This is a genomic window from Qipengyuania mesophila (genome assembly GCF_019711655.1).
In the GTDB taxonomy this organism is placed as follows: domain Bacteria; phylum Pseudomonadota; class Alphaproteobacteria; order Sphingomonadales; family Sphingomonadaceae; genus Qipengyuania; species Qipengyuania mesophila.
In genome coordinates this window covers 390210-614544 of sequence record NZ_JAIGNU010000001.1, presented here as the reverse complement: position 1 = coordinate 614544, position 224335 = coordinate 390210, and the positions used below count along the sequence as shown (strand labels likewise).

At 65.6% G+C, this 224335-nt stretch carries 229 protein-coding genes, 1 tRNA gene and 1 other RNA gene (1 of these 231 running past the window's edge); 110 read left to right on the top strand and 121 right to left on the bottom strand.

All coding sequences use genetic code 11. The annotated features are described in order from the left end of the window. The 5 genes from K3181_RS03080 to asd form a co-directional block, all read left to right on the top strand. Positions 1 to 196 carry the end of an FAD binding domain-containing protein gene (locus tag K3181_RS03080; RefSeq protein WP_221600693.1) on the top strand. The gene continues 791 nt to the left of window position 1, outside the view, so only the last 196 of its 987 coding nucleotides appear in the window; its start codon lies off the left edge, out of view; it ends in the stop codon at positions 194 to 196. Continuing rightward, a complete protein-coding gene (locus tag K3181_RS03075) occupies positions 193 to 2382 on the top strand; it encodes a xanthine dehydrogenase family protein molybdopterin-binding subunit (RefSeq protein WP_221600691.1) in 2190 nt (729 codons plus the stop codon). The genes K3181_RS03080 and K3181_RS03075 overlap by 4 nt, the downstream gene beginning before the upstream one ends. Next, a complete protein-coding gene (locus K3181_RS03070) occupies positions 2382 to 3233 on the top strand; it encodes an XdhC family protein (protein WP_221600689.1) in 852 nt (283 codons plus the stop codon). The genes K3181_RS03075 and K3181_RS03070 overlap by 1 nt, the downstream gene beginning before the upstream one ends. After that, a complete protein-coding gene (locus tag K3181_RS03065; protein WP_221600687.1) occupies positions 3208 to 3810 on the top strand; it encodes a nucleotidyltransferase family protein in 603 nt (200 codons plus the stop codon). The genes K3181_RS03070 and K3181_RS03065 overlap by 26 nt, the downstream gene beginning before the upstream one ends. Positions 3811 to 3969: 159 nt before the next feature. Then, positions 3970 to 4944: an archaetidylserine decarboxylase gene (asd, locus tag K3181_RS03060; RefSeq protein ID WP_247714845.1), complete on the top strand. Its 975-nt coding sequence runs from the start codon at positions 3970 to 3972 to the stop codon at positions 4942 to 4944. Positions 4945 to 4993: 49 nt separating this feature from the next. Here asd and K3181_RS03055 read toward each other — a convergent pair whose 3' ends face one another. From K3181_RS03055 to K3181_RS03025, 7 genes are all read right to left on the bottom strand, one after another. After that, positions 4994 to 6379 carry a class II fumarate hydratase gene (locus K3181_RS03055; RefSeq protein WP_221600685.1) on the bottom strand — a complete coding sequence of 462 codons (1386 nt, stop codon included), beginning with the start codon at positions 6377 to 6379 and terminating at the stop codon, positions 4994 to 4996. 121 nt (positions 6380 to 6500) lie between these two features. Continuing rightward, on the bottom strand, positions 6501 to 6728 hold the full coding sequence (locus K3181_RS03050; protein ID WP_221600683.1) for a hypothetical protein: 228 nt from the start codon (positions 6726 to 6728) through the stop codon (positions 6501 to 6503). A 205-nt stretch (positions 6729 to 6933) separates the two neighbouring features. Beyond that, positions 6934 to 7695, bottom strand: a complete 762-nt coding sequence (locus K3181_RS03045; protein WP_221600681.1) for a Crp/Fnr family transcriptional regulator — start codon at positions 7693 to 7695, stop codon at positions 6934 to 6936. Between the two features lie 84 nt (positions 7696 to 7779). After that, the gene (locus K3181_RS03040) at positions 7780 to 8361 is read right to left on the bottom strand and encodes a DUF1989 domain-containing protein (protein ID WP_221600680.1); all 582 of its coding nucleotides are present in this window, start codon (positions 8359 to 8361) and stop codon (positions 7780 to 7782) included. Continuing rightward, positions 8336 to 9061: a guanitoxin biosynthesis heme-dependent pre-guanitoxin N-hydroxylase GntA gene (gene gntA / locus K3181_RS03035; RefSeq protein ID WP_221600678.1), complete on the bottom strand. Its 726-nt coding sequence runs from the start codon at positions 9059 to 9061 to the stop codon at positions 8336 to 8338. Before gntA ends, K3181_RS03040 begins: the two co-directional genes overlap by 26 nt. Before the next feature lie 49 nt (positions 9062 to 9110). Beyond that, entirely contained in the window at positions 9111 to 9668 is a 558-nt protein-coding gene (locus K3181_RS03030) for a DUF421 domain-containing protein (protein ID WP_221600676.1), read from the bottom strand. A gap of 15 nt (positions 9669 to 9683) precedes the next feature. Continuing rightward, complete coding sequence (locus tag K3181_RS03025; RefSeq protein ID WP_221600674.1) at positions 9684 to 9884, bottom strand: hypothetical protein; 201 nt, start codon at positions 9882 to 9884, stop codon at positions 9684 to 9686. 473 nt (positions 9885 to 10357) lie between these two features. On the opposite strand from K3181_RS03025, the gene K3181_RS03020 reads away from it, so the two are divergent. Further along, positions 10358 to 10582, top strand: a complete 225-nt coding sequence (locus K3181_RS03020) for a hypothetical protein (RefSeq protein ID WP_221600672.1) — start codon at positions 10358 to 10360, stop codon at positions 10580 to 10582. A gap of 10 nt (positions 10583 to 10592) precedes the next feature. Here the strand turns inward: K3181_RS03020 and K3181_RS03015 are convergent, their stop codons facing one another. The 3 genes from K3181_RS03015 to K3181_RS03005 all read right to left on the bottom strand — a co-directional run bounded on the left by K3181_RS03015 (position 10593) and on the right by K3181_RS03005 (position 12086). Then, positions 10593 to 10778 carry a DUF3008 family protein gene (locus K3181_RS03015; protein ID WP_221600671.1) on the bottom strand — a complete coding sequence of 62 codons (186 nt, stop codon included), beginning with the start codon at positions 10776 to 10778 and terminating at the stop codon, positions 10593 to 10595. An 18-nt stretch (positions 10779 to 10796) separates the two neighbouring features. Continuing rightward, positions 10797 to 11597 carry an SDR family oxidoreductase gene (locus K3181_RS03010; protein ID WP_425594533.1) on the bottom strand — a complete coding sequence of 267 codons (801 nt, stop codon included), beginning with the start codon at positions 11595 to 11597 and terminating at the stop codon, positions 10797 to 10799. 339 nt (positions 11598 to 11936) lie between these two features. Further along, positions 11937 to 12086, bottom strand: a complete 150-nt coding sequence (locus K3181_RS03005) for a hypothetical protein (protein ID WP_221600667.1) — start codon at positions 12084 to 12086, stop codon at positions 11937 to 11939. Positions 12087 to 12165: 79 nt separating this feature from the next. On the opposite strand from K3181_RS03005, the gene K3181_RS03000 reads away from it, so the two are divergent. Together K3181_RS03000 and K3181_RS02995 are read left to right on the top strand one after the other, a co-directional pair. Continuing rightward, positions 12166 to 12453: a substrate-binding domain-containing protein gene (locus K3181_RS03000; RefSeq protein WP_221600666.1), complete on the top strand. Its 288-nt coding sequence runs from the start codon at positions 12166 to 12168 to the stop codon at positions 12451 to 12453. Between the two features lie 29 nt (positions 12454 to 12482). Beyond that, positions 12483 to 13364 carry a cation efflux transmembrane domain-containing protein gene (locus tag K3181_RS02995; RefSeq protein WP_247714844.1) on the top strand — a complete coding sequence of 294 codons (882 nt, stop codon included), beginning with the start codon at positions 12483 to 12485 and terminating at the stop codon, positions 13362 to 13364. A 159-nt stretch (positions 13365 to 13523) separates the two neighbouring features. Here K3181_RS02995 and K3181_RS02990 read toward each other — a convergent pair whose 3' ends face one another. The 12 genes from K3181_RS02990 to K3181_RS02935 all read right to left on the bottom strand — a co-directional run bounded on the left by K3181_RS02990 (position 13524) and on the right by K3181_RS02935 (position 27785). After that, positions 13524 to 14465 carry a cation diffusion facilitator family transporter gene (locus K3181_RS02990; protein WP_221600662.1) on the bottom strand — a complete coding sequence of 314 codons (942 nt, stop codon included), beginning with the start codon at positions 14463 to 14465 and terminating at the stop codon, positions 13524 to 13526. 1 nt (position 14466) lies between these two features. Beyond that, complete coding sequence (locus tag K3181_RS02985; protein ID WP_282099748.1) at positions 14467 to 15330, bottom strand: cytochrome c oxidase assembly protein; 864 nt, start codon at positions 15328 to 15330, stop codon at positions 14467 to 14469. Beyond that, the gene (locus tag K3181_RS02980) at positions 15303 to 15737 is read right to left on the bottom strand and encodes a hypothetical protein (protein ID WP_221600658.1); all 435 of its coding nucleotides are present in this window, start codon (positions 15735 to 15737) and stop codon (positions 15303 to 15305) included. The genes K3181_RS02985 and K3181_RS02980 overlap by 28 nt, the downstream gene beginning before the upstream one ends. After that, complete coding sequence (locus K3181_RS02975) at positions 15734 to 16339, bottom strand: cytochrome c oxidase subunit 3 (protein ID WP_221600656.1); 606 nt, start codon at positions 16337 to 16339, stop codon at positions 15734 to 15736. Before K3181_RS02975 ends, K3181_RS02980 begins: the two co-directional genes overlap by 4 nt. Continuing rightward, entirely contained in the window at positions 16332 to 18329 is a 1998-nt protein-coding gene (ctaD, locus tag K3181_RS02970) for a cytochrome c oxidase subunit I (protein WP_221600654.1), read from the bottom strand. The genes K3181_RS02975 and ctaD overlap by 8 nt, the downstream gene beginning before the upstream one ends. Continuing rightward, complete coding sequence (gene coxB / locus K3181_RS02965; protein WP_221600652.1) at positions 18326 to 19363, bottom strand: cytochrome c oxidase subunit II; 1038 nt, start codon at positions 19361 to 19363, stop codon at positions 18326 to 18328. The genes ctaD and coxB overlap by 4 nt, the downstream gene beginning before the upstream one ends. Beyond that, positions 19360 to 19923, bottom strand: a complete 564-nt coding sequence (locus K3181_RS02960) for a c-type cytochrome (RefSeq protein WP_221600650.1) — start codon at positions 19921 to 19923, stop codon at positions 19360 to 19362. Before K3181_RS02960 ends, coxB begins: the two co-directional genes overlap by 4 nt. Beyond that, a complete protein-coding gene (locus K3181_RS02955) occupies positions 19920 to 21674 on the bottom strand; it encodes a PQQ-dependent dehydrogenase, methanol/ethanol family (protein WP_221600648.1) in 1755 nt (584 codons plus the stop codon). Before K3181_RS02955 ends, K3181_RS02960 begins: the two co-directional genes overlap by 4 nt. A gap of 630 nt (positions 21675 to 22304) precedes the next feature. Next, the gene (locus K3181_RS02950; protein WP_345725437.1) at positions 22305 to 23570 is read right to left on the bottom strand and encodes a Xaa-Pro dipeptidase; all 1266 of its coding nucleotides are present in this window, start codon (positions 23568 to 23570) and stop codon (positions 22305 to 22307) included. After that, the gene (locus tag K3181_RS02945; RefSeq protein ID WP_221600645.1) at positions 23567 to 24961 is read right to left on the bottom strand and encodes a M20/M25/M40 family metallo-hydrolase; all 1395 of its coding nucleotides are present in this window, start codon (positions 24959 to 24961) and stop codon (positions 23567 to 23569) included. Before K3181_RS02945 ends, K3181_RS02950 begins: the two co-directional genes overlap by 4 nt. 53 nt (positions 24962 to 25014) lie before the next feature. After that, entirely contained in the window at positions 25015 to 26622 is a 1608-nt protein-coding gene (locus tag K3181_RS02940) for a phytoene desaturase family protein (RefSeq protein ID WP_221600644.1), read from the bottom strand. After that, entirely contained in the window at positions 26619 to 27785 is a 1167-nt protein-coding gene (locus K3181_RS02935) for an aromatic ring-hydroxylating oxygenase subunit alpha (protein ID WP_221600642.1), read from the bottom strand. The genes K3181_RS02940 and K3181_RS02935 overlap by 4 nt, the downstream gene beginning before the upstream one ends. 39 nt (positions 27786 to 27824) lie before the next feature. On the opposite strand from K3181_RS02935, the gene K3181_RS02930 reads away from it, so the two are divergent. Continuing rightward, positions 27825 to 28421, top strand: coding sequence for a TetR family transcriptional regulator C-terminal domain-containing protein (locus K3181_RS02930; RefSeq protein ID WP_221600640.1), 597 nt, complete (start codon positions 27825 to 27827; stop codon positions 28419 to 28421). Here K3181_RS02930 and K3181_RS02925 read toward each other — a convergent pair. The 4 genes from K3181_RS02925 to queF form a co-directional block, all read right to left on the bottom strand. After that, entirely contained in the window at positions 28418 to 29701 is a 1284-nt protein-coding gene (locus tag K3181_RS02925) for an amino acid permease (protein WP_221600638.1), read from the bottom strand. The two genes, K3181_RS02930 and K3181_RS02925, sit on opposite strands and share 4 nt — an antisense overlap. 4 nt (positions 29702 to 29705) lie before the next feature. Continuing rightward, positions 29706 to 32159, bottom strand: coding sequence for a TonB-dependent receptor (locus K3181_RS02920; protein WP_221600636.1), 2454 nt, complete (start codon positions 32157 to 32159; stop codon positions 29706 to 29708). 154 nt (positions 32160 to 32313) lie between these two features. Further along, positions 32314 to 34086, bottom strand: a complete 1773-nt coding sequence (locus K3181_RS02915; protein WP_221600633.1) for a tetratricopeptide repeat-containing sulfotransferase family protein — start codon at positions 34084 to 34086, stop codon at positions 32314 to 32316. A gap of 3 nt (positions 34087 to 34089) precedes the next feature. Beyond that, positions 34090 to 34548 (bottom strand): preQ(1) synthase, encoded by a 459-nt coding sequence (gene queF, locus K3181_RS02910; protein WP_221600631.1) that lies wholly within the window; start codon positions 34546 to 34548, stop codon positions 34090 to 34092. A 116-nt stretch (positions 34549 to 34664) separates the two neighbouring features. Here queF and K3181_RS02905 point away from each other — a divergent pair, with 116 nt between their 5' ends. The 9 genes from K3181_RS02905 (at position 34665) to K3181_RS02865 (ending at position 42873) form a co-directional block, all read left to right on the top strand. After that, positions 34665 to 35765 carry a hypothetical protein gene (locus tag K3181_RS02905; RefSeq protein ID WP_221600629.1) on the top strand — a complete coding sequence of 367 codons (1101 nt, stop codon included), beginning with the start codon at positions 34665 to 34667 and terminating at the stop codon, positions 35763 to 35765. Between the two features lie 37 nt (positions 35766 to 35802). Then, complete coding sequence (locus tag K3181_RS02900; RefSeq protein WP_221600628.1) at positions 35803 to 36636, top strand: sulfurtransferase; 834 nt, start codon at positions 35803 to 35805, stop codon at positions 36634 to 36636. Between the two features lie 2 nt (positions 36637 to 36638). Then, on the top strand, positions 36639 to 37850 hold the full coding sequence (gene metC, locus K3181_RS02895; RefSeq protein ID WP_221600626.1) for a cystathionine beta-lyase: 1212 nt from the start codon (positions 36639 to 36641) through the stop codon (positions 37848 to 37850). Between the two features lie 2 nt (positions 37851 to 37852). Next, on the top strand, positions 37853 to 38920 hold the full coding sequence (locus K3181_RS02890) for a mechanosensitive ion channel family protein (protein ID WP_221600624.1): 1068 nt from the start codon (positions 37853 to 37855) through the stop codon (positions 38918 to 38920). Between the two features lie 97 nt (positions 38921 to 39017). Next, on the top strand, positions 39018 to 39776 hold the full coding sequence (gene cobA / locus K3181_RS02885) for a uroporphyrinogen-III C-methyltransferase (protein ID WP_221600621.1): 759 nt from the start codon (positions 39018 to 39020) through the stop codon (positions 39774 to 39776). After that, positions 39773 to 40069 (top strand): DUF2849 domain-containing protein, encoded by a 297-nt coding sequence (locus K3181_RS02880; protein ID WP_221600619.1) that lies wholly within the window; start codon positions 39773 to 39775, stop codon positions 40067 to 40069. Before cobA ends, K3181_RS02880 begins: the two co-directional genes overlap by 4 nt. Further along, entirely contained in the window at positions 40069 to 41703 is a 1635-nt protein-coding gene (locus K3181_RS02875) for a nitrite/sulfite reductase (RefSeq protein ID WP_221600618.1), read from the top strand. Before K3181_RS02880 ends, K3181_RS02875 begins: the two co-directional genes overlap by 1 nt. Further along, the gene (locus K3181_RS02870) at positions 41696 to 42121 is read left to right on the top strand and encodes a DUF934 domain-containing protein (protein ID WP_221600616.1); all 426 of its coding nucleotides are present in this window, start codon (positions 41696 to 41698) and stop codon (positions 42119 to 42121) included. Before K3181_RS02875 ends, K3181_RS02870 begins: the two co-directional genes overlap by 8 nt. Further along, positions 42118 to 42873, top strand: coding sequence for a phosphoadenylyl-sulfate reductase (locus K3181_RS02865; RefSeq protein WP_221600614.1), 756 nt, complete (start codon positions 42118 to 42120; stop codon positions 42871 to 42873). Before K3181_RS02870 ends, K3181_RS02865 begins: the two co-directional genes overlap by 4 nt. 24 nt (positions 42874 to 42897) lie before the next feature. On the opposite strand, the gene K3181_RS02860 is transcribed toward K3181_RS02865, so the two are convergent. The 5 genes from K3181_RS02860 to K3181_RS02840 form a co-directional block, all read right to left on the bottom strand. Then, positions 42898 to 42973, bottom strand: a tRNA-Thr gene (locus tag K3181_RS02860). A 49-nt stretch (positions 42974 to 43022) separates the two neighbouring features. Next, positions 43023 to 43934 carry an NAD-dependent epimerase/dehydratase family protein gene (locus tag K3181_RS02855; protein ID WP_221600612.1) on the bottom strand — a complete coding sequence of 304 codons (912 nt, stop codon included), beginning with the start codon at positions 43932 to 43934 and terminating at the stop codon, positions 43023 to 43025. Next, positions 43931 to 45052, bottom strand: coding sequence for a glutamate 5-kinase (gene proB / locus K3181_RS02850; RefSeq protein WP_425594532.1), 1122 nt, complete (start codon positions 45050 to 45052; stop codon positions 43931 to 43933). Before proB ends, K3181_RS02855 begins: the two co-directional genes overlap by 4 nt. A gap of 110 nt (positions 45053 to 45162) precedes the next feature. Next, a complete protein-coding gene (obgE, locus tag K3181_RS02845; RefSeq protein WP_221600611.1) occupies positions 45163 to 46218 on the bottom strand; it encodes a GTPase ObgE in 1056 nt (351 codons plus the stop codon). A 58-nt stretch (positions 46219 to 46276) separates the two neighbouring features. After that, the gene (locus K3181_RS02840) at positions 46277 to 47539 is read right to left on the bottom strand and encodes an acetyl-CoA C-acetyltransferase (RefSeq protein ID WP_221600609.1); all 1263 of its coding nucleotides are present in this window, start codon (positions 47537 to 47539) and stop codon (positions 46277 to 46279) included. 95 nt (positions 47540 to 47634) lie between these two features. On the opposite strand from K3181_RS02840, the gene K3181_RS02835 reads away from it, so the two are divergent. Beyond that, positions 47635 to 48393, top strand: a complete 759-nt coding sequence (locus K3181_RS02835; protein ID WP_221600607.1) for a crotonase/enoyl-CoA hydratase family protein — start codon at positions 47635 to 47637, stop codon at positions 48391 to 48393. Positions 48394 to 48436: 43 nt separating this feature from the next. After that, positions 48437 to 49600 (top strand): acyl-CoA dehydrogenase family protein, encoded by a 1164-nt coding sequence (locus tag K3181_RS02830; protein ID WP_221600577.1) that lies wholly within the window; start codon positions 48437 to 48439, stop codon positions 49598 to 49600. A gap of 52 nt (positions 49601 to 49652) precedes the next feature. Here the strand turns inward: K3181_RS02830 and K3181_RS02825 are convergent, their stop codons facing one another. The 11 genes from K3181_RS02825 to tsaD form a co-directional block, all read right to left on the bottom strand. Continuing rightward, a complete protein-coding gene (locus K3181_RS02825; RefSeq protein WP_221600575.1) occupies positions 49653 to 50663 on the bottom strand; it encodes a fumarylacetoacetate hydrolase family protein in 1011 nt (336 codons plus the stop codon). A 12-nt stretch (positions 50664 to 50675) separates the two neighbouring features. Next, on the bottom strand, positions 50676 to 51317 hold the full coding sequence (gene maiA / locus K3181_RS02820) for a maleylacetoacetate isomerase (RefSeq protein ID WP_221602807.1): 642 nt from the start codon (positions 51315 to 51317) through the stop codon (positions 50676 to 50678). Beyond that, a complete protein-coding gene (locus tag K3181_RS02815; RefSeq protein WP_221602806.1) occupies positions 51317 to 52492 on the bottom strand; it encodes an acyl-CoA dehydrogenase in 1176 nt (391 codons plus the stop codon). The genes maiA and K3181_RS02815 overlap by 1 nt, the downstream gene beginning before the upstream one ends. An 85-nt stretch (positions 52493 to 52577) precedes the next feature. Beyond that, positions 52578 to 52964, bottom strand: a complete 387-nt coding sequence (locus K3181_RS02810; protein WP_221600574.1) for a four-helix bundle copper-binding protein — start codon at positions 52962 to 52964, stop codon at positions 52578 to 52580. An 87-nt stretch (positions 52965 to 53051) separates the two neighbouring features. After that, on the bottom strand, positions 53052 to 53414 hold the full coding sequence (locus K3181_RS02805) for a response regulator (protein ID WP_247714842.1): 363 nt from the start codon (positions 53412 to 53414) through the stop codon (positions 53052 to 53054). Positions 53415 to 53478: 64 nt separating this feature from the next. Beyond that, complete coding sequence (locus tag K3181_RS02800; RefSeq protein WP_221600572.1) at positions 53479 to 53958, bottom strand: hypothetical protein; 480 nt, start codon at positions 53956 to 53958, stop codon at positions 53479 to 53481. Positions 53959 to 54065: 107 nt separating this feature from the next. Then, entirely contained in the window at positions 54066 to 54806 is a 741-nt protein-coding gene (locus K3181_RS02795) for an OmpA family protein (protein WP_247714841.1), read from the bottom strand. Between the two features lie 42 nt (positions 54807 to 54848). Continuing rightward, positions 54849 to 56594, bottom strand: coding sequence for a vWA domain-containing protein (locus K3181_RS02790; RefSeq protein ID WP_221600571.1), 1746 nt, complete (start codon positions 56592 to 56594; stop codon positions 54849 to 54851). An 88-nt stretch (positions 56595 to 56682) separates the two neighbouring features. Beyond that, on the bottom strand, positions 56683 to 58185 hold the full coding sequence (locus tag K3181_RS02785; RefSeq protein WP_221600569.1) for a lipopolysaccharide biosynthesis protein: 1503 nt from the start codon (positions 58183 to 58185) through the stop codon (positions 56683 to 56685). Continuing rightward, positions 58182 to 59174 (bottom strand): NAD(P)H-dependent glycerol-3-phosphate dehydrogenase, encoded by a 993-nt coding sequence (locus tag K3181_RS02780; protein ID WP_221600567.1) that lies wholly within the window; start codon positions 59172 to 59174, stop codon positions 58182 to 58184. The genes K3181_RS02785 and K3181_RS02780 overlap by 4 nt, the downstream gene beginning before the upstream one ends. Then, on the bottom strand, positions 59171 to 60199 hold the full coding sequence (gene tsaD / locus K3181_RS02775) for a tRNA (adenosine(37)-N6)-threonylcarbamoyltransferase complex transferase subunit TsaD (protein ID WP_221600566.1): 1029 nt from the start codon (positions 60197 to 60199) through the stop codon (positions 59171 to 59173). Before tsaD ends, K3181_RS02780 begins: the two co-directional genes overlap by 4 nt. Positions 60200 to 60295: 96 nt before the next feature. Between tsaD and hemC the strand changes: the two genes are divergently transcribed. The 3 genes from hemC to K3181_RS02760 are packed head-to-tail and all read left to right on the top strand — an operon-like array spanning position 60296 to position 62800. Further along, a complete protein-coding gene (gene hemC / locus K3181_RS02770) occupies positions 60296 to 61174 on the top strand; it encodes a hydroxymethylbilane synthase (RefSeq protein ID WP_247714959.1) in 879 nt (292 codons plus the stop codon). Continuing rightward, the gene (locus tag K3181_RS02765; RefSeq protein WP_221600561.1) at positions 61171 to 61863 is read left to right on the top strand and encodes a uroporphyrinogen-III synthase; all 693 of its coding nucleotides are present in this window, start codon (positions 61171 to 61173) and stop codon (positions 61861 to 61863) included. The genes hemC and K3181_RS02765 overlap by 4 nt, the downstream gene beginning before the upstream one ends. Positions 61864 to 61909: 46 nt before the next feature. After that, positions 61910 to 62800, top strand: a complete 891-nt coding sequence (locus K3181_RS02760) for an MICOS complex subunit MIC60 (protein ID WP_221600559.1) — start codon at positions 61910 to 61912, stop codon at positions 62798 to 62800. Between the two features lie 4 nt (positions 62801 to 62804). On the opposite strand, the gene K3181_RS02755 is transcribed toward K3181_RS02760, so the two are convergent. Then, positions 62805 to 64019 carry an FAD-dependent monooxygenase gene (locus K3181_RS02755; RefSeq protein WP_221600557.1) on the bottom strand — a complete coding sequence of 405 codons (1215 nt, stop codon included), beginning with the start codon at positions 64017 to 64019 and terminating at the stop codon, positions 62805 to 62807. A 25-nt stretch (positions 64020 to 64044) separates the two neighbouring features. On the opposite strand from K3181_RS02755, the gene K3181_RS02750 reads away from it, so the two are divergent. Next, entirely contained in the window at positions 64045 to 66150 is a 2106-nt protein-coding gene (locus K3181_RS02750; protein ID WP_345725436.1) for a protein-disulfide reductase DsbD family protein, read from the top strand. Here the strand turns inward: K3181_RS02750 and K3181_RS02745 are convergent. The 3 genes from K3181_RS02745 to K3181_RS02735 are packed head-to-tail and all read right to left on the bottom strand — an operon-like array spanning position 66098 to position 69075. Then, positions 66098 to 66676, bottom strand: coding sequence for a hypothetical protein (locus K3181_RS02745; protein WP_221600554.1), 579 nt, complete (start codon positions 66674 to 66676; stop codon positions 66098 to 66100). The genes K3181_RS02750 and K3181_RS02745 overlap by 53 nt on opposite strands. A gap of 55 nt (positions 66677 to 66731) precedes the next feature. Continuing rightward, positions 66732 to 68231: a S10 family peptidase gene (locus tag K3181_RS02740; protein ID WP_221600552.1), complete on the bottom strand. Its 1500-nt coding sequence runs from the start codon at positions 68229 to 68231 to the stop codon at positions 66732 to 66734. A 46-nt stretch (positions 68232 to 68277) separates the two neighbouring features. After that, positions 68278 to 69075: a class I SAM-dependent methyltransferase gene (locus K3181_RS02735; RefSeq protein ID WP_221600550.1), complete on the bottom strand. Its 798-nt coding sequence runs from the start codon at positions 69073 to 69075 to the stop codon at positions 68278 to 68280. A gap of 193 nt (positions 69076 to 69268) precedes the next feature. Here K3181_RS02735 and K3181_RS02730 point away from each other — a divergent pair, with 193 nt between their 5' ends. Further along, positions 69269 to 70171 carry a CPBP family intramembrane glutamic endopeptidase gene (locus K3181_RS02730; RefSeq protein WP_221600548.1) on the top strand — a complete coding sequence of 301 codons (903 nt, stop codon included), beginning with the start codon at positions 69269 to 69271 and terminating at the stop codon, positions 70169 to 70171. A 9-nt stretch (positions 70172 to 70180) separates the two neighbouring features. On the opposite strand, the gene uvrB is transcribed toward K3181_RS02730, so the two are convergent. Continuing rightward, a complete protein-coding gene (uvrB, locus tag K3181_RS02725; protein WP_221600546.1) occupies positions 70181 to 72367 on the bottom strand; it encodes an excinuclease ABC subunit UvrB in 2187 nt (728 codons plus the stop codon). Between the two features lie 96 nt (positions 72368 to 72463). Here uvrB and K3181_RS02720 point away from each other — a divergent pair, with 96 nt between their 5' ends. Both K3181_RS02720 and K3181_RS02715 read left to right on the top strand, forming a co-directional pair. Then, a complete protein-coding gene (locus K3181_RS02720) occupies positions 72464 to 73012 on the top strand; it encodes a DUF3617 domain-containing protein (protein WP_221600544.1) in 549 nt (182 codons plus the stop codon). Between the two features lie 55 nt (positions 73013 to 73067). Then, positions 73068 to 73835, top strand: a complete 768-nt coding sequence (locus K3181_RS02715) for an alpha/beta fold hydrolase (protein WP_221600543.1) — start codon at positions 73068 to 73070, stop codon at positions 73833 to 73835. 30 nt (positions 73836 to 73865) lie between these two features. On the opposite strand, the gene K3181_RS02710 is transcribed toward K3181_RS02715, so the two are convergent. Both K3181_RS02710 and K3181_RS02705 read right to left on the bottom strand, forming a co-directional pair. Continuing rightward, positions 73866 to 74534: an extensin family protein gene (locus K3181_RS02710; RefSeq protein WP_221600541.1), complete on the bottom strand. Its 669-nt coding sequence runs from the start codon at positions 74532 to 74534 to the stop codon at positions 73866 to 73868. Between the two features lie 77 nt (positions 74535 to 74611). Next, the gene (locus K3181_RS02705; RefSeq protein ID WP_221600539.1) at positions 74612 to 74980 is read right to left on the bottom strand and encodes a VOC family protein; all 369 of its coding nucleotides are present in this window, start codon (positions 74978 to 74980) and stop codon (positions 74612 to 74614) included. Between the two features lie 258 nt (positions 74981 to 75238). Between K3181_RS02705 and K3181_RS02700 the strand changes: the two genes are divergently transcribed. The 4 genes from K3181_RS02700 to K3181_RS02685 are packed head-to-tail and all read left to right on the top strand — an operon-like array spanning position 75239 to position 79212. Then, a complete protein-coding gene (locus tag K3181_RS02700) occupies positions 75239 to 76666 on the top strand; it encodes a circularly permuted type 2 ATP-grasp protein (RefSeq protein ID WP_221600537.1) in 1428 nt (475 codons plus the stop codon). Positions 76667 to 76682: 16 nt separating this feature from the next. Beyond that, entirely contained in the window at positions 76683 to 77627 is a 945-nt protein-coding gene (locus K3181_RS02695) for an alpha-E domain-containing protein (protein ID WP_221600535.1), read from the top strand. Continuing rightward, positions 77627 to 78442, top strand: a complete 816-nt coding sequence (locus K3181_RS02690; protein ID WP_221600533.1) for a transglutaminase family protein — start codon at positions 77627 to 77629, stop codon at positions 78440 to 78442. Before K3181_RS02695 ends, K3181_RS02690 begins: the two co-directional genes overlap by 1 nt. Positions 78443 to 78462: 20 nt before the next feature. Then, positions 78463 to 79212 carry a proteasome-type protease gene (locus tag K3181_RS02685; protein ID WP_221600531.1) on the top strand — a complete coding sequence of 250 codons (750 nt, stop codon included), beginning with the start codon at positions 78463 to 78465 and terminating at the stop codon, positions 79210 to 79212. A 56-nt stretch (positions 79213 to 79268) separates the two neighbouring features. Here the strand turns inward: K3181_RS02685 and ggt are convergent, their stop codons facing one another. Together ggt and putP are read right to left on the bottom strand one after the other, a co-directional pair. After that, entirely contained in the window at positions 79269 to 81161 is a 1893-nt protein-coding gene (gene ggt, locus K3181_RS02680; RefSeq protein WP_247714839.1) for a gamma-glutamyltransferase, read from the bottom strand. Further along, on the bottom strand, positions 81095 to 82576 hold the full coding sequence (gene putP / locus K3181_RS02675; RefSeq protein WP_221600529.1) for a sodium/proline symporter PutP: 1482 nt from the start codon (positions 82574 to 82576) through the stop codon (positions 81095 to 81097). The genes ggt and putP overlap by 67 nt, the downstream gene beginning before the upstream one ends. A 277-nt stretch (positions 82577 to 82853) precedes the next feature. Here putP and K3181_RS02670 point away from each other — a divergent pair, with 277 nt between their 5' ends. Both K3181_RS02670 and K3181_RS02665 read left to right on the top strand, forming a co-directional pair. Next, a complete protein-coding gene (locus tag K3181_RS02670; protein ID WP_221600527.1) occupies positions 82854 to 83693 on the top strand; it encodes an outer membrane protein in 840 nt (279 codons plus the stop codon). A 156-nt stretch (positions 83694 to 83849) separates the two neighbouring features. After that, complete coding sequence (locus tag K3181_RS02665; protein WP_221600525.1) at positions 83850 to 84509, top strand: hypothetical protein; 660 nt, start codon at positions 83850 to 83852, stop codon at positions 84507 to 84509. A 2-nt stretch (positions 84510 to 84511) separates the two neighbouring features. Here K3181_RS02665 and typA read toward each other — a convergent pair whose 3' ends face one another. Then, positions 84512 to 86332, bottom strand: coding sequence for a translational GTPase TypA (typA, locus tag K3181_RS02660; protein WP_221600524.1), 1821 nt, complete (start codon positions 86330 to 86332; stop codon positions 84512 to 84514). Between the two features lie 259 nt (positions 86333 to 86591). Between typA and K3181_RS02655 the strand changes: the two genes are divergently transcribed. Both K3181_RS02655 and K3181_RS02650 read left to right on the top strand, forming a co-directional pair. Then, complete coding sequence (locus tag K3181_RS02655; protein WP_221600521.1) at positions 86592 to 89291, top strand: TonB-dependent receptor; 2700 nt, start codon at positions 86592 to 86594, stop codon at positions 89289 to 89291. Between the two features lie 290 nt (positions 89292 to 89581). Next, complete coding sequence (locus tag K3181_RS02650; RefSeq protein ID WP_221600520.1) at positions 89582 to 90178, top strand: phage tail protein; 597 nt, start codon at positions 89582 to 89584, stop codon at positions 90176 to 90178. Positions 90179 to 90227: 49 nt separating this feature from the next. Here K3181_RS02650 and K3181_RS02645 read toward each other — a convergent pair whose 3' ends face one another. Then, positions 90228 to 92735: an ABC transporter permease gene (locus tag K3181_RS02645; protein WP_221600518.1), complete on the bottom strand. Its 2508-nt coding sequence runs from the start codon at positions 92733 to 92735 to the stop codon at positions 90228 to 90230. Continuing rightward, positions 92732 to 93421, bottom strand: coding sequence for an ABC transporter ATP-binding protein (locus K3181_RS02640; protein ID WP_221600516.1), 690 nt, complete (start codon positions 93419 to 93421; stop codon positions 92732 to 92734). Before K3181_RS02640 ends, K3181_RS02645 begins: the two co-directional genes overlap by 4 nt. A gap of 47 nt (positions 93422 to 93468) precedes the next feature. On the opposite strand from K3181_RS02640, the gene K3181_RS02635 reads away from it, so the two are divergent. Beyond that, positions 93469 to 94170, top strand: coding sequence for an arylesterase (locus K3181_RS02635; protein ID WP_221600514.1), 702 nt, complete (start codon positions 93469 to 93471; stop codon positions 94168 to 94170). Here the strand turns inward: K3181_RS02635 and recF are convergent. After that, the gene (gene recF / locus K3181_RS02630; RefSeq protein WP_221600513.1) at positions 94167 to 95246 is read right to left on the bottom strand and encodes a DNA replication/repair protein RecF; all 1080 of its coding nucleotides are present in this window, start codon (positions 95244 to 95246) and stop codon (positions 94167 to 94169) included. The genes K3181_RS02635 and recF overlap by 4 nt on opposite strands. Before the next feature lie 231 nt (positions 95247 to 95477). On the opposite strand from recF, the gene K3181_RS02625 reads away from it, so the two are divergent. From K3181_RS02625 to K3181_RS02615, 3 genes are read left to right on the top strand one after another with little or no spacing between them, the layout of a single operon-like run. Continuing rightward, the gene (locus K3181_RS02625) at positions 95478 to 95597 is read left to right on the top strand and encodes a recombination protein F (RefSeq protein WP_221600511.1); all 120 of its coding nucleotides are present in this window, start codon (positions 95478 to 95480) and stop codon (positions 95595 to 95597) included. 40 nt (positions 95598 to 95637) lie between these two features. After that, positions 95638 to 95754 carry an enoyl-CoA hydratase gene (locus tag K3181_RS02620; RefSeq protein WP_221600509.1) on the top strand — a complete coding sequence of 39 codons (117 nt, stop codon included), beginning with the start codon at positions 95638 to 95640 and terminating at the stop codon, positions 95752 to 95754. Further along, positions 95751 to 95972, top strand: coding sequence for a PspC domain-containing protein (locus K3181_RS02615; RefSeq protein WP_221600507.1), 222 nt, complete (start codon positions 95751 to 95753; stop codon positions 95970 to 95972). Before K3181_RS02620 ends, K3181_RS02615 begins: the two co-directional genes overlap by 4 nt. Positions 95973 to 96078: 106 nt before the next feature. Here K3181_RS02615 and K3181_RS02610 read toward each other — a convergent pair whose 3' ends face one another. The 5 genes from K3181_RS02610 to K3181_RS02590 are packed head-to-tail and all read right to left on the bottom strand — an operon-like array spanning position 96079 to position 99540. Further along, positions 96079 to 96861 carry an SDR family oxidoreductase gene (locus tag K3181_RS02610; RefSeq protein ID WP_221602802.1) on the bottom strand — a complete coding sequence of 261 codons (783 nt, stop codon included), beginning with the start codon at positions 96859 to 96861 and terminating at the stop codon, positions 96079 to 96081. Positions 96862 to 96864: 3 nt separating this feature from the next. Beyond that, positions 96865 to 97410 carry an NUDIX hydrolase gene (locus K3181_RS02605; protein ID WP_221600505.1) on the bottom strand — a complete coding sequence of 182 codons (546 nt, stop codon included), beginning with the start codon at positions 97408 to 97410 and terminating at the stop codon, positions 96865 to 96867. A gap of 2 nt (positions 97411 to 97412) precedes the next feature. Then, entirely contained in the window at positions 97413 to 98087 is a 675-nt protein-coding gene (locus tag K3181_RS02600; RefSeq protein WP_221600503.1) for a TPM domain-containing protein, read from the bottom strand. Then, positions 98087 to 98905: a TPM domain-containing protein gene (locus K3181_RS02595; RefSeq protein WP_221600501.1), complete on the bottom strand. Its 819-nt coding sequence runs from the start codon at positions 98903 to 98905 to the stop codon at positions 98087 to 98089. Before K3181_RS02595 ends, K3181_RS02600 begins: the two co-directional genes overlap by 1 nt. A gap of 11 nt (positions 98906 to 98916) precedes the next feature. Next, the gene (locus K3181_RS02590) at positions 98917 to 99540 is read right to left on the bottom strand and encodes a LemA family protein (protein ID WP_221600500.1); all 624 of its coding nucleotides are present in this window, start codon (positions 99538 to 99540) and stop codon (positions 98917 to 98919) included. Positions 99541 to 99678: 138 nt separating this feature from the next. Here K3181_RS02590 and mscL point away from each other — a divergent pair, with 138 nt between their 5' ends. Both mscL and ssrA read left to right on the top strand, forming a co-directional pair. Further along, entirely contained in the window at positions 99679 to 100146 is a 468-nt protein-coding gene (gene mscL / locus K3181_RS02585) for a large conductance mechanosensitive channel protein MscL (RefSeq protein WP_221600498.1), read from the top strand. Positions 100147 to 100191: 45 nt separating this feature from the next. Next, positions 100192 to 100536, top strand: a transfer-messenger RNA (tmRNA) gene (ssrA, locus tag K3181_RS02580). A 48-nt stretch (positions 100537 to 100584) separates the two neighbouring features. Here ssrA and K3181_RS02575 read toward each other — a convergent pair. The 5 genes from K3181_RS02575 to K3181_RS02555 form a co-directional block, all read right to left on the bottom strand. Continuing rightward, the gene (locus tag K3181_RS02575) at positions 100585 to 101040 is read right to left on the bottom strand and encodes a GNAT family N-acetyltransferase (RefSeq protein WP_221600496.1); all 456 of its coding nucleotides are present in this window, start codon (positions 101038 to 101040) and stop codon (positions 100585 to 100587) included. 40 nt (positions 101041 to 101080) lie between these two features. Beyond that, a complete protein-coding gene (locus K3181_RS02570) occupies positions 101081 to 101341 on the bottom strand; it encodes a hypothetical protein (RefSeq protein WP_221600494.1) in 261 nt (86 codons plus the stop codon). A 145-nt stretch (positions 101342 to 101486) separates the two neighbouring features. Next, positions 101487 to 102755, bottom strand: a complete 1269-nt coding sequence (locus K3181_RS02565) for an N-succinylarginine dihydrolase (protein ID WP_221600493.1) — start codon at positions 102753 to 102755, stop codon at positions 101487 to 101489. Continuing rightward, positions 102737 to 103753, bottom strand: a complete 1017-nt coding sequence (locus tag K3181_RS02560) for an arginine N-succinyltransferase (RefSeq protein ID WP_221600491.1) — start codon at positions 103751 to 103753, stop codon at positions 102737 to 102739. Before K3181_RS02560 ends, K3181_RS02565 begins: the two co-directional genes overlap by 19 nt. Further along, entirely contained in the window at positions 103750 to 104958 is a 1209-nt protein-coding gene (locus K3181_RS02555; RefSeq protein ID WP_221600489.1) for a hydrolase, read from the bottom strand. Before K3181_RS02555 ends, K3181_RS02560 begins: the two co-directional genes overlap by 4 nt. 131 nt (positions 104959 to 105089) lie before the next feature. On the opposite strand from K3181_RS02555, the gene K3181_RS02550 reads away from it, so the two are divergent. Then, complete coding sequence (locus K3181_RS02550) at positions 105090 to 107195, top strand: malate synthase G (protein ID WP_221600487.1); 2106 nt, start codon at positions 105090 to 105092, stop codon at positions 107193 to 107195. 19 nt (positions 107196 to 107214) lie between these two features. Here K3181_RS02550 and K3181_RS02545 read toward each other — a convergent pair whose 3' ends face one another. From K3181_RS02545 to K3181_RS02525, 5 genes are all read right to left on the bottom strand, one after another. Then, complete coding sequence (locus K3181_RS02545) at positions 107215 to 109272, bottom strand: amidohydrolase family protein (protein WP_221600485.1); 2058 nt, start codon at positions 109270 to 109272, stop codon at positions 107215 to 107217. 83 nt (positions 109273 to 109355) lie between these two features. After that, positions 109356 to 110186: a 16S rRNA (adenine(1518)-N(6)/adenine(1519)-N(6))-dimethyltransferase RsmA gene (rsmA, locus tag K3181_RS02540; protein ID WP_221600483.1), complete on the bottom strand. Its 831-nt coding sequence runs from the start codon at positions 110184 to 110186 to the stop codon at positions 109356 to 109358. Then, a complete protein-coding gene (gene pdxA, locus K3181_RS02535; protein WP_221600481.1) occupies positions 110179 to 111183 on the bottom strand; it encodes a 4-hydroxythreonine-4-phosphate dehydrogenase PdxA in 1005 nt (334 codons plus the stop codon). The genes rsmA and pdxA overlap by 8 nt, the downstream gene beginning before the upstream one ends. A gap of 5 nt (positions 111184 to 111188) precedes the next feature. Continuing rightward, the gene (locus tag K3181_RS02530) at positions 111189 to 112535 is read right to left on the bottom strand and encodes a peptidylprolyl isomerase (RefSeq protein WP_221600480.1); all 1347 of its coding nucleotides are present in this window, start codon (positions 112533 to 112535) and stop codon (positions 111189 to 111191) included. Positions 112536 to 112665: 130 nt separating this feature from the next. Further along, a complete protein-coding gene (locus tag K3181_RS02525) occupies positions 112666 to 115068 on the bottom strand; it encodes an LPS-assembly protein LptD (protein ID WP_221600478.1) in 2403 nt (800 codons plus the stop codon). Between the two features lie 100 nt (positions 115069 to 115168). Between K3181_RS02525 and K3181_RS02520 the strand changes: the two genes are divergently transcribed. The 5 genes from K3181_RS02520 to mddA all read left to right on the top strand — a co-directional run bounded on the left by K3181_RS02520 (position 115169) and on the right by mddA (position 119093). After that, positions 115169 to 116629 (top strand): leucyl aminopeptidase, encoded by a 1461-nt coding sequence (locus K3181_RS02520; protein ID WP_221600476.1) that lies wholly within the window; start codon positions 115169 to 115171, stop codon positions 116627 to 116629. Between the two features lie 51 nt (positions 116630 to 116680). Further along, complete coding sequence (locus tag K3181_RS02515; RefSeq protein ID WP_221600474.1) at positions 116681 to 117127, top strand: DNA polymerase III subunit chi; 447 nt, start codon at positions 116681 to 116683, stop codon at positions 117125 to 117127. Between the two features lie 43 nt (positions 117128 to 117170). After that, positions 117171 to 117692, top strand: coding sequence for a hypothetical protein (locus tag K3181_RS02510; RefSeq protein WP_221600472.1), 522 nt, complete (start codon positions 117171 to 117173; stop codon positions 117690 to 117692). A gap of 82 nt (positions 117693 to 117774) precedes the next feature. Beyond that, positions 117775 to 118197, top strand: a complete 423-nt coding sequence (ndk, locus tag K3181_RS02505) for a nucleoside-diphosphate kinase (RefSeq protein WP_221600470.1) — start codon at positions 117775 to 117777, stop codon at positions 118195 to 118197. A 158-nt stretch (positions 118198 to 118355) separates the two neighbouring features. Continuing rightward, positions 118356 to 119093 carry a methanethiol S-methyltransferase gene (gene mddA / locus K3181_RS02500; protein ID WP_247714838.1) on the top strand — a complete coding sequence of 246 codons (738 nt, stop codon included), beginning with the start codon at positions 118356 to 118358 and terminating at the stop codon, positions 119091 to 119093. Here mddA and K3181_RS02495 read toward each other — a convergent pair. The 3 genes from K3181_RS02495 to purM are packed head-to-tail and all read right to left on the bottom strand — an operon-like array spanning position 119090 to position 122370. Next, a complete protein-coding gene (locus tag K3181_RS02495) occupies positions 119090 to 120286 on the bottom strand; it encodes a sulfotransferase (RefSeq protein WP_221600468.1) in 1197 nt (398 codons plus the stop codon). The two genes, mddA and K3181_RS02495, sit on opposite strands and share 4 nt — an antisense overlap. 4 nt (positions 120287 to 120290) lie before the next feature. Continuing rightward, positions 120291 to 121268, bottom strand: a complete 978-nt coding sequence (gene purN / locus K3181_RS02490) for a phosphoribosylglycinamide formyltransferase (RefSeq protein WP_221600466.1) — start codon at positions 121266 to 121268, stop codon at positions 120291 to 120293. Beyond that, on the bottom strand, positions 121261 to 122370 hold the full coding sequence (purM, locus tag K3181_RS02485; protein WP_221600464.1) for a phosphoribosylformylglycinamidine cyclo-ligase: 1110 nt from the start codon (positions 122368 to 122370) through the stop codon (positions 121261 to 121263). The genes purN and purM overlap by 8 nt, the downstream gene beginning before the upstream one ends. Positions 122371 to 122439: 69 nt before the next feature. On the opposite strand from purM, the gene K3181_RS02480 reads away from it, so the two are divergent. From K3181_RS02480 to K3181_RS02465, 4 genes are read left to right on the top strand one after another with little or no spacing between them, the layout of a single operon-like run. Further along, positions 122440 to 123711, top strand: a complete 1272-nt coding sequence (locus K3181_RS02480) for a heavy-metal-associated domain-containing protein (protein WP_221600463.1) — start codon at positions 122440 to 122442, stop codon at positions 123709 to 123711. A 10-nt stretch (positions 123712 to 123721) separates the two neighbouring features. Further along, positions 123722 to 124336 carry a P-loop NTPase family protein gene (locus tag K3181_RS02475; protein ID WP_221600461.1) on the top strand — a complete coding sequence of 205 codons (615 nt, stop codon included), beginning with the start codon at positions 123722 to 123724 and terminating at the stop codon, positions 124334 to 124336. Positions 124337 to 124363: 27 nt separating this feature from the next. Beyond that, positions 124364 to 125053, top strand: a complete 690-nt coding sequence (epsC, locus tag K3181_RS02470; protein WP_221600458.1) for a serine O-acetyltransferase EpsC — start codon at positions 124364 to 124366, stop codon at positions 125051 to 125053. Continuing rightward, positions 125053 to 125403, top strand: coding sequence for a DUF2794 domain-containing protein (locus K3181_RS02465; protein ID WP_221600456.1), 351 nt, complete (start codon positions 125053 to 125055; stop codon positions 125401 to 125403). Before epsC ends, K3181_RS02465 begins: the two co-directional genes overlap by 1 nt. Positions 125404 to 125418: 15 nt before the next feature. Here the strand turns inward: K3181_RS02465 and K3181_RS02460 are convergent, their stop codons facing one another. From K3181_RS02460 to K3181_RS02450, 3 genes are all read right to left on the bottom strand, one after another. Beyond that, complete coding sequence (locus tag K3181_RS02460; RefSeq protein ID WP_221600454.1) at positions 125419 to 125808, bottom strand: hypothetical protein; 390 nt, start codon at positions 125806 to 125808, stop codon at positions 125419 to 125421. Positions 125809 to 125876: 68 nt separating this feature from the next. Then, positions 125877 to 126806, bottom strand: a complete 930-nt coding sequence (locus tag K3181_RS02455) for an SDR family NAD(P)-dependent oxidoreductase (RefSeq protein WP_221600451.1) — start codon at positions 126804 to 126806, stop codon at positions 125877 to 125879. Between the two features lie 116 nt (positions 126807 to 126922). Further along, on the bottom strand, positions 126923 to 127594 hold the full coding sequence (locus K3181_RS02450; protein ID WP_221600449.1) for an HAD-IA family hydrolase: 672 nt from the start codon (positions 127592 to 127594) through the stop codon (positions 126923 to 126925). 60 nt (positions 127595 to 127654) lie between these two features. Here K3181_RS02450 and glmU point away from each other — a divergent pair, with 60 nt between their 5' ends. After that, the gene (gene glmU, locus K3181_RS02445) at positions 127655 to 129022 is read left to right on the top strand and encodes a bifunctional UDP-N-acetylglucosamine diphosphorylase/glucosamine-1-phosphate N-acetyltransferase GlmU (RefSeq protein ID WP_221600447.1); all 1368 of its coding nucleotides are present in this window, start codon (positions 127655 to 127657) and stop codon (positions 129020 to 129022) included. A 52-nt stretch (positions 129023 to 129074) separates the two neighbouring features. Beyond that, positions 129075 to 129350, top strand: a complete 276-nt coding sequence (locus K3181_RS02440; protein ID WP_221600444.1) for an HNH endonuclease — start codon at positions 129075 to 129077, stop codon at positions 129348 to 129350. Here the strand turns inward: K3181_RS02440 and K3181_RS02435 are convergent, their stop codons facing one another. Both K3181_RS02435 and K3181_RS02430 read right to left on the bottom strand, forming a co-directional pair. Next, a complete protein-coding gene (locus K3181_RS02435; protein WP_221600442.1) occupies positions 129351 to 131474 on the bottom strand; it encodes a prolyl oligopeptidase family serine peptidase in 2124 nt (707 codons plus the stop codon). Positions 131475 to 131541: 67 nt separating this feature from the next. Next, positions 131542 to 133005, bottom strand: a complete 1464-nt coding sequence (locus tag K3181_RS02430; RefSeq protein WP_221600440.1) for an ArnT family glycosyltransferase — start codon at positions 133003 to 133005, stop codon at positions 131542 to 131544. 93 nt (positions 133006 to 133098) lie between these two features. On the opposite strand from K3181_RS02430, the gene K3181_RS02425 reads away from it, so the two are divergent. Then, a complete protein-coding gene (locus K3181_RS02425) occupies positions 133099 to 133737 on the top strand; it encodes an SGNH/GDSL hydrolase family protein (RefSeq protein WP_221600438.1) in 639 nt (212 codons plus the stop codon). 35 nt (positions 133738 to 133772) lie between these two features. After that, positions 133773 to 134876: an acyltransferase family protein gene (locus tag K3181_RS02420; protein WP_221600436.1), complete on the top strand. Its 1104-nt coding sequence runs from the start codon at positions 133773 to 133775 to the stop codon at positions 134874 to 134876. Positions 134877 to 134933: 57 nt separating this feature from the next. On the opposite strand, the gene K3181_RS02415 is transcribed toward K3181_RS02420, so the two are convergent. From K3181_RS02415 to K3181_RS02390, 6 genes are read right to left on the bottom strand one after another with little or no spacing between them, the layout of a single operon-like run. Continuing rightward, entirely contained in the window at positions 134934 to 135191 is a 258-nt protein-coding gene (locus tag K3181_RS02415) for an ATP synthase F1 subunit epsilon (protein WP_219954338.1), read from the bottom strand. Between the two features lie 4 nt (positions 135192 to 135195). Beyond that, positions 135196 to 136653 carry a F0F1 ATP synthase subunit beta gene (gene atpD, locus K3181_RS02410; RefSeq protein WP_221600435.1) on the bottom strand — a complete coding sequence of 486 codons (1458 nt, stop codon included), beginning with the start codon at positions 136651 to 136653 and terminating at the stop codon, positions 135196 to 135198. Between the two features lie 20 nt (positions 136654 to 136673). Next, positions 136674 to 137036, bottom strand: coding sequence for a hypothetical protein (locus K3181_RS02405; RefSeq protein ID WP_345725434.1), 363 nt, complete (start codon positions 137034 to 137036; stop codon positions 136674 to 136676). Between the two features lie 10 nt (positions 137037 to 137046). Further along, entirely contained in the window at positions 137047 to 137928 is an 882-nt protein-coding gene (locus tag K3181_RS02400) for a F0F1 ATP synthase subunit gamma (protein ID WP_221600431.1), read from the bottom strand. Between the two features lie 30 nt (positions 137929 to 137958). Then, on the bottom strand, positions 137959 to 139488 hold the full coding sequence (atpA, locus tag K3181_RS02395) for a F0F1 ATP synthase subunit alpha (RefSeq protein WP_221600429.1): 1530 nt from the start codon (positions 139486 to 139488) through the stop codon (positions 137959 to 137961). Between the two features lie 12 nt (positions 139489 to 139500). After that, positions 139501 to 140055 (bottom strand): F0F1 ATP synthase subunit delta, encoded by a 555-nt coding sequence (locus K3181_RS02390; protein ID WP_221600427.1) that lies wholly within the window; start codon positions 140053 to 140055, stop codon positions 139501 to 139503. Positions 140056 to 140262: 207 nt separating this feature from the next. Between K3181_RS02390 and K3181_RS02385 the strand changes: the two genes are divergently transcribed. After that, positions 140263 to 141093, top strand: a complete 831-nt coding sequence (locus K3181_RS02385) for a TauD/TfdA dioxygenase family protein (protein WP_221600425.1) — start codon at positions 140263 to 140265, stop codon at positions 141091 to 141093. An 18-nt stretch (positions 141094 to 141111) separates the two neighbouring features. Here the strand turns inward: K3181_RS02385 and K3181_RS02380 are convergent, their stop codons facing one another. After that, positions 141112 to 142656, bottom strand: coding sequence for a S1 family peptidase (locus K3181_RS02380; protein ID WP_221600423.1), 1545 nt, complete (start codon positions 142654 to 142656; stop codon positions 141112 to 141114). Between the two features lie 107 nt (positions 142657 to 142763). Here K3181_RS02380 and K3181_RS02375 point away from each other — a divergent pair, with 107 nt between their 5' ends. Genes K3181_RS02375 through K3181_RS02365 form a run of 3 tightly spaced genes read left to right on the top strand, consistent with a single transcriptional unit; the run spans position 142764 to position 145013 of the window. Then, entirely contained in the window at positions 142764 to 143243 is a 480-nt protein-coding gene (locus K3181_RS02375) for a DUF1203 domain-containing protein (RefSeq protein WP_221600421.1), read from the top strand. After that, a complete protein-coding gene (locus K3181_RS02370; RefSeq protein ID WP_221600419.1) occupies positions 143236 to 144264 on the top strand; it encodes a bifunctional transcriptional activator/DNA repair enzyme AdaA in 1029 nt (342 codons plus the stop codon). The genes K3181_RS02375 and K3181_RS02370 overlap by 8 nt, the downstream gene beginning before the upstream one ends. Then, entirely contained in the window at positions 144264 to 145013 is a 750-nt protein-coding gene (locus K3181_RS02365) for an isocitrate lyase/PEP mutase family protein (RefSeq protein ID WP_221600417.1), read from the top strand. The genes K3181_RS02370 and K3181_RS02365 overlap by 1 nt, the downstream gene beginning before the upstream one ends. A 150-nt stretch (positions 145014 to 145163) precedes the next feature. Here K3181_RS02365 and K3181_RS02360 read toward each other — a convergent pair whose 3' ends face one another. From K3181_RS02360 to K3181_RS02350, 3 genes are all read right to left on the bottom strand, one after another. Then, a complete protein-coding gene (locus tag K3181_RS02360; protein ID WP_221600415.1) occupies positions 145164 to 146072 on the bottom strand; it encodes an OmpA family protein in 909 nt (302 codons plus the stop codon). Positions 146073 to 146310: 238 nt separating this feature from the next. Continuing rightward, positions 146311 to 147870: a cryptochrome/photolyase family protein gene (locus K3181_RS02355; protein ID WP_221600413.1), complete on the bottom strand. Its 1560-nt coding sequence runs from the start codon at positions 147868 to 147870 to the stop codon at positions 146311 to 146313. A 34-nt stretch (positions 147871 to 147904) separates the two neighbouring features. Continuing rightward, positions 147905 to 148501 (bottom strand): FMN-dependent NADH-azoreductase, encoded by a 597-nt coding sequence (locus K3181_RS02350; RefSeq protein ID WP_221600411.1) that lies wholly within the window; start codon positions 148499 to 148501, stop codon positions 147905 to 147907. Between the two features lie 41 nt (positions 148502 to 148542). Here K3181_RS02350 and K3181_RS02345 point away from each other — a divergent pair, with 41 nt between their 5' ends. Beyond that, positions 148543 to 148968: a winged helix-turn-helix transcriptional regulator gene (locus K3181_RS02345; protein ID WP_221600409.1), complete on the top strand. Its 426-nt coding sequence runs from the start codon at positions 148543 to 148545 to the stop codon at positions 148966 to 148968. Positions 148969 to 149025: 57 nt separating this feature from the next. Then, entirely contained in the window at positions 149026 to 149457 is a 432-nt protein-coding gene (locus K3181_RS02340) for an OmpA family protein (RefSeq protein WP_221600407.1), read from the top strand. On the opposite strand, the gene K3181_RS02335 is transcribed toward K3181_RS02340, so the two are convergent. Then, positions 149454 to 151619 carry a primosomal protein N' gene (locus tag K3181_RS02335; protein ID WP_221600405.1) on the bottom strand — a complete coding sequence of 722 codons (2166 nt, stop codon included), beginning with the start codon at positions 151617 to 151619 and terminating at the stop codon, positions 149454 to 149456. The genes K3181_RS02340 and K3181_RS02335 overlap by 4 nt on opposite strands. A gap of 65 nt (positions 151620 to 151684) precedes the next feature. Between K3181_RS02335 and K3181_RS02330 the strand changes: the two genes are divergently transcribed. Continuing rightward, entirely contained in the window at positions 151685 to 152380 is a 696-nt protein-coding gene (locus tag K3181_RS02330) for a DUF4197 domain-containing protein (protein ID WP_221600403.1), read from the top strand. On the opposite strand, the gene K3181_RS02325 is transcribed toward K3181_RS02330, so the two are convergent. Further along, the gene (locus K3181_RS02325) at positions 152377 to 153030 is read right to left on the bottom strand and encodes a DUF2490 domain-containing protein (protein WP_221600401.1); all 654 of its coding nucleotides are present in this window, start codon (positions 153028 to 153030) and stop codon (positions 152377 to 152379) included. The genes K3181_RS02330 and K3181_RS02325 overlap by 4 nt on opposite strands. A gap of 54 nt (positions 153031 to 153084) precedes the next feature. Here K3181_RS02325 and fsa point away from each other — a divergent pair, with 54 nt between their 5' ends. The 10 genes from fsa (at position 153085) to K3181_RS02275 (ending at position 163710) form a co-directional block, all read left to right on the top strand. After that, positions 153085 to 153747: a fructose-6-phosphate aldolase gene (fsa, locus tag K3181_RS02320; protein WP_221600399.1), complete on the top strand. Its 663-nt coding sequence runs from the start codon at positions 153085 to 153087 to the stop codon at positions 153745 to 153747. Further along, the gene (gene cobT / locus K3181_RS02315; RefSeq protein WP_221600397.1) at positions 153748 to 155568 is read left to right on the top strand and encodes a cobaltochelatase subunit CobT; all 1821 of its coding nucleotides are present in this window, start codon (positions 153748 to 153750) and stop codon (positions 155566 to 155568) included. Positions 155569 to 155642: 74 nt separating this feature from the next. Next, the gene (locus tag K3181_RS02310) at positions 155643 to 156338 is read left to right on the top strand and encodes a hypothetical protein (RefSeq protein ID WP_221600395.1); all 696 of its coding nucleotides are present in this window, start codon (positions 155643 to 155645) and stop codon (positions 156336 to 156338) included. Beyond that, the gene (locus tag K3181_RS02305; protein ID WP_221600393.1) at positions 156338 to 156844 is read left to right on the top strand and encodes a DUF2846 domain-containing protein; all 507 of its coding nucleotides are present in this window, start codon (positions 156338 to 156340) and stop codon (positions 156842 to 156844) included. The genes K3181_RS02310 and K3181_RS02305 overlap by 1 nt, the downstream gene beginning before the upstream one ends. 82 nt (positions 156845 to 156926) lie before the next feature. Beyond that, positions 156927 to 157607: a nitroreductase gene (locus tag K3181_RS02300; RefSeq protein WP_247714836.1), complete on the top strand. Its 681-nt coding sequence runs from the start codon at positions 156927 to 156929 to the stop codon at positions 157605 to 157607. Between the two features lie 151 nt (positions 157608 to 157758). Then, a complete protein-coding gene (gene cysS / locus K3181_RS02295; RefSeq protein WP_221600392.1) occupies positions 157759 to 159204 on the top strand; it encodes a cysteine--tRNA ligase in 1446 nt (481 codons plus the stop codon). Then, on the top strand, positions 159192 to 159512 hold the full coding sequence (locus K3181_RS02290) for a DUF559 domain-containing protein (protein WP_221600391.1): 321 nt from the start codon (positions 159192 to 159194) through the stop codon (positions 159510 to 159512). Before cysS ends, K3181_RS02290 begins: the two co-directional genes overlap by 13 nt. Before the next feature lie 36 nt (positions 159513 to 159548). Further along, positions 159549 to 160487, top strand: coding sequence for a D-2-hydroxyacid dehydrogenase (locus K3181_RS02285; protein ID WP_221600390.1), 939 nt, complete (start codon positions 159549 to 159551; stop codon positions 160485 to 160487). A gap of 107 nt (positions 160488 to 160594) precedes the next feature. Further along, a complete protein-coding gene (locus tag K3181_RS02280) occupies positions 160595 to 162250 on the top strand; it encodes an acetolactate synthase large subunit (protein ID WP_221600389.1) in 1656 nt (551 codons plus the stop codon). A gap of 26 nt (positions 162251 to 162276) precedes the next feature. Next, a complete protein-coding gene (locus tag K3181_RS02275) occupies positions 162277 to 163710 on the top strand; it encodes an aldehyde dehydrogenase family protein (protein ID WP_221600388.1) in 1434 nt (477 codons plus the stop codon). Here K3181_RS02275 and K3181_RS02270 read toward each other — a convergent pair whose 3' ends face one another. The 5 genes from K3181_RS02270 to K3181_RS02250 form a co-directional block, all read right to left on the bottom strand. Beyond that, positions 163711 to 164415 (bottom strand): TonB-dependent receptor, encoded by a 705-nt coding sequence (locus tag K3181_RS02270; RefSeq protein ID WP_221600387.1) that lies wholly within the window; start codon positions 164413 to 164415, stop codon positions 163711 to 163713. Positions 164416 to 164470: 55 nt separating this feature from the next. Further along, positions 164471 to 164824, bottom strand: coding sequence for a hypothetical protein (locus K3181_RS02265; protein WP_221600386.1), 354 nt, complete (start codon positions 164822 to 164824; stop codon positions 164471 to 164473). Further along, on the bottom strand, positions 164814 to 165032 hold the full coding sequence (locus K3181_RS02260) for a hypothetical protein (RefSeq protein WP_221600385.1): 219 nt from the start codon (positions 165030 to 165032) through the stop codon (positions 164814 to 164816). Before K3181_RS02260 ends, K3181_RS02265 begins: the two co-directional genes overlap by 11 nt. A 140-nt stretch (positions 165033 to 165172) precedes the next feature. Then, complete coding sequence (locus K3181_RS02255; RefSeq protein WP_221600384.1) at positions 165173 to 165979, bottom strand: hypothetical protein; 807 nt, start codon at positions 165977 to 165979, stop codon at positions 165173 to 165175. 95 nt (positions 165980 to 166074) lie between these two features. After that, positions 166075 to 166947: an IS1595 family transposase gene (locus tag K3181_RS02250; protein ID WP_221600383.1), complete on the bottom strand. Its 873-nt coding sequence runs from the start codon at positions 166945 to 166947 to the stop codon at positions 166075 to 166077. Positions 166948 to 167039: 92 nt separating this feature from the next. Here K3181_RS02250 and K3181_RS02245 point away from each other — a divergent pair, with 92 nt between their 5' ends. Beyond that, a complete protein-coding gene (locus K3181_RS02245; protein WP_221600382.1) occupies positions 167040 to 167705 on the top strand; it encodes a S24 family peptidase in 666 nt (221 codons plus the stop codon). Continuing rightward, a complete protein-coding gene (locus tag K3181_RS02240) occupies positions 167705 to 168433 on the top strand; it encodes a tetratricopeptide repeat protein (RefSeq protein ID WP_221600381.1) in 729 nt (242 codons plus the stop codon). Before K3181_RS02245 ends, K3181_RS02240 begins: the two co-directional genes overlap by 1 nt. Here K3181_RS02240 and K3181_RS02235 read toward each other — a convergent pair. Next, positions 168417 to 168791: a cytochrome c gene (locus K3181_RS02235; protein WP_221600380.1), complete on the bottom strand. Its 375-nt coding sequence runs from the start codon at positions 168789 to 168791 to the stop codon at positions 168417 to 168419. The genes K3181_RS02240 and K3181_RS02235 overlap by 17 nt on opposite strands. Before the next feature lie 121 nt (positions 168792 to 168912). On the opposite strand from K3181_RS02235, the gene K3181_RS02230 reads away from it, so the two are divergent. Next, entirely contained in the window at positions 168913 to 169554 is a 642-nt protein-coding gene (locus tag K3181_RS02230) for an MBL fold metallo-hydrolase (RefSeq protein WP_221602799.1), read from the top strand. 232 nt (positions 169555 to 169786) lie between these two features. Here K3181_RS02230 and K3181_RS02225 read toward each other — a convergent pair whose 3' ends face one another. Further along, on the bottom strand, positions 169787 to 170185 hold the full coding sequence (locus K3181_RS02225) for an MAPEG family protein (RefSeq protein WP_221600379.1): 399 nt from the start codon (positions 170183 to 170185) through the stop codon (positions 169787 to 169789). 242 nt (positions 170186 to 170427) lie between these two features. Here K3181_RS02225 and rpmF point away from each other — a divergent pair, with 242 nt between their 5' ends. From rpmF to K3181_RS02200, 5 genes are all read left to right on the top strand, one after another. Further along, entirely contained in the window at positions 170428 to 170607 is a 180-nt protein-coding gene (rpmF, locus tag K3181_RS02220) for a 50S ribosomal protein L32 (RefSeq protein ID WP_200980932.1), read from the top strand. 27 nt (positions 170608 to 170634) lie between these two features. Further along, positions 170635 to 171672, top strand: coding sequence for a phosphate acyltransferase PlsX (gene plsX / locus K3181_RS02215; protein ID WP_221600378.1), 1038 nt, complete (start codon positions 170635 to 170637; stop codon positions 171670 to 171672). Continuing rightward, a complete protein-coding gene (locus K3181_RS02210) occupies positions 171669 to 172634 on the top strand; it encodes a beta-ketoacyl-ACP synthase III (protein ID WP_221600377.1) in 966 nt (321 codons plus the stop codon). The genes plsX and K3181_RS02210 overlap by 4 nt, the downstream gene beginning before the upstream one ends. A 123-nt stretch (positions 172635 to 172757) precedes the next feature. Continuing rightward, a complete protein-coding gene (locus tag K3181_RS02205; protein WP_221602798.1) occupies positions 172758 to 173057 on the top strand; it encodes an integration host factor subunit alpha in 300 nt (99 codons plus the stop codon). Between the two features lie 8 nt (positions 173058 to 173065). Next, positions 173066 to 173428 (top strand): MerR family transcriptional regulator, encoded by a 363-nt coding sequence (locus K3181_RS02200; RefSeq protein ID WP_221600376.1) that lies wholly within the window; start codon positions 173066 to 173068, stop codon positions 173426 to 173428. Here the strand turns inward: K3181_RS02200 and K3181_RS02195 are convergent. The 5 genes from K3181_RS02195 to K3181_RS02175 form a co-directional block, all read right to left on the bottom strand. Next, entirely contained in the window at positions 173425 to 175677 is a 2253-nt protein-coding gene (locus tag K3181_RS02195; protein WP_221600375.1) for a sensor domain-containing phosphodiesterase, read from the bottom strand. The genes K3181_RS02200 and K3181_RS02195 overlap by 4 nt on opposite strands. Positions 175678 to 175763: 86 nt before the next feature. After that, positions 175764 to 179186 (bottom strand): chromosome segregation protein SMC, encoded by a 3423-nt coding sequence (gene smc, locus K3181_RS02190; protein WP_221600374.1) that lies wholly within the window; start codon positions 179184 to 179186, stop codon positions 175764 to 175766. Positions 179187 to 179210: 24 nt separating this feature from the next. Next, complete coding sequence (locus K3181_RS02185) at positions 179211 to 179954, bottom strand: thioredoxin domain-containing protein (RefSeq protein WP_221600373.1); 744 nt, start codon at positions 179952 to 179954, stop codon at positions 179211 to 179213. Between the two features lie 111 nt (positions 179955 to 180065). After that, positions 180066 to 180770: a thioredoxin domain-containing protein gene (locus K3181_RS02180; RefSeq protein ID WP_221600372.1), complete on the bottom strand. Its 705-nt coding sequence runs from the start codon at positions 180768 to 180770 to the stop codon at positions 180066 to 180068. Beyond that, positions 180767 to 181318 carry a DUF721 domain-containing protein gene (locus K3181_RS02175; protein WP_370034496.1) on the bottom strand — a complete coding sequence of 184 codons (552 nt, stop codon included), beginning with the start codon at positions 181316 to 181318 and terminating at the stop codon, positions 180767 to 180769. Before K3181_RS02175 ends, K3181_RS02180 begins: the two co-directional genes overlap by 4 nt. A 14-nt stretch (positions 181319 to 181332) precedes the next feature. Here K3181_RS02175 and K3181_RS02170 point away from each other — a divergent pair, with 14 nt between their 5' ends. After that, positions 181333 to 182352, top strand: coding sequence for an A/G-specific adenine glycosylase (locus tag K3181_RS02170; RefSeq protein ID WP_221600371.1), 1020 nt, complete (start codon positions 181333 to 181335; stop codon positions 182350 to 182352). On the opposite strand, the gene K3181_RS02165 is transcribed toward K3181_RS02170, so the two are convergent. Continuing rightward, positions 182349 to 182570 (bottom strand): hypothetical protein, encoded by a 222-nt coding sequence (locus tag K3181_RS02165; protein WP_221600370.1) that lies wholly within the window; start codon positions 182568 to 182570, stop codon positions 182349 to 182351. The genes K3181_RS02170 and K3181_RS02165 overlap by 4 nt on opposite strands. Positions 182571 to 182681: 111 nt before the next feature. Between K3181_RS02165 and K3181_RS02160 the strand changes: the two genes are divergently transcribed. The 4 genes from K3181_RS02160 to K3181_RS02145 all read left to right on the top strand — a co-directional run bounded on the left by K3181_RS02160 (position 182682) and on the right by K3181_RS02145 (position 186318). Continuing rightward, on the top strand, positions 182682 to 183992 hold the full coding sequence (locus K3181_RS02160) for a serine hydrolase domain-containing protein (RefSeq protein ID WP_221600369.1): 1311 nt from the start codon (positions 182682 to 182684) through the stop codon (positions 183990 to 183992). A 78-nt stretch (positions 183993 to 184070) separates the two neighbouring features. Next, positions 184071 to 184853 (top strand): NAD(+) diphosphatase, encoded by a 783-nt coding sequence (gene nudC, locus K3181_RS02155; RefSeq protein ID WP_247714950.1) that lies wholly within the window; start codon positions 184071 to 184073, stop codon positions 184851 to 184853. Further along, on the top strand, positions 184850 to 185533 hold the full coding sequence (locus K3181_RS02150; RefSeq protein WP_221600367.1) for a DsbA family oxidoreductase: 684 nt from the start codon (positions 184850 to 184852) through the stop codon (positions 185531 to 185533). The genes nudC and K3181_RS02150 overlap by 4 nt, the downstream gene beginning before the upstream one ends. Continuing rightward, positions 185530 to 186318, top strand: coding sequence for an SDR family NAD(P)-dependent oxidoreductase (locus tag K3181_RS02145; protein ID WP_221600366.1), 789 nt, complete (start codon positions 185530 to 185532; stop codon positions 186316 to 186318). The genes K3181_RS02150 and K3181_RS02145 overlap by 4 nt, the downstream gene beginning before the upstream one ends. Here the strand turns inward: K3181_RS02145 and K3181_RS02140 are convergent. Both K3181_RS02140 and mgtE read right to left on the bottom strand, forming a co-directional pair. Next, on the bottom strand, positions 186315 to 186704 hold the full coding sequence (locus K3181_RS02140; protein ID WP_221600365.1) for a DUF1489 family protein: 390 nt from the start codon (positions 186702 to 186704) through the stop codon (positions 186315 to 186317). The two genes, K3181_RS02145 and K3181_RS02140, sit on opposite strands and share 4 nt — an antisense overlap. A gap of 311 nt (positions 186705 to 187015) precedes the next feature. After that, complete coding sequence (gene mgtE / locus K3181_RS02135; RefSeq protein WP_221600364.1) at positions 187016 to 188464, bottom strand: magnesium transporter; 1449 nt, start codon at positions 188462 to 188464, stop codon at positions 187016 to 187018. Between the two features lie 114 nt (positions 188465 to 188578). Between mgtE and K3181_RS02130 the strand changes: the two genes are divergently transcribed. From K3181_RS02130 to K3181_RS02100, 7 genes are all read left to right on the top strand, one after another. Then, positions 188579 to 189040 carry a peptidylprolyl isomerase gene (locus tag K3181_RS02130; protein ID WP_221600362.1) on the top strand — a complete coding sequence of 154 codons (462 nt, stop codon included), beginning with the start codon at positions 188579 to 188581 and terminating at the stop codon, positions 189038 to 189040. Next, a complete protein-coding gene (locus K3181_RS02125) occupies positions 189040 to 189291 on the top strand; it encodes a hypothetical protein (RefSeq protein ID WP_221600360.1) in 252 nt (83 codons plus the stop codon). Before K3181_RS02130 ends, K3181_RS02125 begins: the two co-directional genes overlap by 1 nt. A gap of 22 nt (positions 189292 to 189313) precedes the next feature. Further along, entirely contained in the window at positions 189314 to 190654 is a 1341-nt protein-coding gene (gene miaB, locus K3181_RS02120) for a tRNA (N6-isopentenyl adenosine(37)-C2)-methylthiotransferase MiaB (RefSeq protein WP_221600358.1), read from the top strand. A 154-nt stretch (positions 190655 to 190808) separates the two neighbouring features. Then, positions 190809 to 191840, top strand: coding sequence for a PhoH family protein (locus K3181_RS02115; protein ID WP_247714834.1), 1032 nt, complete (start codon positions 190809 to 190811; stop codon positions 191838 to 191840). Position 191841: 1 nt separating this feature from the next. Continuing rightward, positions 191842 to 192330, top strand: a complete 489-nt coding sequence (gene ybeY, locus K3181_RS02110) for an rRNA maturation RNase YbeY (RefSeq protein WP_221600356.1) — start codon at positions 191842 to 191844, stop codon at positions 192328 to 192330. Between the two features lie 21 nt (positions 192331 to 192351). Next, on the top strand, positions 192352 to 193269 hold the full coding sequence (locus K3181_RS02105; protein WP_221600354.1) for a hemolysin family protein: 918 nt from the start codon (positions 192352 to 192354) through the stop codon (positions 193267 to 193269). Between the two features lie 68 nt (positions 193270 to 193337). Then, positions 193338 to 194222 carry a LysR substrate-binding domain-containing protein gene (locus K3181_RS02100; RefSeq protein ID WP_221600352.1) on the top strand — a complete coding sequence of 295 codons (885 nt, stop codon included), beginning with the start codon at positions 193338 to 193340 and terminating at the stop codon, positions 194220 to 194222. Here K3181_RS02100 and K3181_RS02095 read toward each other — a convergent pair. The 7 genes from K3181_RS02095 to K3181_RS02065 form a co-directional block, all read right to left on the bottom strand. Beyond that, positions 194219 to 195124, bottom strand: a complete 906-nt coding sequence (locus K3181_RS02095; RefSeq protein WP_221600350.1) for a lysophospholipid acyltransferase family protein — start codon at positions 195122 to 195124, stop codon at positions 194219 to 194221. The two genes, K3181_RS02100 and K3181_RS02095, sit on opposite strands and share 4 nt — an antisense overlap. Then, positions 195096 to 195518, bottom strand: a complete 423-nt coding sequence (locus K3181_RS02090) for a Fur family transcriptional regulator (RefSeq protein ID WP_050600369.1) — start codon at positions 195516 to 195518, stop codon at positions 195096 to 195098. The genes K3181_RS02095 and K3181_RS02090 overlap by 29 nt, the downstream gene beginning before the upstream one ends. Before the next feature lie 75 nt (positions 195519 to 195593). Further along, positions 195594 to 196034 carry a Ros/MucR family transcriptional regulator gene (locus tag K3181_RS02085; protein WP_221600348.1) on the bottom strand — a complete coding sequence of 147 codons (441 nt, stop codon included), beginning with the start codon at positions 196032 to 196034 and terminating at the stop codon, positions 195594 to 195596. A 117-nt stretch (positions 196035 to 196151) separates the two neighbouring features. Beyond that, positions 196152 to 196604 carry a GNAT family N-acetyltransferase gene (locus K3181_RS02080; protein WP_247714833.1) on the bottom strand — a complete coding sequence of 151 codons (453 nt, stop codon included), beginning with the start codon at positions 196602 to 196604 and terminating at the stop codon, positions 196152 to 196154. Next, positions 196601 to 197212, bottom strand: a complete 612-nt coding sequence (gene tsaB, locus K3181_RS02075) for a tRNA (adenosine(37)-N6)-threonylcarbamoyltransferase complex dimerization subunit type 1 TsaB (protein ID WP_221600346.1) — start codon at positions 197210 to 197212, stop codon at positions 196601 to 196603. The genes K3181_RS02080 and tsaB overlap by 4 nt, the downstream gene beginning before the upstream one ends. A 36-nt stretch (positions 197213 to 197248) precedes the next feature. Further along, on the bottom strand, positions 197249 to 197857 hold the full coding sequence (locus K3181_RS02070) for a malonic semialdehyde reductase (protein WP_221600344.1): 609 nt from the start codon (positions 197855 to 197857) through the stop codon (positions 197249 to 197251). A gap of 28 nt (positions 197858 to 197885) precedes the next feature. Beyond that, a complete protein-coding gene (locus K3181_RS02065) occupies positions 197886 to 198467 on the bottom strand; it encodes a NifU family protein (protein WP_221600342.1) in 582 nt (193 codons plus the stop codon). 100 nt (positions 198468 to 198567) lie between these two features. On the opposite strand from K3181_RS02065, the gene K3181_RS02060 reads away from it, so the two are divergent. The 9 genes from K3181_RS02060 to K3181_RS02020 all read left to right on the top strand — a co-directional run bounded on the left by K3181_RS02060 (position 198568) and on the right by K3181_RS02020 (position 210952). Next, positions 198568 to 201504: a M16 family metallopeptidase gene (locus K3181_RS02060; RefSeq protein WP_221600340.1), complete on the top strand. Its 2937-nt coding sequence runs from the start codon at positions 198568 to 198570 to the stop codon at positions 201502 to 201504. Between the two features lie 122 nt (positions 201505 to 201626). Then, a complete protein-coding gene (locus K3181_RS02055) occupies positions 201627 to 203000 on the top strand; it encodes a class II 3-deoxy-7-phosphoheptulonate synthase (RefSeq protein WP_221600339.1) in 1374 nt (457 codons plus the stop codon). 195 nt (positions 203001 to 203195) lie between these two features. Next, positions 203196 to 204449: an ergothioneine biosynthesis protein EgtB gene (gene egtB, locus K3181_RS02050; protein WP_221600337.1), complete on the top strand. Its 1254-nt coding sequence runs from the start codon at positions 203196 to 203198 to the stop codon at positions 204447 to 204449. After that, positions 204449 to 205447 carry an L-histidine N(alpha)-methyltransferase gene (gene egtD, locus K3181_RS02045; protein WP_221600335.1) on the top strand — a complete coding sequence of 333 codons (999 nt, stop codon included), beginning with the start codon at positions 204449 to 204451 and terminating at the stop codon, positions 205445 to 205447. The genes egtB and egtD overlap by 1 nt, the downstream gene beginning before the upstream one ends. 53 nt (positions 205448 to 205500) lie before the next feature. Beyond that, positions 205501 to 206160, top strand: coding sequence for a retropepsin-like aspartic protease family protein (locus K3181_RS02040; RefSeq protein ID WP_221600333.1), 660 nt, complete (start codon positions 205501 to 205503; stop codon positions 206158 to 206160). A gap of 45 nt (positions 206161 to 206205) precedes the next feature. Further along, positions 206206 to 206949, top strand: a complete 744-nt coding sequence (gene otsB, locus K3181_RS02035; protein ID WP_221600331.1) for a trehalose-phosphatase — start codon at positions 206206 to 206208, stop codon at positions 206947 to 206949. After that, positions 206946 to 208733, top strand: coding sequence for a glycoside hydrolase family 15 protein (locus tag K3181_RS02030; protein ID WP_221600329.1), 1788 nt, complete (start codon positions 206946 to 206948; stop codon positions 208731 to 208733). Before otsB ends, K3181_RS02030 begins: the two co-directional genes overlap by 4 nt. Positions 208734 to 208774: 41 nt before the next feature. Beyond that, entirely contained in the window at positions 208775 to 210121 is a 1347-nt protein-coding gene (locus K3181_RS02025) for an alpha,alpha-trehalose-phosphate synthase (UDP-forming) (RefSeq protein WP_345725433.1), read from the top strand. Positions 210122 to 210172: 51 nt separating this feature from the next. Further along, entirely contained in the window at positions 210173 to 210952 is a 780-nt protein-coding gene (locus K3181_RS02020; RefSeq protein WP_221600328.1) for a tyrosine-protein phosphatase, read from the top strand. On the opposite strand, the gene K3181_RS02015 is transcribed toward K3181_RS02020, so the two are convergent. Continuing rightward, on the bottom strand, positions 210949 to 211668 hold the full coding sequence (locus tag K3181_RS02015) for a hypothetical protein (RefSeq protein ID WP_221600326.1): 720 nt from the start codon (positions 211666 to 211668) through the stop codon (positions 210949 to 210951). The genes K3181_RS02020 and K3181_RS02015 overlap by 4 nt on opposite strands. Before the next feature lie 141 nt (positions 211669 to 211809). Here K3181_RS02015 and trxB point away from each other — a divergent pair, with 141 nt between their 5' ends. Beyond that, on the top strand, positions 211810 to 212799 hold the full coding sequence (gene trxB, locus K3181_RS02010) for a thioredoxin-disulfide reductase (RefSeq protein WP_221600324.1): 990 nt from the start codon (positions 211810 to 211812) through the stop codon (positions 212797 to 212799). Here trxB and K3181_RS02005 read toward each other — a convergent pair. The 4 genes from K3181_RS02005 to K3181_RS01990 all read right to left on the bottom strand — a co-directional run bounded on the left by K3181_RS02005 (position 212796) and on the right by K3181_RS01990 (position 215191). After that, positions 212796 to 213182 carry a hypothetical protein gene (locus tag K3181_RS02005; RefSeq protein ID WP_221600322.1) on the bottom strand — a complete coding sequence of 129 codons (387 nt, stop codon included), beginning with the start codon at positions 213180 to 213182 and terminating at the stop codon, positions 212796 to 212798. The genes trxB and K3181_RS02005 overlap by 4 nt on opposite strands. A 69-nt stretch (positions 213183 to 213251) precedes the next feature. After that, the gene (locus K3181_RS02000; protein WP_221600320.1) at positions 213252 to 213686 is read right to left on the bottom strand and encodes an MAPEG family protein; all 435 of its coding nucleotides are present in this window, start codon (positions 213684 to 213686) and stop codon (positions 213252 to 213254) included. Between the two features lie 14 nt (positions 213687 to 213700). Beyond that, positions 213701 to 214153, bottom strand: a complete 453-nt coding sequence (locus tag K3181_RS01995) for an MAPEG family protein (protein ID WP_221600318.1) — start codon at positions 214151 to 214153, stop codon at positions 213701 to 213703. Positions 214154 to 214222: 69 nt separating this feature from the next. Continuing rightward, positions 214223 to 215191, bottom strand: coding sequence for a threonine ammonia-lyase (locus K3181_RS01990; RefSeq protein WP_221600316.1), 969 nt, complete (start codon positions 215189 to 215191; stop codon positions 214223 to 214225). A 62-nt stretch (positions 215192 to 215253) separates the two neighbouring features. Here K3181_RS01990 and K3181_RS01985 point away from each other — a divergent pair, with 62 nt between their 5' ends. The 4 genes from K3181_RS01985 (at position 215254) to K3181_RS01970 (ending at position 220072) form a co-directional block, all read left to right on the top strand. After that, positions 215254 to 216465: a saccharopine dehydrogenase family protein gene (locus tag K3181_RS01985; protein ID WP_221600314.1), complete on the top strand. Its 1212-nt coding sequence runs from the start codon at positions 215254 to 215256 to the stop codon at positions 216463 to 216465. 2 nt (positions 216466 to 216467) lie between these two features. Further along, entirely contained in the window at positions 216468 to 217502 is a 1035-nt protein-coding gene (locus tag K3181_RS01980) for a peptidyl-alpha-hydroxyglycine alpha-amidating lyase family protein (protein WP_247714832.1), read from the top strand. After that, positions 217502 to 218680: a carboxynorspermidine decarboxylase gene (locus tag K3181_RS01975; protein ID WP_221600312.1), complete on the top strand. Its 1179-nt coding sequence runs from the start codon at positions 217502 to 217504 to the stop codon at positions 218678 to 218680. Before K3181_RS01980 ends, K3181_RS01975 begins: the two co-directional genes overlap by 1 nt. Before the next feature lie 189 nt (positions 218681 to 218869). Beyond that, complete coding sequence (locus tag K3181_RS01970; RefSeq protein ID WP_221600310.1) at positions 218870 to 220072, top strand: type III PLP-dependent enzyme; 1203 nt, start codon at positions 218870 to 218872, stop codon at positions 220070 to 220072. Here K3181_RS01970 and K3181_RS01965 read toward each other — a convergent pair. Then, positions 220069 to 220419, bottom strand: a complete 351-nt coding sequence (locus tag K3181_RS01965) for an antibiotic biosynthesis monooxygenase family protein (protein WP_221600308.1) — start codon at positions 220417 to 220419, stop codon at positions 220069 to 220071. The two genes, K3181_RS01970 and K3181_RS01965, sit on opposite strands and share 4 nt — an antisense overlap. Further along, positions 220416 to 220733: an NIPSNAP family protein gene (locus K3181_RS01960; protein WP_221600306.1), complete on the bottom strand. Its 318-nt coding sequence runs from the start codon at positions 220731 to 220733 to the stop codon at positions 220416 to 220418. The genes K3181_RS01965 and K3181_RS01960 overlap by 4 nt, the downstream gene beginning before the upstream one ends. A gap of 121 nt (positions 220734 to 220854) precedes the next feature. On the opposite strand from K3181_RS01960, the gene K3181_RS01955 reads away from it, so the two are divergent. The 4 genes from K3181_RS01955 to K3181_RS01945 are packed head-to-tail and all read left to right on the top strand — an operon-like array spanning position 220855 to position 222951. Continuing rightward, positions 220855 to 221577 carry an ArsR/SmtB family transcription factor gene (locus tag K3181_RS01955; RefSeq protein WP_221600304.1) on the top strand — a complete coding sequence of 241 codons (723 nt, stop codon included), beginning with the start codon at positions 220855 to 220857 and terminating at the stop codon, positions 221575 to 221577. 52 nt (positions 221578 to 221629) lie between these two features. Next, the gene (locus K3181_RS01950) at positions 221630 to 222136 is read left to right on the top strand and encodes a glutathione S-transferase N-terminal domain-containing protein (protein WP_247714831.1); all 507 of its coding nucleotides are present in this window, start codon (positions 221630 to 221632) and stop codon (positions 222134 to 222136) included. Further along, a complete protein-coding gene (locus tag K3181_RS15785) occupies positions 222137 to 222328 on the top strand; it encodes a glutathione S-transferase family protein (protein ID WP_247714830.1) in 192 nt (63 codons plus the stop codon). After that, positions 222325 to 222951 carry a 2-hydroxychromene-2-carboxylate isomerase gene (locus tag K3181_RS01945; protein ID WP_221600302.1) on the top strand — a complete coding sequence of 209 codons (627 nt, stop codon included), beginning with the start codon at positions 222325 to 222327 and terminating at the stop codon, positions 222949 to 222951. The genes K3181_RS15785 and K3181_RS01945 overlap by 4 nt, the downstream gene beginning before the upstream one ends. Here the strand turns inward: K3181_RS01945 and K3181_RS01940 are convergent. Next, a complete protein-coding gene (locus tag K3181_RS01940; protein WP_221600300.1) occupies positions 222948 to 223721 on the bottom strand; it encodes a hypothetical protein in 774 nt (257 codons plus the stop codon). The two genes, K3181_RS01945 and K3181_RS01940, sit on opposite strands and share 4 nt — an antisense overlap. 131 nt (positions 223722 to 223852) lie before the next feature. Then, entirely contained in the window at positions 223853 to 224227 is a 375-nt protein-coding gene (locus K3181_RS01935; protein ID WP_221600298.1) for a hypothetical protein, read from the bottom strand. Positions 224228 to 224335: the final 108 nt, after the last annotated feature.

Below are 224335 nucleotides of genomic sequence, written 5' to 3'. Positions count from 1 at the left end.
GGCGCACAAGCCCTGGCACGATCCGCGTGTCGGCGAAGCCTTGATCGGCCAGCCGCCGACAAGCGAAACGATCGATCGCGCTGCCGACATCCTTCTCGCAGATGCGCGGGGCTTTGGCGAAAACGATTTCAAGATCCCGCTCGCCCGGCGCGCGCTTCACGCCGTCCTCGAACCCGCAGCGGAGGGCGCGGGATGACCGCCCATATGAAACAGGACAAGCCGGACCGGTCCAACCGTCTCGACGCGATGAAGCAGGGGGTGCTTGGCAAGGCCATTCCTCGCATCGAAGGCTTGGCGAAGGTCACCGGAACAGCTCCCTATGCCGCCGAATACGCCGTGGATGGCTGTGCCGAGGGCGTGCTGGCGACATCAACCATTACGTGCGGAAAGGTTCTGAGCATCAACAAGGATGCCGTCCTGGGCATGCCGGGCGTCATCGCAGTCATCGACGATCCCAAACTCATTACCCGCGCGGCGCAAGGTACGGCCGACGAAGCTCCCCAACAGGGGCCGAAAACGGTCTGCTACTGGGGCCAGCCCATTGCCCTCGTGGTGGCAGAAACCTTCGAGCAGGCCCGCGACGCGGCGAAACATCTCGCCGTAGAGTACCGCGAAGAGGAGGGGGTTCCTCTCGATCCCCAGGCTGTCGAGCCGGAAGAACAGGAAGACGAGACCGTCCGGCAGGGCGACCTCGCCCATGCGATGGCCAAGGCCGCTCATACCGTCGATGTCACCTATACGACCAAGGGTCACGCCTCGGCGGCAATGGAGCCGCACGCCGCCATCGCCCGGTGGGATGGCGACAAGCTGACGGTTCACGCGTCGCTGCAGATGCTCAACTACAATATCAGCGAGCTGGCCGACGCGCTGAACATGGAGGAGGTGGACATTCGCCTGATCTCGCGCTTCGTCGGCGGAGGGTTCGGCTCCAAGCTCGGGATCAGCGAAGAAGTCGTCGCGGCGGCGATAGCAGCCAAGGAACTGGGGCGACCGGTCAGGGTCGCCCTTTCCCGACAGCAGGTCTTCCAATGCATCATGCGGCGCTCCGAAACGACACAGCGCTTGCGGCTTGCAGCGGGGGAGGACGGCAGGCTGATAGGCTTCGGCCATTATGCGCTGGCGTCGAACCTACCGGGCGAAACCTTCGTCGAACCGGTCCTGCAATCCTCGCACTTCCTCTACGGTGGCGAAAATCGCGAACTGATGCTCGAGGTTGCCCGTGTCCATCGGATGACCGCGGGTTCGGTGCGCGCTCCCGGCGAGGCGGTGGGCATGCCCGCACTCGAAAGCGCGATGGACGTGCTGGCCGAAAAGGTGGGTATCGATGCGGTCGAATTGCGCCTCAGAAACATCCCGGACCAGAACCCGGAGGAAGACCTGCCGTTCTCCTCGCACAAGCTCGCGGAGTGCTTGAAGCAGGGTGCGGAGGCGTTCGGTTGGGACAGCGGACTGCGCAAGCCGCGCCATTCGCGGGATGGTGAATGGTGGGTCGGCACCGGCATGGCCAGCGCGGCGCGAGTGCACAATATCGCCGAAGCGAGAGCCCGCGTTACCCTGAAGGCCGACGGGACCGCGCTGGTCGAAACCGACATGACCGATATCGGCACCGGCACCTATACCATCCTGGCCCAGCTCGCGGGAGAAATGCTCGGCCTCGCGCCCGACAGCATCCTCGTCGACCTGGGCGACACCCGCCATCCGCGAGGACCGGGCTCTGGCGGCAGCTGGGGCGCCGCTTCCACCGGTTCGGCGGTCTATGTCGCATGCAAGGCCATTCGCGAGGAAATCGCGGACAAGCTGGGGGTGCAAGAAACCGACCTCGATCTTGCGCACGGCACGGCCGCTTCGGGCGAGGCGTTGGTCGACTTGCTCGATGGAAAGGATATCGTTCGCGAGGGTCATTATGAGCCAGGCGACATCGAGGACGACTACACCGCCTCCGGTTTCGGGGCGTTTTTCGCGCAGGTACGCGTCAATCGCTTCACCGGGGAGACGAGGGTCGATCGAATGCTCGGCGCGTTCGGTTTCGGCCGCGTACTCAACCACAAGACAGCGCGATCGCAATGCCTGGGCGGCATCACGTGGAGCATCGGTGTCGCGCTTACCGAGGCGCTCGAATTCGATCCGCGCGACGGGCATCTCGTCAATTGCGACCTCGCCGAATACCACGTGCCCGTGAATCGCGACGTGCCCGACCTCGAGGTTCTCCTGGTCGAGGAGCGCGATCCTGCGGCGAGCCCGATCCAGGCCAAGGGCATTGGCGAACTCGGAATGTGCGGCGGGGCGGCGGCGATCGTGAATGCGATCTACAATGCCTGTGGGGCGCGCATTTTCGATTACCCGATGACGCCCGAGCGCGTCCTGGCAGCGATGCCCGACTGATGCTGGGGCAGCTGGATGCGACCGAGGTCATCGACGAGGACCATGAGGCGCTTACCGCGGCCTGCGAGCCGGGCGTCGGCTTGTGCACCATCGTCGGTATCGAGGGCAGCTTCTCACGGCGGCTGGGTGCTCAACTGGCTGTAAAGGCCGATGGGTCGACGGTCGGAAGTCTCTCCGATGGCTGCCTCGAAGCGCAGCTCGCATCGGACCTCCTCGATTGTGCCGAGCCGCGGGTGATCCGTTATGGTGCGGGATCGGGAAAGATCGACTTCCGGCTGCCATGCGGTGGAGGGCTCGACATCCTGCTCGATCCATTCCCGGACCGGACGGCCTGTCGTATGGCTAGGAGCCAGTTGGCGAAGCGCACCCCCGCCGATCTTACCCTTCCGTGCAAATCACGACTTGCGATACGCCGCTACCTGCCCTCCCTGCGATTGGCGGTTTTCGGCGAGGGACCGGAGTTGGAGTATGTGGAGGAACTGGCCACAACCTTGCGGCTGGATGTGACGACCTACAACAAGACCCACCTGTCGCTCGACAAACCGGCACCGAATTGTCTGCTCGATCGATGGACCGCGGCGCTCTTTCTGTTTCACGACCATGAATGGGAAATGGCGCTGCTCGAACAAGTGCTTGCGAGCGATGTGTTCTTCGTGGGCGCCCAGGGCGGGGAAAGAGCGCGTGAGGTCCGCTCGCTCAGCCTGACCGGTCGCGGCGTACCTGAAGAGCAGATTGCGCGCATCCGCAGCCCGGTTGGCCTTATCCCTTCATGCAAGACCCCCGCGGCGATGGCGCTGTCCGCGCTGGCCGAAGTGGTCGCGCAATATGAACGGCTGTGTACCGGTGCCTGACCGGACGATCGCATTCATCCTGCTCGCAGCCGGTCGCAGTGAGCGATTTGGCGGCGACAAGCTTAGCAGTCCTTACAAGGGCAAGCCCCTGTGGCGTTGGGCCGCCGACGCGGCAGAGCAAGCGGGCTTTCACGAGCGGTTCCTGGTGATCGGCGAGCACTCGTCTGTCCGCGTGCCGGCCGGTTGGGAGGAAGTCGTAAATGCTGATGCCTTAAAGGGCATGGGAACATCCATCGCCGCGGGTGTAGCTGCCGCAATGCGCCACGATCGTGTCGTCATCGGCCTCGCCGATATGCCGATAATGAGCGCAATGCACCTGCGACAGATAGCATCAGGCAAAGGCACTACTTACACTCGATATGAAGACGGCAATGCCGGATGCCCTGCAGGCTTCGAGCGCAAAACCTTCGCAGAGCTGCTCAAGCTGACGGGTGATCGAGGAGCCCGCAATCTGGATCTCCCAAATTCATCCATGATCGAGCCGAGGGATCATGGCTTGCTGCTCGATGTGGATTGGCGAGCAGATCTTTATATCGAACACGCAGCGAGTGGGCCATCTTCGCTCCAACGAGACTAGCTCACGGTCTCGTATCTCCGACTACTAGTTAGCGCTCGCGAATGATTGCCATGCGACGAAGCGGTCACTACGCAAATTGAGGATGGCAGCGCCGCAGAATAAGCCACGCTGGTCGAAAAATGACCAGTTCAAAACTGGTGACGGAGCGTAGGTTTACGATTGCTGGCGAACTCGGGCCGTTGGCAGAATGACCGGGTTGCGGGCAGAGTGATCTGCGGTCGCTTTGTTATCGTTACTCTCTTCTCGAAGGTTGGAATGTTTGATCGCTTTGGTGTCCTGATTCAGTATCTGCTGCCAAAACAGCGTTTGACCGAACTCGCCGGCAGCGTCGCTCGTGCAAAAAAGGGTCGGATGACATCCAGCTTTATCCGCTGGTTCGCTCGGAAATATGGCGTCGATATGAACGAGGCCGAAAGCGCCGATCTTGAGAGCTACAAGACCTTCAACGATTTCTTTGGCCGACCCTTGAGAGCCGGTGCCCGGCCATTGGCAGAGGCCGATTTTGTAAGTCCGGTCGACGGTGCGATCAGCCAGATAGGGGCAATCGACGACCATCATATCCTGCAGGCCAAGGGACATCGATTCACGACTACCGACCTGCTCGGCGGAGACGCTGCCTTGTCGGCCCAGTTCCGCCACGGCAGTTTTGCAAACCTCTACCTGTCGCCGAAGGATTATCATCGGCTGCACATGCCCTGTACTGGCCGGCTGACCCGGATGGTCTACGTGCCTGGCTCCTTGTTTTCGGTGAACCCAGCAACTGCTCGCGGAGTGCGGAACCTGTTCGCCCGTAACGAGCGCGTTGTGTGCGTGTTTGACTCGGGCGAGCACGGGGCCTTCGTGATGGTGCTCGTCGGAGCGACAATCGTCGGGAGCATGGAAACCGTCTGGCATGGTATCGTCAACCCAAAGCGAACCGGTGAGGTCTCCGCCTGGGATTATGCATCTCAACCGATCGTATTGGAGAAGGGACAGGAAATGGGCCGTTTCCTTCTGGGTTCTACCGTGATTCTCTTGTTCCAACAGAACAGCATCGTCTTCAACGAAAGCTGGAAGCCCGAAAGGTCGGTGCGTCTCGGAGAAATGATGGGCAATTCGCCCGACCCTGTAGCAGCTGGATACACAAGCGCTTGAAACCTAAGTTCGCAGTTCTCGCGTCACGCGACCGTGACGAAACGAATTTCTAAACCATCTTGCTCGGCCGCACGAGGCGGTCGAAGGTTTCGGCATCGACAATGCCGAGTTCCATGCCTGCCTCTCTGAGGGTCTGGCCGTTGACTAGCGCGTGCTCTGCAATGGCAGCAGCGTTGTCGTAGCCGATCTCGGGGGCCAGCGCGGTAACCAGCATCAGCGAGCGATCGACCAATTCCGCGATGCGCTCCTCATTGGCTTCGATGCCCTCGACACAGCGCTCTGCGAAGCTGGCCATTCCGATGGCCAGCAACTCGATCGAACGCAGAACGTTCGATCCGATCAAGGGCATGAAGGTGTTCAGTTCGAACTGGCCCTGCATCCCCCCGACGGTTGTTGCCTGATGATTACCAATGACTTGTGCCGACACCATCGTCAGCATTTCGACCTGTGTCGGATTGACCTTGCCCGGCATGATCGAACTCCCCGGCTCGTTTGCTGGCAGCGTCAGTTCGCCGAGGCCCGATCGCGGGCCGGAGGCGAGCAGACGAATGTCGTTGGCGATTTTGTTCAGGGCTACAGCGAGGGTGTTGAGTGCGCCCGAAAAGGAAACGAGGCCGTCCTTGGCCGCGAGCTGTTCAAAGGAGTTGTCGGCCTCGTGGAACTGCTCGCCGGTGATCTCGGAAATCGCCGCCACCATTTCGCTGCGCCACCCCTCCGGCGCATTTAGTCCCGTCCCGACCGCCGTCCCGCCGATTGCGAGGACACGGAGATCACGCTCGATCGACGCTTCGATGCGCTCTCGGCAACTGGCAATCTGTGCGGAGTAGCCCGAGAATTCCTGTCCCAGCGTCAGGGGCGTTGCATCCTGCGTATGGGTGCGTCCAATTTTTACGATGTCGGCAAAGGCGCAGGCCTTGCGGTCGAGCGCCGACTGAAGGGCATGCATGGCAGGCAGCAGTTGGTGCCGCGACGTCAGCACCGTCGCAACGTGCAGTGCCGTGGGAAAGCTATCGTTGGAGCTTTGCGACTTGTTCACGTGGTCATTGGGGTGCACCGGAGTCTTGCCACCACGCGTGCCGGCGAGATTCTCGTTGGCGATTCCCGCGATGACCTCGTTCACGTTCATATTGGTCTGCGTGCCGCTGCCCGTCTGGAAGATGGTCAGCGGAAACTGGTCGTCATACCGACCCGCAATCACGACCTTGGCCGCTGCTTCAATTGCATCGGCGAGCACCACATCAAGGCCATGCTTCCGATTGACCTGTGCGGCCGCCAGCTTCACCGCTGCTTGGGCGTGAACTATCTGGATCGGCATCCGCTGGTGTATGGGGAAGGGGAAGTTCTGTAGGCTGCGCTGGGTTTGCGCTCCCCAATATGCGCCTATCGGAACTTCGATCGGCCCGATGGAGTCGGATTCGGTGCGCGTGTCGCTCATAGCCCTCCTTTCATCATCAAGGTGAATGGCGTGATGCCTTTCGGGGCGAGCAGTTGGCCGATCAATAGGAATTCTCACGAAGTTGCGGGACCCCGCGACAAGGGGACCGAGATTCGGCCGTCTACCGCTCGGGATTGGCCGGCGTTTCCCTCCCCTTTTCCGAAGGATAATCATCGGGCTCAACGGTCGACTGATTCCGAATAGAATCCGCAAGTTCGCTATTTTTGCTTGGGTTCTCGCTTTTTGGGAGATCGGATTTGTCCAGGTCTTCTTTGGCCATCGCTTGCTCGCATTCGGAAACTTGGGATTGTTGAGACCGCAACGCCTTGCGCTGCCGGCCGTAGGACACGGATTAACGGGCGGCCTGCGGGTCCGGGGTTGGGACAAGGACGCCAGACCACCCGGCGCGAGAACATCTCGCGCTCCTTCACAAACGTTTAAGGTTCATACCCCGTTCCAATACACACACCGTCTGAAGGTGAAGGCTTGGTTCTTTGTTCGGGACCTCAATTGTAAGATGCGGTGGCCCGGTTATGATGCAAGTCGTAATTTCTTCAGCGGTCGGCACGCTCGTTGCGATCCACGAGCGCTTCCAGGCCCAACAGCCCGGTCCCGTAAAGGTAGGAGCTGTCGAACTGCGCCAGATCGCGTAGTTGCTTTTCGTCGAGAATCCGCAATCGGGCCTCTCCCTTCATCATTATCGCTCCGCGCTCTTTGAGGGTTCTGAAGCTGCGATTGGCATGCACAGGAGAGATCCCGCAGGCTTCGGCGTAGTCCCGTTGCAGAAGAGGAATGGGAAGTTCGCCCTCCTCGAAGAGGCCAACTAGTCGCAATCGTTCTGCGAGTTCGACGATAAGGTGAGCGATGCGGCCCTCGGCATTGAGCCGACCGAGCCTAAAGATCCATTCCCTGTGCATTGCCGCGTCGAGAAGAGTGGAGAACCAGAGTGCCCGGGCAAGGTGAGGCATCGTCGCCACAAGCCGGCTAAGCTCCGTGTGGGGGACTTCTGCCAATCTGACGGCTGTGAGCGATTGCACGCTGTGATCCAGACGCTTCATTGCATAGCCATGCAAATCGACGAAGTCTCCCGGGATGTTTACCTCCAGCAGCTGGCGCTGTCCCAGTCGATCATCGAGGTGGCGTAGCATGACGCCCTCGATGAGATAATAGCTGTGCTCAAGGCGATCTCCGCGCTCCACCAGCGTTTCTCTCGGACCAAGTGCGACCGTGCGGGAAACTGCGTTCTCGAGCGCAGTGAGCTCCACCTCGCTCAGATCGTGGCGCAATCGGCCGCGAAGAAATCGGTTCATCAGCATAACGAACTCCCGTTGGAGGTGCTCGCTACTGGCCGCAGGCACTGCCGTCAAAGCAGGCATCGCACTCGCTGGGACGGTGCCGCACTATTCGATCCTGTAGTCGATCGGCTTGAAGCTTCCCCCGTTTGACGCATAGGCCGAGCAAGCTGTTAGGCCCACAATCAGCGGTTTGCAGGCTCGGAAGCGGATGAAATCTCCCGGGGTCGTTTGCGGCGGCTGGACGGACAAACGTCCCGTTTCCTGATCGACCGGGACATTCATGAAGACATTGAAAGCCGTAGGAATGGTGTGTTCCTCTATGCCGAAGGGCCCGAGCGCGCGAGCTAGATTCCCGAAACAGCCGGGGTGGACAGGCTTGTCGGGATAGAAGTGGCGAAAGGTATCTGTCGAACAGGGCGTCAGCAGAAAGTCGTGCTCACCAACGGTGTCCTCGACGATCTCCAACAATCGCTCTGATCGGTTGGACCATAGCGCGTTGCCGGAAGTGAGGCGCGTTGTCTCTTCGTAGTCGAAGGTACGCCCATTGGAGATTACCTCGCGAGGATCTTCCCTGCCGTAGGCAAGCAGGTCGCTCACCTGCCCGCCCTCGGGGTCGATCACCACGAGCTCCTGATCCGTGTCGAGGGTAAATGCTACACCGCTACGCGGCGGAATTCGGGTCGTCATTCGTCCGGGGGTCCTTGAAGGGGCATTTCCAGTCCTGGTCTACCGGCCGACCGCTGTATTGTCGTGCCTCGCTGCCATCTCCGTGACGGGCAAGCATCGGGTTGATCGAGCCGCATAGATCGACGTCACGGGCGAGAATGCGTTCCCGCATGCGCTCGTATTGTCCTTGCTCTCGCAATTTCTCAAACTGATCGTGCAGGTTGAAGACCATAGTTGGATAGACCGTGCGTCGAGCGGGGCGTGAAGCGCCCGGATGGAGGCCAACTACGAAGTAGGCTTCCTTGCCGAAGCTCAGCGAAAAGTGCGGGCTATCGGGGGAGGCACTCACTCGTGGGTCATATGGCTGACCGAGCCACGCATCCTTATGAGCCAAGGATTGAAGTCGCTCCCACATCGCTGCCTCGAATTCCTCTTCGCTAAGATCATTGGGACCAGAGAAGACGACCGCCAAGCTACGTAGTCCATCCGGGTCGCTGCGGTATCTTTCACTCCATTCGAGCAGTTCGTGGTGGATACGCATATCGTCCCAAGCGCTGGTCATCGACCAAGCTGAGACCATCTTCAGGGTCCCCCGCGCCATCGCCGATTTTGCTCCGACGCAGGGAAAGTCGGGCGCATCGACGTGATCCCTCAATGCTCGTTCAAGCTTAGCGGGGTCCACCGAAATGAAGAGGGACGAGGGGTCGGAGTAAGATTGCATGGGCAATCTACGCCGAGCGTCAGGCCTCGATCCCTTCATGTAACATTTATCAGCCGTTTTCAGCCTCCTGGGCGCCGCAATTGCGGTCTACGTCACCCATTGTGCTCGCTTCATCGATTTCGGTACTCGTTTTCGGAATGACACTCATCTGGCCGTCGGTCTCCAGGATGACCCAATTCGCATCATCAACCTGAGCCAGCCCATGCGCTCGCAAGGCGGCACAAACTTCTTCCTCCGCGATGCGTGTCTTGCGTAGTGCAGACTGCAAATATGTGCCTCGGTCAACGAGGAGCGTAGGCTCTGCTTTTACCAGTTGCGACACCCAGGAAACCCGTCTCGCTAGGACCGTAATGAGCACTTGAAGAAGAGCTATTACGGCAATTGCTACGACCGCGCGCAATGCCGGGACCGTCTTTAGCAGGATGCCCGATGCTGCCAGGCTGCCGACGGTAATATTTACAATCCAGTCGAAGTTGTTGAGCTGCGCGGTCGCGCGTTTGCCCACCAAGCGCACCATCGCCACTATCAATACATAGAAGAGCAGCGCGCTTAGCGCGGTGTCGAGGATTTCTCCCCACGAAATGAGCCAGTCGGACGTATCAGACATCAAGCAGGCCTGCTGTCACCCAATTTCCCATATACCTGCCGCGTTTCGCCGTACAACGCCGAGTTGTTTGTCGTCCTCGTACAGCACCGCCGTCGAGAGCCCTTGAATGCGTTCCAGCTTGGAAAAAATCCCTTCTAAGTCGTCGGAGTTGTACTCCATGCGCGCATCGACTTTCGGCTCTCCGGAAAGCGTGTAGTGTAGGGAATAAAGCGCCATAACCCTTCTCCGAAGCGACGGGAATCGCGTCTAGCGACGTCATAAGCGGAAATCGATTTGACATATGATGGCTCTCCTAGTGCGACTTGCCGTGAGCGTGATTGGCACATCATCGCCGGTACCCGCTGACCGATAGCCGACATCACGCGGGGCCTTGCGAACAGCCAGTGCTCGACGAGATTGGGTGCGCGACCGAAGTAATGTGCGGCCGCGCCGCAGAATCTGGCGATTTATTCCGAGAGAAGCTCTAATTCTCAAATGTCCTGCTGCTCTGTCCCTTCGCGACCGGCCTTCTTATCTGGCTATCGATCTCTGCTTTTGCTAAAGTCTCAAACGACGGACTTATTCTGCCATCTGACGGATTGTGTGCCAGCGCCGCATTTCAAGGTAAGCCGAATTGCCCACTGCCCATGCAGTAACCCTAAACCCTCTGCGCTTCATAAAGCCAACTGAACCTGAGTAAGGTCTAGCGTATGCCGAGCTACAAACTGATCTTCAAAGCTGATGGTCTTGGGGAACCCAAGAAGATTGAGTTCGAGGGCAACAACGCTGCAGCCGCTTTTAATGTTCTCGCCACCGAAACAGATGCCCGGCACGTCGAGCTTTGGACCAAGGGCGAGATGATTGCCGAAATAACGCGCGACCGCAGCGGGCTCTGGTTGCTGGATGGTGTGTCTCAAGAGAGCGCAGAGCCGTGATCGTAATGGCTCACTTGGAGGTGTGTTCAGGTTTGCCTTCCCGCTTCGTACTGGCCAATTCCTCAAGCTCGCTTTCGGTCATCGAGTCATACATCTCTTGGGATGCGCCCTGAAGATCACTTTTGTCGGTGTCCCCCCGTTTCGCGCTGAGTGCGGCACCTGCCGCCTTCTGTTGAGCTTTGGATTCTGCTGGCACCTATTCTCTCCTTATCGGTTAGCTTCCGACTATGCTGCCCCCGTTGGGGTGTAGAACCTGTCCCGACATATAACTCGCGTCTTCGCATGCGAGGAACAGGAAGGCCGGGGCCACCTCGTTTGGTTGGCCAGGCCGGCCCATTGGTGTATTCTTGCCAAAATCCTCCATTTCCTCGGGAGGCTGTCCGCCGTAGGGGTTGAGCGGCGTCCAGATTGGGCCCGGCGCGACGGCATTTACGCGGATGCCGTCTTCTGCCAAGCTTTTCGATAGCGAGCGCGTGAAAGCGGTGATTGCGCCCTTGGTTGAGGAATAGTCCAGCAAGTTCCTTGAGCCCTCGTACATGGTCACGCTGGTGCAGTTGATAATAGCGCTGCCCTTCCTGAGGTGCGGTCGCGCCGCCTGTACGAGAAAAAACATGGAATAGATGTTGGTTTGAAAGGTCCGGCGGAGCTGCGCTTCGGTGATGTCCGTCACCTCGTCGTCGGGATGCTGCTCGCCTGCAATATTGGCCAATATGTCAAGCCGGCCCAGCGTTTCGACAGTTTCTGTCACCGCCTCTTCCGCGAATTGGCGGCAGCCAACATCGCCTTGAAGGCAAAGACCCTCGCGACCCTCGCTTTCGATGATCGCCATCGTATGCTCGGCATCTTTGCGCTCCTCGTTGGCCATATAGATGATCGCAACATCGGCACCCTCGCGTGCGAACAAAGCCGCGACCGCACGGCCGATGCCGCTATCCCCGCCCGTCACCAAGGCTACCTTGCCGACTAGGCGCCCCGAGCCTGGATACCGCGGACGCCAATCGGGCTTGTCCGCCATCTTGTCCTCTGTGCCAGGCATGCGAGGCTCTTCATGTATCGCGGGTTGGAATGATTGAGACTGTCGCATTCGATACGCACCTTCCTTGTCGTCTCGGGTCGGCTGCCCGCGGAAAGGACTCGCCACTTAACAAGACAATGGTGGCGGACCGGCGATGTTTCTTAGGTGGTGTGGACCGTGGTCCTCATGCGACGAAATGCAGAACGGTTCAGGCCAGTTCAGAATCGCACTGCGAGGGCACTTCTAATTTATGCATCCAAGTTGAGGTCTGCTCGCATAAGGTGCGGCGCTCGCCACTTGCCACACGATATGCCTTATGGTGGCCGCCTGTGGCGGAACTCAAGCATGGATTTGAGCATTAATTCGGTGCGGCACCATTACGACAAATGCTGAATTCCGAGAGGTGAGTTTGCACCACCAACGCTCAAAATCAATTTTCCGCTTCATCTCTATTCCCATCGCTGCTTCGCTGGCCTGCGCGTGCTCCATGCCGCGCGATCCTTCGGGAACAACGGACCGTGTCGAACGAACGCACACGCTCAGATTGGGGGTCGTCATAGGCTCCAAGATGGACGAACCCAGTCGTCGGACTCTTCAGCGTGTCCTCAAGAAGACAGGCGCAAAAGTGCAGCTGTCTCGCGGAGATAGCGAGGACCTGCTTTCACAGATCGAGCAGGGCAAGCTTGATCTGGTTTTCGGCGAATTTCCACGATCCTCTCCTTGGAAGAAGGCTGTGCACTTTGGTTCTGCCCAAGGACGGCTGGGCAAGCCGCCCAAAGATCTGAAGGTGCCAAGATTTGCGATGATGAACGGAGAGAATGGTTGGATTATGCTCATCGAGAAGGCGAGCAAATGACGGAGATACCTGAGAGCCTTAGGGAAGACATGAAAAAGGCCAAGCGCCTTGAGTGGATGACGCTTGGATGGATGAGCACGGTTGTAGTCGTAATGTATCTGACCATGGGTGCCAGTCAGGCCATGAAGACAGCCTTTTTTGAAGATATGCTCGGACTAATTCCAGCCATTACCTTCCTGGTGGCAGCGCATCTGGAGCCCCGCATTCCCACTAGAAAATTTCCTTTCGGTTATTTCAAGGCTAATACCCTTGCCTTCTTCGCGTCAGCGGTCGTTCTGACCTTCCTAGGTCTCTATCTCGTCTTCACCAACGGCTCAGGGCTGATGAAAGCGGAGCATCCGACAATCGGGGCAGTAACTTTTTTTGGCGAGACATTCTGGCTTGGCTGGCTCATGATCGCAGCGCTGGCGTATTCCGTCATACCCCCGGTAATACTAGGTCGAAAAAAGCAACCGATCGCCAAAAGGTTGCGGGATAAGGTGCTCTACACAGATTCACTTATGCAGAAGGCCGACTGGCAGACCGGCTTGGCGGGGATTGCGGGCATTGCCGGTATCGGGCTGGGTTTATGGTGGGCAGATAGTCTGGCGGCGCTAATCATCGCCGTTTCCATCGTGCTCGATGGAGTGAGCGCTACTCGGAGTGCATCCGCCGAGCTTCTCGATGGCTACCCAAGGGAGTTGGAAGGCAGCGGCCTCTCAAAAGAAGCGAAGAAAGTGGAGGACAGGCTCCAGGAGTCCTGGCCCGACGCAAAGATCCGATTGCGAGAGTCCGGGCGATATATCGTTGCTGCCGTCGATGGAGTCGCAATCCCGAAGGGCATTTCTGCACACGAAACACTACCAGATGACGTTCCTTCTTGGCGGCTGCGCCGTGTGTCTTACACACCCACCGGGAAAGAAGGGCTTTAAGCGACTTTGCCGAGTTTACAGATGATCCGGACACAGGCACCGGCTGTTTCGATATACCCTCGGGTCTCACGGATTTGCCGTAAGCGGAGGCAAGCGCCCACCAAAATTGACTTCACCCGACAATGATATGAGCGCGCGCCGCTTGATACCCAAGCCTGTTCAGTCGCTCGTCAACCGCGCTGCATCTTCTCGTGCTTCGGGGCGGACATAAATCGATGAGAGCTCGGGTATCTCTGTACGCAGCTCAGTCTCAAGCGCTTCGATGAATTTTTCGCCTTCGCCGATTGTTATATGATCTTCGAGGTCTGCGCTGATGGCAACAAAGATCTCGCGAGGAGAAGTGTGGATTGTTCGAACATGATTGACACCGGTAACCCAATCCTTTGCCTCGACAAGATCTCTGATCTTGCCCACCAGCTCAGTATCGGCGCTTTCACCAATCAGAAGGCTTTTGGCCTCACGCGCCAAGAGCGCGGCAACCATCGCGAGAATTCCACCAATCACCATGGATGCCATTCCGTCGATCCTTGGAGCATCGAAGACGTGGCTCGCCCAGACACCCACGGCTGCCACTATTAGCCCCGCAAGCGCCGCCGTATCCTCAAAAAGGACCACAAACACGGATGGATCTTTCGACCGCCTAAACTCGCTCCAGATGCCTTGATCTCCTTTGGCAGCCAGAAATTCGCGCAGGGCTATTGTCCAGCTGGTTCCTTCAAGGATGATGGCAATGCCCAGGACGATGTAGTTGACCGTCGGATCGCGCAGGGGTTCGGGGCGACGCCAGTGCGTCAGGCCTTCGTAGAAGGAGAGCCCCGCGCCAACGGCAAAGACGAGAATCGCCACCACGAACGCCCAGAAATACAATTCGCGACCATAGCCAAACGGGTGCTTGCGATTGGGCGGCTTACCCGACCTGTGCTTGCCATATAGCAGGAGGACCTGGTTCAAGCTGTCGACTACTGAGTGAAATCCTTCAGACAACATTGCCGAAGATCCGGTGATCCCGGCAGCGATGAATTTCGCAACTGCGATACCGAGATTGGCCGCTAGGGCTCCAAATAGAACGAGGTTCTCGCGAAAATAGTTGGGCTTTGCCATCTCAGGGACCTGTCCGGGCCCGGGGCGCGAATAGCGATCGAAGTGCCCAGAGGCTGCTGACGAGATAGATAAGGCCAGCAGGCAACCACATCAGGAGGCCGGCGAGCTGTTGATCGGCTAGCCTGTTGGCAGCATAAGTCTGGTAAATCGGTTGCGGTGCCAAGGTAAGCAGCGCGGCGAGCAAGTTCCCTTGCAAGCACACCAGCGTGACCAGAACGAGCGCACTCATCCCGCTCATCCTGCGGTCGCCGGCAGTCGAGACCATCCTCCAGAACACCGCTGAGGTGACGAGGAAGGTCAGGTGCTCGACTGTGTGCAGGATAGGGTCGGCCAGAGCGGCTTCGAACATACTTGGCGCGTGCCAAAGCCAAAGGCCTGCGGCGAAAACGAGCGCTGCGACTGGCGGAGAGAACGGGCTGCCCGCAGCCGATCTGGCCACAGGAGCGCTATTGATAGACCGCCCCACCTTCCGACGTGGCCCGAGCGGAAGTGCCAGCAATGCCACCAGATGCGCATTTCCCAGCGCCAAGAGAGGGCCAGCGACAAGCATCAGCGACAAATGCTGAGCCATATGCCAGGCGAAGCTCTGGTCCGCGAGCCTGTCTACTGGCGAGAACAGCGCCAACACCAGAGTGACGACCGCGCCCACATAGGCGATCACGCGCCAGGGCGGAGCGATCGCGTCACGTTGGCGCCCGCTCATTCGCCGGCATCCCTTTGCGTAGAGTGTCACGGACAGCAAAAGCAGGCTGAGAGCGACCGGCTCGATGCTCCAGCCAGTTTGGCTCTCGTCGCCATGGGCTAGGGCGGGTGCGGCTTCGACCAAGAATGCGAGGGTCAGGGTAGAGTGGGTAAGCCGAGACATTGATGCATTACGAGGATCGAGGTGAGTTGGACTAGCACTGCGAGTGCGAAGACCCCGCTCGTGCAAAGCCCGAAATAGGCCAGGAAGCGTGATCTGCCATCGCCTTGTGACTGTACCGCGCGGTGGCTCCCCTCACCCTCGCTTCGGGTGCGGCGGTAGTTGGCGATCGATGTGCCTAGACCGACAATGATCAGAGCCAGTGCGACGAGATTGATCGCTGCCAACCCAATCAGAGATGCGCCTCCTTCGCCGCAGGCGTCCGCTGCCAGCGCATAGCTGACCACGACCTGCAGAGCGAAGGCTGACGGGGCAAGCACGAGACCAAGCACGATCCGCCAACGAGGGAGGTCATTCCTGAGCGGCGCAGGGTGCGAGACGGCATTAACGAGAGGGGGCAGGTCGCTCATGCCAACCTGGGTCCGAGGTAGATCGTTGCAAAGACGAATAGCCACACTGCGTCGATAAAGTGCCAGTACAACGTCACCAGCGTGCGATGCTGTTCATGCCCAGCATGGATCCTGCCCTGCAGGCTCCACACGAGCGCCACGACCAGGGCCACGATGCCAGCAGCCACGTGCGTCAGGTGAGTGCCGGTAAGCAGGAAATAGATAGAACTGTAGCTGTTCTCGTTCAGCCCGAACGGCTTGTCGGACCATTCTTTCATGCTGAGAGCGATGAACAGGAGGCCGAGAATGATCGTGAGGCCATAGGCTAGCCTCGCGGTAAGGACCCTGCGAGCGCGGGCCGCGCGTTTCCCCCACTCTGCGGTACCGCTAGAAGCAAGCAACACGATTGTCGCCGGAATCGCGATGGCCAAGGATGGCGGACCTCCGGTAGGCGGCCAGTGGGCTGCAGGGCCTTGGGTCGCCAAATAGGCGTAGGAAAAGATCAAATAGGCGAACAGGACCCCTTCGGTCGCGATCACGCACAGCATTCCCCACCACGGTGTACCGACGAGGCCCTGTCCGTGAACTGGCAAGGTCTGCTCAAGCGTACGCGGCTCAGCCATAGACGCGAACCTCTTCTTCGTCTGCAGGCGCGGAATGCGGTTGGAACCACAAGGCAAGGATGACCAACACCCCCAACAGCCCCACTCCGCCGATCCACGGCGACATCAGCAGCATGCCCCCGAACAACACGAGTAGTGCAAGGGCAAGGGCGGCTGGCAGCCAGCTATCGCAAGGCATCTTCAGGATCACATCGGGCTCACCATCAAGCGGTGTAACGGCAATGGTCTCCTTGTCTCGATCGAGCAGGAAACCCTCGGCGAATAGGGACCGGTCCGAATTGCTTTCATCGAGCCGCTCCTCCCAGAGTGGATGGCGCGAGGCGACGAGCGGAATGATCCCGAAATTGTAAACGGGCGGCGGCGATGTCGTGGCCCATTCCAGTGTCGGACCATCCCAGGGATTGGGTCCGGCAAACCGGCCCGAAACGCGTGCGCGAGCAATCTCGATAAAGAACCACAAGAGGGCGAGGGCGAAGAGGAAGGCTCCGATCGTGATGACCAGATTGGTGCCTGAAAAACCCATCCCGGCGCCATAGGTATAGACCCGGCGTGGCATGCCCAGAAGGCCGAGAAGGTGCATGGGCAGGAACGCTATGTTGAACCCACTGAACATGAGCGCAAAGATCCATTTGCCCGTCCGTTCGTCCATCATCCGCCCGGTCATCTTGGGGAACCAGTGATAGATCGCGCCCACTACCGCGAAGAGGTTGATGCCAATCAGGACATAGTGAAGGTGGGCGACGACGAAGTAGGTATCGGTCAGTTGCCAGTCGAGGGCGAGACTTGCCGTCATGACCCCCGAAACCCCGCCGATAACGAACAGCAAGATGACCGATGTGAAGAACAGGAACGGTGTCGTTATGCGCGCGCGACCGGTCCCGATAGTTGCGATCCACGCGAAGACCGAGATCGCACTGGGAATGGCAATTACGAAGCTCGCGGCTGAAAAAAAGCTCATCGCCAGCGTCGGCAGCCCGGTGGCGAACATGTGATGGACCCAGACGCCGAAGCCGACGACCATCGTGGCTACCGTTGCCATTGCAACGAGCGTGTAGCCCACCAGCGGACGCCGACAATGAACCGGCAGCGCGTCTGAAACCATCCCCATCGCTGGCAGCACAATTGCATAAACCCAGGGGTGGCCGAACATCCAGAACAGGTGCTGCCACAGTAGCGGCTGCCCCCCTCCGCCTATCTCGAAGAAATGTGTGCCAAGGTTGCGGTCCATGAACAGCATTAGGCAAGCAAGGCTGACAGCCGGTATGGCGAACAAGTTGGCGACTGACGCAGTCAGGGTGCCCCATACGATGATCGGTAGCCGGTTGATGCTCATGCCCGGCGCGCGCATACGCAAGAGGGTCACGATGAAATTCGCCGAGCCCACCGTCGTCGAAATTCCGAGAAAGATCAGTCCGGCGCAGTACACATCGATATTGGGTCCCGGATTGAACTCGGCCGACGCCTGGGGAACGTAGTCGAACCAGCCGCTGTTCGGGGCTGCACCCAACGGAAAGCTCACGTAGAGAAAAGCTCCCGCCGCCAGGAATAGCCAGTAGCTGAGCGCATTGAGCCGGGGAAACGCCATGTCGCGGTTCCCCAACATCAGTGGCCAGAGGTAATTCGAGAAGCCTGATAGGATCGGCAGTGCGTAGAGGAAGATCATCGTCACGCCGTGCATGGAAAACAGCTGGTTGTACTGTTCGGGCGAAAGTAGGTCGCTGTTTGGTCCGGCCAGCTGGACCCGCATGGTTAGCGCCTCCAGTCCACCGATGACCAGAAACGCGAATGCCGTGACGAGGTATCGTATGCCGATCACCTTGTGATCGACTGACCCAAGCCATCCTTTGAGCCCCGCAGCTTCGGCCCAGGCAAGCTCGAGGGTCTGGGCGATCTCGGCGGGAATCGGCGAGGCCGGTTCTCGCTGGTCGACGGGTTCAGCGGAATGTGCGCGGCCCAGTTGGGTTGCAGCGTCGTCGTAGGCGGTGCTCATTCGAGACCCTCCAGCCAGGTAACAATGCGCTTTCGCTCGTTGGGGGTCAGTTGGACGCGCGGCATATCGACACCTGGCTTGATCGCCTGAGGGTTTGTGAGCCACCGGTCGAGATTGGCTGGGGTATTCGGCATCCATCCGGCGGCGATCGTTCGACGTGACGCAAAGTGAGTTAGATCCGGACCGATGATGCCGCCGGCTGCGGTGCCGCGTGCGGTGTGACAGGCGCCACAACGACTTTCGAAAAGCGCTTGCGCGGTTTGCGCGGCGAGAAGCGCATCAGGATTTTCCGAAGCCGGAGTGGACGATTGAGATGCAGCCGCGGCATTCGATGGAGCGGCATTGTCGAATGCTGCTGTGGTTCCGGCGGCCGGCAGGACTTCGCGAGCCACCCATTCGCGAAACTGTCCAGGGGGAACTGCGTGTACGGTAAAGGCCATCCGCGCATGCTCGAGCCCGCAATATTCTGCGCATTGACCGAGATAGGTTCCCGCCACGTCGGCCTGCAACCATGTCTGGTTGGTACGGCCGGGGATCATGTCCATCTTGGGACCCAGCTTGGGCACCCAGAAGTCATGGATTACGTCGCCGCTCGAAAGCTGCAAGAGGACTGGAGTGCCGACCGGGATTACCAGCTCGTTGGCCGTCGCGATCTCCAAGCCATCCAACTGATAGCGAATGTCCCACCACCACCGATGCCCTGTTACCTGGACCGTCAAGGCCGGGTCGCTCGGCTGCTCCGCAAGAAGGCGAGTGGTTAGAAAGTTCCATATCGCCATGGCCACGAGGACCGGGAGCGAGAGCCCGACACCCCACCAGATCAGCGCAAGACCATCACCATCGCGGGCTACGTCTTGCAAAAGGGCGGTCTTCGCCCGCGCGCGCGAACGGCGGATAGCCAAAGCAATTAGAACTGCGATGATGATGATCACCGCCACCGAGATGGCAGTAAAGCCCCAGGCAAGCGACTGAAGCGCGAGGGCGCTGCGACTTCCACCGTCGGCCATGTAGCTGAGCGGAGCCTTCCCGATCATTGGCCTTCCAAGATGGGCGAGCCTGCCTTGGAGGTACTGCCCTCATGGTCATCGCCCAAACGAGAGTCGTACGCTTGGCCAGGCTTTACCGAACCCCCCAGCGATTCGACGAAGGCGGTAAGCTGCCAAATCTCTTCCGGTGGCAGGGCAACGCCCCAAGCCGGCATGCCTTGTGGCCGGCCTTCGAAGATTGACTTGTAGACCTGCGCGGGGGCCCCGCCATATCGCCAGTAGCCATCGTTGAGCGGGGGGCCCATGCCTCCGCCGCCGGTATAGCCGTGACAGCCGGAACAGTTCATCGCGTTGAACATCTTCTTGCCCTCGGCGATCACGCCGGGGCCGCTGCCAAGCGGGTTCTTCATCTCGATCGGTCCGCGGGGGACTGCGCCACCCGCCAGATCGCCGAGCGGGACCGCCGCGGGACCATCGTAGCCGGTGTTACTCAAAACTGCCGGGCTGAGCCCGGTCCCGCGGCCGGTGTGCACTGCCCATCCCGTGGTCGCTGCACCGAATGCGGCGGACGCGATTGCAACGGCGATGATCCCAGCTGTACGCATCATCCGCGGCTCCCGGGAGCGCCCTGCTGGGGTGCTTCGCCTTCGGGGTGCGCCGCGCTACTATGCGTGCCTTCGACCTGTTTTCCGTTCAGCGAGAAGACGTAGAGCGTGGAGCCCCGCGGCGGGTAACCGTCGCGCCCGGCTTGCACACCTGCCGCGCCGCCTACGCCACTGGCGATGGCGATATACTGGACGCCGTCGGGTCCCCGGTAAGTCATCGGTTGGCCGATAATTCCGCTCGATAGCTTCTGCTGCCAGAGCACTTTCCCGTTGCGCGCGTCGACCGCACGGAACCAGCCATCACTTGTGCCATAGAAAACGAGATGACCCGCGGTCGCCAGTGCTCCCGACATCACCATGAATTTTTCTGGGATGCGCCAGGCAGCATGTCCCTCGATTGGATCCCAGGCGATGAACTGACCCCAGTCGCCGTCGGGGCCGTCGACACTGAACCGTTCCATCTCCATCCCGTCATAGGGCGTGCCAGCGATGTAGCTGACCTTGTGGTTGGTCAACTTCATGCAGATGTTGAATGCACCCAAGTAGACTAGCCCGGTCTGCGGGCTGTAGGCGGGGGGCTCCCAGTCTTTTTGACCGATGTCTGGCGGGCAAATACGGTCGAGCGTCTTTTCCGGCTTGGGTTCCATCGCCGGATCAACGATGGGTCGACCCGTCTCATAATCGAAACCGGTCGACCAGTTCTGGTAAGCGAAATTGTCAGCCTTGAGCACCTCACCGGTCTCGCGATCGAGGACATACGCGTAGGTGTTCCGATCAAAGTGCACGATCGTCTTCCGCATTTTTCCGTTAATCGGAAGATCGAGCAGCATCATCTCGTTGACGCCGTCGTAGTCCCACTGATCGTGTGGTGTGAACTGATAGGCCCAGACTGCCTCGCCCGTATCTGCATCACGGGCGAAGACAGCGCTCGAGAACAGGTTGTCTCCCGGGCGCTGGACCGGAACGCGAGGGCCAGGATTGGACGTTCCGTAAAAAATTAGGTTGGTTTCGGGATCGTAGCTGAAGAAGCCCCAAACTGCTCCCGCCCCGTGCTGGGCCATTCCCTTGGGCCAAGTCTTGAGCCCAAGGTCCTCGCCTTTGAGGTGCGGGTAGAAAGGCTTGTACCTGTCACCAATCAGAGTGTGCTCGTCGTCACCTACCGAATAGGCGCGCCATAATTCCTTGCCCGTTGCGAGGTCCAGCGCCGCGGCCCACCCGGACACGCCGAGTTCCCCGCCCGAGTTTCCGACAAAAACTTTGCCATCAGCGATGAATGCCGAACTCGTCATGGTCACGCCCTTCGAGACGTCCGCCATCTCGGTGCGCCACACTTCTTTGCCGGTTTTGAGATCGACCGCAACGACGTGCGCATCGAGCAGGCTGTAGACAAGCTTGCCGTCGCCGATCGCCCAGCCGCGCAAGACCGCATCGCAACACGCCTTGCCGATTGCCATAGGCGACGGGTTGGGTGAATACATCCACTTGATCGGAGCGCCCGGCTTCGTCAGGTCGAGTGCATAAGAGCGGTTGGGGAATGGAGAGACAACATACATAGTGTCTCCCTGAACGAGCGGAGCGCCTTCGTGACCGTAGAGAGCACCGTCGGAGAAGGTCCAAGCCACTTTCAACTGGTCGACGTTCTTCTCGTTGATATCGGAAAGTTCGCTGTATCGGCTGTTGGCGAAATCTCCAGCTTGGCTCGTCCAATCGCCGGACGACTTGCGTGGCGCCGGGTTGAAGGTGCCATGCGGCACAGCCTTGGAAGCCTGTCTGCTTCCGTCAGGTGTCTCGGATGTCGTATCGCACCCTGAAAGCAAGATACATCCGGCCAAAAGCGCAAGTGACCACCTACTATGGCGGGAAAATGATGCGTCTGAACGCTTTGGTGTCGAGCGCGCCAACGAGTTTGGCCCCACGCTCCTTCTCCTTGAGCCACGTCTGGTCTTCGAGGCGGCTGACAGCGCTGGCAGCTAAACTGACGCGAGCCATCCCGACTTAAAGAGAATGGGCCTCTCGCCCGTTCGTTCCCAGCGGCCTTGTTAAAGCAAATGCACCTGCCGGTGAGGGTAATGAGGGCACAACTGTCGGAGGCCTCGCGATAGGCAGTCCGCTAGCCCCGCCGCTATGTCGCACAGTCGAATGGCAAAGAGGCTCATGGACTGAGATTGTTGGCTTTTGGGATATCTGCTTCAATTGGAGACAAGTTGCGACCAGACTGACCGCACCGCCACGGGCCTATGCCGCCAGGCATGGGCCGGGGCGGATACGCGAGCGGCTGAGAACCCTCAGGGTCGGACTCGGAGGCGCGAAAGCGCCGCAGAGGGCCGAAGCGAAACGAAGGCCAATCCATCCCTCTCCGCCATCGGTTCTACCGATCTTTCCCCTTAGCGCACCAGCGCGCCGCCTTTCATTACATGGGCGACGTCTTCTAGCGTGGTGACATCGTCCAGCGGATCGGCTGCGACCGCGATAAGGTCGGCATATTTGCCCGGCGCGATCGATCCCAGCTCGTCCTCGTGCCCGATCACCGTTGCGGCGCTCAGCGTTGCCGCGCGGATCGCCTGCGCCGGAGTCATGCCGTTTGCGACCATATAGGCGAACTGGCGCGCATTGATGCCATGCGGATAGACGCCGGCGTCGCTGCCGAAGGCGAGCGGCACGCCCATCTCGACCGCGCGGCGGAAATTGTCGCGCTGGATCTGCGTGGTCTCGCGATTCTTGCGCAGATATTCCTCGGGCCAGCCCTCGCGCGTGCCCACCTCGTCGATCCAGTCGCCGTTGAAGACGTCCATCACCAGCCAGACACCCTGCGCCTCGGCCATGGCAAGGCCTTCCTCGTCGATCAGGCTGGCGTGCTCGATGCTGCGGACGCCGGCGCGGATGGCGTTCTTGATTCCCTCGGCGCCATGCGCATGCGCGGTCGCATAGCTGCCATGCGCCTCGGCCACGGCGATCGCGGCGCGCATCTCCTCCTCGGTCACCTCGGGCTCGCCGGGCTCGGTGCCGATGGCGAGCACCGCGCCGGTGGCGATGATCTTGAGAAAGTCGACGCCGTGGTCGAACAGGAATTCGGCCCTTTCGCGCGCGTCCTCTGCGGTTGTCAGCACGCCCAGCCGCATGTCGGCGGGCAGCTGGTCGTTGGGGACCACGCCGTTCAATTCGCCGCCCCCGCCCGGATGCGTGAGATAAGCGCCCGCCACGAACATGCGCGGCCCGGGGACGAGCCCGCGATCGATCGCATCGCGCAAGGCGACGTCGGTCAGCCCGCGATAGGTCCCGACGTCGCGCACGGTGGTGAAGCCGGCCTCGAGCGTAACCTTGGCATTGTGCGCCCCGGTCAGCGCGGTCAGCTGCGGCGAAGTCTTGAGCGGCAGCGCGAGGTCGGCGTCCTGCCCCGCATCGGCGAGGTGCGTGTGCAGGTCGATGAGGCCGGGGAGGACGGTAAAGGCCGACCAGTCGATCCGCTCGGCTCCTTCGGGGGTGGTCCCGCAGGCCTCCACGCGCGCGATGCGTTCGCCTTCGACGAGGATGCATTGCCCCGCCGCAATTGTGCCGCTTGCGACATCGAGCAGCCCGCCGGTCTCGACATAGAGCGACCCCGCCGAGGCGGGCGCGGCGATCAGCGCGGCGGCGAGGGCGAGCGCCCTCACTTCGACGCCAGTTCGGTCAGCAGCACGTGATAGTAGTCGATGCTCTTGGCGATATTGGTGATCGGCACGCGCTCGTTGAGCCCGTGCGCATAGCCGTCGCTGTCCTTCATGAAGGTGCCGCTCGCGCCGTAGCTCGGCACGCCGAGCGCACGGTACCACATCGAGTCCGACGCGCCCGAGGATTGCGAGGCGATGATCGGGACATTGCCGAAGGAGGCGCGGATCGCCTTGGTCGCGGCATCGACGAAGGTCTTGTCGTAGGGCGAGGCATCGGCCTCGGTGACATACTCCGGATTGATCTCCTCGATCGTCAGCGCGGGTTCGTCGGCGACGTCCTTCAGCTCGGCGATGATCGAGGCTTTCGAGTGCCCCGGGAAGATGCGGCAATTGACGTAGCCGGTGGCGCGCTGCGGCAGTGCATTGAGCGCATGCCCGCCTTCGATCATCGTTGGCACGCAGGTGGTGCCGATTGAACCAATTGTGGCCGGGTTGGCGCGCAATACAGCGATCGCAGCCTTGTCTTCGGGGTCCTTGGCGAAGGCGCGCATGGCGGCGGCGAGCAGCGGATCGCCCTCGAAATCGGCCGCCTTGGTGAAATAGTCGCGGGTGATGTCGTTCACCTCGGGGGTGAAGCGATAGGCGCCGATCCGCGCCAGCGCAGCAGAAAGCTGGGCGATAGCATTGGTGTCGGTGGGCGCCGAGCTGTGGCCGCCGGGATTGGTGACCTCGAGCTTGAAGTCGCCATAGGTCTTCTCGGCGCCCTGCCAGACCCAGTATGCGGGCTTGCCGGTCGTCTCGTCGAGGACGCCCGAATTGCCATCGACATTGAGCACCAGCTTGGCGTCCCTGAGCTTCTCGGCGATCATCTTGGAGGTGATCATCGTCGTCTCTTCATCGCCCGAATAGGCGATGACGATGCTGCGCTTCGGCTTGAAGCCCTGCTGGCGCAGCAGGATCGTGGCGACCATCGCCTGGACCGCGTCGAACTTGGTGTCGCTCGAACCGCGGCCATAGAGCATCCCGTTTTCGACCACGGCGGTGAAGGGATCGCGCTCCCAGTCCTCGGGCTTGGCCTCGACTACGTCCATATGCGCGGAAATGACGATCGGGCCGAGCGAGGGATCGCTGCCGGGCCAGGTCGCGATCAGGTAGGCAGTATCGTCGACTGGGACGATTTCGATGTCGTCGGCCGACCATCCACCCTTGAGCAGCGTGTCGCGGAAGAGTTCCGCGACCTTGCCGGTCTCGTTGCCGTCGCCGCGCACCGAGCGGATCCCGATCGCTTGTTTCGAGAGGTCGACGACCTCTTGCACGGCGGCCGGGGTGCTCTTCGCGGAGGCGGGAGCGGCGGCAAGGGCGAGCAGGCTCGCGGCAATCAGGCTGGCACGCATTCGGACAATTCCTTTCTGGATTTCGCACAGGCGTAGCACCGCTCGGGGAGCGGTCAAATCGCCGAAAACCTCCGCCAGTTGCCGCGGTCGAAAATGACCTCGCGCGCGCAATTGTGGCCCGGCGCGCCGGTGACACCGCCGCCCGGGTGGGTGCCAGCGCCGCACATGTAGAGGCCCTTCACCGGTCCGCGATAGGCGCCGTTGCCGAGCACAGGCCGCGCCGACCACAGCTGGTCGAGGCTCATATGGCCATGCATGATGTCGCCGCCGACGAGGCCGAACTTGTCGTAGAGACCCTTGGGGCTGAGCACCTGCCGCCCGAGGATCGAGGCGCGGAAGCCGGGCGCGACCGCTTCGACCGTGTCGATGATGGTGTCGGCGGCTGCGTCTTCCTCTTCGTCCCAGTTCCGTCCGTCCGGGAGTTCGGGTGCGAATTGCTGGCAGAACAGACTGGCGACGTGCTGTCCGGGAGGGGCGAGGCTGTCGTCGACCGTGCTCGGGATCAGCATTTCCACGATCGGTTTCTTCGACCAGCCATGCGCCTTCGCGTCGAGGAAGGCCTTGTCCATGTATTCGAGCGTCGGGGCGAGGATGATGCCCGACTGGTGGTGCTCGCCGGGTTGGGGGAGGGCGGTGAACCGGGGCAGTTCGCTGAGCGCGACATTCATGCGGAAGGTGCCGCCACCCGCCTTGAAGCCGCGCATACGGCGGCGGAAATCCTCGGGCTGGTGGCCCTCCGCTAGCATCTTGCCGTAGAGCAGCTTCGGTCCGACATTGGCGATGACCCGCTTCGCCGCGATCTCCTCGCCGCTTTCGAGGCGGACGCCGGCAACTGCATCGCCGTCGACCAGAACCTCGGCGACCGGCGCTTCGAGGCTGATCTCGACCCCGCATTTCCGGCAGACATCGGCCATGATCTGCGTGATCGTGCCCATCCCGCCGACCGAGTGGCCCCAGGCGCCTTTCTTGCCGTTGACCTCACCGAAGACGTGGTGGAGCAGGACGTAGGCGCTGCCCGGCGTATCGGGGCTCGCATAGTTGCCGACCACCGCATCGAAGCCGAAGGCTGCCTTGACCGCCTCGCTCTCGAACCACTGGCCGAGGAAGCTGGTCGCCGACTTGGTGAAGAGGTCGAGAATGTCGCGTTTCGCTTCGAGCCCGAGCTTGGCCATGCCCCAGCCTTGCGCCGCGCCCGAAAGCAGCGTGCGGAGACCTTCGCCGACATTGGGCGGGCTCTTGAGCGCGAGGTCGCGGAGAACTTCGGCCACGCCCTCGAGCGCATCGTAGTAGGCGGGCAGTGCCTCGGCATCGGCATCGGAGAACTTGCGGAATTCGGCCTGCGTCCGTTCGAGCCCGCCACCGAGCTTGAGGTAGCCGCCATCCTCCTGCGGCAGGAAGTTCGAGATCGGGCGCTCGATCACGCGGTAGCCGTGGTCGTGGAGCCGCATGTCGCGGATGACCTTGGGCTGGAGCAGGCTGACGGTGTAGCTCGCCACCGAATTGCGGAAGCCCGGATGGAATTCCTCAGTCACCGCTGCTCCGCCGACGACATCTCGCCGCTCGACGATCCGCACCTTGAGGCCCGCCTGCGCGAGGTAGAAGGCGCAGACGAGGCCGTTATGGCCTGCGCCGATGATCACGGCGTCGTATTGCTTGGTCATGTATGGCTCCAGCCGGCAGCGGGTTGGCGCTCGAGGCGCGCTTCGGGAATGATGTCGCGCATGCGCTTGCAGAAGTGCTTGAGACAGACTTCCCTGTCGGATAGCGGGCCCATCGAGAAGCTGCGCGAGGCCATGCCACCCTGCACGCGGGTGATCAGCGCTGTGTCCTCGGCATTGACCTGGCGGTTGATCCGCCAATTGCAGTAGCGCGCGGCGCGCATTTCGCGCCTGTCGTCGGGCAGGACATAGCTGATCTCGCGGATCAGGCAGGTGGTCGGCCCGGTCGGCAGCCATTGCATGAAGTCGACCTGGTCGGGGTAGATGTCGAAGGCGACGTTGGGCCACAGCTTGAAGTAGAGCCAGTGGCGCTGGCTTTCCTTGGGCAGGTGCGGGACCGGCGGCAGCAGCCTCTGGTACATGCGTTCGGACAGGTTGGCGCTCTCGCGCTCGACCATGTCGCCCCACATGCGATCGACATTCGCCTCGGCCTCGACGCCGTAGCTCTTCCCGAACAGACGGGTGAGACCCGGGTGGGCTACGGGGATGTGGAGACCGTCCGAATAATTGTCGCCGACGTTCTTCCAGTTGACGTCGCGCGGGCGCAGAGTGACCCGGCCGAGCGCGCCGAGGTCCTCGAAGCGATAGGGTTCGATCATGGCTTCGTAGGGCGCCATCATCTGCGCCACGGACGGGCCACCGTCGTCTTCCAGCCGGACGAAGACGAAGCCGCGCCAGCTCTCGAGTTCGACCGGAACCAGTCCGGCGCGGGTCTTGTCGAGCGTGGGGTAGCTGGCGCTGTCGGGAACGCCGGTCAACCGGCCGTCGAGATCGTAGGTCCAGGCATGGTAGGGGCACACGAGCTTCTTCGCACAGCCGGCGGCGCCGTCGACCAGCCGCGAGCCGCGATGGCGGCAGACATTGGTGAAAGCGCGTAGAACGTCGTCCTTGCCGCGCACGACGATGACGCTTTCGCCGCAATGATCGAGCGTGTGCCAGTCGCCTTGGCTCGGAATATCGCTGACGTGGCAGACGACCTGCCAGCTGGGGCGGAAGATGCGGTCGAGTTCGAGGCGGTGGAATTCCTCGTCGTGATAGGTCCAGGCCGGGAGACTCCAGCCGTCGAGCGGGTCTGGTTGACCAAGTACATCCGCCTGCGTTGCCATCGCGCCCTCCTTGCTATACGTTCGTATAACAAGCTTGCCATGACCACACAACCGGCCTTTACCCGCGCCGCTCCCGATGCGCGCCGCCAGAGCCTGATCGAGGCGACCGGACGCGTGCTCGCCGCGAGGGGTGCGGCGGGAGTCTCGGTGCGCGCGATCTGCGCCGAGGCGGGGGTCTCCCCCGGCCTGCTGCGGCATTATTTCGCGGGCGTATCCGAGGCGATCGCCGAAACCTATCGCTGGACTGGCGCGCGCATCGAGCAGGCGCTGGCCGAGGCGGTCGCCGAGGCGGGAGGGGACCCGCGCGCGCGCGTGCTCGCCTATCTCACCGCCAGCTTCCGCCCGCCGATCGCCTCGCCCGAGCTGCTCGCGAGCTACGTGGCGTTCTGGAGCCTGACGCGCAGCGATGCCGCCGTCGCGGCGGTGCGGGCCGAGGTCTATGGCGACTTCCGCGAGGGGCTCGAGCAATTGCTCGTCGCATGGTGCCCGCAGCTCGCCGACCCGGCGCTGACCGCGATCGCGCTGACCGCGCTGATCGACGGGCTGTGGCTCGAACTGTCGCTCGGCGGCGCGCCCTTCAGCGCCGAGCAGGCGGGCGAGCTGGCCGCGCGCTGGCTCGATACGCTGGCGGCTTAGCGGCGCCGCGCCCACCAGTAGAGCGGCAGGCCCGCGAGCATCAGCACCAGGCTCCAGCCGCTCGCTTCCCAGCCCGCACCCCACAAGGTCCAGACCGCGTAGACGGCGCCCGGCAGCGCGACCATGCGCGCGATGCGCAGCCGCCACGCGGCGAGCGCGCAGGCGAGATAGAGCCACAGCGCGGCGCTGGTCGAAAGCAGCAGCACGAATTCGTAGATCGCCTGCATCGAGCGGCTGGCGTTGAGCAGCAGGCAGAGCGTCGCGATCACGCTCGAGGCGATCAGCGCCTGCAGCGGCGTGCCGCGCGCGTCGGTCCGTGCGAACCACGTGGGCAGCATCCGGCGCATCGCCATGTTGCGCGGCAGTTCGCCCTGCATCAGCACCCAGCCGTTGATCGCGCCGACGCAGCTGATGATGGCGAAGACGGTCACCAGCGATGCCGCCTCTTCCGACCAGTAACGCGCGACGAAGCTCGCCAGCGGGGCGGGCGAGGCCACCGCCTCCGCCTCGGGCAGCATCAGCGCGACCGCCGAGCACACCAGCAGGTAGATGAGGCCGGTCAGCGCCGTGCCCCACATGGTCGCGCGCGGCACGTTGACCTCGGGGTTCTCGACCTGCGCCGCGGCGAGGCTGGCGCATTCGAAGCCGAGCAGCGCGAACAGCGTCAGCGTCGCCGCACCGCGCAAATCGGTGCCGTTGATCGTCGCGGCCTCGTAGGGCCGGATTTCGGCACTGCCATTGCCGAGCACGATCGCCGCGACGACGATCACCGCGAGCAGCGGCAGCGTCTTGAGTACGACCGTCAGGATCTGGAAATTGCCCGCCGCATGCACCCCGCGCAGATTGATCAGCGTCATCGCCCAGACGAGCGCGATCGAACACAGCGCGGGCGCCATCGGCGTCGCGCCGATCCAGGGGACGAAGGCCGAGAGATAGCTGATCGCCGCCACCGCGATGGAGACCACCGCGGTCCACACCGAGACCCAGTAGATCCAGGCGACGAGGAAGGCGGCCACCTCGCCGAAGCCCTCCTCGACGAAACCCATCGGGTCGCGCGCCGCGGGCAGCGCCTTGGTCAGCACTGCCAGCAGCCAGGCCAGCACCAGCGTCCCGGCAATGGTCACCAGCCAGCCGAAAACGGCGTTCCAGCCGAAGGGGGCGAGGCTGGCGGGCAGCAGGAACACGCCCGATCCGATCATGTTGCCGACGACCAGCGCGATGGCAGCGAAAAGGCCGAGCTTGCGGCCCGGCCTTTCCGTGGTGTCGTTCGGCGTGGTCACCGGATCAGAAATCGAACCCGGCCTTGAGCCCGACGATCCGCGGCTTGATCACGACATCGTAGAAGACGCCGCCCGTCGTGCTGAGCCCGTCGGGATCGCCGCAGGTGGTTTCGAGGCACTGGACCCCGCTGTTGATCACCCCGCGTTCGTCGAACAGGTTGGTGGCGAAGAGTTCGAACCGCATGCCGTCCTTCTTCACCCCGAAGCTCAGATCGACCGTGGTGTAGGGGTCGAAAAAGCCCTTGAGCGCGTTCTCGAAGTCGCGCAGGTCGCTGCGACGCTTGCCGATGTGGGCAACCGCCCCCTGAACATGCGCATCCCACGATCCGAGCGGGAATTCGTAGCGCGCCAGCGCATTGCCCTTGAACTTGGCGGTCACCGGCAGGGCGGTGCCCGCCGAAGCGAGCAGCGCGTTGGTCCGACCATCGCCCGGATCGAAGGTGCAATCGAAATCCGGGTTGGCGATACGACAGAAATCGCGGCGGATCTCCGCATCGTTCAGGCTGCCCGAAAGCGACAGGGTGAGGCCGTTCGCGGCATAGGTGAAATCGGCTTCGATCCCGCGGATGCGGGCGATCCCGGCATTGCGGATTTCGGTGAGGCCGTTTTCGCCGAGGAAGGACAGCTGGATGTCGCTCCAGTCCTCCTGGTAGATCGCGCCGTTGAAGGTGACGTCGCCGAAACGGGTCTTCCAGCCGAACTCGTAATTGTCGAGCGAGTCCGGGCCATAGGGCGGCAGCGTCCCGCGCCGGTTGATGCCGCCCGGGCGGAAGCCCTGCGACCAGGTGGCATAGACCAGCACGTCGGGATTGATCGTGTAGGTCGCGTTGAGCTTGTAGATCGCGTCGGTATCGGACGTGGTCTTGTCGAGATTGGTACAGGGCGTGCCGTCGACCACCGGCGCGGCCAGCGTCCCGCCGGGATTTTCGTTGAGCGGCGGTCCGTCGGTGGTGAAGCAGGCCGAAACGCCCGTGCGCGAGGAGAAGTTCTGCGCATAGCCGAAGAAGCCGATCAGCGAGTTCTTGTATTTGTAGAGGCGCGCGCCGCCGGTCAGCGTCAGCGCGTCGGTAACGTCGAAGCTGATCTCGCCGAAGGCCGCATAGTCGCGGTCGGTGCGATCCTGCCGGGTCAGCCAGATATCGCTGCCGGTGCCGGGCACCACATTGATGTCGGCGATGCCGTCGACGATGTAGTTCTGCGTGATCTCGTGCTTCTGGCGCTGCGCGAACAGGCCGCCGATGAAGCGCACGGGCGCATCCTGCGGGCTCGAAATGCGGATTTCGCCGAAGGCGCGGCGGTATTTGTCGCCGCCCTGAATGTACTGGTTGGGGCTGACGAGGTCGTAATTGTTGTCGTAGAAATAGGCCCCGTAGCCATAGAGAGCATCGTAGAAATAGGCGTAGTCCGAATAGTCGGATTCGACCCGGTCCTTGCGCCACAACCCGCCGCCGGTCGCCACCAGGTCCCAATTGCCGATCTTGCCCTCGACGGTCAGCGCCGCCTGCAGCCATTTGTCCTTCGAATATTCGGGATTGTACTGCACGGTCTGCAAATCGTCGTTGACCGCGGTCGAGCGTTCCTGTGCGAAGCTGCCATGCGCGGTCTGGACCTGGCCCATCACGGTCGGGCGGATCGTCCAGTTGTCGTCGAGTTCGATGCCGAGCGCGATGCGGCCGCCATAGGTGTCGACGTCGTTGTAGTCGTCCTCGACAAAAGCCGAATTGTTCTGCGTGATGCCCGAGGTCGGGTAGGTGCGGCTGCCGGGGATGTTGTCGATGTAGCCGCCGTCGTGGCGATACCAGCCGACCACGCGCAGCGCGGCGCGGTCGGACAGGGCGAAGTTGTAGAAGCCTTCGATCGTCCCGCCCAGGTCGCCATGGGCGACCATGTTGCCCTCGAGGTCGATCGCCCCGTAGCTGTCGCCATAGTCGGGCTGGTTGGTGACCATCTTGATCGTGCCCGCCATCGAGCTGGCGCCGTAGAGCGTGCCCTGCGGCCCGGCGAGCGCCTCGACCCGCGCGAGGTCATAGGCATGGATGTCGAGCGCGCCCTGGATGGTCGTGATCGGCATTTCGTCGAGATAGGTGCCGACGGTCGGCAGCGAGGCCGAGTGGTTGGCGTTCTCGCCGCTCGCGACACCGCGGAAATAGATCTGGCTGAAGCCCGGCGCGGCGGTCTGGATGGTGACCGAGGGGAGGAACTTGACTGCATCCTGCAGCTCGTTGACCTGGAGCTGGTCGAGCTTCTCGGTCCCGAATGCCGTGATCGAGGCGGGAACGTCCTGCAAATCCTGTTCGCGCTTGTTGGCGGTGACGATGATGACGTTGCGGTCGGTCGGTGCCGTCGCCGCGGTGTCCCCGGTGTCCTGCGCGAGGACCGGCGTGGAAATCGACAGGGCCGTCCCGGCGAGCAGGCTCGCGGCAAGAGACAGGCGACGCGTCGAAGGCTCGAATGGCATGTTTACCTCCCTAAATACGACCCAGTCACATAACCGCCATTTTTCAGGCGGTTTGCCAAGCCCGACGGGCCCCCCTCGGTCGATTGCACACAGCTTTCTGTCGATTGTATGGCACAATTGCCACGCAAAGCCGTGGCCGGGCGCAAGGAAATTGCTAGCGCGCGTAGGTTTGCGGAAGATCGCCCAAGGCCGCTTCCAGCGGGCCCAGCCACGCACGAAAGGGCTGCCACTGGCCCACGCCGTCGCGGTTGATCGGACGCCGGACCTGTTCGGACGAGGCGGTGCGCACCGCGCGGTCGGTCTCGTGGAAGGCGAGGCAGGCCTCCTCGAAGGGGAGGCCGAGATAGGCGAGCATCGCGCGCACCTCGGTCTCGGGATCGTCGAGCAGGCGCTCGTGGATCACGCGGTGGATACGGCCGGGCAGGACCGCATCGTAATGGTCCATCGCGCGCACGTAGTCGGCGTAGTAGCGGCCGATGTGGTCGAGCGAATAGGAAAAGCCCTGGCCCTTGGCGAAATGCTGGCGGAAGTTCGAGAAGCAGCAATCCAGCGGATGGCGGCGCGCGTCGACGATCTTCGCATGGGGCAGGATCAGGTGGATGAAACCGGCATAGCTCCAGTTGTTGGGCAGCTTGTCGATGTAGAAGGGCTTGCCGCTCTTGCGCTGGACGCGGGTACGGGCGAGGAATTCCTCGCCCAGCTCGGCAAAGCGCTCGCGCGGCAGCTCGACCACCGCATCGGGCCAGTCGCGCAGCTCGCCGCCGGCCTTCTTCGCCTCGCGCATGGCGATGGCGGGGATGTCGGGCAGTTCCATCGTGCCTTCGACCTGGCTGTGGCTGGCGAGGATCTGTTCGAGCAGCGTCGAACCCGCGCGCGGCAGGCCGAGAATGAAAATCGGGTCCGGGTTCGGATCGCCGACGCCCTCGTGCGCGGCGAGGAAATCGGGGGTGAGGACCTCGATCGTCCGGTCGACCAGCGCGGTGATCGTCCCGGGCTCGTAGCCCAGCTCCTCGCTGCGCAGCGCATTGCCGCGATCGTAGTGGCGAAAGCTCGCCTCGGCCTCGTGCCGGTCGGCATAGGCCTTGCCGAGCGCGAAATGGAGGTGGAGCGCATCCTCGTGGCCCGGATCGCCCGCCAGCGCGGCCTCCATCGCGGCGACGTCCTCGTCGGTGAACTTCACGGTCTTGAGATTGGCGAGGCTCCACCAGACCTCGCCGAGATCGGGCTGCACCGCCAGCGCCGCGCGATAGGCGGCGACGCCGTCCTCCTGCCGCCCGACCGTCTTGAGCATGTGGCCGTAGCTCATCTGCAGCTTGGCGTGGTCGGGGAAGGTCTCGACCAGCTCGGCATAGAGCCTGAGCGCCTCGTCGTAATCGCCGATCCGCCCGAGCGTCGCGGCCATGAGGTTGCGGTTGCCGGGGTTGGCGGGGTCGCGCAGGATGACCTCGTCGAGCACCGCGGCGGCCTCTTCGTAGCGGCTCTGCTTGTAAAGGACGTTGGCGAGGTTGGCGCGTGCGGCGGTGAAGCCGGGGGCGAGTTCGAGCGCGCGGCGCAGCAGTGTCTCCGAATCGCCGAGCCGGCCGATCCGCGCGGCGAGTTCGGCCATCAGCCTGATCGCCGCGGCATCGGTCGGCTGGTCGCGCAGCCGCTGGCGCAGCAGTCGTTCGGCGGTCTGCAGGTCGTTGTCGAGCATTGCCGCGGCGATCGAGACCATTTGCGGTTCGAGCGCGGTAGCGCGGATCGCGGCCATCTCGGCCTCGCCCGCCGCGTCCTCCTCGCCGACCCTGCGCAGCGCGCGGCCGAGCCAGCGCCAGGCGCCAATGTTGCGCGGATCGCGCGCGACGACCGCGCGCAGTTCCTCGGCCAGCGCGCCCGGATCGCGCTCGAGGCGTTCGGGCAGCGGGATTCGCGCCGGCGCGCCGCTCATCCGTCAGCCGCGTCCGCGATAGGAGGAAACGCCCTGGTCGGGCAGCCACAGGCCTGCGGGCGGGGCGCCGCTCTGCCAGAAGACGTCGATCGGGATGCCGCCGCGCGGGTACCAATAGCCGCCGATGCGCAGCCACTGCGGCCGCATCTCGTCGAACAGCCGCTGGCCGATGCCGACGGTCACGTCCTCGTGGAAGCCGCAATGGTTGCGGAACGATCCGAGGAACAGCTTGAGGCTCTTCGATTCGACGATCGTCTCGCCGGGGGCGTAGTCGATCACGAGGTGCGCGAAGTCGGGCTGGCCGGTGACCGGGCACAGCGAGGTGAATTCGGGCGCGGCGAAGCGGACCATGTAGAGCTGGCCCCGGCGCGGGTTGGGGACGTAGTCGAGCTCGGCCTCGTCGGGCGAGGCGGGCAGCGCGGTATTCGCGCCGAGGAACTTGGGGGCAGGTGTGTCGCTCATGCCGCGCTCCTGCCGCGAAGCGCTCGCCAGCGCAAGCCGGGGCTTGGAAGCGCGCGCTTCAGTACCTATTCAGCGCGGCTCCGCACTGTGCGCCTTTTCCTGCGAAACGATCCCCCGTGAAGCACCTTTCGACCCGCCTTTCCCTGCTCGCCCTTGCCGCCGCACTGCCGTCCATGGCGCAAGCGCAGTCGGCGAGCGATTTCTCGCTCCAGCCCGCACCGACGCCCACGGCGAGCCCGCAGGCGCAGGGGCCCGCCGACACTCGCGCCGGCGTCCCCATCGCGCCGCGCGCCGTGAACACGCCGACCCCGACCCCTGCGGCGACCCCGACGCCGCAGCCGAGCGCGACGCCGGCCGCGCAGCCGACGCGGGTCCCGACCGCCGGGCCGACGCCGGTGCCGAGCCCGCTCCCGACGGTGACGCAGCGAGCGGTGGCGACCAGCCCGGCGCAGCCGCAGGCCTCCGCGCCGCCGCCGCAGGCCGATACCGCGCCCGAAACGACAGCGCCGCGAGCACTTCCGACTCCCGCGGACCCTCTTCCGGCAACCACCGCAACGGCCACGCCGCAGACCGAGGCGCCGGGCGAGGAGTTTCCCTGGTGGCTGCCCGTCGCTGCGGTCGCGGGCCTCCTCGCGCTGCTCGGCGCGGGCTTCGTCGCCTGGCAGCGCCGGCGCGAGGCCGTGGTGCCCGAAATCGAGCGCCCGGTCGTCGCCAGCGCCGGCGCGACGCCCGCCGCGTCGCTGCCCGATGCCCTCGCGGTGTCGATCGAGCACGAGAAGCTCATCCGCAGCGCCGCCTTCGCGACGCTCAAGTATCGCATGACGCTCGCCAACCGCACCGGCGCGCCGTTGACCCAACTGGCGGTGGGGCTCGACCTCGTATCGGCGCATGCCGCGCTGCCGGTCGAGCAGCAGCTCGCCACCGCCGCGACCGCCCTCGAGCGGCGCCACGAGATCGCGCGCATCGGGCCGCACCAGAGCGCCACGATCGAGGGACAGGTGCAATTGCCGCTCGCGCAGGCGCATGTCATCCGCCAGGGCCGCCACCCGCTGCTCGTGCCCTTGTTGCGCGTGCGGATCGACGGCCCGGGCGAAGAGGCGCTGGTCAAGACCTTCGTTGTCGGACAGGGCGTTCCCGGCGGCTCGCGCGTCCAGCCGTTCAACCTCGACGAGGGACCGCGCAGCTACGCCCCGATCGCCCAGCGCGAGCTTGCCTAGCTCGACTTCGCCCGCTGCGCCCGCTAACCGGGCGGAGATGGATAGTCTCGTTTCGACCCAATGGCTTGCCGACCGGCTCGGGGCGGACGGCCTCGTCGTGCTCGATGCCACGCTGCATCTGCCCGACTCGCCCCGCAACGCCGCCGCCGATTTCGACACGGCGCATATCCCGGGCGCCCGTTTCCTCGACTTGTTCACCTTCGTCGATCCGGCATCGGACGTGCCCAAAGCGCTGCCCAGCGCGAGGCAGTTCGCCGACCGGCTGGGCAGGCTGGGGATCGCGCCCGGCGACCGGGTGGTCCTCTATGACGACAGCCAGATCCGGAGCGCCGCGCGCGCCTGGTTCATCTTCCGGCTCTACGGCTTCGAGAACGTCGCCATTCTCGACGGAGGCCTCGCCAAGTGGAAGGCCGAAGGTCGGAGCCTCGACGAGGGCCCCGCAGTCTGCGCCCAGACCGACTTTCCCCTGCCGAGCCCGGTCCGCGAAGTCCGCACCAAGGCCGAGATGCTCGCCAACTGCGAGGCTTGCGCGGAGCAGGTCGTCGACGCGCGCGATGCCGCGCGCTTCGCAGGCGAGGAGGCCAGCGGATCCGAAGGTCATATTCCCGGCGCGGCAAACCTGCATTTTCCGCAGCTCTTCGCCGAGGACGGCACCTATCGCGCACCCGGCGAAATTGCCGCGCTGTTCGCCGATGCCGGTGTCGATCCGGACAAGCCCGTCGTCACCTCCTGCAACAGCGGGATGACCGCCTGCGTCCTCGCCTTCGGCCTGCATCTTGCGGGCAGGGACGACGTCGCACTCTACGACGGCAGCTGGCTCGAATGGGGCGGCGATCCGGGCACGCCAAAGGGAAAGGGGGCGTCGCGCTGACCATGGCGGGGGGAGACGATGCCAATGACCGGCGCGCGACACGCCTCGTCACAGGGGGGCGCTCGGGCGATTTCGCGCAGCATGTCGTCAATCCGCCGGTCTGGCGCGCGAGCACGCATCTCTATGCCGATTGCACCGAGCTGAGGGAGCGCAAGGCGCACAATGCGGACGGGCAGTTCTTCTACGGCCGCCGCGGCGCGCCGACGCAATGGGCGCTGTCCGAGGCGCTGACCGCGCTCGAGCCGGGCGCGGCGGGAACCGTGCTCTATCCCAGCGGCCTTGCCGCGCTGGTCGGTGCCCTGCTGGCGGCGCTGCGCAGCGGCGACGTGCTGCTGGTGGCGGACAATTCCTATGACCCGACGCGCAACGCCGCGACGGGCCTGCTGAAGGGCCTTGGCATCGAGCACCGTTTCTTCGACCCGCTCGACCTTGAGGCCTACGAAGCGGCTTTTTGCGAGCGCACGCGCGCGGTGATGCTCGAGGTGCCGGGCAGCCTGACGATGGAAGTCTGCGACATCCCGGCATTGGCGCGCATCGCCCGCGAAAAGGGCGCGGTGAGCCTGGTCGACAATACCTGGGCGACAGCGCTCGGCTTCCAGGCGCTCCAGCACGGCTGCGATATATCGATCACTGCGCTGACCAAGCATGTCGGTGGTCATTCGGACGTGATGATGGGTGCCGCCAGCGCGGGCGAGCGCTGGTATCGCCGATTGCGATTGGGCGCGCAGCAGCTGGGCCATGTGGTGTCGCCCGACGATGCCGCGCTGGCCCTGCGCGGATTGCGGACCATGGGCGTGCGGCTCGACCGCCAGAGCGCGACCGCGCTCGCCATCGCCGAATGGCTCGACGCGCGCGACGATGTGGCGCACGTCCTCTCGCCCATGCTCCCGGGCACGCCTGGCCATGCGATCTGGCAACGCGACTTTACCGGCGGCTGCGGCCTCTTCAGCTTCGTGCTCAAGGGTCGCGACGACGCCGCGCGCTGCCGGTTGGTCGATGCGCTGCGCCTGTTCGGCATCGGTTACAGCTGGGGCGGATTCGAGAGCCTCGCGCTCCCCTTCGATGTCGAGCCGGTGCGCAGCGTCATGTCCTGGCCCCCGCCGGGATGGGGGCTTGAGGATCGCCATGCCATCCGGCTATCGATCGGACTCGAAGACAAGGACGATCTGATCGCCGACCTCGCGCAGGGCTTCGCGGCGATGAACGAAGGATAGACGTGCAGGGCGAAACCCCGACCAGCGTGGCCAGTACCGCCTCCGCTCCTCCGGTTGAACAGGCCTGGAGCCTGGCCGAGCCGGTCAGGGAGGAGAGCGCCGTCGCCGCCGCCGAAGGCGCCAAGGAGGCGCTGAGCTCGAAGAGCGAGACGGTCGGCTCGGTGATCGACACGCTCGACGCCGTGGCCTTGTCGTTCGGATCCTTCCGTATCTCGCTGTTCGACGTGCTGATCGTCAGCGCGGTGATCGTCGGCGTTCTCGTCTTCGCCTGGTTCGTCAGCAAGATGGGGCGGCGCCTGATGCGCCGGATGACCCGGCTCGACGAGGCGCAGCAATTGCTGGCCGAGAAGATCGTCACGATCCTCGTCTGGGCGGCGGCCTTCTTCCTCGGGATCGACCTGCTCGGGATCGACCTCACGGCGCTGGCGGTGTTCTCGGGCGCCTTCGGTCTGGCGATCGGTTTCGGTCTGCAGAAGACCTTCGGCAATCTGATCGCGGGGATCATCCTGCTGATGGACCGCTCGATCAAGCCGGGCGACGTCATTGCGGTGACCGACATGGCGGGCAACGAGAGTTTCGGCCAGATCCGCAAGATCGGCATACGCGCGGTCTCGGTTACCACGCGCGACCAGCGCGAATATCTGATCCCCAATGAAAATCTGATGATCAACCAGGTCGAAAACTGGTCCTACTCGTCGAAGAACGTGCGCATGCAGGTGCCCGTCGGGGTCAGCTACGAAGCCGACATGAAGCTCGCCGAAGAGCTGATGCTCGAAGCGGCGAAGAGCTGCGACCGGATCCTCAAGGCTCCCCCGCCGACCGTGTGGATGAGCGAGTACGGCGACAGTTCGGTCAATTTCATCATCCACTGCTGGATCCAGGATCCGGAGGAGGGCGTGGGCAATGTGCGCAGCGCAGTGCTCAAGAAACTGTGGTGGCTGTTCAAGGAGAACGGCGTCGAAATTCCCTTCCCGCAGCGCGACCTTCACATCCGCTCGAGCGACCAGTTCGACCGGCTGATCGACATCATGGCGCAGGGCAAGGGCGGGGCTTCGACCGCGAAAGAATAGGTTGCCGGGCGCACAGCGCCGGTTTCAAAATCTCGGCTTCCACACCGAACACGCATTGTGATTGGCGCCAATTGGCCGCGATCCGCATCTTGCGGCCATGTCAAATACCGGAACCATCTTTCTCGTTGGCGCAGGGCCGGGCGATCCCGACCTCCTGACAATCCGCGCCGCGCGGCTGATCGAACGCGCGCGCGTCATCGTCCATGACGGTCTCGTCGACCCGGCGATCCTCGCCCTGGCGCGCAAGGATGCCGAGCTGATCTCGGTCGCCAAACGCCGTTCGCACCACACCCTGCCGCAGCAGGAAATCAGCGACCTCCTGGTGCGCATCGCGCGCTCGGGCGAGGACGTCGTCCGCCTGAAGGGGGGCGATCCCTTCATCTTCGGGCGCGGCGGCGAAGAAGCCGAGGTCGCGCACCAGTCCGGCGTGCCGGTCGAAGTCGTCCCCGGCATCAGCGCGGCCAATGGCGCCGCGGCGGCGGCGCAGATCGCGCTGACGCATCGCGAGGCGTCCTCCATCGTCAGCTTCGTCGCCGGCCAGTGCAAGGGGCTGAAAGACCAGGACTGGGCCGGCCTTGCGGGCAAGGGCCGTACGCTGGTGATCTACATGGGCGTCAAGACCGCGCCGCAGATCGCCGAGAAACTGATCGAGGACGGGCTCGCGCCCGACATGCCCGTGGCGGTGATCGAGAACGGCACGCGGCCCGAAATGCGCGTGCTGCGCGGATTACTCGCGGGCCTGCCCGAGCTGGTCGAGCGCGAGGCGGTCGTCAGCCCGGCGCTGATCGTGATCGGCGAGGTGACAGCACGCAATGCCGCGGCGCTCGCGCGCCAGGCGCAGGAGGCTGCACGATGAGGCTACTCACCGGCAACGACCTCAAGACCGGGGCGGTCACTTGGTGGACCGGCAGCGACTGGTCGATCCATGTCGAGGACGCCGCCGACGTGACCGGTGGCGAGGACGAGATCGCCCGCCGCGAGGAAGCCGCGCGCCGGGTTAACTCGCCCTATGCGGTCGATGCCGAAATGCACGAGGGCTCCCCCCGGCCGTCGCACATCAAGGAGCGCGTCCGCGCGCTCGGCCCGACCGTTCGCCCCGACCTGACCCTCAAGCCTGCCGATCCCGATATCGGTAATTGGGTGATCTGATGTACAAATACGATAGCTACGACCAGGCGATGGTCGATGCTCGCGTCGAGGAATTCCGCGACCAGGCGCGACGCCGCCTCGAAGGCAAGCTTACCGAGGACCAGTTCAAGCCGCTGCGGCTGATGAACGGCCTCTACCTCCAGCTCCACGCCTACATGCTGCGCGTCGCCATCCCCTATGGCACGCTCGACAGCCGCCAGATGCATGCGCTGGCCGACATCGCCGAGAAATACGACCGCGGTTACGGCCATTTCACGACCCGCCAGAACATCCAGTACAACTGGATAAGGCTGGAGGAAGCGGCCGATATCCTCGCCGATCTCGCGAAGGTCGAGATGCATGCCATCCAGACCAGCGGCAATTGCATCCGCAACATCAGCTCGGACCATTTCGCGGGCGCCGCGGCGGACGAGGTCGCGGATCCGCGCCCCTATGCCGAACTTCTGCGCCAATGGTCGAGTTTCCACCCCGAATTCAGCTATCTGCCGCGCAAGTTCAAGATCGCGGTGATCGCCAGCGACACCGATCGTGCAGCCATGCGGTTGCATGACATCGGCATCCAGATCGTGCAGAACGAGGCGGGCGAGCTGGGCGCGGCCTTCTATGTCGGCGGCGGCATGGGGCGCACCCCGATGATCGCGCCCTGCATCAATTCCTTCGTCCCGCTCGACCAGTTGGTGACCTATTCGGAAGCCTGCCTGCGCGTCTACAACCGCTACGGTCGGCGCGACAACAAGTACAAGGCGCGGATCAAGATCCTCGTCCACGAACTGGGCGCCGAGGAATACACGCGCCAAGTCGAGGAGGAATTCGCGCATCTGCTCGACCAGGGCGTCGAACCGCCGCTGGCCGAGCTCGAGCGGATCAAGGCCTATTTCGAGGACCCGCTGTTCGAGGCGGGTACCCCCGAGACGATCGATCGCAGCGATCCCGATTTCGCGCTGTGGGTCGACCGCAACACCGTGCCGCACAAGGAAGCCGGCTATGTCGCGGCGGTGATCAGCCTCAAGCCGGTCGGCGGCATCCCCGGCGACGCCACGGCGGAGCAGATGCGGCTAATGGCCGACCTCGCCAAGGATTACAGCTTCGACGAGCTGCGCGTGATGCACACGCAGAACGTGGTCCTGCCGCATGTCCGCAAGGCCGATCTCCACGCGCTGTGGACCGCGCTCGACGAGGCCGGGCTGGGCAGCCCCAATCTCGATACGATCGAGGACATCATCGCTTGCCCGGGGCTCGATTATTGCAGCCTCGCAAATGCCCGCTCGATCCCGATCGCGCAGAAGATCTCCGAGCGCTTTGCCGAGACCGGCAAGACCGCCACGCTGGGGCAGCTCAAGCTCAAGATCTCGGGCTGCATCAATGCCTGCGGCCACCACCATGCGGGCCATATCGGTATCCTCGGCGTCGACCGGAAGGGGGTGGAGAACTACCAGCTCCTGCTCGGCGGCAGCGAGGCGGAGGACGTCAGCCTCGCCAAGATCACCGGACCCGGCTTCGACGAGAACGGCATCGTCGATGCGGTCGAGACCGTCACCAGCGTCTACGAACGCGAGCGCCAGGACGGCGAGCGCTTCCTCGACACCTATCGCCGCATCGGCATGAACCCCTTCAAGGAGGCGCTCTATGGCTGAGACGCTGCGCTATCGCGACGACGAGCCCGTCGACCATCCGGCGGTGACCGTCGATTCCTTTCTCGACCAGTCGAATGCCTCCGCGGTGCGGATCGAGCCGGGCGACGATGCCCGCGCGCTGCTGCCGCATCTCGAACGGCTGGCGCTGGTCGAGGTGAACTTCCCCGCCTTCGGCGACGGGCGCGGCTATTCCTCCGCCCGTATCCTGCGCGAAGCCGGCTATGACGGCGAGCTGCGCGCGGTGGGCGACGTGCTGGTCGACCAGCTCGCCTATATGCGCCGCTGCGGCTTCGACGCCTTCGAGCCCGACCAGCAGCTCGACATGGACGATGTCGACGCGGCCTTCGCGCGCTGGCCCGAAGTCTACCAGACCGCCGCCGACGCGCGCACGCCGATCTGGGCCAAGCGCCACGCATGAACGAGTTGCGCGCCATCGACCGGCTCGACACGGGGCCCCGCTTCACCGAGCAGGACGCCATCCGCCTCAACCGCATGTTCCGCGGGAGCGAGACTGAGGAGTGGCTGCGCGCGGTGATCGAGGGCAACCTGGTGGGGGACATGGCGGTGGTGTCTAGCTTCGGCGCCGAGAGCGCGGTGCTGCTGCACCTGATCGCGCAGGTCGATCCTACGGTGCCGGTGCTGTTCCTCGAGACCGGCAAGCATTTCCCCGAGACGCTCGCCTATCGCGACGAGCTGACCGAGCGGCTGGGGCTCAACCGCATCGACCTCTATCCCGAGATTGCCGATCTCGAAACGCGCGACGCGAGCGGGCTGCGCTGGTCCTACGACCCCGACGGCTGCTGCGACCTGCGCAAGGTCAAGCCGCTGGCGAAAGCGCTCGCGGGCTTCGACGCGAGCTTCACCGGACGCAAGGCCTTCCAGTCCTCGACACGGGCGAACCTGCCGCGCTTCGAGATCGACACTTCCGACGCGCAGGGCCGGCTCAAGATCAATCCGCTGATCGACTGGTCGGCGGAGGATATCGCCGCCTATTTCGAAGCGCACGACCTGCCGCGCCACCCGCTGGTCGAACGTGGCTTCCCCAGCATCGGCTGCTCGCCCTGCACCCGCCAGGTGGGCGAGGGCGAAGATCCCCGCGCAGGTCGCTGGTCGGGCTGGGACAAGGTCGAATGCGGCATCCACAAGCCGGGCGAGGAACCCTTCCTCTAGCGCGGGCCAGCGATCGGGATCCGATGGTGCCGGCTGCAGGATTCGAACCCGCGGCCCCCTGATTACAAATCAGGTGCTCTACCAACTGAGCTAAGCCGGCCCATGGCGTCCCGCGCCTTTCGTGCAATCGCGCGCGAAAGTCCAGACTTTCAGAGCCAGCCTTCCGCGCGGTACCAATCGGCAGTGGCGGCGAGCCCCTCTTCGCCCTCGATACGCGGTTGCCACACGGCGGCCGGGACCGTGTAGGCCGAGCGCGCCACCCAGTTGGGGTGGGTCATGTAACCGACCCGGTCGGCGGTCAGCCGCGCCTTGTCGCCGCGCAGCAGCCGGTCGAACCGGGCGGCAGCTTCGAGCACGGGGCGCGGAAGGTGCGGCGCGAAGACGGGGCGGCCCACCGCCTTGCCGATCGCGCGCGCGAGTTCCTTGTGCGCCCAGCCGCCTTCGCGCCCGTCGTCGGGTTCGAAGATGCGGTGGCGCACGAGCGCGGGCGGGGCATCGACCAGCGCGAGCAGGAGCCGCGCGAGGTCGTCGACATGGATGATCGAGCTGGCTCCGCCGGGAGGCAGCGGCACGAAGCCGTATTTCGCGCTGCGGAACATCTCGAAATAGTCGATATCGCGCGGTCCGTAGACGCCCGGCGGGCGGACGATCGTCCAGTCGAGCCCGCTCGCCTCGACCAGCTTTTCGGCGCGCGCCTTGGAGGCGCCATAGGCCGACAGGCCGGGTTCGCGCGCGGAGAGCGAGGACACGAAGATGAAGCGCTTCAGCCTGGCTTCCCTGGCGACGCCGATCAGCCGCTCGGTCCCGCCGACATTGGCCTCTTCGAACTCGGCCGGGTCGGGCGTATTGGTGAGGCCGGCGACATGGACGATCGCGTCGGCATCGCGGCACAGCAGGCCGAGGCCGCCGGCGCTGGCCAAATCGCCTTCGACCCATGTGACATGCTCGCAGGCCTCCTGCGGCCGCCGGGTCAGCGCGCAGACGGGCTCGCCTGCGCGGCGGCAGGCATCGAGTACCGCCTGCCCGACGAAGCCGGTGGCCCCGGTCAGCGCGATCGTCATGCGCGCACCATGTGGTCGCGGTGGATCACCGCGGCGCGCGGGGCATAGCCGAGCCGGTCGGCCTGCTGCTCCTGCCGCAGGCCGAGGATCGCACGGCATTCGCTCGCGGTATATTCGACCAGCCCCTGGCCCAGGCGTTCGCCCTTGGGCCCGTGGACCGCGACGAGGTCGCCGCGGGCGAAATCGCCCTCGACCTCGATGATACCGGCGGCCAGCACGCTGGCGCCCTGATCGAGCGCGTTCATACAGCCGGCATCGACCGAGAGCACGCCCGCGGGCGCGAGGCGACCGCCGAGCCAGGCCTTGCGCGCGCTGGCATCGGCCTGTGGGAGGAACAGCGTGCCGATCCCCTGGTCGAGTGCGCGCGTGAGCGGGGAGGGGTGGGTGCCGTTGGCGATGACGAGGGCGATCCCCGCGCGTTCGGCGATCTGCGCTGCCTGCAGCTTGGCGCGCATCCCGCCCGATCCGAGCCCCGAGGAGGATGCGCCGCTGGCCATGGCCATGATTTCGGGCGTGACGCCGTCGACTCGCTCGAGCAGCACCGCGCCGGCCTCGCGCGGATCGCGGTCGTAGAGGCCGTCGACGTCCGAGAGCAGCAGCACCGCATCGGCCCCCGCCGCCTGCGCGACGCGGGCGGCGAGGCGGTCGTTGTCGCCGAAGCGGATTTCCTCGGTGGCGACGCTGTCGTTCTCGTTGACCACCGGCACTGCGCCGGCTTCGAGCAGCCGCGCGAGCGTGGCCGAGGCGTTGAGATAGCGCCGCCGATCCTCGAGATCGCCCAAGGTCACCAGCATCTGTGCCGCGGTGATGCCGTGCAGGCCCAGCGCGTCGGACCACAGGCGTGCGAGTTCGACCTGGCCGACCGAAGCCGAAGCCTGCGCATCGGCGAGGCTGCCGCGCCCACCTTTCGCGAGGCGGAGGCGGGCCGCGCCGAGCGCGATCGCGCCCGAGGAGACGACGATCACCTCCGCGTGCTGGCGCAATTCCGCGATTTCGGCCGCGAGCGTGGCGAGCCAATCGGCACGCGGCGCGCCGCGTTCGACCAGCAAAGCCGAACCGACCTTGATCACCAGGCGGCACGCGCTGCGCAAATCGGCAAGGGTGGCGATCGAGGTCACGTATCCAGCCCTAACCAAAGCGCGACCCCTGCGAAAGCCGGGATCGCTTTGGGCAAGCGAAGCGGGAATTTGCGGATGGTCCGATCAAGCCCGCTCGGGCGAGTGGCAGGCTAGATCGGCGACCAGTCGGGTTCCTCGCCCTCGTCCTCGACCTCTTCGGCGTGGGTCTCGGTCGAGGTGCGATCGGGCAGGTAGGCGAGAACTCCGTCGAGCAATTCCGAAATGCCGGCGCCGGTCGCGCCCGAGATGTTGAAGACCTTGTCTGCCCCCGCGGCGAGCAGTTCCTCGGCGAAACCCTGGCCCAGTTCCTCGTCGGCGAGGTCGAGCTTGTTGAGCGCGACGAGTTGCGGCTTGTCGGCCAGCCCGCTGCCATAGGCCTCGAGCTCGGCGTTGACGGTCTTGTAAGCCTCGGCTGGATCGTCGCCCGAGATGTCGATCAGGTGGATCAGCACGCGGCAGCGTTCGATATGGCCGAGGAAGCGATCGCCGATGCCCGCGCCGTCGGCGGCACCCTCGATCAGGCCGGGAATGTCGGCAAGGACGAATTCGCGGCCCTTGTGCGTAACCACGCCGAGCTTGGGCACCAGCGTGGTGAAGGCGTAATGGCCGACCTTGGCCTTGGCGTTGGAGACCTGGTTGATGAAGGTCGACTTGCCCGCATTGGGGAGGCCCAGCAGGCCGACATCGGCGAGCAGCTTGAGCCGCAGCCAGACCCACATCTCCTCGCCCGGTTCGCCCGGCTGGTGCTGGCGCGGGGCGCGGTTGGTGCTGGTCTTGTAGCTGGCGTTGCCCCGGCCCCCCATGCCGCCTTCGAGGAAGACGACCTGCTGGCCGACCTCGGTGAAGTCGGCGAGCACCTCTTCCTTGTCCTCGCTCAGCACCTGCGTCCCGACGGGGACCTTGATCACGAGGTCGGGCGCGCCCGCACCGGTCCGGTCCTTGCCCTGGCCGTGCTCGCCGCGCTTCGCCTTGAAGTGCTGCGCGTAACGGAAGTCGATCAGCGTGTTGAGGCCCTGGACGGCTTCGAAGACGATGTCGCCGCCCTTGCCGCCATTGCCGCCGTCGGGGCCGCCGTATTCGATGTATTTTTCGCGCCGGAAACTGACAGCGCCGGGGCCGCCGGCACCCGACTTCAAGTAGATCTTGGCCTGGTCTAGGAAATGCATGGCGCGCCCTCTAGCCGCTTTCGCTTGCTTAGGCGAGGGCGCGCATGCTCATGCGGCGTCAACCGACGAAATCGTCGACCCGCTCAACGATGATCGCCGGTGCCATGCCGCCTGCGGCGCACATGGTGACGAGGCCGTACCGGCCGCCCGAACGCTCGAGTTCGTCGAGCGCGGTGCCGATGAGGATCGAGCCCGTCGCGCCGATCGGATGGCCCAATGCCATCGCCCCGCCGTTGATGTTGACCTTCTCGCGGTCGAGATCGAGGTCGCGGATGAACTTTTCGGCGACGACCGAGAAGGCCTCGTTGATTTCCCAGACGTCGATGTCATCCTTGGTCATGCCCGCCTTTTCGAGCACCTTCTTCGCCGCCGGGACGGGGGCGTTGAGCATCAGCGTCGGGCAGTCGCCCTGGTTGGCGTAGGCGACGATGCGACCGCGCGGCTTGAGGCCGTGTTCTTTCGCGTAGCCTTCCGAGGTGATCAGCAGCGCCGCCGCGCCGTCGACCACGCCCGAGCTGTTGCCGGCATGGTGGAAGTGCTCGATCTCGAGATCGGGATACTTGCGGTTGATCTGCTTGCGGAAAGTCGTGCCGCCGATCTCGAAATCGGCGAGCTTGGCGAAGCTCGGATTGAGCGCGGCCAGGCCTTCCGCGGTGGTTTCGGGGCGCGGGAATTCCTCGTGGTCGAGCGCTACACTGCCGTCTTCGTTGAGCACGGGCACTACCGACTTGTCGAAGCGGCCCTCGTCGATCGCGCGCTTGGCGCGCTGCTGGCTGACCAGCGCGAGCGCGTCGAGCGCCTCACGGTCGATGCCTTCCATGCTGGCGATCGCGTCGCCGCAGACGCCCTGGTGGCTCTGCGGGTGGAGCACGTCGAGCGCTTCGTTGCCCGATCCCATCAGCCGGGGGGGCAGGCCGGCATTGGCCTGTTCGGCGGCGAAGGCGGCGGTGTAGCTCATCATCTCGGTGCCGCCGGCGATGACGCAGTCTTCCATGCCGCTCATCACCGTTGCAGCAGCGAGGTTCACCGAGGTGATGCCGCCGCCGCAGAAGCGGTCGAGCGTGGTGCCGCTGGCGCTGATGTCATAGCCCGCCGCGAGCGCAGCCATGCGGCCGAGGTCACCGCCCTGCTTGCCGTTCTGGCTGCTGGTCGACCAGATGATGTCGTCGACCGTCGTCGTGTCGAGGTCGTTGCGCTCGCGCAAGGCGCCGAGCACGGTGGCCGCGAGATGCTGCGGATGGAGGTGCGACAGCGCGCCCTTGCCGGGCTTGCCGATGCCGCGCGGCGTCCGGACTGCGTCGATGATATAGGCTTCGGCCATGGCTCTTCCTCTCAGCTCTGATAACGGTTGACGTTTGCGTAAGCGTAGCCCAGCAATGGCGCAAGGCAAGTTTCAAATTGCAATGGGAGAGAGGTGTGAGCGAAGAGGTACTGACGAGCGAGGAGGACGGCATCCTGGTCGTCACGATCAACCGTCCCGAAGCCAAGAACGCGATGACCAAGGCCGCGGCGGAAGGCATCGCCGCGGCGATGGACCGGCTCGACAGCGACGATAGCCTGCGGGTCGGCATCCTGACCGGCGCGGGCGGCACCTTCTGCTCGGGCATGGACCTCAAGGGCTTCCTGCGCGGCGAGTCGCCCAGCATCGAGGGACGCGGCTTCGGCGGCATCGTACAGAAGCCACCCGAAAAGCCGCTGATCGCCGCGGTCGAGGGCTATGCGCTCGCCGGTGGGCTCGAACTGATGATCGCCTGTGACCTCGTGGTCGCCGATGCGGGCGCGAAATTCGGCATTCCCGAGGTCAAGCGCGGCCTCGTCGCGGCGGCGGGCGGGGTGATGATGCTGCCCGACCAGATTCCCGAACGGATCGCGATGGAGCTGGCGCTGACCGGCGATTTCATCACCGCCGCGCGCGCCTACGAACTCGGCCTGATCAACCGCGTGACCGACGATGCGCTGGCCGGCGCGAAGGACCTTGCCAAGAGCATCGTCGCCAACGGCCCGCTCGCGGTGCGCGTCTCCAAGCAGGTCATCAAGCAGTCGCGCGGCTGGCCGATGGACGAGCGTTACACCCGTCAGACGCAGCTGATCGCGCCGGTCTTCGTTTCCGAGGACGCACGCGAGGGCGCCGCCGCATTTGCCGAGAAACGCGCGCCGAACTGGAAGGGCAAGTAAGACCCTTCAGCGCGACACGAGAACACCCGAGAGGACCAGAGAGATGCCCGTAATCGACGTACCCCAGCCCGAGTTCATGGAAGACGAGGAGATCGCCATCTTCGCCGATGCCGTGGGCAAGTTCTACCAGCAGCACGCGCCGCAGAAGCGGATCATGAAATGGCGCGAGGACGGCCAGGTCGAACGCGAGTTCTGGAACGAGGCGGGGGCGGCGGGCCTGCTCGGCGTCTCGGTCCCCGAGGAATACGGCGGCCATGGCGGCGACTTCCGCCACGACATGGTGGTGATCGACCAGCAGGCCAAGCACGGCGTCGAAGGCTTCGCTGCGAGCCTGCACAATACCATCATTCTTCCTTATCTGGTGCGCCACGGGACCGAGGAGCAGAAGCAGAAATACCTGCCCAAGCTGGTCACCGGCGAACTGGTCAGCGCCATCGCCATGACCGAACCGGGCGTCGGCAGCGACCTCCAGAGCATCACCACCACCGCGCTCAAGGATGGCAACGGCTACCGTATCAACGGGTCCAAGACCTATATCTCGAACGGCCAGACCGCCGATTTCATCATCGTCGTGGCCAAGACCGATCCCAACGAGCGCGCCAAGGGCATCTCGCTGATGCTGCTCGAGACCGAGGGGGCGGAAGGCTTCCAGCGCGGCAAGAAGCTCGACAAGGTCGGGCTCGACGCGGCGGATACCTCCGAGCTGTTCTTCGACAATGTCTTCGTCCCGGCGGAAAACGTGCTCGGTGGGGTCGAGGGCAAGGGCTTCTACCAGCTGATGGGCGAGCTTGCGCAGGAGCGCCTGGTGATCGCCATGGGCGCGGCGACGGGGATCGAGAAGGCGCTCGAAGTCACGCTCGACTACGTCAAGAACCGCAAGGCTTTCGGGCAGACGATCTGGGATTTCCAGAACACCCAGTTCGTGCTCGCCGACCTCAAGGCGCGCGGCACCGCGGCGCGCGTGTTCGTCAACGATTGCATCGCCAAGCTGCTCAAGGGCGAGCTCGATGTGGCGACCGCGGCGATGGCCAAGTACTGGGTCACCGAGCTGCAGAGCGAGGTGGTCGACAAGTGCCTCCAGCTCCACGGCGGGGCGGGCTATATCAACGAATACCCGATCGCGCGCATGTATCGCGACACGCGCATCGCGCGCATCTTCGGCGGTTCGAACGAGGTCATGAAGATGCTGATCGCCCGCTCGATGTAGGCGAAGCGAGCAGCCGAGTGGGAAGGGCGGCCGGCTAGCCGCCCTTTTCGCATCAGGCCTGGACGACCACCTGCTCGATCGCGCCGAAGATCGAATGCCCTTCGGCGTCCTTCATCTCGACGCGGACGGTGTCGCCCGGCGCCATGAAGCGCGTCTTGGCTTCGCCCTGGGCGATGGTCTCGATCATGCGGATTTCGGCGATGCAGCTGTAGCCGAGACCGCCCTCTGCCACTGGCTTGCCGGGATCGCCGTCGGGGCCCTGGTTGGAGACGGTGCCCGAACCGATGATCGTCCCAGCGCCGAGATCGCGTGTCTTGGCGGCATGCGCGACGAGGTCGGCGAGGCTGAAGGTCGCATCGACCCCGGCATTGGCCCGGCCGAAGGGCTGGCCGTTGTAGTCGACCATCAACGGCAGGTGGATGACGCTGCCCTGCCAGGCATCGCCAAGCTCGTCGGGGGTCACCGCGACGGGGCTGAAGGCGCTGGCGGGTTTCGACTGGAAAAAGCCGAAGCCCTTGGCCAGCTCGTCCGGGATCAGCCCGCGCAGCGAAACGTCGTTGACCAGCATGACCAGCTTGATGTGGCCCGCCGCATCCTCCTTCGACACGCCCATCGGCACGTCGTCGGTGATGACCGCGATCTCACCTTCCATGTCGCAGCCCCAGCTGGTGTCCTTGAGCGGGATGTCGTCGCGCGGGGCGAGGAAGGTGTCGCTGCCGCCCTGATACATCAGCGGGTCGTGATAGAAGCTCTCCGGCACCTCGGCGCCGCGTGCCTTGCGCACCAGTTCGACGTGGTTGATGTAGGCCGAGCCGTCGGCCCACTGGTAAGCGCGCGGCAGCGGCGAATGCGCCTCGCGCTCGTGGAAGCGCTCGCACGGCACGGCCTGATGCTCGACGTCAGTGTAGAGCGCCTCGAGCTTCGGCGCGATCTCTTCCCAATTGTCGAGTGCGGCCTGCAGCGTCGGCGCGATGTTGTCGGCGGCGCAATAGCGGGTGAGGTCCTTCGACACGACCACCAGCTTGCCGTCGCGGGTTCCGTCCTTGAGTGTGGCGAGCTTCATGGTTGGCCTCTCTTACTGGTTTTCTGGGTTGTCGGGCTGCGCGTCGGGATGGGCGCGCTGGAATTCAGGCAATGCGAGGCAGGCCTTTTCGATCCGCTCGATATGCGGCTTGTCGCCGAAATCGAACTCGAAGCGCCGCGCATTATAGACCTGCGGCAGCAGGCAGACCTCGAAGAAGCCGGGGGCGTCGAACAGGAATTCGCCCGTGTCGAGCTGCGCGAGGCGCGCCTCGAGCGGATCGAGCGTCCGGGCGAGCCAGTGGCGATACCAGGCGCCGATCTCGTCCTGCGACTTGCCGTATTCGTTGGCGAGATACTTGAGTACCGGCAGGTTGAGCGGTGCATGCAGCTCGGTGGCGATGGCATAGGCCAGTTCGCGCGCGACGTAGCGGTCCTCGATGGCCTCGGGCAGCAGCGGGCGCTCGGGAAAGGCCTCGTCGAGCCACTCGATCTGCGCCATCGACTGGACGTAGTCCCTGCCGTCGACCTCGAGCAGCGGGACCGAGCCGAACGGGTTGCGGCTGGTGAAGGCTTCGCCCTTCTGTTCGGAGGTAAGCAGGTTTACCGGGACATATTCGTATTCGAGCCGCTTCAGCTCCAGCGCGATGCGCAGGCGGTAGGAGGTCGAGCTGCGATAATATCCGTGAAGCCTGATCAAAACGCAGCGATCCCCGTGATGGCGCGGCCGAGGATCAGCGCATGGACGTCATGCGTGCCCTCGTAGGTGTTGACCGTCTCGAGGTTCACCATGTGGCGGATCACCTGGTATTCCTCCGAAATGCCGTTGCCGCCGTGCATGTCGCGCGATTTGCGCGCGATATCGAGCGCCTTGCCGACATTGTTGCGCTTGACGATCGAGATCATCTCTGGCGCAAACTTGCCCTCGTCCATCAAGCGGCCAACCCTCAAGCTCGATTGAAGTCCAAGTGATATCTCGGTCATCATATCGGCGAGCTTCAACTGGTAGAGCTGCTTGCTGGCGAGCGGGACGCCGAACTGGTGCCGGTCCAGCCCGTATTGCCGCGCGGCATGCATGCAGAATTCGGCGGCGCCCATCGCGCCCCAGCTGATGCCGTAGCGCGCGCGGTTGAGGCAGCCGAACGGGCCCTTCAGGCCCTGCACCTCGGGAAGCAGGGCATCTTCGCCGACCTCGACCTCGTCCATCACGATCATGCCGGTGGTCGAGGCGCGGAGGCTCAGCTTGCCCTTGATCTTGGGGGCGGAGAGCCCCTTCATCCCCTTTTCGAGCACGAAGCCGCGGATTCCGCCGCCATGCGCCTCGCTCTTCGCCCAGACGACGAAGACATCGGCGAAGGGCGAGTTCGAGATCCAGGTCTTCGAACCCGAGATGACGTAGCCGCCGTCGACCTTCTTCGCGACGGTCTTCATGCCTGCAGGGTCGCTGCCGGCGTCGGGCTCGGTCAGGCCGAAGCAGCCGATCAGCTTTCCGCTGGCGAGACCGGGCAGGTATTTCTTGCGCTGTTCCTCCGACCCATAGGCATGGATCGGGTACATCACGAGGCTCGACTGGACGCTGGCCATCGAGCGGTAGCCCGAATCGACGCGTTCGATCTCGCGCGCGATCAGGCCGTAGGCGACGTAGCTGGCGCCCGCGCCGCCATATTCCTCGGGCACGGTGGCGCCGAGAAGGCCGGCTTCGCCCATCATCGGGAAGAGTTCGGGATCGTCGACTTCGTTCGAGAAGTTCTCGATCACCCGCGGCTGCAGCTCGCCCTGCGCGAAGGCGTGGGCGGCGTCGCGGATCATCCGCTCGTCCTCGGTCAGCTGGTCGTCGAGGTTGAAGGGATCGTCCCAGGCGAAAGGCACCATACCGGCCATGTGGTCTCCTCTGTTTCAACCGTGCCACTGGCAGGGTTGCCCGCGCGGGGCAAGACCCGCGCAGGCTTGGGATCACTCACTTCACCAGCGGCAACGCCTTTCGGCAATCCTCCGCGCATTCGCGGCACATTTCGGCGCAAAGCTTGCAGTGCGGGTTGTCGTGGCCCGCGCATTCCTCCGCGCAGGTCTCGCAGGCCGTGATGCAGGCTTCGATCTGCGCTCGCAGCACCTCGATATTCTGCGCCGTCCGACGCGTGGCGAGCCGCGCGGTCGCGGCGCAGACATCGGCGCAGTCGAGGCAATTGCGGATGCACTGCGCCATGTCCATGTCCTCAGCCACGCAGGCGTCGGCGCAGCTGGTGCAGAACAGCGAACAGAGCATGGCGTGCCGCGCGGCGAGGACGAGTTCTTCGGTCTCGTTCTTCACTTGCGGGTGGGCGGCGATCATCTTGGGGAGCGACATGCGGCTTCCTTTCCTGACAGAGCATGGGTTCTGCCTGGAGAATGGATGATGCCGTCCCGACGTTCCGGCAGCCCCGGAACGGAACCGTCAGGCCGCGTCGGCCGCGCGCTGAATGCTGTCGATCACCGCGGCAGGCGGGCACGGCTTGCTCAAGGCCTGCGCGTTGGGGAAGCGTTGCGAGACCTCGCCGGGGGTCAACTGGCCGGAGTGGAAGATCACCTTCACGTCTTCGGCCATCATCTGCTCGGCGAGCGGATAGACGATTCCGTCGCCCAGTTGGACGTCGAGAATGGCGATGTCGGGCTTGGACCGCTGATAGGCGAGCATGGCCGAGGACAAATCCTCGAACGGCCCTTCGACGTCGTAACCGGCTTCGGCGACCGTATCGCACAGGTCGTAGCCGACGATGAGTTCATCCTCGGCGACGAGCACGCGTAGTTGCTGACCCATATTCGCTCTCCTCGCATACCGACCCAATGGACTCGAATGCCGAAGGAGAGATATTGTTCCGCCGTCAGCTCAGCTTTCCGTAACGTTCGGCGAAGCCGGTATCGTCGCCTTGGGCCAGAAACTTCGCCTGGCCGACCCAGTCGTCGCGGCGGATTCGACCCTGGAAACGGCCGAGCTCGGCATCGATCCGGTCGATCTCGTTTTCGTCCCATGAGGCGATCTGCGCGAAACTCGTGACGCCCAGCCCATGAAGCGTTGCGGCGAGCTTGGGGCCGAGGCCCTTGATCCGCGTCAAATCGTCGGTCCCTGCCGAGGGCGCAGTGGGCGCCACACCGGCGGGCGGCTCCATCGGCGTTGCCGCGGGGGCGCTGTCGATCAGCGCGCGGTTGCGTTCCGCCGGTGCCGCGCCTTCATCGAGCACGTCGCGGCTGGTGCCGGTCACGCGCGTCCGGCGCGAGGCGTGGAACACATACCAGGCGATGGCGATGCCGACGACCAGCGCGGCGACGATCAGGGGCCAGTAGGTCTGCAGCAATTCGTTCACGGGCTAGTCCTCCTCATGTTCCTGGCGGCCCCACAGGGCCCAGCCTATGCCGACCCCGGCACCATAGGCGGCAACCATCAGCGCGGCGAGTTCGAACCACAGCGGCATCAGCGCGCTCCCGGCGTGTCGACCGGGGTCGGGTGGAGCGGCTCGGTGCGGATGACCGAGAATTCGATCCGGCGATTGGCTGGATCGCTCGGCGCAAGGCCCTCGACCGGATGGCTCGAGCCGACCCCGCTGGCGCGAAGGCCATCGCGCGGGATGCCGCGGCGGACCAGCGCTTCGCGCACCACCCGCGCGCGCTGCATGCTGAGCGCGATATTGCCCGGTTCCGAACCCTGATCGTCGGTATGACCGGTGATCGCCACGATCGAGCCGAGGCAGGGGCGCAGCGCCTCGGCGACCTCGTCGAGCAGCATTCGGCTCGCGGGCAGCAGCGCGCTACTCGCTTCCTCGAAGCGGATCGATCGGGTGCGGAGCAGTCCCTCGACGTCCTCCTGGCAATGGAGCGGCTGGTAGGCGGGCTCGTCGCTTTCGGCGCGCAGCGTGCCATCCGACCAGGTCACCCCGCCAACGCCGGGGATCGATGCGACTGCCCGGGCCACTTCGGCACGGGTCTCCTCGTCGAGCTTCTCGCCGCCCGAGAGCAGCGGGTGGCGCGAGAGCGATCCGACACCGTTGGCGAAGCGCGCAGTCACGGCACTGCCGCCGGCCTCGGCGATCGCCTGCGAAGCCTGGTCCTCGAGCCGGTCGATGAAGTGCGGCGCCATCGGTTCGGCCAGCAAATAGGCGCTCGTGCCCGTCAGCAGGGCTCCGGCCAGAATGACAATGACGGGGCGGATCGGCATGGCGCTCGCTTTAGCCATCATCCGCCCCGCCTGCCAAGCGGCCTATTCGAGTGTATCGGCGGTCTTCACCAGCTGGAGGAACTCCTGCCGCCAGAAGTCGCGCTGCGGGCCTGCCAGCGCGACGATCTGCGGATAGGAATAGCTTCCCAGCAGGGCGTCGCCGCGCAGCTTCTGGCCGAAGGCCGCGACCGCGGTGGCGAAGGCGAAGTCTCCGCGCGGCGCCTGCGCACTCCGCAGCGCCGAAGCGGGCACGACGTGGCTCAGCAGCTGCGAGGTGTCGCCGTCGGGGCGCTTGTAGCGCAGCTTGACGAAGGCGGCCTCCGCCGCAAGGTCGCTCGCGCGCGCATCGGGCTCGTCCTCGTAGCGGCGGGCGGGGATCCAGCCCTTCGCACCGGCGGGCACGATCTCGTAGATTGCGGTCACCTGGTGGCCGGCGCCGATATCGCCGGCGTCGACCGCGTCATTGTCGAAATCTTCTTCGCGCAGCGCGCGGTTCTCGTATCCGAGCAGGCGGTACTGGCCGACCACGGCGGGGTTGAACTCGACCTGGATCTTCACGTCCTTGGCGATGGTGAAGAGCGTTGCACCCATCTCGTCGCCGAGCACCTTGCGCGCCTCGAGAGCGCTGTCGATGTAGGAATAATTGCCGTTCCCGGCGTCGGCGACCTGCTCCATCATCGCGTCGTTGAGATTGCCGCGCCCGAAGCCGAGCACCGACAGCGAAACGCCGCTCTCGCGCTTCTTTTCGATCAGCTCGACCAGCGCATCGCGGTCGGAGGTGCCGACATTGAAATCGCCGTCGGTGGCGAGGATCACGCGGTTGACGCCGCCCGCGATGCGGCTGCTCTCGGCAATGCGATAGGCGAGTTCGATCCCCGCGCCGCCTGCGGTCGAACCGCCGGCCTCGAGTTGCTCGAGCGCATCCCTGATCTTGCGCTCGTCGTTGGTGGGTTCGAGCACCAGGCCCGCCGCGCCGGCATAGACGACGATCGCGACGCGGTCCTTCGCGGAGAGCTGTCCGGCCAGCTGACGCATCGCGGTCTTTACCAGCGGCAGCTTGTCGGGGCTCGCCATCGAACCCGAAACGTCGAGCAGGAAGACGAGATTGGCCGGCGGCCGCTCCTGCGCGGGCATGTCGTAACCGGACAGGCCGATCCGCAGCAGCCGGGCATCGGTGTTCCACGGGCTGGCCGCGACGTCGGTGTTGACCGTGAAGGGTTGTGCCGGGCTGCCGGGGCGGGGGTAGTCGTAGCGGAAGTAGTTGATGAACTCCTCGGTCCGCACCGCTCCCTTTGGCGGCATCTGCCCTTCGGAAATGAACCGTCGCGCATTGGCATAGGCGCCGGTGTCGACATCGACCGAAAAGGTCGAGACCGGCTCGCCGGAGACCAGCTTGACCGGGGACACTTCCTCGCCGTCATACTGGTCGCGGCTGGGCGGGGTCGGCACGAAAACCGGCGGGAAATAGCGATAGCCCGGATCGACGACGACCGTGCCGCTCTGGGAGTCGATGACCTCGTCCGACGTCACGACCGTCACTGGCGAAGCCGATTCCATGACCGCTCCGTTCCGCATGCGCGAACCGGTAACGACGACCGCCTGCGGAGGCGCATAGTCCGGCGACGCTGCGGGTGGGGGCGGCGGCGGAGGGGGCGGCGGGGCACGCCTCTGGCTAGCGGTGTCGGCTTTCGCCCCGGTAACGATGATCTCGTCGCCGCCCGACGGCGTGGTGCATCCGGCGATCAGCGCGGCGAGCGCGCAGGCGCCCAGCATCTGGGTGTAACGCATTGGCAGTCCTCCCCGAATTTCGGTGATATAGAGTTACATCGCCGCGGGGTGAATGCCGACTGAACGTGCGCCCGCCGACGTATTGAGGTCACCCGGCCGGGGCTTCGTCCTTGTCGAGATTGCGACGGAACAGGACGCGGTCCTCGGGCCCGAAGCCGCGCGTCCAGATTACGAAGCCATAGACTGCGAGGATCGCGGGAATGCCGACGATCAGTTCGGCCCATTCGGGCAATTGCGTCGCCAGCCAGCCGACGACCACGGCGGGGGCCGCCGCCCAGACAAGCGGCCAGCGGAAGGTGTTGATGCTCTGGTCGAGGTATTTGCCCAGCAGCACGGCCTTGACGAGGCTGGCGGTGCCCAGCGCCACCATCAACGCGATCGCGGCGGCTGCAGCCTTGTAGGGCTCGCCGTATCCGCCCGCGACCATTGCCTCGATCAGCACCACGGTCAGCACGCCCTGCAGCGCGATGGTGCCGATCGAGATCCACAGGTTCTTAACCCGCGCGACGTAGATCAGCACGGCTTCGGAGACGACCGCGGTGGCGGCGACCACTTCCGCCGCGAGCAGGAAGGCAAGCGCGCCCGTGCCGCCGACGAATTCGGGCCCGACGAGGCCCATGACCGCTTCGCCCGGCACGCCCAGCGCCAGCGCGATGCCCGCCTGCATGGCGACGATCCAGAAGCCGACCTGGCAGACCTGTCTGGCGATCGCCTCGTAATTCTTCGTCTTGAGGTTCTTGGTGATGACCGGCCCGAGGATCGGTTCGAAGCTGGTCTTGAGCTTCTGCGGCAGGCTCGCGACCTGCTGCGCGATATAATAGACCCCGACCGCGGTCGGCGCGGCGAACAGGCCGAGGATGAAGATGTCGAGCCGGCGGGTGCCCCATTCGATCGCGTCTGCGGTGGCCAGAGGCAGCGCGCGAACCGTCATGCGACCCATGTAGACCGGGTGCGGGCGCCATCCCCTGGGTGGCCCGTAGCTGCGGAAAAAGGACCACAAGCCCGTCGCCAGCCCTGCATAGATCGAGGCGAGATAGGCCATCGCCAGTCCGGATTCCGAAGTCGCCGGGAAGTAGTAGAACGCGCCCGCCATGATCGAGATGGTCCAGGGTTCGACCACCGCGCGGGCGCGAACGGTGGTGGCGATATCGTATCTGTAGGCCTGTGCGGCGAGGACGATCTCGGTCAGCGCATAGCCGGGGATGGCGAGCACGATGAAGCGGTCGAGCGCGGTGAACTCGCCGCTCGGGAACAGCGGGGCGGGGACCAGCCAGAAGAAGGCCGCCGCGACCAACGAGAACAGCAGCGCGAGCAGCATGCCGTCGTAAACGAGGTTCGCCGGATGCGCCTCCTCGTCCTCGGCCAGGCGCTGCGCGAGCCCGCGTTTCTCGCCCATGGCGCAGACCAGCGCAACCAGTTCGACCACCACCAGCGCCGAGGCGAAGCGGCCCAGCGCATCGGGGCCGTAGAGCCGCCCGGCGATGAACAGGAAGGGCAGCCGCGCGACGAGCCGCAGGAGGAAGCCGAAGAAGTTCTGCCGTCCGCCCTTGGCCAGCGCGGAGAGGTCTTCGTCTGGCTTTTCTTCGCTCACCCGGCGGCTTCCTGTTCGGCGCGTAACGGACGCGCGAGCAGTGCCGTGACGACTTCACCGGGTGCATCGCCCTTGAGAAGATCGTACACCGAAGTGACGATGGGCATGGCGACGCCGTGCCTCGCGGCCAGTTCGACCAGCACGGGCGCGGTATGCGCGCCTTCGGCCACGGTACGGCGGTCGGCCATCAGTTCCTGCGCGCTGGCGCCTTCGCCGAGCGCCTTGCCAAGCGAGAAATTGCGGCTCGAGGTGGACGAGCAGGTGAGCACGAGGTCGCCGAGGCCGCACAGTCCCGCGAGGGTCTCGGCGCGCGCCCCGAGCGCCTCGCCGAAGCGGAGCATCTCGGCATATCCGCGCGCGATCAGCGCGGCGCGGGCGTTCTGGCCGAGGCCGAGCCCGTCGACCACGCCGCAGGCGATGGCGAGCACGTTCTTGACCGACCCGCCGATCTCGGCGCCGGTGACGTCGTCCGAATAATAGGGCCGGAAAGCCTGGCGCGCGATCACCGGGGCGATCCGATCCCATTGATCCTCGCCGCCCGCGCAGGCGAGCGTGACCGCGGTCGGGAGGCCGGCGGCGACCTCATGCGCGAAGGTCGGGCCCGAGAGGACTGCGATCGCGCTGCCGGGCGCGGCATCGCTGGCGACATGGTTCATGAGGCGGCCGCTGCCCGCCTCGATGCCCTTCGAGCACAGCACGAGGTCGCGCGGATGCGACGGCATGGCGGCGAGCACGCTGCCCATATGCTGCGCCGGAGTGACCACCAGCAGTGTGTCGAGCGCGGCCATTTCGGAGAGGTCGCCCGTGGCGCGGATGGTTTGGGCCAGCTGTGCAGAAGGCAGGAACAGCGAGTTCGTGCGGGCGGAATTGATCTCCTCGACCAGTTCTTCCTCGCGTGCCCAGACGAGCACTTCGCGTCCGTCGCTTGCGAGCATCTGCGCGAGCGCGGTGCCCCAGGCACCGGCACCGAGTACTCCGACCTTGGTCATGCCTTCACTCCCGCGCCGCGCACCGGTTCGGCTTCCGGATCGAGTGGCCAGCGCGGACGAGCGGAAATGTCGAGCGGGTCGGACTGGCCGAGGCGCTCTATGCCCGCCCATGCGATCATCGCGGCATTGTCGGTGCAGAGTTTCGGCGGCGGCGCGGCGAAGCGCATGTCGTGGTCTACCGCCAATTGCTCCAGCGCCGCGCGCACGGTGGCATTGGCCGCGACCCCGCCCGCGACCACCAACGTGTCGACATCGTCCATCTCGGCGAGCGCGATACGCAACCGGTCGGTTACGCAATCGACGGCCGCCTGCTGGAAGCTCGCGGCGATGTCGGCGGTCTCGTATTGGCCGCTCTCATGCGCGCGCAGCACCGCGCTCTTGAGGCCGGCGAAAGAAAAGTGCGGCTCGCCGCTGCCGACCATCGGTCGGGGCAGGGGGACGGCACGCGCATCGCCTTCCAGCGCCGCGCGTTCGACCGCCGGGCCACCCGGAAAGCCGAGCCCGAGGATCTTGGCGGTCTTGTCGAAGGCCTCGCCCAGCGCATCGTCGATCGTCGTCGCGAGGCGGCGGTATTCGCCCACGCCGTCGACGCGGAGGATCTGGCAATGCCCGCCCGAGACGAGCAGCAGCGCATAGGGAAAGGCAATGCTTTCGTCGGCGAGGCGCGGGCTCAGCGCATGGCCTTCGAGATGGTTGATCGCGATCAGCGGCGTGTCGGTCGCCATCGCCAGCGCCTTGGCGCTGACCAGCCCGACCATGACCCCGCCGATGAGGCCCGGCCCGGCGGTGGCGGCGATCGCATCGCACTCGCTGAGCGCTATCCCGGCATCCTCGAGTACCCCGGCGATCATCGGGGCGAGCCGTTCGGCATGCGCGCGCGCGGCGATCTCGGGCACCACGCCGCCGAAGGGTGCGTGGTCTTCGTCCTGCGAGGCGATGCGCTGCGCGACGATGTGCCGTTCGCTGTCGACCAGTGCGACCGCGGTTTCGTCGCAGGAGCTTTCTATGCCGAGAACCAGTGCCATCCCGCTTTCCCTTAGCGGCATGGCTCGCTAGGGCAAGCGCACCCTATGTCGACCCAGCCCATTCTCCGCCTCGGGACCCGCCGCTCACCGCTTGCCATGGCGCAGGCGCACGAGGCGCGCGCGCGGCTCTGCGCGGCGCATGGGTGGGACGAATCGGCGGTCGAACTGGTCCCCGTGGTCGCCAGCGGCGACAAGGTGCAGGATCGCCCGCTCGCCGAGATCGGCGGCAAGGCGCTGTGGACCCGCGAGCTCGACCAGTGGCTCGTCGAAGGCCGCATCGACGCTGCGGTCCATTCGATGAAGGATGTCGAGACGCTCCGCCCGGGAGCCTTCGCCATCGCCGCCATCCTTCCGCGTGCCGACAAGGCCGACCGGCTGCTCGGCGCCGCCTCGATCGCGGCCATTCCCGCCGGCGCGCGTGTCGGCACCAGTGCCCCGCGCCGCGCGGCGCAATTGCTCCACCTTAGGCCGGACCTCACCGTCGTCGGCATTCGCGGCAATGTCGCCACGCGCATGGCCAAGCTCGAGGCGGGCGAGGCCGACGCGACCTTCCTCGCTGCTGCCGGGCTCGACCGGCTGGGCGAGGACGCGGTCGGCGTCGGGCTCGATCCCGAAGAATGGCTTCCTGCGCCCGCGCAGGCGGCGATCGGGATCGAATGCCGCGGCGACGATGCGCGGGTGCGCGAGTTGCTGGGCGCGATCGACCATGCCGAAAGCCACGCCGAAGTGTCGGCCGAACGCCGCCTGCTCGAAGGGCTCGGCGGATCGTGCCACAGCCCTATCGCGGCCCTCTCGCGCAGCGCGGAAGGCAGTATCGCCCTGACGGCGGCGATCTTCAGTCCGGACGGCACAATCCGGATCGCCGACAGCGCGAGCTTCGTTGCGGGGGACCAGAGCGCCCCGCTCGATCTTGCGCGCCGCCTGCTCGACCAGGCGCCGCCCGCGGTCGCCGCGCATTTCCGACAGGCCGCGTGAAGCCACTGTTCCTCCTCCGGCCCGAGCCGGGCTGGTCGGTCAGTGCACAGATGGCGCGCGACATGGGGCTCGATGTCCATGGCCGGCCGCTGTTCGACATCGAGCCGGTCGAATGGGAGGTGCCGCCGGCGAAGGCCTATGACGGCCTGCTAGTGGGCAGCGCCAATGTCTTTCGTCACGGTGGCAAGCGGCTCGAAAAGCTCACCAAACTGCCCGTCCATGCGGTGGGCGAAGCGACCGCCGATGCGGCCCGTGCGGCAGGATTCCTGATTGGACGGACGGGACGCGGGGGGCTGCAGAACCTGCTCGACGATCTCGCCGGGCGCGAACTGCATCTGTTGCGGTTGGCGGGCGAGGACCGCGTGACGCTGCGCGTGCCCGACGGGATCGCGATCGATACCCGCACTCTCTACCGCGCCGAACCCGGGAGCCTGGCCGAGGAAGATATCGCGCTGCTGCGCGACGGTGGGGTGGTGGCGCTGCATTCGGGCGCGGCGGCCGAACGCTTCAAGGTCGAATGCGATCGCCACGAGCTCGATCGGACGCGAATCGACATCGCTGCGATCGGCCCGCGGGTCGCCGAGCTCGCTGGCGAGAGCTGGGGATCGGTCCATACGGCCGAAGCGCCCGGGGACAGCGAGCTACTGGCCTTGGCGCAGAGCTTGTGCCAGACCGGCGGGGATGGATAGAAGGGTTCCCGCGAGAGGGGCCGATGGGGTCGCGGAACGGATTTTGATGAACACAACACCCAGCACCCGGCGCAAGGGACCTTCGGCGAGGCCGGTCCTGGTCGCCGTGCTTGCCAGCTTCCTCCTTGGGGGAGCGGTGGCGGGATACGCGGTCTACACCATGATCGACCGCGAGACTCCGGTCGACGCGAGCGCCGCATCCGAACCCCGGACTGCCGCCGACCCCGCCACCGCGGACCCTTCGCCTACCCCGAGCGTCACGGCGAGCCAGGCGGCGCAAAAGGCGGTCGAACGCGTGGCCGAACAGCAGGGCGGCATCGACCAGCGGCTGGCGGCAGCCGAACAGCGCCTCGCCCGGCTCGACCTGCAGGCGCAGGCTGCGGCGGGCAACACCGCACGCGCCGAAGGCCTGCTGATCGCCTTCGCCACCCGCCGCGCGCTCGAGAAGGGCGCGGAGCTGGGTTATCTTGCCGACCAACTGCGGCTGCGCTTCGGCGACGCCATGCCCAATGCGGTCGACACGATCATCAGCACCAGCCGCGACCCGATCACGCTCGACCAGCTGATCGCGCGGCTCGAAGGCCTCTCGCCCAAGCTCGCCAAGCCGAACGACAGGACCGGCTTCCAACGCTTCGGCGAAGAGCTGGCGCAATTGTTCGTGATCCGCCGCGAAAGCGCGCCGTCGCCGCAGCCGGAGCGCCGCCTCGACCGTGCACGGCTGTTCCTCGAGAGCGGGCGGACCGAATCGGCGATCGCCGAGGTGCGCAACCTGCCCGGCGCCCAGCAGGCGACCGGCTGGATCCGCGATGCCGAGCGCTATGCCGCGCTGCAGCGCGCGCTCGACCTGATCGAAACTGCCGCCGTACTCGAACCGCGTCGCCTGCGCGACGGGGGGGGCAACCGCATCGAGCAGCCGAGCCCGGTAGAAGAGAACTGACCGCCTAGGCCTTGAGCAGTTCGGGCAGGTCGCCCGAGATGCCGCGCGCCTCGTCCATGAAGAAGCGCTTGAGCCAGCCCGAGCGCTGGATCCCGGCCATGCCGAAGCGGCGCACCGCGCTCGCGGTCTTGCCGCGCAGGCCGAAGATCCGCGTCAGGCTGTCGGTCGCGCCCATCACCATGAGCGAATCGAGCGCGCGCCACTTCTCGTATTTCGCGAGCACCTGCGCGTCGCCGAGGTCGAGCCCGAGCCGCGCCGCCTCGTCGAGCACCTCGACCAGCGCGCCGACGTCGCGCAGGCCGAGGTTGAGCCCCTGGCCCGCGATCGGGTGCATGCCATGCGCGCTGTCGCCGACGAGTGCGAGGCGCTGCTCGACGATCTTCGCGGTGTGCTGGAAGGTCAGCGGGAAGGAAGACACCTTGCTGTTGAGCGAGAGCTCGCCGAGCAGGTCGCCCATGCGCTTGTACACCTCGGCGAGGAAGGCGCGTTCGGACAGCTTGAGCACGCCTGCGGCGTCCTTCTCGTCGACCGTCCACACCAGCGCGCTGCGATGCTGCCCTTCGGGCCCGTCGAGCATCGGCAGGAGCGCGAAGGGACCGTCGGGATAGAAGATTTCCCAGGCGACGTTCTCGTGCGGCTTGGTGTGGTCGAGCCCGACGATCATCGCGCGGTGGCTGTAGTCCCAGCTCGCCATCTTGAAGCCGGCTTCCTCGCGACTGGGCGAGCCGCGCCCTTCCGCGCCGACCATCAGCGCGGCTTCGAGCACGCGGCCGTCGCCGAGCGTCGCCGAGACGCCGAATTCGCCGCGCTCGCGCGAGACGACCTCGACCGGCGCGTGCCATTCGATCAGCGGCTGCTGCGCCGCGGCCTCGTGCAGCGCGAGGCGTAGCTGGCGATTGGCGAACATACGCCCCAGTGTGCCTTCGTGCGGTTCGGGGCGGAAATCGAGCCGGCCGGGCTTCATTTGGTCGAGCACTGCGATGGCGGCGATGTCGCAGCCATGGGGTTCGAGCACGTCCTCGAGCCCGATGTGGCGGAACAGCCGCCAACTCGCGGTCGAGATCGCCGAGGCGCGGCCGTCGAAGCCCTCGGCGGTCAGGCTGGCCGGATCGGCGCGATCGACCAGATGGCTCGAAAAGCCCTTCTTCGCCGCGGCCAGCGCCAGGGTCATGCCCACCAGGCCGCCGCCCAGGATCAGCAGGTCTCGCTTGTCTGTCATGGGGTGTGTCCCTAGAGCGGCCTGCGTGATCGAGGCAAGGATATTGGAGCGGGTCGCCGCGCTGTTTCTGCTGCTGGCGCTGGCCCTGGCCGGGCCGGCCGCGGCGCCACTCGCCGCTCAGGGGCCGGGGAGCGATCGCATGCCTGCCGAGCTGATCGCCGAGGGCGCGCCGCAGCCGGGCGAGCGCTGGATGGTGGCGCTGCATTTCACGCCCGTGTCGCGCGAATGGCACGGCTACTGGTCGAACCCCGGCGATGCCGGTCTGGGCATGGAGCTCGAGTGGGAGCTGCCCGAGGGCTGGGAAGCGGGCGAGCCGCTCTATCCGCTGCCGCACCGGCTCGTCGTCGGCGGGCTGATGAACCATGTCTACGAAGGCGACTATGCGGTGCTCGTGCCGATCACCGTGCCCGAGGGGGCGGCAGTGGCGAATGTCGCGCCGTTGAAGCTGACGGCGCGCTACCTCGCCTGCACCGACACGATCTGCGTGCCCCAGCAAGCGCGACTGAAGCTCGACCCCGCGCGCGCCGTGGCCGACCCCCGCTTCGGCGAGTGGCAGGCTAAGATCGTGCCGCAGCTCGACAGCCCGGGGCAGTTCGAATTCACCGCCACCCGGCTGCGGATCGGCATTCCGCTGCCCGGATCGACGAAGCTGGGCGAACCACACCTGTTCCTCGGCACCGCCGAACTCGGCGAGGGCGACAGACCGCTCTACACCGCCACGCAGACCTTTGTCCGCGAAGGCGACCTGCTGGTGGCCGAAGTGCCGATCGAGCAGATCGCCGTGCCCGACAATGTCGAACTGACTGCCTTCCCGCGGCCCGAGACGATCACCGGCATTCTCGATTTCGGCGAGGGGCGGGGCGTTCGGTTTAGCGCGGTGGCGGGCGATGTCCCGCTCGAAGGCGTCGATCCGATCAGCGGCGGCGGCACGGAGCCCGCGCTGTGGCAGCTGCTGCTCGCCGCGCTCGCCGGCGGATTGCTGCTCAACGTGATGCCCTGCGTCTTCCCGATCCTCAGCCTCAAGGCGCTCGCGCTGGCCAAGGCCGGCGGCGAGGAGCGTGCCGCTCGCCGCGATGCACTGGCCTATACGGCGGGCGTCGTGGTCGCCTGCACCGCGCTGGGCGCGACGATCCTGCTGCTGCGCTCGGCGGGCCAGCAGATCGGCTGGGCCTTCCAGCTGCAGGAGCCCGCCGTGGTGGTGGGCCTGTTCCTGCTGGCGCTGGCGATCACCGCCAATTTCCTCGGCCTGTTCGAGGTTCCGGGGCTGGCGATTGCGGGCGGCGCACCCTCGCGCGGCGGCTCCTTCTCGACCGGACTGCTCGCGGCCTTCGTCGCCACGCCCTGCACGGGGCCCTTCATGGCGCTCGCGCTGGGCGCGGCGCTGGTCATCGAGCCGCTTAATGGATTGCTGGTTTTCGTCGCTCTCGGCCTCGGCCTCGCGCTGCCTTTCCTGCTCGTCGGTTTCGTCCCCGCGATCCGCCGTCGCCTGCCGCGGCCGGGCGCCTGGATGGAGCGCTTCCGTCGCTGGATGGCGCTGCCGATGGGGCTCACGGCGCTCGCGCTGGGCTGGCTCGTCTGGCGGATCGGCGGATGGGACTATCTTGCGCTCGTGCTCTTGCTCGCCGCGATCGCGCTCGGCGGATTGCTGCTGGCCGGCAGGGTTCAGCGTCGCGCCCATAGCGGTGCGCTTGCGGTCTTCGCCGGCCTTTTCGCCGTGCTGGCGCTGGGCACCGCGCTGCTACCGCAGCCGCAGACGGCGGCTGGGACGGCGGAAAGCCTGCTCGATCCGATCGATTACAGCGAGGCCGCGCTGGCCGAGGCGCGCGCTTCGGGCCGCCCGGTCTTCGTCTGGTTCACCGCCGACTGGTGCGTCACCTGCAAGGTCAACGAGAGCGTTGCGATCGAACGCGAGGCGACGCGCGCGGCGTTCGAGGATGCGGGCGTGATCGCCATGCGCGGCGACTGGACGCAGCCCAACGAGGAAATCAGCCGCATGCTCACGCAGCAGGGCGCTGCGGGGGTCCCGCTCTATCTGTGGTACGCGCCCGGCGGCGAGGCCGAGCAATTGCCGCAGGTGCTTACGCCGGATCTGCTGCTGCAGAAGGCTCGGGCGACGCGGTCTCCTCGCTGAGCGGTTCGTCCAGCGCACGGCAGCGTTCGACCAGTTCGCCCGGCAGGTTGCTCGCATTGAGGATCACGCTGCCCGCCCCGGGCACGGTCGCCTCGACCTCGCGCGCGCCGGTCAGGACATCGAGCCGCGGATCGGCGGCTGCAACGGCGCCTTCCCAGCGCCAGGCATCGCCGACCTGCGCGGCATCGATCTTGAGCCGCGAGACATGGCCGTTGCCGATCAGCGCGAGGATCGCCTGCGCAGCCGGATCGGCCTTGGCGAAGCGGGTATAGCCCAATTCCGGGCCCTGACCGTCGCTGAGGCATTCGAGCGCGAAGAGCGGATGTTCGCCCGGCTTGCCGTAGAGCAACCGCGTATCGCGTTCGGCCGGAGCCCAGATCGCACCCTCGGTATCGGGCGAATCGATGGGTTCGGACGGCCCCTCGGCCGGGCTTTCGATCCGCGTCCGCTCGACATAGTCGTCAGAGGCCGGGGGCTTGCAGGCCGCCAGCAGGACCAGCGGAACGAGGGAGAGGGTGCGACGCATCGTCCGCGCTATGACACAGGCGTGACGGCATTCAAGCGCGGCGCGCCTTCTATCCTCAACGACTGCGGATGAAGGCGCGGATATCCTGCGACAGCTTCGTCCGGTCCTCGTCGCGGACATACATCATGTGCCCCGCGTCGTAATAGTGGAAGCCAATGCGGTCCTGCGGGATGCCCGTGCGGCTCAGCGCATATTCGGCGGCGAAGAAGGGCGTCGCGAAATCGTACCACCCCTGGCCGACGAAGATCCGCATGGCCGAATTTTCGCGCAGCGCTTTGGCGAGGTAGGGGGTGACATTGAGATAGGCGTTGGTGTCGCGCCCGCCACGGATGTTCCAGTCCCAGTCGCGCACGCCGCCGATGGTGACGTATTGCCGTTCGGTGTCGTAGCCAACCGTGTCGCGCAGATAGGCGTTGACCGCCGCGGTGTAGCCGCCGTCGATGCCGTAGAAGCTGGGATCGTTGTCGGGATACTCGCCGGCATTGTCGTAGTCGCGCCCAGTGTAGCGGCTGTCGAGCCGGCCCACCGTCAGCCCGCGATCGCGGAGCAGTTCCTTGTAGAAGCGGCCCGAGGTCACTCGCAGGTCGGCGTTCTCGAGGAAGGTCTCGCCGAGGCCGGTAAAGCGGGCGAGCTCGCGGCGGACCGAGGCGCGTTCTGCGGAGCTCGCCTTCTGTCCCTTGATCAGGAAGGCGGCATAGGGCCCGATGGCGAACTGCCGGGCGTCCTCGACGAATTGCTCGACCGAAGGCGCGCTGGCCTTGCCGTGGTAGAGCGCGGTCGCTGCGAAGGAGGGAAGCGTGGTGATATAGCCGAGCTCGGCGCCCTCGGTCTCCGCCCCGGCGGCGAAGTCGAGCACGGTGGAAATCAGGATGACGCCGTTGAGCGCGACGTCGTTGTAGCCGCCCTCGAGCTCGTTCACGACCGCTGCGCTGCGCGTGGTGCCGTAGCTTTCGCCGCCGAGGTATTTGGGGCTGTTCCAGCGGCCGTTCTCGCTCAGCCACTGGCGGATCACCTGCGCCACCGACTGGGCGTCCTTGGTCACGCCCCAGTAATCCTTCGGATCGGTATCGCCGATCGCGTGGCTCCAGCCGGTGCCGACCGGGTCGATGAAGACGAGGTCGGTGACGTCGAGCAGCGAATCCGGATTGTCGAGGATGGGGTAGGGCGGACCGCCGTCGTCCTGCGCATTGGAGGGGATGGCGACGCGTTTCGGCCCGAAGGCGCCCATCTGCAGCCATACCGAGCCCGAACCCGGGCCGCCGTTGAAGAGGAAGGTCACCGGGCGCCTGGAATCGCGCGGCTCGGCGACATAGGCGGTGGTGACGATCGCGGCCTTGGGCGCGCCCTTGTCGTCCTTGAGCACCTGTTCGGCGACGGTCGCCGAATAGGTCACGCTGCGCCCGCCGAAAGTGCCAGTCAAGCGCTTCGAGGCCGATTTCGGCTCGTAGTCGGTGACGGCGGCGGGCTTGTCGTCCTTTGCCTTGTCCTGTGCCTGGGCGGGCGCGACAGCGAGTATGGCGCCGGCCGCCAGCGCGGCGAGAGTGCGATGGATCATGGATTACCCCTTGTTTGCCCGACCATGTAGGCCGCGGCGGTACGCGTCAACGCGGCTTGACGAACTTGAACAGGAAGCGGTCCGTCTTGCCGCGGATCGTGGGATCGAAGACCAGCTTGGTGTGGTCGTCCTCGGGATTGGCGAGGAGATCGCTCGTGTCCTCGAGCACGAAACCCGCAGCTTCGAAATCGGCACGAACCACCGCCGGATCGATACGGTGGAGAGCATCGACGAGTTCGCGCGTTTCGCTGCCTTCGCCGACATGGTCGATCACCCCGACCACGCCGCCGGGCTTCATCCCGGCATAGAGCGCGGTGACATAGGCCGCCGGGTTGGTGGTCGGGATCTTGTAGCGCTCCGAGGTCCAGTAGATGTCGTGGTAGGACAGGTTGATGATCGCGAAATCGAGCGTCTCGGCGGGCGGTGCGAATTCATCGAAGGGATAGCGCGATTCGCTGACTTCGGGAGCACGCGCCTCAAGCGCGCTCCACGCGGCCTTGCTGTCTCCGTCGGTGTAGAACTGGCTCGGCTGGTAGGCGACTACCTTGCCCTCCAGTCCGACCACATGGGCCATGATCTCGGCCCAATATCCGGTGCCGGTGAGCAGGTCGGCTGCGGTCATGCCGGGTTCCAGGCCGAGGAAGGCGAGCACTTCGGCGGGCTTGCGGCTTTCGTCGAGCTCGCGCGCATCGGTCGGGCGGTCGGGTGCCGCCACGGCTGCTGCAATGGCTGCGACCGGATCGGTTGCGGCGTGCTCTTCGGCACCCGCTTCATGAGCGAGCACGTTCGGGCCAATGGCGGCGAGCGCAATCGCTCCGGCCAGTGCAAATGAGAATCGGCGCATGATCTGTCCCCCTTCGATCCGGAAACTACGACGATCGGTCGGAGCGCGGCAAGCGCGGGCGCGTCATCGCTCGACGAACACCGATTGCCGGACGACGAAAACCCGCCTGATGCGATGGGAATGACGCAGAACGGCTTGCGCGTGCTGTATTGCAGTAATAATACAGCGCCTCGAAACGTGGAGAGTCCGATCGATGCACAAGGTTGCAATTGCCATCTATGCCGCGTGCTGGGGCGCGAGCACTGCCTATCTCGCTTATGCGGGTGCCGAATGGGCGCTCGCGGCAGCGATCCTCGCCATCTTCGGCCTGATTCTCAGTCCAGTCGCGCTGCTGCTGACGCGCAATCGCTCCGCGATCGCCGGCGATGTGCGCAAGCCCCGCGGGGAAAGCCTCGTCCTGCTCGGTTACATAGCCTTCTATGCCTTCGTGATCTTCGGCCCGGTCTACGGCTGGCTCAAGGATGCACTGCCCGACGGGCAGACCGAAGAGGGGGCGCTGTTCCTGTTCAAGCTGCTGGTGCATGTCGCGCTGCCTTCGGCGCTGATTTATGCCATGCGCGGCTCGCTCGCCTCGCTGTGGCAGACAAGGGTTGGGCGCGGCCGCGTGTTACTGTGCCTGCTGCTCTTCAGCGCCGCCCTGATGGCGCTCAACGCGGTGGTCAGCCCCTCGCTCGCAAGGCTGGCGGAGGTGCGTCCCGACCTCGGTGCGCAGATCGGCTGGATCGCGCTGTCGTGGATATGGATGAGCCTGGTGGCCGGCCTGTGCGAGGAATACCTCTTCCGCGGCCTGTTGCAGACGCGGCTGGCGGCATGGTCCGGCTCGGCGATGCTGGCGATTGCACTAGCCTCGCTGCTGTTCGGCCTGGTCCATGCTCCGGGGCTCTATCTGCGCGGTGACGCGGAGACCTTCGGCCATTCGCCCGATGTCCTGCAGGTCGTGGCCTACTCGATCGCCGTGCTCTCGCCCGTGGGGCTCTTCTTCGGAGTGCTTTGGCATCGCACCCGCAGCCTCCTGCTGGTCGTTGTTGTCCACGGGGCGATGGATGCGTTGCCCTTCGCGGCGCCGTTGGCGAAGCTGTTCACCGCCGCGAGCTGAGGTTCGCGGTTAGGGTTTCCACTTGCGCTGCGTCTTGCCGTAGCGGGTCTTGCGCGTGCCCGGGCGACCGGCGTCGCTGCGGCCGACGCGCGGGGCCTTCTTCTCCTCCTCGCCAAGCCCAAGTTCGTCGTTCTCGAGCCGACGGATCTCGTCGCGCAGGCGTCCCGCTTCTTCGAATTCGAGATCGGCGGCCGCGGCGCGCATGCGTTTCTCGAGGTCCTCGATATAGGCGCGCAGATTGTGGCCGACGAGATTGTTGCGCTCGTCGTCGCCTGTGTCGACGGTGACGCCGTCCTGCGCCGCGGTATGCGCGACGATGTCGGCGATCTGGCGCTTGATCGTCTGCGGCGTGATGCCGTGCTTCTCGTTGTATTCGCGCTGTTTTTCGCGGCGGCGTTCGGTCTCCGCCATCGCGCGTTCCATGCTGCCGGTGATGCGGTCGGCATAGAGGATCACCCGCCCGTCGACATTGCGCGCGGCGCGGCCGATGGTCTGGATCAGCGAGGTCTCGCTGCGCAGGAAGCCTTCCTTGTCGGCATCGAGGATACAGACGAGCCCGCATTCGGGAATGTCGAGCCCTTCGCGCAGCAGGTTGATGCCGACGAGCACGTCGTAGACGCCGAGCCGCAGGTCGCGGATCAGCTCGATGCGCTCGAGCGTCTCGACGTCGGAGTGCATGTAGCGGACCCTGACGCCCGCCTCGTGCATGAATTCGGTGAGGTCTTCGGCCATCCGCTTGGTCAGCGTGGTGACGAGCGTGCGATAGCCCTTGGCGGCGGTGGCCTTGCACTCCTCGATGCAGTCCTGGACCTGGTCCTCGACCGGCTTGATCTCGACCGGCGGGTCGATCAGCCCGGTGGGGCGGATGACCTGTTCGGCGAAGACCCCGCCGGTCTGCTCCATTTCCCAGGTCCCCGGCGTCGCCGAGACCGCGAAGGTCTGCGGGCGCATCGCGTCCCATTCGTTGAAGCGCAAGGGGCGGTTGTCGATACAGGAGGGGAGGCGGAAGCCGTATTCGGCCAGCGTGATCTTGCGGCGGTGGTCGCCGCGCGCCATCGCGCCAATCTGCGGCACCGTCTGGTGGCTTTCGTCGACGAATAGCAGCGCGTTTTCGGGGAGGTATTCGAACAGCGTGGGCGGCGGTTCGCCCGGCAGGCGCCCGGTGAGGAAGCGCGAATAGTTCTCGATCCCTGCGCAGGAGCCGGTCGCGGCGATCATCTCAAGGTCGAAATTGGTGCGCTGCTCGAGCCGCTGCGCCTCTAGCAACCGGCCTTCCTCATGCAGTTCCTTCAAGCGTTCCTGCAGCTCGAACTTGATCGCCTCGCTGGCCTGTTTCATCGTCGGACCGGGCGTGACGTAGTGCGAATTGGCATAGACGCGAACCTTGTCGAGGCTCGCGCCCTTCTTGCCCGTCAGCGGGTCGAATTCGCTGATTTCCTCGATCTCGTCGCCGAAGAAGCTGATCCGCCAGGCCATGTCCTCGTAGTGGCTCGGGAAGATCTCCAGATTGTCGCCGCGGACGCGGAAATTGCCGCGCGCGAAGGCCGCATCGTTGCGCTTGTACTGCAGCGCGACGAGCTTGCGGATCAGCTCGCGCTGGTCGACCTGCGTGTCCTTCTTGATGTCGAAGATCATCGCCGAATAGGTCTCGACCGAACCGATGCCGTAGAGGCAGGAGACCGAGGCGACGATGATCACGTCGTCGCGTTCGAGCAGCGCGCGGGTGGCCGAGTGGCGCATCCGGTCGATCGCCTCGTTCACCGAGCTTTCCTTCTCGATGTAAGTGTCGGACCGCGGGACGTAGGCCTCGGGTTGGTAGTAGTCGTAATAGGAAACGAAATACTCGACCGCGTTCTCGGGGAAGAAGCTCTTGAACTCGCCATAGAGCTGGGCGGCGAGGATCTTGTTGGGGGCGAGGATCAGCGCCGGGCGCTGCAATTCCTCGATCACCTTGGCCATGGTGAAGGTCTTGCCCGATCCAGTGACGCCGAGCAGCACCTGCGTCTGTTCGCCCTCCTTGGCCGCCCCGGTCAGCTCGGCGATCGCGGTCGGCTGGTCGCCGCTGGGCGTGTAGTCGCTGACCAGCTTGAACTTCCTGCCGCCCATCGATTTTTCGGGGCGTGCGGGCTTGTGGGGGACGAATTCGCCGGTGGTGTCGGGTTCTTCGAGGCCGCGGCGGATGACGAGTTCGCTCATGCGCGCACATATGGGGAACAAAGGCGCGGCGTGCAACGGTGCTTGCCTCAGGCGGCGCGGCTGCTAGCCTCGCCCCGACTATCCGGGAGACCTTTCATGCGCCGTATCGCGATTGCCGCCGCCGCCAGTCTGACCCTTGCCGCCTGCGGGGGTGGCACCAGCGCCGATACCGACGGCGATGGCGAGATCTCGATGAAGGAAGCCGCCGCCAAGTCCAAGGACATGGTGAAGCCGCAGCCCGGCCAGTACCGCGCCACGGTCGAATTCGTGAACATGGAAATGCCCGGAGCACCCAAGCAGGTTCAGGACATGATGAAGGGCATGTTCGACCGCGGGCCGCAGACGCACGAATACTGCCTGACCAAGGAGGAAGCCGACAAGGGCTTCGAGGAAATGGCGCGGCAGGCGCGCGAGGACGACGGCGATTGCAGTTTCGAGAAATTTGACGCCGAAGGCGGCCGGATCGATGCGATCATGAACTGCAACGCCGATGGGCAGGGCGCGGCGCGCATGACGATGACCGGAACGGGCAGCGAAACCGCCTCGCAGATGACCATGACCGTCGATGCCAAGGCTCCCAACGGCCAGACCATGAAGATGACGATGAAGAGTTCGCAGGAACGCATCGGCGACTGCGACGCTTAGACGACCGAAGACAATTTCGGGAGCCAAGGGGGACCTCCCGCATTATTACACGGCGATGGCAACATTACCGTTCAGAGACACCGCATTCATCGACCGTGAGGAGTTGGCGCGCCGCTGGGCCTTGGCCGCCGAGCCGTCGCCCGACGATGCGTGTGGGCCGCGCTGGCAACTCATGCTGCGCGAATTCCTGTGGCCGCTCGAGCCGGTTCGGCGGATGGTCGGCGCTTCGCTCGACATCGCGCGGGCCACTCATCCCAAGACTGTCATGCTGCTGCCCGGTTTCGGTGCGCATCCCATTCGCATGCGCTGGATGGCGCGCAAGCTGGAGGCGGCGGGCCACACCACCAAGAAGTGGGGCCTCGGCTACAACCTGGGGGCCACCGAAGCGCGCTTCCGCATGGTCGAGAAGCGCCTGGTGGACATCTATCGCCGGACGGGTGAACCAATCCACCTGGTCGGCTGGAGTCTCGGCGGGGTGATGGCGCGCGAATTGGCCAAGGCGCATCCCGACAAGGTCGCCAAGGTGGTGACGATGGGTTCGCCCTTTTCGGGCAGCCCGCGCGCGAACAATGGCTGGCGCGCTTATCAGGCGATCGCCGGCCACCGCGTCGACGAGCCCGAGATCGACACGGTGGTGCACGAAAAGCCGCCGGTCGAAACCGTCGCGTTCTGGAGCCCGAGGGACGGGATCGTCCATCCGCGTGCCGCCTGCGGCAAGCCCGGTGAGCGCGACCGTTCGGTGGCGCTGCGCTGTTCGCACATGGGCTTCGTCCTGACGCATGAGGCGGTGGACGCGCTGCTGGTAGAGCTTGACCGCGACTGATTGCGGGGCGCTCGACGAGAGCCGCAGCGCTCAGCGGCAGTAGGTCCCCGCGCCGTATTCGAGATGGAAATGGTCCTGGTGGGCCTGGTTGTAATCGGGACCGAGCACGGTGCCGAAGCGCTTGCACGCGCTCGTGTGGATGGTGCGCAGGAATTCACGTTCGTCCCGCCCGGCGTTCCACCCGGACTTGACCGAGATACGGCGCCCGTCCGCCAGCACGAAGGCGGCGACATCGATCGCTTCGGCGCGCGAATGCGCGCTCAGCCGACCGGTACCCGCGACATTGCGGCAGGAATAGCTGCCCATGGTCTCGATCCGCACCAGCGGGCTGCCGAGGATCTGCTGCGCCGCGCGATCGACGCCATAGCGTGCCCAGCCGGCGAAACTGTTGGCCAGCGGGCAGGCGACCACGCCCAAGTTGGTCACGGTGAACTGCCTGCGATCGCCGCCGATGCCGTCGAGCTTGACGCTGTTGGTGGTCGAACAGCCGGCGCCATAAAACTTGTCGGGCAGCGGCGCGAACATCGATCCGGTCTGGCCGAGTTCGGTCTGGCACTGGCGCGCTTCGGGCCGTGCGAGGCTGACCGCTGGCGCTGCCGCTTCGCGCGCGACGCGTCCGCTCGGCTGCGACTGGGGAATAGCGCCGCATCCCGCTACGATCAGGAGGAGAGGAAGAACGATGGCGGGATGCGAACGCATGGCCGGTACCATGCACCGATTATCGTTAACATCGCGATAATCGGTGGTGTCGCCGCGCAGCCCGCGCGCTGCAAGCGTCAGGGCGCCTCGACCTGTTCCCACAGTTCGATCTTCACCCCGTCGGGATCGAGGATCCAGGCGAACTTGCCATAGCCTTCGTCGACATGGCCGAGCACCTCGACGCCCTTGTCCTTGAGCTGGGCGACCATCCCGTCGCAATCGTCGACGCGCAGGTTGATCATGAAACCCCCGATCCCCGGCTTGATGTATTCGTCGTCCTTGAAATGGCTGATCAGCGAATAGGGTTTGTCGCTCGTTTCCTCCGCCCAGTCGAGCTGCGGACCGTATTCGCCATCGATCCCCAGCACGTCGCGATACCACGCCCGTGTCGCGGCCGGATCCTTGACCACGTAGAACACCCCGCCGAGGCCGGTTACTTTCGCCATTTCGCGTTTCCCCCCAAGTTCCGCCGACTCGCGACGTGCAATTGCTTCAAGCTTAGCAGACTTCGACCGAATGCCATTGGCCGGCGTCTTGTCCTTGAGGTCACTTCGCAGCGATCGGCGTCGACGCGAGAATTGGTGCATCGCAACGAAACTTGGGGAACCCCTTCGCGACCGGGCCTTTATTATGGTGAAGGAGGGCTTTCTGCCCTTGCGCTGCCATCTACGCTAGGCAGTCGATGCAGCCAGTTTCGGGGGACCATGAGCGGCAGCGCAGATCAATTCGACGAGATGCGCGAACCGGACGGCGGCGTTCGCGAAGCCTACCAGGGCTATTGCAGTTGGTTCGACGACCAGAAGACCGGCCTCCTGCGGCGCAAGCATGCCGAAGCCGAAACCAATTTCCGCAAGACCGGGATTACCTTCAATGTCTATGGCGAGGACGAGGCCGAGGAGCGGCTGATCCCGTTCGACATGGTACCGCGCATCATCAGCGCGGCGGAATGGCGCAAGCTGACGCGCGGCATCGAACAGCGGGTTTCGGCGCTCAACGCCTTCATGCATGATCTCTATCACCGTCAGGAGATCATCCGCGCCGGGCGCATCCCCGAACGGCTGTTCCGCAACAACGACGCCTGGCTGCCGCACATGGTCGGCTTCACCCCTCCCGGCGGGGTCTACACGCATATAGTCGGCATCGATCTGGTGCGCACCGGGCCCGATGAATTCTACGTGCTGGAAGACAATGCGCGGACGCCGTCGGGCGTGAGCTACATGCTCGAGAACCGCGAGACGATGATGACCATGTTCCCCGAACTGTTCATGCGGCTTCCAGTGGAGCAGGTGTCGGACTATCCCCGCCGCCTGGCCAAGAGCCTGGCGGCCTGCGCACCGCAGCGAACCGAGGGCAAGCCCGTGGTCGCGGTGCTCACGCCGGGGATCTACAATTCGGCCTATTTCGAGCATGCCTTTCTCGCCGAGCAAATGGGCGCGGAACTCATAGAAGGCAGCGACCTGCGCGTGACGAATGGGCGCGTCGCCATGCGCACGACGAGAGGCTATGAGCCGGTCGACGTGATCTACCGCCGGGTGGACGACGATTTCCTCGACCCGCTGACCTTCAGGGATGACAGCGCGCTGGGCGTGCCGGGCATCATGGACGTTTATCGCGCGGGCGGGGTGACCATCGCCAACGCGCCGGGCACCGGCGTCGCCGACGACAAGGCGATCTATTCCTTCATGCCCGAGATCGTCGAGTTCTACACCGGCGAGAAGCCGCTGCTGCCAAATGTCGAAACGCATCGCTGCGCCGACGAGGATTCCTGCAAATACGTGCTCGACAACCTCGCCGAACTGGTGGTCAAGGAAGTGCACGGGTCGGGCGGTTACGGCATGCTGATCGGCCCGACGGCCTCGAAGAAGGAAATCGAGGAATTCCGCAAGAAGATCGCGGCCAAGCCCGAAAACTACATCGCGCAGCCGACGCTGGCGCTTTCGACCTGCCCCATCTTCACCAAGAACGGGCTCGCCCCGCGCCACGTGGACCTTCGCCCTTTCGTGCTGGTTTCGCCCGACAAGATCGACATCACTCCCGGCGGTCTCACCCGCGTCGCGCTCAAGAAGGGGTCGCTGGTGGTGAATTCCAGCCAGGGTGGCGGGACCAAGGATACATGGGTGTTGAAGGACTGATGGCCGGGATGCGCCCATGTTAGGCCGGACCGCCAACGGCCTGTTCTGGATGTTCCGCTATCTCGAGCGGGCCGAGAACACCGCCCGCCTGCTCGACGCCGGCCTGCGCATGGCGCTGACCCGCGATATCGTCACCGCGGAAGAGGAATGGCGCTCGGTCATCGCGACCGCCGGGCAACGCCCCGCCTACGAGGCCAAGCATGGCACCTATACCGGGCAGCAGGCATGGAACTTCATCCTGCGCGAGAAAGATAATTCCTCGTCGATCCTCGCGATGTTCGGCCAAGTCCGCCAGAACGCGCGGCTGGCCCGCAACGCGATCAGCAGCGAGCTGTGGGAGGCGGTCAACGAAAACTGGCTCAAGATCAAGGACCAGCTGGCCAAGCCCGTCGGCGAGAACCGCGTGCTCGAAACCGTGGCGACGATCCGCCGCGCGGGGACGATGGCGCGCGGAGCGATGGAGGGCTCGATGCTGCGCGAAGCGGGCTATCACTTTGCGCAGGCCGGGGCCTTCATCGAGCGCGGCGACAGCGTCGCGCGCATCCTCGACATCAAATACTACCTCCTGCTGCCCTCGCTTTCCTACGTCGGATCGAGCCTCGACAAGGGCCAGTGGGACCAGGTTCTGCGGTCGGTCTCGGGCGATCGGGCCTTCCGGTGGCTCAATGCCGGCCAGATCGACGCGCGCGGGATCTGCGACTTCCTGATCCTCGACGACTGTTTCCCGCGGAGCCTTGCCTTCTGCCATTCCGAACTGCGCGCCAATCTCGCCGCGCTGGCGCGACTGCACGGCGCGGAGGGGGAGAGCAACGTGTTGATGCGCGACGCCGATACGCGCCTCGCCAACCTCACCATCGACGACGTCTTCGACCAGGGCCTGCACCAGTTCCTGGTCGATTTCATGAAATCCAACGCCGCGATCGGCAACGCGATCGCCCAAGACTACCGGTTCCTCAGCTGATGCGCCTCTCGATCCGCCACACCACCCGCTATCGCTTCGACAATCCGGTGATCCACGCGCTCCAGCGCCTGCGCCTGACGCCGAAGGAGACGCAGGGGCAGGAAATCCTCGAATGGGAAATGGAGTACGACCACGCGCATGCCGAACTCACCTATGAGGATCAGAACCACAATACGGTGACGCTTGTATCGGTCGACAAGGGCGTGCAGGAGGTCACCGTCACTTGCAGCGGGAAGGTCGATACGCATGACCACGCTGGGGTCATCGGTCGCCATGCGGGGCATCTCCCACTGTGGAGCTTCCTCGGCCAGACCGAGCTGACGCGGCCTGGCTCGGGCATGCGCAAGCTGGCGCAGGAGATGGAAGGGCGGGGCGAGGATCGCATCGACCTGCTGCATCGCCTCTCGTCCGCCGTGCTCGAGCGCGTCGCCTACGAGACCGGCAAGACCGATACCCGGACCACCGCCGAAGAGGCCTATGCCGCCGCCAACGGCGTGTGCCAGGACCATGCCCATATCTTCATCGGGATCAGCCGGTCGCTGGGGATTCCGGCACGCTACGTCAGCGGATATCTGATGATGAACGACCGGGTCGAACAGGAGGCCGGCCACGCCTGGGCCGAAGCCTATGTGGAGGAACTGCGCTGGGTCGGCTTCGATATTTCGAACGGTATCAGTCCCGATGCGCGCTATGTCCGGGTTGCAACGGGGCGCGATTATCGCGATGCCGCTCCGGTGACGGGTATCAGCTTCGGCAATACTTCAACCGTACTTGAAGTCGATATCGCCGTCGAACAGCAACAAGTGCAGCAGTAGACTGCCGAAGGACGATCGCGATGACATACTGCGTGGGAATGATGCTCGACATGGGCCTCGTGCTGATGAGCGACACCCGCACCAATTCCGGCGTGGACAATATCTCGGTGTTCCGCAAGATGTTCACTTGGAACGTGCCGGGAGAACGCGTGCTCACCCTGCTGACGGCGGGAAATTTGGCCAGCACGCAGGCGCTGGTCAGCCAGCTCGAAGAACGCATGAAGGCCCCCGACGAGCGCGACAACATCATCCTCAAATCGCCGACCATGTTCCAGGTCGCGACCGAGATCGGCAGGCTGTTGCGCACGATCGTGCGCGAACAGCAGGACGCCAATGGCGACAAGCAACGTTCGCGGTTCTCGGCCTCGATCATCGTTGCCGGCCAGATTGCCGGCATGGAACCGCGCCTCTTCATGATCTATCCCGAAGGCAATTTCATCGAGGCGAGCGGGGACACGCCCTTCTTCCAGATCGGCGAGACCAAATACGGTCGACCGATCATCCTCCGCGCCTACGACCCGGCAATGCGGGCCGAAGATGCCATAAAGCTGCTCATGGTCAGCTTCGATTCAACGCTGAGGGCCAATCTCTCCGTCGGCATGCCGCTCGACCTGCAGGTCATCGAACGCGATGCCTTCGCCGTCACGCACGAGCAACGCGTGACCTTTGACGATCCCTATTTCCAGGCGATTTCGACGAGCTGGAGCGATGCACTCAGGAGCGCCTTCCATTCGCTGCCCGACTATCACTTTCCCGAAGCGGGAGAGTGAGCGACCGACGGCTCCTCAGGAGACAGGCGTAGTCCAGACCGCCTAGACGGGGTCCTCTAGTACCCGCTGGCCTGCCCGTCCTTCCGCATCTCGGTCGCACCGGTCAGCACGCCCGTTTCCGGGTCGCGTGCGATCGCTTGGTAGCCGCCGAACATCATGCCGTCGTCGACCACCTCGACCGTGTGCCCCATCTCGCGTAGCGCGGCGATCGTCTCGGCGGGAATGCCCGGCTCGACATAGAGCGTACCGAGGGGGTCGGCGAAGGGGCCGTCCAGTTCCTCGGTGGGTTGCGGCCCGCCATCGTGGTTGAAGCGCGCTGCATCGCCCGCCTCCTGCAGGTTCATCCCGTAGTCGACCAGGTTGACCAGCACCTGCACATGGCCCTGCGGCTGCATGCCGCCACCCATCAGTCCGAGCGTCATGTAGGGCTTGCCGTCCTTCTTCACGAAGGCGGGGATGATCGTGTGGAAGGGGCGCTTGCCCGGCGCATAGGCGTTGGGATGCGCGGGATCGAGGCTGTAGAGTTCGCCGCGGTCCTGGAACATGAAGCCCGTGCCCGGCGCAACCAGCCCGCTGCCCATGCCGCGATAGTTCGACTGGATCAGGCTGACCATCATGCCGTCGCCATCGACCACGGTCATGTAGGTGGTGTCGCCTTCGCCCTCGAGCTTGGGCTCTCCGGGGCCGAACTCGGGCGTGGCCTTCGCCGGGTCGATCAGCTTGAAGCGTTCGGCACCGTATTCGTCGGTGAGCAGGTCCTGCGGGAAGCTGGCGAAGTCGGGATCGGCATAGAAGCGCGCGACATCGGCATAGGCGAGGCGCTTGGCCTCGACCAAATAGTGCATCGCCTCGGGGCTGCCACGTTCCCATTGCGAGAGATCGACGCTCTTGAGAATGTTGACCATCTGCAGCGCGGCGAAGCCCTGGCTGTTGGGCGGCAGCTCGCACAGCTCGTAGCCCTTCTTGTAGGCGACGCAGGCGGGCTCGACCCATTCGCTGTGATGGTCTGCGAAATCGTCGCGCGTGAAAGCGCTGCCCTGTTCCTGCAGATAGGCGACCATGCCGTCGGTCAGTGAACCGTCGTAATAGGCATCGCGCCCCTCGCGTCCGATCGTCTCGAGCGTGTTGGCGAGGTCGGGATTGGTGAAGATCTCGCCAGCTGCTGGCGGCGCGCCATCGGCGAACCAGAGCTTGCGCGCATTGGCGAAATCGAACTCCGCGCTGCTTTGCTCGAACCGCTTGAGGTTGAGGGTCAGGTACCGGCCGATGACCGGCGCGATCGGGTGGCCTTCGCGGGCATAGCGCACCGCCGGGGCGAGATTGTCGGCCATGCTGCGACGGCCGAATTTCTCGTGCATGGCGAACCAGGCATCGACCGTGCCCGGGATGGTGATCGGTAGTGCGCCGAAGGGGGGCAGGGCATCGGCACCGTTCAGCTTGGCCTTGAGCTGGTCTAGCGTCTGCTCCTTGGGGCTGCGGCCCGATCCGTTGATGCCGTAGAGCTGCTGCGTCTTGGGATCGTAGATGATCGCGAACAGATCGCCGCCGATGCCGTTGCCGGTCGGTTCCATCAGCCCGAGCGCGGCATTGGCGGCGATCGCCGCGTCGACCGCGCTGCCGCCATCCTTGAGCACGTCGAGCGCGACCTGCGTCGCCAGCGGATGCGCGGTGGCGGCCATGCCGTGCTGCGCGATTACCGGGCTGCGGCTCCAGTTCGCCCCCACAGGCCGCCCGCCGGCGCCGATCTGCTGTTCGACCGGCGGCAGGCCCTGCGCATCTTGCGCGGCGGCGGGCACGGTGGTCAGGGCAAGGGCGGCAACGCCCGTCAGAAATGCTCGCATCATCGTCTCCTGGTCTCGCGGGACGGTGTGCAGAATGAGCGTCAGGCTGGCAAGGGGCGTGCCGTCGATCCGGCGGTCGCCTTGCTTACCAGCCAGATCGCGAGCCATGAGGCGATGAAGCCGGGGACGATCTCGTAGAGGCCCTGGTCCATGCCGGGCAGCGCCGCGTTCCAGCCGAGTGCGATCCACGCCATCACGACGCCCGCGCCCGTGACGAGCCCGGCAACTGCGCCTGCACCGGTCATCCGGTCCCAGGTGAGCGAAAGGATGATCAGCGGCCCGAAAGCCGCGCCGAAGCCAGCCCAGGCATTGGACACGAGGCCGAGCACCTTGCTGTCGGGATCGCCCGCGATGATGATCGCGGCGAAGGCGACCAGCGCGACGCAGACGCGCCCGACGTTGACGCTCTCACGCTCGCCTGCGCTCTTGCGGAAGAACAGCTTGTAGAAATCCTCGGTCAGCGAACTCGATGCGACGAGCAGCTGCGAACTGATGGTCGACATGATCGCGGCCAGCAGCGCCGCCAGCAGGAAGCCGGTCACCAGCGGGTGGAACAGCAGGTTGGCGAGAACGATGAAGATCGTCTCGGGGTCCTCGATCGCGATGCCGTTGCGTTCGACGTAGGCGCGACCGGCGAGCCCGATGCCGATCGATCCGATCAGCGCCACACCCATCCAGGTCATCCCGATATTGCGCGCGGTCTTCACCTTCTCGACCGTATCGATAGCCATGAACCGCACGATGATGTGCGGCTGGCCGAAATAGCCCAGGCCCCAGGTCACCGCGCTGACGAAGCCCAGCAGCGTCAGCCCGTGGGTAAGGTCGAGAAAGCCTTCCACGGGCACGTCGGTCAGCGATCCGCCCGCTTCGCCGCCCGAGCCGAACATGACGACCAGCGGCATCAGGACCAGCGCCACCACCATGATGCAGCCCTGCACGAAGTCGGTCAGGCTGACCGCGAGGAAGCCGCCGACCATGGTATAGGCGAGCACCACCAGTGCGGTCAGCCAGATGCCGAGCGAATAGTCGCTCATGCCCATGTCGCCGAACAGGCCCGCGAAGCTGGTTTCGAACAGCTTGCCGCCGCCGACGAGGCCCGCCGCGGTGTAGACCGAGAAGAACACTACCACGATCAGCGCCGAGATGACGCGCAGTGCCACCGCCTTGTCGGGAAATCGGTTGGCGAGGAATTCGGGGATCGTCAGCGAGTTGCCGTAGCTTTCGGTCTGCTCGCGCAGTCGCGGCGCGACGATGAACCAGTTGGCCAGCGCGCCGATGAACAGTCCGATACCGATCCAAGCCTCGACCAGCCCGCTTGCATAGAGCGCGCCGGGGAGGCCGAGCAGCAGCCAGCCGCTCATGTCCGATGCGCCGGCCGACAGCGCGGCAACCGCCGGGTGGAGGTTGCGCCCGGCGAGGAGATAGCCCTCGCTGGTGTCGGTCGAGCGCTTCCAGGCCCAGAGGCCGATGGCGATCATGAGGATGAAATAGAGGGCGAGGGAGATCAGTGTTCCGGTCTGCATGCGCGCACTCGTAACAAGCGTAACCGGGTTTGGCCACCACGGCCTCCAAGCGAGTGAATTGACGCAATAAAGGAGAACATTCTCGGGGCGATCAAGCTGGCGGCCTTGGCTTTTTCCTCACCGGAGGAGCTCTATCGCGCGCTGTGGAGATCAAGGATACGCCGGGCGGGTGTTGCAGTTTTGCATCGGTTTTTGGGGTCAAGTTGAGTACCGGGAACGAGGTCACGGCTCGGGCGTCTCTAGGGGCAACAGGGTCCACGCAACCAACAGGTATTCCATGAGAAATTCGACACTACTGGCCACCGCGGCTTTCGCGGTCGCTTTCGCTTCGCCCGCCGCCGCCCAGGACGCCGATCCGGACTTCTTCAATGGGTTCTATGTTGGCGGTTCGATCAGCGCCGAAACCGTCGACGACGGTCCGGCCGACACCATCGTCTTCGATACCGATCAGGACGGCAACTACAACGACCGGGTTCGCACCACGACCGGCGCCAATGCCTTTTCGCCCGGCCTGTGCAACGGCCGTCCGGCCGGTGGTCCCGCCTTCGCGGCCTGCGTGGACGACGACACCGGGCTCGGCTATCAGGCCAAGATCGGCTACGACGTTCGCGTCGATGGACCGGCGGTCGCCGGGCTCGTCTTCGAAGCCTCGAAGCCGAATGCGGTCGACTATGCGACCGGCTTCAGCACCACGCCGGCCTCCTATTCGATCTCGCGCGAGGTCGACTACTCGGTGGCCCTGCGTGGCCGCCTCGGCATCTCGCCGGGCAGCGGGCGCGGGCTGATCTATGCGACCGGCGGCGCGACCTATGGCAAGATGAAGCACGGCTTCACGACCACCAACACGGCCAACAGCTTCACTCCGATGAACGAGGACAAGTGGGTCTTCGGCACGCAGCTGGGTGCCGGCGGCGAACTCTACATCACCGACAATCTCTCGTTCAACGTCGAGTATCTGATCACCCGCTACGATCACGACGATTATTACGTCGCCGTCGGCCAGGGCACCGCACCGGACACCAATCCCTTCCTGCTGGATTCGGGTGGCACCAACATCAGGCCGGCCGACGACCTGATGGTCCAGTCGATCCGTGCCGGGGTCAACTTCCGCTTCTGACCGGTAACAAGCCGGCACAGGAAAAGGGCGGCCCTTCGGGTCGCCCTTTTTTGCGCGTGACCAAAGGTATCGGCACCGGCGCCCGCTCTCGATTTTGCGCCCTCAGCTCCCTATGATATCGACATCGCTCGATCGTCGGCGGGGGAGGGTGGCGCGATGGCCGGTGATTTTTCCCACTTGCTGCACGCGGTGCTCGGCTTCGGCGCTGCGGGGGCGGCCGTCGTAGCCTTGGCATCGTACAAGGGAGGGCCATGGCACCGCCGTGCGGGTTGGGTCTTCGTCGCCGGGATGGTCGTTTCGGCGCTGACCGCGTGGATGTTCATGTTCGACCGGCCATTACCGCTGGCGATGGTGTCGGCAACGGTGACGCTCTACGCAATCGGCAATGCCCTGCTCGCGGTCAATCCGCAGTGGGCGGGCGCGCGCAGGTGGGAATGGGGACTGCTTGCGCTGATCGGCATGGTGATGCTCGGAATGCTGGCGACTGCGGTCAATCTCTACCGGAGCGGATCGACCTTCTTCCCGGCACCCTTGGCGATGTGCGCGATCATCGGCGTGTTCGCTCTGCTCGACTGGCGTTATCTGCGCGCGGCGAAGGTTCCGCGCATGGACCGGCTGGGCAGGCACAGGCTGTTCATGGCGCTGGCAATGGCGCAGATGGTGATGGCGCCGACGATCATCGTTGCACCCGACATCGGCGTGCCGGTGCCGGTGATCGTCTTCGGGTCGCTCTTGCTGGCGCCGCTGATCTACTTCGGCTTCGGACCCGCAGCGAGGCGGGCGTCGGCGAGGAAGGTCCCCGCCGACGCTACCTAGGCTCAGGCTTGCGCGGCGCGCTTGGCGCGCTTGCGCTCGTGCGGATCGAGGATCGCCTTGCGCAGGCGGATGCTCTCGGGCGTCACTTCTACCATCTCATCGTCGTCGATATAGGCGATCGCCTGTTCCAGCGTCATCACGCGCGGCGGCGTCAGGCGAATGGCGTCGTCCTTGCCGGTCGAGCGGAAGTTGGTCAGCTGCTTCGACTTCATCGGGTTGACTTCGAGATCGTCGGGCTTGGCGTTTTCGCCGATGACCATGCCTTCGTAGATCTTCGCGCCACCGCGGATGAACAGTTCGCCGCGTTCCTCCAGCGCATTGAGCGCGTAGGGAACGGCTTCGCCCGGGACCATCGAGATCAGGACGCCGTTCTGGCGGCCTTCGATCGGGCCGCGATAGGTATCGTACTTCTCGAACAGGCGGTTCATGATGCCCGTGCCGCGTGTGTCGGACAGGAATTCGCCGTGATAGCCAATCAGGCCGCGGCTGGGGGCGGAAAAGGTAATGCGGGTCTTGCCCTGGCCCGAGGGACGCATTTCGGTGAGTTCGGCCTTGCGGCGCTGCATCTTCTCGACGACCGTGCCCGAGTGCTCGTCATCGACGTCGATGACGACGGTCTCGAACGGCTCCATGCGTTGGCCGTTTTCGGTGCGGAACAGCACGCGCGGGCGGCTGATGCCGAGTTCGAAGCCTTCGCGGCGCATCGTTTCGATGAGCACGCCCAGCTGCAGCTCGCCGCGACCGGCGACCTCGAAGCTGTCCTTGTCCTCGCTCTCGGTGATGCGAATGGCGACGTTGGTCTCCGCTTCGCGGTAGAGGCGGTCGCGGATCATGCGGCTGGTGACCTTGCTGCCTTCGCGACCGGCCAGCGGACTGTCGTTGACCGAGAACTGCATCGCCAGCGTCGGTGGATCGATCGGCTGCGCTTCGATCGGCGTCTTCACCGAAGGGTCGGCGATGGTGTTCGAGACGGTCGCCTTTTCGAGGCCAGCCAGCGCAATGATGTCGCCCGCTTCGGCATGGTCGACCGGCACACGGTCGAGCCCGTCGAAGCTGAGCAGCTTGGTCGCGCGGCCGACTTCGATGACATTGCCGTTGGCGTCGAGCGCGTGGATCGGGTCGTTGACGTTGAGCTTGCCCGACTGGACGCGGCCGGTGAGCACGCGGCCCATGAAATTGTCGCGGTCGAGCAGCGTGGCGAGGAAGCTGAACGGCGCTTCGGTGTCGAGGCCCGGTGCGGGCACGTGATCGACGATCAGCTTGAACAGCGGCTCGAGATTGCCGTCGCGGGCGTGCTCGTCCTCGCTGGCATAGCCGTCGCGGCCCGAAGCCCACAGGCTCGGGAAGTCGAGCTGGTCGTCATTCGCATCGAGGCTGGCGAAGAGATCGAACACTTCGTCGAGCACTTCCTGCGGGCGTGCATCGCCGCGGTCGATCTTGTTGACCACCACGATCGGGCGCAGGCCCAACGCCAGCGCCTTGCCGGTGACGAACTTGGTCTGTGGCATAGGGCCCTCGGCGGAATCGACCAGCAGGATCACGCCGTCGACCATGCTCAGGATGCGCTCGACCTCGGCGCCGAAGTCGGCGTGTCCCGGCGTATCGACGATGTTGATGCGCGTACCATTCCATTCGACGCTGGTGCACTTGGCGAGAATCGTGATCCCGCGTTCCTTCTCCAGGTCGTTCGAATCCATCGCGCGTTCTTCGACGCGCTGATTCTCGCGGAAGGTGCCCGACTGGCGGAAGAGCTGGTCAACGAGGGTGGTCTTGCCGTGGTCGACGTGGGCGATAATCGCCACGTTGCGAAGGTCGCGGGACATGAGAAAACTGCTTTCGATTAGGGTGTCGTAGCGTCAACGCATGAGGAGGAGACGCGTTTCGGGCGCGCCCCTAGCTTAGATGCTGCATTGCGGCAAGATGCTGCGGTGTAACGCGAAAGGCACACACGTCGGGTGAGGTGCAACATTGGTCGGCTAAATGCTTGAGAGGCATAGCGGGTCTGGTAACCCGCCGCCGCTTGCGTGTTTTTGGGGACTGCGCAGCAGACCGAAAAGACGTCTTGAGAGAAGAGGACCTTTCATGAAATTCACTGCATTCGGCCGCACCGCGACCGTTCGTACTGCCCTGCTCACCGGCGCTGCGGCGCTGGTTCTGCCCGCTGCGGCCCAGGCCCAGGATGCGGACACCGATGGCGAGGACACCGAAACCGCGGCACCCGCGAACGGCAATGTCATCGTCGTCACCGCGACCAAGCGCGAACAGACCCTGCAGGAAACTCCGGTCGCGGTCAGCGTGACCAGCGCCGAGACCATCGAGCGCGCGCAGATCCGCGACATCGCCGACCTCGCCACGGTGGTTCCCTCGCTGCGCGTCAGCCAGAACCAGAGCGCCTTCGCGACCAGCTATTCGGTCCGCGGCTTCGGCACCGACGGCAACAACATCGGCCTCGAACCCTCGGTCGCGATGTTCGTCGACGGCGTCTATCGCAGCCGCGCGATCTCGCAGATCTCCGACCTTCCCGACATCCAGCGCGTCGAAGTCCTGCGCGGCCCGCAGTCGACCCTGTTCGGCAAGAACGCGAGCGCGGGCGTGATTTCGATCGTCACCAAGGAACCGCAGTTCGACTTCGGCGGCATGGTCGAGGCGAGCTACGGCAATTACGACGCCATGGTCGCCAAGGGCTTCGTCACCGGCCCGATCAGCGATTCGATCGCCTTCAGCGTCGGCGCCGGGATCAACAAGCGCGACGGCTTCCTGACCAACGGCGTCAACGGCGAAGACATCAACGATCGCAACCGCTGGTTCACCCGCGGCCAGCTGCTGTTCGACAACGGCGGCCCGCTGCGCGTTCGCGTGATCGGCGATTACGACAAGATCAAGGAACGCTGCTGCGGTGTGCTCAATGTCGCTCCTTCGGCCGAACTCGGTGCGATCCAGTTGCTCGGCGGCCAGGTCAACGACTTCCGCAACAATCCCGACGGCGACGTGATCTACACCGACGTCGACCCGATCAACGAGATCGAGAACTACGGCATCTCGGGCCAGGTCGACTATGAATTCGGCCCGATCACGATGACCTCGATCACCGCCTATCGCGAAACGCATCTGTCGGCCGACCAAGACGTCGACTTCACCAGCCTTCCGGCGGTGACGGGCGCGAATATCGGCGATGCCGACATCAACACCTTCACTCAGGAACTGCGCTTCGCCTCGGACTTCGACGGCCCGTTCAATTTCCTGGTCGGCGGATATTATTTCGACGAACGCGTCGATACGTCCGACAGCATCGTCTTCGGCCCGGCGTTCCGCCCCTATGCCAACCTGCTGCTGCAGGGCGCGACCGGCGGTACGCAGACGGTCGATACGCTCGAAGCCACGCTGTCGGCGCTCAACGGCACCGACTACACCGGCCAGTTCTTCGCCAACGGCCAGGGCTTCTTCAACAACATCGTCCAGGATAACGAGGCGTTCTCGGTCTTCGGCAATGTCGATTTCGAGATCACCGATCGCCTCGTCCTGACCCTTGGTGCCAACTACACCAAGGACAAGAAGCAGATCGTGACCAACTCGGTCAGCACCGACGTGTTCTCGAACATCGATCTCGTCCAGTCGGGCAATACGGCGATCACCCGGCAGGGCATCGCGCTGGGTGCAGGGCAGGCGCTCGGCCTGCCGGCAGGCACGCCGGCCACCGCCGCCCAGGTGCAGACGCTGATCGGGATCATCGGGCTGGATGCGTTCAACCAGCTCATCGCCGGTCCGGCACAGGCATTTGCCGACGCCAACGACGCCAATCCCGCCGTCAATCCGCTTCTCGCGCTTCGGCCGTTCCAGTTCCTGCCGCCGATGCAGAACTGCCCGAACTCGATCGAGGACTGCGCCACCGACGACGACGACTGGAGCTGGAATGTCCGCCTGGCCTACGAAGTCACGCCGACGCTCAACGTCTATGCCAGCTGGGCGACCGGCTACAAGGCACCGAGCTTCAACCTGTCGCGCGACAGCCGTCCGCTTCCGACCGACTTCGCCGCCCTGCAGGCCGCAGGCCTGGGAGTAGTGAACCTGCGTCCGGGTACGCGTTTTGCTGCCGCCGAGAATTCGGAAGTCATCGAACTGGGCATCAAGGGCAACTGGAGCCGCGCTGCAGCCAACCTGACCTTCTTCCGCCAGTCGATCGAGGATTTCCAGGCGAACACCTTCACGGGGACGTCGTTCATCCTGTCGAATGCCGGCAAGCAGGAAACCTTCGGAGTCGAGTTCGACGGCCAGTTCTATGCCAGCAACGAGCTGACACTGAGCCTCGGGATGACCTATCTCGACGCGACGTACGACAGCTTCCCCAATTCGCCGGTCGGCGACCTGACGGGCGAACCGGTTGCGGGCGTCCCCGAACTGTCGGCCGTCTTCGGCGCGCAGTACGACAAGGAAATCAACTCCAACGGCGACCACATCATCCTGCGTGGCGACTTCTCCTACCAGTCGCCGGTGCAGGTCACGGACGGTCTGACCAACTACATCGTCGTCGATCCCGCGACCGGCGCGCGTGACTTCGGTCCCGCCCGCGATGCGGCGCGCGCCTACACTCGCGAGGTCAACAACCTCAACGCGTCGCTCACCTATGCCTTCGACATGGGTCTGGAACTGAGCGTGTGGGGCCGCAACCTGCTCGACGATCGCTACCTCACCACGGTATTCCCGGCGGTGGCACAGGGTAAGGCGGTTTCGGGCTACCCGAACCAGCCACGCACCTACGGCGTGGCGGCACGCATGCGCTTCTGACGCGATCGGGTTCAGGACGGAAACGGGAAGGGGGCCCTGCGCGGCCCCCTTTTTCGTTGCCGGTGGTTCGCTCCTAACTCCGTGACCAAAAAGGAAGATTTGCCATTGATACTGATTCTGGCATGATGGGCGAGTCGTCGGCAAATCGAATGACAGTATTGCGATGGCTGGAGAGGGGAATTCATGCGCCAATTGTTGTGCCGTGCACCAGGCATCGTGCTGCCGCGGGATGCGACTGGAAGCATCTCGATTGGGCGAAATCCATGGGGTTCTAAAGGGAGTGAACAGGTATGAAACGGTTTCTTATCGGCACATCTTGCCTTGCCATGATGACGATGGCGGCTCCGGCCGGGGCACAGGACAAGTATCTCGGCGAAGTCTTCATGGTCGGCTTCACTTTCTGTCCCCGCAATACGGCCTCGGCAGAGGGCCAGCTCCTGTCGATCGCTAGCAACACGGCCCTGTTCTCCCTGCTGGGGACGACCTACGGCGGCGACGGGCGGACGACCTTCGCGCTTCCCGATCTTCGCGGTCGCTCGCCGGTCGGCCAAGGCTCGGGTCCCGGGCTGACACCCGTGGTTCAGGGCGAGAGGAGCGGCACGGAAACCGTCACCCTCACGATCAACCAGATGCCAAGTCACAATCACGATGCGCGCGTACGCGCCTCGAGCCAGGCACCCAATACCAACAATCCGGCGGGCAACACCTTCGCGACCTTCGCTTCAGGTACGAACCAGTACACCACCGGCAACGACAACGTGACGATGGGCGACAACGAGGTCCAGATCCGTCCGAACGGCGGATCGCAGCCCTTCAGCATCCGCGATCCGTATATTGGCATGCGCTATTGCGTTGTGACCCAGGGGATTTTCCCCCCGCGCAACTGACCTGCGTTCCCGCTCGCCTCACGAATCGAGGCGAGCGGGCATCGCCCGTTCACAGGGCGCGCAATGCCTGCGCGGGCTTGGCGCGCAGGAGCGGGAGCGAGGCGGCGAGGGCGAAAGCCAGTACCGCTGCGCTGCCGAGGCCGAGAACGCCGATGATCATGCCCCAGTCGGGCAGCCAGTCGAATTCGAACAGGCGCGTGACCACCAGCCACGCTGCGAGGCTGCCGATCCCGAGCGCGACCAGCGCGAGCGCGCCGGTGAGCGCGGCATATTCGATCAGCTGCATCACCAGGATCTGCCGCCGGTCTGCGCCGAGCACGCGCAGGACGACCGTGTCATAGGTGCGCGCGGCGCGCGCCGCGGCGATCGCTCCGAGGAGCACGGCGAGCCCTGCCAGCACCGCCACGCTGGCGGCGGCGAGCGTCGCCAGGCCAACCTGTTTGAGCACCGAGCGCGCCTGTTCGAGAACGCCGCCGACCTCGATCACCGAGGCGGAAGGAAAGGCCGCGACGAGCGATCGCAGCAGCGGCCCGGTCGGTGTGCCGGGGCTGAGCTCGATCGTAGCGGCGAGATTGTGCGGCGCGTCGCGCAGTGCATTGGGGCTGAGCACGAAGACGTAGTTGAAGCCCATGCTTTCCCAGTCGATCCGGCGCAGATTGGCGATCCGCGCGCTACGCTCGACGCCGAGCACGCCGAAGGTGATCATGTCGCCGATCTTCAGCCCCGCAGCCTCGGCAAATTCCTCGTCCACCGACACCAGGGGCTCGCCCGAATAGAACGGTCCCCACCAGGTGCCCGCAGTCAGCTCGTTGCCCTGCGGGACCTGGTCGGCATAAGTCAGCCCGCGTTCGCCGCGTAGCGCCCAGGCACCTTCGGGAATGTCTTCCAGATCGGCGGTCCGGGTCATCGCGCCTTCGGGTCCGAAGGCGAGCACCGAACCGCGCAGTGCCGGCACGGTGCGATAATTCGCCTTGGGGTCGGCCTCTTGCACCAGTGCTTCGAATTCGGTCACTCGGTCGCGCGGGATGTCGAGCACGAAATAGTCCGGCGCGCGGTCGGGCACGCGCCGCTCGATGTTTCCGTCGATCGCGCTCTGCACCGCCGCAAGCAGGACGAAGGCCGCCAGCCCGAAGCCGAGCGCGGTGACCAGCGCGCCCGTCGAGGCGCCCGGACGGTGGAGATTGGCGAGTGCGTTGCGTGCGATCGGGCTGCGTGGGCGGGGCAGCGCGGCGGTGAGTCTGCGGATGCCGAGGCCGAGCAGGGCCAGAAGGCCGAGGATTGCGGCTGCTCCGGCGAGGAATCCGCCCGATAGCAACGGGTTGTCCGCCGTCAGCAGCGCGAGGGCGACGATTGCGGCGAGCCCCCCGCCGACCAGCAGCAGCGCCTGCCGATCGCGCGCCAGCGGGGCGACGCGCGCGCGCATCAGCGCCATGGCGGGGAAATGTCGTGCCCGAAGCAGCGGCGGCGCGGCGAAGACCAGCGCCACCAGCAGGCCATAAGCGAGCGCCAGGGCGATCGCTCCGGGATCGACGATGAAGCCGCTCGAGACGGGCAGCAGGCCTTGGAGCGCGCGTGCCAACAGCGGGACGATGGCGATGCCGACGGCGATTCCCGCGAGGCTTCCGGCGAGCGCGGCTGCAGTGATCTGCAAGGCATAGATGCGCGCGATGTCGCGGCTCGTGGCACCGAGGATCTTGAGTGTTGCGATGCCCTGCCGCCGAGCATCGAGATAGGAGGTCACCCCGCCGCCGATACCGATACCGGCAATGACCAGCGCGGCGAGCCCGACGAGGGTGAGGAATTCGCCCATCCGGTCGACGAAGCGGTCGGTCCCTGGTGCCGCACGGTCGGCAGTGTCGATATCGAAGCCGGCCTGCGGAAAGCGCTTCTGCAGCGCCTCGGCGGTAGCTTCGGTGTCGCGGCTCGCGGAAAAGCGCACGCGGGTCTTGGTCTGGTACATCGACCCCGGCGCCACCAGTCCGGCACGCTGCGGCAGGTCGTCGGCCACGATCACGGTCGGGCCGAGCTGGAAGCCTTCGCTCAGCCGGTCGGGCTCGTCGGCGATCAACCCGCCGACGCGCAGCTGCTGCGTACCGATAGTGATCGTGTCGCCCGGTGCCACGCCCAGCCGATCTGCGGCCCCCGGCGAGAGCCAGGCCTCGTCGGGGGACGGCGGACCGACGCTGCGGCCATCCTCGAGCCTCAGTTCGCCATAGAGCGGATAGAAGGCATCGACCGCCTTCAGCTCGATTGGCGCGGCCTCTTCGGCATGCCGCGCCATCGCCTGCATGCGCAGGCCGGCGGAGATCGTGCCCATTTTCTCGAGCGCGGCGCGCTCCTCGGTGTTCAGCCCGCGCTGCCACAGCTCGACCTGCAGGTCCCCGCCGAGATAGGTGCGGCCGTTGCTTTCGATCTCGCGCTCGATCGCCGCGGTCAGCGAGCCGATCGCGGCCAGTGCGGCGGTGCCGAGGAAGAGGCAAACGAGCAGCAGGCGCAGTCCGCGGAAGCGGGCATTCAGGTCGCGCCGCGCGATCCGCCAGGCGGTCGCCCAGCTCATGCGGCGCTGTCGCTGGCGATCCGCCCGTCTGCCAGCGTGAGCACGCGTTCGCAGTGTTCGGCCAGCTCGGGATCGTGCGTGATGACCAGCAGCGTCGCGCCGGTTTCGGCACGGCGAGCGAAGAGCAGCTCGACGATCTCGTGCCCGGTCGCGGCATCGAGATTACCGGTCGGCTCGTCGGCGAAGATCAGTTCGGGGCGCGGTGCGATGGCGCGGGCGATGGCGACGCGCTGCTGCTCGCCGCCAGACAATTGCTGCGGGTAGTGGTCGAGCCGGTGACCGAGCCCGACCGCCTCAAGTTCGGCGCGCGCCCGCGCCTGCGCGTCGCCTTCTCCCGCCAGCTCCATCGGCGTGGCGACGTTTTCGAGCGCGGTCATGGTCGGCAGGAGGTGGAAGGCCTGGAGCACGATGCCGATCCGCCCACGGCGGGCATGCGCGAGCGCATCCTCGTCCAGCGTCGCGAAATCCGCACTCGCGACCTGCAGGTCACCGCCGCTCGCGCGTTCGAGGCCCGAGAGCACCGCCATCAGCGAGCTCTTGCCCGAGCCCGAGGGGCCGAGCAGCGCGACGGTCGAGCCGCGCGCGATGTCGAGGTCGATCCCGCGCAGGATTTCGACCGGTGCAGCGGCCGAACCGAGGGTGAGCGTGAGATTGCGGGCGGAAATCGCGGGTTGAGATGTGGTCACCGTCCTGCGATGGCATGCGCCTCAATCATGCACAAGGATACTCGCCGATGCGTCTGCGGCATTTGTCGATAGTGGTACTCGCCTGCGCCCTGGCCGCCTGCGGCAGTTCGGACGATACGGCGGTCGTCCCGGATGGCGCACGGGCGGAACAGGCGACGGCCGCGCCCATCGCGGTCGAGGGCCCCGAGCGGCGCATCCTCGCCTTCGGCGACAGCCTCTTCGCCGGCTACGGGGTTGGGCGCGAGCACAGTTATCCGGCGAAGCTCGAAGCCGCGCTGCGCAAGCAGGGCATCAATGCGGTGGTCACCAATGCCGGGATTTCGGGGGAAACGAGCGGGGCGGGGGCGCAGCGGCTCAAGTTCACGCTCGACGCTCAGGAAGAGAAGCCCGACCTCGTCATGCTCGAGCTGGGCGGCAACGACATGCTGCGCGCGATCCCGCCCGCGGCGACGCGCGCCAATTTCGAGGTCATGCTCGAGGAGCTGAAGCGGCGCGAGATTCCCGTGCTGCTGATGGGCATGCGCGCGCCGCCCAATTACGGCCCCGAGTACCAGCAGGAATTCGACGCGATCTACGGCACGATGGCGCGGCGCTTTGGCGTGGCGATCATCCCCTTCTGGCTCGAAGCAATCTATCAGGACCCCTCGCTGTTCCAGGACGACAAGATCCATCCGACGACCAGGGGCATCGATGTGCTCGTCGCGGATACGCTGGACGAGGTCGAGGCGGCACTCCCGAAGCAGGGCTAGGCGCGCGCGACTTCTCCGCCGCTGACGCGCCACACCGCCGCTTCGCCGGCAATGCTGTCGAACGGGGCAAGCTCGGTCCCGGTCATCCACACTTGCGCCCCGCTGCCGCGCAATTGCTCGAACAGCGCTGCGCGGCGCACCGGATCGAGATGCGCGGCGACCTCGTCGAGCAGCAGCAGTCCCGCGCGGCCCTGCGCCGCAAGCCCGGCATGGGCGAGCGTCATCGCCACCAGCATGGCCTTCTGTTCGCCGGTCGAGCTCTGCGCCGCGGGAACGCGCTTGGCGGCGTGAACGACGTCGAGCTCGTCGCGATGCGGGCCCGCCAGCGTGCGCTGCGCCGCGCGGTCGCGCTTGCGATTATCGAACAGCGCCTGTGACAGGCCATCGGCATGGTCGGGCGCGCCCGGATTGTAGGTGAGGGCGGGGCGCGCGAAGGGCTCGGCGGGCATCTCCGCCAGCCGCACCGCCAGCGTTTCGACCAGCCGCGCGCGGCCCTGCATCAGGGCGGAGCCGTGCCGGACCATCTGCGCCTCGATCGCGTCGAGCCAGCCGCTCTCGGGCTCGCGCCGGTCGGTGAGCAGGCGATTGCGTTCGCGGAGCGCGGCATCGTAGCGCGCGGCGTGGCTGGCGTGCTGCGGATCGAGCGCCAGTGCGAGACGGTCCATATAGCGGCGTCGATCGCCGGCGGGTCCGGTAAAGAGGCCGTCCATCGACGGGGTCAGCCAAGTCACGGCGAGCCATTCACCCAGTGAGGTCGCGCTCGCCTCGGCGCCATTGATGCGCACGCGGCGACGGCCCGGATTGGCGCTCTCCGAATAGGTGGCGAGGCGGACCTCCTCGCCGTCCTGCGCGAGGCTGGCACCCACGCCGAAACCGGTCTCGCTTCCGGCGCGAACCATCTCGGCCAGCGCCGCGCGGCGCAGCCCGCGCCCGGGCGCCAGCAGCGACAGCGCCTCAAGCACATTGGTCTTCCCTGCGCCGTTCTCGCCTACCAGCAGGTTGAACCGCGTGGTGCCCGCGAGGTCGCTCGCAGCATGGTTGCGGAAGCCGGTGAGGGAGATGCGGTCGAGCGCCATGGATCGGCTCGCGCGATAGCGCGCGGGACGCCGTGCCGCTACTCGAAAGGCGCAAATCCAATTGTTGGGAAAATTTCCCAACCTTTCGGATTGATTAACATATGGCATTCCCGCGGTTCAGTAAGGAATGGCGGAATTCTGCGGTTTTCCAAGTTTGGCACGGCGGTTGCAGTACATGGGGCAACCCGGATGGTCCGGGTGAAAACGAACCAAGGATCAAGGAGTTAACAAATGTCTGTCTTCGAATATGCCAGCAACCGTGCCCTCGCCGCCGTCTTCGCCCTGAGCGTCTCGGCCATGTTCATGGCTGCTGCCATCGTCCCCGCCAGCCCCGCCGGCTTCGTCGCCTGATCGGCCGACCCCACACTCGAATCCGCAAAGGAAAGGAAACATGTTTAGTTCGGAAAATGGCAGCAAGCTCTTCGCAGCAGCCTCCTCGCTGGTGATCTCGGCGGTCTTCTTCGCCGCGGCCATCGTCCCCGCATCGCCCAATGGACTGATCGCATGAACGAGCTCAAGTTCCGCGAAGACGATCACGCCGTCCGTCCGGTCCGCAGCTTCGGGCTCGACCGCAACAACGGCAAGCTGATGGGCGTCTGCTCCGGCATCGCCCGCTACTTCGGCATCGACGCCACCTGGGTCCGCCTGGGCTTCGTCGCAGGAGCGCTGCTCGGCTTCGGCAGCTTCATCCTGATCTACCTCGCGATCGCACTGATCGCAGACTGACCACGGCCCTACGCCAACCGTCCCGGTTTTCGTGCCGGTCGTGGCTCAATCAGAGAAAACCGGGAGGGGCCGCAAGGCCCCTCTCACGATTCTACCCTCCCGAACATCACATCGCCGAGATGCCGCCATCGAGCTTGAGCTCGGCCCCGGTCATGAAGCGGCTCTCGTCGCTGGCAAGATAGACCACCGCATTGGCGATATCGTTGGGTTCGCCGACGAACTTGAGCGGGATCTGCCGCGCCAGCTTGTCCATCAGCACGTCCTTGTCGAGATTGTGGTTGCGCGCCGTCCCATCGAGGATTGGCGTGTCGACGAAGGTCGGATGCACCGAATTGCAGCGGATCTGCATATTCTTCTTCGCGCAGTGCAGCGCGATCGACTTCGACAGCATCCACACCGCTGCCTTGGACGAATTATAGGCCGGCATGGTGTCGCTGGCGATCAGACCGGCGATGCTCGAGATGTTCACGATCGATCCCGGCGCGTGCTCACGCATCAGCGGAAGCGCCTTCTGGCAGCCGTGGAAGATCGAATCGACATTGACCGAAAAGCAGCGCTTCCAGTCCTCGAACACGCAGGTCTCGATATTGCCGCCAACGCCGATCCCGGCATTGTTGACCAGCACGTTGAGCCCGCCGATCTGCTCGCGCGCGGCATCGACCGCGGCTTCCCAGGCATGCGGGTCGGTGACGTCGTGCTGGATCGAGGCGGCGGTGCCGTCACCCAGCTGGCCGTTGATCAGCGCCGCGGTTTCCGCCGCACCCTCACCATTGATGTCGGTGCACAGCACCCGCGCGCCTTCTTCGGCCAGTCGCGTCGCATGCGCGCGCCCCAGGCCCTGCGCCGCGCCCGTCACCAGAGCGAGCTTGCCCGCACACCGTCCTGCCATCATCTACTCTCCTGCCAGTAATCCCTGTCCCAGCAGCAAGAGCATGCGCACGTCGATCCCGCAACCATCGGCGCGCTTGGCAGCGATAAAGCTGGCGATGTCGGGCAGGGGAACGCGGTGGACGGTGATGTTCTCTCCACCGACCCCGCCGCCGTCGCCGACTCGGGTGAGTTCGCGCGCGCGGACCAGCGTGAAGCTTTCGCTGACCATGCCCGGCGAGGACCAGAAGCAGCCCATGTCGTCGAGGCGTGCGGCGCGATAGCCGGTCTCCTCCTCGAGTTCGCGCCCCGCCGCGGCGAGCGGGTTCTCGCCATCGAAGGCGTCCTCGTCGCCGATCAGTCCGGCGGGCAGTTCGAGGCACGGGTTGCCCAGCGGCACGCGGTACTGTTCGACCAGCAGCACGTGGTCATGCTCGTCCACCGCCAGGATCACCACTGCGCGGATATTGCGCGGGCGGCCGACATATTCCCAGCGACCGCGCTTCTTGGCGGTGATGTACTTGCCCTGCCAGACGATCTGCTCGTCCGCATCATGATCCGGGACGGGCAAGGTCAGACCTCGATCAGCCGGTCGGGCAGTTCGTTCTGGTCGTCGTCCGCGCGCGGGAAATGCTCGGACAGAACCTTGCCGACATCGCGCACGCCGGCGGCGAGGCCCTCGGCCAACCTGCCCTCGCTGATCTCGGCGAGCATGTCGGCCATCGCCTCGCCCCAGACTTCGGCGGGGACCTTTTCGGCGATGGGTTCGTCCGCGACGATTTCGGCGCGGTGTTCTCGCATCGAGAGATAGAGCAGCACGCCGGTGCGGCCATGCGTGCGGCGTTCGGCGCCGACCTTGAAATGCCGGACGGCGGCGTCGCGCACCCGCGCGCGCTTGACCGCCGGGGGAACCAGCCAGAACTTGAGCGGCTGCCACAGCTGGATCAGCAAAACGCCGAAGAACTTGAGCAGGCCCAAGCCGAGCGCAATCGAAAGCACTTCGCCATGGGTCCAGTCATGCGTCCAGCCACCCATCAGCATGTCGAGCCTGGCGAGGAAGAGCTGGGGAAAGGCGGCGAAGAGGCTCATCGCGGTGAAGCTGGCGGCGATCGCCCACCACAGCGCGACGTCGGAATAGCCGTCGCTGCGATCCGCTAGCACGGTGACGATCTCGCCCGAGGTCGTCATTTCGGCCTCGGCCACCGCCCGCGAGACGATGTCGTGCTGCGCTTCGGTCAGATAGCCCATTACCACCCCCCGGAGGCGCCGCCGCCCCCGAAACTGCCTCCGCCGCCGGAGAAGCCGCCGCCCCCGCCGAAGCCGCCACCGCCGCCCCAGCCGCCGCCATCATGGTCGGAGAGGCCGCGGGCGATCGCCTTGCCGGCTTCCCAGAGAATGATGTCGCGCGCGGCATTGCCCCACGGCCCGCGGCGATAGCGCCGCCGGCGCCCGCGACCGCTCAGCATCGGCAGGATGAAGAAGAAGAAGACGAAGCCGAACCAGATCAGCGCCCCGACCGGGAAGCCGCCCTCGCTGTCGCGCTGCTCGCTCGCCTGCTGGGCGACCTTGGCGGCCTCCTCGGGCGGCAGTTCGAGCTGATTGATGATCTGGTCCGCGCCCCAGGCGATCCCGCCCGAATAGTCGCCATCGCGGAAATAGGGCTTCATGCCTTCGACATATTCGAAGGCGAGCCCATCGGGGATCGTCCCCTCGAGCCCGTAACCGACCTCGACCCGCATCTTGCGCTCGTTCGGCGCGACGATGAGGATGATCCCGTCATTGCGCTCGGCATCGCCCAGCGCCCATGCGCGTCCCAGGCGATAGCCGTAATCGGCAATGTCGTAGCCCTGCAGGTCGGGGATCGTCGCGATCACGAACTGCCGCTGGCTGCGCTCCTCGAAGGCATCGAGCTTCTCGGTCAGCGCCGCTTCGGTCGCGTCGTCGATGATATTCGCCGCATCGACCACCGGCGCGGTCCCGCGCTCGGGGAAGTCCTGCGCGGCGGCGGGCAGGGCGAGGCCCAGCACCGCCGCCAGCGGCAGGATCATGCGGGTCAGCATGCGCATCGCCGCGCAGCTCAGTTCGCGGTGTCGCTATCCGCGCGCATGTCGAGCGTCGGGGCGACTTCCGCACCCTCGGTCACGGCTTCGTAGGGGACCATCGGCTCGGCGCCGTGGATAATGTTCGCGCCGATCGTGTCGGGGAAGGTGCGGATCGTGGTGTTATACTGGCGCACCGCCTCGTTGTAGTCTCGGATCGCCACGCGGATACGGTTCTCCTGCCCCTCGATCTGAGTCATGAAGCGGCCGAAGTTCTCCTGGCTCTTGAGCTCGGGATAGGCCTCGACATTGGCCATCAGCCGCGACAGTGCGCCGCCGAAGGTGTTCTGCGCCTGTTGGTACTGCTCCATCTTGGCGGGATCGCTCAGGTCATCGCCGTCGAGCTTGATTTCGGGACGCGTGGCCGAGGCCCGGGCCTGGACCACCGCCTCGAGCGTGGCGCGTTCCTGCTCTGCCGAACTCATCACGATCTGTTCGAGATTGGGCACCAGATTGGCGCGCTCCTGGAACGCTGCTTCGACATCGGCCCATTTGGCCTTGGCGTTCTCCTCGGCCGCGGGGACCGAGTTGATTCCGCAAGCCGAGAGCACCAGCGCGGCGGCAGCGAGGACGGAGGTGCGAAAGGCAGCCAAGCGGTTCATGGAACATCCCTCTTTTGGTAAGTGTGTCTTGCCTAGATAGCACACCGGGGCGGCCATTCAAGATTAACGCGCGCTTGTGACCGTTCGGGGGCCATGGCAAGTACAGGGGGAAATGCAAGGGTTAAGGGGATTTTCCAGGTGCTGAAAGATTTCAAGGCATTCATCGCCAAGGGCAATGTGATGGATCTCGCCGTTGCCGTGATCATCGGCGCGGCCTTCAGCGCGATCGTCAAATCGCTGACCGACGAGATCATCATGCCGGTGGTCGGTGCGCTTTTCGGCGGGGCCGATTTCTCGCGCTATTTCATCCTCCTCGACGTGCCCGAGGGCTATGAAGGCCCGATGGACGATTACGCGGCCCTGCAGGAAGCGGGAGCCGCGATGATCGGTTACGGCAGCTTCCTCACTGCGGTGATCAACTTCCTGATCCTGGCCTTCATCGTCTTCCTGCTGGTGCGCTACGCCAAGAAGGTGATGGCCGAGTTCGAGGAGAAGGAGGAGGCGGCGCCTGCCGGACCGAGCGAAATCGACCTGCTCAAGGAAATTCGCGACGAACTGCGCGCCGCGCGCCCGGACTACGCACCCGAGAAGGGTCCGATGGGCTAGCGACGATCGGGACGGGCCGGTGCGCGGGCGACCGTGAAGCGGCACTCACTTCACATTAATCGTCGAGCGCCTATATAGGGCTTCGCCGGTTTCGGCCGGCTATGGCGATAAATTGCGCTGTGCAATAGGTACAACGGACCCGGGGGCAGTACCCGGCGGCTCCACCATAAACCGCTGAATCTGGCGGGTTTTGACGGGGCCGAACTAGGATCGACGTGTGCTGAAAGACAGTGTTTTCGCCCGGGCTGAGTAACCCGTAAAACTGTTCACAACACACAAGTGCCAACGATAACGAAGCACTCGCTCTCGCTGCGTAATCTGATGGGCTAACGCCCTGATCTTACAAAGCTAAAGCGCGGTTGGACCCACCGGGCAACAGAAGCGGATTCCGGGGCTCCGGGGGTAGCTAGCAACAGAAACCCCCACCCTGTTCCCATATTATCCGAGATCGAAGACGAGCCGCGGCAGCTGCCTGTCGGGAATCGATCCCGAGGGGACGCTGCCTGCGCTCTTGCAACCCATCTTGCGGTAGAAGGGAACGGCATCCGGATCGGCTTCCACGATCATCTGTGAGACGCCGAGTCCGCGTGCGCATTCGACTGCCCATTCGAACAGTCTTCGCCCAACTCCCAGATTCATGGCGAGCGGATCGACGAACAGCTTCTCGAGGAAGCATCCATCTATGGCTTGCGCCACCTGTGCGATCCCGACCAACCGATCGCCGTCGATCGCGGCGACGATCTCGCTCTCTGTCAAATCCGCAGCGGCGAGGGTAAGCTCCGCTTCGCACCGACGCATGAAGTCCGCGTCATAGCCCCAATGTGCTTTCGACTGCAGGCATAGCTGCGAGGCTGCTTCGAGTTCGCTTTCGCGCAGGGGGCGCAGTGCAATCATGGTCTTCCGACGGGGCGCGGATTGCCCGGACCGGGCCTGCCTATTCCGAAGCGGCGCCCTGGAGCTTTTCGGCCTCGACATTCTTCCCTTCGCGCTCGTAGCGCAGCGCGTCGAGGATCTTCGCCCCGCCGAGGAAGACTGCGCCGCCGGTCGCGGCGAACAGCAGGTAGCCTCCGACTCCCGGGTATTGCAGCGTGTAATGTGCGCCGCGCGTCATTGCGCCCAGGGCAAGGGCAAAGATGATCAGATACGCTTCCACGCGCGTCTTGATCACGAACAGCCGTTGCACTTTCCTGAGCACTTCTATCTCGGTCCCTCTGGTTAATCCGCAACAAGCAAATGCCGTGCCAGCGACGGAATTCTGCGGATCTTGATGGTTAACCCCGAGAGCGAATGTAAAACTGACCGACGCGCCGGTAAAGACCGTTAACTCCTCGCGGGATTGCTCACGCGAGTTCGTCGAGCGAGAGTACCGAAAGCAGCGCTTCGCGGGCTTCGACGACCGTCCTGGCGAGGCGCTCGCTACCGATGTCTGCAGGATCGATTCGCTCGGGCCACATCTCGGCGATGACCGCCTCGATCCGCTGCGCCTTGGCTTCGTCGAGCAGGAAGCGCGCGTCGACCGTGGCCGGGTCCGCCACCACGCGCAGGCGTAGGCAAGCGGGGCCGCCGCCGTTCGCCATCGACTGTCGCACGTCGACCGGGATGACCTCGCGGATCGGGCCGTTGGTGGCGAGCATCTCCTCGCACCATCCCCGCACGCTTTTGCTCTCCCAGCATTCGCCCGGCACCACCAGCGCCATGCCGCCGTCGGGCTGCGTCACCAGCTGCGCGTTGAAGAGATAGGTCCGGATCGCCTCTTCGAGGCTGACCGCGCTGGCCGGGACCTCGATCGCATGGAGCTTGGGGAAGGCCGCGAGCAGCGCTTCATAGGCGTCCTCGCGATCGGCGAAGGCCTGTTCGTGGGCGAAGAGGACTGTCTCGTTGGCGACCGCGACCACATCGTTGTGAAAAGCGCCTGCCTCGATCGCGGCGGGATTCTGTTCGAGGAAGACGCAGCGCTTGGGATCGAGCCCGTGCAGCCGTGCGACGGCGCGGCTCGCCTGCTCGTGCTGGCGCGCGGGGAAGCGACCACCCGGCCGGCCATAGACGAAGACCTCGACCCCCGGGGAATCGTGGCTTTCGGTCAGGCGCATGTGGTTGGCCGCGCCTTCGTCACCGAAGCTCGGCAGTACGGCGTCATGGACCTTGAAATAGCGTTCGTCGCCGAAGGCGATCCTCAGCTGCGCCTGCGTGTCGGGCCATTCCTGCGCGCGGTGGAGCATGGTGACGAGATTGGCGGGTGTCAGGTGGCAGCGCCCGTCGCCAGTGTCGGGGGCGGGGCTGACCGTGGCGGCATTGGCGGTCCACATGGAACTGGCCGACCAAGCCGCCGCGAGCAGCGCACGATCGCACTCGGCATCGACCGCGAGCCGAGCGAGCAGGCTACCATTCGGGCGTGGCAACGGCAGCAGGAAGCCCTGCACCAGGCCGCGTTCCATATTGCCGCGCATTTTCGCCAGGCCCTGCAGCGCCGCCGCGCGCGGGAATGACGAATCGCCGCCGTGGCTGGCGCTGGCGATATTGCCGAGGCTGAGCCCGGCGTAATTGTGGCTCGGCCCGACGATGCCGTCGAAATTGATCTCGACCAGGCGGCTCACCGCGCCACGCTCCATACCTCGTCTCCCTCGCCGACGCCGAGCGTTTCGGCGCATAGGGCATCGATCGCGACGCTGCCGTCGTCGGCGATCTCGCGCATGCCATAAGCGCTGCGGAAGGTGCCCAGCGTCCCGGTGGCGACCAGTGCGCGTTCGCCGATGTCGAGATCGGTCGCGGAAAGCTTGCCCGGGACGGCCTGGCTTATGCTGCGCACCTGGTCGGTGCGCGCGGTCATCGTTGGCCCGCCGTCGAAGATGTCGACATAGCCTTCGAAGGAGAAGCCCTCGTTCTCGAGCATCCGCATGGCGGCGCGGCCGGTGGGGTGGGGCACGCCGATGACCTTCTTCGCCTCGTCGCCGAGCATGGCGACATAGACCGGATGCTTGGGCATCAGATCGGCGATGAACTGGTTGCCGTTGATGGCGTTGAAATAGTCGGCTTCCTGGAAGGTCATGCCGAAGAAGCGGCCCGCCACGCCGTCCCAGAAGGGCGATCCGCCGCGGTCGTCGATCACCCCGCGCAATTCGGCAAGGATCCGGTCGGCAAAGCGCGGCCGGTGCATGGCGACGAAGAGATAGCGGCTGCGCGCGAGCAGCAGGCCGAGCCCGCCGGCGCGCTCGCCCGGATGGAGGAACAACCCGCCGACTTCGGAACAGCCTTCGAGATCGGTCGTCAGGCTGAGCAGCTCGGCGCGCACCGTGCGGTCGAGCTCGCGGCTGTGCTGGGTCAGCGTGTTGAGCCGGTAGCTGTAGAATGGCCATTGCTGGCCGACCTGACTGAAGAGCTGGCAGGTCCCGCGTACCTGGCCGGTCTCGGTGTTCTCGAGCACCAGCGTGAACTGGTCGTCGCCGAGTTCCTCGTAGGTCTTGGAAAAGGCCTCGTCGGCGCGTTCCAGCTTCTTGGTCAGCGCGGCGCGATCGGCGGGGAGGTTGGTGAACCCGCCGCCCGTCAGCTTGGCCATCTCGTAGAGGTGCTCGAGGTCATCGATATGCGCGGCGCGCAGGCGAAAGGTCACAAATGGTCTCCGGTGGAAAGCCTGGCGAGTACGCGCGCCGACAGGGCTGCGCGTTCGCGCAGGCTGGGGACGATCATGAACTCGTCCGGTGAATGGATCGCGCCGCCGCGCACGCCCATGGTGTCGACCACGGGGACGCCGGTGGCGGCGATGTTGTTGCCGTCGCAGACGCCGCCGGTCGGTTGCCAGCCGATCGTCTGGCCGAGTTCGGCGCCGCAGCTCTTGACGAGGTCGAACAGGCGCTGCGCCTTGGCATCGACCGGCTTGGGCGGACGGGTGACGCCGCCGTGGCGGTGGATGCCCACCTCGTGTTCGGCCTTGATGGAGGCGAGGGCGCGATCGAGTTCGCCGTCGAAGCGGTTCATCGCCTCGGTGGACTTCGGACGGATGTTGAAGCGCAGCACAGCAAGGTCGGGCACGACGTTGTTGGCGCTGCCGCCCTCGATCTTCGCCGGGTTGACGGTGATGTCGTCGCCCGCCAGCGCGGCGATGCGCAGCACGAGGTCGGAAGCAGCGACGATCGCGTTGCGCCCGTCCTGCGGATTGCGCCCGGCATGGGCGGAGCGACCGTGGATCGTGATCGAGTAATTGCCCGTACCGCCGCGCGCATGCGCCAGCGTGCCGTCGGGCAGGGCAGAGGGTTCATAGGTCAACGCGGCATATTTCCCGCGCGCCAGTTCCTCGATCAGCCCGCGGCTGGCGAGGCTGCCGGTTTCCTCGTCCGAATTGATCATCACGTCGTAGCCTACGCGTTCCGCACCTTCGATCGTCTCGAAGGTCTTGAGCGCGTGGAGAATGACATTGAGCCCGCCCTTCATATCGGCGGTGCCGGGGCCGTTGATGGTCTCGTCGTCGAGCCAGCTGACCTCCTGGAACGGATGGTCGGCGGGAAAGACCGTGTCCATGTGGCCGGTCAGCACGAAGCGCCGTTCGGCCTCGGGGCGGACGCGCAGCACCATGTGCCTGCCATGCGGCTTTTCGAACTCGCGGCCTTCGCCCGAAATCGCGGTAACCGTGGCCGGTTCGACCAGCTCGACTTCGCCGGGGAGCGCGCTGAAGGCATCGGCGAGAATGCCTGCCATCGTGTCGAGCCCGGCGATGTTCGCGGTGCCGGTGTTGATCGCGGCCCAATCCTGCACCTCGCGCAACATCGCGTCGGCATCGATCGCATCGAGCAGGGCTTGCGGGGCGCTATCCGGTTTCATGTGCAACGTCCTTAAGCCTGCGCGGCCCCAAGTCTACCCCGCGCCTTGCATTGATCACCCGCTGACGGCATAGACCTTGTCGCTCCTCCCCGGGTTACACATTGCTACGATTGCAGAATCCGAGGAGTTTCATGACCGAATACGTAACGCGCGCCGGGATCGAGACCGATCCGCAGCTTGCCCAATTCATCGAGGCCGAAGTGCTCGGCCCGCTGGGCCGCGATGTCGATGCGTTCTGGCTGGGGTTTGCGGATCTGCTCGCGCACTTCGCCCCGCGCAATGCGGCGCTGCTGCAAAAGCGCGAGGAGCTGCAGGCCAAGATCGACGCCTGGCACGAGGCGCACAAGGGCGTGCCGCTGGATCAGGACGAGTATCAGGCCTTCCTGCGCGAGATCGGCTATCTCGTGCCCGAGCCCGCAGCCTTCACCATCGGCACCGAAAACGTCGATCCAGAGATCGCCACCATGGCGGGCCCGCAGCTGGTGGTGCCGATCCTCAATGCACGCTTCCTGCTCAACGCTGCAAACGCACGCTGGGGCAGCCTCTACGACGCGCTCTACGGCACCGACGCGCTCGACGCGCAACCGGCGACCCCGGGAGGCTATGACGAGTTGCGCGGCGCGGCGGTGGTGGCCGAGGCGAAGCGCTTCATGGACGACGCGGTCCCGCTGGCGGACGGCAAGAAATGGGCCGATCTGGTGGATGTGGACGACAAGGGCATCCCGCTCGCCGACCCGGCGCAATGCTTGGGATGGAACGAAGGTTCGTGCTTCTACCGGAATAACGGGCTGCATATCGAGGTCGTGTTCGATGCCGAGCATCCGGTGGGTCGTACCGACCCGGCCAACATCGCCGATATCATCCTCGAAGCCGCGCTGACGACGATCGCCGATTGCGAGGATTCGGTCGCGGCGGTCGACGCCGAGGACAAGCTGCTCGCCTATCGCAACTGGCTCGGCGTGATCCGCGGCGATCTGGAGGAAAGCTTCGACAAGGGCGGGCGGACGCTGACGCGCACGCTCGCGGGCGACAAGCGCTTCACCGACGCCGAAGGCGGCGAGCACAGCCTGCCCGGCCGCAGCCTGATGTTCGTGCGCAATGTCGGACACCTGATGACCAATCCGGCGATGCGTTGGGACGGCGAGGAAATTCCCGAGGGGATTCTCGATGCCGTGATCACTTCGGCGATCGGTGCGCAGGACGTTGCCGGACTGGGGAAATACGGAAATTCGCGCTGCGGTTCGATCTACATCGTGAAGCCCAAGATGCACGGACCCGAGGAATGTGCTTTCACCAACGACCTGTTCGATGCGGTGGAGAACCTGCTCGGCCTGCCGCGCGATACGATCAAGGTCGGCGTGATGGACGAGGAACGCCGCACCAGCGCGAACCTTGGGGCCTGCATCCATGCGGTGAGGGACCGGATCGTGTTCATCAATACCGGTTTCCTCGATCGTACCGGCGACGAGATCCACACCTCGATGCGGGCGGGCCCGATGATGCGCAAGGGGGCTATGAAGAACGCGGCCTGGCTCAAGGCCTATGAGGCGCGCAACGTCGGTATCGGCCTGCGCCACGGCCTCTCGGGCCGCGCGCAGATCGGCAAGGGGATGTGGGCGGCGCCCGACCTCATGGGGCAGATGATGGTCGAGAAGATCGGCCACCTGCGCGCGGGCGCAAACACCGCCTGGGTGCCGAGCCCCACCGCGGCAACGCTCCACGCGATCCACTACCATCGCGAGGACGTGTTCGAAATCCAGCAGGGGCTGGGAGAGGTGCCGGGGCTGGACGAGCTGCTCACCATTCCGCTCGCCGACGGCGCCAACTGGTCCGAGGACGAGATTCGCGAGGAGCTCGACAACAATTGCCAGGGGCTGCTCGGTTACGTCGTGCGTTGGATCGACCAGGGCGTCGGCTGTTCGAAAGTGCCCGACATCAACGACGTCGGGCTGATGGAAGATCGCGCGACGCTACGCATTTCGAGCCAGCACATCGCCAACTGGCTGTTCCACGGCGTGATCACCGAAGACCAGGTGATGGAGAGCCTGCGCCGCATGGCCGCCAAGGTGGACCAACAGAACGCGGGCGATCCCTTCTACGAGCCGCTGCTCGAAAACGAGGACGGCGCGGCCTTCAGCGCGGCGAAGGACCTGATCTTCAAGGGCGTCGAGCAGCCGAGCGGCTATACCGAACCGCTGCTCCATGCCTGGCGGAGGCGCAAGAAGGCGGGGGGCTGAACGCCTCCCGCCCGGTCGCTTACTCGGGCATGCCCGAAAGGCCGCTCGCCTCGCGAAGCTCCTGCGCATCGAGGCGATAGCCGTCGAGGAAGACGGTCTCGACCCGGCGCAACCGGGTGATGTCCTGCGACACGTCGCCGTCGACCAGGACGAGGTTGGCGACCTTGCCTTCGGTGATCGAGCCGAAGTCTTCATCCATGCCGGTCAGCCGCGCCGGGATGATCGTGGCGGTCTGCAAGGCTTCGGCATTGGTGAGGCCGGCCTCTTCGTAGAGTTCGAGCTCGCGCACGAGTTCTAGCCCATAGCCATCGGTGCCCGCCACGATCGGGGCGCCCGCCTCGTGCAGCTTTCCGACCAGCCCGACCATCTTGTCGAAGCTCTGGCGGAAATCGTCGCGGGTCAGCCCGTCGAACAGCGGATAGCCCGAAATCTTCCACCCGCGCGCGACGCCCGGAGGGGCGACCTTGGCGAAGGGGGCGTATTCGGGGGCCAGCTCCGAGCCGTCCGACGTCATCAGCGGTTCCCACACGGTCAGTGTCGGATCGATGTAGGTCCTGCGCTCGCCGAGTTCCTTGTAGAAGGCGGTCATCTCGGGCGAATCGAGGTCGACGTCCTTGCCGTATTTCGCCGGCCCTTCGAGCCGCGCGGCGGTGTTCGACTTGTCGATCACCTCCTTCGGCATGGCCTGCATCATGATGAAGTTGATGTGCGTGATCTCGTCGTAGCCCGCGCGGACGGCCTCGAGCGGACGCATCCCTGCGGGGATATGGCCGTGGACATGGAGGCCCAGCTTGTGCGCTTCGGCGGCTGCGGGGGCGATCCACTCCGGGGTCATCGAGGTGTAGAACTTCACCCCCCACAGGCCCGCATCCTTGATAGTGTGGACCGCGGCGATGGCCTCTTCCAGCGAGGACACGGTGATCGAGCCCTGCGCCGCGAGCGGGTCCTTGCGGTCGACGATGACCGAGGTCTCGCCTTCGGGTGCCAGCAAGTCGCCCGCCGCGCGCCGGGTCACGAGGCTGATGGTCTCGTCGATCTCCGAGCCGGGGCTGCGATAATTGGTCATGCCCGTCGCGACATTCTGCAACAGGTTCCAGTCGTCGCCACCGGTATGGCGGTGCGCGTCCCACAATCCGGGCACGAGCGTCTTGCCGGTACCGTCGATCACCATCGCGCCGCTCGGCGCCTCGACCGTTCCGGAGGCGCCGACCGCGGCGATCTTGCCGTCGGCGATCAGCACGGACTGGCCCGACAGATAGGTCCCGGCGAGCGAATCGAAGGTCATCACGTTTTCGACCAGCGTGGGCGTGGCGTTTTCGGGCTTCAGGAAGCTGTGCGCGACATCCTTGACCATCGCCGCGGTTGCCGCGTCCGAGATTTCCTTGAGCTTGGGCGCATTAGCCTCATAGCCCGCCGGAAGCAGAGACATGCCGCCGGCAAAGCCGAAGAACCTGTTGTCCTCGGTGATCCAGAAGGGGCTCGGCGCGAAGCCGAAACCCTTCACGAAGGCAAGCTTGACCGTCTCGGGGCCGTTGGGTCCGGTGATCTCGGTTTCCTCGCCGACGGTCACGCTGGCATGGCCCGAAGGCAGCATGTCGATGCCCTCTTCGCCCGCCGCGATCAGCGCGTTGAGATCGGCTTCGCCCGCGAGCCACGGACCGCCGTAGGTCGAATAGCGCTTGCCCGCGAGCGGCGCCGAGCCTTCGTCGATCGCGGTTTTCCAGTGCGCCATCCCGTCGGCGTCGACGTAATAGGTCTCGCTCGCATCGCCCGAATCGGTGAAGCCGCGGATATCGATCCTCGCAGGCGTGCCATCGGCACCGGTGACGATCGTCTGGTCGGTCTCGGTGATCCAGCCGCGCAGGTTCATCGACATCCGATAGGCCGCGGCGCCTTCGGCGGTCTGCCATGCCCAGATGTCGCCGTGCTGGCCCGACTGCGAGAAGATCACATAGTGCCGCGCATCCTCGGGCGCGACCAGCAGGTCTTCCTTCTTGACCGGTTCGGCCATGGCCGCGGTTGCCAGCGCGGTTGCCGCGGTGACGCACAGCAGGGTGGCGGTACAGAACTTGCGCATGGTGGATCCCCCTCGAAGATTGGCGGGAGATGATTGGCACCGCAACGGTCGGCGGGCAATCGGATTCGCCTTGCGGCGGTGCCTCAGCAACCCTGTGTCAGTATGCGGGCGATGGCGACGAATTCCTCGACCGTCATCGTCTCCGCGCGGCGCTGCGGATCGATCCCGATCGCCTCGAGCGCCGCGACCGCCCCGGGGACGCCCTTGAGGCTCTGGCGGAGCATCTTGCGGCGCTGGCCGAAGGCTGCCTCGGTCAGGCGCTCGAGCACGCGCGCCGAGACGCCCGTGGGCATTTCGCCGGGCTCGACATGGACGATCGCGCTCATCACCTTGGGCGGCGGGGTGAAAGCGCTGCGATGGACCTTCATGGCCAGCTTCGCCGCGCTACGCCACTGCGCGAGCACCGCGAGCCGGCCATAGGCCGAGCCGCCCGGCTGCGCGACGATCCGCTGGGCGACTTCCTGCTGGAACATCAGCGTCAGGCTGGTCCATTGCGGCGGCCACTCTTCTCCGCCGAGCCAGCGCACGAACAGAGCGGTGCCGACATTGTAGGGCAGGTTGGAGAGCACAGCGAAGGGCTCGCCGGCCATCAGCTCGGCATGGTCCAGCTTGAGCGCATCGCCCCCGACAACACGCAGCTGGCCGGGGAAGGTCTCGCCCAGTTCGGCGAGCGCGGGGAGGCAGCGCCGGTCCATCTCGATCGCGGTGACGCGCGCGCCGGCGCGCAGCAGCGCGCGGGTCAGCCCTCCCGGGCCGGGACCCACTTCGAGCACCGGCTTGCCCGCCAGATCGCCCGGTATCGCCGCGATGCGGTCGAGCAGCTGTTCGTCGAACAGGAAGTTCTGCCCCAGCGCCTTCGAGGCGCTGAGGCCGTGCCGGGCGATGACCTCGCGCAGGGGAGGAAGGTCAGCCATGCGCGGCCCTCCGCGCGGCGATCTCGCCCGCCATCCGCAGAGCCGCGATCATCGCTCCAGGATCGGCGATGCCCTTGCCGGCAATATCGAAGGCGGTGCCATGATCGGGGCTGGTGCGCACGATCGGCAGGCCGAGCGTGACGTTGACGCCTTCGTCGAAATCGAGCGCTTTCAACGGCACCAGCGCCTGGTCGTGATACATCGCCAGCGCCGCGTCGTAGGTCTGCCGCGCGCGCGAGGTGAACAGGGCGTCCGCTGGATGCGGTCCGGTGGCCGCGAGCCCCTCGGCGCGCAGGAGCTCGACCGCGGGTTCGATGATATCGCGTTCCTCCGACCCGAACTTGCCGCCCTCGCCGGCGTGGGGGTTGAGTCCGCAGATGGCGAGGCGCGGTTCGGCAATGCCGAAATCGGTCTTCAGCGCCTGTGCGACCACGCGCGCCTTGCTCGCGATCACGTCGGTATCGAGCAGTCCGGGCACGTCGGCCAGCGCGCAATGGACCGTCACCGGGACTGCGCGCAGACTGGGCCCGGCGAGCATCATCACCGCTGCATCCTCGGGCACGCCGCAGGCTATGGCGAGGAATTCGGTCTGGCCGGGAAATTCGAAGCCGACCTTGGCAAGCTGCGACTTGGCCACCGGCGCGGTCACCACGCCCGAGGCCTTGCCCAGCAGTGCCATCCTCGTCGCCTCGGCGAGCGAGCCCAATGCCAGCGCGGCGCCTTCCTCGTCGGGCTCGCCCGGACGGTAGGTGCAGTCTTCAGCCCCGAGAACGGGCAGGCCACGATCGAAAGCCTCGATGGCCCCGCGGCTGTCGCCAATCCGGACGATCGGGGAGTCGATGCCGAGCAAGTCCGCAGCGGCTTCGAGAACGCCGGCGCCGCCCACCACGAAGAAGGGCGCGAGCCCCGTTTCGCGGCGCCGCGCCCAGCTTTCTACGATGATCTCCGGCCCGATCCCCGCCGGATCGCCCAGCGAAACGGCGAGGGGCGGGCGCATTGGCGTCAGTTGTACTCGATGAAGGCGTCGTTGCGCAGGTCGCGCAGGTAACGCTGGGCGCGCTTTTCGATGCGCTCGTCCTCGAGCTGGCTCATGATCTGGTCGAAATTGGGCCCCGCGGCGACCTTGGGGTCGTCGCGGCCGCACAGCATCAGCACGCGCACGCCTTCTTCGAACGAACCGAAGGGCGGGGTCGACTGGCCGACCTGGAGCTGGAGGATGATGTTCTGCAGCGCTTCGGGCAGCGACCGCACGCGAATCTGGTCGTTAGTCACCACATTCGCGCCGAGCCGGGCGGCGACATTTTCCGCATCGCCGCAGCCGCGCATCGATTCGACACCTGCGGTGAAGGCGGCCACGCGCTGCTGCGCTGCTTCCTGCGACATTCCCGGTTCGAAATTGATCTGGATCTGCTTGAGACTCAGCAACGCGTCGCGCGGATCGGCCATCAGGACCTGGCGCTTGTCGATCAGGTAGAGGATCGAGAAACCGCCGGCGATGCGGACCGGGCCGACCAGCTGGCCGGGGCTCATCTCGCGCGCGACCGCTTCAAGCTGCGCGTTCTTGAGCTGCGGCAGCTGGATCCAGCCGAGGTCGCCGCCGACCGCCGCGGTCGAGGCCTGCGAGAACTGGCGCGCATAGGCGACGAAGCTGCCGCCCTGGCGCAGCTGTTCGACGATCTTGTTGGCATTGGCCTCGACCGCCGCCTCGGTCTCCGGGGTCGCCGAAAGGAAGATTTCACCGAGCCGGTATTCCTCGGTTCCGCGATCCGCCTCGAGCCGTGCGATCATCTCGTTGACCTCTTCGGCAGAGACGTTGACGAAGGGCGCGATGTTGCGACGGAGCAGGCGGTTCCATGCGAGTTCGCCGGTAATCTGGCGCTTGAGCGCCTCGGGGGAGGACCCGACCGAACGCAGGTACTCGTCCATCTTGCCGGGGTCCTGCCCGAAGTTCTGCGCCGCGACGCGCGCGTAAGTCTGGTCGACTTCGTCCCGCGAAATGTCGAGCTCCTGCGCGATCGCCGCCTGGATCTGCAGCGTCTCGTCGATCAGATTGCGCAGCACCTGCATGCGCACGCGGACCATTTCTTCCTCGCTCACCGGGCGCTGATTGGCCGCCAGCAGCAGCGCGACGCGCTGGTTGATGTCGGTTTCGGTGATCACGAAACCATTCACCACCGCGGTGGCTACACGTCGGTTGGGATCGGACTCCTTGAGCATGCTGAGATCGCTCGGCAGGCCGAGCAGGTCGCCCTGATCGATGGCTTGCTGCGCCTGTCCGGCGACGGGTGCGGCGGCAAGGCCGGCTGCGGCGGCTATCGAAAGCAGTCGGGAAATCGTCTTTGCAGTCACGTGTCGAACCTGTGTTGCGGCATCGCATGAATGCCCGGAAATGCCACAGCCCTTGCGGCCTCGCGGCTTAACCGAAGCTGATATCGCGCGCCGGATAGCGTGTTTGGGCCGAGGTGCCAATAAGCGCGGCCTAGCGGAAACCCAGATTTCTCAAGCTGAAATAGACCTGGAAGGTATCGCCGCGCTCCGCATCACCCGCGGTAATGTAGTCGCGCCGCCAGGTCAGGCCGAGTTCGAGGCAGTCGTCCTGATAGGCGACGCCGAGCCGCGTGCGGATCGGATCGAACCCGTCCGACATCAGCGTCGGGTCCTCGTTGCGGTCGGTCAGGTTGAAGACGCCCGAGCCGAATATCGACCAGTAGTTGGCGAAGGCCACGCGCACCGCCCCGCGCAATTCCTCGCGGTCCTGCAAGTCTTCGACCTGGGTGATGTCGCGGTTGAGGCGGACATAGCCGAGTTCGGCATAGGTCTTGTTGGAGCCGACCGTCGCATCGACCTCGTTGCGGCGGATCGCGAGATTGTCCTTGTCGAGCCGGAAGCGGTGAGTCAGCCGCAGGAAGTTCTTGTAGCGGACCTCGGTCCGGCCGACGAAATCGGAAAAGCGCTCGGACAGGCCGGTGCCGACCGGGAAGATGTCGCGATCGCTGTCGAGCCGGTAGGATTGGCCGACATTGGTCTTGATCTCCCAGTCGGGAATGCGCAGCGACCAGTCGAAGCCGTAGGTGACGCGCGCGCCGTCCTCGACCCGGTCGTATCCGGGGAAGCGATTGAGCGCGAAGAGGTTCGAATCCTCGAGGTCGATCGCCCGCGCGTCCTCGTTGGGGATCGCGAGGTTCTTGATCGGCGGCGTCGCGACGAGCTGGACGCGCGGCGTCCAGACAACCGTGCCGCCCAGCGCATTGCCGACGAAGGGCCACTGCACGTCGATCGCGCCGAGCGCGACGCCGCGGAATTCCCAACCCGGATTGCCGCGATAGCTGGCGGTGGCGGTGAGAAGGTTCTCGTCCGAATGGTAGACGTCGCCGCGCAGCATGCCGGTCAGCGTCACCACCTGGCCGAGCCCTGTCACACGGCTTAGGTCCCATTGTGCCCGGGCAAAGGCGCGCTGCGTGTCCTGCCCGTCCTTGCGCGTGATCGACAGCGTATTGCCCTGCAGCTCGATCTGTCCGCCGAGGACCGGAGTGTCGGGGCGCCAGCGCGCGTCGAACACAGGAAGGGCGACCGGTACTTCGCCCTGCGGCTGGTTGAGCCGGAGCGTCTGCGTCGCCCAGCCGGCAAGCGAGACATAGGTGTTCTTGCCGATGCGCTCGAGTTCCACCGTCGAGCGCAACCGGTCGTCGCGGCTGATGTCGTAACGTCGCAGGAAGGTGCGATCGGTCGACCGACGGATCGATCCGGTCAGGCTCCAGTCGGGCGAGAGCTGGAACCTGCCGTTGGCGAATACATAGCCGCGGAATTCCTCCGCGCTATCGGCAGTGCCGGTGAGCGTGGAGATGCGCTGCGAATGCGTCGCATAGCCGGTGATCTGATAGGCGCCGCTCTCGGTCAGATGGCGCCACTGCGCGGCGACCATCGGCGCCGCATCGGTATAGACATGCGTGGTCAGCGTCAGGTCGCGGTTGTCGGCGAAGCGGATGTAGTAGCTGCCCGAGACCTCGACGCCGTTGCTTTCGGAGAAGCGCAGGTCGGGGACGAGGAAGCCCGAGACGGCGCCGCCATCGGTGCGCACCGTGAGGCCGGGCAGCGGCAGGATGCGAGCGCCGAACAGCTCGAGATAGGCGCCGGTGAACTTGATCCGCTGGAGTTCTGGACTGTAGACCACGCGCTCGGCGGTGATGCGCCAGCTCGGCTCGCGCGGACAGCCGTCCGGATCGACCACCTCGCAGCCGCTGTAGGCGGCATTTTCGAGAGCAACCGTCCCGTCGTTTTCGCGCACGCCCTTCCTCGCCGCCAGCCGTCCGCCCTGGCGCAGCGCCAGCAGGAGGTTATCCATTGCCCCGGCCTCGAACTTGTCCGTGAGCTCGACGCGCTCCGAAAACAGCTGGTTGCCGTTCTCGTCGACGAAGCGGACCCGGCCCTCGGCGACGATTTCGCCGGTTCCCTCGTTCCAGCTCACCGTATCGGCACGCAGCGAACGGTCGCCGCTACGCAGCACCACATTGCCCCGGGCGGTGACGATATCGCTTTCGGACCGGTATTCGAGGATATCGGCCTCGAAGTCGATTTCGCGATTGCCCTCGGCGTTGACCCCGTCGTCTCCGGTGGGCGGAGGCGGCGCATCGAGCCCGGCATTGGGCTCGGGAATGCCCAGCAGTTCGTCGACATCCTCTGCGGTATCGACGGTCACGGGTTCTGCGTCGGGCTGCGGATCGCCCGGCTGCCCGCTGGGATCGACCACCGTTCCGACGTCATCGGCCGCAGATTGTGCGGCCAGCGGCGCAGCGGCAAACAATGCGAAGGCGGACGCCGTCAGGGTAAGGGCGTGAAGGACCTCCCGACTGGCGGGCGGAGCACGATCGGCTGGCGGGAGCATGGCTTGCCTATCGCACCGGCCACGCCTAATCGCAATCGCCATCCTCGCAGGAAGCGTGCGAGCCACGCCTTCCCTTCCAGAAATCGATTCCGGAGTATCCATGCACATTCAGTTCAGCCAGTCCCGCCCGCAGGATGCGCGCCTTGTTGCGCAAGTCACCGACAAGGGCAAGGTTCCCGCTGGCCTCGAAAAACCGCTGGTCGAGGGAATGGAGGCAGCGCGCTTCAAGGGCGCTGCCGGGCAGGTTTTCGAAGGCTTTGCCGAACGTGACGGGCAGGTGCTCCGCCTCGCCGTCGCCGGCCTCGGAGACAAGAACGACGAGGCGCGTCTCGCCAATTGCGAAAAGGCCGGGGCCGCGCTCGCGGCCAAGTATCAGGCGAGCGGCGAGACCGATCTGGTGCTCGACCTGTCCGCCGGCGGACTTTCGGCCGAAGGGGCGGCCTATGTCCTGCTCGGCCTGCGTCTGCGCAACTGGCGCTACGACCGCTACCGCACCAAGATGAAGGACGAGCAGAAGGTGACGCTCGCCACGATCACCGTGCTCGGCGCGCCCGACGGTGCCGAGGCGGCATGGGCCGACACGGCGCATGTCGCGACCGGCGTCGAATTCACCCGCGAACTGGTCACCGAACCGGCCAATATCCTCTATCCCGAGAGCTTCGTCGCGCGCTGCCAGGAACGCTTCGCCGGCACCGGGGCCGAGCTTATCGTGCTCGATGAGGCGCGGATGGAGAAGCTCGGCATGGGCTCGCTGCTCGGCGTCGGGCTCGGTTCGGACAGGGAATCGCGCATCCTCGCGATCCGCTGGGATGGCGGTACGCCGGGCGAGGCGCCGACCGCGCTGGTGGGCAAGGGCGTGACCTTCGACACCGGCGGCATCTCGATCAAGCCCGGGCCCGGCATGGAAGACATGAAGTGGGACATGGGCGGCGCGGGCGCCGTTGCGGGTTCGATGCTGACGCTCGCCTCGCGCAAGGCCAAGGTGAATGTCGTCGGCGTGGTCGGCCTCGTCGAGAACATGCCCGACGGCAAGGCGCAGCGCCCCGGCGACGTGGTCACCAGCATGAGCGGCCAGACCATCGAAGTGCTCAACACCGACGCCGAAGGCCGGCTGGTGCTGGCCGATGCGCTGCACTGGACGCAGGTCGAATTCAAACCCGCGCGGATCGTCGATTTCGCCACGCTGACCGGTGCGATGATCGTCGCGCTGGGCAATGAATATGCCGGCGTCTTCTCGAATGACGACCAGCTTTCGAAGGACCTTCACGAGGCGGGCGAAGCCACCGGCGACCGCAACTGGCGCATGCCGATCGGCCCGGCTTACGACAAGCTGATCGACTCGCCGATCGCCGACATGAAGAACATCGGCGGCAAGGGTGCAGGCTCGATCACCGCGGCACAGTTCCTCCAGCGCTTCATCGTCGACGGCACGCCCTGGGCGCATGTCGACATCGCCGGCACGGTCTGGGCGGACAAGCCGGGCCGTACCTGGGGCAAGGGCGCGACCGGTTACGGCGTGCGCCTGGTCGACCGCTTCGTGCGTGACACGCTGGAGAAATAAGGGGCGCCGGGTGAGCTCGTCCTCTCGCACCACCGCATCGGGACAGGAATGATGACCACCCGCGTCGACTTCTACCAGCTCAGCCGCGACCCGGTCGACGTCACCGTCGCCAAGCTCGCGCGCAAGGTCCTGCAGGCCGGCGAGCGGCTGCTGGTGGTGAGTGGCGATCCGGGCCAGCGCGACCATCTGGCGAAGACCCTGTGGGAGCAGGGCGGGGCGGCCTTTCTCGCCAACGGGATGGCGGGCGGCCCGCACGAGACGCGCCAGCCGATCCTGCTCTCCGAGACCTGCGCTGCCCCGAACGAGGCGCGCATGGCGTTGATCGCCGATGGCGCCTGGCGCGAGGAGGCGCTCGGTTTCGACCGCGTGCTGCTGCTGTTCGATGCGGCGCAGCGCGACGCTGCCGCGAACCTCTGGCGCCGTTTCGCCAAGGACGACAGGGTCGACAACCGGATCCACAAGCAGGACGAGAGCGGTGCCTGGCGCGAAGGCGCGTGAGGGAACCTCCCGGCGGCTCGTGGGTCGATCTGGCATGCACCGCATGACCGAATTCACCCGGCTCGCCGCCTTCGCCACCGCAGCCGTCGCCCTCGCGGGATGCAGCGGTGAGGGTTCGCCCGTCACGCAGGAAAGCGCCGAGCCCGAAGATGCGCCGCGGGGTTCCTATGCCATCGACAGCGAAACGGGCGAAACCAGCGCACGCCACACCGATACCGACGGAACGACAACCACACTGCGTTCGGGCGAGAAGGTGCCCGTCGCATTGCCCGCGGGCTTTTCGCTTTATCCCGGCGCCACGGTGACCAACAACACGCGCGTCGAGCAGGCCGACGGCCTGCTGGTCCTGCTCAATTTCGAGAGCGCGGCCATGCCCGAGGACATCGCTCGCTTCTACCGCACGCAGGCTGAAGCTGCGGGGATCGAGGTCGGCACGTCGCTGCAGAGCGGGCCGATGACGATGATCGGCGGCGAGAGTGCCGACGGGACGAGCTTCTCCTTCACCGCCACTCGCAAGGGCGAGGTGACCCAGGCGCAATTGTCGGTCGGCCGCGGTCTCGAATGAATCTTGCCCGCGCGCGTGCGCGGCGCTAGGGGCGCGCGCGAGAAGCCTCTCCCCATAAAATCGTTACGCAAGGAACATCACCATGGCGGTTACCCGCACCTTTTCGATCATCAAGCCCGACGCCACGCGTCGCAACCTGACCGGCGCCGTCACCAAGATGCTTGAAGACGCCGGCCTGCGCGTCGTCGCTTCGAAGCGCATCCAGATGACCAAGGAACAGGCCGAAGGCTTCTACGCGGTCCACAAGGAACGCCCCTTCTTCGGCGAACTGGTCGACTTCATGATCTCGGGCCCGGTCGTCGTGCAGGTTCTCGAAGGCGAAGACGCGGTCAAGCGCAACCGCGACGTGATGGGCGCGACCAACCCGGCCGACGCCGCCGACGGCACGATCCGCAAGGCTTTCGCCGAATCGATCGAAGCCAATTCGGTCCATGGTTCGGACAGCGACGAGAATGCCAGGATCGAAATCGACTTCTTCTTCGACGAAGACGAAATCGTCGGCTGATTTCAGCATCATTCGATCATCGAGCGGGCGCGTTCCTTTGCCGGAACGCGCCCGTTTTCGTTCCTAGCTCGCACAGGTTTGTAAGATTGCCGTTAAGGGTCTAGCCTGAGCCCTTCGATTGGTATTGCCAAGGGTCGCGCCTCGGAGGGGAGGACACCATGGGACGGTATCTGGTCATGGCGACGTCGATCGCCATCTATTTCGCATTCTTCGGCGCGTTTCTTTACCTCGTCGGTTTCGTCGGCGGGTTCGCCATCATGCCGACGCATCTCGACAAGGGACTTGTGGCCAGCCCCGCCACGGCGGCGGTGGTCGATCTGGCGTTGATCGTCCTGTTCGGCATCCAGCATTCGGTCATGGCTCGACCCGGCTTCAAGGCCGGCTGGACGCGTGTGGTGTCGCCGGCGCTCGAACGCAGTATCTACTGTCTTGCAACCGTGATCGCCCTCGTCCTGCTGTTCGCATTCTGGCACCCCATCACAGGCGCTGTGTGGGCCGTCGAGAACCCCGTCGGGCGTGCGATCCTGTGGGGGCTGTTCGCTCTCGGTTGGGCAATCCTGTTCATCTCGACCTGGCTGCTCAACCATTTCGAACTGTTCGGCCTGCAGCAGGCCTGGCAAAATCTGCGCGGGACGCCGCCGGCAGACGCGAGGATGCGCACTCCGCTATTCTACAAGCTCGTACGACACCCGATCTACACGGGCTTCTTCATCGCCTTCTGGGCGACCCCCGAGATGACGTACGGCCACCTGCTCTTCGCCGTGGGCATGACGGTCTACATCATGATCGGAATTGCGCATGAGGAGCGCGATCTGCTCGATGCGTTTGGCGATGAGTATGCTGCCTATCGCGGCTCTGTGGGGGCCTTCATCCCGGGGATCGGCAAGAAGGCCTAGCCGTCGGCGAATTGCGCGATCTGGTTGCGGTGCGCGTGATGCGCGCCCGCCGCCGAACGGTCGTGCTCGGTGGCCATTGCGGCCATGGCCTCGGCGGTCAGTTCGATACCCAGTTCTGCGTAGGTACTGGTGATTTCGCCGCGCCAGTCCACGCCGAGGGAGGCGAAGTCTATCTCCGCCACCGGTCCGGCGAAGTGCGACAGCGCGGTTTCCAGTCGCGCCTCGCGCAGCGCCAGCTTGCGCGTCCACTCGGCCTTGATCGTGGCGAGGTCGATCGTGTCGCTCTGGAAGGCCATCTGGCTCGCGACCAGCGAGATGGAGCTCTCTAGAAGCTCCGTGCCGTCGCGCCGGGCAACCACCAGCCGCGAATCGGGAAACTGGTCCAGCAGCGCGGGCAGGTCCTCCGAAAACTGCGGGCACTTGAGCACGCGCGGCAGGGCGGCATTGTTCATCGTTGCGGCATCGGTGCGCAAGATGCGCGCGAATTCGGCATAGATCGGCGCTGCGTCGCGCTCCTCGCTCCAGGCGACGAAGCCGGGCACGTACCACTGCGCCTCGAAGGTCGCGGGCGAGAGCGCGCCGGCGAGCCAGCCGATCTCCTCGTCGATCCGCGTCGCTCCGAACGGGTGGAGTGTGTCGAGCCAGGGGTTGAAGCGCCGCGCGAGCGCGAGCGCCGCGCCGGCCTTGAGCGGGCGCAAGTCGGGGGTCGTGGGGACGGGAAAATGGCTGTTGCAGAAACGCGTGCCGCAATTGCGCGGATCGGCGGCGAGCAGGCGATGGATGCGCGTGGTACCCGCGCGCATCTGGCCGACCACGATGATCGGGGGGGCGATTGGGGTCTTCGCCAGCGCCGCATCGTCGCGCCAGACCCGGCCCAGCGCGTGGCGCTTGCGGATCGCCGAGGTGAGCTGGCCATAGGCCATTGTGTGGCCGAGGGCGTTCAGCCCGGCTTCTTCGCGCAGGCTGCGGCACAGGATTTCTAGCCGCTGGCGGAAATCCGCGACTTCTGCCGCGCTGCGGATCGAGCTCTCGTCCTCGCCCCCGAAGCCCCGGCTGCCCACCTGCCAAAGATAGTCGGGATCGAGCGGCGGCTTGGGCGTCACGCCCCTGTCCCACAGCGCCTGCACCGCGCGGTCCGCCCATTCCGCCGTGCGCGCCCTCGCTAGCGGGTGGGGGCGGAACCGGGTGGCCATCGCTTCAGAATTCGTCCGCCGCGTCGAGCAATTGGGTGAGCGTCTTCGGGGCGACCTGGCGCCAGCTGCGCTGGAGCCAGTCGGCGACATTGTCCCAATCGACGCCGGGGCGGTTGAGGATCACTCCGATCCACCCGCTCGCGCCGTAGTAGGCGGGCTTGTGATAGGCGTGCGGCTGCGCTTCGACGAGGCTCTCGAGCTCGTCCATGCTCCCGCATTTCGCCAGCAGCGAGACATGCGGCGTGCCGTGGTGCTGGTCGGCGAAATAGGCGAAGAACTTGCCCGACTTTTCGCTCCCCACCCGAAAGCCCGGCGATCCGTGGCTCTCGCGCTCATGCGTTTGCGGCAGGGAGAGCGCCAGCTCGCGTACGCGTTCGAGCAGCCATTGCGGATCGTTGCCGCGCGAGACGTAGTCCGACAGCACGCGAGGATAGAGCTGGTGTTCGGCCAAACGCACGCGGGTGGCGAGCGTATCGGGCGTGTCACCGGCCAGGATCGCGACCTCGACCTGGCCCAGCGCGGCACCCGCATCGAGATCCTCGGTCACCAGATGGACGGTCGCGCCCCCGTGGCTGTCGCCCGCTGCGATCGCGCGCGCGTGGGTGTCGAGGCCGGGATATTTGGGCAGCAGCGAAGGGTGGATATTGAGTATCCGGCCATCCCACCGTTCGACGAATTCGGGCGTCAGGATGCGCATGTAACCGGCGAGCGCGATGTACTGCGCGCCGGCATCCTTCGCGGCCCGTTCCATCGCTGCGTCGTGTTCGGCGCGCGCCATGCCCTTGTGCGACAGCGCGAAGGTGGCAACGCCTTCGGCTTGGGCCAGCGTCAGCGCCTCGGCTGCGGGATCGTTCGATGCAACGAGAACGATGTCATAGGCCGCATCGGGAAGGCGGCTGGCATAGAGCAGCGCGCCCATGTTGGTGCCCATGCCCGATGCGAAGACCGCGACCTTCGCCCTGCCGGACGCGTGTTCAGGCATTATGCGTCGCCGACCAGTCCTCGCGCGCCGCCCAGGTTCCGGCCGATCCGCGCACGGTGCAGCCCTTGGCGCCATCGACGATCCGGCCCACCGCCAGCACGGTCTCGCCAGCCTCTTCGAGCCGGGTGCGAACGATTTCGGCATTGGCCGGATCGACAGCCAGCACCATGCCGACGCCGCAGTTGAAGGTGCGCGCCATCTCCGCGGGCTCGATGTTGCCCTGCGCCTGGAGGAAGGCCATCAACCCTGGCTGCTCCCAGCCATCGGCATCGACTTCGGCATGCGCGCCCGCGGGCAGCACGCGCGGAATGTTTTCGAGCAACCCGCCGCCGGTGATATGCGCCAGCGCATCGACCAGCCCGTCGCGCACGACGGGAAGCAGGCTTTTCACATAGATGCGCGTCGGCTCGATCAGCGCGTCGATCAGCAGCCGGTCGCCGTCGAACAGCGCGGGGCGGTCGAGCTTCCAGCCCTTGTCCGATGCCAGCCGGCGGACGAGCGAATAGCCGTTCGAATGGACGCCCGAGCTGGCGAGGCCGAGCAGGACATGACCGGGCGCGACGCGTTCGCCGGTCAGCTGCTCGCCGCGCTCGACCGCGCCGACGCAGAACCCCGCTAGATCGTAGTCGCCCGCCGCATACATGCCCGGCATCTCGGCGGTCTCGCCGCCGATCAGCGCGCAGCCGGCCAGCTTGCAGCCGTCGGCGATGCCCGCGATCACGCGTTCGGCAACCCCGTTCTCGAGCTTGCCGGTGGCGAAATAGTCGAGAAAGAACAGCGGCTCGGCGCCCTGGACGATCAGATCGTTGACGCACATGGCGACGAGGTCGACGCCCACCGTGTCGTGGCGGTCGCTGTCGATCGCTAGCTTGAGCTTGGTGCCGACGCCGTCATTGCCTGCGACCAGCAGCGGATCCTTGTAGCCCGCCGCCTTGGGATCGAAGAAACCGCCGAATCCGCCGATCTCGCCATCGGCACCCGGGCGCATGGTCGCCTTGACCAGCGGACCGATCGCCTTGACCAGCGCATTGCCCGCTTCGATCGAAACGCCCGCCTGTTCGTAGGTATAGGAAGGCGCGGAATTGTGCGGTTTGTCACTCATGCCACCCGCCTTACGCTTTCGCGCTTGGATTTCCAGTTGCCTTTCGGCAAAAGGCGCCCTGTTTTCCCCATGAGCCATGCCATCTCCCTTCAGCCCGCCCTTCGTCGTCCCGCCTTGCTGGTGCTGGCGCTCGCCGTGCTCTGTGCACTCGGCGTCGCGGTCTGGGCGCAGGTCGGCGGCGAGCGCGGAATCGCCGCCGTGGCCTCGACCAGCGATATCCAGGTTTCGGGAGTCGAGGTCGACGTCAGTGCGGCCAGCGGGTCGGAAGCGCGCGCGAAGGCCTGGGTCGAGGCGCAGCGCAAGGCGTGGGAGACGCTCGACGGGCCCGAGCTGAGCGATTCGCAGATCGAGGGGCTGGTCTCGGCGATCGTGATCGAGCGCGAGCAGCTCGGCCCGAAGCGCTACATCGCCACGCTCGGCGTCGTCTTCGATCGCCAGCGCGCCTCGCGCTATCTCGGCAGCGAGAGCGAGGCGACACGTTCCGCACCGATGCTGCTCCTGCCGGTGACCGTCTCCGCCGGCACGCAGATGGTCTATGAGCAGCGCAATCCGTGGCAGCGCGCCTGGGCCGAATACCAGGCGGGGCAGAGTCGCATCGACTATGTCCGCCCGACCGGTTCGGGTGGCGATTCGCTGTTGCTGACATACGGCCAGACGGGCCGTCGCAGCCGCACCTGGTGGCGCAATGCGCTCGACCAGTTCGGCGCGGCCGACGTGCTCGTGCCGATCGCGCACCTCCGCTACACCTATCCCGGCGGCCCGATCGAGGGGAGCTTCACCGCGCGTTTCGGACCCGACAACGAATATCTCGACGGATTCGCCATGACCGCCGCCTCGCCCGCAGAGCTGCCCGCCATGCTCGAGCGCGCAGTGGTGCGCTTCGACCGGATCTTCGAACTTGCGCTCGCCGACGGCAAGCTACGGCCCGATCCGACGCTCAATATCGGCACGCCCGAACTCAGCCCGGCGCTCCAGCGCCTGCTCGAACTCGGCCGCGCGATGCGCGCCCGCGACCAGGCAGCTGTCGCCGCATCGCAGCCCACCGCCGAAAGCGGCGATGCGATCACCGCAGCGCCGATCCGCACGCCGCCGCCCGAAGGTTCGGTCGCGCTCTACACCGTGCAGGTCGCGACCCCCGATGCTGCGGCTTTCGACAGTGCGGTCAGCGCGGTCAGGGGCGCTCCGGGCGTGCGCAGTACGGGCGTGCGCAGCACGGCGATCGGCGGAACCTCGGTGATGACGGTGAGCTATTCCGGCTCGATCGGCCAACTGGCCGAGGCGCTGCGCGCGCGCGGCTTCAAGGTCAGCCAGGGCAGCAACGCGCTCGCCATCAGTCGCTGAAGCGCCGGCGATGAGCTCGCAGATCGCTCTACCTCTGATTCCGGCCACATCGGGACAGCCGGCGAGCATCATTCTCGGAACGGGCAACCGCGCGGTTGCTGAAGCATTGGCCGCGCCCGAAACCTGGCCCTTTCGCACCGCTATCCTCCACGGGCCGCCGCGCTCGGGCAAGTCGCTCTTCGCCCGTTGGTTCGCGAGCCGCCATGCCGGGGGCGTGATCGACGGTGTCGAATCGCTCGACGAGACCGAGGTATTCCATCGCTGGAACCGGGCGCAGGAGGACGGCTTCCCACTGCTGCTGGTGGTCGATGGCGAGAACTGGGAGATCGCGCTGCCCGACCTGCGCAGCCGGATGAGCGCCGCGCTGCAACTCGAGATCGGAGCCCCCGATGACTCCTTGGCGAGCGACCTCATGCTCTCCTACGCGGCGCAGCGCGGGCTGGCGCTGGGCGAGGGCGCACCGGCCTATCTCGTTCCGCGCATGGAGCGCAGCTATGCCGCTATCGAGAAAATCGTCGCCGAAATCGACCGGCTGAGCCTTGAACGGCAGGTCGCGCCAACCCTATCTGTATGGCGCGACGCACTGGAGGCGGTACAAGGGCCCGAGCAGGGCCGCTTGATTTAACCGCCCGCGAGTGGGAGAATAGTGCCAATGTTCGAACGGCTTGTCGCCTATCTCGACAGCGTGAAGGCACGCGATCCTGCGCCCCGCAGCCGCTGGGAAGTGCTTACCTACCCCGGCGTCTGGGCGCTGTTCTACCACCGCATCGCGCATTGGCTGTTCGAGGCGGAACTGTTCTTCCTCGCTCGGCTGGTCAATCACTGGAGCCGGATGGTGACCGCGATCGACATCCATCCGGGCGCGACGATCGGGAAGAACTTCTTCATCGATCACGGCTTCTCGGTGATCGGCGAAACCGCCGAGATCGGCGACAATGTGACGATCTACCAATGCGTCACGCTGGGTGGCACCAATCCCACCAACGGTAAGGCCGGCAAGCGCCATCCGACGATCGAGGACGAGGTCATCATCGGCTCGGGAGCGCAGGTCATCGGGCCGATCACCATCGGTCGCCGCGCGCGGATCGGGGCCAATGCAGTGGTGACCGACGACGTGCCCGAAGGCGCCACCATGATCGGCCTCAAGGCACGCAGCACGCTGGTGCCCGCCGAACAGTGGATCAAGGAATTCATCCCCTACGGCACCCCCTGCGACGACCCCTGCGCCCCGAGCCGAGACTGCGTCGAGAAGCTCGAGACCGAACTCAAGATGCTGCGCGCCGAGGTCGAGGCGCTGCGGTCCGACCGCGAACCCGCCCCGCGCAGTGGCACTGACGATTGATGAGCTTCCTCGGCGAGACCGTCATTGCCTTCCCCGGTCGCCAGCCGCTGCAGGTCGGGTTCAGTCGCGAGGAACTGACCCGTATCCTCGATCTTTACGGTCGAATGGTCGCCGCCGGCCAGTGGCGCGACTATGCGATGGATTTCACCAGGGACTTCGCGGCCTTTTCCGCATTCCGCCGCGCCGCCGAACGGCCGCAGGCGCGGATCGAGAAGCGGCCCGCCCTGCGCAACAGGCAGGGCATGTGGACGCTGTTCGGCGAGCACGGCCAGGTGCTCAAGCGCGGGCACGAATTGCCCGGCGTGATCGCTCCTATCGAGCGGCGCCTGCTCAAGACCGTCGGGGAATAGCGGCGCGGATCGGATTCACGCCGCACGGTAGAGAAACGCGGCGGTGATGATCGAGGGAAAGATGAAGCCCTTCAGGTAGGACAGCGGGTGCCGCCCGGCAGTGAAGTCGACGGGCAGGTTTCCCCAATGCGCCCAGTATTGCGTTGCGACCAGCCCGGCGATGCTGATCCACATCGCTGGAAGCGCCTCTCGCTTGCCTGCGACGACCAGGATCAGGCTGACCATGATCGCCAGCCGCAGGACGCCCTGGATCGCATTGTATCGGGCATCGCTGCTGAGGCCTTGCCCGCGAAAGAGGTCCACGAGCATCGTCGCATGATAGAAGATCAGCAGTCCCGCCAGCAGCAGGATGATGGCCTTCAGGACCAAGCGAAGCGGTTCTGCGTGCGATATTGACTCGAACATCGGCCTATCCTCCCGCCGTTACAGCGGGAAGATAGGCCTAGTGTATTAGTCCGTCAATACAGTGCGATTTAGCCGCGAGCGCTGCTCGGGCCGGTTCCGGTGACCTTCTGCATCGCGGTCAGGATCGCGCCCGACTGCTCGCTGCCCGACTGAGGAGCCTTGAGGTTCGAGAATTCGCTGATCTTGTCCCAGTTGGCGGCGAAGCCTTCTACCGTGCGGTCTTCGTCCTTCAGCCAGACCGCGTCGTTCATCACGGTCCAGGCCGAGTGGAAGCCGCCCGCGCCCGCGCCGACGATGGCGTTGGTCGGGGCATCCTCGCTGACGAGGAAGAGTGCGGCCGGGACCACGTTGACCGGGTCGAACAGTTTGAAGGCCTCTTCGGGGAAGAGGTCTTCGGTCATGCGCGTGCCCGCTACCGGGCTGATCGTGTTGACCTTGATGTTGTACTTCGCGCCCTCGAGCTGGAGCGTCTTGGTCAGGCCGGCAAGGCCGAGCTTGGCCGCGCCGTAGTTCGCCTGGCCGAAATTGCCGAACAGGCCGGTCGAGGAAGCGGTCATGAGGATGCGGCCATAGGCCTGCTCGCGCATGGTTTCCCACACTGCCTTGGTGACGTTGGCCGAGCCGTTGAGGTGGACGTCGACGACGAATTCGAAGTCGTCCATCGTCATCTTGGCGAAGGTCTTGTCGCGCAGCACGCCGGCATTGTTGATCACGATGTGGACGCCGCCCCACTTCTGCTTGGCGTCGGCGACCATCTTTTCCATCTGCTCGAATTCGGTGACCGAGCCGCCGTTCGACACGGCTTCGCCGCCGGCCTTCTCGATCTCCTCGACCACCTGCAGGGCCATGTCCGAATGGCCGGTGCCGTCGCGTGCACCGCCGAGGTCGTTGACCACGACCTTGGCGCCGCGGCGCGCGAGTTCGAGCGCGTATTCGCGGCCCAGACCGCCGCCGGCGCCGGTGACGATGGCTACCTTGTCCTTGAAGTCGATGCTCATGGGGCTGCTCCTGCTTTATCGTTTACGTAAAGGTCAATTGCGCGGCTGGGTGGCACGTTCCCTTCGCACTTGCAACAGGTGGGATGGCGTGCCGCCATTCCGTAGCGGCGGGCCGTTCAGCCGAGCTTGGCGAGCGCCGGGATCAATTCGGCGAGCGAATCGATCTCCGCATCGGCGCCCAGTTCCCCGCGCGGCTTGTCGCAATAGCCGTAGCGCGCACCGATCACCGGGACCTCCGCCGCGCGTGCCGCCCTGACGTCATAGGAGCTGTCGCCGACGAAGGCGAGGCGTCCGCCGCCGCCGCGCCTGATCGCTTCGAAGATCGGGTCCGGCGCAGGCTTGGCGCGGCCCTTGCCCATGGTGTCGCCGCCGATGATGGCAACGAAGTGATCGGCTAGGCCCAGCGTGGCGAGGATCTGCCGGGCGAAGCTTTCGAACTTGTTGGTCACCACCGCCAGCGCGATACCGAGCCCGTCGAGTTCGGCCAGAACCTCCGCCGCATGCGGATAGGGGCGTGTGTGGACCGCATTGTTCTCCGAGTAATAGGCGAGCATCTGCTTGTAGAGCCTGCGGAATTCTTCCTCCGGCATGCCGCCCTGCTGGTCCACCGCCTGCTGCAGCATGATCTTCGCCCCGCCGCCGATCAGGTCGCTCGCATGGTCCGCCGGCACCGGGTCGAAGCCGCCGATCCCGAGCGCGTGGTTGACCGCGGCGCCGAGGTCGCGGTGCGTTTCGAGCAGCGTGCCGTCGAGATCGAAGCCGATGATGGCGAAGGGCAGGTCGGTCATGCGCGGTCGGTGCAGGATGCGCCTTCAAACTGCAAGCGAATGGTGGCAAGGCGCTTTGCCATGAGCACACACCGCGAATTCGCCGCCGTCATCCTCGCCGCCGGCAAGGGTACCCGCCTCAAGAGCGGGCTGCACAAGGTCCTCCACAATATCGCCGGGCGGCCGATCATCGAGCATCTGATGGCCTCGGTTGCGGCGCTCGCGCCCAGCCGCACGATCGTCATCGTCGGCGACGAGCGCAAGCAGGTCGAGGACCAGGTCAGCGACCGCGCCGAATGCGTGGTGCAGGAACCGCAGCTCGGCACCGGCCACGCGGTGGCGCAGGCCAAGGCCGCGCTGGCGGGCTTCGCCGGCGACGTGCTGATGCTGCTCGGCGATGCGCCCTTCATCAAGCCCGAGACGATGCAGCAGATGCTCGACCGGCTGCGTTCGCCCGATGCGCCCGCGGTGGTGGTGCTCGGTTTCGAACCCGACGACCCGCTGCAGTACGGCCGTGTCATCACCCATGCCGACAGCACGATCGAGAAGATGGTCGAGTTCAAGGATGCCAACGAAGCCGAACGCGCCTGCCGGCTGTGCAATTCGGGCCTGATGGCGGCGCGCGCGGAAGATCTCTTCGACCTGCTCGACCGACTCGACAACGACAATGTGCAGGGCGAATACTACCTGCCCGACATCGTCAACATCGCGGTCAAGGACGGGCGCACCTGCGCCGCGGTGACCACCGACCGGCCCGACGAGGTCGCCGGGATCAACAGCCGCCGCGAACTGGCGCAGGCCGAGGCGCAATGGCAGGAGTTGAAGCGCACCGAAGCGATGGAAAACGGCGTCACGCTCAAGGCTCCCGAAACGGTGTTCTTCAGCTGGGACACCGAGCTCGCCGCCGACGTGACGGTCGAACCCAACGTGGTCTTCGGCCCCGGCGTGACCGTGGCCGCTGGCGCGCGCATCCGCGCCTTCAGCCATCTCGAAGGCGCCAGCGTGGGCGAGGACTGCTCGGTCGGGCCCTATGCCCGACTGCGCCCCGGCGCGGTGATGGAGAAGGGCGCCTTCGTCGGCAATTTCGTCGAGATGAAGAAGGCGACCTTGGGCGAGGGCGCCAAGGCCAGCCACCTGACCTATCTCGGCGATGCCGAGGTCGGTGCGGGCGCCAATATCGGCGCGGGCACGATCACCTGCAATTACGACGGCTATTTCAAGTACAAGACCGTGATCGGCGAGCGCGCCTTCATCGGTTCGAACAGCGCGCTGATCGCCCCGGTGCGGATCGGCGCCGATGCGATCGTGGCGGCGGGCAGCGCGGTCAGTCGCGATGTCGGCGACGGGGACCTGCGCATGGTGCGCGGCGAACAGGTGGTCAAACCCGGCTGGGCCGACCGCTTCCACGACGCGATGAAAAAGAAGAAGGCTGCGGAGAAGAAGGGCTGATCGATCCGCGGTCCTTACGTGACGACGCGGGCGCCGTGGCAATGCCAAGCCAATGAACGACGATCGCACCTGCTGGCTGTGCGAGCGTCCGCTGGGGCGCAGGGTCCAGCAGCATCACCCCGTGCCCAAGGCCAAGAAGGGGCGCGAGACGGTGCCGGTCCACCCGATCTGCCACCGCGCGATCCATGCCAATTTCACCAATGCGCAGCTGCTGCGGATCGGCGCCGACCGCGCGGCGCTGATCGAGGAGGGAGCCCTGGCGCGGTTCGTGGAATGGGTGGCCGACAAGCCCCCCGATTTCCACGCCCCGACGCGCAGGCCGCGCTGATCAGTCGGCCAGCCGCTGGAGCAGGTAGACCATCTGCAGCGCCTGAATCTTGGCGCGCTGTTCGTTGTCGACCCCGCCCGAATGGCCGCCCGTGGTGTCCTCGAAGTAGAAATAGTCCTGCCCCAGTTCCTTGACCCGCGCGGCGCCCTTGCGCGCATGGGCGGGATGGGTGCGGTCGTCGGCGGTCGAGGCCCAGAAGAAGGGCGCGGGATAGTCCTTGCCCTCGAGCAGCTTCTGATAGGGCGAATAGGGTTCGATCCAGGCGCGCTGTTCGGGGATGCGCGGATCGCCATATTCGCCGACCCACGAGGCGCCGCGGCCGATCAGCGGATAGCGCAGCATGTCGAACAGCGGGATCTGGACGATCGCGCCGTTGAACAGCTCGGGACGCTGGGTGAAGGCGGTGCCGACCAGCAACCCGCCCTGCGATCCGCCCTGGATGCCGAGATGGTCGGGGCTGGTGATGCCGCGCGCGATGGCGTCTTCGGCAATGGCGATGAAATCGTCCCAGGTGCGCTGCTTGTGCTCGCGAATGGCGCTCTGGTGCCAGCCCGGGCCGAACTCACCGCCGCCGCGCATGTTGCCGAGGATGTAGGCGCCGCCGCGCTCGAGCCAGATCTTGCCGATCGAGCCGAGGTAGGAGGGCAGGCGCGGGACCTGGAAGCCGCCATAGCCGGTGAGCAGCGTCGGGTTGGTGCCGTCCATCGCCATGCCCTTGGGCTTGACGAGGAAATAGGGGATCTTGGTCCCGTCGGCACTGGTCGCCTCGAACTGCTCGACCGCCATGCCCGCCGCATCGAAATAGCTCGGCGAGGTCTTGATGACCTCGGGCGCGGCGCTGCCGTCCGAATAATAGAGCGTCGAGGGCGTGAGGAAATCGGTGACCGAATACATGACCTCGTCCGAGAAGTCCGAGGCTGCCTGCACGCCGACGGTGGCATTGTCGGGCAGCGCGATCTCGCTCGAGACCCATTCGCCATCGACATGGTCGAACTTGAGCACCCGCCCGCGGACATTGTCGAGCAGGCTGACATAAAGGCTCTCGGCGGTATTGGAGGCACCCTGCTTGGTCTGCTTGTCTTCGGGCGCCCAGACGAGCGTCTTTGGGGCCCCGTTGGGATCGGCCTTGAACGCCTCGAGATCGACCGAGACCAGCGCGTCGGCGGGGAAAGTCTGGCCCTGCACCTCCCAGTCGACATCGGTCGAGAACAGCAGCTGGCCGTCGATCAGCCCGTAGGGCGAGGCCTTGAGCGGCATGTCGAGACGAACCCACTCGCCGTCCTTCTGCCAATAATATTCTGTCTCGTGGAAGCTCGTCGCGCGGAAGGCGTAGGTGCTGTGGACCGCGCCCGTGTGGTCGCGCAGCAGCGCCGCCGACGACCACACGTCGGCTTCCTCGCCGCGCCAGATTTCCTCGGCATCGTCAATCGGCGTACCGCGCTTCCAGATCCGCGTGGTGCGCGGATACTGGCTCTCGGTCAGCGTGCCGTCGCCGAAGTCGCGGCTCACCAGCATGGTGTCGGCGTCGATCCACTCGATCCCGCCCTGGCTCTTGTGATCGAGCACGAAGCCGTTCTCGACGAAGCTCCTGGTCGCCATGTCGAATTCGCGCAGCACGGTGGCGTCCTCGCCCCCGTCGCTCAGCGCGATCATGCACAGCCGTTCCTCGGGCGGCAGGCAATCATAGCCCTTGTAAACCCATTCGCGCCCTTCCGCTTCGGCCAGCGCGTCGACATCGAGCACCGTCTCCCACTGGGGATCCTCGCTGCGATAGCTTGCTAGAGTGGTCCGCCGCAGCAGCCCGCGCGGGTTCGCCTTGTCCTGCCAGAAATTGTACAGCCCGTCGGGGCGGATCGAGACATAGGGAATGCGATCCTCGCTGTCGTAGATCGCCAGCGCCTCGCCCTTGATCGTCTCGAAGCGCGGATCGCCCGCGAGCAGCCCCATGGTCCGCTCGTTTTCAGCGCGGACCCAGTCGAGCGCCTTGTCGCTGCGCGCCTCCTCGAGCCAGATGTAGTTGTCTTCCGCGGGGCCGGGCAGGCCGTCCTGCGCGGTGGCGGGCGTTGCATGTGCGAGCGTCATGGCAGCGGCAATGGCCAGCGCGGATACGAGTTTCAAGGGCATCTCTCCGGAAGAATTCGCAACAGAGCCAGCTTGGCGGGGCGAGGACGCGATGACAACCGCGTCCCGCTCACTCGACGCGCTGCCATGCCCGGATATTTCGCTCGTGCAGTCTCGTCTGTGCGAGCGGCCGGTAATGCGCCGCGATTTCCTGTGTCACGAGCCGCTGCGCGCGCGGGTTCTGCGGCGTCAGTGCGGTGTCGGCGGTGACGATCACCGGCGGGCGCGCGGCGAGAATCCGGGCGATCTCGGCCTCCTGTTTGACGCCGAGCGAATCGCGTTCGAGTGCATTGTTGAGGTGATCGGGATAGATGAAGCGCGTCGGCAGGCAGCTGCCCGTCATCCGGTAGAGCGCGGTCGGGCCGTCGAAGATCCACAGGCAATGCCGCGCATCGACATGCGGCGCGATGGCAGAGGCGAGCCGCGCGATCGTCGCGCGCTGCACTTGCGACTGCGCATATTGTCGCGGGAGGAACAGGATCGTCGCCGCCCCGGCAAGAACCAGAACCAGCGGCACGAAGCGCGCCGGTCCCCTGCGGTCGATGAGGGGCAGCGCGAACAGCACCAGGCTCGGCACCAGCGCAGCGTAGTAATAGCGATAGACCGTGGCGGGGAGATAGACCGTCGCCGCAGAGGCGAGCAGCCAAAGCATGATGAAGCCATAGGTCCGCCGATCGCGTGGCGGGCTCATCCGCGCGGCGGCGTAGGCACCGAGCAGGAGAAGCACCGCCAGCGGGAGCAGGAACACGCGCTGGTCGGGACTGAAGCGGCCCACCCGGGCGGGGAGCCGGTCGAAGAAGGAGGTGAAATTGGCGAAGACGAAGGCATCCCACTCGCCGATCGCGGCGTAGCAGGCGCCGACCGCTGCGGTCGGCAGCAGACCCAGCACCGCGAAAGCAAAGGCAAGGTGCAGGAGCCGCGACGTATCCGCGCCCTGCTGGCGCTGCCCCCACAGCGCCCACAGGCCGAAGAACAGGCACTGCGGCAGGACGGTGTATTTGACCTGCAGCGCGAGCCCGCCAAGCAGCATCGCCGCGAGCGCGCGCCGGATGGCATGCGGATGCGCAGGATCGCGCACCAGCAGCGCCATCGCCAGCATCAGCGGCACGTGGAACGCCTCGGTCTGGCCCGAATGGCTGCCATAGGTCGACATCAGCATGACGTAGAGCAGGCCTGCGCCCGTCGCGGTGATCCGGTCGACGAGCCAGCGGGCTAGGGCATAGGTCATCGCCGCGCCGGCTAGCGTGAACAGGCCGGCGAGGAGCTGGTAGGCGGCCGGACCGGGACCGCCCACGGCATGCGCCAAGGCGAAGAGCGCGAAGAGGCCGAAGGGCTTGCGATCCCACAGATCGACGAAGGGCAGCTGACCATGGAGCATGGCATTGCCGATCAGCGAGTAGAGCTGTTCGTCTATGTCAGCATTGGCATCGCCGATCCATGGCGCACGCACCACCAGCACCGCGAGCAGAATCACTGCGAGCGCGGCGAGGTCCCGCCGCCACGCCCCTCCGCTTGAAATTGCCGGCCCCGTCATCGAAGGGAGGTCTAGCGGCAGAGTTGGTCGAAGCCTAGCCAGAGGAGGACGGGCGCGTATCAATCGCCGCGCTGGGAAGGGGGAGGGCGCGGCATGCGAAGATGGATCAACACTATCGGCTGGTCGATCGTGACAACCGCCGGCCTGCTGCTGGGTTTCTCGGCATGGGTTATCGCGCCCTTCGGGCCGGGGTTCTTCGATGTGCTGACCACCACCGAGACGCTGGTGCGCGCGCCCTTCGCCAAGTCGCTGGTCATCGGCGACAGCCGGGTCCAGTTCGCCGAGGCACCCGAAGGCGTGGTCTTCGCCGGTTTCGGCGGGGCGACCAGCCAGCACCTGGAACGGCTGACGCGCATCGTCTGTCCGATCGCGAAAGGGCGGGTGACGATCGCGCTCGGCGTCAACGATGCCAAGCGGCGCGGCCTCGATCTTGCGGCCACGGGCGAGGCCTTCGAGGCGATCGCCCGCAATTGCGCGCGCCGCGAGTTGCGACTGGCGCAGGCCTGGCCGGTCGAAAGCAGTGTCGAACCCTCCGGCGCGGACTACGATTCCGCTGCGATCGAGGCGATCAATCGGCACCTCGCCGAGCTCGCGCGGCGGCACCAGGCGGACCTGCTGGGGGTGCCGCCATTGGCACCCGGCTTCACCTATGACGGGGTCCATTTCGTCGCGCCGGTTTCGCGCAACTACGCCGACTGGCTCGCCTCCGCGGAGGCGGAAACGCGCGATTAACCGGTTTCCAACCTCGCTGCGCTACGAAGCACGACATGGAGCGCGCGCCTTTCGTCACACCGGCCATGTCGATCCTGCTCGACGCCGTACGCGGCGGGGCGGCGATCGTGGTGCTGCTCGGACACATGGTCCAGACGGGAATCTATACCGGTCCCTATCCCTTCGGTCCGCTGGCGCAGCATAATGCGGTGGTCGTCTTCTTCGTCCTGTCCGGATTGGTGATCGCGCATTCGGTCGCAGATCACAGAGGGACGCTGCGCGACTACGCCATTGCGCGCGCGACGCGGATTCTGCCGGTATCGCTGTTCGCGCTGGGCTTCGGAACGGCGATCTACGCGATCGTCACTGCGTTCGATCTAGAACCGGCGCTCCAGCTCGCGCCCTATGACCGGCTCTCGCCGGCAACGGTGCTGCTGCCTGCCGCCTTCCTCAGCGAGAGCTGGCAGGGCGTGGGGCCGGTGTGGAATCCGCCCTATTGGTCGCTCGCCTACGAGGTGTGGTTCTATGCGCTGTTCGGCGCCGCCTATTGGCTCGAGGGTCGCCGCCGCGTGGCCTGGCTCGCCGTGCTCGGGCTTGTCGCCGGCTGGCGTATCCTGCTGATGCTGCCGATCTGGCTGATGGGCGCGGCGCTGGCGCGTTATGCCGGCGACTGGCAGCCGACCCGCACCAAGGCGTTGCAGCTGGCGCTGGCTGGGGTGATCGCGCTGTTCGTTGCCAGCGATCTCGGCCACGTGGCATCGCTCGCGATGTATGTCGTGCATGCGCAGGTCGACTACCCGCTCAAGAACTCCAACTACTTCCTCACCGACTACCTCTTCGGGGCAGGTATCGCGCTGCTGTTCGTGGCGGCACGGCCCTTTGCCGAGGCGGGTCATGCGCGGCTGCATGCGCAGCGCGGCCCCATCCGCTGGCTCGCGGGCTTTTCCTTCTCGCTCTATATCCTCCATTGGCCGATGCTCTCGGTGCTCTCCGCCTGCGGGATAGGGGCGGGCGACAACCCTTTCGGCTTCGCCGCTCTGGCAGCGGGGATCGTCGGCCTGTGCGCCGCGATCGCGCGGATCACCGAATACCGCAGTCGCGATCTGCGCCGCTGGGTGACCGCGCGGCTCGCACGGCGCAGCCAACCGCTGCCCGCCTGAATCGAAAAGGGCGACCCCGCGGGGCCGCCCTTCGAATGTCCGGTGGGTCGGAAGCAATCAGCCTTCGACGTGCTCGGCGAGGACCGTCAGCCCGTTTTCGCCGACTTCGGCAAAGCCGCCGCGGACCTCGATGGTCTCGGGGGCGCCGCCTTCGGTCTTGAAGACCTGCACCGCGCCGTCGCGGATCGTCGACATGAAGGGCGCATGGCCCTCGAGCACGCCGAATTCGCCTTCCGCACCGGGGACGACGACCATGTGGACGTCTTCGGAGCGGACCAGCTTGGCCGGCGTGACGAGTTCGAAGTGGAGGGCCATGTGCTTACGAATCCTCGGCCAGCTTCTTGGCCTTCTCGACCGCCTGGTCGATGCCACCGACCATGTAGAAGGCGGCTTCGGGCAGGTGGTCGTATTCGCCTTCGACGACGGCCTTGAACGACTTGATCGTGTCTTCCAGCTGGACGAACACGCCCGGGATGTTGGTGAACACCTCGGCGACGTGGAACGGCTGCGAGAGGAAGCGCTGGATCTTGCGGGCGCGAGCCACAGTCAGCTTATCTTCTTCCGACAGTTCGTCCATGCCGAGAATGGCGATGATGTCCTGCAGGCTCTTGTACTTCTGCAGTGTCTCCTGGACCTTACGAGCGGTTTCGTAGTGCTCCTGGCCGACGACGCGCGGTTCGAGCACGCGGCTGGTCGAGTCGAGCGGGTCGACTGCCGGGTAGATGCCCAGCTCCGAAATCGCGCGGCTCAGCGTGGTCGTCGCGTCCAGGTGGGCGAACGAGGTGGCCGGAGCCGGGTCGGTAAGGTCGTCGGCGGGAACGTAGATGGCCTGGACCGAGGTGATCGAACCCTTGGTGGTCGAGGTGATGCGTTCCTGGAGGTTGCCCATGTCGGTCGACAGCGTGGGCTGGTAGCCCACGGCCGAAGGAATACGGCCGAGCAGCGCCGACACTTCCGAACCCGCCTGCGTGAAGCGGAAGATGTTGTCGACGAAGAACAGCACGTCCTGGCCTTCGACGTCGCGGAAGTATTCCGCCATGGTCAGGCCCGACAGAGCGACGCGGGCGCGGGCACCCGGGGGTTCGTTCATCTGGCCGAAGACGAGAGCCACCTTCGAACCGTCCGAGATCGCATTGCCGTCGGCGTCCTTGGCGATGACGCCGGCGTCGAGGAATTCGTGGTAGAGGTCGTTGCCTTCGCGGGTACGCTCACCGACCCCGGCGAAGACGGACACGCCGCCGTGGCCCTTGGCGATGTTGTTGATGAGTTCCTGGATGAGCACGGTCTTGCCCACGCCAGCGCCGCCGAACAGGCCGATCTTGCCGCCGCGCGCATAGGGCGCGAGCAGGTCGATGACCTTGATGCCGGTGACCAGGATGGCCGCTTCGGTCGACTGGTCGATGAACAGCGGTGCTTCGGCGTGGATCGGCATGGTCTGATCGGCGCCGATCGGGCCGCGTTCGTCGATCGGCTCGCCGATGACGTTCATGATGCGGCCGAGCGTCTTCGGGCCGACGGGGACCGAGATCTGCGCGCCGGTGTTGACGACTTCCTGGCCGCGGACGAGACCGTCGGTGCCGTCCATCGCGATGGTGCGGACGGTGTTTTCGCCGAGGTGCTGCGCGACTTCGAGGACCAGCGTGTTCGCGCCGTTCTTCGTTTCGAGCGCGGTCAGGATGGCGGGCAATTCGCCTTCGAACTGCACGTCGACGACGGCGCCGATGACCTGGCTGATGGTGCCGTTGGGGCTCTGGTTAAGCTTGGGTGCGGTGGCCATGATGAAAGGTTCCTACTGGCTCAGGAGGCTTTGTGGTGAGCGCCGTGTTCGGCGCAGATGGTGGCGGCGTCGGCGAGTTCCCAGCCGCTCTTGTCTTCCTTGGCGGCGAGCGTCGCCTTGTGACGCATGTATTCGTCTTCGCCGAGGCCGTATTCGCACGAAACCGTGGCGGCGCCCATGGAACGCTTGCACATGGCGACGTTGACCGGTTCGGCCCCTTCGCAGCTGTCGGCGAATGCGGTCTTGAAGGTTTCCTCGTCGGGCGCGGGCAGGGTGGTCACCGGCTCGGGCGTCGCGACCTGTTCGGGCGCGGTCTGGGCAGCGGGTTCCTCGCCGCAGGCGGCGAGCAGGGCGAGGGGCAGGAGGAGGGCGAAGTTCTTCACGTGATGATCCTTAGAGTGCTTCCGCACCGGCAATGATTTCGATCAGCTCGGTGGTGATCGCGGCCTGGCGGCTGCGGTTGTACTGGATGGTCAGCTTGTTGATGAGGTCGCCCGCGTTGCGCGTGGCGTTGTCCATCGCGGTCATCGAGGCACCCTGTTCGGAGGCCTCGCGTTCGAGCAGGGCGCCGAACAGCTGCGTGCGGACGTAGCGCGGCAGCAGCTCCTCGAGGATTTCCTCTTCGCCCGGCTCGTATTCGACCACGGCATCGCCGCCGGCCGCGGCGCCGTCACCCTTGGCGGGCGAGGGAACCGGGATCAGCTGGTCGACGGTCGGATCCTGCGCCAGCGCCGACTTGAAGATCGGATAGACCAGGTGGGCGACGTCGAATTCGCCCTTCTCGAAGCGTTCGATCAGCTCGTCGGCGATGGCCTCGGCTTCCTCGAAGCCGGGCTGGCGCACGGCGGAGGTGTCGAACCACTTCTCGATCCGGTCGGCATAGTCGCGCTTGATCGGCGCGCGGCCCTTCTTGCCGACGAGGTAGAAGCTAACGTCCTTGCCTTCGGCGATCAGGGCGCGGGCCTTGACCTTGGCGGCCTTGACGATGTTCGAGTTGAGACCGCCGCACAGGCCCTTGTCGGTGTTCACCACCACCAGCAGGTGGCGCTGGTTGGCACCGGTGCCCGCGAGCAGCTTGGGGGCGCTGTCGCCGCTGACCTTGCCGGCGAGCGAAGCCATGACGCCCGACAGCCGTTCGGCATAGGGGCGCGCAGCTTCGGCCGCGGCCTGTGCACGGCGCAGCTTGGCCGCTGCGACCATCTGCTTGGCCTTGGTGATCTTCTGGGTCGACTTGACCGAGTTGATCCGGCCCTTGAGTTCCTTGAGGCTAGCCATTTCGGCTCCCTATCTTCGTGTCTCTGGGGCTCAGGCGAACTGCTTGGCGAAGGTCTTGAGCGCGTCGACGACCTTGTTCTTGGTGTCGTCCTCGAACTTGCCGGTGGTGCGGATTTCTTCCAGCACGTCGGCATGCTCCGACCGCATGAAGCTCAGCATCTGGGCTTCGTAGTCGGTCACGCGGTCGACCGGGACCTCGTCGATGTAGCCGTTGGTACCGGCAAAGATCGACACGGTCTGCTCTTCGAACGGCATCGGGCTGAACTGCGGCTGCTTGAGCAGCTCGGTCAGGCGTGCACCGCGGTTGAGCAGCTTCTGCGTCGCGGCGTCGAGGTCCGAGCCGAACTGCGCGAAGGCGGCCATTTCACGATACTGCGCGAGATCGAGCTTCATCGAGCCCGAAACCTTCTTCATCGCCTTGGTCTGCGCGGCACCGCCGACGCGGCTGACCGACAGGCCGACGTTGATGGCCGGGCGGATGCCCTGGTAGAACAAGTCGGTTTCGAGGAAGATCTGGCCGTCGGTGATCGAGATCACGTTGGTCGGAATGTAGGCCGACACGTCGCCCGCCTGCGTTTCGATGATCGGCAGCGCGGTCAGCGAACCGCCGCCTTCCGACTTGTTCATCTTCGCCGCGCGCTCGAGCAGGCGGCTGTGGAGGTAGAACACGTCGCCCGGATAGGCTTCGCGGCCCGGAGGACGACGGAGCAGCAGCGACATCTGGCGATAGGCAACTGCCTGCTTCGAAAGGTCGTCGTAGACGATCACGGCGTGCATGCCGTTGTCGCGGAAGAATTCGCCCATCGCGGCGCCGGTGTAGGGCGCGAGATACTGCAGCGGGGCGGGCTCCGAAGCGGTCGCGGCGACGACGATGGTGTATTCCATCGCGCCGTTTTCTTCGAGCTGCTTGACGATCTGCGCGACGGTCGAGCGCTTCTGGCCGACGGCGACGTAGATGCAATAGAGCTTCTTGCCTTCGTCGTCCGAGGCGTTGACCTCTTTCTGGTTGATGAAGGTGTCGATGGCGACGGCCGACTTGCCGGTCTGGCGGTCGCCGATGATCAGTTCGCGCTGGCCGCGACCGACGGGGACGAGGGCGTCGATGGCCTTGAGGCCCGACTGCACCGGCTCGCTGACCGATTCACGCGGGATGATGCCGGGAGCCTTCTGCTCGACCAGGCGGCGTTCGGTCGATTCGATCGGGCCCTTGCCGTCGATCGGGTTGCCGAGCGCGTCGACCACGCGGCCGAGCAGGCCCTTGCCGACGGGGACGTCGACGATGGTCTGGGTGCGCTTGACGCTGTCGCCTTCCTTGATCTCGGCGTCCGAGCCGAAGATAACCGCGCCGACGTTGTCGTTTTCGAGGTTCAGCGCCATGCCCTGAACGCCATTGGCGAATTCGATCATTTCGCCGGCCTGGACCTTGTCGAGGCCGTGGATGCGGGCGATGCCGTCACCGACCGACAGCACGGTACCGACTTCGCTGACTTCGGCTTCACTGCCGAAATTGGCGATCTGGTCCTTGATGACCTTCGAGATTTCTGCGGCGCGGATATCCATGAGTAAAGTCCTTTAAGCCTTCATGGCCTGGGAGAGCGAATTGAGACGGGTGCGGATCGAGGCGTCGATGCGCTTCGAACCGATGGTGACGACGAGGCCGCCGAGCAGATCGGGGTCGACCTTCGTGGAAAGCTTCACGGTGCGGCCCTCGCGGGCGGTCAGCTTGGCCTTGAGGGCATCGAGCTGCGCATCGGTGAGCGCGTGGGCGCTGGTCACTTCGGCAGTGACCTCTCCGCGCTGGGCGGCGGCGATCGAGCGGAAAGCGCGGATCACCTGCGGCAGCTGCGACAGGCGACGGTTCTGCGCCAGGACGCCGAGGAAGTTCTGTGCCAGCTCGGACAGGCCGAGGATGGCCGAAACGCCCCACAGCGCCTTCTGCGCGTCGGCGCGAGTGACCTTGGGGTTGGTGGTGACAGCGGCGAGCTCGGGCGATTCGGCGAGCGCGACCTCGAGCTTGTCGAGGTCCGATTCGACCGCGGTCACGGTTCCGTTTTCGCTAGCGAGATCGAACAGGGCCGAAGCGTAACGCCCTGCCAGGCTAGCCTGAATACCGGCGGAAATATCCACGCGCTTGAGGTCCTCTCGGGTCCGGAAGAAAAGTCTGTGCGAACCAAGCCGGCTGCGGGCGGACAGGAGTCGCCCCGGCAAGGTCGGCGCGCGCCTAGCAAAGCCCCCCCGCAATGGCAAGCCGACTCGGGACGGTGAATCTGGACTCGGGGAAAGACGCGCTTAGAATGCGTGGCACAAAGCAACCATTCGCGCGGGAGAGAGGCGATGGAGATGGTGCCGCTGGCCCCCAATTGCGGGGTCGAGATCAAGGGCGTGAGCCTCGCGCAGGCGGAGGGCGAAACGCTCGATGCGATCAGGCAGGCGATCTACACCCACGGGGTCGCGCTGTTTCGCGGGCAGGAGGATTTCACGCCAGAGGCGCATATCGCCTTCGCCCGGCGCTGGGGCGGCATCGACATCAACAACTACTTCCCGCTGACCGACGACCATCCCGAGATCGCGGTGGTCAGGAAGCGCGCCGACCAGGTTACCAATATAGGCGGCGGGTGGCACACCGACCATTCCTACGACCAGGTGCCGGCGATGGGCTCGATCCTCGTCGCGCGCACGCTGCCTCCAACGGGCGGGGACACGCTCTGGGCGCATATGGGCGCGGCCTACGATGCGCTGCCCGACGATCTGAAGCGGGAGATCGAGGGGCTAGAGGCCTATCACACCGCCGACCATATCTATGAAGAGGGCGGGCTCTACGCCAAGACCGACATGGGCGGCGACCTGCGCGGGCAGGGGCTCAAGACCGGCGCGACCCATCCGGTGGTGATCCGCCACCCGCAGACCGGGCGCAGGCTGCTCTACGTCAACAGCGCCTTCACCGTGAACATCGTCGGGCGCAGCCGCGAGGAGAGCCTGCCGCTGCTCCAGCAGCTCTATGCCGCGGCGACCGCGGCGGACAACACCTGCCGCGTGGCGTGGGAACCGGGCGCGGTGGCGATCTGGGACAACCGCACGACCTGGCATTATGCGATGAACGATTATCAGGGCCACGCACGCGAGATGCACCGCATCACGCTGACCGGAGAACCGCTGGCGGCTTAGGTCCTCACCTTGCCGGACCTACTTGCTGGCGCTGCACTCGTAGACCAGCCGCTCGTTGGCCTGGCGCGGAAGCTTGCCGAGCACCTCGGCCTGCATTTCACCGAGCTTGGCCGCGGCTTCGTCCGAACCGCAGGCAGGCGCCTTGAATTTTCCGCGGGCTTCGCGCGCCTCGCTCATCGCGCTGCGCGGGAGGAGGTAGCGCTCGATGCGGAAGATGCGCCGGTCGGGGTCGAAGCTGTTGACCGCGACGGCATCTTCCGAATTGGGCACGAAGACCCGGCTCCAGGTGCCGCCGGCGAAGCCGTACTGCGTCCGCTCGTTGACGCAGCCGCCGGGCTGCCAGTCGAATTCGAGATCCTTCACCTCGGCGCTGGTTACCCGGCTGCGTTCGGGCACCAGCGTGCACAGCAGCGCCAGTTCGCCCGAGGCGGCGTTGCCGTCACCAGTGTCGGCGCCCTTGTCGCCATCCTGCATCGCGGCGGCGACGCGGCGGTCGATCTCGTCGAGGCCGGGGCGAGTGAGATAGGCCGCCAGCGCCGCCAGCACGATCGCCGCCGTCGCGCCACCGACGATCCGCAGCCGCTTCTCGTCGCGCGGCTCGGCATTCCACAATGTGAGCGCCCACTGGCCGAGCCCGAAGGCGACCAGCAGCAGGACGAAGGCGAGGAACAGGCGGTCCTCGCGGTCGCGGATGACGCCCTGTTCGGCCTCGATCTGCGCGCGATCGCGCCTGGTGCGCTGCACCTCGGCGCGTTCGGCGAGATCGGCGCGCGCGGCCATCTGCTCGCGCTGCAGCCGTTCGCGTTCCGCCTCGTCTAGGTCGGCCATCGAGCGGCAGGTCGAGGAATTGACGCGCGGCTCGACGTCGTTGGCGCGCAGGAAGGGGATCAGTTCGCGGTTCGACACGGCGAAGAAGAATTCGGCATCGCCGCCGTCGTTGTCGGCACCGAAGCTGTTGACCCCGAGCACGCGGCCGCAGGGGTCGAGCAGCGGACCGCCCGAATTGCCGCGCGCGATCGGCGCGGTGTGGAGGATGGTGTCGAACTGGCGGCTCGGCCGCGCGCCCGAGATGAAGCCCGGGCTCTTCACCGGCGGCTGGCTGCGGAAGATGTCGCTGAGGCCGAGGCCCTGCGCACGGTCGACATTCATCGGATAGCCGACGCTGGTCACCTCGCCGCTGTCGGGCGGCGGCCCCCCGGCGAGCGCCAGCGGGGGCAGGCGCAGGCTGCCGGTGATGCGGATCAGCGCGAGGTCGTTGCGCGGGCTGATCGCCAGCGGCTGGCCATAGACCGCCTCGCCGCCGCCGCTGGGGATGATGCCGATCTTGAGGTCAGAATCGCGCAGCGCGTCGCGCAGGACGTGGGCATTGGTCACCACCTTGTCGCCCGCCACCGCGAAGCCGGTGCCGTGGCTGATCGGGATCAGCTCGTCATTCTCCTCGCCGATGATCACCACGCGCACCACGCCGCGCGCGGCGGCATTGATATCGGCGGGTTCAGCCTGCGCCAGGGCAGGCGCGAGCAGGGCGAGGAGGGCAGCGATGCGTGCGAGAAAGCGGACCATCGCGGCGCCTTGTGACGATCATTGGCTTTGATCGCAAGCCGCGGGATGCGGTCCCTGCCGGGCGCGGGCAGAAGCGGGGTGAAGCAATCGACACGGAGCCTTTCGCCATGACCTATCGTATTCGCGGCCTCGAACCCGGCCAGTTCGCCTCGCTCTTCGCCATGGACGAGGCGGGGCTCGCCGCGCGCCTCAGCCGGCGCGTCGTCGCCGGGGAGGGGCGTTATCCCTGCCGGGTCAGCCTGCGCGATGCCGATCCGGGCGAGGAGCTGGTGCTGACCAACTACACCAATCACGCGGTCGACACGCCCTATCGCAATACTTTCGCGATCTTCGTGCGCCGGGGTGCGGTGGCGGCCGACCATGTCGACGAGCTGCCCCCAGTGCTGCGCCATCGCCCGATCGCCTTGCGCGGCTACGATGCCGGGGGCGACCTCCGCCAGGCCGCCCTAGCGGTGGAGGACGATGTCGACGCCGCCATCCGCACGCTGCTGGTGGACGAGGCGGTGGCCTATATCGACGCACATAACGCCCGCCATGGCTGTTTCGCTGCGCGGATCGAACGCTATGATGGAGTGAGCCATGACTGACGCCATTTCCGACGATGCGGCCTGGGCCGCCGTGCTGCGGCGCGACCGCGCCTTCGACGGGCGCTTCGTCACAGGCGTGCTGACCACCGGCATCTATTGCCGCCCGTCCTGCGCGGCGCGGCACCCGGCGCGCGGCAATGTCCGCTTCTTCGCCGACGGCTCTGGCGCGCGCGCGGCGGGTCTGCGCGCCTGCAAGCGCTGTCTGCCCGATGATGTCGGGCGCGACGAAGCGGCCGTGCTCGCGGCGATCGACGAGATCCGCCAGGCCGAGGACGCGCCCTCGCTCACCGCGCTGGCAGAGCTCACCGGCTATTCGCCGACACATTTCCAGCGCGTGTTCAAGCGCGCCATCGGCCTTTCGCCCGCCGCCTATGCCCGCGCTTTGCGCGAGGAACGGGCGCGCGATGCCCTGTCGGGCGGCGGCGACGTGACCGGCGCGATCTACGAGGCGGGCTACGGCTCGGCCTCGCGCTTCTACGAGAATACGAAAGGACGGTTGGGGATGACGGCGAGTGCCTGGGCGAATGGCGGGGCGGGGGTGACCATCCACTGGGCGGTGGTCGACACCAGCATGGGCGCGATGCTGGTCGCCGCGACCGACAAGGGAGTGTGCCGCCTGTCGTTCAACGAAGACGCAAGCGAACTGGCGCGCCGCTTTCCCAAGGCCGAGCTGGTCGAGGGCGGGGCAGCGTTCGAGAAACTGCTCGCCGAGGTGGTCGCCAGCGTCGAGGCGCCGGGCGATTTCGCGCATATCCCGCTCGACGTGAAGGGCACCGCCTTCCAGGAGGCCTGCTGGAAGGCATTGCGCGAAATTCCCGCTGGCGAGACGCGCACTTATGCCGAAATCGCCGCCGCGGCGGGCAATCCCAGGGCAGTTCGTGCAGCAGGCAGCGCGAATGCGCGTAACAATGTCGCCGTACTCATCCCCTGCCACCGCGTGATCCGCACCGGAGGCGATCTCGGCGGCTATGCCTATGGCCTCGATATCAAGCGCGAACTGCTAAAGAGGGAAGCCAAGTGATGGACAAGATTGCCGCATTCACCGCCCTGCATGTGCCGGGCGATCCGCTGGTGCTCTACAATATCTGGGATGCGGGCAGCGCGCGCGCCGTGGCCGAGGCGGGGGCCAAGGCCATCGCGACGGGCAGCTACGGCGTGGCCGAAGCCAACGGCTTCAAGGATGGCGAAACGCTGCCGCTCGACATGGTGCTCGAAAACCTCAGGCGGATCCTCTCGGTGACCGACCTCCCGGTCACGATCGACATGGAAGCGGGCTATGGCGACACCCCGGCCGAAGTCGCCGCTTCGGTGGGCAGGGCCTTCGAACTGGGCGCTGCGGGGATCAACATGGAAGACCGCATGCCGGGCGAAAGCGAACTGCTTCCGGTGGCGCAGGCCGCGGAGCGCTACGCCGCGGCGGCAGGCACCGGCATCCACGTCAATGCGCGCACCGACGTCTATCTCGGGCGCCGACCCGAAGACTATACGCCCGCGCTGGTCGACGACGTGCTGGCCCGCGCGACGGCCTATGCCGAAGCGGGTGCCAAGAGCCTGTTCGTCCCCTTTCTCGGCGACCATCCGACGGTCCGCGCGATCTGCGAGAGCTCGCCGCTGCCGGTCAACATATTGTGGGCACCGGGCCGCGGGACCACGGCCGAACTCGCCGCGCTCGGCGTGGCGCGGATCAGCTATGGCCACGGCCCCTGGGCGGCGGCGATGGACTGGCTCAAGACGCAGGCCGAAGCTGTGTATCACCCACACCGGAGTTGATTGCGGCAGGTCACGGCTAACCCAAGCGACTCGGGCGAAACGGTTCGTTCCGTCGCTACCGGCCCCCCAGCCTTCCGCAGTGTGCCCAAACGCAAGCGGGGCGGGCGACCATCGCCGCCCGCCCCGCCGTATCGGTAGCCGAAGGCTCGCCTAGAGCTGGCTGTCCATCCCGTCGACGCTCTTGCTGACGAGGATGTTGACTGCCACGCGGCGGTTCTGCGCCTTGCCCTGCTCGGTCGTGTTGTCCGCAGCCGGATCGGCTTCGGCCATGCCGGTCGGGACCATCATGCGATAGGGCTTCCAGCCGCATTCCTGCTGCAGGAAGTTCACGACGCGCGTCGCGCGCTTCTCGCTCAGCTCCTGGTTGTATTCATAGTCGCCGGTCGAATCGGTGTAGCCGACCACCAGCAGCAGCGCGTTGTCGGTCGCCTCGGCCTGCTGTGCGGTCTGGCACAGCTGGGCGCGCGATTCGGCGCTGAGGTTGTACTTGGCGGTGTCGAAATAGACGTTGGTCGTGCCCTTGACGTTGTATTCGTCGATATTGGCAACGCGGCCGCGCAGCGCCTCGGTGGCCGCCTCGTTGGCGGTGAAGCGCTGGTCGGTGCCATTGTGAATCATCCGCGCGGTCTTGAGGTCCTTGCTCTTGAGCGCGACCTTGGTCGCGATCAGGCCGCGGTTGGCCCATTCGACGGTGTCCACTTCGACCGGCAGGCCGTTCAGGAGCTCGGCCGACGAGAGCTTGTCCTTGTCGAGGCCGAGGAAGCCTCCACTGCTGCGGATTTCGGTGGCCGAGCTGATGGCGACGACGGTGCGCGTGCCGTCGGGCATCGTCACTTGCATCATGTCGCCCTTGCGTGCCGAGATGACACCCTCGACGGTCGGACCTTCGGGCATGCCGGTGAGGTCGCTGGGCATGGTGCCGGTCACGGTGATGTCGTTTTCCTGTGCCTCATAACCTGCCTGCGCTCCCAGCTCCTGCGCGTGGACGCCGGCGGTGGCGGGCAGGGCGAGCGCGGCGAACAAGGCCAGGGTCTTCGAACTTTTGGAAATGGCAATCATATTGGTACTCCTTCAAGTCGAACCGGCACACGCGTCGACCGGACCGAATGGCCCGGGCGTTCCCTCCGTTATGCGTGTGCGGACAATCCAGCCCCCTTCTTCAAAGTCAGTCGATCGGCGCGACGCAGGGCCGCGAGGCGGTGCCCGTGTCGACGCCGACCTGACAGCCCAATGAACGTCCTCCCGATTGTCTCCGCAGGAGTCGTCGGCTGGAGCCCAATCTGCGGTGAAGCGACCCTCAGCTGCTTCGTGCCCAGTGTTTGCCAGCCGGTTCTAGCGAGTCGAAAAATGCCTCGGCGCTGTCGAGATAGTCCTGCTGGCGATCCGCGCCCATGCGGTCCCAGGTCGCATAGATGCGCCCGATGCGCGGATTGGCCTCCAGTCGCTCGCGGTGGCGGTGCATGAAGTGCCAATAGAGCGGGTTGAAGGGGCAGGCGTCCTCGCCGGTCTTCTTGCTCACGCTGTAGCGGCAGGCGGAGCAATAGTTGCTCATCTTGTTGATGTAGTTCCCGCTGGCGGCATAGGGCTTGCTCGCCAGCTTGCCGCCGTCGGCGTAGAGGATCATCGCCGCGACATTGGGCAGTTCGACCCATTCATAGGCGTCGGCATAGACGACGAGGTACCAGTCCTGCACTTCGCGCGGGTTCACGCCGGCGAGGAGCGCGAAATTGCCGAGCACCATCAGCCGCTGGATGTGGTGCGCATGCGCATTGTCGCGGGTCGAGCGGATGCAGTCGGCCATGCAGGCCATGTCGGTCTCGCCGGTCCAGTAGAACTCGGGCAGGCCGCGCTGGGCATTGAGCGCATTGGCTTTCTGCAAGTGCGGCATCTGGTGCCAGTAGAAACCGCGGACATATTCGCGCCAGCCGATGATCTGGCGGATGAAGCCCTCGACCGAATTGAGCGGCGCCTTGCCGTCGCGGTAGGCCTGCTCCGCGCGGCGGCAGAGGTCGAGCGGGTCGAGCAGGCCGAGGTTGATGCTGGTCGAGAGCATCGAGTGGAAGAGGTCGTCTTCGCCCGCGACCATCGCGTCCTGGTAGGGTCCGAAACATTCGATCCGCTCGGCGAAGAAGGCGTCGGCGGCTTCCTCGGCTTGTTCGCGTGTCACGGGCCATTCGAAGCGCTCGAGCGAACCGAAGTGATCGCCGAAACGCTTTTCGACGAGATCGACGCATTCCTGCGTGATGGCATCGGGCACGAACCTGGGCCGCTCGGGCGCGGCGAGCCCTTCCTTGGGCGGCCTGCGGTTTGCGCTATCGTAGTTCCACTCGCCGCCCTCGGGCTTGTCGCCATCCATCAGCAGGCCGGTCTTGCGCCGCATTTCGCGATAGAAGAATTCCATGCGGAGCTCCTTGCGGTCCTCCGCCCATTCGTCGAACTCGGCCTGGCTGCAGAGGAAGCGGTCGTCGCGCAGGATCTCGACCTCGCAGGCGAACTTGTCCGCCCATTGCTCCATATCCTGCCGCACGCGCCATTCGCCGGCTTCGGTCACGCTGAGGAGGCGCGGTTCGTGGCGTTCGATGGCGCGCGCGACTTCGCCGGTGAAGCTGCCCGCATTGTCCGGATCGTCGAGGCGGACGTAGTCGACCGTCCAGCCCGCGTCTCGGAGCTCTTCGGCGAAGTGGCGCATGGCAGAGAAGATCAGGACGATCTTCTGCTTGTGGTGTTTGACGTAGGTCGCCTCGTCCCACACCTCCATCATCAGGATGATAGTGTCGTCCTTGGTCCGTCCGCGGATCGCCGCGAGGTCGCGGGTCAACTGGTCGCCGAGGATGGGAACGAGAACAGGGCCGGGCATTGCGTCTCCAATGCACCGGCCCTGCCTTGGTGCCTTACAGCTTGGCGATTTCCTGCTTCGCGGCCTCCATGCCCGCGGCGATCGCATCGGGACCGAAGCCCGCCTTCTCGACGCGGACGAAGTGGAGGTCGTTGACCCCGATGAAGCCGAAGAAGGTGGTCAGCAGGCTTTCCTGGTTCTCGGCCATCTGGTCGGTCGAATATTCGCCGCCGCGTGCCGAGGCGACCACCACCTTGCGCCCGCCAGCGAGACCCTCAGGACCCTTCTCAGAATATTTGAACGTCACGCCGGGCACACCGAGCCGGTCAAGCCAGGCCTTGAGCTGGCTGGGGATCGAGAAATTGTACATCGGCGCGCCGACGATCACGATGTCGGAGGCGAGGAATTCGTCGAGCACCGCACGTTCCGCCGGATAGGCGGCGTTGACCGCTTCCTCGTGCGTTTCGGGCGGGGTGCGGATCGCCTTGGTGGTGATCGGGTCGATATGCGCCAGCGGTTCGGCGACGAGGTCGCGGGTGACCACCTTTGCTTCGGGGTGCTTGGCGGTGAAATGCGCGACCAGCTCGTCGGTCAGCTTGCGGCTGATCGATTGCTCGCCGGTGGTCGAAGAGTCGATACGCAGGATTTGCATGAGGGGAACTCCATAGTTACTATCGATAACCTGGAGGCCATATGGAAACCGCACCCCGACCAGCGCAAGAAGGCACTTTGCTGTCCGATAGGAACACCGGTGTTACCCTCGAGGTTCACGATGCCCCGCAATGCACCGCGGTGAACGACATCCTCGCCCGCGTCGGCGACAAATGGTCGGTGCGCGTGGTGATGGCGCTGACCGACGATTCGCGCCGGTTCAATCAATTGCGGCGCGAGATACCGGGTATTTCGCAGCGCATGCTGACGCGCACGCTGCGCGGACTGGAGCGCGACGGCCTCGTCAGCCGCGCGGTGACGCCCAGTGTCCCGCCGCGCGTCGACTACGCGCTGACCGCGCTCGGCAAGTCGCTGTGCGACCCGGTGGCGCGGCTGGGCAATTGGGCGATCGCCAATATCGGCAAGGTCGAGGCCGCGCGCGCGGTCTATGACGGCGAGCAGGACTAGCACCTTGTTGGATGGAGCAGTCCGGTCCATGCCGATATTGTGAAGGGGGTATACAATATGAGAATGGTTCTCGGGTTGGCAGTCGGCTTGGCAGGATGCTTTGCCTTGGGAACGCCGCAACCGATCCGTGCTCTCAGCTGCGAGACCGGACCTTACTTCGTTTTCTTCGACCATGATCGGGGTTTCATTGACGCCAAAGGCCGGATGGTTCTCGACAACGCAATCGCATCCGCCCACAACTGCGGAGGCAGCGCGACCTTTCTTGCAGGACACACCGACACGAGTGAGAGTCCCCTCGTAGCCGACAAGCGACTGCGAACGGTACGGACGTATCTCGAGGCGAGAGGCATTCCGAGCGATGACATACGGATGCAGAATCTCGGTGCGTCGCGATTGCGCATTCCGACGGCAGAAGGCGTTCCCGAAGAGCAGAATCGCAGGGTCGAGGTGAGCTTCGGGCCCTATTCAAGCCTCTACGAGCAGGACTAGACGAAGCTGTAAGGGTCGACGTCCACCGCCACGCGCACGCCGGGCGGGTGGTCGACCTGGCGCAGCCAACCGCAAATAACCTCCTGTAATTGCACGCTTCTGCGCGCGTTGATGAGGAAGCGATATCGATAGCGGCCGCGCAGCAGCGCCATCGGCGCGGGGGCGGGGCCGAGGATCAGGCATTCCTCCACCTGCGGGCGGAAGGCGCCCAGCCGGTTGGCCGCTTCGCGCGCCTCGGCATCGTCCTCCGACGAGATGATGATCGCCGCCCAGCGGCCGAAGGGCGGCGCACCCGCCTCACGCCGCATCTCGGTCTCGGCCGAATAGAAGGCATCGCGATCCCCGGCGGCCAAGGCCGCGATCACCGGCGCTTCGGGGTGGCGGGTCTGGATCAGCACTTCGCCCGGCTTCGAGCCGCGCCCCGCACGCCCTGCGACCTGCGCGACCTGCTGGTAGGTCCGCTCGCCCGCGCGCAGATCGCCGCCTTCAAGCCCTAGATCGGCATCGACCACGCCGACCAGCGTCAGCTCGGGAAAGTGGAACCCCTTGGTGACGAGCTGCGTGCCGACAATGACATCGACCTCGCGCGCCTCGACCGCGGCGATGAATTCGGCCGCGCGACCCGGCGAATTGAGCGTGTCCGAGGTGGCGACGAAGACGCGCGCCTGCGGCAGTCGCTCGGCGACCTCGTCGGCTATTCGCTCCACGCCGGGGCCGCAGGCAACAAGGCAATCGGGCTCGCCGCATTCGGTGCAGGCCTGCGGGGCCGGGGCCTCGTGCCCGCAATGGTGGCAGGCGAGCCGGCGGGTGAAGCGGTGCTCGACCAGCCAGGCGCTGCAATTGGGGCATTGGTAGCGGAAGCCGCAATTGCGGCACAAAGTCAGCGGTGCGTAGCCGCGGCGGTTGAGGAACAGCAGCGATTGCTCGCCGCGTTCGAGCCGCTGCTCGATCCCGTCGACAAGCCTTTGCGCCAGCCACATGCCGTGCGGCGGCTTCTCCTCGGTCAGGTCGATCGTGTCGATGGCGGGCAGTTCGGCGCCGCCGAAGCGGCTCGGCAGGTCGACCTTCGCATAGACCCCGCTCTCGGCCATCTGCAGGCTCTCGAGCGCGGGGGTGGCGCTGGCGAGCACCACCGGCACGCCTTCGAAATACCCGCGCATCACCGCAACGTCGCGCGCATTGTAGCGCACGCCATCCTCCTGCTTGAAGCTGGTCTCATGCGCCTCGTCGACCACGATCAGCCCGAGCTTGGCGAAGGGCAGGAACAGCGCCGAGCGCGCGCCGACCACGACCTGCGCGGTCCCTTGCGCCACCGCGCGCCAGGCGCGCCGCCGCTCGGTCGACTTGAGCGAGCTGTGCCACAGCACGGGCGCCGCGCCGAAGCGCTCCTCGAAGCGGTGGAGGAAATTCTCGGTCAGCGCGATTTCCGGCAGCAGCACCAGCACCTGGCGCCCCATCCGCAGCGCCTCGGCGACGGGTTCGAAATAGGTCTCGGTCTTGCCCGAGCCGGTCACCCCGTCGAGCAGGAAGGGGGCGAATGCGGCCTCGCGCACAGCGGCTGCAAAAGTCGCCGAGGCCTCGGCCTGCGCGGCGCTGAGTTCAACATGCGCGAAATCGGGTCGCGCGCGGTCGTAGGGCCGGTCGCAATCGACCTCGACCGGTTCGAGCACGCCGTGATTGACGAGGCCGCGCAGCACGCCTTCGGACACGCCCGCGATCCCCGCCAACTCGCGGATATTGGCCTGTTCGCCGTCGAGCGCCTCGATCGCCGCCATCCGCTGCGGGGTCATTCGCTCGGGCAGGCCGCCGGTCAGGCGGTACTCGGTCATCGTCGCCGGGCCCTTGAGCGCGCCGCCCGAGCTCAGCGCCATGCGCGCCACGCTCGCCAGCGGTGCGACGTAATAGTCGGCGGTCCACTCGATCAGGCGGCGCAGCGGCGCCGAGAGCGACGGCACGGGCAAAACCGCGCGCAAATTCCGCAGCTTCTCGACCGGAACCTCGGTCCCGGGTAGCCGTTCAGCTTCCCAGACGATCCCGATCACGGTGCGCGGCCCCAGCGGGCATTCGACCACCGATCCGGGCTCGACCGCCACACCTTCGGGCACCTTGTAGTCCAAGGGGCCGAGGGCGGCATTGAGAATGAGGCAGCGCACGCGGTTCATGGCCCGGCCATATGGGCGGCGCGAGGCAGCGGAAACAAGGGTGGGATGCAGTGAGGAGCAACGATATGACCCAAATTCTCGAACGACCCACCGGCCGCCGCGCATTCCTGGGCGGACTGTCGCTCGGCAGCGCGGCGCTGGCGCTCCCCGGCTGCACCGGCCTCGGCGGATTCGGCCTGGTCGATGCGGTGCAGCGGATCCTGTTCCTTTCGAGCGAGCGCGCTTTTGCCCGCATGCTGCAGGGCGACGGTTTCTGGGACCAGCAGGTCGCCCAGCTGGGCCTCGGCAACCTCCTCGGCACGCGCGGTGACGTGCTGAGCCGCATCCTCACCTCTGCCCTGTTCAAGAGCCGGCTGGAGAACGCCTTCGGCGACATCGCCTATGAAGGTGCCGAACGCGCCGCCCCGCTGGTGACCGAGGCGGTACGCACGATCGGCATCCAGAACGCCATCGACCTCGTGCGCGGCGGCCCAACTGCGGCGACCAGCTTCCTGCGCGGGTCGATGGGAACGACGCTGGTCGAAGCGATGGTGCCCGAACTCGGCAGCGCGATGCGCGTCGCCAGCGATCCGCTGGTCGGCGAGCTGCTGCGCGGCCTCACCGGGGTCGACGTGGCCGGCGCGACCAGCCGCTTCGCGACCAATATCGACGACACGATCTGGCGCGAGATCGGCGCCGAGGAGGCCGGCATTCGCGCCGATCCCGAGGCGACGCGCGACCCGCTGATCATCGGCGTCTTCGGCGCCGGCGCGCGCCTCTAGAAGCTCCAGCCCGCGGAAAGGAGCGGGGCATGGATGTGCCGCGTGGGCAATCCCTCGCGCGCGGGCGCGATGATCAGCGTGTAGCCGAACCCGGCGTGGAAATGCTGGTCGAAGTCATGCTTCAGACTTGCTGCCGTGCGCCATTGGTCGCGCGCGGGCAGGGTGTCGCGATTTTCCGAGCGCACCGCGTCGATCCACTCGCCCGACAGGCTGAGGCTGGTGTCGCCGCCGAGGTCGGTCCGGTACCGGAGCTGCACGCGTTCGCGCAGGCCCATCCTGTCGACTCCGCCGCCGGTGATCTCCTCGAGCCGAAAGCGCAGCGAGACGTCGCCATGCGACAGCTGCACCTGCTGATAGGGACGGAAGCTCTCGGGGCCGATGACATAGGTCAGCCCGCCACCGAGGCTGACCGCATCGGACAGCTCATGATCCACCGCCATGCGGAGGATCAGCTGGTCCTGCCCGCGTGAGGCATCGCGGAAGCGCGGCATGACGAGGAAGGACAGGTCGGTATGCGCGTCGAGCGGCATCGAGCTATCGAACATCAGCCAGAGCTGCGTCTCGTCCTCGGCGGCATGCGCGGCAGCCGGTTGCCATGCTGCCGCGAGACCGGCAAGGAAGGTTGCAACGAAGCGACTGGTTCTGAACATGCCAATCGCATAGGGGCGAGCGCAGACTTCGCCTATCCGGATTCGGGAGCCATCATGAAATTCTTCGTCGACACCGCAGACATCGCCGACATCAGGGAACTGGCCGAGACCGGCCTGCTCGACGGCGTCACCACCAACCCTTCGCTGATTGCCAAGTCGGGCCGCGACTTCATGGAAGTGACCAAGGAGATCTGCGGCATCGTCGATGGGCCGGTCAGCGCCGAAGTGGTCGCGCTCGATCACGAGACAATGATGAAAGAGGCGGAAACGCTGCGCAAGATCGCCGACAATGTCTGCATCAAGGTGCCGCTGACCATCGACGGTCTCAAGACCTGCAAGAAGCTCACCGGCGACGGCACCATGGTCAATGTGACGCTGTGCTTCTCGGCCAACCAGGCGCTGCTCGCCGCCAAGGCGGGCGCGACTTTCGTGTCGCCTTTTGTCGGCCGCCACGATGACAACGGCTTCGACGGCATGGCGCTGATCCGAGACATCCGCCTGATCTACGACAACTATCCGGCGTTCTCGACCGAGATCCTCGTCGCCAGCGTGCGCAACCCGGTCCATGTGCTCGAAAGCGCGCGCATCGGTGCCGACGTCGCCACCATGCCGCCCGCGGTGATCAAGGGCCTGTTCAAGCATGTCCTGACCGACAAGGGTATCGAGGGCTTCCTCAAGGACTGGGAAACCACCGGCCAGAGCATCCCGACCGCCTAAGTGACCGACCAGACCCCTCTCGACCGCTTCAAGCAGGCGCTGACCGGCGCGGCCCGCGCGCTCGCGCACGAGCCCGAGGTCGAGGTCGCGTGGAGCGCGGATGCGCCGGCGCAGAACGGCAAGAACTTCCGCGTCCCGCTGCCGGGGCGCAATCTGCCCCGCGAGCAGGCGACCGAGGCGCGTGGTTTCGCCGACAGCTTCGCCCTGAGGCTGCGGCACCATAACGAGAAGCTCCATGCCAAGGGGGCGCCGCCCGAACCGATCGCGCGCGCCTGCTACGATGCGATCGAGCAGGTCCGTTACGAGGCGATCGGGTCGAATCGCTATGCGGGCATTCGCGACAATCTGAACTCCGCGGTCGAACTGCGCACCGCTTCGGATGCGATCGTGCGTGCCGACGAGGCGAGCCAGGTACCGCTCGCGACCGCGCTCTCGCTGATGCTGCGCGAGGCGGTGACCGGCGAGGCGGTTCCCGACCGCGCAAGGGCCGGGGTGGATCTGGTGCGCGACGACATTCTCGCCAAGATCGGCACCGACATGGACGGGCTCGCCGATGCGCTCGATGACCAGCGTGCTTTCCAGGACCTGACGCTCGACATGCTGCGGCATCTCGAACTGACGCTGCCCGACAATCCCGAGGCCACCGATGCCGAGGATGGCGAGGAGGACGAGGGCGAGAACCCCGAGGACCAGGACAGCGACGAGGAGGACGAGGGCGCAGCCGAGCCGCAGGCCGCCGACGCGCGCAGCGAGGTGACCGACGGCGAGGCCGATGGCGATGCCGACCAGGAGGTCGACGGCGAGCAGCAGATGGCCGACGGCGATCCTTCGGACGAGGGCGAGGAAGGCATGCAGCCGGTCCGCCCCAACCGCCCGTGGACCGACCTGCCCGAAACCTTCGAGTACAAAGCCTATACGGCCAAGTTCGACGAGGTCGTCGAGGCGCCCGAGCTGTGCGACAACGAAGAACTCGATCGGTTGCGCGCCTATCTCGACAGCCAGCTGGCGGGGCTGCAGGGCGTGGTCACGCGGCTCGCCAACCGGCTCCAGCGCCGCCTCATGGCGCAGCAGAACCGCAGCTGGGATTTCGACCAGGAAGAGGGCCTGCTCGATGCCGCGCGGCTGACCCGCGTCGTCGTCAGTCCGGGCCATGCGCTCAGCTACAAGATCGAACGCGACACCGAGTTCAAGGACACGGTGGTCACGTTGCTGATCGACAATTCGGGCAGTATGCGCGGGCGGCCGATCAGCATCGCCGCGATCAGCGCCGACATTCTCGCGCGCACGCTCGAACGCTGCGGGGTGAAGACCGAAATCCTCGGCTTCACCACCCGCGCCTGGAAGGGCGGGCAGAGCCGCGAGATGTGGCTCGCCGACGGCCGCCCGGCCAATCCCGGTCGGCTCAACGACCTCAGGCACATCCTCTACAAGCAGGCCGACGAGCCCTGGCGCCGCGCGCGCCGCAATCTCGGCCTGATGATGCGCGAGGGTCTGCTCAAGGAAAATATCGACGGCGAGGCGCTGCTCTGGGCGCACGACCGCTTGCTCCGCCGGCCAGAGGATCGTCGCATCCTGATGGTCATTTCCGACGGCGCGCCGGTCGACGACAGCACGCTATCGGTCAACCAGGCGGGCTATCTCGAAGGGCACCTCAGGAAGGTGATCGACTGGATCGAGAAGCAGTCACCGGTGCAACTCGCCGCGATCGGCATCGGTCATGACGTCACCCGTTACTACAAACGTTCGGTGACGATCATGGATGTCGAACAACTGGGCGGCACGATCATCGAACAACTGGCCGATCTGTTCGAGGTGGATTAGCGTTTTTCCGTATTGCCGCGATTTTCGCCCGTGGTATTTCAGGGCGAAACAGGGAATCGGGAACCTCCTCCAAAATGAAAAGATGTGCTGTCGGCCTGCTGGCCGTCGCCTTCGTCGTTGGCTCCGGCTTGGTCGCGCCGGCTTCCGCGCGCGCACAATCCGTCGCAGCGGAGGGTGCGGCTGCAACAGCGGAAATGCCGCGCGAGCCCGCCGTCATGGAAACACCGGCTGAGCGGATCGTAGTCGAAAAATTGACGCCGGTGGTGATCGAAATCCTCGAGCCGCTCGGCAGCAAGACCAGCAAGTCGCTCGACAGCTACCGCATCCGCCTCGCCGAGCCGATCGTGATCGACGGAACCGAAGTGGTGCCGGCAGGTGCGGAGGGCATCGGCGAGGTCGTCCATGCCAAGAAAGCGGGCGGCATGGGCGCCGCAGGCGAGCTTGTCCTCGCCGCGCGCTACCTCACCGTCGACGGACGCGAGCTGAAACTGCGCAGCATGGAGCTGCTCGAGACCGCCGAAGGCAAGGACCGCATGGGCACCGTCCATGCCCTCAATGTCGCCTCGGCTGCCTCGCCCATCCCGATCGGGCTGATCGGCTATTTCATTGGCGGCGGGAATATCGAGATTCCCGCTGGCGCGCTGGCTTCGGCCAAGCTCGCCGCGCCGTTCGAGATCGCCCCCGCCACCGAGGTCGCGGCGATGGCACCCGCACACGAACTTTCCGCTCCCGAGGGGGGAACGGACGAGACCGAAGAAGGACTGCAATAATGAGAATGACCAAGGTTCTGGCAGCATCGCTGCTGGTCGCAACCGTCGGCACGCCCGCCCTAGCCGGCGAGAAGGTCAGCGGGGCGGACATCGCCATTCCCGAGGCACCCGAAGGCACCGGCCAGATCGTGTTTTTCCGCCCCGGCGGCACGGGTTTCGCTCTCGGCTGTTCGGTCAACGAGAACGGCGAGAAGATCAGCTCGCTGGGCGCGGGCCGCTATTTCGTCCTGCGCACCACGCCGGGCCGTCATGAATTCACCGTCAAGAGCGAAGCCAAGGATGTGCTCGCGCTCGAGGTCGAGGAAGGTGAAACCCAGTTCGCCAAGTGCAAGATCAAGATGGGCATCATGGTGGGCCGTCCCGATCTCTCGCCCGCCAAGGAAGACGAGTTCCGCGGCATGAAGAGCGTCAAGCTCGTCGATGCCGACGACATGGGCCCGGCTCCGGGCGCGCTGCGTCCCGAGGAAATGGGCGTCGCCGCCACTGCCGAAGCCGCCGCCGAGTAATCCGCACGCGACATCGCTGAAACACCGGCGCGCCGGGGCGGGAGTGCTTGCACTTCTTCCCCGGCGCGTTAGCGTTCGGGCGATGACCATGACTGTTTCCGAGGCCGTCGCCAGCCGCCGTTCCGTCCGCGCCTTCACCGACCAGCCGGTCGAGCGCGAGGTCCTGACCCGCATTCTCGAGAAGGCGCAGCGCGCGCCTTCGGGCGGCAACACCCAGCCGTGGCACGGGATCGTCCTCACCGGCGAACCGATGCAGAGGCTGTTCGATCGCGTGGCCCAGGACCTGCCCAGGGGGCGCGAGGCCTTCGCGCCGGAATACCATGTCTATCCGCCCGAACTCGACGGAGCCTATGAGCAGCGCCGCCGCGGTGTGGGCGAAGACATGTATGGCGCGCTCCAGATCTCCCGCGAGGAGAAAGGCAAGCGCCTGATGTGGTTCGCCAACAATTTTCGGGCTTTCGGGGCGCCAGTGCTGATGCTGGTCCACACGCCCAAATACATGGGGCCGCCGCAGTGGAGCGATATCGGCATGTGGTTGCAGACGATCGGCCTGCTCGCCCGCGAGGAAGGGCTCGACACCTGCTTCCAGGAAGCCTGGGCGGTCTATTCACCCCAGATCCGCGAGGTGGTCGACATCCCCGAGGACCATATCTTCTTCTGCGGCGTCGCCATCGGCTACCGCGACGAAGTGGCCGCGGTGAACAATTTCACCGTCCAGCGCGCGCCCCCCGAAGAGAGCGTGCGCTGGGAGGGGTGGCAGTGAGCCAAAACGCAGTCATTGCGAGGAGCCGGAGGCGACGCGGCAATCCATCACGGACCTTCCCGCCCATAGCGATGTCGGATGATGGATTGCTTCGCTACGCTTGCAATGACTGATTGTTGACCAGCCCGCGTACCCGCGCCATTGGCCGCGCATGACCGATACGCCGCTCAAGCTGTTCAACTCGCTGACCCGCCAGCTCGAGGTCTTCGAGCCCGTCCATCCCGGCGAGGCGCGCGTCTACACCTGCGGGCCGACGGTCTACAACTACCCGCACATCGGCAATATGCGCGCCTATGTTTTCGCCGACATCCTCGGCCGCACGCTGCGCTGGAAGGGCTACGACCTCACCCATATCATCAACATCACCGACGTCGGCCATTTGACCGACGATGCCGATGCGGGCGAGGACAAGATGGAGAAGATGGCGGCGGCCAAGGCGCAGTCGATCTGGGACATCGCGAAGCATTATACCGAGGCCTTCTGGGCCGACGTGAAGGCGCTCAACATCCGCGAGCCCGCTAAATGGTCGGTCGCCACCGACTACATCGACGAGATGATCGCCTTTGCGAAAAGCATTGCGGATGAGCATTGCTACGAGCTCGACAGCGGCCTCTATTTCGACGTTTCCACCGTCGAGGATTACGGTAAGCTCGCACGCGCGGTCACCGAAGATGGCGAGGGCCGCATCGAGACGGTCGAGGGCAAGCGCAACGCCGCCGATTTCGCCATCTGGCGCAAGACACCGGCGGGGGAGACGCGGCAGATGGAATGGGACAGCCCGTGGGGCAGGGGCGCGCCCGGCTGGCATCTCGAATGCTCGGTGATGGGCGAGAAGCTGCTCGGCTTCCCCTTCGACATCCACACCGGCGGGATCGACCACCGCGAGATCCACCACCCCAACGAGATCGCGCAGAACCAGGCCTTCTGCGGCTGCGGCGGGCTCGACGTGGCGACGCATTCGGGCGCGAAGATCTGGATGCACAACAACTTCCTCGTCGAGCGCAGCGGCAAGATGAGCAAGAGCGCGGGCGAGTTCCTGCGGCTGCAACTGCTGGTCGACAAGGGCTACCACCCGCTCGCCTACCGCATGATGTGCCTCCAGGCCCATTACCGCAGCGAGCTGGAATTCTCGTGGGACGGGCTGCAGGCGGCGCTGACCCGGCTGAAGCGGATCGTGATGGCGGTCGAACGGCTGCGGGATGCGGGCGCAACCGACGCCGCACATCCCAAATTCGCTCCGATGCGCGCAAAATTCGCCGCAGCCATGTCGGACGATCTCAACACCCCGACCGCGCTGGTCGCGCTCGAGGAGGCGCTCGCGGTCAAGAAGGTCGGTGACGGGGTCAAACGCGCGGTGGTCGAGGAAATGGACCGCGTTCTCGGTCTGAATCTTTTCGGCCTAGCCCGCACGGACCTCCGCATCCGTCCCAAGCACGCGCAGGTCACTGAGGAGGAAATCGAGGCCGAACTTCTGCGCCGCAAGGAGGCGCGCGCCACGAAGGATTTCGCCACCTCCGACGCGATCCGCGACAGCCTTGGGGAAAAAAATGTCGAGGTGATGGACGGCGACCCGCTTGGTTGGGAATGGAAGGTGTGACCAAGGCCGATCCACAGACCCTCCTCTGGCAGCATCTCGAGCATGCGCCGCAGGGTCTGATGTTCGTCCGCGACCACGAGGCCGAGGGCTTCGTCCTCCCGCTCTATTGCGCCGAGGCGCATCTCGCGATCGAGGTCGACGACGATCCCTTCAGGCGCAAGGACGACGGCGCGCGCGAGCGCTGGCAGGAACGCCATCGGGTCGACATCATGCAGGTCCCGCCCAGCCACGTGCTGCGCAATGCCAGCGAAGTCGCCGACGCGATCCTCGACATCGCCAGCCGCCGCAAGGAACGGTTTGCGAAATAGCGCCCGAACGGCAATGGAGACATCGAGGAGAAGTCGATGACCAAAGCCGTGCTGTCCGCCCTGATCCGTCCGCTGGTCGAACCGCGCCTGCCCGAATGGGTCGAGCCGCTGTGGTTCGCGAGCAAGGAACAGGCGCTCGAATTCGCTCCGCAGGCCGAAATTGGCTGGTTCGATCTCAACGAGAAGGAGCCGATGATCGAGATCGCCAGGGCGGCGACCAATCTCAAATGGATGAACTCGATCTATGCGGGTCTCGATTTCATGCCGCTCGACCTGCTGAAGGAACGCGGCGTCACCGTGACCAATGGTGTCGGCATCAACGCCCTGACCATCGCCGAATATGTCGTCATGCTGATGCTCGCGCATGCCAAGGGCTATCGCGAGGTCGTGCGCGCGCAGGATCGCCACGAATGGCTGCTCGACAGCCCGGGCAAGCGCGAGCTGGCGGGCGAGCGCGTGCTGCTGCTCGGCATGGGCGCGATCGGATCGCTCATCAAGACGCGGTTGGAGGCTTTCGACATGAAGGTGGTCCCGGTGCGGCGCTCGGGCGCCGAAGGAGCGCTCAAGCCGGGCGAATGGCGCGCTAGGCTGGGCGATTTCGACTGGATCGTCCTCGCAGTCCCCTCGACCCCCGAAACGCGGCACATGATAGGTGCGATGGAGCTGGCGCAGATGCGGCCCAACGGCGTGCTGGTGAACATCGCGCGCGGTGACGTGGTCGATCAGGAGGCGCTGGTCGGGGCGCTGCAGGAGAAGAAGATCGAGGCGGCGCTGCTCGACGTCACCGATCCCGAGCCGCTGCCCGAAGACCATCCGCTGTGGGGCCTCGACAATGCGCAGGTCACCATGCACCTCTCGGGCCGCGCACAGACCAAAATGTTCCAGCGCAGCGCCGACCGCTTCGTCGAGAATCTCGAGCGCTGGCACAAGGGCGAGCCGGTCGAGCCGCAGCTCGATCTCGACCTCGGCTACTGACAGGCGCGCGGGCCTCTGTTAGGCCCCCCGAAGCACACACCGGGAGAACTCGGGTCGCGATTCCAGAAGGGCTTGCAGGGGGCAGGCCGCGGAGGGGGAAATCGCGAATGACCGAGTCCAGGAAAGCATCCGACCTGTTCATCGAATGCCTCGAGGCCGAAGGCTGCGAATATATTTTCGGCGTGCCGGGCGAGGAAAATCTCGACTTCCTCGACAGCCTCAGCCGGTCGAAGCAGATCAGGCTGGTGCTCACGCGGCACGAACAGGGCGCGGGCTTCATGGCTGCGACCTATGGTCGCCACACTGGCAAGACCGGCGTCTGCATCGCCACGCTGGGGCCGGGGGCGACCAATTTCGTCACCGCCGCCGCCTATGCCCAGCTCGGCGGGATGCCGATGATGATGATCACCGGGCAGAAGCCGATCAAGAAATCGAAGCAGGGCCAGTTCCAGATCCTCGACGTGGTCGCGATGATGGACCCGATCACCAAATACACGCGGCAGCTCCACGCTGGGGACAACGTGCCGAGCCGGGTGCGCGAGGCCTATCGTCTGGCCGAGGAGGAGAAACCCGGCGCAGTCCATCTCGAACTGCCCGAGGACATTGCCGAGGAGCCGACCAGCGCACGGCCGATCCCGCGCAGCATCGCCCGCCGGCCCAGCGCCGAGCCCAAGGCGGTCGACCAGGCGGTCGCGGCCATTACTCGCGCGAAAAAGCCGATCCTGGTCATCGGGGCGGGCGCCAACCGCAAGATGACCGGCAAGATGCTCGCCGAATTCGTCGAGAAGACCGGCATCCCCTTCGTCACCACGCAGATGGGCAAGGGCGTGCTCGACGAGCGGCACCGGCTGTTTCTCGGCTGCGCCGCGCTGTCGGCGGGCGATTTCTGCCACCGCGCGATCGAGGAGGCCGACTGCATCGTCAATATCGGCCACGACGTGATCGAGAAGCCGCCCTTCTTCATGAAACCCGAGGGCGTTACCGTGATCCATGTCAGCAATCGCAGCGCCGAGGTCGACCCGGTCTATTTCCCGCAGATCGAGGTGATCGGCGACATCGCCAACGCGATCTGGCAGATCAAGGAGGATATCGCGCGGCAGGATCACTGGGAAAGCGCCGGTCTCAAGCGCTATCACCAGGCCGAGCTCGACCATACGGGCAAGCTGGCTGAAGACACGCGCTTCCCGATCTTCCCGCCGCATCTCGTCCAGCAGGTGCGCGACTGCATGCCCGAGGACGGGATCATCTGCCTCGACAACGGCGTCTACAAGATCTGGTTCGCGCGCGGCTACACCGCCTACCGCCCCAACACCGTGCTGCTCGACAATGCGCTCGCCACCATGGGCGCGGGGCTGCCCAGTGCGATGATGAGCGCGATGCTCTATCCGGCACGCAAGGTCATGGCGATCTGCGGCGACGGCGGCTTCATGATGAACAGCCAGGAGATGGAGACCGCGGTGCGCCTCGGGCTCGACCTCACCGTGCTGATCCTGCGTGACGACGCCTATGGCATGATCCGCTGGAAGCAGGCCAATATGGGGTTCGAGGATTTCGGTCTGGCCTACGGCAATCCCGATTTCGTCGCCTATGCCGAAAGCTACGGTGCGACCGGCCATCGCGTCGAGAGCAGCGACCACCTGCGCCAGCTGCTTGCCCATTGCCGCGACACGCCCGGCGTCCACCTGGTCGACTGCCCGGTCGACTATTCGGAGAACGACCGCATCCTGAACAAGGATATCAAGGAACTGAGCAAGAAGCTCTGAGGTTGATCGGGTTACAGGAGGACGTCTTGCCCACACTCAAAGATACTTACCCGCTCTACCTCAACAACAAGGCACAGCAGCCCAACACCGATCTCGAGGTCACCGACAAGTTCACCGGCGAGGTCGCCTTCCGCACCGCGCTGGCGACGCCCGAGATCATCGACCGGGCGATCGTGGGCGCGGTCCATGCGACCGAGCCGATGGCGAGGCTCGCCAGCTACGAGCGGCAGGCGGTGCTGCAGCACTGCGTCGACCGCTTCACCGAGCGTTTCGACGAGCTCGCCTATGCGCTGTGCGTCGAGGCGGGAAAGCCGATCAAGGACTCGGAGGGCGAGGTCACGCGGCTGATCGACACCTTCCGCATCGCGGCCGAGGAATCGGTGCGCATGTATGGCGAGGTCATGCCGCTCGACATCTCGGCGCGGGCGAAGGGCTACCAGTCGATCTGGAAGCGCTATCCGATCGGGCCGTGCAGCTTCATCTCGCCGTTCAACTTTCCGCTCAACCTCGCCGCGCACAAGGTTGCGCCGGCGATCGCGGTCGGCTGTCCCTTCGTGATGAAGCCCGCCTCGAAGACGCCGCTCGGCGCGATCATCATGGGCGAAGTGCTGGCCGAAACCGACCTGCCCGAAGGCGCCTTCTCGATCCTGCCCGCGAGCCGCGACGGGGCGGACCTCTTCACCGTCGACGAGCGGCTCAAGCTGCTCAGCTTCACCGGCTCGCCCGCGGTCGGCTGGGATTTGAAGGCACGCTGCGGCAAGAAGAAGGTGGTGCTCGAACTCGGCGGCAATGCGGCGGTGGTCGTCGACCGCGACGCCGATCTCAACGATGCGCTCGAGAGGATCATTTTCGGCGCCTTCTACCAGAGCGGCCAGAGCTGCATCGGGGTGCAGCGGATCATCATCCACGAGGAGGTCTACGACCGCTTCAGGGAGATGCTGGTCGAGAAAACGAAAGGCCTGGTCGCGGGCGATCCCAAGGACCGCGATACCTTCATCGGCCCGATGATCTCCGAGGGTGAAGCCAAACGGCTCAAGGGCTGGATCGACGAGGCGGTCGAAGGCGGCGCGAGCCTGCTGTGCGGCGGCGAGCGCGAGGGCAACATGCTCCAGGCGACGCTGCTCGAGCATGTCCACAAGGACGCCAAGGCATTGAACGAGGAAGCCTTCGGCCCGCTCGCGATCCTGCAGAAATTCTCCGACTTCGACGAGGCGCTGGCCGAAGTGAACCGTTCCACCTTCGGCCTGCAGGCTGGGATCTTCACGCGCGACCTGTTCAAGATGTTCGATGCCTGGGACCGGCTCGAGGTCGGCGGCGTGGTGATCAACGACGTGCCCAGCTACCGCGTCGACAACATGCCCTATGGCGGCGTGAAGGACTCAGGACTGGGCCGCGAGGGCATCAAGTTCGCGATGGAAGACATGACCGAGATCAGGAACCTCGTCATCCGGCGGAACTGATCAGGGGCGCGGAACGACCACGAGCCGGTAGGGGATGTAGAGCAGAACCTCGCCGGGGCCCGCGCGGGACCATTGGACCGGCATGTTCAAGCCTTCGATCTCCACCGCGTAGCCCTGACCCATCCGGCTGGCCATCGCGTTCGAATCCTCGGCGATCTTCTCGGCGATCTGGGGACGGTAGCTGTCCGGGCCGACGATCGACAGCGTGCTGTCCCCCCATTCGTCCATTTCGGCCCGCCCTACTCCCGGAACGGATTCGATATAGCGGGCGATCTGCGCTTCGGCGGCTTCTCCCGACTGGGTCCCGCCAAGCTTGGCCTTCACGAGGAAGACCACCCTTTCGCTGTCGGGGCGATTGTCGTTTCTAAGATCGATATCCTCGACATTCGCCAAGGTCAGCGGCGTCAGGATGTAGTCGCCATAGGCCAGTTCCACCCCTGCGGCCTGCGCCTTGCGAATGGCGTCTGACAGCATCGAACGGATTTCGCGGCGCCGCTGTTCCATGTCCCGTGTGTCGCCCCGGATGACGACTGCCTGGACGAGAAAGTCTGCGGGCCTGCGCAGGCCTACGGCCGGCATGCGGTCCGAATAGTCTTCCTGCTCGATTCGCGAGGCGGTCACGACGATTTCCTGGCTCTGCAGATCCTGCGCCATCGTCGGCGTGGAAATCGCTCCGAGCACGAGTGCGATCGCAAGCTTCTGCATGGCCATTCTCCCTTTGGCGACAATGATTAGCGGGCCTTTGTCGGGGGTCAATCGCTCAGCTCTCCTCGAGGAGCAGCAACTCGCAACGCACCACCAGCCGTGGTTCGGGAAAGAGGCGGTGCTCGACCTCGGTCACGCCCGCGTCGGCGACCAGTTGGCCGGGGATGGCGAACTCGTGATCGGGCAGTTCGGCGACGAAGGCCTCGCCCGCTTCGACCGCCTCTTCGCCCGCAAAGAGCAGCGCGAGGCAATGGCGCGTGCCGGCGAAGGTGATGCTTGCCCAGGCTTTCTCGGTATGCGTCAGAACCTTGCCGTGATGGCCGTGGAGGTCGGCCAGCGCGGCGCGGACGCGATCGGCGGCGGTGCGGCGCGGGCGGCGGGCGCGGGGAGGGGTCGGTTCAGCCGACATGGGCGACCTCCTGCTGTGCGAGGGCGATGGCGCGCGCGGCTTCGAAGCCGGCAATGAAGCCGCGAATCCGCTGCTCGGTGCGCTCGCGCGGTTCGCGGCCCAGGCGCAGGTCGAGTACGAATCGCGGGTCGTGCGCGGCGAGGCGGCCGAATTTGGTCGCCGCCATCTCGTGCTGGCGGAGGAATGTCTCGATTGTGCGGATCAGCATGGCGGGCTCCCCAAATGATGGCCGGAAAGGGCGATTCGCTGGATATGTTCCGCATATGTTCCAATCGAAATCCTAGGGGATTATACCCTTGGGACAAGTAAGTGAGATTTAGATGGTGTGTGGCCCTAATCGCGGCAGCGCTAGTTGCTGTTATTCCCGCCCGTGCTGAAGAAGCACGAGGCCCCTTCGGGTGGCGGCCATTGCCCCGTATAGACGAGGCGGTAGTTGGTGAACCGCTCGATGCCGAAGGCGTCTTCGAACTCAATTCTCCCGTACACAAAGAGACCCATAGCTCCGCGCCTAACCGACTTCTTTTCCTCGTTGGTCAGCCTGCGGTCCATAAACACGGGCTTGTGGTTAACCCCTCCCGGGGGGAGGGTGTTGGCGCTGACCCTCTCCAGCTTCGGAACCGTAAGGGAGGCTTCATCCTCCACCGGAATCAACTCAAATCCGGTCCAATGAACCAAGTTGTAAGCTGGCGTTTGCCCAGAGTTCTTTATGACAAGCGCGGCCATAGGAATGCCGCGGAGGGAGGCTTTGACGCCCGGGGCGTTGCGGGAGGAAACTTGAATTTGGTCCGGGAACACATAGGCCCGGTTCTGTCGCTCTTCGGCGTTCCTGGAGCTGCTCAGGGCCCTGAACGCGGCCAGCGCCGAGAGCGTAGAGATGATGAGCGACAAGAGAATGCCGATCGCTTCTATGGTTCCGATTTTGGCTTGAAAGGGAAGCCAATCTGCCGCCTCTCTCGCCGCAGTGGCGGCGGTCCACTGTGCGCACAAATCGCTATCCTCGCGACTGTAGGGGTAGTCGCATGGGTGCTCGTAATTTGGGGCTTCTATGGCGCTTTCAGTGGCCACAACTTCTGGTGGGGACGGTTGCTTCTGGGTAGCGCTGCCTTCGTTTTGGCCCTCGCCCTCCCCCTCGGCTAATGAGACCGTATTTGTCATGGTGAAGTTTATGCGCGATAATCAAAGGATGGACAATCCAAAGGACCGCTTTGACCGCCTACTAAAGGCGATGACGGAAGGAGGACCCCCTACTTCTAGAAAGAAGTCATCAATTCAGGAAGCATCGTCTCGGGACGATTCCGGCGATTGTGACGAAACTCAAACTCGCCAAGATACTTCGAAAGATGCTTCTGACTGACGTGAATATGCGTCCCGTGGATGCTGCGCTTTAGCTGCGCCCAGAAGCCTTCCACGCCGTTGGTCGAAGTGCCCGTTGCCGAGACGTATTCGCCCTTCGAGTGATTGACCCGCTTGTGCCAGTAGCCGTTCAGCACGCCTAGGTCGCCGTAGCCTCCAAATTCATCGGTGTGCACTTCCGTATGCGGCTTCACGTGCAGCGGAATGACTTGGTTCATCGTGATCTTGCGACGGTCGGGCAGGACACGAACCACAATGTCGCCGCCGCGCTCATACATGCCGACTACGATGGTCTTGTTCGCTTTGTAGCCCGACCCTTTGCCGGGGCGCTCACCGCCCATGTAGGTTTCGTCAATCTCGACAGTCTTGAACGGGCCGCCAAGCGGTTCGTCACCGTCCGCGATAGCCATATACTTGCGGATCTCATGGCACATGCGCCACGCGGTCTTGTAGGTCACGCCGATCTGGCGCTCGACTTCCTTGGCGCTCACGCCGTTCCGCTTCGTGCAGAACAGGAACATCACATAGAACCAGTCCCGCAGGCTGGTGCGCGTCCTGTGGAACGGGGTGCCCGCCGTAGGATAAATCTGGTGGCCGCAATGCTCGCAAGCATACGAGCGCCGCTTCTTAACCCTGTAGAACTTGGCCTCGACGCCGCAGCCCTCGCAATCGTGGCGCTCACCGAAGCGAACCAGCTTCAAGTGCTCCAAGCAACTGTCTTCCGTAGGAAAACGGTCTTGGAATTGGCGAAGCGTAGGTCCCTTTGTCATGCCTATTATGTAGCACAAACCCTTACTTGTCGCAAGGGGATAATGGCCAAATCCTACTTGTCTAGGAAAAATCCTATGCTATAGGAAAAATCATGGAAGGCATTCCGCGAAGCGAGCGTCACGCACGGGGCAGGCTGCAGGACCTGGCCAAGGACCAGGGAGTCAGCCTCGCTGCCCTGTCGCGGCTGATCGGGCGCAATCCCGCCTATCTCCAGCAATATGTGACGCGTGGCAGCCCGCGCCATCTCGACGAGCCCGACCTTCTGAAAATTGCCGAGTTTCTCGGCGTAGGGCGCCGCGTCATTTCCACTCGGCCGAGCGGGGCGGCGGCGAGCGATGAAGTGGCGGGTGAGCGTGCCGACTGGGTCGAGGTGCCGCGCCTCCCGCTCGATGCTTCGGCCGGGCCGGGGGCATTCTCGGCAGAGGAAATTTCCTTCGATACCTTCCGCTTCTCGCGTCGCTGGCTACGCGAAATGGGGCTCGAGGGCGCCGATCTCACCGCGATCCGCGTCGAGGGGGACAGCATGGAGCCCACGCTGCGCAGCGGCGACGAGATCTTCGTCGACCGCAACAAGCGCGCGGGCGAGGGCATCCACGTCGTCCGCATCGGCGACGCGCTCCACGTCAAGCAGGTCCAGGCCAGCGCCCCGGGCCGGATCACGCTGATCAGCGCCAACGACAGCTACGCCCCGATCGACCTCGCGCGAGAGGAGGTGGAGGTGATCGGGCGGGTAGTGTGGAAGGGGGGGCGGGTGTGATGTTTCGTGAACTACGTCGAAAACTCATGCCGAGAATTCTCGCGCGGTTCGAGGAAGCTATGAAGCCGGACAAACCGCTGGCGAACATAGTCTGGGACGCATCCAAGGCGTGGGAAAATCGCTATACCTTCGAGTGGGATCACAAGGATTCAGAGTGCCCCGACCAACCAGCGCGAATGGAACAGGCAGAAGGGTTGGCAAAGAGTGATCCGATAGGTGCGTTGGAAGTATACCGAAAAGCGGCCCAGGACGGGAGTGTCTGGGCGATGTGGATGGTCGGTTGGCACTATGACAAGGGCTGTGCCGTTTCCAAGAACCCCGATTTGGCCGAACAGAATTATCGTATTGCGATCAGAAGTGGATCGATGCGGGCGACCATCGATTGTGCAAAACTATTGAGAGGGCAGGGGCGGATCGATGAGGCTTTGGAACTCCTTGAACCCGCTGCCGAAAGAGGTTTCGTGCCGGCAATGTTCTGGAAGTCGTTCTACGCCTACCTGCGCGATTTGTCGCGAGACGCCGCACGACAGATAGAGCCATGCTTGGAACGCGCGATCGATGCCGGTCACCCTCAAGCCCGGTTTTTCCGCAATTGGCTCCGTATGAAGGGCAAGTTCGGAATCCGGCAAATCCCGTTGGGATGGCGAGATTGGTGGAAGCAACTAAGGGAGCACCAGGAAGCCAGCGAGTTGCGGGACAGCGACGAAAGCCCTACCCCGGCCGCCTGACGTAATCGTCGGTCTGCAGCGTCATCATGTAGTCGGCGATGATTTCGATATCCTCATCGACCAGGTCGACATCCATCTGCATCGGGTAATTGTGCGCGTCGGAGAGGAAGGCGACCAGCGTCTCGCGCGTCAGGCCCGGGCTGTTGGCGATATCGACCCAATTGGGCGCCTGCGGATCGGGCGAAACCGCGTCGGCGGTGACCGCATGGCACTCACCGCAGATCGCGGTGACATAGGTCGGAGCCGCGCTGCCGTTGGCGGCAACCAGGCTGGCTGCCGGGGCCGGTTCGGCCTCGCTTGTGGTCTGGCAGGCTGCCAGCGGCAGGGAGGCTGCGAGAATCGCTGCGACATGCTTCATCGATCGGCTCCTTCTCCGGGTTGCATAGCAGCTTGCCCGAGATGCGGCTTGTTTTCGATCACGAAGCCGACCATTTTCCCCGGCGATGGACAAACCCGCAGAAACGCCCGCCCTGCCGCCGATGAAGGCCGGCATCGTTCCCGTGACCCCGCTGCAGCAGAACTGCTCGCTGGTCTGGTGTACGAAGACCAACAAGGCCGCGCTGATCGATCCCGGCGGCGACCTCCACAAGTTGAAGGCGGCGGTCGCCCAGACCGGCGTGGAGCTCGAGAAGATCCTCATCACCCACGGCCATATCGACCATTGCGGCGAGGCCGGCGTGCTGGCCAAGGAACTGGGCCTGCCGATCGAGGGGCCGCACGAGGCCGACCGCTTCTGGATCAGCCGGCTCGACGAGGACGGGCGCAAATACGGCGTCAACGGTCAGGTGTTCGAGCCCGACCGCTGGCTCGAGGATGGCGACACGGTGACCGTGGGCGAACTGACGCTCGAGGTCATCCACTGTCCGGGGCACACGCCGGGTCACGTCGTCTTCTTCCACCGGCCGTCGAAATTCGCGGTCGTCGGCGACGTGCTGTTCCAGGGCAGCATCGGGCGCACCGATTTCCCGATGGGCAATCACCAGGACCTGATCGACGCGATCACGCAGAAGCTCTGGCCGCTCGGCAACGACGTGACCTTCATTCCCGGCCACGGCCCGACCAGCACCTTCGGTCACGAGCGCAAGACCAACGCCTTCGTAAGCGATTACGCGCTTTCCTGAGGCGTGCGCTAGCGACTGCCGTCGTTAGCTCGCGGCCCGGCCCACCCACTCCCCCTCCCGGCCACCCACGGCACGGCATGCTATGGGTGGCCGGGAGGGGGAGTGGGCAGGCCAGCTAAGGGCCGGACGGAGGTCTGGCACGCACGCGACAATGACCCCGGGTGGGGAAGTGGGCCGGTGCAGCCGCAAGGGAAGCGCGGAGGCGCTTCCCGCACGCAACAAATACCTTTCCCTACATCACCCCGAGTACGATCAGCACCGCAACGATCGCCAGCCCGAGCAGCGTCAGCATGGTGATCAGCGTGCCGATCATGCGCGGCTTGGTGCCGGTTTCCGCGTCCATGCCGAAGCCATGCGCCACGCGACCGAGCATGTAGATGCCGGCCACCCAGGCGAGCCAGGGCGCGCCCTTGCCCGAGAGTTCGATGGCGGCGATCAGCACGAGTACGAAGCCGGTATTCTCGACGAAATTGAGCTGCGCGCGCATCCGGCGGGTCAGCGGGCCCCCGGCATCGTCGCCATGGATGGTCTTGGTCGCGCCGCGCATCTGGCCGACGCGAACGGCCAGCCACAGGTTGATGATGGCCGCCGCGGCCGCTGCTGTTAGTGTAACCGGCAGGATAATGCCCATGCTCGTCCCTCCCTTGTGTTTTCGATGAACACGACCCACCTGCAGTGCTAGGGAGATGCCCTGTGGCGCGCAATCCCGGCCTGCGGGCGACACGGCTTGCATCCCCCGAGAATTTCGCTATAGCGCGCGCCTTCACCGCCACGGTCGGGATATTCGGGTTCACGCGCTCTTGTGCGGTGCCGGACCTTCCCCTAGGGCGGCCACCGAAATTGATTGTAATTGTTTGAGGAACAGGTGCCGCCATGGCCGTCCCCAAGAGGAAAGTATCGCCCCACCGTCGCGGCAATCGCCGTGCGCATGATTCGCTCAAGGTCGAAGCGCATCACGAGTGCTCGAACTGCGGTGAACTCAAGCGTCCGCACAACCTGTGCCCGCACTGCGGTCACTACAACGGTCGCGAAATCATCGCCGTCGGTCTCTAAGACCGTAAGCAAAGCCGGAGTCGTCGCATGAGCCTGCCGCGTATCGCCGTTGATGCGATGGGCGGCGATGAAGGCGTGCGCGTGATGATCGACGGTGCCGCGATGGCGCGGCGCCGTCACGACAAGTTCAAGTTCCTGCTGGTGGGCGACGAGACGCGGATCAAGGCCGCGCTCGAAACGCATCCCGGCATGGCGGGCGCTTCGGAAATCCTGCATTGCGACGACGTGGTCGGCGGTGAAGAGCTGCCGAGCCGCGCCTTGCGTCGTGCCAAGACCACCAGCATGGGCCTGACGGTCAATGCGGTGAAGCAGGGCGAGGCCGGTGCCGCCGTCTCGGCCGGGAATACCGGTGCGCTGATGGCGATGAGCAAGCTTGCGCTGCGCACCATGCCGGGCCTCGATCGCCCCGCGCTGGCGGCCCTGCTGCCGACGCTCGGCGAGAACGATGTCGTCATGCTCGACCTTGGCGCGAATCGCGAATGCGACGCGCGCAATCTGGTCCAGTTCGCGATCATGGGCGCTGCCTATGCGCGCATCGTGACCGGTCGCGAGCGTCCGCGCACGCGGTTGCTCAATATCGGCACCGAGGAAACCAAGGGCACCGAGGACATCCAGGCCGCCGCCGAGGCACTGCGCGCCGCCACCGGCCTGGCGATGGATTTCGAAGGCTATGTCGAAGCCGACAAGATCAACCGCGGCGAATGCGACGTCGTCGTATGCGACGGGTTCTCGGGCAATATCGCGCTGAAGGCGATCGAGGGCGCGGCGCGCTTCGTCACCGACCTGCTGCGCACGGCCTTTACCAGTTCGCTGCGTTCGAAGATCGGCTTCCTCGTCTCGCGCCCCGCGACCGAGCTGCTGAGACACCATCTCGACCCCAACAACCACAATGGCGCCGTCTTCCTCGGACTGAACGGCGTGGTGGTGAAGAGCCACGGCAGCGCCAATGCAAAGGGCGTGGCCAACGCCGTCGAAGTCGCGGCCCGCCTGCTGGAGGACGATATCACCAACCGCATCAAGCACGACCTCGGCGAAATCGACGCCGCGAGCCTGACCGCCAAATGATCCGCTCGGTCATCACCGGCACCGGATCGGCGCTTCCTCGCGACTGCGTGACCAATGCCGAACTGGCGCAGCGGGTGGATACGACCGACGAATGGATCGTCGAGCGGACCGGCATCCGCCAGCGCCATATCGCGGGCGAGGGCGAGACCACCTCGACCCTCGCGATCGATGCCTCGCGCAAGGCGCTCGAAGCCGCCGGAATCGAGGCTTCCGAAATCGGCCTGATCGTGCTCGCCACGGCCACGCCCGACCATACCTTCCCCGCCACCGCGACGCAGGTGCAGGCCGCGCTCGGCTGCGGTGGGGGTGTCGCCTTTGACGTCGCCGCAGTGTGTTCGGGCTTCCTCTATGCGCTCGCCACCGCCGATTCTTTGCTGCGCACCGGCATGGCCAAGAAGGCGCTGGTGATCGGCGCGGAAACCTTCAGCCGCATCCTCGACTGGGAGGATCGCACGACCTGCGTCCTCTTCGGTGACGGCGCGGGCGCGGTGGTGCTCGAGGCGCAGGATGTCTCCGAGGATGGCCCCGGCATTCTCGCCAGCCGCCTCCATGCCGAAGGCTGCCACAAGGACCTGCTCTATGTCGACGGCGGGCCCTCGACCACGGGTACGGTGGGCAAGCTGCGGATGAAGGGACGCGAAGTGTTCCGTCACGCGGTCGTCAACCTCGCCGACGTGCTCAAGGAAGTGCTCGAGGAAACCGGCAAGAGCGCCGCCGATATCGACTGGGTCGTGCCGCATCAGGCCAATGCCCGCATTCTCGATGCCACGGCGCGCAAGCTCGACCTGCCCGCCGAGAAGGTCGTCGTCACCGTCGACCAGCATGCCAATACCTCGGCCGCCTCGGTCCCGCTCGCGCTCGACACCGCGGTGCGCGACGGGCGCATCAAACCGGGCGATCTCGTGATGTTCGAGGCGATGGGCGGCGGCTTCACCTGGGGCGCCTCGCTCGCACGGATGTAGTATTTGCCCGAAAACCGGGCCATGCCATTGCGAAATCAAGCAAATAGCTCTATTGGTCGGCAGGGTTTCAAGCGGGGTCGCCAATTCGCTCAGGGTCGTATCTGGGGGAAGGGAAATATGGATATGATGCGCTCCGTGGGCACGCTGACCAGGGCCGACCTGGCCGAAACGATCAATCGCAAGATGGGCTTGTCGCGGGCCGAGTCGCTCGAGATGGTCGAGGCGATCCTTGGCAAGATGTGCGATGCGCTGGCCGAGGGCGAGAACGTCAAGATTTCCGGCTTCGGCAGTTTCGTGCTTCGCGACAAGAAGGAACGCGTCGGCCGCAATCCCAAGACCGGTGTCGAAGTGCCGATCACGCCGCGTCGCGTGATGACCTTCCGCGCCAGCCAATTGCTCAAAGAGCGCATCGCGAACGGCTGAGGAGCGTCATGGCGGTTTTCGACGACGGCAAGGACAAGGGCGCGCTGCGCACCATCGGCGAAGTCGCCAAGGCGACCGGGATCAAGGCGCATGTGCTGCGCTATTGGGAACAGCAGTTCCCCATGCTCAAGCCGCTCACTCGCAGCGGGGGACGGCGCTACTATCGCCCCGAAGACATCGAACTGATCGAGCGGATCGACCGCCTGGTCAATCGCGAGGGCTATACGCTGAAGGGCGCCAAGGCCGCGCTCCTGGGGACGCCTGACCAGCAGGCCGCGGTGCAGGAGCCTGTCGCCGCTCCGCCTTCGGGCGACCTGGTTCGCCGGCTGAAGGCGATCCGCGACGATCTGAAGGCGGCGCTAGCGGCCTAGGCGCTCCGCCTGCGCTCGCCGCTCTCGGCGCCCGCCTCGATCGCCAGTTCCTGCACCGGCCGCGCCTTGCCGAACAGGTATCCCTGGCCGTAGCTGCAGTTCATGAGTTGCAGGATGCGGCGCTGCTCCTCGCTTTCGATGCCCTCGGCGACCACGGTTATGCCCATACTGCGTGCCATGCCGATCATCGCCTGCACGATCGAACGCGACTGGTCCTCCTCGGTCATCGCCTGCACGAAGGACAGGTCGAGCTTGACCGCATCGATCGGGAAGTCACGCAAATGCGTGAGCGAGGAGTAGCCGGTTCCGAAGTCGTCGAGGGCGATGCGCACGCCGGCCGCGCGCAGTTCGCGCAGCACGGCCTGAATGCGGTCCGACTGGTCCACCAGCAGCATGGTCTCGGTCACTTCGAGCGTGATCATCGACGGATCGACACCGTTCGCGCGAAACTGGCCCAGGAAGCGCTCGACGAAGTCGCGCGACACCAGATCACCCTCGGTTGCATTGATGCTGATCCGCCGCAATTGCGGGTGCGCGGCGAGGAGGGCTGGAGCTTCCTCCGCAATCAGGCTCATCATGCGTTCGTCGACCTTGCGCGAAAGTAGCGGATCGACCAGCGCCGGCGCCACTTCTGCCGCGGTCATGCGCCGCCCGGTGGTTGTCGTCAGCCGCATCAGCGCTTCGAGACCGACGGTCGCACCGGTTCGCAAGTCGACGATCGGCATGTATCCGACGAAGACCCGGTTGGTCCGCAGCGCCTCGTTGACCTCGTCGATCGCTGCCTGGCGCTCGGACTTCTGGCGTTCGAGTTCCGAAGTGTACCGCTGGACCGACGACCGGTTCGTGCGCTTGCCGTGATAGAGCGCCGTGTCGGCATGGCGCACGAGTTCCTTTGGCCCGACCGCGCCGTCGGTGGTGACGAGTCCGGCCGTTGCGCTCAGTTCGAAGGTGCGGCCACCGATCTCGGTGCAATGACGGATTCCGTCGAGCATGGCGTTTGCCTGATGTTCCGCCGCGGCATCGTCGGAGGCGCGCGGCAGGATGACAGCGAATTCATCGCCGCCCCATCTGGCCACCGTGGAATGCGGCGGTGCGGCCCTCGTGATCCGCCGGGCGATGTCCTTGAGCACGTGATCGCCCATGACATGTCCGAAGGTGTCGTTGAGATCCTTGAACCCGTCGAGATCGAACAGCACCAGGTGGACGCTGCCGTCACCGCATTTGGCGGCAGCGATGCGTGCCTTGAGCTCTCGGTCGAAGGCAGCCCGGTTGAGCAGGCTTGTAAGCGCGTCGTGATCGGCTGCATGGCGCAACGACAGCTCGGCGCGATAGGCTTCGGAAATATCCTGGAAAACGCCGAGGACGCGGCGCGGCTTGCCGTCGACGACGTCGAAGCCTTCGCCCATCGAGCGGACTCGCTTGATAGTCCCGTCAAGCGCGTGAAGGGTGGCGTCGTAGCAGAACAATGTCTGGTCGCTCACGGCCTTCTGAACGTGGCGCGAGACGGATTGGCGGTCCGCGGGATCATAGTACCCGAGCGCCTCCTCGACTGTGACGGGCCGCAGCTCAGTGAAACCGTGGATCGCGTAGACCCCGTCGGACCAGTGGATCTCGTTGGTCTCGATGTCCAGTTCCCACGTGCCGATCTTGGCGATGCTTTCCGCCTGTTGCCAGATGCGCAGCGACTTCTTGAGCTCCTCGCTCTGCTGCGAGATCTGCCTGTTGAGCTCGGTCGCCTCGAGATGCAGCATATGTAGCTTGAGGATGTCCTCGACGACATCGGCATGGCGCTTCAACTGAGCGATATGGCGCTCTTCGAAGAAGTTTGGCCGCGGATCGATCAGGCACAGCGCGCCTAGAAACTCGCCGTCGCAATGGCGAATCGGGATGCCGAGATAGGAACGCAAATTGGGCGGGCCGGCTACGAGCGGATTGTCGCGCAACCGGTCGTCCTTGCTCGCATCGCCGACCAGCATGGGGCTCTGCGATTCGAGCGCGAATTGGCAGAAGGAAAGGCCTCGTGGGGTCTCGCGCAGGTCGGTTCCGTGCGTAGCCAGGAAGCATTGGCGGTCGGGTTCGAGCGCAGTGACGAGCGACATCTGACAGCCGAACTCTTCGGCACACTGCGACACCACGCGATCGAGCGACCGCTGGGCTTGCAGTTCGAGGTTGGTGTAGAGCCGTGCCGGACTAGCTATCGTTTTCTGTTCTTCCAGCATGCCCGTTTCGTTGCGACTCGAAGAAGACATTCGGTCCGCCTAATCGGAGAATGGTTAATATTTTTCCGACGACGCGACGGATGCCCGTATCCAGACGGTCCGGCGAAGCGCGGGCGCTATTCCGCCGCCAGCAATTCTTCCGCTCCGCCCAGATCGACGCTGACCAGACGGCTGACGCCTCTTTCGATCATTGTGACGCCGAACAGGCGATGCATCCTGCTCATGGTCACTGCATTGTGCGTGACGATGAGATAGCGGGTCCTGGTCTCGCGCGTCATCGCGTCGAGCAGGTCGCAGAAGCGGTCGATATTGGCATCGTCGAGCGGTGCGTCGACCTCGTCGAGCACGCAGATCGGCGCGGGGTTGGTGAGGAACAGCGCGAAGATCAGCGCGGTCGCGGTCAGCGCCTGCTCGCCCCCCGAGAGCAGCGTGAGCGACTGCAGCTTCTTGCCCGGCGGCTGGGCGAAGATCTCGAGCCCCGCCTCGAGCGGATCGTCGCTGTCGATCAGCGCAAGGTGCGCCTCGCCGCCCTCGAAGAGGCGGGTGAAGAGCCGCTTGAAGTGATCGTTGACCTGCTCGAAGGCGGCGCGCAGCCGCTCCCGGCCTTCACGGTTGAGATTGCCGATCGACCCGCGCAGGCGGCTGACCGCCTCGCGTAGCTCTTCCTGCTCGGCGGCGTTCGAGCCGTGCTCGCTCTCGATCCGTTCGAGTTCCTCCGCCGCGACGAGATTGACGGGGCCGATCCGCTCGCGGCTGGCTGTGAGGCGGTCCATCTCCGCGCTCTCCGCCTCGGCGGCGCGGATCGCCTCTTCCTCGAAGGCGAAGCGCTCTGGCAGCAGCGGGGGCGGGCACTGGAAGCGCTCACCAGAGACGCGCGCCATCTCGATCCGCCGACCGTCCTGGTTTTCGGCACGCTCGGTCAGGCCGGCGCGGCTTTCGCGCGCTTCGGCCAGCGCCTCATTGGCGGCGGCGAACGTGCGATCGGCTTCCTGCGCTTGCGCATTGGCCTCGGCGACGGCCTTTTCCGCCGCAGCGAGATCGCGCGTCAGCCGCTCGCGGACCTGGTCGCCCTGTTCGATCTCGCGCATCAGCCCCTCGGGCTTGGCGGTGGTGACCGCACGCTCCTCCTCGATCTCCTCGGCACGGATATCCATTTCGGAGAGGCGCCGCGCGGCGTCGCCGCTGCGTGCCTGCCAATTGGCGATGTCGCTGCGCTGCGCCGAAGCGCGTTCGCGCGCCACCGCCAGTGCCTGGTCGTGGCTCGCCAGCTCGGCGGCACGTGCCTGCAGCGTGGTGCGCGCGGCCTCGTTCTTCGCTCGCGCGGCCTCGAGCGCGGCGCGCCCGGCGGCAGGGTCGGGCAGGGCGTCGCGCTTGCCTTCGGCTGCTGCAAGGTCGGAACGCGCCGCGGCGATGAGTTCGGCGTGCTCGGCCTCGCTGCGATCGAGTTCGGCAAGCCGCGCCGCGAGCCTTTCGCGCGCCGCCTCGGCCTGGTCGAGCGCGCGCAGTGCCTGCCGCTCCGCCTCCGCTGCGCCTGCGAGCGCACGCTCGGCCGCGACGAGATCGCGCTGCACTTGCGCCAGCTCCTCGCCCGCGCTGTCGAGAGCGGCTTGCGCTGTTTCGGTGGCCTCGCGCAGCGCGGGGAGGCGCGCGTCGAGTTCGGCGAAGCGGTTCTCTGCCTCGAGCCGTGCTGCTTCCGCCGAGCCTTCGCCGCGCACGAAGAGCCCGTCCCAGCGGCGCAACTGCCCGCCCAGCGTGACCAGCGCATGACCCGGGGCGAGCGCGCGCCCGTCATCCTCGTCGGAGACATGCACCAGCGCGAGCAGTGCGCGCAGTTCCTCGGGGCAGGCCTCGACATGATCGGAGAGGCTGTCGGACACGGGCGAGGGCGCCTCGGCTCCGGTCCAATAGCGGCCCTCGGCATCCCCGTCAGGCAGGCCGAGCAAGGCCTTGCCGTCGCGCCCCAGCGCCGCGGCGACCGCACGCTCGTAGCCCTTGGCGGCGCGCACGCCGTCGATCGCCTGTTGGCGCCCGCTGCGTTTCGCCGCCGCGCGTTCGCGCGCCTCGCGGTCGCGCGTGAGAGCCTCCCATTCGCGCTGCACGCCCGACAGTTCGGCCTTGGCTTCGGCGAGCGCGGAAGAGGCCTCGTCGCGCGCGGCCTGCAGCTCGGCCTTGCGCGCCTGCATGCCTTCCAGTTTCGCCCGCAGCTCGGTCAGCGTCTCGCCTGCCTCCTCGGCGGCCGCCTTCGCCGCATCGACATCGGCATCGGGATCCTCGCCCGCCAGCGCGGCGCGCTGGTCGGCCATGCGCCGACCCTCGGCTTCGACGCGGTCGAGCCGCGCCTTGGCCTGCGCGACCTCGGCCTCGGCGACGCGCCATTCGGCCTCGACCCCGGCATTGTCGGCAGTCGCCTTGGCGAGCGCGAGTTCGGCGGCGCGGCTGTCGCGCTCGGCCTGTTCGCGTGCGCGTTCGAGCGCGGGGCGCCCCTCCTCGTCGCCCGCCAGCGCCTTCTCGCTCTGCGCCAGTTCGCGTTCGAGCCGCGAGAGCGCCTCGGCGGCATCCTTGGTCAGCCGGTCGGCATCGCCCCGATCGGCCTCCAGCCGCGCCTTCTGCCGGTCGAGGTCGGCGAGCCGCTGTTCGGCGGCCTCGAGCTGGCTGGTGAGCGCCGCCATGCGGTGGCCGTGCGCGCTGGCGTCGTCGCGCCGGTCCGCCTGTTCCTCGCGTGCTTCGGCGAGCGCTTCGGCTGCCGCGCGCTGCGCCTTCTGCGCTTCGTCGGCGGATTTCTGCGCCTCGACCACGCGGGCCTCTGCGGCCGATGCGGCCTGCTTAGCTTCCGCCGCGGCTGTCGCTGCATCGCGCCAGCGGGCGAACACAAGCCGTGCCTCGGCGGTCCTGATCTCGTCGGACAGCTTCTTGTAGCGCTCGGCCTGCTTGGCCTGCCGGCGAAGCGAGGCGATCTGGCTGTCGAGCCCGGCCATGATGTCCTCGAGCCGCTCGAGATTGGTCTCGGTCTGGCGCAGCTTGCTTTCCGCATCGCGGCGCCGGACATGCAGGCCGGCGATCCCCGCCGCCTCTTCGAGCATCTGGCGCCGTTCGACCGGCTTGGCGGCGATGACCTGCGCGATCTTGCCCTGGCTGACCAGCGCCGGGCTGTGCGCGCCGGTGGCTGCATCGGCGAAGATCAGCGCGACGTCCTTGGCACGCACGTCGCGTCCGTTGAGGCGGTAGGCGCTGCCCGCGCCGCGCTCGATCCGGCGGACGACCTCCATCTCGTCGCCCTCGTCGTCGGCGCCGTGAAGCACGACCTCGGCGAAATCGCGCTGCGGGCGGCTCTGCGTGCCGGCGAAGATGACATCTTCCATCCCGCCCGAGCGCATCGATTTGGGCGAATTCTCGCCCATCACCCAGCGGATCGCTTCGAGCAAATTTGACTTGCCGCAGCCGTTGGGGCCGACGACGCCCGTCAGCCCCGGCTCGATATGCAGCGTGGCGGGTTCGACGAAGCTCTTGAAGCCACTCAGCTTGAGCTTCGAAATCTCCATCGTCGCCGCGCCCCCCGTTGCGCCTTACCTGGCGCCGGCGCGCTGGAGGATGGGTTCCAGCGCGGCCCAGGTGTTGGCATCGACGTCGCGGCCGTTCAGCTTGAAGGTCGGCGTGCCGGTGATGTTGAATTCATTGCCGTATTTCTGCGTGAAATCGGCCTGCTCGGTCAGCTTGGCGGTATCCGCGAGGCACTGGCGACCCTGGTCTTCGCTGATCCCGCGTGCGGCAAAGAAGTCGAGATAGCCGAGCTGCTCGGCTGCCGCCACGAAGCGCTGCTCGATCGGCAGGCTCATCGCCTGTTCGAACACCGCCTGGTTGGTCTGGATCGGCTCCATGATGGTCTCGTAATTCTGCCACACCTGGTCCGAGAGCGGGACGACCGCCTCGACTGGGCCGCATTGCGTCAGCCGGCCGAGCAGCAGGTCGATCGGGCCGTGGATCGCATACTGGCGCAGCTCGAAGCTGACCACGCCGGTGTCGATATAGTCGTGCAGCGGCTCGCTGCCTTCGAGCGAGAAGCGCGCGCAGGTCGGGCAGGTGAGCGAGCCGTATTCGATGAGCTTGAGCGGGGCGTCGGGATTGCCGACCAGCACGCCGCCGTCTTCGGTCATCGCTGCGGTCGTGCGCCACTCGGTGCCCTCGGGCGCGGGGATCGCGGCGATCGCGTCGCCCTGGATTTCGCCGGTCTCTTCAGTCGTCGACGAGCCGCAGGCGGCCAGTGCGAGGGCGAGTGGGGCGGCAAGGGCGAAACGCAGGGTCTTGGTCATCGGATTCCTCGTGTCTGGACGGATTAGGCTAGGGCAGGGCGCGCGGGCAGGGGAAGGCGCGGTTGGGCGTTTCCACAGGCCTTTCCCCCGAAAAGGCGGATACTGGCGGCCTCAGAGCGCTTTCTTGAGCTGCGGCTCGAGCGAATTCCAGTCATGCGCGTCGAGCAGCGTGCCGTCGAGGATGAAGCTGGGCGTGCCGGTGAGGCCGTATTTGCGGACGTCGGCGGCCGAGGTCTCGGCGATGGCACGGGCCTGGGCCTCGTCCGACAGGCACTTGTCGAGCTGAGCGCGGGTGTAACCGCGCCTCTCCATGATGTCGTAGAAATCGAGATCACTGGCGATCGCCTGCAACCGCGCCGACAGCGAACCGAACTGCCAGCGCGATTGCTGCGCCCGGGTCGCGGTGCGCGCCTTCTCGATCCACTCGTCGTAGCGATACATGATCGCATCGTGATTGCCGCCGAACTTCTTGGCATCGCCGCACTGGGTCAGCAGCGCGGCGGTCAGGTCCACCGGATCGCGGATCAGGTGGCGGATTTCGTAGCTGATCCTGCCGGTCGGGACATAGGCGATCTTGATCGCGCCGTCGCCGGTCTGCGCGAAATGGGCGCAGTGCGAACAGGTATAGCTCATGAATTCGACCAGCTTGGTCTTGGCCTGCGGATTGCCGAACAGATGGCCGCCTTCGGTTTCGGTCAGCATGCCGGCCCAATTGCCGCCGGGCAGGATCGGCTTGTCCGCCGCGCCCGCCGCGATGGCCAGGGGGACTGCGCTCGCCAGTGCCAGCGCCTTCAGGATTCCCGTGTTGATCGTCACCTGTCCTCGTTCCCGTCTTCTTGCGACCCGAGGCTGCGTGCGAGCGATTCGAGCACGGTCCTCAGCTCGGGGTCTCCAATATCGCGCAGACTGTCGCCCAATTCCATCGGAATCGGCTTGAGCGACGGCGGCGCTTTGGGCTTGTCCCTGCCCGGGGGCGGCTTAACCGCGCCTTGCCGCAGTTTGATCCGCGCGACCGCGCGATAGCCGAAGAAGCGGTTCACCCGCTCGACGATCTCGGGGATGACCTGCTGGACCAGCGGCGCGTGCGCGGGCTTCACCACCAGGTGCATGATTCCCTCGGACTTCTCGCCGGGGGGAAAGCGGATCATTTCGGGGGTGCAGACGCGCGCATGGATTTCGCCGACGATCTCGGGCCAGCGGCTGATCACCGACGACTGGACGAAGCCGAAGCGGCGAAAGGCGCTGCGCCCGATCTGCGGCATGAGGTCGCTGATCGCCCGCGCACCGCCGCCGCGCGGGCGGGTGTAGGCCTTCGCGGGCTTGCCCGATTTCGTCTTGTCGCGTTCCATTGTGCGAGTGCTCATGCCATAGGCGGGCCGTGGCCGCCACCGTCTCCGACCTGCTTCTCGACTGGTACGATGCCCATGCGCGCGATCTGCCATGGCGTGCGCGGCCCGGTGAGCCGGCGCCCGACCCCTATCGCGTGTGGCTTTCCGAAGTGATGCTGCAGCAGACGACGGTTGCTGCGGTGAAGCCCTATTTCGCGGCCTTCACCACACGTTGGCCGAGTGTCGAGGCGCTCGCCGCCGCGCCCGAGGCGGACGTCATGGCAGCATGGGCGGGGCTGGGATATTACTCGCGCGCCCGCAATCTGGTGAAATGCGCTGCTGCCGTCGCCGAGCGGGGCGGTTTTCCCGAAACCGAGGCCGGCTTGCGCGAGCTGCCGGGGCTGGGTGCCTATACCGCCGCGGCGATCGCGGCGATCGCCTTCGGTGAGCGTGCGGTGGTTGTCGATGCCAATGTCGAACGCGTGGTCGCGCGGCTCTTCGCGGTCGAGGAGCCGCTGCCCGCCGCGCGCAAGGCGATCAGGCAGCGGGCCGACGAGGTGACGCCTGACGACCGCGCGGGCGACTTCGCGCAGGCGATGATGGATCTGGGCGCGACCATCTGCACCGCGCGCGATCCCAAGTGCCTGCTGTGTCCGCTGTCGGAGGTCTGCGAGGGCCGGGCCGCAGGCGATCCGGCGCGGCTTCCGATCAAGGCCGCGAAGAAGCCGAAGCCCGTGCGGCAGGGGCAGGCCTTCTGGATCGAGCGCGAGGGCGCGGTGTGGCTGGTCCGACGCGCCGGGCAGGGCATGCTCGGCGGCATGCGCGCGCTGCCCGACGACGGCTGGAGCGCGCGCGGCAACGGCACCGGCGAAGCTCCGCTCGACGCGTCATGGGATAGCGCCGGGCTGGTGCGGCACAGCTTCACGCACTTTGCGCTCGAGCTGTCGGTGCTCTCGGCAAGCGTCGAACGCGATCCGGACGGCGCGGGCGAATGGTGGCCGCTCGAGCGGATCGAGGAGGCGGGCCTGCCGACGCTCTTCGCCAAGGCGGCGCGGCTGGCGCTGGCCTAGAACAGGCCGCCGGTGATCGACAGGCGGACGGCGATGATCCCGATCACCAGCAGGTTGAGGTTGCGCCCCGCGTTCTTCGACGACAGCCCGCCGACCACCGCACCGACCACGGCGACGGGCAGGACGAGCCAAAGGCCGAGGCCGAGAATCGGCAGCTGGAGCGGGATCGCGAGGATCAGGCAGACGAGGCCGATCAGGATCGAAACGATGTTGAGCATGTGTCCTATATGAATAGCACACTTGCCGATTGCAACAGTTTCAATTGGCAATTGACGCTTCGCCGACGCTCCCGCAAAAACCCCGCCAATCGCAAATCCGGAGAGACGAGAATGGCCTATCGCGAGTTCGACACCCCGCAGATGTCCCGCCGCGCGCTGCTGCGCGGGGGTGCCTGGCTCACCGCCGGGGCGGCGCTGGCGGGCCACCCGATGGGGCGCATGGCCTTCGCCCAGGGGACACCGGCAGGCTGGACCAATGTCCGCAGCATGGTCGACAAATACGTCTCCGAGCGCAAGGTCGCCAACATGGTCGCCACGCTCGGCTGGGGCCAGCGCGATCCGCTGACCATCGCCGAGGGGACGCTGGCACTTGGCGGCACCGCGCAGGCCGATGCCGACAGCCTCTATCGCGTCTATTCGATGACCAAGCCGATCACCGGCATGGCCGCGATGATGCTGATCGACGAGGGCAAGCTCGGGCTCGACCAGCCGATTGCCGATCTGATCCCGGCCTATTCGAAGATGATGGTGCAGAAGACCTATGACGGGTCGATCACCGATCTCGTCCCGGCCGAGCGCCCGATAACCGTGCGCATGCTGATGACGCATACCGCGGGGCTCGGCTACGGCATCGTCCAGAAGGGTCCGATCCAGAAGCTCTATGAAGAGCAGGGCCTGATCCCAGGTCAGGTCAGTCGCCTGCCGATCCCCGGGCTCGGCCGCGCGGTGGCGGTCCAGGGCCTCGACGTGTTTGCCGAGCGTCTCGCCAGGGCGCCGCTCGTGCTTCAGCCGGGCACCAAGTGGAGCTATTCGGTCGGGCTCGACCTGCTCGGCCGCGTGATCGAGGTCGCCAGCGGGCAGAAGTTCGACGCTTTCCTCAAGCAGCGCATCTTCGAACCTGCGGGGATGACCAGCACCTTCTTCACCGTTCCGCAAAATGCGGTCGATCGTTTCACCACCAATTACGGCATCGCCAATGGCGTGCCGCTGCCGATCGACCCGGCCAAGGCCTCGATCTATCTCGACGTGCCACCCTTCCCGATGGGCGGGGCCGGGCTCGTCTCGAGCCCGCGCGACTACGACCGCTTCCTGCGCATGCTGCTCGGCTACGGCAAGATCGACGGCAAGCGCGTGATGGGCGAACTGGCGGTGCGCGTCGGCACCTCGAACCTGCTGCCCGAGACCGCCACCACCCAGGGCACCTGGGTCGAAGGGCAGGGCTTCGGCGCCGGCGGCCGCGTGACCGACGGCGCCTATGGCTGGGGCGGCGCGGCGGGCACGGTCGCCTTCGTCAATTTCAAGGCCGGCCTGCGCGCCAATCTGATGACGCAATACATGCCGTCCGAGGCCTATCCGATCCACGAGGCCTTCCCCCAGGCGGTGGTGGCCGATCTCGCCGCGATGCAGGGAGCGAAGAGCTAAGCGGTGCTCTCCTTTACCGGCTCGCGCCTCGATCGCGCCGACCACGTCCGGGCCGATCCCGAGCGGCTGGCCGGCTACATGAACTGGAAGGCGCGGCTGCTCGCGCTTGACGGGCTGATGCCCGCGCTCGACGACGAGGGGCGGCTCGCCTGGGGCACGCTCGCCGATGCCGCCGAGGATGCCGAACTGTGCTTCCTCGGGCTCGACGAAGGGAAAGCCTGCTTCGCCGCGGTCCCGCCACGCGGCGATGCCAGCCCGCGCATGGCCAACCCGCAGCTATGGTCGCTGATGGCCACGCTGAAGCCCGACGACCTCGCGCTCTACGGCGGTGCGCGCAGCCTTGTCGACTGGCACGCGCGGCACCGCTTCTGCGCGCAATGCGGGGGTGACACAAAGCTCGCCAAGGGCGGCTGGCAGCGCGACTGCACCGCCTGCGGCGCGAGCCATTTCCCGCGCACCGACCCGGTCACGATCATGCTGGTCGAGCATGAAGGGCGGCTGATGCTGGGGCGCGGTCTCGGCTGGCCCGAGGGCCGCTTCTCCGCGCTCGCCGGCTTCGTCGAACCGGGCGAGAGCATCGAGGAGGCAGTCGCCCGCGAAGTGCTCGAGGAAGCGGGCGTGGTCGTGCGCGACGTCACCTATGTCGCGAGCCAGCCCTGGCCTTTCCCGAGTCAGCTGATGATCGGCTGCCACTCGCATGCCGACAGCGACGATCTGACGATCGACGAGACCGAAATGGCCGAGGTGGTCTTCTACACGCGCGCAGAGGTCGAGAGCGCGCTCGCGGGCGAGGGTCCCTTCGTCGCCCCGCCGCCGCATGCTATAGCGCATCACCTGATGCAGTGGTGGGTGAAGACATGAGCGAACCGAGAACCTTGCGGATCGACATCTGGTCCGACGTCATGTGCCCGTGGTGCCTGGTCGGCTGGGGCAATCTGCAGAAGGGCCTCGAACAGCTCGAGGGCGAGATCGAGGCGGACATCCGCTGGCACGCCTTCGAACTCAATCCCGACATGCCGCGCGAGGGCGAGGAGAGCACCGCGCATATCGCGCGCAAATACGGCTCGACCCCCGAACAGTCGAAGGCGGTGCAGGGCCGCATGCGCGAAGCCGCGCAGGGTGCCGGTGTCTCGCTCGATTACGAGGGGCCCGCGCCCGAGCCGCAGCGCTGGATGTGGAACACCTTCAAGGCGCACAAGCTGCTGACCTGGGCGGGCGAGACTTTCGGGCCCGAGAAGCAGACCGAGCTCAAGCTCGCGCTGTTCCGGGCGCATTTCAACCTCCGGCGGGAGATCGACGACGAGGGTGTGCTGCTCGACGTGGCGGCGGGCGTCGGCCTCGACCGCGGGGAAGCCGAAGCCGCGCTGGCGAGCGAGGAATGGGCGCACAAGGTCCGCACCGAGGAGCGCGCCGCCTGGGACCTCAACATCACGGGCGTCCCCGCGATGGTGGTCGAACACAAATTCATGATCCCCGGCGCGCAGCCACCCGAAGCCTATGCCACCGCGCTGCGGCGGGTGGCGGAGAAAGTGCCCGCGTGAGCGAGTGGCTGCCCGCGAGTGCCGTCATCACCGGCGGCGCCTCGGGTATCGGCCTCGCCATCGCGAAGCTGCTCGCGGGCCGCGGCGTCCGCGTCATGCTGGCGGACCTGCCCGGAGAGAGGCTCGATCAAGCGGTAGCCTCAATCGAGGGTGCGCTGGCGCAGCCCTGCGACGTCGCCGAGCCGGGCCAGGTCGAAGCGCTCGCCGATGCGGCTTTCGAGCGGCTCGGCACGGTCGAACTGCTGCTCAACAATGCCGGGGTCGGCGCGCCGCGCGGCCGCTTGTGGGAGGTCGATCCCGCCGAAGCGCGCCGCCATTTCGACATCAATTTCTGGGGCGCCTGGCACGGCTGCCGCGCCTTCGCACCGCGCATGATCGCGCAGGACCTTCCGGGCGCGATCTACAATACCGGAAGTGAAAACAGCCTCTTCTGCGCGGTTCCTCACACCGCCGCCTATATTGCGGCGAAGCACGCAGTGCTCGGCATGACCGAAAGCCTGCGCGAAGACCTGCCCGAACACATCCACGCCGGGCTGGTCATCCCCGGCTGGGTCTTCACCCCGCTGGGCGATCCCGCAGTCATGCGCCACGGCATGGATGTCGACGAATACGCCGCGATCGTCGTCCCGCAACTCCTCGCCCGCAGGCGTTTCGTCGTCAGCCACCGGAGCAACCTCAAGCGCATCGACGAGCGCATCGAGGCGCTGCACGAAAGCTATGCCGCCTATGGCGTCGACGACGACATGGACGTGCGCGACGTGATCGCCCGCCTGCGCGGCGGCTAGATAAGCCCGAGCCGTTCGAGCTTGCCCGCCAGCTTGCCGGGCAGGGCGTCGCCGATGTCCTCGCCCTCGGCGAGATCGCGCGGCGGATCGCCCTTGAGATAGCGCCAGCCCTGGTGCGCACGCTTGGGGCGCGGGTGGACGCGGATCAGCTCGGGCTTGAGGTCGATCGACCAGCGCCCGTCCTTCGTCTCGCTGAAACCGATGATCTCGCTTCGCGCGACGATGGCGTGCTGGTGGATCCAGTAGAGCGAGCCGCCGATGCACTGCTCCCACTTGGTCGGGCGATAGCGCGTGGTGAGATTGGGGCTGCGCCGCTGCGCGTACCAGCTTTCGATATCGCCATAGCTTTGCGCGCCGAAGGCGATCTTGGTCAGATTGAGCGGCATGGGGGTGATGTAGAGGATACTTGCGAAACCTCAACTCCAGCGTCACCCCGGCCTCCGAGCCGGGGTCGGGGCTGGCTATGGGATCCCGGACCGCTGGCGAAGAAGAAGCACCGCCCCGGATCAGGTCCGGGGCGACGGGAGAGGGGTGGGAAAATCACCGCTTTCCTACATTGGACCGTCGGTGGCAGGATGCACCGATGCACGCATCTCTGCCCTTCCAAACCCCGCATTTCCGCGGCTTTGCGGTGCATTTTCAGCCCGCAGGTTTTTCCGCATTGGACCGTGTAACACCCGGTCCATGTCGTAGGAAATCAGCCGACGATCCCGCTCGCCACCGCGAGCCCGAGAAAGGCGAAGAAGCCCATCGAATCGGTGATCATCGTGACGAAGACCGAGGAGGCCACCGCCGGGTCCTGCCCGAGCCGGTCGAAGCCCACCGGCACCAGCACCCCGGCCGATCCGGCGATCGCCACGTTGATGACCATGGCCAGCGCGATCACCCCGCCCAGCTGCGGGGTGAAGATCAGCGCGGTGGCGATGCCTACCAGCGTCGCCACGGTCGCGCCGTTGAGCAGCGCGACGCGCATCTCGCGCCACAATATGCGCCGCGTGTTGCTGCGGGTCAGCTGGTTGGTGGCGATCGCGCGCACGGTCACCGCCATGGTCTGCGTGCCGGCATTGCCGCCGATGCTGGCGACGATCGGCATCAGCACGGCGAGCGCGACCAATTGCTCGATCGCGGCGCCGAACATGGCGATGATCAGCGAGGCGACCAGCGCGGTGCCGAGATTGGCGACCAGCCAGCGCACGCGCGCCGAATAGGCCTCGCGGATCGGCTCGTTGATGTCGCCGTCGCCCGCACCGCTCATCAGCAGCGCGTCCTCGCCGGCCTCTTCGGAGATGATGTGGACGACGTCGTCGACCGTCATCTGGCCGACCAGCCGCTCGTTCTCGTCGACCACGGCGGCGCTGATGAGATTGTACTTCTGGAACATCAGGCCGACCTCTTCCTGGTCGAGCGTGACGGGGATCAGCGTCTGGTCGCGCTTCATCACGTCGGCCAGCGGGATCGCCCGCGGCGCGCGCATGATCCAGCTCAGCGCGCAGGTACCGACCGGGTGGTGCTTCTCGTCGACCACGAAGATCTCGTAGAATTCGTCGGGCAGGTCGCTGCTGTCGCGAAGGTAGTCGATGAGATCGCCGACGGTCAGGTGCTCGGGCACCGCCACCAGCTCGCGGCTCATCAGGCGCCCGGCGGTTTCCTCGGGATAGGCGAGGGCGGACTGGATCGCGATCCGGTCCTCGAGCTCGATCTCGGCGAGCACGGCGCGCTGGTCGGCCTCGTCGAGGTCCTCGATCAGCTGGACCGCGTCGTCGGTCTCGAGCTGCTCGACGATCTGCGCCACCGCCTCGGCGGGCAGCGCCTCCATCATGTCCTCGCGGACGTGGTCGTTGAGCTCGGCGATCACCTCGCCGCTCATCAGATCGGTGATCGAGGCGGCGAGGACCGCACGGTCCTCCTTGTCCATCAGCTCGATGAGGTCGGCGATGTCGGCCGGGTGCAGCGGTTCGACGAGGTCGTAGACCGCCTGTGCGTCCTCGTCCTCGAGCGCATCGGCCACGGCGCGGACGAACTCGGGCTTGAGGTTGTTCTCCTCGTCCATCCGCTCGTCGTCGATGCGGTCGTCGGGACGGCCTTCCTCCACCGACGGTTCCGCCAGCATGACGTCGTCTTCGTGGAGGGGCGTCTCGTCGACCATGCGAGCGGTCTAGGCAGGGCGGCGCATAAAGCAAGCAACAGGTGTCACTCGGCTGGTGACTCCGCGGCCACAATCCCTATGTAGGCGCCAATCGAATTACAGGAGAAACGATCCATGGCCGACAAGCTGACCTTCACCCTCGATACCGGCGACGGCGAAAACAAGGACGTGGTGATCAAGCTGCGCCCCGACCTCGCGCCGGGCCATGTCGAGCGGATCACCACGCTCGCCAACGAAGGCTTTTACGACGGCGTGGTGTTCCATCGCGTGATCCCCGGCTTCATGGCGCAGGGCGGCGATCCGACCGGCACCGGCATGGGCGGCAGCGAAAAGCCCGACCTCAAGGCCGAATTCAACAGCGAACCGCACACCCGCGGCACCTGCTCGATGGCCCGCACACAGGTGCCCGACAGCGCCAACAGCCAGTTCTTCATCTGCTTCGACGACGCCGAGTTCCTCGACGGCCAGTACACCGTCTGGGGCCAGGTCGAGAGCGGCATGGAACATGTCGACGCGCTGCCCAAGGGCGAACCCCCGCGCGAGCCGGGCAAGATCGTCAAGGCGACAGTTGGGTAATGAGCAGGGTGGCATCGATTTGGATCGGTGCTGCCCTTTTACCTTTGGCGTTCTATACGATCGTCTATTGGTCCGTGGCTCTACTGCAGGGGGCACATCCGAAGATCGAGGCCGAAGGCGGCTCGCTGTCCTTCTTTCTCAACGTAGTAGCCATGCTCTGGCCGATTTGGATGGGGTGGCTGGCGTTCGTGGTGATCGCGTTTCTCGCGCTTCGCTGGAGAAGGTCACGAGTGTTTGAAGAATCCGAGTGATCCCGCTAAAGCGCCCCCTCCCATGAAACCGACCACCTCCCCCAGAACCTACCGGGTCAAGAGCTTCGGCTGCCAGATGAACGTCTATGACGGCGAGCGCATGGCCGAGATGCTCGGCGCGCGCGGCATCGTGCCTGCGGCGGAAGGCGAGGATGCCGACCTCGTCGTGCTCAACACCTGCCACATCCGCGAGAAGGCGGCGGAGAAGGTCTATTCGGACATCGGCCGGCTGACCAAGGGCAAGACGCAGGACAAGGCGCCGATGATCGCGGTCGCCGGCTGCGTCGCCCAGGCCGAGGGCGAGGAGATCATGGCGCGCGCCCCGGCGGTCAGCATGGTCGTCGGCCCGCAGGCCTATCACCGTCTGCCCGAGATGCTCGACAAGGCGGTGCAGGGCGAACGCTCGACCGATACCGACATGCCCGCGATCGCCAAGTTCGCCGCGCTGCCCGAGCGCCGCAAGATCGGCCCGACCGCCTTCCTCACCGTGCAGGAAGGCTGCGACAAGTTCTGCACCTATTGCGTGGTGCCTTATACGCGCGGCGCCGAAATCTCGCGCCCCTACGGCGACCTGGTGACCGAAGCGCGCAAGCTGGTCGAAGCCGGCGCTAAGGAGATCACGCTGCTCGGTCAGAACGTCTCGGCGTGGAGCGGCGAGAACGACAAAGGACACAGCGTCGGCCTCGCGGGCCTGATCCGCGACCTCGCGCAAGTCGATGGCCTCGCGCGCATCCGCTACACCACCAGCCACCCGGCCGATATGGACAACGAGCTGATCGCCGCGCATGGCGAGATCGACAAGCTGATGCCCTTCCTCCATCTGCCGGTGCAGGCGGGCAGCGACCGCGTGCTCAAGGCGATGAACCGCAGCCACACGGTCGACAGCTACCTCCGCCTGCTCGAACGCTTCCGCGCCGCGCGGCCCGACCTTGCGATGAGCGGCGACTTCATCGTCGGCTTCCCCGGCGAGACCGATGCCGAGTTCGAAGAGACGCTGAAGCTCGTCGATGCCGTCGGCTATGCGCAGGCCTTCAGCTTCAAGTATTCGCCGCGCCCCGGCACGCCCGCCGCGACGATGGACGGGCAGGTCGCGAAAGAGGTCATGGACGAGCGCCTCCAGCGCCTCCAGGCCGCGCTCAATCGCGACCAGCTCGCCTTCAACGAGGCGAGCGTTGGGCGCACCTGCGAGGTCCTCGTCGAGCGCAAGGGCAAGCATCCCGGCCAGTGGCTCGGCAAGACCCCCTGGCTGCAGAGCGCCTGGTTCGAAGGCGATGTGGCGATCGGCGACCTGGTGCAGGTCGAGCTGGTCGAGGCGGGTCCCAATTCGCTCGCCGGGCACCTGCGCGAGACGGTGGCGGCGTAGCTCTGGCCCGACCGGGCTATTCGCTTGGCCTTTCAAGGCGCTGCGCGCGGCGTCCAGCGTTACGATCGAGTGACTATCCACCGCCTTCGCGTGGTCGCCAGCTTGCCTAGCGCGGGATGAAGCCTACATTCCGAGTCGGACAGGAAAGGAGCATATGGCTCGCAAACCCGCACCGAAGGCCGCACAGTCCTTCACCCCGCCGCCGTCCCCGCAGCGCGAAGTGCGCCGCGCACAGGTCGATCTCAGCTTCGACAACCAGAGCCTGCTCGGCGCGCTCTTCGGCCAGTTCGATGCCAATCTCGTCCAGGTCGAAAACCGCCTCGGCGTGTTCATCGCGGCGCGCGGCAACGAGCTGCATATCGAGGGTCCCGAAGACAGCGTCGCCCGCGCGCGCGACGTCCTCAAGGCGATGTACGACAAGCTCGCCATCGGGCAGGATCTCGACCAGGGCGCGATCGAGGCGCTGATCTCCATGTCCGACGAGCCGACGCTCGACGGGATCGTCGATGCCGAGCCCAAGGGCCCGCCGATCATGATCCGCACGCGGCGCAAGACTATCGTGCCGCGCAGCGCGATGCAGGCGATCTACATGCGCAGCCTGGTGCGCGACGACATCATCTTCGCGCTCGGCCCGGCGGGGACGGGCAAGACCTATCTCGCCGTGGCACAGGCGGTTGCGCAGCTGATCAACGGCAGCGTGCAGCGACTCATCCTCAGCCGCCCGGCGGTCGAGGCGGGCGAGAAGCTCGGCTTCCTGCCCGGCGACATGAAGGAGAAGGTCGATCCTTACCTGCGGCCGCTCTACGACGCGCTCTACGACTGCATGCCGCCCGAACAGGTCGAGCGGCGGTTGGCCTCGGGCGAGATCGAGATCGCGCCGATCGCCTTCATGCGCGGGCGCACGCTGGCCGATGCCTTCGTCATCCTCGACGAGGCGCAGAACACCACGCGCGAGCAGATGAAGATGTTCCTCACCCGCTTCGGCCAGAACAGCCGGATGGTCGTGTGCGGCGATCCGCGGCAGGTCGACATTCCCGGCGGCGACGGCATGAGCGGGCTCGCCGATGCGGTCGGCAAGCTCGAGGGCGTCGAGGGCTTCGGCACGATCCGCTTCACCGCCGCGGACGTGGTGCGCCACCCGATCGTGGGCCGCATCGTGGAGGCCTACGAGGGGCCGACCGCCTGAAGTGGAACTCGACATTGCCATTGATGGCTGGCCGGACGGCACCGATTGGGACCGGCTGGCGGAACAGGCACACGAGGCAACGGCGCAGGTCGAACCCGCGCTCGCCAACCCGCGCCTGACCGCTTCGCTGCTGTTCACCAGCGACGAGGAGGTTCACGTCCTCAACCGGGAATGGCGCGGCAAGGACAAGCCGACCAATGTGCTGTCCTTCCCGATGCTCGAGCGCGAGGACCTGCTTGCCCTGGGGCCTGAGGGACCGCCCGAAATGCTCGGCGACCTCGCGCTGGCCTATAGCACCTGCGCGCGGGAAGCGGAGGAGAAGGGCGCGAGCCTCGCCGATCACGCCACGCATCTGATCGTCCACGGCCTGCTCCATCTCGCCGGCCACGATCATGTCGATTCGGACGAGCAGGCCGAGGCGATGGAAGCGCTCGAAATCGCAGCGCTTGCAAAACTGGGCATCGCCGACCCATATGGGGATCGCAACTGACTGGAGTGCATTGTTAGGGCCATGCCCGATTCGTCATCACCCGCAGGAGATGCGGAGAGTAGCAGCGGGCTGATGCTCGCGATCCGGAAATTCTTCGACCCCGATTACGGCGAACGCTCGCTGCGTGCGCAGCTGGAAGAGGCGATCGACGAGCACGAGGGCGAGAACGGCGACGATGCGCCCAGCAATGGTGCGACCGGCGACCTCTCGCTGGTCGAGCGCCAGATGCTGCGCAATTTGCTGCACTTCTCCGAGCATGATGCCGACGACGTCGCCGTGCCGCGCGGCGAGATCATCGCGATCGACGCCAAGGCCAGCTGGGACGAGCTGGTCGAGACCTTCGCCGAACACGGCCATTCGCGCATGCCGGTCTATCGTGACCAGCTCGACGACGTGATCGGCATGATCCACATCAAGGACGTCTTCACCATCCTCGCGCGGGGCGAGACGCCGCCGGGGGACTGGACCGTGCTGATGCGCCAGCCGCTCTATGTCCCGCAGACGCGCAATGCGCTCGACGTGCTCGCCGACATGCGCGCGCAGCGCATGCATCTGGCGGTGGTGGTCGACGAATTTTCGGGCACCGACGGACTCATCACGATCGAGGATTTGGTCGAGGAGATCGTCGGCGAGATCGAGGACGAGCACGACGAAACGCCCGAGGAATGGATCGTCGATATCGGCGAGGGCATGTGGGACTGCGACGCCCGCGCCGAGCTCGACGATGTCGCCGAACATGTCTCGCCCGCGCTCGCCGAGGTCGAGGAATCGGTCGATACGCTGGGCGGGCTCGCCTTCGTCCTGGCCGAACAGGTGCCCGCGGTCGGGAGGGTGCTCGAACACCCGAGCGGCTGGCGGATAGAGGTCACCGATGCCGACGAGACGCACGTCAAGCGCCTGCGTCTCCATGCACCCGAGGAGAATGCAACGGCGGCATGACGTCAGTTGCAGATTTTCGCACATTCATGCTCGACAGGCGGCCTTTGCGTCCATAGCGTGCAACCCACATGGCGACCCGGCGACTTCCCCCCCTGCGGGCCCTCGAGGCCTTCGTTCGCACCGTAAGGCTCGGCTCGGCGAGGGCCGCGGCCGACGAACTCGGACTCAGCCCTTCGGCGCTGTCGCGGCGGATCGGCAATCTCGAGGAATTCGTCGGCAAGAAGCTGTTCACCCGCGCGCGCCAGGCGATGCAGCTGACCGATGACGGGCACGCCTTCTACGAGGCGGTCAATCCGCAGCTAGAGGCGCTGGCGCGGGCGGTCGAAAGCCAGTCGGAAAACCTTTCGGTGCTGCGCCTCCATCTGGGCGTCCTGCCGCTGTTCGGCACGCAGCGCCTGTTCCCAAAGCTCGGCGATCTGCGCGAACGCCATCCGCTGCTGCATATCGACATCGACACCGGCGCGCATCTCGAGGACCGCGTGGGCGACGTGCTCGACGCCGCGATCATCCTTTCGCGCGGGCCCTCGCGCGGGCTCCATGCCGTGCGGCTCGACTACAACAAGGTCCATGCCATCTGCAGCCGCGAGCTGGCCGACAAGCTCGGGGCCGAACCCGATGCGGAGAAGCTCGCGCGGCAGACCTTCCTCATTCACAACGAATTGTCCGAGAGCTTCACCGCCTGGCGTGCGGAGATCGGCCTGCCCGAGCTCGAGCCGGCGGCGATCGACCATTTCGATTCGGGACAGCTGATGCTCGAAGCGGCGGCGCAGGGGCTGGGCATCGCCATCATGCATGACGATCACATGCGCCGTGCCGCCGATGGCCGGCTGGCGACGCTGTTCAACGTCGAGGTCGAAAGCCCCTACAGCTATTGGTTCGTGTGCAAGCCGACCGCGCTCGAGGAGCGCCCGGTGCGGCTGTTCCACGACTGGCTGGTGAAGGCCGGGCTCTAGTCCGCAGCGGGGCCGGCTGTTTTCGGCCGGTAGCGCACTGCCTCGACGACATGCGCGAAATCGCGCAGCGGCGTGCCGAGATTGGTGACCAGTTGGGCCTCGATTTCCTCCCGCGCCTTGGCCGCAATTGCTTTGCGTCCGCGATATTCGACCGGGCTGAAGGGTTCGAGATAATAGAGCGTGAGCGGAAAGCTGCCCTTGCGCGCCATGACCCGCATGGCGTTGTGCAGCCCGCTCTCCTCGCCCACCCAGGCGATCTCCTCCGAATTCTCGCCATAGTCGAGCACCACCGGCTGGACCATGACCCCGGGCGGCGGCGGGTCGAGCACCGAGAGCATCGAGCTCTTGAACGGCAGCAGCGAGCGACCGTCGGTCACCGTGCCTTCGGGGAACACCGTTACCGACCAGTTGTCGGCCAGGGCTTCCTTCAGCGCGTTGATCTGTTCGGCCACGCCCATGCGGTTCTCGCGCTTGACGAAGACGGTGCGGTTCAGCCCGCAGAGCCAGCCGATCACGGGGACCTCTGCCAGTTCCTGCTTGGCGACGAAGGCGGTTCCGCTGGCACCCGCCATGCTGAGGATATCGACCCAGCTGATGTGGTTGGCGACGAAGAACACGTCGCGCCGCAGCGGTGTTCCGACGACCTTCAGTCGCGCACCGACGATCCAGGCCGTGTAGCGCAGGAACAGCATCGGGAAGGGTGAGCCGTAGGCGAAGACGCGGTAGAGATAATGGAGCGGGACGAACACCAGCAGCAGGGCCAGGATCCCGAACGTGCGCAGGATGAAACGCACCCAGCCGATCGCGCTCAGCGGGACTTTCTCGCCCCGCGCCGCGGCCAGCCGCCGCGCGGTATATTTCGCGAGCCGGCGCTCAGCCTTCGCGGTCGAGGCGGACGCCATAGAGTTCCAGCCGGTGATCGACAAGGCGATAGCCGAGCTTGGCGGCGATCTGCTTCTGCAGCGCTTCGATTTCGGGGTCGACGAATTCGACCACCTTGCCCGTCTCGACATCGATCAGATGGTCGTGATGCGCCTCGGGCGCAGCTTCATAGCGCGCGCGCCCGTCACCGAAATCGTGCCGGTCGAGAATGCCGGCCTCTTCGAACAGGCGGACGGTGCGATAGACGGTCGCAATCGAAATGCCCGAATCGATCTTGTTGGCCCGCTCGTGCAGCAGTTCGACATCGGGGTGATCGTCGCTTTCCGACAGGACTCGCGCAATCACGCGGCGCTGCTCGGTAATGCGCAGGCCCTTGTCGGCGCAGAGCTGCTCGAGGTCGATCTTCTGGTGCAATGTGGGTTCCCGCATGAAAAACGCCCCGTACCCTTATCGGGCCGGGGCGTCTTCCTCAAGGCGAACCGAAGGGCTTTAGGCAGCCTTCTTGTTGCGCCCCCGCTTTTGGCCGGGCTTGCGACCGAGGCCGATCTTCACCGCGAGGTCGCGGCGGGTTGCGGCATAGTCGGGCGCGACCATCGGATAGTCGGCCGAAAGATTCCAGCGTGCGCGATATTCGTCGGGGGTCAAATCATGCTCGGTCGACAGGTGCCGCTTGAGCATCTTCATCTTCTTGCCGCAGTCGAGGCAGACGAGATGGTCTTTCTTGACCGAAGAACGGATCGAAACAGCCGGGTCGGGGACTTCCTCCGCAGCGCCGCCAGCGGCGCCCAGACCCGAAAGAGCCGAATAGACGTTCGAAATCAGGGTCGGGACCTCGCTTACGTCCACACTGTTGTTGCTCACATGCGCAGCGACGATGTCCGAGGTCAGCGTGATTAGCGTCTCGGTCATGTCGGTATCGAAATCTTCCATTATTTGCCCTTTTGAATTGAGGGAGATCACTCGCGATGCGACCCGCTCTAGGCGCCATTGTATAAAATCGACAAGAAAATGCAACGCGGGTTATTACGGACTATTTCTGTCGCATTCTTACAACTTTCGCGCGAAGGTAATGGCATCGAGAAAGCATCCGTCGAGCGTTCGATAGTAGTCCTTGCGTCGCCCGATGGGCTCGAAACCGCAGCTGCGATACAGGCTCTCGGCGGGGTTGTTCGCCCGCATTTCCAAGAAGATACGCTCAGCTTCCGCAGCCCGGGCAAGGTCGGCGAAGCGCTCGATCAACAGGCGGCCGATCCCGCGGCCGCGACGGTCCGGACGGACTCCGATCAGCAGCAGTTCCTCCTCGCCGGGCGCCCGCCGGGCAAGAATGAACCCTGCCGCTTCTTTGCCGTCAGACAAGTCGCCGCCGGCGTCATCGACGAGGATGGCGTAGGTATGCGGCATGGCCAGCGAATTGGCGACCTGCTGGCGAGTCCAGGCCTCGCGCCAGTGCGGGTCGAAGGCGACTTCCATGACCGCCATCAGCTGGTCGAGCTCGCTCATCGCACCGGCGGTCTCGCGTCGGGAGGGCGACCGTAGAGCGGGGCAAGGCCGGTGCCCAGAAGGCTGTCGGGGAGAGCCAGCGCATGGCGGGCGTCGGGGAGGCGGGTCGGGGCTGCGGGCGCCTGCGCGATGTCTCCGAGTTCTTCCGCCTTCGACCCCGCCAGAAGCCCGTCTGCACCGCGCTGCGCCGCGGCTTCGGGCGCGAGCGATGCGACCTCGTCGGCAGGCAGACCGTCGGCGCCGAAGTCCTGCACGAACCATTCGCCATGCCCCCCGGTCATGCACACGGTGACCGGCGCATTGTTCTTGCCCCGCGCCATCGCGGCTACCAGCGCAAGCGTGGGGTAGCCTAGCACCTCCGCCTGCCACGCGATCCCCAGCGCGCGCGCCACCGCGAGGCCGATCCGCACCCCGGTGAAGCTTCCCGGTCCGAGCGAGACGCGAATCTGCTCTGCACGGCCCTTGCCGGGCAATTCGGCGATCATCGGTACGAGCCGTTCGGCATGGCCGCGGCCGAGCACTTCATGGCGTGCGTCGAGCAGCACGCCGTCCTCGAACAGTGCGACCGAACAGGCCTCGGTAGCAGTTTCTATCGCCAGGATACGCATTAGGGCGCACTGCCCCAGCCGGGGCGCGGCTGCAAGTCAGGCGATGCGGTTGAAGCGGTCGAAATCGGGACGCGGACTGCGTTCGAAAATGCTCTTCGGATCGCCATAGCCGATGGAGCAGATGAAATTGCTCTTGTGCTTGGGTTCGTCGCCGAAAAAGGCCTCGTCGACCGCTGCGTTGTCGAAGCCGGACATCGGCCCGCAGTCGAGGCCCAGAGCGCGCGCGGCAAGCATAAGATAGGCGCCCTGAAGCGAGGAATTGCGGAAAGCCCCTTGCTTGCGGCCTTCCTGGTCGCCTTCGAACCAGCTCTTCGCGTCGGTGTGCGGGAACAGCCAGGGCAGTTCGTCGTGGAAATCGATGTCGTAGCCGATGATCGCGGTAACCGGCGCGGTGAGGATCTTCTCGCGGTTGCCTTCCATCGCCAGCGAAGCGAGCTTCTCTTTGGCTTCTTCCGATTTCACCCAGACGATCCGCGCCGGCTGCATATTAGCCGAGGTCGGACCCATCTTCATCAGTTCGTAGATCGCGTGGACCTGCTCGTCGCTCACGGGCTTGGCGAGCCAGCCATTGTAGCTGCGCGCTTCGCGGAAGATCTGGTCGAGCGCATCGGCGGACAGCGACCTGTCGTGAAACTGCTTGGTCATGAAAAATCCCGGTCTTGAAAACGGAGGGTCAGGCGGCGCGGACTTCAACGACCTCGGGGACGTAATGTTTCAGCAGCCCTTCGATTCCATGCTTCAGGGTCGCGGTGGAAGAGGGGCAGCCCGAACAGGCCCCCTGCATCTGGAGGTGGACGACGCCATCGCGAAAACCGCGATACTGGATATCGCCGCCGTCGCCGGCAACCGCCGGTCGGACGCGGGTTTCGAGCAGTTCGTTGATCTGTGCGATGATGTCGGCGTCTTCCTCGCGTTCCTCGACCGCCATTCCCTCGTCTTCGGGGGGAACCGAGATGCCGCCGGCCGAACCGGGTGCGAACAGCGGTGCCTGCGACACGAAATGGTCGAGCAGGATCGCCAGGACCTGGGGCTTGAGGTCGGTCCAGCTGACGCCCGGGGCCGCGGTGACGGTCACGAAATCGCCGCCGAAGAAGACGTTCTCGACTTCGCCCGTGTCGAAGATCGCCTGTGCCAGAGGGCTGGCCTCGGCGGCTTCCGGGGTGGCGAATTCGCGCGTGCCCTGAGCCATGACCTGTTGGCCGGGCATGAATTTGAGGCTCGCGGGGTTGGGCGTGGTTTCGGTCTCGATGAACATGCTGGCGATGTAGGGAGCGCGGGAACCATGGGCAAGGAAGGAACGCTTGTCCTGCGAACATTCACCTAGCCTTCACTCATTGCCCGCCTATATGCTCCCCATGACCAAATTCCCGCGCGCCATCAGGCGTCTCGCGCTCGTCCTCCCCGCCGCGCTGCTGGCACCGCAGCTCCTGCTTGCGCAGGAACCGGCCGCACCCACCCCGCAGCATCTCACTCCCGAAGGCGGGACGCCGTGGATCTACGAGGGCAGCGACGTCCCGCGCGATGCGGAATGGATCTTCGGCACGCTGCCAAACGGCGTGCGCTACGCGGTGCGCAAGAACGGCGTTCCGCCCGACCAGGTATCGGTTCGCGTGCGCGTCGATGCGGGTTCGCTGTATGAAGAGGAATCCGAGCGCGGCTATGCCCACCTGCTCGAACACCTGCTGTTCCGCGAAAGCAAGTATCTCGGTCCCGCCGAGGCGATCCCGACCTGGCAGCGGCTGGGGGCGACCTTCGGCAGCGATACCAATGCCGAAACCAGCCCGACGCAGACGGTTTTCAAGCTCGACCTGCCCAATATCGACTCGGCCAAGCTCGCCGAGAGCATGAAGCTGCTGTCGGGCATGGTCCGCAGTCCGGTGCTGAGCGATGCCAACGTCAAGGCGGAAGTGCCGATCGTGATGGCGGAGAAGCGCGAGCGCGCCGGCGCCGCCGAGCGTGCGGGTAATGCCAGCCGCGAAGTGCTGTTCGCCGGCCAGCGGCTGGCCGACCGCGTGCCGATCGGCACCGACGCCTCGCTCCAGGCGGCGACCGGGGCCAGCGTCGGCGCCTTCTACAGGCGCTGGTACCGCCCCGAAAACACAGTGGTGGTCGCTGCCGGCGACATCGACCCGATGCAGCTCGCTGCGGAAATCGAGAAATGGTTCGGTGACTGGAAGGGGCAGGGGCCGAAGACCCCGGCGCCCGATTTCGGCGACCCCGTCGCGCCTGCGGGGGCCGATCCGGCCAATCCGGTGGGCGAGGTCGGCGTGGTGGTCGAGCCCGACCTGCCGCGCTCGTTCAGCTATGCGGTGATGCGCCCCTGGCGGCCGGTGCAGGATACGATCGCCTATAACGAGGGCCTGCTGCGCGATGCCTTGGCGCAGGCGCTGATCAATCGCCGACTCGAATCGCGCGCGCGCGCCGGTGGCAGCTATCTCTATGCGCAGGTCGCGCAGGACGATGTCAGCCGTTCGGCCGACATGACCTTCGTCAATTTCGCGCCGCTGACCGGCGACTGGAAGGCCGCGCTCGACGACGTGCGCGGGGTGATCGCCGATGCGTTGGCGACGCCGCCCTCGCAGGAAGAGATCGATCGCGAGCTCGCCGAGTTCGAGATCGTCTTCAAGAGCCAGGTGGAACAGCAGCGCGTGCTGCCGGGCCCCCGGTTGGCCGACGATATCGTCAATGCCGTCGACATTCGCGAGGCGGTCGCCGCGCCCGACACCGTACTCAAGGTGTTCAATTCGATGCGCCAGACGGTGACGCCCGAAAAGGTGCTCGAACACACCCGCGCGCTGTTCTCCGGCGCCGTCATCCGCGCCGCCTATGTCACGCCCGAGGCGGGCGAGGCGAGCGAGGCGGCGATCCGCGATGCGCTGCGCGAGGACGTCGCCGCCGACGGCAATGCCCGCCTCGCCGCGCAGGCGATTTCCTTCGACGACCTCCCGCCGGTGGGGCCCCCGGGCGAGATCACCGCGCAGGGACCGATCGGCGTGCTCGACATCGAGCAGGTCGATTTCGCGAATGGCGTCAAGGCGATCCTGTGGGCGAACGATGCCGAACCCGGCCGAGTGGCGGTCAAGGTGCGCTTCGGCGCGGGCTATCGTGCGATCGAGCCCGACGACGCGGTCTATGCCAATCTCGGTTATGCCGCACTCATCGGCTCTGGCATCGGCGAACTCGACCAGGAACAGCTCGACCTGCTCTCCACCGGACGCAAGTTCGGCTTCGACTTCCAGGTCGGGGATGGCGCCTTCACCTTCTTCGCCCAGACGCGCGAGCAGGATCTCGAAGAGCAGCTCTATCTCTTCGCCGCCAAGCTGGCGATGCCGGGCTGGGATCCCAAGCCGGTGGTCCGCGCCAAGGCGGCGGGCAAGCTCGCCTATGAAAGCTATTCGGCAAATCCCGGCGGCATTCTCCAGCGCGATCTCGAATATCTGCTCAGCAATGACGATCCGCGCTTCCGCACTCCGACCCCCGAGATGTTCGATGCCGCGACGCCCGAGGGTTTCCGCCAGGTGTGGGAACCGCTGCTCAAGCAGGGGCCGGTCGAAGTGCTGGTGTTCGGCGAGTTCGACAAGGACGCGACAATCGAGACCCTGCGCCGCACCTTCGGCGCGCTGGCGCCGCGCGACGCGCCGCCCGAGGCGGTGCTCGACCGGGCCAGCGACTTTCCGCCAGCCGGCGAGACGGTCGTCCGCCGTCACCGCGGTGATGCAAACCAGGCGGCGGCGGTGATCGCCTGGCCGACTGGCGGCGGGGTCGAGGAGCTACGCGAATCGCGCCGTCTCGAAGTGCTCGCCTCGGTCTTCAACAACCGACTGATGGAGGCCATGCGCGAACATGCCGGGGCGAGCTATGCCCCCGTGGTCCGCTCCGACTGGCCGAGCGACGTGAAGGACGGTGGCAGGATCGCCGCGATGGCCCAGCTACGCCCCGAAGACGTGCCGGTGTTCTTCGCCGAGGCCGAGAAGATCGCCAAGGATCTCGCCACCACACCCGTGGGCGAGGACGAATACAACCGCGTGGTCGAACCACTGCGGCAGTATGTCAGCCGCGCGTCGACCGGCAACCTGTTCTGGCTCTACCAGCTCGAAGATGCGACGGTCGAACCGCGGCGGATCGCGCTGCTGCGCTACCTGCTGTCCGACTATACGCAGACCACGCCATCGGAGCTCCAGGTTCTGGCGCAGAAGTATTTCGGTGCCCGCGATGGCTGGCGACTGGCGGTGATTCCCGAGGGGCAGCAACTGGCGACTACGGTCCCCGAGGGCAACGCCACGGGCCGCTGACCCGGTCACTGCAATCGGGTTTTTAAGCTGGCCAAGCAAATGCTGCTTGCGACATGATGCCCGCTCGTCTGCTAGAGGCGGGCAATCAGGCGCCAATCCCGGCGCCGCAAACGGAAGAGACAATGGCGACCAATTGGGCACCCGATAGCTGGCAGGGATTCGAGGCACGGCACCTGCCGACCTATCCCGATGCTGCGGCTCTCGCGGATGCGACGGGCTCGCTCGAGACGCATCCCCCGCTGGTATTCGCGGGCGAGGCGCGCGCGCTCAAGGCCGATCTCGCCGAAGTGGCGGAGGGCCGCGCCTTCCTGTTGCAGGGCGGCGACTGCGCCGAAAGCTTCGCCGAATTCCACCCCAACAATATCCGCGACACCTTCCGCGTGCTGCTGCAGATGGCGGTGGTGATGACCTTCGCCAGCAAGAAGCCGGTGGTGAAGGTCGGCCGCATGGCGGGCCAGTTCGCCAAGCCGCGCAGTTCGGACACCGAGACGCAGGGGTCGGTGACGCTGCCGAGCTATTTCGGCGACAACATCAACGGCATCGAGTTCGAGGAAGCGGCGCGGACCAACGATCCGCAGCGCATGGTGCGCGCCTATTCGCAGGCAGCGGCCACGCTCAACCTGCTGCGCGCCTTCGCGACGGGCGGCTACGCCAATCTGCGCCAGGTCCACCAGTGGACGCTCGATTTCATGGGCCGCAGCCCGTGGGCCGACAAGTTCTCCGACATCGCCGACCGGATCGGCGAGGCGCTCGACTTCATGGAAGCCTGCGGGGTCGATCCGCAGGTCCTGCCGCAGCTGCAGCGCACCAGCTTCTACACCAGCCACGAGGCGCTGCTGCTGCCTTACGAGCAGGCGCTGACCCGCCGCGACAGCCTGACCGGCGATTGGTACGATTGCTCCGCGCATATGGTGTGGATCGGCGACCGCACCCGCTTCGAAGGCAGCGCGCATGTCGAATTCGCACGCGGTATCGGCAATCCGCTGGGTATGAAATGCGGGCCGAGCCTCGAGACCGATGCGATGCTCAAGCTGCTCGACACGCTCAACCCGGCGCGCGAGCCGGGGCGGATCACGCTGATCAGCCGCTTCGGCCACGACAAGGTCGAGGAGGGCCTGCCGCGCCTCGTCCGCGCGGTGAAGGCCGAGGGGCATCCGGTGGTGTGGAGCTGCGACCCGATGCACGGCAATGTCGTGAAATCCGAAAGCGGCTACAAGACGCGCCCGTTCGACCGTATCCTGTCCGAAGTGAAGGGCTTCTTCGCGGTTCACCGCGCCGAAGGCACGCATCCGGGCGGCATCCATGTCGAGATGACCGGGCAGGACGTGACCGAATGCGTCGGCGGCGCGGTGGCGATCACCGACGATGCGCTCAAGGACCGCTATCACACGCATTGCGATCCGCGGCTCAACGCGGCGCAGTCGCTCGAACTCGCCTTCCTCATCGCCGAAATGCTCAACGAGGAGCAGGGTCTGCGGCAGGCCGACGCGGCCTGATCGAAGCGCCATGGCAGGGACGCCGTGCCCTGCCACGAGGAACCTGCGTGCGGCCCCGGCATTGGTCCGAGGAATGCGAAACACACGCTTGTTCGGACACGCCTTTTCGACCCCGGCCTTTAAACGGTCACGGATTTGCGCCATGGTGGGCCGTGGTTGCCATGTCCCGGCGACCGCTATGAAGGGGGGATGGCGATGACCCGCGCCCAGCCCGAATCCCGACTGACGACAGGCCACTCGCTGGCAGCACGCTACCTTGCCGTCCGTGGCCTGAGCGAGGCGCTGGTAGCGCCGCTCAGCGAGGCCGACGCGACCCTGCAGTCGATGGAGGATGCGAGCCCCGCCAAGTGGCATCTCGCGCATACCACTTGGTTCTGGGAGACCTTCCTGCTGCGCGACCACCGCGAGGATTACCGGCTCTATGACGAGAGCTGGCCCTTCGTCTTCAATTCCTATTACGAGACCGAAGGCGAGCGCATCGCGCGCTTTTCGCGCGGCATGCTGTCGCGGCCGACGCTTGCGGAAATCCTCGAATGGCGCGCGCATGTCGACGAGGCGATGGCCCCGCTGTTCGCACGCGACGACCTCGCGCCGCTGATCGAGCTCGGCCTCAGCCACGAGCAGCAGCACCAGGAGCTCCTGCTGACCGATATCAAGCATGCGCTGTTCCAGAACCCGCTCGGCGTGGCCATGTGGGATACGGCACCCGAGACGGCGGGGGCCGGCGAGGAGGGCTGGTACAGCCATCCCGGCGGGATCGCGCGGATCGGCCATCAGGCGAGCGGCTTTGCCTTCGACAACGAAGGGCCCGCGCACCGCGTGCTGCTCGAACCCTTCGCGCTGGCTTCGCGCCTCATCACCAACCGCGAGTGGGATGCCTTCATCGCCGACGGCGGATACGACACCGCCACGCTGTGGCTCTCCGACGGTTGGGCCTGGGTGCGCGAGAACACGATCCGCGCACCGCTCTATTGGCGCGAGGGGGAGCATTTCACCCATATCGGCTGGCAGGACCGCGATCCGGACGCGCCGGTCGCGCACATTTCCTATTACGAGGCCGATGCCTTCGCCACCTGGGCGGGTAACCGTCTGCCCACCGAATTCGAATGGGAAGCCATAGCCCGCGGCCAGGAAGGGGAGGCACCGGCGCATGATCCGCATGGCGGCAACCAGCTCGACGGTGCAGCGCCGCCGCTGCCCCGAGGCAGCGAGGGGCTGTTCGGCGATTGCTGGCAGTTCACCCGCTCGGCCTATCTGCCCTATCCGCGCTTCCGGCCCGCCGCTGGCGCGGTGGGAGAATACAATGGCAAGTTCATGAGCGGGCAGTTCGTGCTCAAGGGCGCGAGCTGCGCGACGCCGCGCGGTCATTCGCGCCCGAGCTACCGCAATTTCTTCTACCCCCACCAGCGCTGGCAATTCACCGGCCTCCGGCTGGCAAAGGACCTGTAATGAAACGTGACAGCGGAATAGCCCTGGTCGATCGCGACGAGGACGGCGTCGACCGCGCCTTTCGCGCCGACGTCCTCAAAGGCCTACGCCAGCGTCAGAAGGCCATACCCGCGCGCTGGTTTTACGACGAAGAGGGATCGCGCCTGTTCGAGGCGATCACCCAGCTCGAAGAATATTACCCGACCCGCGCCGAGACCGAGATCCTCGAGGCGCGCGGCAAGGAATTCGCCGAGCTCATCGGGCCGGGGAGGGCGGTGGTCGAATTCGGCTCGGGCAGTTCGGTCAAGACCCCGCTGCTGCTCCGCGCGATCGACCCGGCCGCCTATGTCCCGCTCGACATCTCGGGCGATTTCCTGCGCGAGAGCGCAGCCGGGCTGGCGGAGAAATTCCCCGGCCTGCCGGTCCATCCGGTCGAAGCCGATTTCATGCGTCGCGTGACGCTTCCCGAGGAGGTCGAACCGCTCAAGAAGCTCGGCTTCTTCCCCGGCTCGACGATCGGCAACATGGTCCCGCGCACCGCGGTCGACCTGCTGCGCTCGATGCGCGCGACGCTCGGTGCGGACGAGGGCGAAAGCCCGCTGCTGCTGATCGGCATGGACCTGGTCAAGGACCGCGCGGTGCTCGAGGCGGCCTATGACGATGCCGAAGGCGTCACGGCGGCCTTCAACCACAATCTGGTGACCCGCATCAATCGCGAACTCGACGGCACCATGCCCGAAGGCGCGCTCGAACACAGCGCGATGTGGAACGATGCGCTGGCGCGGATCGAAATGCACCTGGTCGCCACGCGCGATATCGTCTTCGAGGTTTCGGGCGAGCGCTTCGCCATGCGCAAGGGCGAGACGATCCATACCGAGAACAGTCACAAGTTCACCCGCCGCAGCGCCAATCTGCTGCTGCTTGCAGGGGGCTGGACGCCCGAAAAGCGCTGGCTCGACCCGGACGAGAGATTCTCGGTGATCCTCGCCCGTGCGACCGAGCAGCGCGAGGCGCCCTGACGCCCTGCGGCGAATTCATGGACGCGTCAGTGCCGCGATCCTATATGGTCAGCATGGAACTCGAGCCCGTTTTCAGCGCCGCAGCCGACACCTTGCGCGCGATCCCGCGCTCCGAGCTGCTCATGGCGGCGGTGGCCGCGATGGTGCTCGGCTGGATCGGCGCGATCGTTGCCCGGCGTTCGGCGCTGGGCGGCGTCCTCCGCACGGCCAGCTCGCTCGCGCTCGGCGTGATCCTGCTCACGGTCGTGCTCCAGCTCTCGCGCTTCGACCCACGCTTCGATGTCGCGGTGCCGCAGATCGGCCTCCCCGAGCAGCTGGTCGAGGGCGGCGAGACGCGCATCCCGCTGTCTGCCGACGGCCATTTCTGGGTCCGCGCCGAGGTCAATGGCGTGCCCGGCAATTTCATGATCGACACCGGCGCGACGCTGACCGCGATCTCCGCGCCGCTCGCCGAACGCGCCGGGCTCGAACCCCGCCGCGGCGGCATCCCGATCATGCTCGGGACCGCAAACGGTACGGTGCAGGCCTTTGTCACCACGGTCGACAGCCTGACCTTCGGCAATGTCAGCGCCACCGGAACCGATGCCGCGATCGCCGACAATTTCGGCGACTTCAACGTCATCGGCATGAACGTGCTCGCGCGTCTCGGCTCGTGGCGGGTGGAGGACAACACGCTCATTCTCGTCCCGCGCGCCGAGGATACGATTTCATAGCGCGGACCTTTGACGCGTCGTCGCGAAGCGCTAGGTCTGCGAGCGATGGATAGCCCGGCCCCGCTTCCACCCCCGCCGTCGCTGGCGCAGCTGCTCGACAGCGGGCCTACGGCGCTGTTTCTCGATTTCGACGGCACGCTGGTGGATATCGCACCGCGTCCCGGCGACATCCACGTCCCCGGACAGCTTCGCACGCGGCTCCATGATTTGCGTGACCGGCTCGAAGGCCGCCTTGCGCTGGTCAGCGGGCGGGCGCTCGACGACCTCCGGAACCACCTGGGCGATATCGCGATCTGCCGCGCGGGATCGCATGGCGCCTCGCGCTTTCTCGCAGACGGATCGCGGCTGGGCACCGAGCCGCGCGGGCTGTCGCCGGATTCGGTCGCCGAACTCAGGGCCTTCGCCGAGGAAAATGGGCTGTTCTATGAAACCAAAGCGCATGGCGGCGCGCTGCATTTTCGCGGCAATCCCGAGAAGCGCGATGCGACGCTGGCCTTCGCCGAGCGCTTCGCGGCCACGCGCGATCTGTGCGTCACCAGCGGCAAGGGCGTGGCCGAGCTGGTTCGCCCCGGCGCGACCAAGGCGGCGGCGGTCGAGGCCTTCATGCGGATCACGCCATTCTCGGGGGCGGCTCCGGTCTTCATCGGTGACGATGTGACCGACGAGGACGGCTTCGCAGGGGCGGAGGATTTCGGCGGTTTCGGCATCGCCGTCGGCGAGCGGCTGAGTGCGCGGGCACGATACCGGCTCGACTGCGTTGCTGCAGTGCACAACTGGTTGGAGATATGATGCAGGCGGATCTCGAGCTTTCCCCCATCGGCAATTGCCAGGTCAGCGCCCTGGTCGACCGCGAAGGCGGCTTCGTCTGGGGCTGCGTCCCCCGGGTCGATGGCGACCCCATTTTCTGCTCGCTGCTGAACGGCGATGTCCGCGACCGCGGCATCTGGCGCTTCGAACTCGACGGGCAGACGCGCACGAGCCAGCGCTACGAGCGCAACACCGCGATCCTCATCACCCGGCTCGAGAGCGCCGATGGGAGCGCGGTCGAGATCCACGATTTCGCTCCGCGCTTCGAGCGCTCGGGCCGGATGTACCGCCCCGTCGCCTACGCCCGCATCGTGCGCCCCGTGGCGGGCGCGCCGCGCATGCGCGTGGTACTGGCGCCGATGAAGGAATACGGGGGCAGCTTTGCCCCGACCACCAACGGCACCAATCACATCCGCTACCTGATCGGCCCGCAGGCGCTCCGCCTGTCGAGCGATGCGCCCATCGGCTATGTGCTCGAAGGCCGCAGCTACCGGGTCGAGAGCGACCAGCATTTCTTCCTCGGCCCCGACGAACCCTTCGTGGGCAATATCCGCAGCGAAGTGCGGCGGATGGAGGCGATGACCGCTCGCTATTGGCAGCACTGGGTGCGCGGGCTGCATATCCCGCTCGAATGGCAGGAAGAGGTCATCCGCGCTGCGATCGCGCTCAAGCTGTGCCAGCACGAGGAAACCGGCGCGATCGTCGCCGCGTTGACGACCTCGATCCCCGAAGCGGCGAACAGCCAGCGCAATTGGGACTATCGCTACTGCTGGATCCGCGACAGCTATTACACGGTGCAGGCGCTCAACCGGCTCGGTGCGCTCGACGTGCTCGAAAAGTACCTCGCCTATTTGCGCAACATCGTCGACCAGGCGCGCGGGGGGCAGATCCAGCCGCTCTATTCGGTGATGGGCGCCGACGAGCTGCACGAATACGAGGCCGGCCATCTCGCCGGCTATCGCGGCATGGGGCCGGTGCGTGTGGGAAATGCCGCCTACAAGCAGTTGCAGTACGACTGCTACGGCCAGATCGTCCTGCCGACCGCACAAGCCTTCTTCGACACCCGCCTGCTGCGGATGGCGGACGAGACCGATTTCGCGCATCTCGAGGAGGTGGGCGAGGCGGCCTGGGCCAAACACGACAAGCCCGATGCCGGATTGTGGGAATTTCGTACGCGGCAGGAAGTCCATACCTATTCGGCGGTGATGTGCTGGGCAGCCTGCGACCGACTCGCCAATGTCGCGACGCGGCTGGGGAAGGACGACCGCGTGCTCTATTGGAAGAAGCGCGCCGAGGCGATCCGCGCGACGATCGAGACCAAGGCCTGGAAGGAGGACGGCGAGCATTACGGCGCCAGCTTCGAGAACGGCTATCTCGACGCCAGCCTGCTGCAGATGGTCGAACTACGCTACCTCAAGCCCGACGACGAGCGCTTCCTCAAGACCTTCGCGGCCATCGAGCGCGACCTGCGCCGTGGGGACCACATGCTCCGCTATGCCGCCGAGGATGATTTCGGCGCCCCCGAAACCGCCTTCAACGTCTGCACCTTCTGGCTGATCGAGGCGCTCGGACTGGTCGGGCGCAAGCAGGAGGCGCGCACGATCTTCGAAGCCATGCTCAGCCACACGACCCAGTCTGGCCTGCTGAGCGAGGATCTCGACTACGAGTCCAACGAGCTGTGGGGGAACTTCCCCCAGACCTACTCGCTGGTAGGTATAATCAATTGTGCCGGCCTTCTGAGCAAACCCTGGAGCGAAGTCCGCTGACTTCTGACCCCCGCCTTGTCGTTATTTCGAACCGCGTCGCGGTGCCCAAGGCGCGTGGTGCGGCGGGGGCGCAGGGCGGTCTCGCGGGCGCGCTCCATGCCGCGCTCAAGTCCCGCGAAGGTCTGTGGTTCGGCTGGTCCGGTGAAGAAAGCGAGAGCGGGCGCACCGGCCATATCGACACGCAGACGAACGATGGAGTGACCACCGCGACGATCGACTTGTCGCAGCGCGACATCGACGAATACTACAACGGCTACGCCAATGCGACGCTGTGGCCGCTGTTCCATGATCGGCTCGACCTTGCCGAATACGAGCGCGAGACAGCCAAGGGCTATGAGCGCGTCAACGAGCGCTTCGCCGAACTCTCTGCGCCGCTGATTGGGCCCGACGACGTCGTCTGGGTCCACGATTACCATCTCATCCCGCTTGGCGAGCGGCTGCGTGCGCGCGGAGTGCAAAACCGGATCGGTTTTTTCCTCCATATCCCATGGCCACCCACGCGGCTGTTCGTTTCGCTGCCCTATCACGAGCGGTTGGTGCGAACGCTCCTCAATTACGACGTCGTCGGTTTCCAGACCAAGGAGTGGCTGGACAGCTTTCTCCATTATTGCGAGCACGAACTCGGCGCGGAAATCGATCGCAACAGCGGCAAGGTCAGCTTCGAGGGACGAACCACCATTGCGCGGGCCTATCCGATCGGCATCGACTGGGACCATTTCTCGCGGCTCGGCGAGACCGGCGAGGCGCGGCAGGCGCAGCAACGACTGATGAGCTCGACTCGCCGCCGCGCCGCGATGATCGGCGTCGATCGGCTCGACTATTCGAAGGGCATTCCCGAACGGATCGACGGGATCGGGCGTTTCTTCGACCGCAATCCCGAACGTGTGAGTGACCTCGTCTTCGTCCAGATAGCGCCGCCGAGCCGCGAGGACGTCGAAAGCTACCAGAAGATTCGCGCCGAGCTCGAACAGAAATGCGGCCAGATCAACGGGGCGCGCAGCGAGGTCGACATGGTGCCGATCCGGTACGTCAACCGCGGTTACAGCCATGCCGAGCTGTTCGGCTTCTTCCGTGCGGCCAAGATCGGTCTCGTCACTCCGCTGCGCGACGGGATGAACCTCGTGGCGAAGGAATATGTCGCCGCGCAGGATCCAGAGGACCCGGGCGTGCTGGTCCTCTCGCGCTTCGCCGGGGCGGCCGCGCAGCTGAAGGATGCGGTGCTGGTCAATCCGCACAGCCCGGACGATATCGCCCATGCCATCCGCATGGCGCTCGACATGCCGCTTGAGGAGCGCAAGCGACGTTATCAGGCCATGATTGGCACCGTGCGCGACGACAATGTCCAGGAGTGGACGGCAAATTTCCTGCGCGACCTGGGGACAGCCTGAACCGGCCGTGCGCGATTGCGCATGTCACACGGCGCTGCCACGTTCGCCCGCATGATTCGCGACCCCTTTCTCGAGACCCAGGGCATCCACAATTTCCGCGACTACGGCGGCTGGAGGACGCAGGACGGGGGGCAGGTGCGCACAGGCCTGCTCTATCGCTCGGGCCATCATGTCGAGGCGACCGACGAGGACCTCGCCGCGATCGCCCCGCTCGGCATCCATACGGTGATCGACCTGCGCGGCGAGAGCGAGCGCTCGGCCAATCCCTGCCGCCGGGTCGAGGGTTTCGATGGCGAGGTCGTGTTCTACGAAGGCGAGACCACCAGCAGCCCGCCGCATATGGATATCGATCCCGAGATGACCGCTTCGGACTTCGCGCGCGAGCGGATGCTCGCGGTCTATACGCGGATGCCCGACAATCCGGCGATGATCGAGATGTTCCACCGCTATCTCACCATCATCGCCGAGCGCGAGGGGGCGAGTCTGGTTCACTGCTACGCCGGCAAGGACAGGACCGGCGTCGCGGCGACCATGCTGCTGCACATTCTCGGCGTGTCGGAGGACGACCAGCGGCGCGAATTCCTGCGTACCAACGAGAGCCCGACCTTCGATATCCTCGCGCGGCAGTCGCTACCCGGGATCGAGGCTCGGCTGGGCCGCAAGCTCGACGAGGGCGCGGCCAAGGACCTGCTCGGCGTGCGCGAGGAATATCTCGACCGCTATCTCGAGATTGCCCGCGCACGCCACGGCAGCTTCGATGGCTACCTAGCGCAGGCGATCGGCGTGGATGACGCGCTGCGCGCGCGGCTGCGCGCCAAGTTCGTCGCCTAGAACTCGAGTTCGACCATCAGGCGGAACTGGCCGTCGGTCTCGTCCTTGGCTGCGCCCATCGCGAAGAGATAGCCGGCTTCGAGCTCGAGTTCGGGCCCGAGGCCTTCGATCTCGATCTTGGCGACCGGCCCTGCGAAGTGCTCGGCACGCGGCAGGAAGTCTTCGAACGTACCGAGCTGGCCGTAGGCCTGCACACCGAGGCGCAGTTCGCCGATAGTCTCGACGTCGGCCGAGACGGCATATTCGAGCTCGACCTTCTCCCCCGATTCCAGTTCCTTCTCGGCAATCAGGTTCAACCGCAGGTCGACCGGTCCGGCGACGTGCTGCATGAGCAACTTGGTCTCGATCTTGTCTGCGCCTTCGAAGACGATTTCATATTCGCCATAGACCGCGAAATCGATGCCGCCCGCATTGCCGAGCTCGTAAATGCCCTCGATGCCCAGCGCTTCGAATTCGCGCTCGGCACCCGGCTCCTTCTCGATCTCGCCGCGCAGGCCGAGCCGGAAGCGGTCGGTCACGCCATAGGCGGTTTCGAGCACGAGCACGTCCTCGCCATCCTCGGGCCCGCCGTCGAGCGCGCCATAGATCGCTTCCGCCTCGAGCTCGCCCTTTTCGACCGTCGCGCCGTAGACCTCGCCGCCGAGACCGGGGGCGGCGTGGGCCGCGCAGGGGAGGAGGGCCGCGGTGGCGGCCAGGCCGATGATTCCGATACGCATGATGATCCCTCGATTGTTTGATCGCGCCTCTAATGAGAAGCAGTCGCATTTGCAACATTTGGGATCAGCTTGTTGAAACGCGCGATCTTCGACTCGCAATCGCACAGTCGCGCGCCTATCTGCGCGGTCAAGGAGACACACATGGCTACCCATCGCACCAAGATGCTCATCATCGGCTCGGGCCCCGCGGGCTATTCCGCCGCCATCTATGGCGCGCGCGCGATGATGGAACCGATCGTGGTGCAGGGCCTCCAACCCGGCGGTCAGTTGACCATCACCACCGATGTCGAGAACTATCCTGGCTTCGCCGACGTCATCCAGGGCCCTTGGCTGATGGAGCAGATGCAGAAGCAGGCGGAGCATGTCGGCACGCGGATGATGTGGGACACGATCGTCGACGTCGACATCGCGGGCGGCTCGCCGTTCAAGGCGGTCGGCGACAGCGGCGACGAATATATCGCCGACGTGCTGGTGATCGCGACGGGCGCACAGGCCAAATGGCTCGGCGTGCCGGGCGAGATGGAACTCGGCGGCAAGGGCGTTTCGGCCTGCGCCACCTGCGACGGCTTCTTCTATCGCGGCAAGAAGGTCGCGGTGATCGGCGGTGGCAACACCGCTGTCGAAGAAGCGCTCTATCTCACCAACCATTCGGACGACGTCACGCTGATCCACCGCCGCGACGAGCTGCGTGCGGAGAAGATTCTCCAGGAACGCCTGCTCAATCACCCCAAGATCAGCGTCATCTGGAACAAGACTGTCGAGAGCTTCGAGGCGGGGCCCAGCGGCGCGCTGCACCATCTCAACCTGCGCGACACTTTGACCGGCGATGCCAGCACGCTCGAAGCCGACGGCGCATTCGTCGCCATCGGCCATGCTCCGGCGACCGAGCTCTTCAAGGGCAAGCTGCCGATGGACGACGGCGGCTATTTGCTCACCGAGCCGGGGTCACCCAAGACCGAGGTCCCGGGCGTTTTCGCCGCCGGTGACGTGACCGACCACGTCTATCGCCAGGCGGTCACTGCGGCAGGGATGGGCTGCATGGCCGCGCTCGATGCCGAGCGCTTCCTCGCCCATCTCGAGATCGACGCCGACGGCCATGCCCACGCGGCCAAGGAAGCTATGGCTGGCTAATCCTCAGCGGCCCCGCAGCGGACGATTTCGCGCGGGAGCTGCCACGACAGGGCGACGGTAGCGGGGGCGTCTTCCAACGTCACCGTCCCGTCGCTCTCCTCGCGAAAGCGGAAGATCTCGCCCGCGCTGCCCTTGTCGATGAGCGCGCCGGCCTGCCGGTACTGCGTCTTGAGCGGGCCCCAGTCGCCGCGCACATGCCTGAGCGCGGCATACTGGATGCGGTCCTCGCCGACGACGAGCACATCGAGATTACCGCGGCAGCTGAAATCGGGCATTGTCGTGGTGGTCCACTTGCCCGTCGTGAAGTCGCGTTCTCCGCAAGCTGCAACCAGGACGGCGCAGCCCACCAGCGCGGTGTGCGCCGCCAAACTCTTCGCAATCATGGTCCTCCCCCCTTCGACCTGCACTTTCGGCGCTCCCCTCCGCCGCCGTGGGCGAAGGGAACATGGCGCTTAGAGATGGATGTCGAACACCGCGATCGCGGCATGCAGGATCAGCGCCATTAGCGCGAGGCTCGACAGGGCGTAGAGCACGAAGCGGACCATCACGACATTGGCGGTTGCCTGGACCAGCGAGTGGATCACCCTGAGCCCGACATAAATCCACGCGATCAGCGCGTTCATCCCGTCGCCCCAGCCGATCATCGCGAGCACCAGCGCGACGGCATAGAAGACGGTCGGCGCCTCGTGCAGGTGATTGTAATTGTGCGCTTTCCACTGGACTTCGGCCGGAAGCGCATCGTCGAGCACCTTGGTCTGGCGCGCCTGGTTGGGCTCGAGTCCCGCCTTGGACATCGCCGGGATGCGGGTGGCGTACATCCACAGCCACATGACCATGGTCCACGCCATCAGCGCGACGACGGGCTGGAAGATTTGCGATTCGATCATCGGGTTCGTTCCCATCAGGCCGGCGCGAGGCCGGGATCGTTGAACAACGTCAGCGCGATCGCGCGCCAGGCGAGGTAGGTCAGCGCCAGCGTGCCGAGCAGGAACAGCGGGAAGCGAACCGAAACCCTATTGACCGTCGCCTGCCAGACCGAATGGACGATCCTGAGTGCGACGTAGATCCAGGCGAACAGCGCATCCATGGCGCTTGCTCCCATCAGCGCGATGATGACGACGGCAGCGTAGAAGATCGTCGGCTGTTCCATGAGGTGCGCATAGTTGTGCGACTTCCACTGGACATTGTCCGGCACCACGCCTTCGAGGTCTTGGCCGCGCCCGCCGGGCTTGGCGTTCTTGAGGTCCATGCCGCTCTTCGACATGGCCGGGAAGCGCGTGAACGCCATCCAGAACAGCATGACGAGCGACCACGCCACGAGCACCGCCGCTGGTGCGAGCATTTGAGCTTGCATTGGTGAATTCTCCCCCTCTCGACCCTTGGGCCGCAGACTGCTGCGCGCCGGGGCCGTTGTCAAACGATCCTACCGACCGGCCAGCGTCGCTGCATAGCTCGCCATGTCCGTGTTGCCGCCGGTGAGCATGATCACCGTGTCCTCGTCGAGCGGCACCTTGCCTGCCAGCGCGGCCGCCAGCGCCGCGGCGCCGCCGGGTTCGACCACCAGCCGCAGCTTCGAGAAGGCGAAGCGCTGCGCGGCGCGGACCTCGTCGTCGGTCACCGCGACACCCGCTTCGGCGCGGCCCTGCAGGACACTCATGTTGATCGGTTTGGTCGCATCGGGCTGGAGCGCGTCGCAGATGGTTGCAGGCGGGTTGGCGCCGACGCGAACGATTTCGCCTGCGGCAAGCGACCGGCCGACCATGTCCCATCCCTGCGGTTCGACCACGTTGATCGCGGCTTGGGGGCAGGCGAGAGCGAGGCCCGCCGCGAGCCCGCCGCCGCCGCAGCACACGATGAAGCGCGAGGGACGCCGTCCGGTTCCGAACTGCGCATCGGCTTCGTGTCCCGCGCTACCCTGGCCTTCGATGACCCAGGGATCGCCGAAGGCATGGACCAGCACCGCATCGCGCTCTTCGACCAGCTTCGCCGCCACTTCGTCGCGGTCCTCGCCCGGGCGGTCGTAGAGCACGATTTCGGCGCCCAGCGCGCGGGTCGCCTCGAGCTTCACCTGCGGGGCATTGCGCGGCATGACGATGGCGGCCGGGATGCCGAGACGCCGGGCCGCCCAGGCGACGCCCTGTGCATGGTTGCCCGATGACACCGCGACGACGCCGCGCTGGCGTTCCTCCTCGCTCAGGTTGACCAGGCGCCACCACGCGCCCCTGATCTTGAAGGCGCCGACGGGTTGGAGCACCTCGGCCTTGGCCCAGCATTGCACACCGTCGATTTCGACCGGCAGCAGCGGGGTCATCGGCAGGCCGATCTGCTGCAGGCTTTGCAGCGCTGCGAGGGTGCCCCTGGCGGTCGGTTCGCGCATATCGTCTCGGATCATTTGGCGGCCTTAACGCATTTCGCTAGGGGACCCGCCAAGAATCGAATTCGGAGAATGGAAATATGTCGACAGTCCTCGTGATCGGTGCCGGCGGCGTCAGCTCGGTCTGCGTCCACAAGATGGCGATGAATCCAGATATCTTCTCGGAAATCCACCTTGCGAGCCGCACCAAGTCGAAATGCGATGCCATCGCCGCGAGCGTGAAAGAGCGCACCGGCGTCGATGTCGCGACCTACGAGATCGATGCCGAGGAAGTCCCGGCGATGGTCAATCTGATCCGCAAGCTCGGTCCCGAACTGGTGGTCAATCTCGCGCTGCCCTATCAGGACCTGCCGATCATGGATGCCTGCCTCGAGGCCGGCGTCGCCTATCTCGACACCGCGAACTACGAGCCCAAGGACGAGGCCAAGTTCGAATATCACTGGCAGTGGGCCTATCATGATCGCTTCAAGGACGCCGGGCTGATGGCGCTGCTCGGTTCGGGCTTCGATCCGGGCGTGACCAGTGTCTTCACCATGTGGCTCAAGAAGCACAAGCTGAAGACGATCCGCACGCTCGACATCCTCGACTGCAACGGCGGCGATAACGGCCAGGCCTTCGCCACCAACTTCAATCCGGAAATCAACATCCGCGAAGTGACCGCGCCCGCGCGCCATTGGGAAGGCGGCACCTTCGTCGAGACCCCGGCGATGGGCAAGAAGGTCGAGTTCGACTTCGAGGGCGTCGGCCCCAAGAACATGTACATGATGTATCACGAGGAGCTCGAGAGCCTCGCCAAGTTCAATCCCGAGATGGAGCGTGCGCGCTTCTGGATGACCTTCGGCGACGAGTACATCAAGCACCTCACAGTGCTGCAGAATGTCGGCATGACGCGGATCGACCCGGTGCGCTACCAGGGCAAGGACATCATCCCCTTGCAGTTCCTCGCCGCCGTGCTGCCCAAGCCCGAAACGCTGGGCGAGACGACCAAGGGCAACACCAATATCGGCGTCATCGCGACCGGCGAGGCGCTCGATGGCTCGGGCGAGAAGACCTTCTACATCAACAACATTTGCAGCCACGAGGCGGCTTACGAAGAAACCGGCAACCAGGCGGTTTCCTATACGACGGGCGTGCCGGCCATGGTCGGCAGCGCGATGATGGTCACCGGCAAGTGGAGCGGCGACGGCGTGTTCAACATGGAGGAAATGGACCCCGATCCCTTCCTCGAAATGCTCGGCGAACACGGTCTGCCGTGGCAGGTGAAGGAACTCGACGGCCCGGTCGAGTTCTAATCTTGCAGCGGGTTGCAGCCACTGCGAGCGATGCGAAGCGTTCCGGGCGGGTCCGCTTCGGATTGCCGGGAAGCTTCAAGCTCCTCGCGCTGGCTGCCTGCCTCAGCGTGGGAGCCTGCGGTCCGCAGACTCCGCCCGAAAATGCCCCCCAGGCCGAGGTCGATGCCGACTGGGCGCAGATACCCGAGGGTACCGCCTGGGGCGAGGTCAGTGCGGTCGATACCGACAGCCACGGGCATGTCTTCGTGCTCCAGCGTGCCGGGCGGGTATGGGAAGAACCGTTCCCGTCCGATCCGGTCGCCGAGCCGGTGGTCTCCATGTTCGCGCCCAACGGTACGCTGCTGGCGAGCTGGGGCGTGGGCGAGACGGTGATGCCGCACGGCCTCTCTGTCGACGCGAAAGACAAGGTTTGGATCACTGACGTCCAGCGCGAGCAGCTGCTGCGCTTCTCGCACGATGGCACGCTCGAAATGACGCTGGGCGAGCGCGGCGTCTCAGGTGCCGATCATACGCATTTCGGGCGTCCCGCCGATGTCGCCTTCGACGGCGACAAGGTCTTCGTCGCCGACGGTTACGTCAATTCGCGCATCATCGTCTTCGACCGCGAGGGGCACTATCTCGCGCAATGGGGGCACGAAGGTTCGGGGAGCGGCGGACTCGCCATCCCGCATTCGGTCGCGGTGAAGGACGGCAAGGTCTATGTCGCCGATCGCGAGAACGCGCGGATTCGGATTTACAGCGAAGCGGGCCGCCTGCTGCAGAGCCTCGACACGCCCGGCTATCCCTATGCTGTGAAGCCGCTGGGGCAGGGCTATTTCGTCTCGCTCGAAGGGCGCGACGCGGGCGAACGCACGGGCGCGATCATCCGTGTGTGGCGCCCTGACGGGACGGTCGAGCGCATACTCGACGCGCACGGACCGGGGCCGACCAAGGGCCATGACCTTGCGATCGGCGCCGACGGCACAATCTATGTCGCCGATGTCGAGGGCCGCCGCGTGCTGGCGCTCGAATTGGCGCAACGAACGAAAGACGATTGATGGAAACCAAGGCCGGCGATCCGGGCGCCTTCGCGCATTTCGACATGGGCCGCGTCAGCAGCCCCGCCTTCGTCGTGGATGCCGCGAAACTGCGCGCCAATTGCCAGGTCCTGGCCGACATCCGCGATGCGGCGGGGATCAAGGTGCTCGCTGCATTGAAGGCCTTTTCCATGTGGTCGACCGCGCCGATCATCGGCGAGTATCTCGACGGCGTGTGCACCTCGGGCCTGTGGGAAGCGCGGCTGGCGAGCGAGTTCTACGATGGCGAGATCGCGACCTATTCGGCGGCCTACAAGCCCGAGGAGCTGGAAGAGGTCTGCCGCCTGTCCGACCACGTCATCTTCAATTCGCCCGGCCAGCTCGAGCGCGCGTCGCTGATCCTCGAGCAGGCGCGCGCTGCGGGCCAGGATTTCGATGTCGGCCTACGCATCAACCCGATGCACCCGACCGGCGAGGTGCCGCGCTACGATCCTTCCAGCCCGGGCAGCCGCCTCGGATTCCCGCTCGACCAGCTGACGCCCGAGATCATGGCGCAGGTTGACGGCATCCATTTCCACAATCTGTGCGAGCAGGATTTCGAACCGCTGCACCAGACCTGGGACAAGGTCTTCGACGCGATCGAACCATGGTTCGGCCATCTCAAATGGATCAACATGGGTGGCGGACACCACATCACACGCGCCGACTACCAGCGTGAGGAACTGGTCGAGTTCCTACGCGATGCGAAGGACGATACCGGGGCCGAAATCTACCTCGAACCGGGCGAGGCGGTGGCGCTCGATGCGGGCATCCTCGTCGGCACCATCCTCGACACGGGATTCAACGAAGTTCCGGTCGCTGTGGCCGACATTTCGGCGACCTGCCACATGCCCGACGTGATCGAGGCGCCCTATCGCCCCGCCATGCTCGGCGAGAGCACCGATCACGAGGTGCCCGCGGTGCGCATCGGCGGGCCGTCCTGCCTCGCGGGCGACGTCATCGGCGACTATCGCATCGAGGGCGGGGCCGAAGTCGGCAAGCGTTTCGCCTTCCTCGATCAGGCGCATTACTCGATGGTCAAGACCAATACCTTCAACGGCGTCCAGCTGCCCAGCATCTACCTCTGGGACAGCGAAACCGACCAGCTCGAGCTGGTGAAGGAATTCGGTTACGAGAGCTTCCGCGACAGGCTGAGCTGATCGCGCGGTCGATCCGCGGAACGCAGGGCCGCGCGAACCTTTATTCCTGTGAAAGCCGACAGGCCGCACGCGCCGAATCCGCTTGCTTTCTTGCGCATATCCCCTATTTGCGCCGCTCCGCTGCCCCAAGGGGACTCGAACCGCAAGGCAGCCTTGTCTGAAACCTAACCGTTTTGGGGGTCCCTTGAGTTGCCGCATTTTCCTGACGCCCGGTCCGTAGTTCGCGCTCTCGCGCCCGACGAACCTGTAATCCTGAACCGCCCGCACGCTGCTGCGCGCGCGGCCCGTTTCTTCGTCGAGAAGTTTCCGGGCAAGTCGCTCTATGCGGTGAAGGCCAATCCCTCGCCCGACCTCCTTCAGATCCTGTGGGACAACGGTGTGACGCATTACGACGTCGCTTCGATCGCCGAGGTGCGCCTGGTGCGCGGCGCGCTGCCCGAAGCCACGCTGTGCTTCATGCACCCGGTCAAGGCGCCCAGCGCGATCCGCGAGGCCTACCACACGCATGGCGTGAAGACATTCAGCCTCGATAGCGTCGAGGAGCTGGAGAAGATCGTCGAGGCCTGCCGCGACGAAGACGGCGAAGCGGCGCAGGACCTGCGCCTGTGCATCCGCCTGCGCGTCTCGTCCGAATATTCCGAACTGAGCCTCGCCTCGAAGTTCGGCTGCGACCTGACCGAAGCGCCCGAACTGTTACAGCTGACTCGCCAGCATGCCGACTGGCTTGGCGTGTGCTTCCATGTGGGCAGCCAGGCCATGACGCCCTTCGCCTATGTCCAGGCGCTGGAGCGCGTTCGCGTCGCCATCGGCGAGGCTTCGGTGGTTATTGACATGATCGACGTCGGCGGCGGCTTCCCCTCGGTCTATCCGGGGATGGAGCCCCCGCCGCTGGAAGACTATTTCCAGATCATCCACCAGAACTTCTACAATTTGCCGATCGCCTACAACGCCGAGCTGTGGTGCGAGCCGGGCCGCGCGCTGTGCGCCGAATATTCGTCGCTGATCGTCAAGGTCGAGAAGCGCCGCGGCGAGGAACTTTACATCAATGACGGCGCCTATGGCGCGCTGTTCGATGCCGCGCATGTCGACTGGAAATTTCCCGTCCGCGCGCTCGAGGACGACCTCATCAAGCCTGAGATGGACTTCGCCTTCTACGGCCCGACCTGCGACGATGCGGACTACATGCAGGGCCCCTTCGTCCTGCCCGAGGACATCCAGGCTGGCGACTATATCGAGATCGGCATGCTCGGCGCCTATGGCGCGGCGATGAAGACCGATTTCAACGGTTTCGGCGCGGCCGAGCGGATCGTGGTCGAGGACGAGCCGATGGCGAGCCTCTACGACGGCAGCCGCCAGCGGCAGGCCGCCGACAATGTGGTCAGCCTGCGCTAGACTTCATTGTGTACGGCCCTGCTGTCGGCGGGCGCTTGCGTGCGCTCCTTTAGTCCATAGTCGCGCTGCACTTCGGCGACCCGCAGGCGGTAGTCGGCGAACACTCCGGCGCGGCCGAGCGCTTGGCTGCTGCGATGCTCGACCGTTCGGCGCCAGCGTGCGACTGCCTCCTCGTCCTTGAAAAAGGAAAGCGAGAGGAACTTGCCCGGCTGCGACAGCGAGGCGAAGCGTTCGACGCTGAGGAAACCCTCGAGATCGGCGAGCAAGGGGGCAAGTTTCGCAGCTTGGTCGAAATAGTCCTGTTCGCTGTCCTCGGCAGGGTGGAGTTCGAAGATCACCGCGATCATGCCGATGCGCTCCCACCGATGGCGCGATAGAAGGCGCGTTCTTCGCTCAGGATGAAGCGGTCCCGCTGCGCGAATTCGAAATTCTCCTTGCCGACCGGGTCGTCCTTCAACTGCTTGCGGTAGGCCTCGTAGGCCGCAAGGTCGGCGATCGAGTAAATCCCGAAGGCGCGGCTGCGCGTCCCTTCCTCGGCAAGGAAATAGCCCAGCAGTTCGGCTCCGCAGCGGGGAATTGCCGTGGCCCAGTTGTGCGCATAGCGCTCGAACTCTGCGTGCTTGTAGGGATCGATACGATATTCGATGATGCAGGTGGTCATGGCTTGTCTCCGAAAGGGTGGCTGCCGAGTAAGCGTTTCCAGCAGCGCAATGTTTTGGTGGCGACCGAAACATGGTGTGCGATCCAATGGCATAGGCCGCAGTTTGAAAAGGGGGGCCGGCATGCCGACGAACAACCAGATTGCCGAAGTCGCCGCCCTGGTCGGCGAGCCATCGCGGACGAGTATTCTCCTTGCCCTGATCGACGGTCGCGCGCTCACTGCCAGCGAACTGGCCCACGCCGCCGGGATCAGTCCGCCAACGGCGAGCGAACACCTCGCACGGCTGATGGACGCCGAACTGCTGGCGATGGAGAAGCAGGGTCGCCATCGCTATTTCCGGCTCGGCTCCCCCAAGGTAGCCAGCCTGCTCGAATCGATGCTTTCGCTGGTCGCCGAGCGCGACGCGACCGTTTCGGCGATCAGAACAGGTCCGCGCGACCGGGATCTGCGCTTCGCGCGCAGCTGCTACGATCACCTCGCCGGTTCGCTTGCGGTCGCGATTGCCGACCGGCTCGAGACGATGGAGATGATCGATCTGGCCGACGACGGCGGGACAGTCAGTGAGAAGGGTCAGGCCTTTTTCGGCGATCTCGGCGCCGAGCTTGGCGCAGCAGGCCAACAGGGACGGCGCTATTGCCGTCCGTGTCTGGACTGGAGCGAACGGCGGCCCCACATCGCTGGACGGGTCGGATCGGGCCTCATGGTATGTTTCCTCGAACGGGGTTGGGTGAAGCGGCAGACGGAGGGCCGCGTCATTTCGGTCACCCGAGCGGGAGAGCGCGCGATTGTCGAGCACTTCGGCATCGACATTGTGCGGCTGCGAGAACGACAAGATCGCGCTTGATCCCGCGTGCGCGTGGCACGATGACCAGCGGGAGACGGGAGCGAGTCACGCCATGATCCACTTCTACACCGCGCCGGCACCCAACGGGTGGAAGGTCGCGATCATGCTCGAGGAATGCGGGCTCGCCTACGAGCCGCGCTGGGTGAACCTTGCGGCGGGCGACCAGCACAGCGAAGACTACCTCGCGATCAATCCCAACGGGCGCATCCCGGCGATTACCGACCATGCGCCCGCCGACGGCGGCGAACCGGTCACGGTCTTCGAGTCTGGCGCGGTGCTTCTGTATTTGGCGGAGAAGTCGGGCCAGTTCCTCCCGACCGATCTGCGCGGCATGTCGCGGGTACGGCAGTGGCTCTTCTGGCAGGTCGGCCATCTCGGCCCGACGCTCGGCCAGCATGGCCATTTCCACCTCTACGCCGAGGAGAAGCTGCCCTACGCGATCGAGCGTTTCCACCGCGAGGCGTTGCGCGTCTACGGTGTGATGGACCGTCAGCTGGGGCAGGAGGAATATATCGCCGGCCCCGACTATACCGTCGCCGACATGGCTTGCTTCCCCTAGGTGCGGACGTGGAAGGCGCAGGGCATCCCGCTCGAGGACTTTCCGAACGTCAGGCGCTGGTACGACACGCTCAAGCAGCGCCAGGGGCTGCGCCGCGGCGTGGCGCTGGGCGCCGACATGGCGCGCAGGGGCGCAATGAGCGAGGAAGAGCGCAAGAACCTGTTCGGCACAGCCAAGGCGCGCGTCCGGTGAGTGCGAGGATCGACTTCTTCTTCGACCTGTCGAGCCCGTGGACGCGGCTCGCCTTCGCCAATATCCGTCCCGCGCTCGACGGGCTCGACTATGCCATCATTTGGCGCCCCTTCCTCGTCGGCGGGGTGTTCAACGCGGTGAATCCCGCAGTCTACGAGAGCCGCAAGCCCGAGAATGCGGCGCGGCTGGCGCGCAGCTTCGGCTGGCTCAAGCAATGGGCTGAGCTGGCGGGCGTAGCAATGAATTTCCCGAGCGAGCACCATCCGCTCAAATCGGTCCACGCGATGCGCTTCTGCTGCGCGCTGGAGGACGACCAGCCCGCGCTCGAGCGCTTCGCCCATGCGGCGTTCGAGGCCTATTTCACCCAAGCCCGCAATCTCGACGACCCGGAGGTTCTGGTCGCCGTGGCTACGGAAGCGGGCTTCGATGGTGAAGCGCTTGCCGGGCAGGCGGCGACCCAGCCGATCAAGGATCGGCTGCGCGCCAATACTGAGGAAGCGATCGCGCGCGGCGCCTACGGTTCGCCGACGCTGTTCGTTTCCGGCGAGGCGGGCGAAGAGCACATGTATTTCGGCAACGACCAGCTCCCGCTGGTGCGCCAGAAGGTTGTCGCGCTCGCCTAACCGTATTCGGCGCGATGCACGTCGAGCGCGGGTTTCACGCGACCCAGCGCCTCGCCGATCAGGTCGGGCAGCTTCTTGCCATCGAGCCAAAGCACCGCATTGTGCGCGGCGGCGATGCGGCGCGCATCGGCCCAGTCGATCCCCAGGCCGATCGCCCATTCGCGGAACTCGTCCGCCGCGCCGGCGCGCGGTTCGAGCGCCTTGGCCAGCGTCGGGTGGAAGCCGAGCCGCCCGGTGAAGGGCAGCAGCGAGAGCGGGAAGCCCTTGCGCAGATAGACGAATGTGTCGTCGACATGCATGGTCCCGCTGGCTCGGTGCAGCGCGAGGACCGAGGAGAAATGGACGCTCTCGTCGGCACAAACCAGCGGCACGCCGCGCGGGACCGAGAAGGCGAAGTCCTCGCCGTAATGCTCGGCGAGCTCGTCCTGCTCGCAGCGCAGGCCCTCCCACGGCAGGTCGGGCAAAAGCTTGTGATGCCGCGCGGTGCCGTAGAGCTTCGCCTGCGGGAAGGCCTCGTGCATCCACTCGCAATGCAGCGTGTGGAAGGGGTGCAGATTGAGCACCGCCTCCACTTTCGCGCCACCGTCGGTCAGCGCGTCGACCTGCGCGCGGACATCGTCGGTCAGCGCGTAGCTGTCGAGGAAGACGAATTTGCCGCTGGCCAGCCGGACGAGCGAGCACTGCGTCCCGACATCGAAGACGCCGCCGATGTGGAAACTGCCGCGCACGGTCCAGAAGCCGTCGCCCAGGTCGAGGAATGTGTCGCTCATCGAATATCGCCTCCGGTTCTCGCCAATGCATAGATGGGGCGAAGCGGGCGATCCAGAGCGGTTGCCGCATAAACAAGGGGCCGCCCCGGCAATCGCCAGGACGGCCCGTTTTCCGAACTATGATCGGGAGGTCAGAGCTCGGGCTCTTCGGACTCCTCCGCCTGCTCGGTCGAATCGTGCTCGACCATGGTAGTCGTCTTGCCGTCTGCATCGGTCGAATGCGTGACGGTCGTCTGCTTGCCCGTTGGAGTGGTCACCGTCTGTTGCTGCTCTTCGGTGGTTTCGACATCCACCGCGGTACCGTCGGCATCGGTGGTCGTCGTGGTCGTGACGGTGTTGTTGCGTTCGACCATGGTCCCGTTGCCATTGTTGCTCGGCAGGTCGAGCGTGGTCGTTTCGCTCACGCTGGTCTCGGCCGCGATCGGCTCCGCATCCTGCGCATTCGCACCGACCGCTGTCAGCGCCAGGAACGAACCTGTGGCAGCGAGCAGTATATTCTTTTTCATTGGGCACTCCACAAATCTGGTGGCGCCGGGCCGAGGGGGAGGGGGATCGCCCGGCGCTCGACCGGGTGGGTCGTGCCGCGCGCCTTGCTGCCAGATGAACGGCCGATC

Coding starts and splice junctions, on each gene's coding strand:
- K3181_RS03075 (WP_221600691.1), top strand. CDS start 193: ATGACCGCCCATATGAAACAGGACAAGCCGGACCGGTCCAACCGTCTC.
- K3181_RS03070 (WP_221600689.1), top strand. CDS start 2,382: ATGCTGGGGCAGCTGGATGCGACCGAGGTCATCGACGAGGACCATGAG.
- K3181_RS03065 (WP_221600687.1), top strand. CDS start 3,208: ATGAACGGCTGTGTACCGGTGCCTGACCGGACGATCGCATTCATCCTG.
- K3181_RS03055 (WP_221600685.1), bottom strand. CDS start 6,379: ATGAGCGACACGCGCACCGAATCCGACTCCATCGGGCCGATCGAAGTT.
- K3181_RS03045 (WP_221600681.1), bottom strand. CDS start 7,695: ATGCTGATGAACCGATTTCTTCGCGGCCGATTGCGCCACGATCTGAGC.
- K3181_RS03040 (WP_221600680.1), bottom strand. CDS start 8,361: ATGACGACCCGAATTCCGCCGCGTAGCGGTGTAGCATTTACCCTCGAC.
- gntA (WP_221600678.1), bottom strand. CDS start 9,061: ATGCAATCTTACTCCGACCCCTCGTCCCTCTTCATTTCGGTGGACCCC.
- K3181_RS03030 (WP_221600676.1), bottom strand. CDS start 9,668: ATGTCTGATACGTCCGACTGGCTCATTTCGTGGGGAGAAATCCTCGAC.
- K3181_RS03025 (WP_221600674.1), bottom strand. CDS start 9,884: ATGGCGCTTTATTCCCTACACTACACGCTTTCCGGAGAGCCGAAAGTC.
- K3181_RS03020 (WP_221600672.1), top strand. CDS start 10,358: ATGCCGAGCTACAAACTGATCTTCAAAGCTGATGGTCTTGGGGAACCC.
- K3181_RS03010 (WP_425594533.1), bottom strand. CDS start 11,597: ATGGCGGACAAGCCCGATTGGCGTCCGCGGTATCCAGGCTCGGGGCGC.
- K3181_RS03005 (WP_221600667.1), bottom strand. CDS start 12,086: ATGGAGCACGCGCAGGCCAGCGAAGCAGCGATGGGAATAGAGATGAAG.
- K3181_RS03000 (WP_221600666.1), top strand. CDS start 12,166: ATGGACGAACCCAGTCGTCGGACTCTTCAGCGTGTCCTCAAGAAGACA.
- K3181_RS02995 (WP_247714844.1), top strand. CDS start 12,483: ATGAAAAAGGCCAAGCGCCTTGAGTGGATGACGCTTGGATGGATGAGC.
- K3181_RS02990 (WP_221600662.1), bottom strand. CDS start 14,465: ATGGCAAAGCCCAACTATTTTCGCGAGAACCTCGTTCTATTTGGAGCC.
- K3181_RS02985 (WP_282099748.1), bottom strand. CDS start 15,330: ATGTCTCGGCTTACCCACTCTACCCTGACCCTCGCATTCTTGGTCGAA.
- K3181_RS02980 (WP_221600658.1), bottom strand. CDS start 15,737: ATGAGCGACCTGCCCCCTCTCGTTAATGCCGTCTCGCACCCTGCGCCG.
- K3181_RS02975 (WP_221600656.1), bottom strand. CDS start 16,339: ATGGCTGAGCCGCGTACGCTTGAGCAGACCTTGCCAGTTCACGGACAG.
- ctaD (WP_221600654.1), bottom strand. CDS start 18,329: ATGAGCACCGCCTACGACGACGCTGCAACCCAACTGGGCCGCGCACAT.
- coxB (WP_221600652.1), bottom strand. CDS start 19,363: ATGATCGGGAAGGCTCCGCTCAGCTACATGGCCGACGGTGGAAGTCGC.
- K3181_RS02960 (WP_221600650.1), bottom strand. CDS start 19,923: ATGATGCGTACAGCTGGGATCATCGCCGTTGCAATCGCGTCCGCCGCA.
- K3181_RS02945 (WP_221600645.1), bottom strand. CDS start 24,961: ATGCGTGCCAGCCTGATTGCCGCGAGCCTGCTCGCCCTTGCCGCCGCT.
- K3181_RS02940 (WP_221600644.1), bottom strand. CDS start 26,622: ATGACCAAGCAATACGACGCCGTGATCATCGGCGCAGGCCATAACGGC.
- K3181_RS02935 (WP_221600642.1), bottom strand. CDS start 27,785: ATGGCAACGCAGGCGGATGTACTTGGTCAACCAGACCCGCTCGACGGC.
- K3181_RS02930 (WP_221600640.1), top strand. CDS start 27,825: ATGACCACACAACCGGCCTTTACCCGCGCCGCTCCCGATGCGCGCCGC.
- K3181_RS02920 (WP_221600636.1), bottom strand. CDS start 32,159: ATGCCATTCGAGCCTTCGACGCGTCGCCTGTCTCTTGCCGCGAGCCTG.
- K3181_RS02915 (WP_221600633.1), bottom strand. CDS start 34,086: ATGAGCGGCGCGCCGGCGCGAATCCCGCTGCCCGAACGCCTCGAGCGC.
- queF (WP_221600631.1), bottom strand. CDS start 34,548: ATGAGCGACACACCTGCCCCCAAGTTCCTCGGCGCGAATACCGCGCTG.
- K3181_RS02900 (WP_221600628.1), top strand. CDS start 35,803: ATGGATAGTCTCGTTTCGACCCAATGGCTTGCCGACCGGCTCGGGGCG.
- metC (WP_221600626.1), top strand. CDS start 36,639: ATGGCGGGGGGAGACGATGCCAATGACCGGCGCGCGACACGCCTCGTC.
- cobA (WP_221600621.1), top strand. CDS start 39,018: ATGTCAAATACCGGAACCATCTTTCTCGTTGGCGCAGGGCCGGGCGAT.
- K3181_RS02880 (WP_221600619.1), top strand. CDS start 39,773: ATGAGGCTACTCACCGGCAACGACCTCAAGACCGGGGCGGTCACTTGG.
- K3181_RS02875 (WP_221600618.1), top strand. CDS start 40,069: ATGTACAAATACGATAGCTACGACCAGGCGATGGTCGATGCTCGCGTC.
- K3181_RS02870 (WP_221600616.1), top strand. CDS start 41,696: ATGGCTGAGACGCTGCGCTATCGCGACGACGAGCCCGTCGACCATCCG.
- K3181_RS02865 (WP_221600614.1), top strand. CDS start 42,118: ATGAACGAGTTGCGCGCCATCGACCGGCTCGACACGGGGCCCCGCTTC.
- K3181_RS02855 (WP_221600612.1), bottom strand. CDS start 43,934: ATGACGATCGCGCTGACCGGGGCCACCGGCTTCGTCGGGCAGGCGGTA.
- obgE (WP_221600611.1), bottom strand. CDS start 46,218: ATGCATTTCCTAGACCAGGCCAAGATCTACTTGAAGTCGGGTGCCGGC.
- K3181_RS02840 (WP_221600609.1), bottom strand. CDS start 47,539: ATGGCCGAAGCCTATATCATCGACGCAGTCCGGACGCCGCGCGGCATC.
- K3181_RS02830 (WP_221600577.1), top strand. CDS start 48,437: ATGCCCGTAATCGACGTACCCCAGCCCGAGTTCATGGAAGACGAGGAG.
- K3181_RS02825 (WP_221600575.1), bottom strand. CDS start 50,663: ATGAAGCTCGCCACACTCAAGGACGGAACCCGCGACGGCAAGCTGGTG.
- K3181_RS02815 (WP_221602806.1), bottom strand. CDS start 52,492: ATGGTGCCTTTCGCCTGGGACGATCCCTTCAACCTCGACGACCAGCTG.
- K3181_RS02810 (WP_221600574.1), bottom strand. CDS start 52,964: ATGTCGCTCCCCAAGATGATCGCCGCCCACCCGCAAGTGAAGAACGAG.
- K3181_RS02805 (WP_247714842.1), bottom strand. CDS start 53,414: ATGGGTCAGCAACTACGCGTGCTCGTCGCCGAGGATGAACTCATCGTC.
- K3181_RS02795 (WP_247714841.1), bottom strand. CDS start 54,806: ATGCCGATCCGCCCCGTCATTGTCATTCTGGCCGGAGCCCTGCTGACG.
- K3181_RS02790 (WP_221600571.1), bottom strand. CDS start 56,594: ATGCGTTACACCCAGATGCTGGGCGCCTGCGCGCTCGCCGCGCTGATC.
- K3181_RS02780 (WP_221600567.1), bottom strand. CDS start 59,174: ATGACCAAGGTCGGAGTACTCGGTGCCGGTGCCTGGGGCACCGCGCTC.
- tsaD (WP_221600566.1), bottom strand. CDS start 60,199: ATGGCACTGGTTCTCGGCATAGAAAGCTCCTGCGACGAAACCGCGGTC.
- hemC (WP_247714959.1), top strand. CDS start 60,296: ATGGCGCAGGCGCACGAGGCGCGCGCGCGGCTCTGCGCGGCGCATGGG.
- K3181_RS02760 (WP_221600559.1), top strand. CDS start 61,910: ATGAACACAACACCCAGCACCCGGCGCAAGGGACCTTCGGCGAGGCCG.
- K3181_RS02755 (WP_221600557.1), bottom strand. CDS start 64,019: ATGACAGACAAGCGAGACCTGCTGATCCTGGGCGGCGGCCTGGTGGGC.
- K3181_RS02745 (WP_221600554.1), bottom strand. CDS start 66,676: ATGCGTCGCACCCTCTCCCTCGTTCCGCTGGTCCTGCTGGCGGCCTGC.
- K3181_RS02740 (WP_221600552.1), bottom strand. CDS start 68,231: ATGATCCATCGCACTCTCGCCGCGCTGGCGGCCGGCGCCATACTCGCT.
- K3181_RS02735 (WP_221600550.1), bottom strand. CDS start 69,075: ATGCGCCGATTCTCATTTGCACTGGCCGGAGCGATTGCGCTCGCCGCC.
- K3181_RS02730 (WP_221600548.1), top strand. CDS start 69,269: ATGCACAAGGTTGCAATTGCCATCTATGCCGCGTGCTGGGGCGCGAGC.
- uvrB (WP_221600546.1), bottom strand. CDS start 72,367: ATGAGCGAACTCGTCATCCGCCGCGGCCTCGAAGAACCCGACACCACC.
- K3181_RS02720 (WP_221600544.1), top strand. CDS start 72,464: ATGCGCCGTATCGCGATTGCCGCCGCCGCCAGTCTGACCCTTGCCGCC.
- K3181_RS02715 (WP_221600543.1), top strand. CDS start 73,068: ATGGCAACATTACCGTTCAGAGACACCGCATTCATCGACCGTGAGGAG.
- K3181_RS02710 (WP_221600541.1), bottom strand. CDS start 74,534: ATGCGTTCGCATCCCGCCATCGTTCTTCCTCTCCTCCTGATCGTAGCG.
- K3181_RS02705 (WP_221600539.1), bottom strand. CDS start 74,980: ATGGCGAAAGTAACCGGCCTCGGCGGGGTGTTCTACGTGGTCAAGGAT.
- K3181_RS02700 (WP_221600537.1), top strand. CDS start 75,239: ATGAGCGGCAGCGCAGATCAATTCGACGAGATGCGCGAACCGGACGGC.
- K3181_RS02695 (WP_221600535.1), top strand. CDS start 76,683: ATGTTAGGCCGGACCGCCAACGGCCTGTTCTGGATGTTCCGCTATCTC.
- K3181_RS02690 (WP_221600533.1), top strand. CDS start 77,627: ATGCGCCTCTCGATCCGCCACACCACCCGCTATCGCTTCGACAATCCG.
- K3181_RS02685 (WP_221600531.1), top strand. CDS start 78,463: ATGACATACTGCGTGGGAATGATGCTCGACATGGGCCTCGTGCTGATG.
- ggt (WP_247714839.1), bottom strand. CDS start 81,161: ATGGCTCGCGATCTGGCTGGTAAGCAAGGCGACCGCCGGATCGACGGC.
- putP (WP_221600529.1), bottom strand. CDS start 82,576: ATGCAGACCGGAACACTGATCTCCCTCGCCCTCTATTTCATCCTCATG.
- K3181_RS02670 (WP_221600527.1), top strand. CDS start 82,854: ATGAGAAATTCGACACTACTGGCCACCGCGGCTTTCGCGGTCGCTTTC.
- K3181_RS02665 (WP_221600525.1), top strand. CDS start 83,850: ATGGCCGGTGATTTTTCCCACTTGCTGCACGCGGTGCTCGGCTTCGGC.
- typA (WP_221600524.1), bottom strand. CDS start 86,332: ATGTCCCGCGACCTTCGCAACGTGGCGATTATCGCCCACGTCGACCAC.
- K3181_RS02655 (WP_221600521.1), top strand. CDS start 86,592: ATGAAATTCACTGCATTCGGCCGCACCGCGACCGTTCGTACTGCCCTG.
- K3181_RS02650 (WP_221600520.1), top strand. CDS start 89,582: ATGAAACGGTTTCTTATCGGCACATCTTGCCTTGCCATGATGACGATG.
- K3181_RS02645 (WP_221600518.1), bottom strand. CDS start 92,735: ATGAGCTGGGCGACCGCCTGGCGGATCGCGCGGCGCGACCTGAATGCC.
- K3181_RS02635 (WP_221600514.1), top strand. CDS start 93,469: ATGCGTCTGCGGCATTTGTCGATAGTGGTACTCGCCTGCGCCCTGGCC.
- recF (WP_221600513.1), bottom strand. CDS start 95,246: ATGGCGCTCGACCGCATCTCCCTCACCGGCTTCCGCAACCATGCTGCG.
- K3181_RS02625 (WP_221600511.1), top strand. CDS start 95,478: ATGTCTGTCTTCGAATATGCCAGCAACCGTGCCCTCGCCGCCGTCTTC.
- K3181_RS02620 (WP_221600509.1), top strand. CDS start 95,638: ATGTTTAGTTCGGAAAATGGCAGCAAGCTCTTCGCAGCAGCCTCCTCG.
- K3181_RS02615 (WP_221600507.1), top strand. CDS start 95,751: ATGAACGAGCTCAAGTTCCGCGAAGACGATCACGCCGTCCGTCCGGTC.
- K3181_RS02610 (WP_221602802.1), bottom strand. CDS start 96,861: ATGGCAGGACGGTGTGCGGGCAAGCTCGCTCTGGTGACGGGCGCGGCG.
- K3181_RS02600 (WP_221600503.1), bottom strand. CDS start 98,087: ATGGGCTATCTGACCGAAGCGCAGCACGACATCGTCTCGCGGGCGGTG.
- K3181_RS02595 (WP_221600501.1), bottom strand. CDS start 98,905: ATGCGCATGCTGACCCGCATGATCCTGCCGCTGGCGGCGGTGCTGGGC.
- K3181_RS02590 (WP_221600500.1), bottom strand. CDS start 99,540: ATGAACCGCTTGGCTGCCTTTCGCACCTCCGTCCTCGCTGCCGCCGCG.
- K3181_RS02575 (WP_221600496.1), bottom strand. CDS start 101,040: ATGATTGCACTGCGCCCCCTGCGCGAAAGCGAACTCGAAGCAGCCTCG.
- K3181_RS02565 (WP_221600493.1), bottom strand. CDS start 102,755: ATGGAGCGTGGCGCGGTGAGCCGCCTGGTCGAGATCAATTTCGACGGC.
- K3181_RS02555 (WP_221600489.1), bottom strand. CDS start 104,958: ATGAAACCGGATAGCGCCCCGCAAGCCCTGCTCGATGCGATCGATGCC.
- K3181_RS02550 (WP_221600487.1), top strand. CDS start 105,090: ATGACCGAATACGTAACGCGCGCCGGGATCGAGACCGATCCGCAGCTT.
- K3181_RS02545 (WP_221600485.1), bottom strand. CDS start 109,272: ATGCGCAAGTTCTGTACCGCCACCCTGCTGTGCGTCACCGCGGCAACC.
- rsmA (WP_221600483.1), bottom strand. CDS start 110,186: ATGGCTGACCTTCCTCCCCTGCGCGAGGTCATCGCCCGGCACGGCCTC.
- pdxA (WP_221600481.1), bottom strand. CDS start 111,183: ATGCGCCCGCCCCTCGCCGTTTCGCTGGGCGATCCGGCGGGGATCGGG.
- K3181_RS02525 (WP_221600478.1), bottom strand. CDS start 115,068: ATGCTCCCGCCAGCCGATCGTGCTCCGCCCGCCAGTCGGGAGGTCCTT.
- K3181_RS02520 (WP_221600476.1), top strand. CDS start 115,169: ATGCACATTCAGTTCAGCCAGTCCCGCCCGCAGGATGCGCGCCTTGTT.
- K3181_RS02515 (WP_221600474.1), top strand. CDS start 116,681: ATGACCACCCGCGTCGACTTCTACCAGCTCAGCCGCGACCCGGTCGAC.
- K3181_RS02510 (WP_221600472.1), top strand. CDS start 117,171: ATGACCGAATTCACCCGGCTCGCCGCCTTCGCCACCGCAGCCGTCGCC.
- ndk (WP_221600470.1), top strand. CDS start 117,775: ATGGCGGTTACCCGCACCTTTTCGATCATCAAGCCCGACGCCACGCGT.
- mddA (WP_247714838.1), top strand. CDS start 118,356: ATGGGACGGTATCTGGTCATGGCGACGTCGATCGCCATCTATTTCGCA.
- K3181_RS02495 (WP_221600468.1), bottom strand. CDS start 120,286: ATGGCCACCCGGTTCCGCCCCCACCCGCTAGCGAGGGCGCGCACGGCG.
- purN (WP_221600466.1), bottom strand. CDS start 121,268: ATGCCTGAACACGCGTCCGGCAGGGCGAAGGTCGCGGTCTTCGCATCG.
- purM (WP_221600464.1), bottom strand. CDS start 122,370: ATGAGTGACAAACCGCACAATTCCGCGCCTTCCTATACCTACGAACAG.
- K3181_RS02480 (WP_221600463.1), top strand. CDS start 122,440: ATGAGCCATGCCATCTCCCTTCAGCCCGCCCTTCGTCGTCCCGCCTTG.
- K3181_RS02475 (WP_221600461.1), top strand. CDS start 123,722: ATGAGCTCGCAGATCGCTCTACCTCTGATTCCGGCCACATCGGGACAG.
- epsC (WP_221600458.1), top strand. CDS start 124,364: ATGTTCGAACGGCTTGTCGCCTATCTCGACAGCGTGAAGGCACGCGAT.
- K3181_RS02465 (WP_221600456.1), top strand. CDS start 125,053: ATGAGCTTCCTCGGCGAGACCGTCATTGCCTTCCCCGGTCGCCAGCCG.
- K3181_RS02460 (WP_221600454.1), bottom strand. CDS start 125,808: ATGTTCGAGTCAATATCGCACGCAGAACCGCTTCGCTTGGTCCTGAAG.
- K3181_RS02455 (WP_221600451.1), bottom strand. CDS start 126,806: ATGAGCATCGACTTCAAGGACAAGGTAGCCATCGTCACCGGCGCCGGC.
- K3181_RS02450 (WP_221600449.1), bottom strand. CDS start 127,594: ATGACCGACCTGCCCTTCGCCATCATCGGCTTCGATCTCGACGGCACG.
- glmU (WP_221600447.1), top strand. CDS start 127,655: ATGAGCACACACCGCGAATTCGCCGCCGTCATCCTCGCCGCCGGCAAG.
- K3181_RS02440 (WP_221600444.1), top strand. CDS start 129,075: ATGAACGACGATCGCACCTGCTGGCTGTGCGAGCGTCCGCTGGGGCGC.
- K3181_RS02435 (WP_221600442.1), bottom strand. CDS start 131,474: ATGCCCTTGAAACTCGTATCCGCGCTGGCCATTGCCGCTGCCATGACG.
- K3181_RS02430 (WP_221600440.1), bottom strand. CDS start 133,005: ATGACGGGGCCGGCAATTTCAAGCGGAGGGGCGTGGCGGCGGGACCTC.
- K3181_RS02425 (WP_221600438.1), top strand. CDS start 133,099: ATGCGAAGATGGATCAACACTATCGGCTGGTCGATCGTGACAACCGCC.
- K3181_RS02420 (WP_221600436.1), top strand. CDS start 133,773: ATGGAGCGCGCGCCTTTCGTCACACCGGCCATGTCGATCCTGCTCGAC.
- K3181_RS02415 (WP_219954338.1), bottom strand. CDS start 135,191: ATGGCCCTCCACTTCGAACTCGTCACGCCGGCCAAGCTGGTCCGCTCC.
- atpD (WP_221600435.1), bottom strand. CDS start 136,653: ATGGCCACCGCACCCAAGCTTAACCAGAGCCCCAACGGCACCATCAGC.
- K3181_RS02400 (WP_221600431.1), bottom strand. CDS start 137,928: ATGGCTAGCCTCAAGGAACTCAAGGGCCGGATCAACTCGGTCAAGTCG.
- atpA (WP_221600429.1), bottom strand. CDS start 139,488: ATGGATATCCGCGCCGCAGAAATCTCGAAGGTCATCAAGGACCAGATC.
- K3181_RS02385 (WP_221600425.1), top strand. CDS start 140,263: ATGGAGATGGTGCCGCTGGCCCCCAATTGCGGGGTCGAGATCAAGGGC.
- K3181_RS02380 (WP_221600423.1), bottom strand. CDS start 142,656: ATGGTCCGCTTTCTCGCACGCATCGCTGCCCTCCTCGCCCTGCTCGCG.
- K3181_RS02375 (WP_221600421.1), top strand. CDS start 142,764: ATGACCTATCGTATTCGCGGCCTCGAACCCGGCCAGTTCGCCTCGCTC.
- K3181_RS02370 (WP_221600419.1), top strand. CDS start 143,236: ATGACTGACGCCATTTCCGACGATGCGGCCTGGGCCGCCGTGCTGCGG.
- K3181_RS02365 (WP_221600417.1), top strand. CDS start 144,264: ATGGACAAGATTGCCGCATTCACCGCCCTGCATGTGCCGGGCGATCCG.
- K3181_RS02360 (WP_221600415.1), bottom strand. CDS start 146,072: ATGATTGCCATTTCCAAAAGTTCGAAGACCCTGGCCTTGTTCGCCGCG.
- K3181_RS02355 (WP_221600413.1), bottom strand. CDS start 147,870: ATGCCCGGCCCTGTTCTCGTTCCCATCCTCGGCGACCAGTTGACCCGC.
- K3181_RS02350 (WP_221600411.1), bottom strand. CDS start 148,501: ATGCAAATCCTGCGTATCGACTCTTCGACCACCGGCGAGCAATCGATC.
- K3181_RS02345 (WP_221600409.1), top strand. CDS start 148,543: ATGGAAACCGCACCCCGACCAGCGCAAGAAGGCACTTTGCTGTCCGAT.
- K3181_RS02340 (WP_221600407.1), top strand. CDS start 149,026: ATGAGAATGGTTCTCGGGTTGGCAGTCGGCTTGGCAGGATGCTTTGCC.
- K3181_RS02335 (WP_221600405.1), bottom strand. CDS start 151,619: ATGAACCGCGTGCGCTGCCTCATTCTCAATGCCGCCCTCGGCCCCTTG.
- K3181_RS02330 (WP_221600403.1), top strand. CDS start 151,685: ATGACCCAAATTCTCGAACGACCCACCGGCCGCCGCGCATTCCTGGGC.
- K3181_RS02325 (WP_221600401.1), bottom strand. CDS start 153,030: ATGTTCAGAACCAGTCGCTTCGTTGCAACCTTCCTTGCCGGTCTCGCG.
- fsa (WP_221600399.1), top strand. CDS start 153,085: ATGAAATTCTTCGTCGACACCGCAGACATCGCCGACATCAGGGAACTG.
- K3181_RS02310 (WP_221600395.1), top strand. CDS start 155,643: ATGAAAAGATGTGCTGTCGGCCTGCTGGCCGTCGCCTTCGTCGTTGGC.
- K3181_RS02305 (WP_221600393.1), top strand. CDS start 156,338: ATGAGAATGACCAAGGTTCTGGCAGCATCGCTGCTGGTCGCAACCGTC.
- K3181_RS02300 (WP_247714836.1), top strand. CDS start 156,927: ATGACCATGACTGTTTCCGAGGCCGTCGCCAGCCGCCGTTCCGTCCGC.
- cysS (WP_221600392.1), top strand. CDS start 157,759: ATGACCGATACGCCGCTCAAGCTGTTCAACTCGCTGACCCGCCAGCTC.
- K3181_RS02290 (WP_221600391.1), top strand. CDS start 159,192: ATGGAAGGTGTGACCAAGGCCGATCCACAGACCCTCCTCTGGCAGCAT.
- K3181_RS02285 (WP_221600390.1), top strand. CDS start 159,549: ATGACCAAAGCCGTGCTGTCCGCCCTGATCCGTCCGCTGGTCGAACCG.
- K3181_RS02280 (WP_221600389.1), top strand. CDS start 160,595: ATGACCGAGTCCAGGAAAGCATCCGACCTGTTCATCGAATGCCTCGAG.
- K3181_RS02270 (WP_221600387.1), bottom strand. CDS start 164,415: ATGCAGAAGCTTGCGATCGCACTCGTGCTCGGAGCGATTTCCACGCCG.
- K3181_RS02265 (WP_221600386.1), bottom strand. CDS start 164,824: ATGTCGGCTGAACCGACCCCTCCCCGCGCCCGCCGCCCGCGCCGCACC.
- K3181_RS02260 (WP_221600385.1), bottom strand. CDS start 165,032: ATGCTGATCCGCACAATCGAGACATTCCTCCGCCAGCACGAGATGGCG.
- K3181_RS02255 (WP_221600384.1), bottom strand. CDS start 165,979: ATGACAAATACGGTCTCATTAGCCGAGGGGGAGGGCGAGGGCCAAAAC.
- K3181_RS02250 (WP_221600383.1), bottom strand. CDS start 166,947: ATGACAAAGGGACCTACGCTTCGCCAATTCCAAGACCGTTTTCCTACG.
- K3181_RS02245 (WP_221600382.1), top strand. CDS start 167,040: ATGGAAGGCATTCCGCGAAGCGAGCGTCACGCACGGGGCAGGCTGCAG.
- K3181_RS02240 (WP_221600381.1), top strand. CDS start 167,705: ATGTTTCGTGAACTACGTCGAAAACTCATGCCGAGAATTCTCGCGCGG.
- K3181_RS02235 (WP_221600380.1), bottom strand. CDS start 168,791: ATGAAGCATGTCGCAGCGATTCTCGCAGCCTCCCTGCCGCTGGCAGCC.
- K3181_RS02230 (WP_221602799.1), top strand. CDS start 168,913: ATGAAGGCCGGCATCGTTCCCGTGACCCCGCTGCAGCAGAACTGCTCG.
- K3181_RS02225 (WP_221600379.1), bottom strand. CDS start 170,185: ATGGGCATTATCCTGCCGGTTACACTAACAGCAGCGGCCGCGGCGGCC.
- rpmF (WP_200980932.1), top strand. CDS start 170,428: ATGGCCGTCCCCAAGAGGAAAGTATCGCCCCACCGTCGCGGCAATCGC.
- plsX (WP_221600378.1), top strand. CDS start 170,635: ATGAGCCTGCCGCGTATCGCCGTTGATGCGATGGGCGGCGATGAAGGC.
- K3181_RS02210 (WP_221600377.1), top strand. CDS start 171,669: ATGATCCGCTCGGTCATCACCGGCACCGGATCGGCGCTTCCTCGCGAC.
- K3181_RS02205 (WP_221602798.1), top strand. CDS start 172,758: ATGATGCGCTCCGTGGGCACGCTGACCAGGGCCGACCTGGCCGAAACG.
- K3181_RS02200 (WP_221600376.1), top strand. CDS start 173,066: ATGGCGGTTTTCGACGACGGCAAGGACAAGGGCGCGCTGCGCACCATC.
- K3181_RS02195 (WP_221600375.1), bottom strand. CDS start 175,677: ATGTCTTCTTCGAGTCGCAACGAAACGGGCATGCTGGAAGAACAGAAA.
- smc (WP_221600374.1), bottom strand. CDS start 179,186: ATGGAGATTTCGAAGCTCAAGCTGAGTGGCTTCAAGAGCTTCGTCGAA.
- K3181_RS02185 (WP_221600373.1), bottom strand. CDS start 179,954: ATGACCAAGACCCTGCGTTTCGCCCTTGCCGCCCCACTCGCCCTCGCA.
- K3181_RS02175 (WP_370034496.1), bottom strand. CDS start 181,318: ATGAGCACTCGCACAATGGAACGCGACAAGACGAAATCGGGCAAGCCC.
- K3181_RS02165 (WP_221600370.1), bottom strand. CDS start 182,570: ATGCTCAACATCGTTTCGATCCTGATCGGCCTCGTCTGCCTGATCCTC.
- K3181_RS02160 (WP_221600369.1), top strand. CDS start 182,682: ATGGCCTATCGCGAGTTCGACACCCCGCAGATGTCCCGCCGCGCGCTG.
- nudC (WP_247714950.1), top strand. CDS start 184,071: ATGAACTGGAAGGCGCGGCTGCTCGCGCTTGACGGGCTGATGCCCGCG.
- K3181_RS02150 (WP_221600367.1), top strand. CDS start 184,850: ATGAGCGAACCGAGAACCTTGCGGATCGACATCTGGTCCGACGTCATG.
- K3181_RS02140 (WP_221600365.1), bottom strand. CDS start 186,704: ATGCCGCTCAATCTGACCAAGATCGCCTTCGGCGCGCAAAGCTATGGC.
- mgtE (WP_221600364.1), bottom strand. CDS start 188,464: ATGGTCGACGAGACGCCCCTCCACGAAGACGACGTCATGCTGGCGGAA.
- K3181_RS02130 (WP_221600362.1), top strand. CDS start 188,579: ATGGCCGACAAGCTGACCTTCACCCTCGATACCGGCGACGGCGAAAAC.
- K3181_RS02125 (WP_221600360.1), top strand. CDS start 189,040: ATGAGCAGGGTGGCATCGATTTGGATCGGTGCTGCCCTTTTACCTTTG.
- miaB (WP_221600358.1), top strand. CDS start 189,314: ATGAAACCGACCACCTCCCCCAGAACCTACCGGGTCAAGAGCTTCGGC.
- K3181_RS02115 (WP_247714834.1), top strand. CDS start 190,809: ATGGCTCGCAAACCCGCACCGAAGGCCGCACAGTCCTTCACCCCGCCG.
- K3181_RS02105 (WP_221600354.1), top strand. CDS start 192,352: ATGCCCGATTCGTCATCACCCGCAGGAGATGCGGAGAGTAGCAGCGGG.
- K3181_RS02100 (WP_221600352.1), top strand. CDS start 193,338: ATGGCGACCCGGCGACTTCCCCCCCTGCGGGCCCTCGAGGCCTTCGTT.
- K3181_RS02095 (WP_221600350.1), bottom strand. CDS start 195,124: ATGGCGTCCGCCTCGACCGCGAAGGCTGAGCGCCGGCTCGCGAAATAT.
- K3181_RS02085 (WP_221600348.1), bottom strand. CDS start 196,034: ATGGAAGATTTCGATACCGACATGACCGAGACGCTAATCACGCTGACC.
- K3181_RS02080 (WP_247714833.1), bottom strand. CDS start 196,604: ATGAGCGAGCTCGACCAGCTGATGGCGGTCATGGAAGTCGCCTTCGAC.
- tsaB (WP_221600346.1), bottom strand. CDS start 197,212: ATGCGTATCCTGGCGATAGAAACTGCTACCGAGGCCTGTTCGGTCGCA.
- K3181_RS02070 (WP_221600344.1), bottom strand. CDS start 197,857: ATGACCAAGCAGTTTCACGACAGGTCGCTGTCCGCCGATGCGCTCGAC.
- K3181_RS02065 (WP_221600342.1), bottom strand. CDS start 198,467: ATGTTCATCGAGACCGAAACCACGCCCAACCCCGCGAGCCTCAAATTC.
- K3181_RS02060 (WP_221600340.1), top strand. CDS start 198,568: ATGACCAAATTCCCGCGCGCCATCAGGCGTCTCGCGCTCGTCCTCCCC.
- K3181_RS02055 (WP_221600339.1), top strand. CDS start 201,627: ATGGCGACCAATTGGGCACCCGATAGCTGGCAGGGATTCGAGGCACGG.
- egtB (WP_221600337.1), top strand. CDS start 203,196: ATGACCCGCGCCCAGCCCGAATCCCGACTGACGACAGGCCACTCGCTG.
- egtD (WP_221600335.1), top strand. CDS start 204,449: ATGAAACGTGACAGCGGAATAGCCCTGGTCGATCGCGACGAGGACGGC.
- K3181_RS02040 (WP_221600333.1), top strand. CDS start 205,501: ATGGAACTCGAGCCCGTTTTCAGCGCCGCAGCCGACACCTTGCGCGCG.
- otsB (WP_221600331.1), top strand. CDS start 206,206: ATGGATAGCCCGGCCCCGCTTCCACCCCCGCCGTCGCTGGCGCAGCTG.
- K3181_RS02030 (WP_221600329.1), top strand. CDS start 206,946: ATGATGCAGGCGGATCTCGAGCTTTCCCCCATCGGCAATTGCCAGGTC.
- K3181_RS02020 (WP_221600328.1), top strand. CDS start 210,173: ATGATTCGCGACCCCTTTCTCGAGACCCAGGGCATCCACAATTTCCGC.
- K3181_RS02015 (WP_221600326.1), bottom strand. CDS start 211,668: ATGCGTATCGGAATCATCGGCCTGGCCGCCACCGCGGCCCTCCTCCCC.
- trxB (WP_221600324.1), top strand. CDS start 211,810: ATGGCTACCCATCGCACCAAGATGCTCATCATCGGCTCGGGCCCCGCG.
- K3181_RS02005 (WP_221600322.1), bottom strand. CDS start 213,182: ATGATTGCGAAGAGTTTGGCGGCGCACACCGCGCTGGTGGGCTGCGCC.
- K3181_RS02000 (WP_221600320.1), bottom strand. CDS start 213,686: ATGATCGAATCGCAAATCTTCCAGCCCGTCGTCGCGCTGATGGCGTGG.
- K3181_RS01995 (WP_221600318.1), bottom strand. CDS start 214,153: ATGCAAGCTCAAATGCTCGCACCAGCGGCGGTGCTCGTGGCGTGGTCG.
- K3181_RS01990 (WP_221600316.1), bottom strand. CDS start 215,191: ATGATCCGAGACGATATGCGCGAACCGACCGCCAGGGGCACCCTCGCA.
- K3181_RS01985 (WP_221600314.1), top strand. CDS start 215,254: ATGTCGACAGTCCTCGTGATCGGTGCCGGCGGCGTCAGCTCGGTCTGC.
- K3181_RS01975 (WP_221600312.1), top strand. CDS start 217,502: ATGGAAACCAAGGCCGGCGATCCGGGCGCCTTCGCGCATTTCGACATG.
- K3181_RS01965 (WP_221600308.1), bottom strand. CDS start 220,419: ATGATCGCGGTGATCTTCGAACTCCACCCTGCCGAGGACAGCGAACAG.
- K3181_RS01960 (WP_221600306.1), bottom strand. CDS start 220,733: ATGACCACCTGCATCATCGAATATCGTATCGATCCCTACAAGCACGCA.
- K3181_RS01955 (WP_221600304.1), top strand. CDS start 220,855: ATGCCGACGAACAACCAGATTGCCGAAGTCGCCGCCCTGGTCGGCGAG.
- K3181_RS01950 (WP_247714831.1), top strand. CDS start 221,630: ATGATCCACTTCTACACCGCGCCGGCACCCAACGGGTGGAAGGTCGCG.
- K3181_RS01940 (WP_221600300.1), bottom strand. CDS start 223,721: ATGAGCGACACATTCCTCGACCTGGGCGACGGCTTCTGGACCGTGCGC.
- K3181_RS01935 (WP_221600298.1), bottom strand. CDS start 224,227: ATGAAAAAGAATATACTGCTCGCTGCCACAGGTTCGTTCCTGGCGCTG.